The sequence below is a fragment of the Mycobacterium sp. 155 genome (genome assembly GCF_000373905.1).
Taxonomy (GTDB): domain Bacteria; phylum Actinomycetota; class Actinomycetes; order Mycobacteriales; family Mycobacteriaceae; genus Mycobacterium.
The window spans coordinates 2,648,427-2,878,049 of sequence record NZ_KB892705.1; the positions used below are offsets into that span (position 1 = coordinate 2,648,427).

Below are 229,623 nucleotides of genomic sequence, written 5' to 3' on the forward strand. Positions count from 1 at the left end.
AGCTCTCGAGCCAATGCCCGCAACCTGCGTGCCTCGGGGTCGGCTTTGAGCCCGGCCCGGTCGGGACCGCCCACGATCACCAGTTCCGTGTCGGGAAGACTGGGCAACGCCCGGATCACGAGGTCAAAACCCTTGCGCGGCACAAATCTACCGACGCTGACGATGCGATGCGGCGCGCCACGGCGTGACTTCGGCCCTTGGGGGGTGAACAGTTCCAGATCCACGCCGCAGGGCACCACCGAGGTCCTGGACCGCGACCGGCCCACTCGCATGAGCTCGAACACCTCATCCGTGCACGTCGCTGTCACCCAGGTCGCTCCACGCGCCACCATGGCCTCGAGCTTGAGCCGTTCAGGTGGGCTGGTGTCCAGCGCGCCCTGATTCCTGCGCTTGACCACTCCGAGAGCGTGGAATGTCTGCACCGCAGGAAGATTCAAATGCCGGGCAGCCAACTGGCTGGCGACTCCCGACATCCAGAAATGTGCGTGCACGACGTCTGGCCGGTCGACCGCCCAGGCGCGGTCGAGAAATCTTGCGAATTCGCCCATGTATTGCAGTAATTCGTCCTTGGGAACGTGTTCTGCCGGACCGGCAGGGACGTGTACGACGGTGTACCTGTGCGGTGTTGTCATTCGTTCCGGCAGGTTCGGGTCGTCTCGTCGGGTGTAGACGACCACCTGATGACCTTGTCGACTCAAGGCCGCGGAAAGCCCGGCCACGTGGACGTTCTGGCCGCCGGCATCGGCTCCTCCGAGTGCCGCCAGCGGACTGGCGTGCTCGGAGACCATTGCGATTTTCATTCAATCCTCCTCAGGGAACTCACCGGCAGCACTCGGCGATGACGCGGTGTCCTGATCCCTGAGTGTGTCTGTCGAAATTTATTCTGCGCCTGGCCAACTGCGGCCAAGCAAGCCTCTGCCGTCCACATCCTTGGCGTCGTTGACCGGTAACAGATAGCGGTGCGGGCGGAAATACCCGGTCAACCAACTCTTAATCGCGCGAAAGGCTTTGGCCTAGCCACTCTCCGGTCCATCGCCCGCACCGAGGCGGTGGGCATTCCATTGACGTTCGTTGCGGCGCACCCGCCGATGCTCGAGGCCGAACCACGATCCGCTGGCCACGAACAAGACGGCGGTGATCACAGCCAACCACGTGCCGATATCGCCGTGCGAGGTTCCGAATGCCGCCAGGCACGCGAAGAATGACACCACGGCCACAAAAAGCAAGACCAATGCCGGCATGTTGGCCGTGTCTTTCATCGTCTCGCCGGCGTGCGGTCGGGTCGTACGGGCATGATCCACAGGGTCCTTGGCGGTGTCCCCCATCACTGCTCCTCTCGCTCGTCGGTCGGCGGATGCCGATCCGCCGACCATCCACGCTGGCGTTTTCCCGGGATCCGGCAGGTTCAAACGCAGCACTGTCCGATTTGCCCTTTTCTGCCATCGGGTAGCCCTTCCTGCGAGCAGTAGCCGCCATAGATGTTTTGCAGTGACTCGGGCCGGGAATACCCCCGCCGATATGACCACTTTCCCGATTTGCGCGCAGCCCAAGCTGCCCGACGCCCGCGGACCTGTTTCAGCCGTGGTCATCGAATTACTTAACCTTTGCGCTCCCCACACCCACCTCGAGCCGGTCGAAGCACGATTGCGCGACTCCGACCCGTTGGGTATTGACCTGCAACTGGCGTTATACGTGTGTTACGAACTGCACTACCGAGGTTTCGCCGAGGCCGACCCGGACTGGGAATGGAACGCCGGTCTGCTGCACCTTCGTTCACGATTGGAACGCGCGTTCCTCGCGGCGCTTCGTCGCGAGGTCGGCACGGTGGAACCGGAGGCAACCCCGGAAACTGAGATGGGCCGATTGTCTACCGAACCGGCCGATGGCACCGGCCCCAGCTACCATCTACGCGATCACGGCACGTGGCAGCAGATGCGCGAGTACTTCGCGCACCGGTCGGTGTACCACCTGAAGGAGGGCGACCCGCACGCCTGGTTGATTCCCAGACTCGCCGGGCAGGCGAAGGCCTCGTTCGTCGCCATCGAGTTCGACGAGTTCGGTGCCGGCTCGGGAAGCCAAGTGCATCAACAGTTGTTCGCTGACCTGATGCTGGCCGCCGGACTCGACAACAGCTATCTCGGGTATATCGGTGCCGTACCCGCGGAATCCTTGCTCACGGTCAATCTGATGTCGCTGTTCGGACTGCACCGTCGCCTTCGCGGCGCAGCGGTAGGACATTTCGCAGCGACGGAGATCACCTCCTCTCCTGGCTCACAGCGGATGGTCGCCGCGCTGCAGCGGATGTCGGCGCCGACGGCATGCGTCAAGTTCTACCGCGAGCATGTCGAGGCGGATGCGGTCCACGAACAGGTGGTCCGGACCGAGGTGATCAACAGTCTGCTGTCTGCCGAGCCCGCTTTGGCCGCTGACGTGGTGTTCGGTATCCGCGCCTGGGAAGTCGTGGAAAACCGACTCGCCGACTGGATGATGAAATGCTGGAAATCCGAGCGCAGCTCGTTACTTCGCCCGCTTGACTGATCGTCTGACCTTGCGGTGGCTGGTATCGCACAGTGGATAGTTCTTCGACCGGCGACAGGCGCAGACGGCCACCATGAACCGTGATGATTCGACAATGCGCCCATCCGGCGTCTCGATCCGCACCGGTCCCTCGATCAATATCGGTCCACCCGCCACCATCCGAACAACTCGGCACTCACTCATCGCTTGTCCGCCCTGATGACCACCAACAGCTCATGCCGGCGCCCCGGACTGAGCCGGCCCGACGCTTCCAGGCCGGCAGCGTGTGCCGACAACACCGGTCCGAATGGAATCATCTGTACAGCAATTATTTTCGTGTTCAGACCTGAATCGTGAAGTAATGCCACCGACTCATCGATACCCGAGAACTCCGACTGGACAAGCAGCAGCATTCCACCGTCGGTCAGCATGCGAGGCGCCTCCGCGCACAGCGGATCGAGAACGAGGCGACCGTCCGCACCACCGTTCCAGGCGGACATCGGACCGGACCACGGCGGGATCGAACTGACGTCGACGTCGACGCCAGAGGGGACGTAGGGCGGATTGCACACCACGATGTCGAACGGTTCGCATTCCAACGCCTGCGTCCAGGAGCCGAGCTTGACGTGGACATCCACGCCGGCAGCCAAGGCATTCCTGCGGGTGCATCGGACGGCGTTGGGGCAGATGTCAAATGCCGTAACGGAAGTCGCTCCCAGTTGAGCGGCCGCGACGGCGACGACTCCACTTCCGGTACCGAGATCCGCCACGCGCCGGCGCTGCAGCGGACCGCTGCGGGCCAGCACGTCGAGCAGCAGCTGGGAATCCTGCTGCGGCGGATACACACCGTCGATGGCGAAGGCTGTCATCTCATTCCTTTCGCGGGGCACTATCTCCGGTACCCGCGCAGGACAGGGCACAAACCCGGAAGTCTCAGATTGCCCTTCCGGTAACAGGTTTGGTCGCAGTTCTCACGATGGGACCGCGGAGCCGGGTTTGACGACGAGAGCATCGGGAATACGGGGCGGACACGCAACGGTGCGTGTAGTGACTAATCCACTCCAGTAGCGGAAAGGTAAGTATGACCGAGAAGAACTCAGGTCCCAAGGAAGCAGTCAAAGGCGTCGTGGAAGACGCCAAGGGCAAGGCAAAGGAAGCCATCGGCACGGTAACCGGGCGCGAAGACCTGGTTCGTGAGGGTAAGGCCCAGCAGGACAAGGCCGATGCTCAACAGGATGCCGCCAAGAAAGAGGCAGAGGCCGAGGCCGCACGCGCAGGCGCCAAAGCAGCCGAAGCGCGTGAACGGGCCCATCAGCGACCCTAAATGCGACGATGGCCCAGCCGGCTACCGGCTGGGCCATCGCCTTTGGAGCAAGCCACAATTGACGCCAGACAGCGGTTATCCCAGCCTGGTCGGCATCGATACGGCCACGTCAGAAGCGTCCGCGCACGTGTCGCCGAGGGGACTTCCCCACAGCACAGCGGGTTAAACCTCTCGAACCTCGTCAACTGTCGGTGCCGCCGTCTAGCGTTCGTTGCGTGACACGGCTGAGTTTCAAGCTCTATCTGACAGTAGGCGCGGCTTGCGGCGCCGCACTGCACCTATATGGCAGCAGCGCGGCGGTCAGTCTCGGAGCCGGAGTATGTGTGGCGGTCGCACTCCTGATAGCGCCCCGCTTCCTGCTCGGGACCCTGGCCGGAATCACTACCCCCGGTTCGCACGAGGACAAGACTACGGAGATGACTGGACTGGAGTTCGAGGACTACGTGGCGCGCATCGCCCGGTCCTGCGGTGTTCCGGTCATCATGACACCCCTCAGCGGGGACTGGGGTGTAGACCTGATCGTCGGGCGCCGGCCCAATCGGCTTGCCGTTCAATGCAAGCGGCAATCCCGCCCAGTCGGCGCGGGCGCCGTCCAGGAAGTGGTCGCCGGCGCACCGATGCAGGACTGCGCCAAGACCATGGTGGTAACCAACCACGAGTTCACGCCTGCCGCACGCAAACTCGCCGAGTTACACGGCTGCGAGCTTGTCGGGGGCGCGGATCTCCCCCGGTTGAAGTCAGTGATCCGGCGGGCCGTCGCGCAATAGCCTTCCGGTATCAGTCGATGAGTTCCTCGCAATACACCTAACGAATCGCGGCGCGCACGGCGTCAACGGCAGCGTCGATTTCACTACGAGATACCGTCAACGCCGGCCGGAACCGGACGCTGTGAGTACCGCTGGGCAGCATGACGACGTGCTGATCCCACAGTCGACGGATCAGCGCATCACGCTCGGCGGGAGTCGGCAAGCTGAAAGCACACATCAGTCCACGCCCCCGGGGATCGAGCACCAGCCCCGGGAATTCATGTGCCAGCTGCTGCAACCTGGCTAGCAGGTACCGACCGGTCGACGCCGCATTGTCCAGCAACTTGTCGCCCTCGAGGACTTCCAGGATGCGCCGCGACCGGACCATGTCGACCAAGTTGCCGCCCCACGTGGAGTTGATCCGGGAGCTGACGGTGAACACGTTGTCGGCAACCTCATCGATCCTCGTTATATATTGCTCCTCGCGTGCGCCGGTTATATATTGCTCCTCGCGTGCGCCGGTTATATACCGCTCCTCGCGTGCGAGGCCACCCGCCATGACGCCACACACCTGCGTCTTTTTGCCAAATGCCACCACATCGGGCGTCACGCCCAATTGCTGGTAGGCCCAGGCAGTTCCGGTGATACCGCACCCGGTCTGCACTTCGTCGAAGACCAGCAGCGCGTCGAACTCGTCGCACAGGTCCCGCATCGCGGCGAAGAACTGCGGCCGGAAGTGCCGGTCACCGCCCTCGCCCTGGATCGGCTCGGCCAGGAAACAGGCGATATCGTGCGGATCGGCCTCGAAAGCCGCCCTGGCCTGACGCAACGATTCGGCTTCCAACTCGGCCATGTCGGCACCCGGCCTGATATAGGGAGCGTCGATACGCGGCCAGTCGAACTTCGGGAAGCGAGCCACCTTGTTGGGGTCGGTGTTGGTCAGCGACAGTGTGTAACCGCTGCGGCCGTGGAAGGCCCCACGCAGATGTAAGACCTTGGTACCCAAGGCCGGATCGATCCCCCGTGCTTCGTTGTGCCGGCTCTTCCAGTCGAACGCCACCTTGAGGGCGTTCTCGACGGCAAGTGCGCCGCCGTCGACGAAGAACAGATGCGGCAATGCGGGATCACCGAGAACTCTGCGGAACGTGTCGATGAAGCGTGCCATCGGGACGCTGTAGATGTCGGAGTTGCTCGGCTTGTTCATCGCGGCTTGCAGCAGCTCCGCACGGAACGTCGGATCGTCGGCCAGAGCCGGATGGTTCATCCCCAGCGCCGACGACGCGAAGAACGTGAACATGTCCAGATACCGCTCACCGGTGGCGGCGTCCACCAGATACGAGCCTGCCGAACGGTCCAGGTCGAGCACAAAGTCGTAGCCGTCAGTCAGGATGCTGCGAGCCAGCACCTCGCGCACGCGGCCGGGAGTGATGGGTGTCAACACAGCGGTCATGACACCAGCTTATCGTGATTTTTACGTCTATGCTTATTGCAAACCGTAATAGTTATGGAATGAAGTTCCTTCCGGTGTAAAATGTCTGCAAGATAACGGTGCTGCGGGTGCGTACGTTGGCCGCGGTCCTGATGCGTTGCAGCAAGTCCTCCAGCGCCCGCGCTGACGCGACCCGCACCTGCAGGACGTAACTCTCGTCACCGGCCACCGAATGACACGATTCGATTTCGGGGATGTTCTCCAACCGGGCAGGCGCATCATCGGGTTGAGACGGATCGAGAGGAGTGATGGCCACGAACGCCGACAGCATGTTGCCCAACGCCTCGGGATTGAGCCGCGCCGAGTATCCGGTCACCACGCCACGCGCTTCCAGTCGGCGCACCCGAGCTTGTACCGCCGACACCGACAACCCCGCCACCGCGGCCAGGTGTGCCAGTGTGGCCCGGCCGTCGCCCACGAGTTCACGTACCAAGACCCGGTCGATGCCGTCCAGCGGTTGTTCGTCCGGTTCACCCATGGCCCGAACTGTAACCCCTTGACCCCGCTCTCATTCCGGGCAGATCAGAAAGGCGCACGATGACCACGACCGAACGGACTCAGTTGCCCACCGCCGATGACCTGCGCCGTCAAGTGCGGCAAGCCTTCGAGGCCGTCGGTGCGACGGTCACGCTCGGCCCTCCCGGCGCGCACCTAGCCGGCGTGCCGGCAAGTACGCCCATCACCGGGGACGTGCTGTTCACCATCGCCGAAGACACTCCCGAACAGGTGGATGCCGCCATAGCCGAAGCCGCACAGGCATTTTCGACCTGGCGCACCACCCCCGCGCCGGTGCGGGGCGCCCTCGTCGGCCGGCTGGGTGAGTTGCTCGTAGAGCACAACGACGCGTTGGCGACACTGGTCACGATCGAGGCCGGGAAGATCGTCTCGGAGGCCTTGGGCGAGGTGCAGGAGATGATCGACGTCTGCCAGTTCGCCGTCGGGCTGTCCCGGCAGCTCTACGGCCGTACCATTGCCTCCGAACGTCCGGGCCATCGACTCATGGAAACCTGGCACCCACTGGGTGTGGTCGGTGTCATCACCGCCTTCAATTTCCCCGTCGCGGTGTGGGCATGGAACACCGCGGTTGCGCTCGTGTGTGGTGACACCGTGGTGTGGAAACCGTCTGAGCTGACACCGCTGACCGCCATCGCCTGTCAGGCTCTGATCGAGCGGGCCGCCGCAGATGTCGGAGCCCCGGCGTCGGTGAGCCGACTGCTGCTCGGCGGCCGTGAGCTCGGAGAGCGGCTGGTCGACGACCCGCGCGTGGCGCTGGTGAGTGCGACCGGCTCGGTACGGATGGGTCGGGAGGTCGGGCCGCGGGTGGCGGCCCGGTTCGGCAAGGTCCTACTCGAGCTCGGTGGCAACAATGGGGCGGTGGTCGCTCCGTCGGCCGACCTCGACCTGGCAGTGCGCGCGATAGTCTTCTCCGCCGCAGGTACCGCGGGGCAGCGCTGCACCACGCTTCGCCGGCTGATCGTGCACTCGAGCGTCGCGGACGAGCTGGTGACGCGGATCGTCGCGGCATATCGCAGCCTGCCCGTCGGCGCCCCGGGAAGTGACGGCACGCTCGTCGGGCCGCTCATTCACGCGCGCGCCTACCGCGACATGGTGGGAGCGCTGGACCAGGCCCGAGCCGACGGTGGTGAGGTGTTCGGCGGCGAGCGCCATAACCTCGGTGACTTGGGCGGACGCGAGGAGCAATCAGGCGGGGGCGCACGCGAGGAGCAATCAGGAGAGGGCGCGTTTTACGTGGCGCCCGCGGTGGTACGAATGCCCGCCCAGACGGCCGTGGTACACACCGAGACATTCGCGCCGATCCTCTACGTGCTGACCTACGATTCGCTCGACGAGGCCATTGCACTGAACAATGCGGTGCCGCAGGGCCTTTCATCGGCCATCTTCACCACCGATGTGCGCGAGGCAGAGCGTTTCCTTGCTGCCGACGGCTCCGACTGCGGTATCGCCAACGTCAACATCGGGACGTCCGGCGCCGAGATCGGCGGGGCGTTCGGCGGCGAGAAGCAGACCGGCGGTGGCCGAGAGTCCGGATCGGACGCCTGGAAAGCTTATATGCGCCGCGCCACCAACACCGTCAACTACTCGTCTGAGCTGCCGCTGGCCCAGGGCGTGCATTTCGGCTGACCAGGCCCCGGCGGCGAATGCGGTGGCGGCCTCATCATCCGTTTCGGCAGAAAGTCCGGTAAGCAGATGGGATGCAGATCGAAGACCGGGTAGCGATAGTGACCGGTGCCGGCTCGGGTATCGGCCGGGCCGTGGCGCGGGTGTTGAGTGCGGCGGGTACCCGGGTGGTTGTCGGCGATATCGACGAAACGGGTGCCGCAGAAACCGCGGCGCTCGTTCGCGATTCCGGCGGCTCCGCGGTGGCCACTCGCGCCGACGCCGCGGCAACCGCGGACATCGAGAGTCTCGTCGCGCTGGCCGAAGCCGAGTTCGGGCCGGTCGACATCTATGTCGCCAACGCCGGGATCATGGGCGTGCCCGGCCTGGGCACCGATGCGGACTGGGATGTCATCCTCGACGTCAACCTGCGAGCGCATATCAGAGCGGCGAACATCGTTGTCCCCCGGTGGCTCTCGCGCGTCGAAGGATATTTCGTCTCGGTCTCCTCGGCGGCCGGGTTGCTGTCGCAGATCGGCGCGGCCGGGTACACCGTCACCAAGCACGCAGCGGTCGGGTTCGCCGAGTGGCTGGCCATCACCTACGGCGACGCCGGTGTCGGGGTGAGTTGTGTGTGCCCGCTTGGGGTTGATACGCCGTTACTCGATGCGGTGCGCGCGGCGGCCGACCCCGACACCCACGCCAGCGCCGAAGCCGTGGTGCGGTCCGGCGCAGTGATCACCGCCGAGCAGGTGGCTACGGCCACCGTCGACGCCATCCGCGCCGATCAGTTCCTGGTGTTACCGCACCCTGAAGTGCTCGACATGTACCGCCGCAAAGGCAGCGACTACGACCAGTGGATCTCGGGAATGCGCCGCTACCAGAGGACACTTCGCGGTATCTAAACGCCTGAACGGTCAGGCTCTGCGTGGGTAGCTCAGTACATGGGCAGCCCGGCGGGCAGTCACCCACCCGTGGTCTGGCCGCGCGGCGCGCGGCGGGCGACCGGTGGGACATATTCTCCCAGCAGGGTGCGGTGCCACCAGATCCGTTCGTGCCTGAGTTCATGCCAACTGCTGAAGCGGTAGCGGTAGACCCGGGCCCGCACGTAGTACGGGGGCGATTCGGGAAAAGGATTGCGCCGCAACAGACGAATGGTGCCGGGGTCGTTGTCGAGCAACAGCCGCAGGAAAGCAGGCAACCAGTCCTGCCCATACGCCGGGGATATCGCGACGAACCACATCAACCAGTCCAGGCGCAGGTGGTACGGGGCGATCTGCGGCGGCCGACGGTGCACATCGCCTGGCTTCCCCTTGAACTCGTACTCCTGCCAGACCGTGTGCTCGGTCAGTCGGGTGTCTGCAGTGCCTTCGATGACCACCTCATCGCGAGTGCGGCCGACCACACCGAACGCTCCGTAGGTGTTCACCAGGTGGTACCTATTGAAAGACGCGTTCATTCGCTGTCGGCGTGATAGCAGATTGCGCACCGGCCAGTAACTCAGGACGACCACCGCCGCCGTGAAGGCGATGACCACGGCGACGAACCAGTGCGGTGGATCAGGTAGGGCGGGCGATGCGACCCCGACGAACGAATCCGGGATCACACTGCACGCCAACAGGATCGTCACCCAATTGAGCCAGGCGAAATTCCCGGATATCACCAGCCACAGCTGTGTCCCCACCACGATGACGGCGGCCACACCCGCCACCGGCTGCGGGGTGAACAACAGGAACGGCACCACCAACTGCGCGACGTGGTTACCCGCCACCTCGACCCGGTGCAACGGTTTGGGAAGGTGATGGAAGTACCAGCTCAGCGGGCCCGGAATCGGCTGCGTCTCATGGTGGTAGTACAGGCAGGTCAGATTGCGCCAGCACCGATCACCGCGGATCTTGATCAGGCCGGCACCGAACTCGACCCGGAACACCAGCCACCGTGCGAGCCACAGCGTCAGCATCGGAGGCGCGATGTCGTCATTGCCCAGGAATGCCACGAGAAACCCGGTTTCGAGCAGCAGCGACTCCCAACCGAACGAGTACCACGCCTGGCCGACGTTCACGATCGACAGGTAGAGCACCCAGATGAGCAACCACACCACCATGGCCGCCCACAACGGCGCCATATCGCCCACACCCACGACCAGCGCTGCCGACAGGAGCGCACCGGCCCAGCATGTCACCGCGAAAAGCCGGTCCGAATAATGGAATTGGAAGATGCTGGGCGCTCGACGGAACGGTGTCCGAGCCAGATACCGAGGCACCGGCAGCATCCCCCGCTCACCGATGAGCGCGCGGAACTGCCGAGCGGCCGCTATGAATGCGATCAGATAGATCGCCGCGGTCCCCCGCTGCAACACCTGTCTGGCCAACCAGTATTCGGGTGCGGTGAACCATTCCATGTGAGGGCCTGTCGAGGAGCTCTCTCCATGCTAGGCACCCACCCGTCGCGGCGGCAATGGTTGCGCCTGTCAGCGCTGCCGCAGCTCCAGCCGGAAGTCACGCGGCATTATCGTGAGCCGTTCCTGGATCTGCAGCCGATAGTCCGGGTCAGCGATCAGATCGTAGCGCCGCAGCAGCACGCCGAGCATTAGCACCGCCTCGTGCAATGCGAACTGCCTTCCGATGCACGATCTTTCACCGGTGCCGAACGGCTTGTACAGGCCTGCAGGCCGCGTGCGGACCCGCTCCGGAAGGAACCGGTCTGGATCGAACCGGTCCGGATCTGGCCCCCACCGAGGATCGCGGTGCAGGGTCATCGTCAGCGCAAGCGCCCAGTCGCCCTTACGCATCGGGTGGATGCCGGCCAGCACAGTGTCCACCCGGGCGGCCCGGTAGTAGCCCGGAACAGTAGGCTGCAGCCGCAGCGACTCGTCGAGAACGCGTCGCACATACCGTAGTTTCGCGACCTTCTCGAACTCGGGCCGCGGCTCGTCGCCCCACACCTGGTCGACCTCGGCGCGGGCCCGAGCGCATTCCTCGGGATGTTGCGACAGGAAGTACAGTGCGAACGACAGTGCACCCGAAGTGGTTTCGTGCCCGGCCACGAGGAAGTTGATCAACTGGTAGCGGATATTGGCGGCATCGAGATCCGACTCCAGCATGATCGCCAGCAGGTCGTCGTGACCCGATGAGGCGCTGGCGCGGCGCTTGGCGACGATGTCGTCGGCCAGGGCGTGCAAGTACGCCGCGTCGCGCCAGACCCGGCGCTCGTAACGCCTGGCGACGAACCCGGGAAGGAATGTCTTCCGCAACACCCCGAGCCGGTCGGAACCCCGCAGCGCGGACACCATGTGCTCGACGAACGGGTGGGTCTGTTCTGAGTCGAAACAGCCAAATGAGTAGCCGGCCGCGCACCGGCCGATGGTCTCCAAGGTCACCCGGGTGGTGTCGGCCGAGACGTCCAGCGGATCCCGGCTGTCCCAGCGATCGGTGAGTTCACCTGCGACGTCGAGCATGACCCCGTGGTAGCGGCGCATGGCGGCCTGACTGAACGCCGGCATCAGAAGTTGATGCGCCTTGAGCCAGTTCGGTTCGTCGTTGTACGCGGTGAACAGACCGTCACCGGCGATGATGCGCAGCGCCTCGATATCGGGGCCGACGTGCTTGGCGAACCGGGTCTCGTCATTGAGGTCCATGACGGCGCCGGCCCCTGCTGCGATGATGTATTGCGCACCGAGGAAACGGAATTCGAGAACCGGCCCGAGTTTGGCCAGCTCCGCCGCGGACTGCGACGGTGCATCGGCATCCAGACCGCGCACGTCACCGAGGATCGGGACGCGCCGCGGCGGGTGGGGCAGTTTCGGGTACGCACGCCGGTGGTCCAAGGCGGTCATGCGTCCAGCCTCCGCCACTGTTATACATGCGTCAAGTAGTACGCCTGGAGCTTCTGACCGGTCGCCGAAGTTAAGCTGACCGGGTGGGTGCCGAGACGAGACGACGGCTCTCCCCCGCCGACCGCCGTAGTGAGCTGTTGGCGTTGGGAGCCGAGGTGTTCGGTCAGCTGCCCTACGACGAGGTCCGCATCGACGAGATCGCTGAGCGTGCCGGGGTGTCCCGCGCTTTGATGTACCACTACTTCCCGGACAAACGGGCATTCTTCGCCGCCGTGGTGCGGGCCGAGGGCGAGCGCCTGTTCGCCGCCACCAACACCCCGCCCGAACCCGGTCAGAGCCTGTTCGGCCAACTGCGTGCCGGCGTCATGGCGTACCTGCAGTACGACGAGGAGCATCCGCACGGTGCCTGGGCGGCCTACCTGGGCATGGGACGCGCCGACCCGGTGCTACGCGGTATCGACGACGTCGACAACGACCGGCAGGCTGACCGGATCATGAGTCGTATCGGCGAGGCGGCGGCCCAACCGTTGGACGTCAAACTGGAGCGGGATGTGCGGGCCATCATCTACGGCTGGCTGGCGTTCACGCTCGAGATGTGCCGTCAGCGCCTCGCCGACCCGTCGATCGACGCCGGACTCGTCGCCGATACCTGTGCCCATGCCCTGCTCGACGCGGTGGAACGGGTACCCGGCCTGCCCGCCGAGTTGGCGTCCGCAGCCTCTTCCGAATACCGCTGACGGCTATTTGTCGGTGCCGCGCGGCAGGATGAGTGAATGGCCCCACCCGACCCGCTGACCCGGTTCAGCCCCCTGACCCGGGAGTGGTTTGCGACGGCGTTCCCGGCGCCGACGGCCGCGCAGGCGCAGGCCTGGCTTGCCATCGCCGAGGGCAACAACACCCTGGTCATCGCACCGACGGGATCGGGCAAGACGCTGGCGGCCTTTTTGTGGGCGATCGACCGGCTGGCCTTCGAGCAACAGGCCGGCACCACGGGCACCGGTACTCGGGTGCTCTACGTGTCCCCGCTCAAGGCGTTGGCCGTCGACGTCGAGCGCAACCTGCGCACGCCGCTGACCGGGATCACCCGCGTCGCCGAACGCCAGGGCCTGCCCGCGCCGTCGATCAGCGTCGGCCTGCGTTCCGGGGACACCCCGCCCAACCAGCGCCGCGCCCTGATCGCCAAACCGCCCGACATCCTGATCACCACCCCCGAATCGCTGTTTCTGATGCTCACCTCGGCGGCCCGGGAGACGCTGGCCACCGTGCAGACCGTCATCGTCGATGAGGTGCATGCCGTGGCCGCCACCAAACGCGGTGCGCACCTGGCACTTTCACTGGAACGGCTGGACCAGTTGTTGGACAAGCCCGCCCAGCGGATCGGGCTCTCGGCGACCGTGCGGCCACCGGAAGAAGTGGCGCGATTCCTGTCCGGTGCGGCCCCGATCACTATCGTCGCTCCCCCGGCCAGCAAGACCTTCGACCTGACGGTGCAGGTCCCGGTGCCGGATATGGCCCATCTGGACAACAACAGCATCTGGCCCGATGTCGAGGAGCGCATCGTCGACCTCATCGAGGCGCACCGCTCCTCGATCGTGTTCGCCAACTCCCGGCGCCTGGCCGAACGGCTCACCTCCAGGCTCAACGAGATCCACGCCGAACGCGCTGGCATCGAACTGACACTCGACCGCAACCCGCAGGTCGGTGGCGGTGCTCCGGCGCAACTGATGGCCAGCGGTCAGGCCAATGGCGCACCTGCACTGCTGGCCCGGGCCCACCACGGATCGGTGAGCAAGGAGCAGCGCGCTCAGGTCGAAGACGACCTCAAGAGCGGGCGGCTGCACGCCGTGGTCGCGACCTCCAGCCTGGAGCTCGGTATCGACATGGGCGCGGTGGATCTGGTGATCCAGGTGGAGGCGCCGCCGTCGGTGGCCAGCGGCCTGCAGCGCATCGGCCGCGCCGGCCACCAGGTCGGCGAGATCTCCCAAGGAGTGCTGTTCCCGAAACACCGCACCGACCTGATCGGCTGTGCGGTGACGGTCCAGCGGATGCTGGCCGGTGAGATCGAAACCATGCGCGTCCCGGCCAACCCGCTCGATGTGCTGGCCCAGCACACCGTCGCAGCAGCCGCGCTCGAACCGCTCGACGCCGAGGGCTGGTTCGACGCGGTACGGCGCAGCGCGCCGTTCGCCACGCTGCCGCGCAGCGCGTTCGAAGCGACGCTGGACCTGCTGTCAGGCAAGTATCCGTCCACCGAGTTCGCCGAGCTACGGCCCCGGCTGATCTACGACCGCGACACCGGCACACTGACGGCACGTCCCGGCGCCCAGCGGTTGGCGGTGACCAGCGGCGGGGCCATCCCGGATCGCGGACTGTTCACCGTATACCTGGCCACCGATTCCGAAAAGCCGTCCCGGGTAGGCGAACTCGATGAAACGATGGTCTATGAATCGCGTCCCGGCGACGTCATCTCGCTCGGCGCCACCAGTTGGCGCATCACCGAGATCACCCACGACCGCGTGCTGGTCATCCCGGCGCCGGGCCAGCCCGCTCGGCTGCCCTTCTGGCAGGGCGACAGCGTGGGCCGCCCGGTAGAACTGGGCGCGGCGGTCGGTGCGTTTACCGGCGAACTCACCGCACTCGATCGAGGATCGTTCGACGAACGTTGCCAGACAATGGGTTTCGACGGCTATGCAACGGACAATTTGTATCAGCTGCTGCGCGACCAGAGGGAGGCCACCGGTATCGTCCCCAGCGACACCTCGCTGGTGGTCGAGCGGTTCCGCGACGAGCTGGGCGACTGGCGGGTGATCCTGCACTCGCCGTACGGGTTGCGGGTACACGGTCCGCTGGCGCTGGCGGTCGGTCGCCGGCTGAGCGACCGATACGGCATCGACGAGAAGCCGACGGCGTCGGACGACGGCATCATCGTGCGGTTACCCGACGGAGGCGAAAACCCGCCCGGTGCCGATCTTTTCGTCTTCGATGCCGATGAGATCGATTCGATTGTCACCGCCGAGGTGGGCGGGTCAGCACTGTTCGCTTCCCGGTTCCGGGAATGTGCCGCACGGGCCCTGCTGCTGCCGAGACGCCACCCCGGGAAACGGTCGCCGCTGTGGCATCAGCGCCAGCGCGCCGCCCAACTCCTCGACATCGCGCGCAAGTACCCCGATTTCCCGATCGTGCTCGAGGCGGTCCGGGAATGTCTGCAGGACGTCTACGACGTGCCGGCGCTGACCGAGCTCATGCGCAAGGTGGCCCAGCGCCGGCTTCGGGTAGTCGATGTGGAGACCGCTACGCCGTCGCCGTTCGCCGCTTCTCTGCTGTTCGGCTACGTCGGCGCGTTCATGTACGAAGGTGACAGTCCGCTGGCCGAACGCCGCGCTGCCGCTTTGGCACTGGACACCGTGCTGCTTTCCGAGCTGCTGGGTCGGGTCGAACTGCGGGAACTGCTCGACCCTGCGGTGATCGCCTCGACCGCCGCTCAGCTACAGCATCTGGCCCCGGATCGGGCCGCACGCGATGCCGAGGGGGTCGCCGACCTGCTGCGGCTGCTCGGCCCGCTCACCGAGGCCGAGATCGCCCAACGCTGCACCGCCGAGGTCATCGGCGGTTGGCTCGACGGTCTGCATGCCGCCAAACGGGCACTGCCGGTGAGCTTCGCCGGTCAGGCTTGGTGGGTGGCTGTCGAGGACATCGGTCTGCTTCGCGATGGTGTCGGAGTGCCAGTTCCGATCGGTGTGCCCGCCGCGTTCACCGAATCGGTGGCCGATCCGCTCGGTGACCTGCTGGGGCGGTATGCCCGCACCCGCGGCCCGTTCACGACTGCCGACGCCGCCGCCCGGTTTGGCCTCGGCCTGCGGGTCACCGCCGACGTACTGGGCCGGATGGCGGTCGACGGCCGCATGGTGCGCGGCGAGTTCGTCGCCGACCTGACCGGTGATCAGTGGTGCGACGCCGAGGTGCTGAAAATCCTGCGCCGCCGGTCGCTGGCGGCGCTGCGGGCCCAGGTGGAGCCGGTGTCCACCGCGGCCTACGCGCGGTTCCTGCCGGCCTGGCAGCACGTCGGATCCTCGCACAGCACCGGTGTCGACGGGTTGGCCGCGGTGATCGATCAACTCGCCGGGGTGCCAATACCCGCCTCGGCCGTGGAGTCGCTCGTGTTCGGCCAACGCGTGCGCGACTACCAGCCCGCCATGCTCGACGAGCTGCTGGCCTCCGGTGAGGTCATATGGTCGGGCGTCGGGCAGATCGGTGGTGGTGACGGGTGGATCGCGTTCCACCAGGCCGAGACTGTGCCGTTGACGCTGCCCGTGCCCGCCGAGATCGAGTTCACCGATACCCACCGCGCAATCATGGAGACCCTGGGTGGCGGCGGCGCCTACTTCTTTAGACAGCTGGCCGAAGGAGTGCTCGCAGATGAGCTGAAACCGGCTCTGTGGGAACTTATTTGGGCCGGGTGGGTCACCGGCGACACGTTTGCGCCGGTGCGCGCGGTCTTGGCGGGGCTGTCGGGCCCACGACGCGGTGGCACCCCCGCGCACCGGCAGCGGCAACGCCCGCCGCGGCTGAGCCGCTACAGCGTGGCCCGCCCACAGGCCCGGCCCGCCGATCCGACCGTGTCCGGGCGATGGTCGGCCTTGCCCGGCGCAGAACCCGATTCGACGGTGCGGGCACATTTCCAGGCCGAACTGCTCCTGAATCGGCATGGCGTGCTCACCAAGGGCGCGGTCAACGCCGAGGGTGTGCCAGGCGGCTTCGCCACCCTCTACAAGGTGCTGAGCGCTTTCGAGGAAGCCGGGCGGTGCCAGCGCGGATACTTTGTCGAATCGCTGGGTGGTGCGCAGTTCGCCGCGGCCACAACCGTCGACCGGTTGCGGTCCTACCTGGACAGCGTCGACCCCCAGCGTCCGGAGTACCACGCGGTGGTGCTCGCCGCGACGGACCCGGCGAATCCCTACGGGGCGGCGCTCGGCTGGCCAGATGACCGCGAATCCGGCCACCGGCCCGGCCGCAAGGCCGGTGCACTGGTGGCATTGGTGGACGGACAGCTCGTGTGGTTCCTGGAGCGCGGCGGGAAATCACTGCTCAGTTTCGGCGCCGACGCCGACGCGCAGCGGGCCGCCGCAGCGGCACTGGCCGATCTGGTCAGTTCGGGCCGGGTGCCGTCGTTGCTGGTAGAGCGCATCAACGGCACCGCGGTGCTCGATCCGGACATCGACGAGGAACGCAGCGTGGTGCAGGACGCGCTGACGGGAGCGGGTTTCGCCAGGACACCGCGCGGCCTGCGGCTGCGCTAGGCAGTTCGATACTCGAGCGGTTCAATAGGGTATGCCCGAAGGTGACACCGTTTTCCACAACGCCGCGGTACTGCGCAGCGCACTGGACGGAAAGACGTTGACCCGCTGCGATATCCGAGTACCGCGCTATGCCGCGGTGGACCTCACCGGCGACGTCGTCGATGAAGTGCTCAGCCGTGGCAAGCATCTGTTCATCCGGGTCGGCGCCGCCAGCATCCACTCACATCTGAAGATGGAGGGCAGCTGGAAGATCGGGTGGACCGGCGGTGGTGCACCGCACCGGATCCGAATCGTCCTGGAAACCAATGACAGCAGAGCCACCGGCATCGATCTCGGCGTGCTGGAAGTACTGGACCGCGACTGCGACATGGACTCCGTCGCACACCTCGGACCCGACCTTTTGGGCTCCGACTGGGAACCCCGCACCGCAGCGGCCAATCTGGCCGCCGCCCCGGACCGGCCGCTGGCGCAGGCCTTGCTCGATCAACGGGTGATGGCAGGCGTCGGCAACGTCTATTGCAATGAACTGTGTTTCGTTTTCGGACATCGCCCCACCACGCCGGTCGGCACCCTGAACAATCCGCTGCGGGTCGTACAGCGAGCCCGGGACATGCTGTGGCTCAACCGGTCCCGCTGGAATCGGACCACCACCGGCGATACCAGGAACGGACACCAACTGTGGGTGTACGGCCGGGCTGGTGCACCGTGCCGGCGCTGCGGCACCCTCATCGAGACCGACAGCGAGGGCGATCGCGTGACGTATTGGTGCCCGAACTGTCAGGTGTGACAACACGCTGAGTGGTCACTTGACCGCACAGGCCGCCATGGTGCGATACACAGTGGATCTTCAGCTACAGCGAAGCCCAAATCCACTCCGAGGTTCGCCACCGGAGGATGAGAATCGGGTCATGGCGATACAGAGCGGCTGGGCCGGGGTGCCCGAGTCGGTCGGCTATGTGTTCAAGCGACTGTTCTTGGGCAAGCCACTGGTCAGTGAGCAGCTGAGTTCGGAGAAGTTGTCAAATTCGGTTGCCCTGGGGGTGTTGTCGCCCGACGCCATCTCGTCGAGCGCCTACGGCACCGAAGAGATCTTGATCGAGCTGATGCCGTTCGCCGGGCTGGCCGCTTTCACACTCTTGTTGCCCATCACCGGGGTGATTCTGGTGATCCTGGTTCTGGTGGCGGCCTCGTATCGCCAGGTGGTAATGGCCTACACGCGCGCCGGTGGCTCGTATGTGGTTGCACGCGAGAACTTTGGTCCGCGGATCGCGCAGATCGCCGCGGCCGCCCTGTTGATCGACTATGTGGTGACCGTTGCGGTGCAGGCGGCCGCGGGCACGGTCGCGGTGGCGTCGGCGCTGCGCCTGCTCGGGCCCTACAGCCTCGAGATCACGGTCGGCGTCGTCATCGTCATGTGCTACGCGAACCTGCGCGGGCTGCGCGAAGCCGGCCGACCGTTCGCCATTCCGACCTACTTCTTCATCACCATGATGACGTTGATGATCGTGGTCGGCGTTGCCCGCGCACTCTTCGGTGATCTGCCGACCTACGATCCGCAGCACATGACGGGCCTGGTCGAGATCCATCAAGCCGACGGCCTCGTGATGGGGGCATCGATTCTGGTGCTGCTGCGGGCATTCGCCAACGGTGGATCGTCGCTGACCGGAGTCGAGGCGATCTCCAACACCGTGGGCTTTTTCCGAAAGCCGCAGGGCGCCAACGCACGCAAGGTGCTCACGGTCATGGCCTGCATACTCGCCTTCCTCGTCGGCGGAGTGTCTTACCTCGCCTACGCCACGCATTCGGCGCCGTACGCGGCAGGGTATCCGTCGGTGTTGTCCGAGGAGGCGCGCGCCGTTTTCGGTGCCGGGCCTATCGGTAATACCCTCTATGCTCTGCTCCAGATCGCGACTGCGGCGATCCTGTTCACTGGCGCGAACACTAGCTTCAATGGGTTCCCGGCGCTGGCCAGCTTCGTTGCCGAGGACCGCTTCCTACCGCGGCAGCTGACCAAGCGGGGACATCGCCTGGTGTTCTCCAACGGGATCATCGTGCTTACCGCGTTGTCCGTCGTACTGCTCGTTGCCACCGGCGGGTCTGTCAACGCCCTGGTGCCGTTCTACGCGATCGGTGTGTTCACCGGGTTCGCCATGGCCGGTTACGGAATGACGAAACACCATCTGACACACCAAGAGCGAGGCTGGCGGCACAAGCTCGCAATCAACCTGTCGGCGGCCGTGGTGTCGACGGTCGTCGTCGGGATCTTCGCAGTGGCAAAGTTCACCGAGGGAGCTTGGCTCGTCGTAGTGGTCTTCCCGCTTCTCGTGTGGGTGCTGATGCGGCTCAACCGCGAATACCGGGCCGAGGCCGCGATTCTGGAAAAACTCCACGCCGATCGGTCGGAGGTGACGAAGTACGCCCGACACATCGTGTTGGTGTTGGTCAACGCCGTCGACCTCGCGGTGATCGAGGCGTTGCGGTACGGGCGCGGATTGCGTGCCGACCAGTTGACCGCGGTGCACATCATGATCGACGCCGAGCACGCCGAGCAAGTGCGGAAGCGTTGGGACTACTACGGATTCGACATCCCCTTGCGGGTGGTGGATTGCCCCGACCGTCGCCTGACCCGCACCGCTGTGGAGTTGGTGGCCACCGCCCGGGCCCAGTACCACAACGCCAACGTTACCGTCCTGTTGCCTAGGCGAAGCTACGCTCCACTGCTGGGACGCTTGCTGCACGACCGGACCGCCGACAGGATCGCCCGTGCCATCAGCCACGTCCCCGACGCGGCGGCCACCATCGTGCCCTACGACGTGCAGTCACGTATCCGGCAGGCGTTCCCCGATCTGTTCGAGGAACGCATCACCCGCGGAATCGAAAGGGTTCAAGCCCGCGTCACCCAGGCTGACCAAAAACGCGCCGACGCCTACGAGCATCCGGAGCCGCCACCGATGGCGGTCGCGGTCGACGGCCTGATCCCCGGACATCGCGCGATGGTCGAAGGACGCGTGAACGAGGTCGATGACTTCCAGAAGCAGGGCAAGCGGGTCCGCATCGTCGTCATCGGCGACGACACCGGCGAACTGCGGATCACCCTCGGGCCCGGTCACAGCGGCGACGACATCGAACCCGGCCAACTGATTCAGGTCACCGGCAAGGCCCGACGATCCGGCAACGAGCCGATCTTCATGACAGACCCGTCCTACCGCATCGTGCAGACGACCGACGGTCGCGCACTTCCCGACGGTCATTCGGCCTCGTGACCGTCACTCAGCACTGTGGCCAGTGTTGGTGCCGCGGCGATGCTTGACATGCATTGCAGTTGCTCAACGTCAGACGATCCAATCATTGCTTGACACAGGCGCTTCCGCCGTGAGATCGATCTGAGGAAGGCAGAAATTGCTGGCACCCCGAAGACCTCTCCCACCCGCTCGGGGACGACGGCGGGACGACTCAGCCGACGATCCGTAGATGGATTGTGATGTCATGATCAACGCCGTCACCGCCGTCGCGCCACTGCTACCGCGTCCACAGTCGACAAAATCGAGCACCAATTGTGTTGCGCGGCTGCCCCTGTGGATGAACGAGGGGTTGTGGATAACTGGTTTATGGGTCGGGGTGCGGCGGTAGAATTCGAACATGCTTGCGAATACCGTCGTGGACCGGGAAACGGTGCTGGCGGTGTTCGACGAGTACGACACGGTCTGCGAGAAACTGGCCGCGTTGACCTTCGCGGCGATGACCCTGCCCGAACTGCTGGAGCTGCAATCCCGCCGCGAGATCCACGCCCGCCGCGCCCCCGCCGTGGATCATCGGCTACTCGCCGAAGCCCAAACCCGGACCACCGCCCGCGAGATCGGCGCCAAAAACTGGGCCGAGGTGTTGGCGATCCGGTTGCGGATCAGCCGCACCGACGCCACACGCCGCATCGCCGATGCCGCCCTCCTCGGACCACGCACCGCCACCACCGGTGAACCGTTGCCACCGGTCCTGCCGGCCACCGCCGCAGCCCAGGCCACCGGCCAGATCAACACCGGCCACGTCGCGGTCATCACCACGTTTTTCGACACATGCCCGGTGCCGCTGGACGCACCAACCCACGCCCAGATCGACGATGACTTGGCCGCCATCGCCTGCGGTAACTCCCCGGAAATCCTGAAACGCTGTACCCAACGCATCACGTTTCTGCTCCACCAGGACGGCCCCGAACCCCCCGAATCCGTCCAGGAACGTCGCCGCGGCATCCAGATCTCCCCACAAGGACTCGACGGGTTGAGCAAGATGCACGGGTATCTCGACGCCGAAACCGCGGCCACCTTCGCAGCGATCCTGGCCAAGTTGGGTGCCCCCGGTATGTGCAACCGTGCCGATGACACTCCGTGTGTCGACGGCACCCCCAGCACGCAGGCCATCGCCACCGACACCCGCAGTACTGCGCAACGCACCCACGACGCCTTCCTGGCGATGGGCCGCGCACTGCTGGCCTCAGGGACACTAGGACAACACAACGGATTACCGGTATCGGTGGTCATCTGCACCACGGTGGGGGAACTGGAATCCCTTTCCGGGGTCGCCACCACCAGCAGCGGCACCCGACTATCCATCCCGCAGGTCATCGCCATGGCCGCCCACGCCCGGCACTACCTGGCGGTGTTCGCCAACCACAAAGAAATACCCCTGTATCTGGGCCGCAGTAAACGCATCGCCTCGCCCGGGCAACGCCTCGTGCTGCACGCCCGCGATCGTGGCTGCACCAAACCGGGCTGCGCGAACCCACCGGACCGCTGCCAGGGCCATCACGGCCAACGGGACTACGCCCAAGGCGGCCGGACCGACATCACCGACCTGGCCCTGGCCTGCCCCGCAGACAATCGCCTCGTCAACAAGCACGGCTGGACCACCCACATCCGCACCGACGGCCGCGTCGAATGGATCCCACCCCTACTGCTCGACACCGGCCAAGACCGCCTCAACCACTACTGGCACCCCGAAGACCTCTCCCACCCAAACAAAGAAGCAGACAATGCCGATGGCGCGGAAACCCGGGGCCACCAAGTCGACCGAGACAGGCGACACCAACCGATCGATGACCCGTAGCTAGATTGTGACGTCATGATCAACGCCATCACCGTCCGTACGGTCACTTCCGCGGACCTGGACGCGATCGGCTCCATCTACGCCCACCACGTCCAGACCGGGGTAGCCACTTTCGAGCTGACCGCACCGGACCGGGCCGAATGGGACCGTCGGCTGCGCGCTGTCCGCGAGCGCGAATTACCTTTTGTTGTTGCGATATTCGACGACACCGTCATCGGCTATGCTTACTGCGCGCCGTGGAAGACCCGGCCCGCCTACCGCCACACGGTCGAAGACTCGATCTACTTGGCGCCCGAAGCCACCGGTCGCGGTGTCGGCGGCATGTTGATGACGGCGCTGCTCGACGGCTGCGTCGCGGCGGGGATCCGGGAGGTCATCTCGGTGATCGTCGACACCGACGAGGCGGCGGCCTCAATTGCTCTGCATCGCAAACATGGTTTCGTCGACGCCGGCCGGCTGCGTGCCGTCGGTTTCAAACACGGTCGACTACTCGACACCGTGCTGCTGCAGTGCAGTCTGCGTGAAACACCATGAAGGCGAAGCCAGTACCCCGGCTCCGCCCGCATGGCAGTGAGGGACCTCAGGGCACCAGCACCAGTTCGCGCTCAGCTTCCGCCGAATCCTCGATGGCCCCTGGCTCGATCACCACGTCGACCACCGACTCGGCGACCTCGGGTTCGATGTCCTTACCGCGGCCGCCCCACGGGAACGCCAACCGGACGATCTTGCGGACGACGGTGCCGAATTGCTTGTGCAGCGGGCCTGTGTTGTAGGGCAGGCCGTAGCGTTCGCAGATCTCGCGGACCTCGACGGAGATCTCGGCGTGCCGGTGGGCCGGGATGTCGGGGAACAGGTGGTGCTCGATCTGGAAGGACAGGTTGCCGCTGAGGATGTGGAACAGCTTGCCGCCGGTCAGGTTTGCCGAACCGAGCAGCTGCCGGAAATACCACTGCCCGCGAGACTCGTTCTGAGTTTCCTCGATGGAGAACTCCTGGGTGCCTTCCGGGAAGTGCCCGCAGAAGATGATCATGTAGGACCACACGTTGCGCATGAGGTTCGCGGTCATGTTGCCGGTGAATACAAACGGCGCGAACGGTCCGGCCAGTAGCGGGAAAGCCACGTAATCCTTGAGTGTCTGGCGCTTGGTCTTCGCCCAGATGCCGCGCAGCACATCCTTCTTGTCGGCGATGCTGATCTCGCCGGACCGGATGCGCTCGGTTTCCAGTTCGTGCAATGCCACGCCGTACTGGAAGAACACCATCAGCAGAAAGGCGTAGACCGGGTTGCCCAGGTAGTACGGCGACCACTTCTGATCTTCGCTCATCCGCAGGATGCCGTAGCCGATGTCGCGGTCCATGTCGACGATGTTGGTGTAGGTGTGGTGCATGTAGTTGTGCGAGTGCCGCCATTGATCGGCCGGGCACGCGGTATCCCACTCAAATGCCTTGCTGGAGATGGCCGGATCGCCCATCCAGTCGTACTGGCCGTGCATGACGTTGTGGCCGATTTCCATGTTGTCGAGGATCTTCGCGATGCCCAGCATGGCGGTACCGGCCAACCAGAACGGCGGGAAGATCGAGGCGAACAACAGTGCGCGGCCGCCGACTTCGAGCTTGCGCTGGGTTTTGATGATGTTGCGGATGTAGGTGGCGTCACGCTCACCGAGATCGGCGATCACGCGCTCGCGGATGGCATCGAGTTCGGCCCCGAACGCGTCGGCTTGCTCGGGAGTGAGGCTGTAGATCTTCTTTTCGGGGCGACGGGAAATGTTGTCCGACATGACTGTTCCTTTCGGGTCAGAGATCGATAGCGATGTCACCGACGGGGGCGGTGACGCAGATCTGGATGTCTTCGGAGTCGGCGCTGGACACCGCGCCGGTAATGAGGTTGCGCACGGCGCCACGGGTCTTGAATCGGGTGCAGCTGTGGCAGATTCCCATCCGGCAACCGCTTTCCGGTGTCAGGCCCGCAGCCTCGGCCTGCGCCAGCAGCGGTTGACCGTCGTCTGTCACCGTGATGTTGCTGTTGGTGAAGGTGACGGCACCGCCGGTCGCTTCGGCGGAAACCGTGAACGTCGGCGGCACGAAGCTCTCAGATTGCGCATCCGGGCATAGCTCGCGGACAGCGTCGACAAGCGCGGCCGGTCCGCAAACGTAGACGGCGTCGGGCGCAGTCCTCGGGAATGCGGCGGCCAGATGCGCGGATCCGAAATGACCGTCGAGGTCGGCGCCGTCGGCGGTCCGGGTGTAGCCGTGCAGCACCCGGACACCGCGCATCGCCGCGAGCTCAGACCGGTAGCAGGCCTCATCGGCCGTGCGCGCGTAATGGACGAAGGCCACCTCACCGGTGAAGCCCTCGGCGTGCAGGGTGCGCAGCATCGACAGCACCGGGGTGATGCCGCTGCCGCCGGAGACGAAGAGGATGCGGCGGGGCCGTAAGGCCGGCATCACGAAGTCGCCGCCGACGGAGTCCAGCCCCAGCACCATGCCCGGGTAGGCGTGGTCGCATAGGTACGTGGACACTAGGCCACCGTCGTGGCGGCCGATGGTCAGCTCGATCGAGCCGGCACGCTCGGCGCTGGCGGGCGAATAGCACCGCGTGCGACGCCGCCCGTTGATCTCGACTGACAGGTTGATGTGCTGACCGGCCCGGAATCCGGTGAACGCGTCATTCGGTTCCAGGGTCAGCGTCACGCTGCGCGACGTCTGGCGCCGCACCGCGATCACCTTGGCGCGGGCATCGCCGCGTGTCCAAGTCGGTTCGACCAGCTCGGTGTAGCGATCCACACCGTGCGGCCCGGTAAGCAGGTTCACGAGCGACGAGCTGGATACCCTCCGGCGAACTCCCGCTGTCAAAGTTTGAGTGAACATATGTACACGGTACCGCCGGTAACACAGGCGTTGTCAACGCTAAAATTACTGGTTGTGTTACGCTTCACATCAGTGAACAATCGTACGCCTAATTCACGAACACGACGCGCGGAATCGTCTCGACCGTCACGTTCGCGGGACATGCTGTCCAGGGACGAACGCAAACAGGCCACCCGTCGGGCCATCATCGCCGCGGCACTCAAGCTGCTGAAGGATCAGAGCTTCAGCTCGCTGAGCCTGCGTGAGGTGACCCGCGAGGCAGGCATCGTGCCCGCTGCGTTCTATCGGCATTTCGATTCGATGGACGCACTCGGCCTCGTGCTCATCGACGAGTCGTTCCGCTCTTTGCGCGACATGCTGCGCGGCGCCCGTGCGGGCAAGCTCGATCCGCACCACTTCATCGAGTCATCGGCGGAAATCCTCATCGGCAGCGTCAACGAACGCCGTGAGCACTGGCGGTTCATCGCCCGCGAACGCAACAGCGGCGTCTCGGTGTTGCGCTACGCCATCCGCACCGAGATCCGGTTGATCACTTCAGAACTCGCAATCGACCTGGCCCGCTACCCTGGCCTAGCGGACTGGAGCAGCGAAGATCTCAACATCCTGGCCAATCTGTTCGTCAATGCGATGATCTCGATCGCCGAGGCCCTGGACGACGCAGCGGACGCCCAATCTGTCGATGCGATCCACCGCACCGCGATCAAACAACTGCGCATGATCGCAGTCGGCGTTCAAGGTTGGCGCAGCGAGAGTTAGCCGAGAATCACACCGCCCATGCCACATCGGACACCGTTGGTGCTGTAACAAACGACGCCGTGCCGTCGATTCACCATCGACAGTCGAGTCGCGGCGGGGGCCGGCACGACACAGCAGTGTTGCTGGGCTCGAGTACTGACCGTAGATCTGTGGGGGACGATCATGACCGCCGGCGCACGGGCGTGGTATCGCGGCGCTGGGCCGGCAGGGCTCATGGTGACAGTTCTTGTGCTGTGGATCGGCATCATCGTGGTCGCCGCGCCCGCCCACGCGGTCGATAGCTGGCAGCATCAACAGTCGCCCCTGTCCACACCGTGGACGCAATTGGTCGATGCGGCACACGCGCTCCCCGACTACCCACGCCCGCAGATGGCCCGCAAACACTGGCGGAACCTCAACGGCGGCTGGGACTATGCGGGCTGGTCGGCGCCAAACCCCCCAGCACCGAACGATTATCACGAGCGGATCCTGGTGCCCTATCCCACGGAGTCCGCGCTGTCCGGTATTCAGCGTCACGACGACCAGATGTGGTATCACAAGACACTGAAAATCCCGCGCACCTGGTGGGGCCGCCGGGTGTTGTTGCACTTCGGTGCCGTCGACCAGGTCGCCACCGTCTGGGTGAACAACCGTCAGGTCGGCTATCACGAGGGCGGCTACACCAGTTTCACCGTCGACATCACCGATGCCCTGCAATGGCCCGGCCCGCAAAACCTGGCCGTGCGGGTCGAGGACCGCAATGAGAACAGCCCGTACGCGGTCGGCAAGCAACGCAACCGGCCGCACGGACTCACTTACACCGGTGCATCGGGCATCTGGCAGACCGTGTGGATGGAGCCGGTGCGTGCGACGCACATCGGCAAACTGGACATCACGCCGGATCTGACCAGTTTTGCCGTCACCCCCATCATCACCGGGCCGGACCCCGGGCGCGTCGTGGTGTCCGTCGCCACGCGCAACGGCCGCGAGGTTGCCCGCGCATCCGGCAAGCCCGGGGACACGGTTCGGGTCCGGGTACCCGCCCCGCATCTGTGGACGCCCGACGATCCCTACCTGTACGACCTCAAGGTCTGGCTGATCGACCGGTCCGGGAAGATGGTCGACGAGATTTCCAGCTACGGCGGGCTACGCACTATCGGCCTCGTGCGCGACGCGCAGGGCCGCCCGCGCATCGCCCTGAACAACCAGATCACCTTCCTGCAAGGCGTTCTGGATCAGGGGTACTGGCCCGACGGGATCTACACCGCGCCCACCGACGACGCCCTGAGATCGGACCTCGAACAGATAAAGAAGCTGGGGCTGAACACCGTTCGCAAACACGCCAAAGTGGAGCCGGCCCGGTGGTACTACTGGGCCGACAAACTGGGCTTGATGGTGTTGCAGGACATGCCATCTCTGGGCGTGCCGATCGGCGGCCCGTGGGGCCCTGACCCCGATCCGCCTCCCGAAGCGAAAGGGCAATTCGAGAAGGAACTGTCGCGGATCGTGGACCAGCTGCGCAGCGTCACCTCGATCGTCGGCTGGGTGCCGTTCAACGAGGGCTGGGGAGAATACGACACCGCGCGAATCGCCAACCACGTCAAGGCCCAGGATCCGACCAGACTGGTCGACGCCGAGAGCGGGGTCAACTGCTGTAAATCGCGCCCCGACAGTGGTGCCGGCGACATCTACGACGACCACACCTATGTCGGACCGGGCGCTACCGCCGTGCACGACGGCCGAGCGGCCATGATCGGCGAGTACGGCGGCCTCGGGCTGGTACTCCCCGACAATCGGTGGCCGGGTCCGCCTGAGGCCTACGAAATGACCAGCGACCAAGCACAATTGACCAGGCGCTATCTTGACATCGGCCGGGATCTCGAACGGCAGGTTCATGTGGGTGGCCTGTCCGGCGCGATCTACACGCAGACAACCGATGTCGAGAACGAGGTGAACGGCTATCTGAGCTACGACCGTCGGCTGGTGAAGGTCGACGTCCGCGCCGTCGCCGCTCAGAACCGTGCGGTGATCGCCGCGGGTGGCACCGGGCCCGGCCGTAACTGACCTGCCGTCACAAGGTGCGGCCGCTGATGAACTCACGGGGACGGCCTGTCACCGGGTCGTCGAACTCGAGGCGGTACGCGAGCAGCTGCAGTGGCGCGCTGAAGTCGTCGGACGCCACGTCGATCACGTTGGGGTACAACGGATCACCGAGGATCGGCACACCGAGGGAAGCCATGTGCACGCGCAGTTGATGCGTGCGCCCGGTGTGCGGAGTCAGCCGGTAGAGACCGCCGCCGAGCGCCTCCGCGAAGGTCTCGGCGTTAGGTTCACCGGGCTCTTCGAAAGCCTGTAAACGCCCGCGCTGCTTGATGATCCGGCTGCGCAGCATAACGGGCAGGCAGATGTTCGGCGTTCCGTGCGCGCGTGCCAGATACGTCTTGTGCACCGCGCCCTGGGCGAACAGCGTCTGGTAACGACCGCGGAGTTCGCGGCGAGCGGTGAACAGCAACACGCCGGCGGTCAGACGGTCCAGCCGGTGTGCCGGGCTCAACTCCGGCAAGTTCAACTCCCGACGCAATCGCACCAGAGCGGTCTGCGCGACGTGTCCACCACGGGGCATGGTGGCCAGAAAGTGCGGTTTGTCGACGACGACGACATCGTCGTCGCGATACAGCACCGGAATGTCGAACGGCACCACTGTCTCGTCGGGCAGGTCACGGTAGAAGTACACGTGCGCACCGGCGGGCAGCACCGTCGTCGCGTCGACCACCGCGCCGTCGGGCCGAACTACTTCTCCGGCAAGCACTTTCGCCCCGATACCGAACCGCGTCTGCAGTTCTTCGAGCACATTGCCGCCCCACAACCGCAACCGTGCCGGGCCGAGGCCCTCGCGGACCGGCAGCGGCGCCGGCTTTCTCAATTGAGTGGCACGGGCTCGAGGATCTCGGCGCGAGCCTCGGGTGCGGCCTGACGCAGCGCATCGGCGGACTCGTCGTCGGGCTGGGCCTGCGACAGCACCTCGGCCTCGACCCGCGCCACATACGTGGCGACCTCGCGGTCGACGTCTTCGGCGCTCCAACCCAGCACCGGCGCAATGACTTCGGCGACCTCACGGGCACATGCCACCCCGCGGTGCGGGTACTCGATTGAGACCCGCATGCGGCGGGCCAGAATGTCCTCCAGATGCAGAGCACCCTCCGCCGCAGCGGCGTACCAGGCTTCCACCTTCAGGTACACGGGCGCCTCGGAGATCGGCTCCAGCAGCTCAGGTCGACCATCTGCCATCTTGAGCACCTCACCGATCAGCGAGCCGTACCGGTCGAGCAGGTGGCGCACCCGGTACGGATGCAGACCGTAGTGCGCGCCGACATGTTCGGTCTGGTTGATCAGCGCAAAATATCCGTCGGCACCCATCAGTGGCACTTTCTCGGTGATCGACGGCGCCACCCGGGTGGGGATGAACTCGGCCGCCGCGTCGATCGCGTCCTCGGCCATGACGCGGTAGGTGGTGTACTTGCCGCCGGCAATCGCGACGAGCCCCGGAGCCGGCACAGCGACGGCGTGCTCGCGGGAGAGCTTGGAGGTCTCCTCACTCTCCCCGGCCAGCAGCGGACGCAGCCCGGCGTACACGCCGTCGATGTCGTCATGGGTGAGGGGCGTGGCCAACACAGTGTTGACGTGGCTCAGGATGTAGTCGATGTCCGCTTTGGTGGCGGCCGGATGGGCCAGGTCGAGATTCCAGTCGGTGTCGGTGGTGCCGATGATCCAGTGCGTGCCCCACGGGATGACGAACAGCACCGACTTCTCGGTGCGCAGGATGATCGCCACCTCGCTCACAATGCGGTCGCGCGGCACCACGATGTGCACACCTTTGGAGGCACGGACCCGGAACCGGCCGCGTTGTTTGGACAGCGCCTGGATCTCGTCGGTCCAGACACCCGTGGCGTTGACCACCACATGGCCGCGGACCTCGGTGACGGCGCCGTTCTCCGAGTCGCGCACCACCACACCGGTGACCCGGTCGCCCTCGCGCAACAGCGCGACCGCCTGCGTCGACGTGCGTACCACCGCACCGTAGTGCGCCGCCGTCCGCGCCACCATCATCGTGTGCCTGGCGTCGTCGACGACGGTGTCGTAATAACGGATTCCGCCGATCAGCGAGCTGCGCTTGAGCCCGGGGGCCAGTCGAAGGGCCCCGGCCTTGGTCAGATGTTTCTGCGCCGGAACGGATTTCGCACCACCCAGCTGGTCGTAGAGGAAGATTCCGGCCGCCACGTAGGGACGCTCCCACCACCGGTTGGTCAGCGGGAACAGAAACGGCAGCGGCTTGACCAGATGCGGAGCCAGGGTGGTCAGGCTCAGTTCGCGCTCGTGGAGGGCTTCGCGCACCAGGCCGAATTCCAGCTGCTCCAGGTACCGCAGACCGCCGTGGAACATCTTCGAGCTGCGGCTCGACGTGCCCGACGCAAAGTCCCGGGCTTCGACCAGAGCGACCTTCAGGCCGCGCGTCGCGGCATCCAAGGCCGCGCCCGCCCCGACCACACCTCCGCCGATGACGACGACATCGAACTGCTCGCTGTTCAATTGCTGCCAGGCTCGCGCGCGTTGTTCGGGTCCGAGGAAGGTTTGCCCGTCGCCCGGTGCTGAGATCGGGTCTGTCACGGTGCCTAGGCTACGTGGCCCGGTCGGCATTTGCTCGCCACCACGGTTCGGCGCGGCCCTAGTTCAGTCCAGGTCGTCATGTCTCATCAGCTGTCGCGCGGCCTCGGTGATCGAACCGGACAGTGACGGATACACCGAGAACGTCTGGGCCAGCTCGGCGACCGGGATGCCGTTCTGTACGGCCAGCGCTATCGGCAGGATCAGTTCCGAGGCAATCGGCGCGACCACCACACCGCCGATCACCACGCCGGTCGCGGGGCGGCAGAAGATCTTGACGAAGCCGTGCTGCAGGCTGGACATCTTGGCTCGGGCGTTGGTGTTCAGCGGCAGGGTCAAGGTGCGGGCCGGCACCGAACCGTCGTCGATCTTGGCCTGTGGAACCCCCACCGCAGCGATCTCCGGCCGGGTGAACACCGCGGCGGCGACCGTGCGCAGCCGGATCGGCGCGACCGCCTCGCCCAGTGCGTGGTACATCGCGATGCGGCCCTGCATGGCCGCCACCGAGGCCAGTGGCAGCAGGCCGGTGCAGTCCCCGGCCGCGTAGATACCCGGCACCGTGGTTCGTGACACCCGATCGACGGTGAGGTACTTACCCGGGCCCAGTTCGATGCCGACACGGTCCAAGCCGAGCCCACTGGTGTTGGGCACGGAACCGACCGTCATCAGCGCGTGACTGCCCTCGACAGTGCGCCCGTCGGCCATGGTCACCCGGACGCCGATGGCGGTGCGGGTAACGGATTCGGCCCGGGCGTTCTTGACCAGAGTGACCCCACGCTCGGAAAACACGTCCTCGAGCACAGCCGCCGCGTCGGAGTCCTCGTGCGGCAGGATCTGGTCGCGGCTGGCCACCACGGTCACCGTGACACCGAGTTCGGTGTAGGCGTTGACGAACTCGGCGCCCGTGACGCCGGAACCGACCACGATGAGGTGCTCGGGCAGGGTTTGCAGGTCGTAGAGCTGACGCCAGTTGAGAATGCGTTCGCCGTCCGGCACGGCACTCGGCAACACGCGTGGGCTCGCACCCGTCGCGATCAACACCACGTCGGCGATCAACTGACTGACAGTGCCGTCGGCACCGGTGACCCTGATGCGGTGCTGGGCCATGCCCGGACTGTCGTCAATCAACTCCCCGCGGCCCTCGACTACATCGATGCCCTCGCTGCGCAGCCGCTGGGCAATGTCGACAGACTGCGCCGCCGCCAGCGTCTTGACCCGCGCATTGATCTTCGTCAAGGACGTCTTGGCCTGCTCAAGATCCAGCGAGTAGCCGAGGTCGGGCGCGTGACGCAGCTCGGTCCGCACGCCGGTCGACGCGATGAACGTCTTCGACGGCACGCAGTCCCACAGCACGCAGGCGCCCCCGATGCCGTCGCTGTCGACCACAGTGACATGCGGGCCGCGCGCAGCTGCGACCAGAGCCGCCTCATAGCCGGCGGGGCCACCTCCGATGATCACGATGCGGGTTGCCACCGGACCAACCTAACGAACTTCGCGCATTAAGCTGTCTTACCGTGCCGCTGTACGCCGCCTACGGGTCCAACATGCATCCAGAGCAGATGCTCGAACGGGCTCCGCACTCCCCCATGGCGGGAACAGGGTGGTTGCACGGCTGGCGATTGACCTTCGGCGGTGAGGACATCGGCTGGGAGGGTGCGCTGGCCACCGTCGTCGAGGATCCGCTGTCGAAGGTGTTCGTGGTCCTCTACGACATGACCCCCGCCGACGAGCTGTCGCTGGACCGGTGGGAGGGATCGGAGCTCGGCTTCCACAAGAAGATCCGGTGCCGCGTGGACCGGCTGTCGTCGGACACCACCACCGACCCCACCCTGGCCTGGCTATACGTGGTCGACGCGTGGGAAGGCGGGCTGCCCTCGGCGCGCTACCTCGGCGTGATGGCCGACGCCGCAGAGATCGCCGGCGCGCCGCCCGACTACGTGCACAACCTGCGCACCCGGCCGGCCCGCAACATCGGTCCGTAGCTGGTTCCCTTGCACCGCAAGCGTGCGCGTCTGTTGCTCGACACGCCGCATTTCGTCAGCACTCTGAGCACCCTCAGGCCGCACGAGCGTGACTCAACTGCGCGTTGATCCGAGCCACCATCTCCCCTTGCCGGTGATGCACGTCCTCGCCAACGATCGCGATGACGATCCAGCGGACGCCCATCAGCGCTGCGGTGCGCCTCCGGTCATCACGCAGCGCATCTGGATTGCCATGCCAATCCAGGCTGTCGTATTCGACCGCGACCCGCTGCTGCGGCCACGCGAAGTCGAGCCTTCTCAACTGACCGTTGCCGTCGATGATCTCGTACTGCAGTTCAGGTGTGGGCAGGCCACCGTCGAGCATCACGAGCCGCGCCTCACTCTCCATCGGTGACTCAGCACGCCCGTCGGCCAGTGCGATCAGATTCCGGACATTGACGATCCCCCGCCGGCCGGCCTGATCGAGGGCTGCTCGCCAGAGGTCGGCACGGATGCAAGTGCCGCTGCGCAGTGCAGCGTCCAGGGTCGCGAGTGCCCGCGGGCGCCGCAATGTCCGCGCCACCTCGATGGCGGTCCATGCAGGAGCAGTGGTGTACCTGTTATCGACGAAAGTCAATGGCCCGCCGTCGCGTCGGTGCACTACCAGTCCGTCGGCCGATCGCAGTTGACCGCCTGGTGGGTTGAGGACATGCAGGTCTGGAGGGCCTTCAGTGTCGAAGCCGTGTATCGCTGCCGCAGTGCCGAGGCAAACCGCCACCTTGCGGCCACTGGACAGATCGAGCCCACGCAGCCGCAGATCGTCCGTCGGCTCACCAAGACAGTAGATACCCTGCCAAATCCGTTCCAGCACACCGGTATCGACGGCTTTGTCGAAGGCGTGTCGGGTGAGCAGGCTCAGGATCTGACCACTGGTGGCGACGCCGCGCTGGGTCGTGAAAAGCTCGGCGAGTTTTGGGTCCATGTCGCCGAGCGTCGACGGAGACGCAGCCTTTCGGAAGGTGGGGGTGCCCAAATTGTGGATGAGTGACGTTCTGTGGATAACTTCGCACCGATCAGGTCCCGCGAAGGTGCGCAAACTGTCGACGAAATGCGGCGTGGCGGGCAGCAGACCCGCACGCTCGCGGTGCAGGTTGGCAGGTCAGCAGGTTGGCAGGACTACAGGTCAGCAGGACGACGCGGCGACGATGTTGACGAACGTGCGCACGCCAACACCGAGCGCACGCTCATCGAGGTCGAAGGTTGGCTGGTGCAGATCAAGCTGGGGCCCTTGGCCGCTCCACACCCCGAGCCGCGCCATTGCGCCGGGCACTTCCTCCAAATACCAGGAGAAATCCTCGCCGCCGCCGGACTGGTGGGTGTCGGCGAGCACATCAGGGCCGACGGCCTCGATCGCGTGCGTGAGGATGCGGGTGGCGACCTCTTCGTTGACCACCGGTGGTACGCCGCGCCGGTAGTTGAGGGTGTGCTCGATGTTCAGAGGTGCCAGTAACAATGAAACAACCTCTTGGACAATCGATTCCAGCGTCAGCCAGGTCTCACGACTCGCGGTGCGGATGGTGCCGGCCAAGGTGCCGATCTGCGGAATAGCATTGGCGGCGACACCGGCGTTGACCGCACCCCACACCATCACGGTGTTGTGCCGCGGATCGATCCGCCGCGACAACACCCCGGGCAATCCTGTGATGAGTGTGCCCAGCCCGTACACCAGATCACCGGTCAGGTGCGGTCGCGATGTGTGGCCACCCGGCGAGTGAAGAGTGATCTCGATCGAATCCGCCGCCGACGTGATCGGCCCCGGCTTGGTGGCCACTCGGCCGACAGCCAGCCGTGGATCACAGTGCAACGCGTAGATCCGCGACACTCCGTTGAGCACCCCCGCGGAGACGGCGTCGATCGCCCCACCGGGCATCAGCTCCTCCGCGGCTTGGAAGACCAGCCGGACCCCGACCGGAAGTTCCGGCGCCGACACCAGTGCCATCGCGGTGCCCAGCAGCACCGCGGTGTGAGCATCGTGTCCACAGGCGTGCGCGACGTTCGGCACGGTCGACGCGTACGGCGCCCCCGTCCGATCGGCCATCGGCAGCGCGTCCATGTCGGCCCGCAGCGCGACCCGCAGACCGTCCTCCGGACCGAAGTCACAGGTCAGGCCGGTTCCACCGGGCAGAACCTTCGGGTTGAGCCCGGCCTCGGCGAGGTGGTTGGCGACGAAGTCAGTGGTGGCGAACTCCTGACGGCCCAATTCCGGGTGAGCATGCAAGTACCTGCGCCAGGACACCAGCTCGTCGTAATGGGCAGCCAGCCAGCTGTCGGCGATCCCAGCAAGGTCCACCGCAGTCATGATGCCGCCCGCCTCTCTTGCGCCTGCAACACTCGGTCCCGCTCAACGGGAGTCTCCGCGAGCCGAACAACGGTGCGGGCCAACATGATTGCCCCTTCCACCACGGCCCGGTCAGCACTCGGTCCCGCCGCCGCGGCGGCGAACGCGGGCTGATGGATGGCGGCGCCGCCGGAGTCGATGCCGATGACCGGATGAATGCCCGGCATCACCTGGGTGATGTTGCCCATGTCGGTACTGCCCATCGGCACACTGGCTTCCACACTCTCCGGGAGCGGTTCCCGCCCGAAGCTCACCATCTCGGCCCGGACGGTCTCGGAAAGCCAGGGGTCGGGCAATAGCTCGGCATAGGCCGGTGCGGTCTCAGTGACCTGATGCGTGCACCCCGTCGCGACAGCCCCCGCCGAGAAACACCCGGCCATCCGGCCCTCCAGCTCGTGCAGGGCCGTCATGTCGGTTGCCCGCATGGTGTAGCGCAGCTCCGCGCGGCCCGGAATCACGTTCGTGGCCTGGCCACCGAGAGTCACGATGCCGTGCACCATCTGCCCCGGTAGCAGCTGCTGACGCAGCAACCCGATGGCCACCTGGGTGACAGTGACCGCGTCACCGGCATTCACACCCATGTACGGCGCCACCGCGGCGTGCGATTCCCGGCCCATGTAGTCGACCGTCACCTCCGACAGCGCCAGCGAGCGGGCCGCGGCGATATCCACCGAACCGGGATGCAGCATCACCGTGGCGGCGATGTCGTCGAACGTTCCGGCGTTGAGCATCAACACCTTTCCGCCGCCGAGCTCCTCGGCCGGAGTACCCAGCAGCACCACCGTGAGCCCGAGTTCGTCGGCCACCTCGGCCAGCGCCAGCGCGGTGCCGACGGCCGAGGCCGCGATGATGTTGTGTCCGCACGCATGCCCGATCCCCGGCAGGGCGTCGTACTCAGCACAGATACCGACCACGAGCGGGCCACTTCCGTACGACGCCCGGAACGCGGTCTCCAGCCCAGCGGGCGCGGCCGTCATCTCGAAGCCGTACTCGGCCACCAAAGCCTGCGCCTTGGCGCAGCTGCGGAACTCGGCGAAAGCCAGCTCAGGCTCGGCGTGGATGGAGTGGGACAGCTCGACAAGGTCCCCACGGCGCCGGTAGACGGCGTCTTCCACGCTCAGCGAGGCAGCGGCGGTGGACATCATCGCAGTATCGCATTGCCTGTTTGCGCCGGTTAAGCTCGGCCACCGTGACCGATCCGGACACCGCAAGCTACGCGTCCGCAGAAGCCATCGCCGAGCGCACCGGCGTCGACCACCACGACGTCGCCGTGGTGCTGGGCTCAGGCTGGGCGCCCGCGATCGCCGAACTCGGCGACCCGGTCGCCGTCGTGCCGATGGCCGAGCTACCCGGATTCACCCCGCCGAGCGCCATCGGACACGGCGGACAGGTGCTGTCGGTCCGCATCGGCGCCCACCGAGTCCTGGTGCTGGTCGGCCGTATCCACGCCTATGAGGGACACGATCTGCGGCACGTCGTGCACCCGGTGCGCACGTCCGTCGCGACCGGGGTGCACACCGTGGTGCTGACCAATGCCGCCGGTGGCCTGCGGGCCGACTACCAGGTCGGTCAACCCGTGCTGATCAGTGACCATCTCAACCTCACCGCACGGTCACCGCTGGTCGGGGCGCAGTTCGTCGACCTGGTCGACGCCTACTCGCCGCGCCTGCGTGATATCGCCCGTGAGATCGACCCGACGCTGACCGACGGCATCTACGCGGGCCTGCCCGGACCGCACTACGAGACCCCGGCCGAGATCCGGATGCTGCGCACGCTCGGCGCCGATCTGGTTGGCATGTCGACCGTGCACGAGACAATCGCGGCCAGGGCCGCTGGAGCCCAGGTTCTGGGCGTATCGCTGGTGACCAACCTGGCTGCGGGGATGACGGGCCAGCCGCTCAGCCACGAAGAAGTGCTGGAGGCAGGCCGTCAGTGCGCAACCCGAATGGGCTCCCTGCTGGCCGGAGTGATCGCGCGTCTCTGACCGCTGACCTTGGCAAGCGCCCGGGCCATCAGTGGCGCCGCAAACAGCATGAGCAGCATGCGCACCACCTGGACCGCGATGATGAAGGTCACGTTCGACCCCGTTTCCACGGCGGTCGCCAGCACGGCGTACACGCCGCCCGGACTTGTTGCGAGGTAACCCTCCAACTGGGTGATGCCGGTGACTTTCGCGAGCACGGCGCCGAGGCAGGCGGTGCCCGCGCCCAACGCCACGATCAGCACGAGCGCCAGCGGCAAGGCTCGGCCTATCGCGCGCATCGAAGCCAGGGTGAAGGACAGCCCGGCCTGCCACCCGATCAGCATGTAGGCCGTCTGCACCAGCACCATCGGCACGGTCAGACCGAATGACAAACCGGTGAGTTGCAGCACGATCGTCAGCGCGAGGGGCCCAAGCAGCCCTGCACCGGGCAACCGGACCAGCCGGCCCGCGGTGGCGCCCACCACGACCAGCGCCGCCAGCATGACGAGGCTCAGAGGCCAAGGGGCCGGATCGGTTTGGGTCGGCGACACACCCGGATGCGACCTGTCGGCGTGGTAGACCACGGTGACCATGACCGGAATCGTCGCGGTCACCAGCGCGACCCGCAGATACTGCACCACCGCTACCACGCGCTCGTCGCCGCCGAGTTCGCGGGCGATAGCCACGAGCCCGGATGCCCCACCGGCCACCAGCGCCAGCGAACCCGTCAGCGGGCTGATATCGCGATGCAAGCCGAGCAGCGCTCCGGCGACGACACTGAGTAATAGCGTGCCCACCGCGACCGTCAATACGATCAGCCAGTCGGGCCTCAGCGCGTCAACAGCCTCCGGCCGAACCATGGTGCCGATGTAAACGCCGAGCACACCCTGTGCTGCCAATCCGCCATGTCGAGGCAACCGTGCAGGGGCCCAGGAGGCCAGCGCCAGCGCGATACCGACCACCAGCGCAGCGAACAGTCCGGCGGACGGGATACCGATACCGGCGAGCGCAACGGTGGTGGCCACCGTCAGCGCCACCAGAACGACCCAGCGCAACAATGGCCGCATCCACCCTCCATGTCAGATAATCCCAAGTACTAGCTGATTAAATCACAGCTACAACCCGCTTATGTACTGATGCGGTGTGAGATTTACCAAGGTATAACTTGCTTATGGTTGGAATAACGTCCACGGCCCCCGGGGTACCCACACAGGACAGCACCGCCACCGAGCTGCGGGAATCGATGATGGCGGTCGCACGACAGATGCGCCGGCACCGTCCCGACCACGGTCTGACGCTCAGCCAGCTCCAGCTACTCGGCGAGATCGGTCGCGCCGGGACCACCACGCCCGCCGAGCTCGGTGCGCGGCTGCAGGTGCGGGTGCAGTCACTGACCGACGGCATCAACGAACTGATGAACCGCCAATTGATCACCCGGCGTCCCGACCCCCACGACCGGCGCCGCCAACTCATCGAGCTCACCGCACAGGGTGGTGAGCTACTACAGATCGACCGGGCCGAACGCGATGCCTGGTTGCACGCCGCGATGCACGACAACCTCACCGAACTCGAGTTGGGGCTGCTCGCGCTCGTGGCACCAGTACTCCGCAAGATCGCGTACGCCGACGCAAAAGCGGGCACACTTGCCCGATGACCCAATCGGCGATTTCGGCGGTTGCGCAGAATTGGATCGCTCATGACCCGGACCCACAGACGGCCGCGGAATTGGCCGCGTGCGATCCCGAGGAGCTGGAGCGGCGGTTCGCTCATCCGTTGACGTTCGGCACGGCAGGGCTGCGCGGGCCGGTACGCGGTGGGCCCGACGCGATGAACCTGGCTGTGGTGCTGCGGACCACCTGGGCGGTGGCACAAGTGCTCAAGCGTCATCTCGCACACGAGGGACACGAGGGAAATGCCTTCAGCCCCGGGGAAACGCAGGTGGTGGTGGGCCGCGACGCCAGGCACCGGTCCGACGAATTCGCGCTCGCCGCAGCTGAAGTTCTTGCCGCCCAAGGGTTTCAGGTGATGCTGATGCTGGCCGCGGTGCCCACCCCGGTGGTGGCATTCACCGTGCGCCACCTGGGCGCGACGGCGGGAATTCAGATCACCGCATCGCACAACCCGCCGTCGGACAACGGGTACAAGGTGTTCGCCGACGGCGGTATGCAGATCATCTCCCCCACCGACCGCGAGATCGAGGAAGTCGTTGCGCGCGCACCACACGCCGACGAGATTCCCCGCGCAACCGTGGAAACCGGCGGGCTGAAGGAGATTCGGCACTACCTGGAGCGGGTCACGCACGTGCGCCACACCACCGGCTCGGTGCGGGTGGCCCTGACGCCGCTGCACGGGGTGGGTGGCGAGTTCGCGCTCGACGCCCTGGCCCTGGCCGGGTTCGACGACGTCCACGTGGTCGAGAGCCAGTTCACTCCCGACCCGGATTTCCCGACCGTGGCGTTCCCCAACCCCGAGGAACCGGGAGCCACCGACGCCCTGCTCACGCTGGCCGCCAAGGTGTCCGCCGACGTCGCGATCGCGCTGGATCCCGATGCCGACCGGTGTGCCGTCGGGATCCCCACGGCCAACGGCTGGCGCATGTTGTCCGGTGATGAAACCGGTTGGCTACTCGGCGATTACATCCTGTCCCAGGTGGAACCGGGACCGGTTAGCGAGGCCACCGTGGTGGCCAGCACCGTCGTGTCATCGCGCATGCTGGCCGAGATCGCCGCCGCACACGGCGCCCACCACGCCGAGACCCTGACCGGATTCAAGTGGCTGGCGCGGGCCGGCGGTCCGGGCTCCACGCTCGCCTACGCCTACGAGGAGGCCATCGGGTACTGCGTCGACCCGGCGGCGGTGCGTGACAAGGACGGCATCAGCGCCGCGACCCTGTTTTGCGATCTGGTCGTCGCACTGCGTAACCAGGGCCGCACGGTCACCGACGCGCTCGACGCCCTGGCCCGGCGACACGGCGTGCACGTGACGGGCGCGGTGTCTCGGCCGGTCGAGGACGCCGGCGACGCCATGTCGCGACTGCGGACCACGCCACCGACCGATCTCGCGGGCTTCCCGGTCGCCGTCGAGGATCTCCTGGACCGACCCGGCGAGCAGCGTACGGATGCGCTGATCCTCACCGGCGGTGACGATCGGACCACGGTGCGCATCGTTGTGCGTCCCTCGGGGACCGAGCCGAAACTCAAGTCCTACACCGAAGTTCGGTGTACACCCACCGACGACCTGACCATGGCCCGGGCACGCGCGAACACTCTCAACGACGAACTCATCGCGGCCGCCGCGCTCTGGTAACGGCTACCGAGGACCGAACTGGCGGTCTCCCGCGTCGCCGAGACCCGGGACGATGTAGGCGATCTCGTTGAGGCCGTCATCGACGGTCGCAGTGATCAGCCGGATGCCGGGAGCGATATTCTCCAGCGCTGCAATACCTTCCGGTGCACACACCACGCACACTGCGGTGATGTCGACGGCGTTGCGGGCCTGCAGCAATCCAATGGTGTACGCCATCGACCCTCCGGTGGCCAGCATCGGGTCGAGTACCAACACCGCCCGGTCGCTCAGGTCGTCGGGCAGGGACGCCATATACGGAATGGGGCGCTGTGTCGTTTCGTCCCGCGCCATCCCGACGAAACCCACCTGAGCCTCCGGGATCAACGCGTGCGCCTGGTCGACCATGCCAAGGCCGGCACGCAGCACCGGTACCAGCAGTGGTGGGTTGGCCAGCCGCGAACCGGTGGTGTCGGCCAGTGGGGTGCGCACCGGGATCTGTTCGCACGGCGCGTCGCGAGTGGCTTCATAGACCAGCATCAGCGTCAGGTCACGTAACGCCGCACGGAACGCCGCGTTGTCGGTGCGCTCGTCGCGCAGGGTCGTCAGCCGGGCAGCGGCCAGTGGGTGCTCGACGACACGTACGTCCATCGGCCGACCTTAAACGGTCTCCGCAATCGAGACGGAACCGATCGGCGCCGGCGGGCGTCATAACGACATGTTCGCCGATACCGCCCTGATCCGTGCTCTCGGCGGCGCGTATGCCACGCACGCCGCCGATCTCACCGCTGTCGCGGCGCTGCTGCGCGCGGTCGATCCCCCCGCGTCTGCTCTCGGGCCGGTCGGCGCAGACTTCTTGGCCGCATTCCGCCGAGCCCTCGCCGACCAATCGGCAGCAATCGCTGCGCTGGGCGAGAACACCGGGGCCACCGGGGTGGCCGCGGCCCGAACCGCCGGATGGTTGGACGCCGCGGCAGACCGCGCCGCCGAGCTGCTACCCAGGGTGTAGCAAATGCCGAGCGCACTGGTCAGCGCGCTGATCGCGCCGCTGCGCGAAGTGCAGGCGCTGGTCGGTCCGGGGTGGCCGACGCTCGCCGGTCCCGATACGGCGATCGCCGAGGTGCGCGATGCGCTCGGCGCCGTGGCCACCGCTTCCCGCCGTTCGTGGGCGGCCGTAGGCGATTGGTCGGGCTTGGCGGCCGAGGCTGCCGAACGGTCAGCAGCCGTCACCGCCGCGACGGCGGACGCACTCGCCGACCACGCTGAAACGCTCGGAGCCGCCGCACGCCAGGCCGGCGTTGCGGTGCAGTCGGCGGCGTCCCGGCTGCGAGCTATCGTGGACGGCTTCCAGGCCCGGGCTGCCGCATTCGAAACCCGCCTCGAGGAACCCAGTGTGGCCGAGGCGCTGCTTGCCGAAGCGCACGACGCCCTGCGGGAGGCCATCACCGTGGTCGACGAGTTGCGGGCTCAACTGGACGACCATGCCGCGGCGGTCGGCACCGGTGGCCCGGCACCGCCCGCCGCGACCGCTCCGGCGGGCTTCGGTGCGTCATCAGGTCTTGGCCCGTCGGCCGGATCGTCGGCGCCGGCGGGTCTGGGCTCCCTGTCCGGTACGACGGGCCAGCTGGCCGCGCTGGCCGGCCGGCACCGTTTCGGTGGTCCAGCCGGTTCGATATCCGAGGGGGCTGTCGGCGGGCGTGATCCCGGCGGGTTCGGCGAAGGGGTGACGGTGCGACTGCCTGACGGCAGCACCGCGCTGGCTCCGAACGCGGTCGCAGCCAACGCCGTGCGCAACGCGTTGACCCAGCTCGGAGTGCCGTACCGCTGGGGCGGCACCGCCCCCGGCGTCGGCCTGGACTGCAGCGGCCTGACCCAGTGGGCGTATCACGAAGCGGGGCTGGACATTCCCCGCCTGGCGCAGGAACAGGATGTCGGCGCCGCGGTTTCGGCGGATGCGCTGCGGCCCGGCGACCTTGCGGTGTGGGACGGCCACGTGGCGATGATCGTCGGCGATTCGACAATGATCGAGGCGGGTGACCCGGTCCAGCTTTCCCCCATCCGAACCACCAACGCCGGCCAGGGCTTCCATGGGTTCTTCCGCCCCACCGCCTGACTTCGCCGGCACGATGACCCGGGCCCGGGCCTTCCTCGAGACGCTCGCGCGGGCCGGTGACGACCTGGGCGCACTGCGCGACGGCGCCGATGCGGTGAAACGACGCCGGCGGCTGCTGGACGACCTCGCGGCGGAGTTCGGCGACCAACCGGAGACGACCTGACGGCCCGCCAGGGTGCGCCGTTAGGCTGTGCCGCATGGCTGCTGACATCGTGCCGGTTCGGCTGGCACTGACCAAGGGCGACCTCTACACCCTGTGGGCTCCGCGGTGGCGGGATGCCGGTGACGAGTGGGAGGCGTTCCTCGGCGACGATGAAGACCTGTTCGCCTTCAAGTCGGTCGCCGACCTGGTCGCCTTTGTGCGCACCGATACCGACAACGACCTGACCGATCATCCGGCGTGGGAGAAGTTGACCGAGGCCTCGGCGCACAGGTTCGATCCGGCCGACGACCGGCGGTACGACATCGTCGGGGTACCGGAGTTGGTGGCCAACAAGCCCTCCGAGGAGTCGGTGGCGAGCCTGCACCGGACGTTGGTGATCGTGTCGTCGATCGGCTCGGTGTGTGAGCTGGCGGCGATCAGCAAGTTCTTCAACGGCAACCCGGTACTCAGCAGCCTCGGCGGCGGCCTCGACGAATTCACCGGTCGCAGCGGACGCAAGCGCTGGGGCGAGATCGAGGCTGTCATCGCCCGCGGCTGGGACAGTGTGCTCGACGCCATCGACGACATCGTCACGATCCCCGAGGACGTCGACGCCGACGCGGTGAAGAAGGCCGAAAAGGAACTCGACGAGCCCGCACCGGAACCCGACGAGGACGAAACCAAAGTCGAGGAGACCGAAGCTGACGAGCCTCAGGCCGACGAGGCGAGCGAGCCCGAGGAGGAAACCGACGCCGTGCTGGGCGGCGACGAGGACTTCTGGGTGAAAGTCGGTATCGACCCCGTGCGGCTGATGACGCGGTCCGGCACGGTGTACACGCTGCGCTGCTACCTCGACGACGAACCGGTCTTCCTGGGCCGCAACGGCCGCATCAGTGTGTTCAGCTCGGAACGTGCGTTGGCCCGCTACCTGGCCGACGAGCATGACCACGATCTATCCGATCTGGCCACCTACGACGACATCCGCACCGCCGCCACCGACGGATCGCTGCGGGTGGACGTCTCCGACGAGAACGTCTACGTGCTCAGCGGGATCTCCGACGACATCGCCGACGGACCCGATGCGATCGACCACGATCAGCTCGAGCTCGCGGTCGAACTGCTGCGCGACGTCAGCGACTACGCCGAGGACAAGACCGTCGAGGAGACCCTCGCCACCACCACGCCGCTGGGGAAGTTTGTCGGGCACGTGCTCGACCCGCGCAAGGTGAAGGCCCCGGCAGCGCCCTACGCCGATGCGGTCGAACAGTGGGAGACGCTCGAGCGCTTCGTGGAGTCGCGACTGCGGCCTGAGTAGCTCAGCCCACCAGCACGGCGTAGCGCGGCTTGATCACCTCGTCGATGATGGCCAGCCGCTCGTCGAACGGGATGAACGCGGACTTCATCGCATTGATGGTGAAACGCTCCAGGTCGCTCCAGCCATAGCCGAAGGCATCGACAAGGCGGGTCATCTCCTGGGTCATGGTGGTGTCGCTCATCAATCGGTTGTCGGTGTTGACGGTGACCCGGAACCGCAGCCGGGCCAGCCGGTCGAACGGATGCTCGGTGATAGACGGCGCAGCCCCGGTCTGCACGTTGCTGCTCGGGCACATCTCCAGCGGAATTCGCTTGTCCCGCAAGATCGCTGCCAGCCGTCCGAGTTTCTGGGTACCGTCGTCGAGCTGGGTGATGTCATCGACGATACGCACGCCGTGACCGAGCCGGTCGGCCCCGCAGAACGCGATCGCCTCATGGATGGACGGCAACCCGAACGCCTCCCCCGCGTGAATGGTGAAGCGCGCGTTGTTGCTTCGCATGTACTCGAATGCGTCGAGGTGCCGCGACGGCGGATAACCGGCCTCGGCCCCGGCGATGTCGAAGCCCACCACACCCTTGTCGCGGAACCGGATGGCCAGTTCGGCGATCTCCCGGGACCTTGCGGCATGCCGCATCGCGGTGACCAGGCACCGGACCGTGATGGTGCGCCCCTCGGACGCAGCGGCCTTCTCGCCGTCGGCGAAACCGGCCAGCACCGCGTCGACGACCGTGTCCAAGGACAGGCCGCGGTCGATGTGCAGTTCCGGCGCGAACCGGACCTCGGCGTAGACCACGTTGTCGGCGGCGAGGTCCTCGACGCATTCGTAAGCGACTCGGTGCAGCGCCTCAGGGGTCTGCATGACGCCGACGGTGTGGGCGAACGGTTCCAGGTAACGCACCAGCGAGCCGCTGTGCGCGGCGGTGCGGAAGAACGTCGCGAGTTCGTCGACTTCGGTGGCAGGTAGGTCGTCGTAGCCGAACTGACCGGCAAGATCGAGCACTGTGCCCGGGCGCAGTCCACCGTCGAGGTGGTCGTGCAGCAAGGCCTTGGGGGCGTGGCGGATCGTGTCGAGGGTCAGTGGCGTACTCATCACTCCATCATCCGCAAGGAGGGCCGGTTCGACCTATGGATCCCCGAACCGTTCTCACGACGTTCAGCTGAACGGAGGGAAATCACAACACGACAGCGACCAGCCGGCCAGGGTCACATTCGGTCGATGATCAGCGGCCGCGGCCCCGGCGCGGAATCACAGACACCCCAGGTGCCGTCGAGTTCGGTCAGCGCCGCGCCCAGCCGATCCGGTGTGTCGGTGTAGAGCGTGAACACGACCTCACCGGCCGCCACCGGCTCGCCGGGTCTGCGATGAATCCGCACTCCGGCGCCGGCCTGCACGGGGTCTGTCGGGTGGGCGCGGCCGGCGCCCAGCCGCCAGGCGGCCATCGCCACGCCCATCGCGTCGATGTCACCCATCACGCCGCCGCGGGTAGCCGTGACAGTCTCGGTTGCCGCGCCGACCGGCAGCGGCCTGGACAGGTCGCCGCCCTGGGCACTCACCAGTTCCCGAAATCGGTCCATCGCCGACCCGTCGCGCAGCGTGTCGGCAGGATCGACCCCTTCAATGCCTGCGGCGTCGAGCATCTCGGCGGCCAGCGCCAAAGTCAGTTCGACCACATCGGAGGGCCCACCACCGGCCAGCACCTCCAACGACTCGGCCACCTCGACGGCGTTGCCGACAGTCCGCCCCAGCGGCCGGTCCATATCGGTCAGCAGGGCCCGGGTCGGCACCCCATACGCGTTTCCGAGGTCGACCATCGCGAGGGCCAGCTGCCGCGACTCGGCCTCGGTCTTGAGGAACGCCCCGCGGCCCACCTTGACGTCGAGCACGAGCGCCTCGGCTCCCTCGGCCAGTTTCTTGCTCATCACCGAACTCGCGATGAGCGGCAGCGATTCCGTGGTGGCCGTGACGTCGCGCAGGGCATAGATCTTGCGGTCGGCCGGCGCCAGCTCCCCGGCGGCGAAGATGGCCGCCCCCACATCGCAAAGCTGTTGGCGGATACGGTCTTTGGACAGCTCGGCGGTGAAACCTGGGATCGCTTCGAGCTTGTCGAGCGTACCGCCGGTGTGCCCGAGGCCGCGCCCGGCGGCCTGCGGCACCGCGCCTCCGCACGCCAACACCACGGGCACCAGCGGGATGGTGATCTTGTCGCCGACGCCGCCGGTGGAGTGTTTGTCCACCAGTGCGAGCGGTTTACCGGCCCGGCGCAGATCGGTGAAGTCGAACCGCTCGCCCGACGCCACCATCGCCGCGGTCCAGCGGGTGATCTCAGCCGGCGTCATGCCGCGCAGGAAGATCGCCATCAGCAGTGCCGACATCTGTTCGTCGGCGACACGGCCATGTGTATAGCCGTCGATGATCCAGTCGATCGCGGCGTCCGAAAGCACTCCGCCGTCGCGTTTGGTTCGGATGATGGTGGGCGCGTCGATGGCGCAAATCCTAGCCGTTCACCCCGCCAGCGGGTGCGCAACCAGGTCTTCGACGAGCACCTGTGAGCCAAGCCCAGGCCAGAGCGGTTGACATCAGGCCTGAGTCGGCCGGCGCCTCGACCGGGCGAGATCCTCAGGTCCGAACGCGTCGGGAAGCAACTCCGCGAGTCGGCGTGGGCCACGGGGGTGATCGATCAACAGCCCCGGCCCACCATGCTCCAACAGCACCTGCCGGCACCGCCCACAAGGCATCAGCAACGCTCCGTCGGGCCCGACACAACTCAAGGCGACAAGCCGTCCGCCACCCGAAGAATGCAGGGCGCAGACCACAGCGCACTCGGCACAGAGACCTAGGCCATATGAGACATTCTCCACATTGCATCCGGCCACGATTCGGTCATCGTCTACCAGTGCCGCGGCGCCGACCGAAAATTGCGAATACGGCGCATAAGCTGCGTGCGACACGGAAATCGCCTTGTCCCGCAATACTTTCCAGTCGATATTCGGCGCCAATTCAACGACCCCGGCCAGTTACTGAATGCATTCCGAAACCTCCACCCCATCGACGCGCGATGTAGATAGGTAAGCCTAATTTCCTCTTGTTCGCGGCTTCCTACGACGACACCGTATTCGTTCGCCCGTGCAAATGGGTTTAGAGTCGCCCCGAGGTTTGGGGCTAACTCGACAGACCGGTCCCGAACATCCGCTGATGATGTTGGAGGGCCCTATGAGTGCACAGACGGAGGTGCCAGCTCCGCGACCGGGCAAGTCCCGTCGGTTGACGTTGTATCGCGGTGATCCCGGCATGTGGTCGTGGGTGTTGCATCGCATCACCGGTGCCACAATTTTCTTCTTCCTGTTCGTGCACGTGTTGGATACCGCGTTGGTCCGGGTGAGCCCTGAGGCGTACAACGCAGTCATCGAGACCTACAAGACCCCCATCGTCGGTCTGATGGAGATGGGCTTGGTGGCCGCGGTGCTCTTCCACGCACTCAACGGCATCCGCGTCATCCTCATCGACTTCTGGCAGTACGGCCCGCGCTATCAGCGGCACATGCTCGCCGTCGCCGTCAGCGTCTTCGCTGTGGCCCTCATCGCCGGACTGGGAGTTCTCGGTATGCACATGGCGGAGCGGTTCCTATGAGCGCGCCAGGGACGGGCGAATCCCGCCTGGGCCGGCCCGCGCCGATCCTCGAACGCGAACACGACCGCCCGGCCGGACTCGATCACCCGCGCGCCCCGCGGCGCCCCCGGGGCATCCCGTACTTCGAGAAATACGCCTGGCTGTTCATGCGGTTCTCCGGTGTGGCGCTGGTTTTTCTGGCACTGGGCCACCTGTTCATCATGCTGATGTGGCAAGACGGCGTGTACCGGATCGACTTCAACTACGTGGCGCAGCGCTGGGCCTCACCGTTCTGGCAGATCTGGGATATGGCCCTGCTGTGGCTGGCGATGATCCACGGCGCCAACGGGATGCGCACCATCATCGGCGACTATGCCCGCAAGAACGTGACCAAGTTCTATCTGAATTCACTGCTGCTACTGGCAACCGGATTCACCCTGGTGCTGGGCACCTACGTCCTGGTCACCTTCGACGCGAACATCGGGGGTTAAAAGCATGATCCACCACCATCGCTACGACGTCGTCATCGTCGGCGCCGGTGGCGCCGGGATGCGCGCCGCGGTCGAGGCAGCCCCCCGCGCGCGCACCGCGGTGCTGACCAAGCTCTACCCCACCCGCAGCCACACCGGCGCCGCCCAGGGTGGCATGTGCGCCGCGCTGGCCAATGTCGAAGAAGACAACTGGGAATGGCACACCTTCGACACCGTCAAAGGTGGGGACTACCTCGCCGACCAGGACGCCGTCGAGATCATGGCCAAGGAAGCCATCGACGCGGTGCTCGACCTGGAAAAGATGGGCATGCCGTTCAACCGCACCCCCGAAGGCCGCATCGACCAGCGCCGCTTCGGCGGACACACCCGCGACCACGGTAAAGCTCCGGTGCGCCGAGCCTGCTACGCCGCCGACCGCACCGGCCACATGATCCTGCAAACCCTCTACCAAAACTGCGTCAAACACGATGTCGAATTCTTCAACGAGTTCTACGCCCTGGACATCACCCTGACCGAAACCCTCACGGGGCCCGTGGCCACCGGCGTCATCGCCTACGAATTGGCGACAGGAGACATCCATGTCTTCCACGCCAAGGCCGTCGTGTTCGCGACCGGCGGATCCGGCCGCATGTACAAGACCACCTCCAATGCCCACACCCTGACTGGTGACGGCCTGGGCATCATCTTCCGCAAGGGACTTCCCTTGGAAGACATGGAATTCCACCAGTTCCATCCCACGGGTCTGGCCGGTCTGGGCATCCTGATCTCCGAGGCCGTGCGCGGTGAAGGCGGCCGGCTACTCAACGGCGAGGGCGAACGCTTCATGGAGCGCTACGCACCCACCATCGTCGACCTCGCGCCCCGCGACATCGTCGCCCGCTCGATGGTGCTGGAGGTGCTCGAAGGCCGCGGCGCCGGCCCCAACAAGGACTATGTCTACATCGACGTACGCCACCTCGGCGCCGACGTCCTGGAAGCCAAACTGCCCGACATCACCGAATTCGCCCGCACCTACCTCGGAGTGGACCCGGTCACCGAACTGGTACCGGTCTACCCGACATGTCACTACGTCATGGGCGGCATCCCCACCACCGTGCACGGCCAGGTACTGCGCGACAACACCAACATCGTCCCGGGCCTCTACGCCGCCGGGGAATGCGCATGCGTCTCGGTGCACGGCGCCAACCGGCTGGGCACCAACTCACTGCTCGACATCAACGTCTTCGGCCGCCGCGCCGGCATCGCCGCCGCCGAATACGCCAACAACCACCACTTTGTCGACCTCCCCGAGAACCCCGCCGACATGGTGGTCGGCTGGGTCAGCGACATCCTCTCCGAACACGGCAACGAACGTGTCGCCGACATCCGCACCGCACTGCAACAGTCGATGGACAACAACGCCGCGGTGTTCCGTACCGAAGAAACTCTCAAACAAGCACTGACCGACATCCACGCGCTCAAGGAGCGGTATTCCCGCATCACCGTGCACGACAAAGGCAAGCGCTACAACAGCGATCTCTTGGAAGCCATCGAGCTCGGATTCCTGCTGGAACTGGCCGAAGTCACCGTGGTCGGTGCGCTCAACCGCAAGGAATCCCGCGGCGGACACGCCCGCGAGGACTACCCCAACCGCGACGACACCAACTACATGCGCCACACCATGGCCTACAAACAAGGCACTGACCTGTTGAGCGATATCCGGCTGGACCACAAGCCAGTGGTCCAGACCCGCTACGAGCCGATGGAACGGAAGTACTGACGATGGCACCCGTCGCAGAGGTCATAGCCACCCCCGAAGCCGGCGACCCACCCCTGCCCCCCGTCCCCGAGGGTGCGGTCATGGTCACGCTCAAGATCGCCCGGTTCAATCCCGAGAACCCCGATGCTGCCGGCTGGCAGAGTTTCCGGGTGCCGTGCCTGCCCACCGACCGGCTGCTCAACCTGCTGCTCTACGTCAAGGGTTACCTCGACGGCACCCTGACGTTCCGACGCTCCTGCGCCCACGGAGTCTGCGGATCCGACGCGATGCGCGTCAACGGCGTCAACCGACTGGCTTGCAAAGTGCTCATGCGCGACCTGCTACCCAAAAACCCCGGCAAACCGCTCACCATCACCATCGAGCCCATCCGCGGTCTACCCGTGGAAAAGGACCTCGTGGTCGACATGGAGCCGTTCTTCGACGCCTACCGCGCCGTCAAACCGTTCCTCATCACCAGCGGCAACCCGCCCACCAAGGAGCGCATCCAAAGCGCCACTGACCGTGCCCGCTTCGACGACACCACCAAGTGCATCCTGTGCGCCTGCTGTACCACCAGCTGTCCCGTCTACTGGAACGAAGGCAGCTACTTCGGCCCCGCGGCCATCGTCAACGCCCACCGATTCATCTTCGACTCCCGCGACGAAGCCGCCGCTGAACGCCTCGACATCCTCAACGAAGTCGACGGCGTCTGGCGCTGCCGTACCACCTTCAACTGCACCGAGGCCTGCCCCCGCGGCATCCAGGTCACCCAAGCCATTCAAGAAGTCAAACGCGCGTTGATGTTCGCACGGTGAGTTCCTTTCGCCGAGCGTGAAGAAGATCGCGAGATTTCTCGAAAGTCTCTCGCGATCTTGTTCACACTCGGCCTGTCACACATCACCCGGCCGTCTCGTCTGACTGATATGACCACACGAATCTCCCCTGTGACCCCCAAGAGCGCCGGCCTGCTGACCCGGATCATGTACCGCATTGCCAAGCGGAAATTCGGTGAGGTGCCCGAACCGTTCACGGTGGCCGCCCATCACCCGCGGCTGCTGGTCGCCAACGCGGTGCACGAGACCCTCCTGCAGAGTGGTTCGAAGAAATTGCCGGCCAGCGTCCGGGAACTGGCGGTGTTCTGGACCGCCCGCACCGTAGGTTGCTCGTGGTGTGTCGATTTCGGGTCGATGCTCATGCGCCTGGAGAACCTGAATGTAGACCGGCTCAAATCGATAGCCGAGTACGCCACCTCACCGCTGTTCACCGAGGACGAGCGCGCCGCGATCACCTACGCCGACGCGATGACCACCGACCCGCACACCGTGACCGACGAGCAAGTCGCCGATCTGCGAAGGCGGTTCGGCGACGACGGCGTGATCGAGTTGACGTATCAGATCGGCGTGGAGAACATGCGGGCCCGGATGTACTCGGCGCTGGGAATCACCGAGCAGGGCTTCAGCTCGGGGGATGCGTGCCGAGTGCCGTGGGCCGACCAGCTGGGATGATCTCAAAGGTGATCGAAACCGGTGAAGGCCGTGCGCGCGGACTTCTGATATCACAATGCGTCTCCGCGTAGCGGAGAACCGGTGAACTTGTCGGGGTTGGCGATATCCCATACCGCGCAGACTTTTCCGTCACGGACGGTCATCGCGGTGACGCGCGGCATCATCTCTGGATAGCTCTCGCCCGCGGGTGCACCCGGGGTGTAGCTGCCCAGCTCGCCGTTGACCAACGCCAGCTGCGCCTCCGCCAACCAGTTCGGGCCGTACCGCGCCGCCAACCCGAGCAGAAACCGGGCCACCTTGTCCGGGCCATGGATGACCCGCGCGGCCGTCGGCGCCCGGCGATTGGAGTCGCCGGTGAACGTGACGTCCGGATGCAACAGACGCACAACGGCTTCCAGATCTCCAGTGGCCAAGGCCGCCATGAACGCCCCGGCCACCTCGTTGTGGGTGTCCGCCGGGACCGCGGGCGGGGCGTCGGCCACCGCCCGGCGGGCCCGCGAGGCCAATTGCCGCGCGGACGCAGGGCTGACCCCGAGCACCTCGGCGATCTCGGGGAACGGCACGGCGAAACCGTCGTGCAGCACGAAAGCCACTCGCTGATCCGGCGTCAACCGTTCCAGCACCACCATCGCCGCGAACCGCGCGTCTTCGCCGGCGACCACCGCGGTCAACGGGTCAACGGTGCCGGACCCCGTCAGATCGAACCTCGTCACCACCGGCTCGGGCAGCCATTCGCCGACGTAGGATTCGCGCCGATGGGCGGCCGACCGCAACCGGTCCAGGCCGAGCCGGCTGACCACCGTGGTCAGCCAGGCCCGCAGGTCGTTGATCTCACCGCGATTGGCATTCCATCGGATCCAGGCGTCCTGCACGATGTCCTCGGCGTCGGCGTAGGTGCCCGTCAATCGGTACGCGACCGCCAGAAGGTGGGGCCGCAACGCCTCGAACTCGTCGGTCTGCGCCGCCGTCGTCACCTACCCGAGGGTAGTTACCGCGGCACTGTTGATCCGACTGCCGGCCGCGTTCACTGTCATACGCATGGGGCCATGCGATGACCAATCTCTACTAGATACCGCAGTCAGAACACACTCATACAAGTGATTTCATCGAAATAGTTACCACAAACAACGAATTCCGTGCAAAATCGTAGTATGACCGACCCGGATGGTGACGAGCCGACGTCCGCACCCGTCCCTTTTCGTGTCAACCATTCTCGGCCAGGAGCCGGCTTTCAGCTCGATGAACTGTCAAAAGCGATCATCGAACAACTTCAGCAGGATGGCCGACGCTCGTATGCGAGCATCGGCAAGGCCATCGGACTGTCCGAGGCCGCCGTCCGCCAGCGCGTGCAACGAATGGTCGACGCCGGCGTCATGCAGATCGTCGCCGTGACCGATCCGCTACAACTCGGCTTCTCCCGTCAGGCGATGATCGGCATCCGCTGCACCGGCGACACCATCCAGCTGGGCGAGAAGCTGGCCGCCATGACATCGGTCGACTACGTCGTGCTGACCGCCGGATCGTTCGACATCATCATCGAAGTTGTCTGCGAAGACGACGACACCCTGCTCGACCTACTCAACACCCAGATTCGCGCACTGCCGGGAGTGATATCAACCGAAACACTCGTCTATTTGAAACTCGTTAAACAGCAATATAATTGGGGTACACGATGACAATCACAGACACTACCCAGCTAGCTCCGTCCGATCTGGCCGCCAAAGCCAACCGCCACCTGTGGGGCCACTTTGCCCGGCACGGGCAGGGCATCACGCCACCGATCATCACCCGCGGCGAGGGCGTCTACATCTTCGACGACAAGGGCAAGCGCTACATCGACGGCCTCTCGGGGCTCTTCGTCGTCCAAGTCGGCCACGGCCGCAAGGAACTTGCCGAGGCGGCGGCCAAACAGGCCGAGACGCTGTCCTACTTCCCGCTGTGGTCCTACGCCACCCCGCCGGCCATCGAACTGGCCGAGCGTGTCGCCGGGTACGCGCCGGGCGATCTCAACCGGGTCTTCTTCACCACCGGCGGCGGCGAAGCCGTCGAGAGCGCCTGGAAGCTGGCCAAGCAGTACTTCAAGCTCACCGGAAAACCGGGTAAGCACAAGGTGGTTTCCCGGTCGATCGCCTACCACGGCACGCCGCAGGGTGCGCTGGCGATCACCGGGATCCCGGCGTACAAGGCACCGTTCGAGCCGCTGACACCCGGCGGTTTCCGCGCCCCGAACACCAACTTCTACCGGGCACCTGCCGAATATGCCCACGACGAGAAGGCATTCGGCCGCTACTGCGCCGACCGCATCGCCGAGGCCATCGAATTCGAGGGACCAGACACGGTGTGCGCTGTCTTTCTCGAGCCGGTGCAGAACGCCGGCGGCTGCTTCCCGCCGCCGCCCGGATACTTCGAACGCGTCCGCGAAATCTGCGACCGCTACGACGTGCTGCTGGTCTCCGATGAGGTGATCTGCGCGTACGGCCGGATCGGTTCGATGTTCGCCTGCAACGACTTCGGCTACATACCGGACATCATCACCAGTGCCAAGGGCCTGACGTCGGGCTACTCGCCACTGGGCGCGATGGTCGCCAGCGACCGGCTGTTCGAGCCGTTCAACGATGGCAAGACCGTCTTCGGGCACGGCTATACCTTTGGCGGACACCCGGTTTCGTCGGCAGTCGCGCTGGCCAACCTCGACATCTTCGAGCGCGAGAAGATCAACGACCACGTCAAGGAACTGGCACCGGCGTTCCGGGCCACTCTGGAGAAGCTCTACGACTTGCCGATCGTCGGCGATGTGCGTGGTGACGGCTTCTTCTACGGCATCGAACTGGTCAAAGATAAAACGACCAAGGAGACGTTCAGCGACGAGGAGAGCGAGCGGCTGCTGCGCGGGTTCCTGACCCCCGCGCTGTGGGATGCCGGACTCTACTGCCGCGCCGACGACCGCGGCGACCCGGTGATCCAGCTGGCGCCGCCACTGATCAGTGGGCAGGCCGAGTTCGACGCCATCTACGAGATCCTCCATCGCGTCCTCAGCGAGGCAGGCAACGTGCTGTAGCGGTTCGCGGGCGTACCGGTGCGGCCGTCGACGGCATCCGGACTCAGAGCCCAGACTTCGGTGCGGTTACCGGCGTCGTCGAAACGGGCGGAAAACTATGGATGTCGACCTTCGAGTTCCCTGCGCTGGCCTATACCCGCCTTTAACATCAGTCACATACGTCACAGCGTGGCTCCCCGGAATCGAGGGCCGGATCGCCTAACCTTCGGACACGATGGCGACCTTGCGGAGTATCTCGACGCGCGCGCTCATGCGCGGATGTTCCGTGCTTGCGGCGTTGACGATGCTCGCGGCACCGACCCTGGTGACCGTGTCGACGGCGTCCGCCGACCCCGTCGCGGCGCCGGTGCCGGCACCCCCGCCACCGGAATGCCCGTTCAAGGTGACGACGCCCCCAGCGGTCGACTCGTCGGAGGTGCCCAAGGCCGGCGATCCGCCGCTGCCGCTGCCGGTGCCCACGAAAACCATCGGTGGCGAGGCACTTTCAGGCTGTGGGATCGTCACCGCACCCGATACCCCGCCCGTCCCCAATGACATCTCCGCCGACGCGTGGGTAGTGGCCGACCTGGACAGCGGCGACATCATCGCCGCGCGAGATCCCCACGCCAGACATCGGCCCGCGAGCATCATCAAGGTGCTGGTGGCCACGGCCGCGCTCAACGAACTGAATCTCAACAAGCGCATCCAGGGCACCCAGGAGGACGCCAACGCCGAGGGCACCCGCGTCGGCGTCGGCCCCGGCGGCATCTACTCCATCAACGACCTGTTGCACGGCCTGCTCATGCATTCGGGCAACGACGCCGCTCACGCGTTGGCCATGCAACTCGGCGGCATGGACACGGCGCTGCAGAAGATCAACGTGTTGGCGGGCAAGCTCGGTGGCCGCGACACCCGGGCCGCTACCCCGTCCGGGCTCGACGGCCCCGGTATGAGCACCTCGGCCTACGACATCGGGCTGTTCTACCGCTACGCCTGGCAGAACCCGGCGTTCGCCGATATCGTCGCCACCAAGTCGTTCGATTTCCCTGGGCGCGACGGTAATCCGCCGTATCCCGTGGAGAACGACAATAAGTTGCTGGACAACTACCCGGGCGCGCTCGGCGGCAAGACCGGCTACACCGACGATGCCGGGCAGACATTCGTCGGCGCAGCCAATCGGGACGGTCGCCGACTGGTGGCGGTGCTGCTGCACGGCACCCGACTGCCGATCGCTCCGTGGGAACAGGCCGCACATCTGCTCGACTACGGTTTCGCCACTCCGCCGGGCACCAAGGTCGGCACGCTGGTGGACCCCGACCCGTCACTGACGACACCCAAGCAGCCCGATGAGCCCACCGCAGCGCAGGCGGCGTCGGTCCTGCCCACGGCAGACGCGCTGCCGGTGCGAGTCGGCGTCACCATCGTCGGCGCCATCATCGTCTTTCTCCTCATCATGGGCGCCCGGTCGCTGAACCGCCGCCCGCAGCACTGACTTCGACCGCTTTTTCCCGGCGAGCAGACGCTGCGGTACTCCGAAATCGGCGTGTCGGGTACCGCAGCGCCTGCTCGCGGGAAGAACGTCAGTGCTGCTGCTTGATGAATTCGAGCGCCGTGTCGGCGACTTCGCGCCAGCCGCTGTCGATCACCAATGAGTGTCCGCGACCGGGAATCTCAACGATCTCGGTGACATTGGGGTTCTTCTTGTTCAGCTTGTAGGAGGCGTTGGCGATCGCCCACGGGACGGTGTTGTCCCTCTCGCCGGAGATGACCAACAGCGGACCGCGCTCCGGGTTCTTGGTGTTGACCTTCGTCTGCGACGCGGGGTTGAAGTTCGCAATGGCGGCCTGGAACAGCGGGGCACCGGAACCGGCGACGGAGTATTCGTCGTGGAGCCGGTTCGACTCCTCTTCCGAGACGGCGTTACCGAAGGCGAACCGAAACTGCTTGCGGGTCAAGGCGATCGCGCGACTGTAGTTGAGCGGATTGCCGAGGACGGGGAATGCGGCCCGCAGCGCCGACACGGGCAGCGGCAGCACGCCGCGGAACGGCGCCGGGTCGATGGCGATCGAGGCCGCGGCAAGTCCCATACCGGCGAGCTTCTGAGTGATCAGCCCGCCGAAGGAGTGCCCGATCACGATGGGCTTACGGTCCAGCGCCCGGATCACTTCGGCGTAGTGCTCGGTGATGTCGCCGACCGTCTTGTGAGCGAACACCGAAGGGTCGAGACGTGCATCCGCCACGGTCGCCGGGTCGTCCGGCCATCCCGGGGCCAGCGTGACGAAACCCTGCTCCTCGAACAGCGCGCGCCAGTTGTCCCAGCTGGTGGGCAGCAGCCACAGGCCATGGACGAAGACGACAGGCTGCGCTCCTGAGCTGTTCGCGCGGACGATCTCGGCCTGTTCGCGAGGGCTGATGGTGGCGGTCATGGCGGTCTCCTATCAATAGAAAGAACGGTCGTTCTGATTGCAGTAACCAACACTATGGCCGATCTGTTCCCGGCTGCAGAAAGAACGTTCTGACTGTCGGCGTACCGTCGAGATATGGAATCGTCGACGCCCATCTCGCAGGCCCGGGAACGGCTCCTGCGTACGGCCGCGGAGCTGTTCTATCGAGAGGGAATTCACTCTGTTGGCGTCGACCGGATCCTTGCCGACGCTAACGTCACCCGCGCCACCATGTACCGCCACTTCGCCGGCAAGGAAGGCCTGGTCGAGGCCTATCTCGCACTGGAGGATGCGACGATCCGCGGCTACTTCTCCGAGGCGGAGACGCGCGCCGGACCGGATTCCGACATGCTCGAGCTCGTGATCGACGGGATCGCCGAGGACATCGCCCGCTACCACACCCGTGGATGCCCCTTCATCAATGCGGCCGCCGAATATCCCGACCCCACCAGCAAGGTCCGGAAACTCATTGCGACACACCGTAACTGGTTCCGGGGCGCACTCGAACAGGCCGCGGCCGGGCGCGACAACCCCGCCGATATCGCCGCGTCACTGGTCCTGCTGCGTGACGCCGCGCTCGTCGGAGGCTACCTCGACGGGATCGAGACGACGAAGCGCTCGTTCGTCCGAGCGGCCCGGCAGGCGGCGGAACTACCAGCGCGCGCCTGACCTTTCCCCGCCGAGCAGACACGGAGGTACTCCAGACGCGGCGTGTCGCGTACCGCAGCGTCTGCTCGGCGGGAAAAGACTACGCGCGGGCGAAGGTCAGGCGCGGGCGACGAAGCAGAACCGGTCGCCGCGGTATACCGACCTGGTCCACTCGACGACGCGGCCGGTCTTGTCCCTGCTGGTGCGATGCACCAGCAGCAGCGGCTGCCCAGTCGCGATCCGCAGAAGCTCCGCCTGATCCGGATTCGCCAGCGCGGTCTCGACGGTGTCCTCCACCGAGTGCACACCGCGGTCGTAGCAGTCCCGCAGCGCCGCGTACAGCGAACCCGTCTCGGCCAGCCGTGCCTCCAGCCGCGGCAGCGCGCCGGGCAGGTGCGCCTCCTCGATCGCCAACGGCTCGCCGTCGACCTCGCGCAGCCGCGTCAGGAGATGAATCCGCTCGCCCGGCGCGATCTCCAGATGCTCCGCGACGGCTGGCTCGGCACGCACCCGCTCCAGCCCGAGGATCTGCGAAGAGGGCTGCATCCCTTCGGCTTTCAGATCGTCGGTGAGGGACGACAGCTGCCGGACGTGAACCACCTTGGGGGGCGCGACGAAGTTGCCACTGCCCTGGGTACGGCGCAGGACGCCCTCCCCCGCCAACTCGGCCAGGGCTTTGCGCAGCGTGGTCCGTGACGTGCCGAGCTGTTCGGCGAGCTGCCGCTCCGGAGGGAGCGACGCGCCCCGGTCGAGTCCTGCGATCAGATCGGCCAGCGCAAGCTTGACCTGAAAGTACCGCGGCGCAGGTTCGGCCATATCAGTTTTCCCTTACCTCTTGACGAACGAAATTGGTATATGCCAATGTTACCTCCATCATATTGGTGTATACCAATTTGACCCGTCACATTCATCCCGCAGCGAGAGGAACCGCACGTGGGCTCTACCGAAACTCGAAAACCCCCGCGGCTTGCGGTGCTGGTGGGGATCGCCGCCGCCAGCGTCGGCGTCATCTACGGCTACGACCTGTCCAACATCGCCGGCGCCATGCTGTTCATCCCCAAGGAGTTCGACCTGGACACCGCGGGCGTGCAGTGGATCACCACCATGGTGGTGATCGGTGAGATCGCCGGCGCGATCATCGGCGGCTGGCTGGCCAACCGGATCGGCCGCAAGAAGTCCATGGTCCTGGTGGCGGTCACCTATGCGGCATTCGCGCTGATGTGCGCGTTGTCGGTATCGGTGCCGATGCTCATGGTCGCCCGGCTGCTGCTGGGCCTCACCATCGGCGTCTCGGTGGTGGTGGTACCGGTGTTCGTCGCCGAGTCGGCCCCCGCCGACATCCGCGGGGCACTGCTGGTCGCCTACCAGGTGGCCACGGTGGTCGGCATCATCATCGGCTATCTGGCCGCCTACGCCCTGGCGGGATCGGGCGGGTGGCGCTGGATGCTCGGCCTGGCCGCCGTGCCCGCCGTGGTGGTAGCCCTCATCCTGATGCGCATGCCCGACACCGCCCGCTGGTACATGCTCAAGGGCCGCACCGAAGACGCTCGCCGCGCGCTACAGATGGTCGAACCCGCCGCCGACGTCGATGCCGAGCTGGCCGAGATCGGCAGGGCCCTGCACGAAGAACGCGGAGGGGCGTTCCGCGAGATGCTGCGTCCGCCCTACCTGCGGGCCACCGTGTTCGTCGTCGTACTCGGGTTCTTCATCCAAATCACCGGCATCAACGCCATCGTCTACTACAGCCCGAAACTGTTCGAGGCCATGGGTTTCCACGGCAACTTCGCGCTGCTGATCCTGCCCGCCCTGATCCAGGTGGCCGCGCTGATCGCGGTCTTCGTGTCACTGGTGCTCGTCGACCGGCTGGGCCGGCGCCCGATCCTGCTCGGCGGCATCGCCATGATGGTGCTGGCCAACGCCCTGCTGATCGGTGTCTTCGTCGCCGGCGACAACTTCGGCGGGGCGCTCACGGCGCTCGGCTTCATCGGAGTGCTGCTGTTCACCGTCGGCTTCACCTTCGGCTTCGGTGCCCTGGTCTGGGTGTACGCCGGGGAGAGCTTCCCGTCGCGGCTGCGCTCGATGGGTTCCAGCGCGATGCTCACCTCCGACCTGGTGGCCAACGCGATCGTGGCCGGCTTCTTCCTCACCATGCTGCAGACTCTCGGTGGCTCGGGCACATTCATGGTGTTCGGCGTACTGGCCCTGCTGGCCTTCGTCTTCGTCTACCGGTTCGCCCCGGAGACCAAGGGCCGCCAACTGGAGGACATCCGGCACTTCTGGGAGAACGGCGGCCAGTGGCCCGCCGCGATCGCTGGCGGCACCGAGACCGAGGCGACCGGACGATGAGCTCGGCAGCGGTGCTCGGCCTGGACATCGGCGGATCGAAGACCCAGGCCCTGCGTGTGGAGGATGGCACGGTGGTCGCCGAGGCCCTGGCCGGCAGCGCGAACATCTCGTCGGTGGGTCTCGAAGAAGCCGGCCGGCAGCTCGACGTCATCCTCGACCAGTTGGGCACCAAGGACATCAAGGCAGTCTGTGCCGGTGCAGCGGGGGTCGAAACACCCGACGGCGAGGCCCGGCTGCGTGATCTGCTGGCCCACCGGCTGCCCTGCGCCCGTATCCGGGTGGTGCACGACAGCCAGCTGATCCTGGCCGCCGCGGGCGTCATCGATGGCATCGCCGTCATCTCCGGCACTGGCTCGGTGGCCTGGGGACGCCGCGGCGACCTGCAGAGCCGGGCCGGCGGCTGGGGATACCTGCTCGGCGACGAAGGCAGCGGATACTGGGTGGCCCGGGAAGCATTGCGGCGCAGTCTTATCCGCGCCGAACGCGGCGAGCCCGCAGACCGGCTCGGTCAACAGCTGGCCGCCGATTGCGGCCTGCAACTGCCCGAACAACTACTCGAACACTTCTACGCCCAGCCGGACCGGCGCTATTGGGCCGGCCGCGCCCGCGTGGTGTTCGAGCTGGCCCGCGACGGCGACCTGGTGAGCTGCAACATCATCGATGCCGCCGCCGCGGCGCTCGCCGAGCTCGCGGTATCGGTTGCCACGCGGCTCGGTTCGCCCGGCCCGGTGGTGCTGGCCGGCGGACTGGCCGTGCATCAGCCCGCACTGCAGAAAGCCGTACGCACACGGCTGACCGAACAGCAGTTCACCGACGTCCGGGTACTGGCCGTCGACCCAGTGCGGGGTGCGTTGGAACTGGCCCAACGACTACTACTGACATGTGATTCCGAGAAGGAGAAGAAGTGAGCAACCTTGACGCCACCCACGTGAGCACCCCTGGCCACCTGATGGCCGCCGAGATCGCCGAACAGCCGCAGGTATGGCGCCGACTGCTCACCGACGGGCTCGACCCGATCCGTGCCGCTGCCGACCGGATCGCCCGGACCGCACCGCGTTTCGCCCAGTTGGTGGCCCGCGGCACCAGTGACCATGCCGCCTTGTACGCCAAGTATCTGATCGAGATCAAACACGGCCTGCCCGCCGGACTGGTGTCGCCGTCGACCGTCACGGTCTACGGCGCCCAGCCCGATCTGCGCGACGTGCTCTACATCGCGGTCAGCCAGTCCGGCGGGTCGCCCGACCTGGTGCGTTCGGTGGAAGTCGCCCGGGCCCAGGGCGCTTTGACCGTCGCCGTCACCAACAACGCCGAATCCGAGCTGGCCGCGGCCGCCGAGATCCACATCGACGTGCTGGCCGGCTCGGAACGCTCGGTGGCGGCGACCAAGTCCTACACCGCCGAACTGCTGGCCCTGCAATTGCTGCTCGACGGCGGTGACAGTCGGGGCACCGAGGCACTGCCCGAACTTGGTGAGGCCGTGCTGGCCTGCGGTGAGCAGGTGCGCGAGGTCGCGCAACGCTACCGGTTCGCGCAACGACTCATCACCACCGCGCGTGGATACTCCTACCCCACCGCCCGGGAAGCCGCCCTCAAACTCATGGAGACGTCGTACCTTTCGGCACAGGCATTCTCGGGTGCCGACCTGCTCCACGGCCCGCTGGCAACCGTCGACCCGCAGGTGCCGGTGTTGGCCATCGTGCCCGACAGCGCCGGCGGACAGGCGATGCTGCCGGTACTGGAGCGGTTGGCCGAGCGGCACGCCGACGTGTTCGGGGTGGGTGCTCCCGCGGCCCTGGCTGGGCTAGCCGGAGGCATCGCCTTGCCCACGGTGCCCGACGAGCTCTCTCCGCTATTGGAAATCCTTCCGCTGCAACAGCTTGCCCTGCATCTGGCCCTGGCCCGCGGCGGTGACCCGGACCAGCCACGCGGGCTGCGCAAGGTAACGGAGACCCTGTGACACTGATTGCGGCGGGCACCGTGGTGGCCGCCGACGGGGTGCACCGACCGGGCTGGATCGAGACGAGCTCGGACCGCATCATCGACTGCGGCGGCGGTGCTCCCCCACGGCCCGCGGATGTCGAATATCCGGATGCGATCGTGGTGCCCGGATTCGTGGACATCCACGTGCACGGCGGCGGTGGCGCGTCCTACACCGACGGCGTGGCCGACGAAATCGTCCGGGCGGCAACGTTTCACCGCAGTCACGGCACCACCACCACGCTCGCCAGTCTGGTCACCGCATCACCGGCCGACCTGCTGCTTGAGGTGGCCGCACTCACCGAAGCCACCAATACCGGTGTGGTGGCCGGAATCCACCTAGAGGGTCCGTGGCTCAGCTCGGCACGCTGTGGCGCGCACGATGCCACACAATTGCGCGATCCGGACCCGATGGAGGTCAAGGCCCTGCTGGCCGCGGCCGACGGTGCCATCCGCATGGTCACCATCGCACCCGAACTGCCCGGTAGCGGCGACGCCATCCGGCTGCTGGTCGACGCCGGAGTCGTTGTCGCCGTTGGCCATACCGATGCCAGCTACCAGCAGGCCCACGGGGCTGTAGAACTGGGCGCCACGGTCGGCACCCATCTGTTCAACGCGATGCGGCCGCTACACCACCGTGACCCCGGCCCCGCCCTGGCCTTACTGGAGGATCCAAGGGTCACCGTGGAACTGATCGCCGACGGTGTGCACGTGCATCGCGCATTGCTGCGGCACGTCGTCGAATCGGCGGGAGCCGACCGGGTTGCGCTGATCACCGATGCCATGGCCGCGGCCGGGCTGGCCGACGGTTCGTTTCGGCTCGGCACACTCGATGTCGACGTGCGGGACCACGTCGCGCGGGTGCGTGGCGAATCGACCATCGCGGGCAGCACGGCGACGATGGACCGGATCTTCCGGGCGGCCGTGGACTCGTCGGCGTCCGATGATGCGCTGACAGCCGCAGTGCAGATGACGGCGACGACACCGGCCCGCACTCTCGGGCTCACCGACGTCGGCGGCATCTCGCCACACCTGCGTGCCGATCTGGTGGTACTCGATGCGGATCTCGCGGTGCAGGCCGTAATGAGGCAAGGTCGCTGGTCGGACCCGCTCAGCCTCGACTCATCAGCGCTGTGATGGTCTCCGCGGCGGTCAGGGCCCGGGTCACCATGCCGACCCCCTCCCCGGCGTTCACCGGCGTGGCCCGCCCCGCAGCGTCGACGAGCACGCGTTCAGGAATGGTTGAGGGCCAACCATATCCGGAGGCAATATCGAATTCGGAGGTCAGCGTTGTCGATCCAGCGTCGGCGGCGAGCAACGCGTCCCGCGCCGCATCCGGGGTGAGCGCCTCGACACAGGTGGAGAACGCGGTGCCCACCCATGCCGCGGCCGCGCCGGCCGCCAGTACCGCGGCCACCCCGCGCGCCGAGGCGATCCCACCGGCGGCGAGCACAGGTGCCTCGACCGCGTCGAGCACATCGGTCAGCAGCGGCAGGGTGCCGACGAGTGGCTTCCCGTGCCCACCGCCCTCGGCGCCGCGGGCCACCAGCACATCCACCCCGGCGTCGACAGCGCGCCGCGCGGCGTCGACCGTCGCAACCTGCGTCGTCACCCGCACCTCGGCGTCGTGGGCGCGCCGCACCCATTCCCAGTCGTCACCGAAACTCACGCTGAGCAGCGCAGGCCGGGCGGCCAGCGCCACGTCGAGGAGCTCGGGCTGATTGGTCATCACCCAGTGCACGAGGCCGATGCCGAACGGACGGTCGAGAGCACCGAGGGTGGCGAGCTCGCCGCGTAACAACTCGGGTGTCGCGGCACTGCCCATACCGATCATGCCGAGGCCGCCGGCCCGCGATACTGCCGCCGCCAGCCGGCCCCCGGCCGCACCGCCCATGGGCGCGTTGACAATTGGTACTTCGAGGCCCATCTCACGCGCCCAGCTGGTAACGATGCTCACACCCGGCGATGTTACTCTCGGGCCCGCCGGGCCCGGACACCGGACGAGGCGGCCGCTATCTTCGCATCAGCCGTGAAATACCCAGCGCACCAATCGCACCGGCTGCCGCAGCGGCGACGAGCCCGGAGGCGCCGGGCCCCTCGTGTACCTGTATGCGGGTGGTGATCTGCGCCGGATCAGGCGGGGCCACGTGCAGCTCGGCGAGGCTCTCGGTCGAGGTCGCCGCCCATGCGGTGGCGAACAGGATCAGCCGTGCGGTGACGTAGGCAAACACCATGAGGCCGAGCACCGGGCCGAATGTCGCCCCCGCGGGCCCGCGGGTGACCGACTGCAGATATATCGACGCCACCTGTTTGAACAGCTCGAATCCGACGGCAGCCAGCAATCCGGCGCGCAGAGCGCTGCGGAAGTGCACGGATTCCCGCGGCAACCGGGCGATGATCCAGCTGAACAGCAACCACGAGACCAGCAACGAAATCAGGATGGACGCCACGCGCAGCCCACCGCCCAGCGCAGCGAAATCGGGTAAGCCTATCCATCGCAACACTTTTCGCATCAGCTCCGGGTCGCCCAGTGCGGTCAGCGCAATAGTGAGCACCATCGCCAGAAACGCGGAGACCAGCGCCAGCAGATCCGACAGCTTGTTGCGGACGAAACTGGAATCATGCCTGTGCTGCAGCCACATCTGGCTCAGCGCCTCACGCAGGTTGGCCATCCAGCCCAACCCAGCCCAAGCCGCCGTGGCCAAGCCGATCACGCCGACCGTGCCACGCGAGGCGATGGCCGAGTCCATGAGCGCGATCAGCTGCTGGCCGAGGTCACCGGACACCACCGACCGGATACGGTTCTCGATCTCGTCGAGCAGGCCGGGCTTGCTGGCCAGCACGAAACCACCGACGGCGAACCCGACCATCAGCAGTGGGAACAGCGCGAAGATGGTGAAGTACGTGATGCCCGCTGCGTAGAAGTCGCCGTTGCAGTCGTTATAGCGATCCTGCGCCCGCATCACCCGATCGAACCAGGGATAGCGGGACCGCAGCCGGTCAAGGAACCCCGGTTTCTCCTGCTCGCTCACCGACCCCCCTGCCCGGGCGCTTACGACGTTTGCTGAAGAAACCCTATCCTGTCGTAAACCCGGGCGAGGGTCTTGCCGGCAACCTGTCGAGCGCGATCCGCCCCGGCCGCCAGTACCGCAGTGAGTTCGGCGGTGTCGGCCAACAGCTCATCGACCCTGGTTTTGATCGGTGCGACGAACTCCACGACCACCTCCGCGGTGTCCTTTTTGAGGTCGCCGTAGCCACGGCCGGCGTAATCGTCGACCAGCGTGTCGATCGCGGTGCCGGTCACCGCGGACTGGATGGTCAGCAGATTCGAGACGCCTGGCTTGTTCGCGGGGTCGAACCTGATCTCTCGCTCACTGTCAGTCACCGCCGAACGGATTTTCTTGGCGGTGACTTTGGGGTCGTCGAGCAGGCTGATCAACCCCGCGTCGGTGGCCGCCGACTTGCTCATCTTGGCCGTCGGATCCTGCAAGTCGTAGATCTTGGCGGTGGCCTTGGGGATCATCGCCTCGGGCACCACGAAGGTGTCCGGGAACTGCCCGTTGAACCTTTGCGCCAGGTCACGGGCCAGTTCCAGATGCTGCCGCTGATCCTCCCCGACCGGGACCAGATCGGTGTCGTAGAGCAGGATGTCGGCGGCCATCAGCACCGGGTAGGTGAACAAACCGACCGTGGCGGCGTCCGCGCCCTGCTTCTGCGACTTGTCCTTGAACTGTGTCATCCGCGAGGCCTGGCCGAACCCGGTGAAACAGCCGAGCACCCACGCCAACTGGCTGTGTTCGGCCACATGACTCTGCACGAACACCGTGCTGCGGGCCGGGTCGATGCCCAGGGCCAAGTACTGCGCCGCGGTGATCAGGGTGCGCCGGCGCAAGGTCTCGGGATCCTGCGGGACGGTGATGGCGTGCTGGTCGACGACACAGAAGAACGCGTCATAGCCGTCCTGCAGCTGCGCCCAGTGCGTCACCGCGCCCAGCGCGTTGCCGAGGTGCAGGGAATCGGAGGTGGGTTGGGCGCCGGAGAACACGACGCGTTTGCTTCCACTAGTCATGATGGAGACGATTTTCGCACTGGCGTCATCCGGTTTCTTCACCGGTCAGCTGACGCAGGACGCGCAGCAACACCTCACGATCGCCGGCGGTGAGTTGTCCCAGCCTGCGGCCGGGCTGGGGTTCACCCGTAGCAAACGGTCACCGGTGAATGGTCGGACCACCGCAGCGCGTACGCCTCGGCACGGTCGACGTGTGCGCTGACCGCTCGGGCAGCCAGCCCCGGTGTCGCCAGGTGATAGTCGATACGCCACCCGGCGTCGTTGTCGAATGCCTTTCCGCGCCATGACCACCAGCTGTACGGGCCGGCGACGTCGGGGTGCAGCGCACGGACCACGTCAACCCAGCCGGTGGCCAGCAACTCGGTCAGCCACTGCCGCTCGCTGGGGAGAAAGCCCGACTTCTTGATGTTGCCCTTCCAGTTCTTGATGTCGTTCTCGGTGTGGGCGATGTTCCAGTCGCCACACACGACAACATCCGCGCGGCGCAGCTCAGCCATGCGGGCCGCGACGGTCACCATGAACCGCTCCTTCTCCAACTGCCGGTCGGTCTCCGCCTCGCCCGTCGGCACGTACATGCTGACCACCGTCACCCCCGCGGTATCGACCTCGAGGTAGCGGCCGTGCGCTCCGAATTCGTCGGACACCAGCAGCCGCGACGCGTCGATCGCGTGCCGTGACAACACCGCAACGCCGTTGCGCCCCTTGACGTGCGGCGCCGCCGACGCCAGGTACCAGCCGTCTGCCAGCGCCGGAGCGAGCGCGTCAGCCAGCTGATCGTCGTCGGCGCGGACCTCCTGCAGGCACACCACGTCGGCCGTCGTCTCCTTCAACCAGGGCAGCAGGCCGAGATTCTCGGTGGAGCGCTGCTTGACCGCGGCGCGGATGCCGTTGACGTTGATGGTGCTGACGGTCAGTGAGCCGGGAGATGCCACGGCCGAGACCCTACCGACCCGCACCGACAGCTCCTTGCGGTACCGGCGGTATCGCCTTAGTGTCGAGATGCATGGCCGAACACGCGCCGATCCACCTCGGTACTCCGGGCGGGGAACCGATCCTGCTGCTGCACCCGTTCCTGCTGTCGCAGAGCGTGTGGAAGTACGTCGCACCCCAACTCGCCGAGACCGGCCGCTACGAGGTGTTCGCCCCCACCATGGCCGGCCACCACGGCGGCCCGCATGCGCCGCTGCTGCTCGACGTCGCCACCCTGGCCGATGATGTCGAGCGTCGCCTGGATCAACTGGGCTGGGGCACCGCACACATCGTCGGAAACTCACTGGGTGGCTGGGTCGCGTTCGAACTGGAACACCGCGGCCGCGCCCGGACCCTGACCGGCGTCGCACCCGCGGGCGGCTGGGCCCGGTTTACGCCGGCGAAGTACGAGATCATCGCGAAATTCGTGGCCGGGTTGCCGATTATGCTGGGCGCCACCCTGTTTGGGCAGCGGCTACTGCGATTGCCCTTCTCCAAGCAGATCGCCTATCTGGCGGTCTGCGCGACGCCCGACGCCATCACCGACAGCGACCGCCGCGACCTGATCGACGACCTGTCGCATTGCCCAGCGTATTTCAAGCTCATGCTCAAGGCGCTGACCACCGCAGGACTCATGGAGATCGCCGATTCCCGCACGCCTACCCACCTGGTGATCTGCGAAAAGGACCGGGTGCTGCCCACACCGCGGTTCACCAGGCATTTCACCAACAGCCTCGCTGCCGACGCGCTCGTCACGACGTTGGACGGCGTCGGCCACGTGCCGATGTTCGAGGCACCCGATCGCATCACCAAGCTGATCGTCGACTTCGTCGACAGCCACACCGACCAGGCGCGCGCCACGGGCTAGCCCACAGTCAACCGCGCCGCTCGGCTGCAGGCCGCCCTACGGCTGGTCCGCAGTCACCAAACGGGTTTAGCCGGCCAGCGCCCTCTTGAGATGGTCGGCGATGGTCGCCAGGAACGCCTCGCTGGTCTGCCATGCCTGATCCGGACCGATCAGCAACGCGAGGTCCTTGGTCATCGAACCGCCCTCGACTGTCTCGATGACAACGCGCTCAAGCGTCTCGGCGAAGTGCGCCACCTCGGGGGTGTTGTCCAGCTTGGCCCGGTGTTCCAGACCGCGGGTCCAGGCGAAAATCGACGCAATCGGGTTGGTGGAGGTCGGCTTACCCTGCTGGAACTGGCGGTAGTGCCGAGTGACGGTGCCATGCGCGGCCTCGGCCTCGACGATCTTGCCGTCCGGCGTCATCAATACCGAGGTCATCAACCCGAGTGAACCGTAACCCTGTGCGACGGTGTCGGATTGGACGTCACCGTCGTAATTCTTGCACGCCCAGACGTAGCCGCCCTCCCACTTCAGGCAGGAGGCCACCATGTCGTCGATCATGCGGTGCTCGTAGGTCAGACCGCGCTTGTCGAATTCTTCCTTGAACTCGTCATCGAAGATGCGCTGGAACTCGTCCTTGAACATCCCGTCGTAGCCTTTGAGGATGGTGTTCTTGGTCGACAGGTAGACGGGGTAATCCTGTTGCAGCCCATAGGAAAACGACGCGCGGGCGAAATCCTGGATGGACTTGCGGAAGTTGTACATGCCCATGATGACGCCACCGCACTCCGGGATGTGCACCACCTCGTGCACCAGCGGTTCACTGCCGTCATCAGGGGTGAACGTCACGGTGAACGTTCCGGGCTTGTCCACCTTGGTGTTGAAGGCCCGATACTGGTCGCCGAACGCGTGGCGACCGATGATGATCGGCTTGGTCCAGCCCGGGACCAGCCGCGGCACGTTCTCGATCACAATCGGTGCGCGGAAGATAGTGCCGCCGAGGATGTTCCGGATCGTGCCGTTGGGCGAGAGCCACATCTTCTTGAGGTTGAACTCTTTGACCCGAGCCTCATCAGGGGTGATGGTCGCGCATTTGACGCCGACACCGTGCCGCTTGATGGCGTTGGCCGCGTCGATGGTGACCTGGTCGTCGGTGGCGTCGCGGTGTTGGATGCCGAGGTCGTAGTAGTCCAGGTCGATGTCGAGGTACGGCAGGATCAGCTGGTCCTTGATCATCTGCCAGATGATGCGGGTCATCTCGTCACCGTCGAGTTCGGCAACGGTGCCTTCGACTTTGATCTTGGACATGTGAGCCCGCACCCTCCTGCTCCTCGAATGTCTCTCGCGGCCACCATACAAGGGGGCTCACCCTGCTGACGTGCCCACTTTCGCTACCGACGAGTAGGTTGGTGACCCGGACTGAAACATGTTCAGCAACGCTCGGAGCCGACCCGCCAGATCAAACCACTTGGCTCTGACCCGCGATCATGCGATACCCTTTATCTCGGTCATGAGTGCCAGCGATAAGCCCCGGCTTGCTGGCCGGCAACCCTCCAACCGCGGTGGGGTGCCCCGGGTGATGACCAGGTTGAGTAGCCGTCGCCGGCTGCAAGGCAAGCGCGGGTCCGAAGGTACGGGCCCCCAGAGAGACAGGGAAATCCTGATGGAGGCCACCCATGTGTTGTCGTCCGTGAACTGTTCCGTCCGTTTGCCGTCTTGTACGTGTAGGCACGACGCCCGGTAGCCGATTCACCCCGACTTCATAGGAGATACCGACGATGACCACACCTGACGCCTGGTCATTCGAGACCAAGCAGATCCACGCAGGTCAAACGCCTGACAGCACCACCAACGCCCGGGCACTGCCCATCTACCAGACCACGTCGTTCACATTCCGCGACACCGACCACGCCGCGGCGCTGTTCGGGCTGACCGAGCCGGGCAACATCTACACCCGGATGATGAACCCGACCACCGACGTGGTCGAGCAACGCGTCGCAGCCCTTGAAGGCGGCGTCGCCGCGCTGTTCCTGTCCTCCGGACAGGCCGCCTCGACGTTCGCGATCCTGAACCTGGCCGGGGTGGGCGATCACATCGTGTCATCCCCGCGGCTGTACGGCGGCACCTACAACCTGTTCCACTACACGCTGCGCAAGCTCGGTATCGAGGTCAGCTTCGTGGAGAACCCCGACGACCTGGCCTCGTGGCGGGCCGCCGTCAAACCCAACACCAAGGCCCTCTTCGCCGAGAGCATCTCGAACCCCCAAATAGACGTGTTCGACATCCCCAATGTCGCGGCCATCGCCCACGACAACGGCGTCCCCCTCATCATCGACAACACCATCGCCACCCCGTACTTGATCCAGCCGATCGCCCACGGCGCCGACATCGTGGTGCACTCGGCCACCAAGTACCTGGGCGGGCACGGTTCGGCGATCGCAGGCGTCATCGTCGACGGCGGCAGCTTCGACTGGACGGCAAGCGGACGCTTTCCCGGGTTCACTCAGCCGGACCCCAGCTACCACGGTGTGGTGTTCGCCGACCTCGGTGCACCGGCCTTTGCGCTCAAGGCGCGGGTGCAGCTGCTACGTGATTTGGGGAGTGCCGCGGCACCCTTTAACGCCTTCCTCATCGCGCAGGGATTGGAAACACTGTCACTGCGCGTTGAACGCCACGTGTCCAACGCTCAGAAGGTTGCCGAGCATCTCGCCGGGCACCCGGATGTGATCTCGGTGAACTACGCCGGGCTGCCCACTTCCCCCTGGTACGAGCTGGGCCGCAAACTCGCTCCGAAGGGCACCGGCGCGGTGCTTGCCTTCGAGCTGGCGGGCGGTGTCGAAGCCGGCAAGGCCTTCGTCAACGCGCTGACCCTGCACAGTCACGTCGCCAACATCGGCGACGTACGCTCCCTGGTCATCCACCCGGCCTCGACCACCCACCAGCAGCTCAGCCCTCAGGAGCAGCTGGCTAGCGGTGTCACTCCCGGACTGGTGCGCCTCGCCGTCGGCCTCGAGGGCATCGACGACATCCTGGCCGACCTGGATCAGGGTTTCGCTGCCGCCCACCCGTTCCGCGACGCCGACCAGGCCCCGGCGACGGTGTGAGAACGTGAGAAACGCATCGTGACGATCACCGAAACAACCACCATGCTCCCTGGTCTTCCACCTGCCGCCCTGCCCGCCGAGGGCGAGCTGGGCGTGGTCAACATCGGCGCGCTGCGCCTGGAGAACGGCACTATCCTGCCCGATGTCACCATCGCAGTGCAGCGGTGGGGCGAATTGTCTCCCACCCGCGACAACGTCGTGGTCGTGCTGCACGCGTTGACCGGAGACTCCTACATCACGGGTCCGGCCGGCCCCCACCACCCGACACCGGGCTGGTGGGACGGCGTCGTGGGCCCGGGTGCCCCGATCGACACCGACCGCTGGTGCGCGATCTCGACCAATGTGCTGGGCGGCTGCCGCGGTTCCACCGGCCCCGGCTCCCTTGCCCCCGACGGAAAGCCTTGGGGCTCAAGGTTTCCCCAGATCACCATTCGCGATCAGGTGGAGGCCGACCGGGCCGCGCTGGCAGCGCTCGGTATCACCAGGGTCGCGGCGGTGGTCGGCGGCTCGATGGGCGGGGCCCGCGCGCTGGAATGGCTGGTCGGCCATCCCGACGAGGTCAGCGCCGGTCTCGTGTTGGCGGTCGGGGCGCGGGCGACCGCAGACCAGATCGGCACCCAGAGCAGTCAGGTCGCCGCGATCAAGACCGATCCCGACTGGCAGGGCGGCGACTATTACGGCACGGGCCGCGAACCCATGACCGGTATGGAGATCGCGCGGCGATTTGCGCACCTCACCTACCGCGGCGAAGAGGAGCTGGACTCCCGGTTCCGCAACGACCCGCAGGCCGACGAGGACCCGGTCACCGGCGGTCGCTACAGCGTGCAGAGCTACCTGGAGTACCAGGGCGGCAAGCTCGCCGCCCGATTCGATCCCGGAACCTATGTGGTGCTCTCCGACGCGCTGTCCAACCACGATGTCGGCCGGGGCCGCGGCGGGGTCCGGGCCGCACTGCAGGGTTGCCCGGTACCGGTGGTGGTCGGCGGAATCACTTCCGACCGGCTCTATCCGATCCGCCTGCAAGAGGAACTGGCCGAGCTGCTGCCCGGTTGCCACGAGCTGGACGTCGTCGACTCGGAGTACGGGCACGACGGCTTCCTGGTCGAGACCGAGGTGGTCGGCAAGCTGGTCCGCCGGACGCTGGAGCTGATACCGAGGTGAGCATGTCGAGCCAGCAACGTTCCCTATCGTTCGGCTCTGAAGCCGCCGCCTACGAACGCGGCCGCCCGTCATACCCACCGGAAGCGATCGACTGGTTGTTGCCCACCGGTGCGCACGACGTGCTCGACCTGGGTGCGGGCACCGGCAAGCTCACCACCCGGCTCGTCGAACGCGGCCTGAATGTTATTGCCGTGGACCCGATTCCGGAGATGCTCGAGCTGCTGACGAACTCGCTGCCGGACACCCCGGCGCTGCTGGGCACCGCCGAGGAAATCCCGTTGGCGGATAACAGCGTCGACGCCGTGCTCGTGGCCCAGGCCTGGCACTGGTTCGATACGGAGCGGGCAGTGGCCGAGGTGAGCCGGGTGCTGCGCCCGGGCGGGCGGCTGGGTCTGGTGTGGAACACCCGCGACGAGCGAATGGGCTGGGTCAAGGACCTGGGGCAGATCATCGGTCACGAGAACGACCCGTTCAACCATGAGGTCACGCTGCCCGCGCCGTTCGCCGATACCGAACGCCAACAGGTCGAGTGGACGAGTTATCTGACGCCACAAGCACTCATCGACCTTGTGGCCTCACGTAGCTACTGCATCACCTCGCCCGAACAGGTGCGCACGCGCACGCTGGGCCAAGTGCGCGAACTGCTGGCCACGCACCCCGCGCTGGCCAACAGCACGGGCTTGGCACTGCCGTACGTGACGGTGTCCATCCGGTCGACTCTGCCCTGACCGAGTGAGGAAGACCAGCGCAAGATCGTCGGCGTCGTCTGCAGTCAAATGAGGCGATCGACGGCGCCGGCGTCCTCGGCACCGAACCACCGCTGCAGTGCGCCGGTCAACCCAGTGTCCTCGAATCCGTCTGCAGCCCAGGCGACATAGCCGTCAGGGCGGATCAACAGGGCGAGGTCCACAGCGGCTCTCCGGGCGGGCGCGCAGCAGTTCGATACTGCGGCGCATACGCTCGACCTGCCGGTAGGCCAGCGCTTCGTACTTGCCGATGAAGTGCATCGTCAAAATCGTCTCGCACACAACGGGTCCCATCATCGAAGTCGGCGCCGGGGACGGCGCGCTGACGGTGCCGATGGAGCACCTCGGGCGGCCACTGACGGCCGTCGAGATCGACCGCCGGCGAGCCGAGCTACTGGCTCACCGCACCACAGCCGATGTCGTAGCCGCCGACTTCCTGCACTACCGGCTGCCACACACCCCACACGGGCGTCGCGACGATGACCGCGCAGTGGTGGCCGTGGTTTGAATTCGGCTTGGCTCGAAGGGTTTCCGCGGATGCGTTCCGCCCGAGCCCCAGCGTGGAAGCCGGGTTGCCGACCATCACGCGCCGGCGGGAATCACTGATCGACGCTGCGGACCGTCGCCGCTATCAGGCGCTGGTCCATGCAGTGTTCACCGGACGGGGACGCGGCATGGCGCAGATCCTGCGCCACCGAGTGAACCGGAAATGACTGTATTACAACGGAATTTACCCATCATCTCTTCCGCGCGAGCTCACCGCGGCGCAGTCGCCGCTATTTCGGTACCCGACTGGCGAGGTCATTTCGATGTCGAGCCAGCGGACCCGGTCACCGAGATTCACACCAAGGACAAATTCCGCGATGCTTTTGTCCCTGGTGTGAATCTCGGTGCCGCCCGCAACCGATAGCCCAGCAGATCGACGAATATCGTTGATGATACGAGTGATTCGTGAGTTTCGGTGAGGCCCCCGAATTTGTCGGACCCTTCTGTGATGATTGGTGTTATGTCTTCGACGGCAACATCTTTCGCTGCTGGGGTGAGTCCTGTGCAGCGGGTGGAGGGGTTGTTCGAGGAGCTGGCGGAGCTGGTTGGTCAACGCAACGCGATCGACGGCCGCATCGTGGACATCGTCGCCGAACTGGATCGCGACGAATTGTGCGGCGCCACCGGCGCCCGATCGATCACAGCTTTGGTGGCCTGGAAGACCGGTGTCACCCCGCACAACGCCGAAACAATGGTGGCAGTCGCACGCCGCCTCGAGGGGTTCCCACTCTGCGCCGAAGGGATGCGGGAGGGCCGGTTGTCGCTGGATCAGGTGGGGGTGATCGCCGAACGCGCCGCCGACGGTTCCGATGCGCATTATGCGGAGTTGGCGGCGGTGGCCACTGTTGCCCAGTTGCGTACGGCGGTCAAACTCGAACCCCGCCCCGCCCCTGATCCAGATCCCGAACCGGATCCCAAACGCGCGTTCCGCAAAGAGGTTCACGACGACTGCACGACCTACCGGATCACCCTGCCGCGCGACGAGGCAGCGACAGTCGATGCTGCGATGCAGTCGCATCACGACGCGTTGATCGCGCAGTGGAAGCGTGACCACGAGGATGCCGACCAGGCATCGGAGCAGGCACCGCCGTTCCCCGGCACCGTGGATGCATTGATGAGCCTGATCGAGGCCGGCTGGGACACCGACGTGGCGCGCCGCCCACATGGGCAGCACACCACGGTGGTGGTGCACGTCGACCTCGACCGCGACGGTGCGAAACCGGTCGCCTCACTGCACCTCGGGCCGGTGTTGTCCGATGAGGAACGCCGCTTCCTGTCCTGTGATGCGAGCTGTGAGGTGTGGTTTGAACGGCACGGGCGGGTGATCGGTGCGGGGCGTAGTACGCGGCAGGTCAGTCGCCGGTTGCGCCGGGTGTTGGAGGCATCGGGATCGGTGCTGTGTGGTGCCCGGCTGCGGCGCCACCCGCGGTCTGCACGCTCATCACCTGCAGCATGTGCGCCGTGAGGCGCGTGTATTCCGATCGGAGGTGAGAGACCTCCGATGTTCGGCCGTCACAGCGGTCGGATGAAAGCTGAGGGCAGCTGAATCTCGTAGGGATCGAGAGGGATTCGGTGGCAAGCGGCCCTGACAAAACCACGGCGGGTCAGTACTGCCAGATGACATGGCGCGTGGTGAGCAAGGTGAGAGGGCATACGTGAGGAACCAGTGTCGGAATCCTCGTTAGGTGGAACCGGTCTGCAAATCTGGCGGATATCGGACCGGTGTTGTGGTGCACGCGGAAGTGGTGTATCGGACGCGTCCGTTGCCTGTCCCGGCCAGGGGTGGGCAGCAGCCGGTGGGGAATTGTCTGTGGCGTACCTACCGGGGCCATCGGGGTAAAGCTGGGTGCCGGCCTCACCAATCGGATACATGTGAACACGGGAACCATTCGGGTGCTTCCCTTCCCGCGTCCCGGCCAGGGGTGCGGCGGGNAGGNGTCGATGCCCACCGAGGGCACTGGGATGGGGCGGAGCCGCCGTAGTACTGCGAGGCCGGGAAAGCCGGTCACATCGGGAAGGGCGGCAGTAGGACACGCAGAATACGGAGATTGCCATGTCAGAAGATGCACCGATGAATATCGGTGCCGCGCTGGAGTTGCCGTCCGTGGCGGCCCAGCGGGTACTGAGGATGCAGACCAAACTGCACTGTTGGGCGATGGCCGATCGTGGTCGTCGGTTCGACGATCTGTTCAACCTCGTGGCGGACCCGTGTTTCCTCGCGGTAGCGTGGGCACGGGTCCGGGAGAACACCGGTGCCCGCAGTGCGGGGATCGATAAACGCACCGCCCGCGGCATTGAGGCTAGTGCCGATGGTGTCGTCGGGTTCCTCGAACAGTTGCGGGACGCATTGCGCTCCGGCATGTTTCGACCGGTACCGGTGCGGCGAGTCGAGATACCCAAAGCCAGCGGCAAGGTCCGCAAGTTGGGTATCCCGACCGTGGCCGATCGGGTGGTACAGGCGTCGCTGAAGCTGGTGCTGGAACCGATATTCGAAACGGATTTCTCCGATTCGAGTTACGGGTTCCGGCCGCAGCGACGGGCTCAGGACGCGATCGAGGACATTCGGATGTTCGCTCACCGTGGTTATGAGTGGGTGTTCGAAGCCGACATCGCAGCGTGTTTCGACGAAATCGACCACACTGCCCTGCTGCACCGGATACGTGGTCGGATCGGCGATAAACGCATCCTGGGGTTGGTGAAGGCATTCCTGAAGGCCGGAGTGCTCGGCACCGACGGCACCACCTATGACACCTACACCGGAACTCCCCAGGGCGGCATCCTCTCGCCGCTGCTGGCCAACATCGCTCTGTCGGTTATCGATGACCACTTCGACAATCGCTGGGCGGCCCACCGGCACGGATCGGCCCGCAGGACCCATCGCCAGCACGGCGGAGCGACGTATCACCTCGTGCGATACGCCGATGACTTCGTGGTTCTGGTCTTTGGCCAACGCGGGCACGCCGAACAACTGTGGGAGGACATGACCGATCTGCTGGCACCGATGGGGCTGCGGTTGGCCCCGGCCAAGACGCAGGTCGTGCATATCGACGAGGGCTTCGACTTTCTGGGATTCCGCATCCAGCGGCATATCCAGCGGGGAAGCAACCGGGCATACGTCTACAGCTACCCGTCGCGCACCTCGCTGCAGACGATGCGACGCAAGCTCAAGACGGTGACCAAACGGATTACCCACCAACCCGCCGATCAGCTGTTCGGGCAACTGAGCCGGATGGTCCGCGGTTGGGCCCAGTACTTCCGGCACAGTTCAGCCAGCCGGGCCTACTCCCACATCGCCAACTACATGTGGTGGCGGGTGTGGAGCTGGCTGCTGCACAAACATCCCCGCACCGGCAAACGGGCCCTCTGGGCCCAGTACCACGTGCGCCGCTGGCCGCAGTACAACGGTGTTCGGCTCTACAACCCCACCACGATGAGCATCCAGCGCTATCGCTACCGGGGCTCGAAGATCCCGACACCCTGGGCAACACCTATCGTCGTCCCAGCTTGACCTACGGAGAGCCGGATGCGATGAGAGTCGCACGTCCGGTTCGGGGGCGCGGCGGCGGGAAATAGCCTGAGCGACAAGCTCAGACACTACGCCCGCCGCCGACGCCTACTGGGAGGACGGCGGGCGCACCGACCTGGACAATCTGGTGTTGGTATGCCCATATCATCACCGACTGCACCATCGCGGGGGTGTCACCATCACCGGACCGGCTGACCGACTCATCGTCACCGATGCCGCCGGGCGACGACTCAGTGCAGGGTCCCTGGCCCGGCCACCAACCACACCCCCACCCGACGTCCCACCCTGCCCCGGACCCACCGGCGAACACGCCAACTGGTGGTGGTACACACCCTTCCAACCCCAACCACCACCATCGACGAACTAGGGTCTCCGCGAGCAGATCCTCGACCGACGTCGCACCGGCCAAGGCCAATCGCTGCGCAAGTGTCGTCTGGATATCGGCAGGCCCGAGTCCGAGCGCCTCGTCGATGATCCGCTGGGTTTCGTCGTTGTCGCTTCCCACGCCGGCGACGGTAGCTCACCAGGCGTAGTGCTGTCAGGATGGCCGGGTGGACCACCACGTGGAGTCGACGGAGATCTCCGATGTCACCGATGCGCTGGGCCTGTGGCGGCAGCTGGTGTCGGGTGCTGTCGGCCGTCCACTGCCGCCGGCTGTCGCGGTCGATGCATTCCGACGAGTCCACCGCGGGGGTGAGTCGGGCGCCTTCGATTCCGCCCTGCTGCTGTGTACCGACTGGCACTGGCGCCGCGTGAGCGCGCAGGTGCTTGCCGGCATCGTGGAGTCAGGCATCCTCGACGATGACGACCAAGATCGGCTCGCCGACACGCTGCTCTGGCAGGAGCGGGTGCACTACCGGCACCCGATCTGGTGGGTCGGCACCAGCTTCGTCGAGTACCGCCTCGGCGCTCCAAAAGCGGGCCGGACGATCCGCGTCCACCCCGACACTCTCGCTACTGCGGACCGCAGTGTGTGGCCGCCGCTGCGAACCTGGGCTGCTGGCCACGTTCTGTGTCGAGGCCGAGCTGCAGCCGACGACGTCCTGCAACACGCACGGTCGCTGCCGGCCCGCGACGCGGCAGCCGTCGTGACCGGAGCCGTCCGCGTAGCCGACGCCCTTGACGACGATCAGGCGCGAACCGTGCTGAATGCGGCGTTGGACTGGGGACATAAAGCACCCCGCAAGGCAGCCCTGGAACGGCTGCTTGCCAGCGGCGACGACGAACTGGTTCAGGCGCTGGCCGCAGACGATCCAGACGCCTCGATCCGACAGTGGGCATCCGAACAACTCTTCAGCAAAGCCACCCAGGACGGCCTATTCGACTGACGCACCATGCATCCCATCCGTTGAGCGCCTCCGTCGTCGGTGGGATCCACCAGATGTGCAGTCGGATGCGAGACACACCGCTAGCTAGTGCCCAACGGATCGATGGTCCACGCGATGTAGAGCACCGCCGCGCTGACGGTGGCCGTGGTGACGAAATCGATCGCCCGGGTACGCACCACCAGCAGGCCGGCCCGGTCATCGGTCAAGGTCAGCCGCAGCGCCGCAGCCACCCCGACACCGATGCCGATGACCAGCGCACCGCGCCGCCAGTAACCCGCCACGACCAGGGCGAACGCCGCGATGAAGATCAGCCCGACCACGAGGATCGGCCATTGCCGGGCGAACAGCTTGTGGGCGAATTCCTGGACGGTCACGCCAGTTTCGACTCTTCGAGCTCGACGACGTTGGTCAGCAGGAACGCGCGAGTCAGCGGGCCGACCCCGCCGGGATTCGGCGACACGTGACCGGCCACCTCCCACACATCGGGGGCCACGTCACCGGTCAACTTGCCGTCGACTCGACTCACCCCGACGTCGACGACGGCAGCGCCCGGCTTGACCATGTCCGCAGTCAGCAGATGCGGTACGCCGACCGCCGCGATGATGATGTCGGCCTGCCGGGTTAGGCCAGGCAGATCACGGGTTGCGGTGTGACACAACGTCACCGTGGCGTTCTCCGAGCGGCGTGTGAGCAGCAGACCCATCGGACGGCCAACCGTGATACCGCGGCCGATCACCACCACGTGGGCCCCCGCGATCGGCACGTCGAACCGGCGCAGCAGATGCACGATGCCGCGCGGGGTACAAGGAAGTGGTGCCTCTACACCGAGGACCAGCCGGCCCAGGTTGGTCGGGTGCAGCCCGTCGGCATCCTTGGCCGGATCGATGCGCTCGAGCGCCGAGTTCTCGTCGAGGTGCCTGGGCAGCGGCAACTGCACGATGTAGCCGGTGCAGTCGGGGTTGGCATTGAGTTCGTCGATGGTGGCATCGAGTTCGGCCTGCGAGATGTCCGCGGGCAGATCGCGCCGGATCGAGTTGATACCGACCTTGGCGCAGTCGGCATGCTTGCCGCGCACATAGGCCTGCGATCCGGGGTCGTCACCGACCAGTACGGTGCCCAACCCGGGCGTCCGGCCCGCAGCAGTCAATTTCGCTACGCGCTCTTTGAGATCGGTGAAGATCTCGTCGCGCGTGGCCTTACCGTCCAGCGTTATCGCACCCACACTGTCATTCTGACAGGCCGCCTCGCCGACTCCCCGCTGTGCACAGTTCTCCGGACGTGTTCTAGCGCCCAAGGCCGACGATTTCCCGCCACACCCACTGGGTGATCACTGAAGCGCCGGATTCTCTGTCAATCTGAGGGGTATGCGGGAGACCGCCGACGACGCGATGGTGACCTACCGCTACGTGCGGGTCGGTCTCGTCGCGCTGGTGGTGTTCCTGATCGTGTCGCTGGTATTAACAGCCGCACATAGCTGTCTGCAGGGTTCGATCAGTGCGTTCTTCTACACCCGCACCCATGCGGTGTTCCTTGCCGCGCTCTGCGCCATCGGCGTCTGTCTGATCGCCTACCAGGGCAGCCGCACCGCCGAGGACGCGCTTCTGAACTTCTCCGGATTCATGGCGTTCATCGTGGCCCTGATCCCGACCGGCAGCGCCGGGGTGTGCCGAGCCTGGTTGCCGACTGTGGTCGACCCGCTCGGCGGCGTCGCCAACAACGTCACCGCCCTGTTCGTGGCCGCGGCCGCCGGTATCGCGCTGTATCTGGCGCTGAGCCGGTGGCGGCCACCCCAGCCGGAACCCACCGCCGAAGACGAGGAGTGCGCCACCGCCGCAGCCCTGTGGAAGTGGCTGGCGAAGGCCCTGTTGAAGACCGAATCCTGGTTACCCAAAGCCTTGTTCGCACTCGCGGTCATCGGTGCGCTGGCGCTGTTCTCGGACTGGTTCATGGCGCGGGCGCACGCGTTCGCCGCGGTCGCCATGTTTCTGGCGATCACGATGGTCGCCGTCTATCACGCGTGCTACGCCCGGGCCGCCGGGCGCCAGCAGCGGGCCCGCTTCTACGCCGTGATCGCGGTGCTGATGCTGGCCACGGTGGTCCTGGCCGTGGTACTGCTCGTCAAGCATGTGGAGTTCGGCCTGCTGCTCGTCGAACTCCTCCTGATCGGCCAATTCGCGCTGTTTTGGGCTGTGCAGACCTGGGATGTCTGGGAGCCCCGCGACAAGTATCCCGGCGAGGCGGTACCCGCGCTGGCCAATACGCCTCAGGCCGCCCGGTAACCGTCGATCAGCAGGTTCTGCCCATCGCGCCGCAGCACAAGCACGGCGCCCGGGACCGGGATCATGCCCTCGACGGCCGCCGCGGGAACCTCTCCGGATTCTGCACACGTGGTGCTGTCGAAGGTGCGCAGCGCCGGTTGGATGCCTCGGTCGGCGACGACGAAGCTGCGGGGAAAGGCCAGGTAGGACAGTCCGGCCGCACGACCGGGCACTCGACTGTTAAGTCCGCTGACATTCCTACCGACCGTGCAACGTTGCTTGCCGTCGGCGCCGAACAACGTCAACTGCCGGTCCGAGACGACGAACTCGTCACTGGGCCCGAGGGACGGTTGCGGGAACCCCTGTTCGGGTAGCGCAGTGACCGTCTTCCGCGCGATGTTCGCGTACGACGGTGCCTGCGGCGCGCCGAACCCGTCGAACTGCAGGAACACCCCGACGGAGTTGGCGGGCGCGGCTATCACGTCCAGCGGTCCCCCCTCTTGTTGCTGGTGTTCCTGCGGGCGCGCCGCATGCAGCACCGTCGTATCCCACTGGGTGTGGCCACTGGCAGGGTCGAGCGCGATCAGCCGGATGTCGACACCGGCCGTCGAGGTGCAGCGAGCGATCGACACCACCCACGAGCGTGTGTCGGCGTCGATCTCGCCGTCCGCGCACTCCGACGGGTTTGGATCCGGCACAGTCCAGGCTGATCTGCCGGTGCGGGTGTCGAACCGAGTCCACGACGCCACATCCCGGAAGACCAGGAACGGCACGTCCCGGTCGCCGGCATGCCCGACAGCCTCCAGCAGCCGGGGGTCGGCGCTCGTCCACAGCTTCGCCCCGGTGACGGCATCGAGTGCCACCAATGCCCGACCCAGGGAGACCACCACGGTGGCGCCGTTGTCATAGACCGAGATGCCGTCGACGACGACATCGCTCTGGCCGGTGCGGGCATAGTGCCAGCGCTCGGTGCCGTCGATGCCGTAGGCCGTCACGCGGTGGTTGGTATAGACGACAAAACCGGCTCCGGCGGCAGCGATCTGATAGTGCCCGGGTTTGCCGCCGATCGCACCGGGCGCCTCGGCATCGAACGCGTCGGGGACCGTGAGGCCGAATCCGCGCCGGCCGAGCGCCGACGGCAATGCGGGCACATCGGTCGCGGCAGCCATAGACGCGTCGACAAAGCGGTCGTCGTCGCCGGCCCGCAGTGCGCCGACGGTCACCACGACCCCGGCGACCACCGCGATGACCACGCCCACCGCGACCAGCCGCAGGCTGTCGCGCCCCAGCCGGGCGAACGCCGCGGTGGCCAGCAGAGTGGCGATCGCGCCGGCCACGCAGAGCAACCACGCCGCCACGCCGGCTGCCAGTGCCGGCGTCACCGGATACGCCTGCGTGAGCGTGCGGTAGAACGCCGGTATTCCCTGCGTGAAGTACGCGAAGAACACCAGGACTGCCAACGACACCAGGATCACCGGTATGCCCGGCAAATGTCGTCCGGCACGCCCACGCTGCCGGACACTGACCATCGCGGCGATCAGCAGCAGTGCCACCACAGTCACTGCGAGCGGGATCCGGCTCGGCAGATCCGCACCCCAACGGTGCAGACCACCGATGAACCAGGCATCAAGACCGAGCGGGCGCGGCGGCCCCAACCGGCTCCACCACGCGAGCGCGACCGCGCACACCAGCAATCCCACCGCGACGCCGGCACATACCGTCGCCGCCGGCCGCAGCACCGCGCGAATTCGTTCAGTCGCCTCATCCCAGGCCATGCGGGCCATCGTCACACACGCCGCCACGCGTCCATGGCGCGGCAATTCGAGCAGCCGGACCGATAGAGTTGGTCCCGATGAGCCGACCAGCCCCGCCCGCGCTGACCGTTCGGTACGACGGGTCGACCCGTACCTTCGCCCCCGGCAACGATGTCGTCATAGGCCGTGACCTGCGCGCCGACGTCCGCATCGCCCACCCGTTGATCTCACGTGCGCACCTGGTGCTGCGGTTCGATCAGGGCCGATGGGTTGCGATCGACAACGGCAGCCTCAACGGCATGTATGTCAACGGCCGCCGAGTGCCTTCCGTGGATATCCAGGACGGCCAGGTCATCAACATCGGGAACCCGGACGGCCCACAGCTGAGCTTCGAGGTCGGCCACCACCAGGGCAACGTGGGCCGCACGCCGACTGTTGCGGTGCCGATCGCCACACGACAATCCGGCAGCTGGCCCACCCAGGCGCCCACCGGAGGGGGCTGGCAGCAGCCGCCTGGCAGCGCCCAGCGCCCGGGCTATCCGTCGGGCCCGCAGCAGCGTTACCCGACCGGCACGCAGTCCGGTTTCTCCAGCGGGCCGCAAGCGGGCTATCCGAGCGGTCCCCAGCCGGGTTACCCCAGCAGCCCGCAGTCGTACCAGCCACCGTCACCGGCGCGGCCGACTGGTCCGCCGTCTGCGCAGGCTCCGACCACCATGGGCCCCGCCGTGTCGGCACCGCGCGGCAACGAGCCGATCGCCAACAAAGCGACCAGCATGCTCAAAATCCTGCGGCCGGGCCGGACACCCGAACCGACTGCAGGAGCGGTGAAGATCGGTCGCGCCACCGACAACGACATCGTGATTCCCGACGTGCTCGCCTCACGGCACCACGCCACCCTGCTCCCGATGCCCGGGGGCACCCAGATCCGCGACGAACGCAGCATCAACGGCACGTTCGTCAACGGCGCCCGGGTGGACTCGGCGATCCTGCACGACGGCGACGTGGTCACCATCGGCAACGTCGACCTGACCTACACCGGCGGCACGCTGGTGCGGCGCAGCGAGACCGAGGCCGACACCCGCACCGGTGGGCTGGAGGTCCGCGCCCTGACGTGGACCATCGAGGGCAACAAGACCCTGCTGGACAACATTTCGCTGGACGCCCGACCCGGCACGCTGACGGCCGTGATCGGTCCGTCCGGCGCCGGCAAGTCGACCTTCGCCAAGCAGGTCGCGGGCCTGACCCATCCGACCAGCGGCACGATCACGTTCGAGGGTCACGACGTCCACGCCGAGTACGCCTCGCTGCGCTCCCGTATCGGCATGGTGCCGCAGGACGACGTGGTGCACGGCCAGCTCACCGTTCGGCAGGCGCTGATGTACGCCGCCGAACTCCGGCTGCCGCCCGACACCACCAAAGCCGACCGAGAACAGGTCGTCATGCAGGTGCTCGAAGAGCTCGAGATGACCAAGCATCTCGACACCCGCGTCGACAAGCTCTCGGGCGGGCAGCGCAAGCGCGCATCGGTGGCGTTGGAGCTGCTCACCGGCCCGTCGCTGCTGATCCTCGACGAGCCCACCTCGGGGCTGGACCCGGCACTGGACCGCCAGGTGATGACGATGCTGCGGCAGCTGGCCGACGCCGGCCGCGTGGTGCTCGTGGTCACCCACTCGCTGACCTACCTCGACGTGTGCGACCAGGTGCTGTTGCTGGCGCCCGGTGGGAAGACCGCCTTCTGCGGGCCACCCAGCGAGATCAGTGCGGAGCTGGGCACCACCAACTGGGCGGACATCTTCAGCACGGTCGCGGGTGACCCCGAAGGGGCCAAGCAGCGGTACCTGACCATCCACGGGCCGCCACCGCAACGCCCGCCCGCGGACAAGCCTGCGAGCCTCGGCGAGCCCGTGCACACCAGCCTGCTGCGCCAGTTCTCCACGATCGCGCGCCGCCAGATGCGGTTGATCATCTCCGACCGTGGCTACTTCGTCTTCTTGGCGCTGCTGCCGTTCATCATGGGCGTGCTGTCGCTGTCGGTGCCGGGCGAGACCGGCTTCGGACCGCCGAACCCGCTCAGCGACGCGCCGAACCAGCCCGGGCAGGTGCTGGTGCTGCTCAACGTGGGTGCGATCTTCATGGGTACCGCACTGACCATCCGCGACCTGATCGGCGAGCGCGCGATCTTCCTGCGTGAGCAGGCCGTCGGGTTGTCCACGACGGCCTACCTGTTAGCCAAGATCTGCGTGTACAGCATCTTCGCGGTGATCCAGGCGGGCATCGTCACAGCCATCACCATCATCGGTGTTGGCGCCCCGACTCAGGGCGCCAACCTGCTCGGCAACGCGTCCCTGGAACTGTTCGTCGGTATGGCTGCGTGCACGGTCTGCGCCGCGACGGTCGGCCTGGCCTTGTCGTCGGTCGCCAAGACCAGCGAGCAGATCATGCCGCTGCTGGTGGTCGCGATCATGAGCCAGTTGGTGTTCTCCGGTGGCATGATCCCGGTGACCGGCCGGGCCGTGCTGGACCAGATGTCGTGGGTCACCCCGGCCCGCTGGGGATTCGCGGCGACGGCATCGACGGTGGGACTCACCGATCTGGTGAAACCGCCGATCGTGCCCGACGACTCGCTCTGGAAGCACTCCGAAGGGGCCTGGCTGTTCAACATGGCGATGCTGGCCGCGCTGTCGATCTTCTACGTCAGCTTCGTGCGTTGGAAGATCCGCCTCAAGGGCTGAGTTCCCTCCCGCGAGCAGACGCTCGGGTACGCCAGCCTCGGCGTGTCGGGGACCTCAGCGTCTGCTCGGCGGAAGAAAGTTACCCACCGACGACGAGACCATGCGCAGCGGCGTAGGCCAACGACTGGTCGACGTCGACGCGTGCACCACGGAGTTTGGCGGTGGTCCACAGCGTGGGGTCGACGCGGGCACCGCGCAGGTCCGCCTCTTCAAGCCGGGCGTCCTGCACCCGCACGCCGGTCAGATCGGCGCGGCGCAGCACTGCCTTACGCAGATCCGTTCCCACCAGGCCGGCCTCGCGCAGCCGGCAGTCGGACAGGTCGACGCCTCGCAGATCGCATCCGCCGAGCACTGCCAGTGTCAGATCTGACTCGACGAGAGTGATCGGCCGCAGGCGCGCTTCGCTGAACACCGAGCCCAGCAGACTGCAGTTGGTGAACGTGCTGTGCCACAGCGTGGCCCGGCGGAACGTGCAGTTGCGGAACGCCGAGCCGGAATGCTCGGACTCGGACAGGTCGACTCCGCTGAAGTCGCATTCGGTGAAGACCACACGCTCGGTGCGGAGACGACTCAGAGCTCCGTCGTATTTGTCGGCGCGAAAATCCACGCCGACAAATTCCTCATCGGCCCAGAACAGCTCAGCCATTGGCTCAGCCGGGCAGCGCCGTCAGGCTGGTCAGCGAGTACTCGGTGAGGGCGATCAGCGCGGCCTTCGCCGAGTTGCGATCCCGGGCATCAACCGTCATCACCGGAATGTGCTCGGGCAGCGCAAGCGCCGTGCGCACGGCCTGCGGGGGGTGCCGCGGAGCGTCGTCGAATTCGTTGACCGCCACGATGAACGGCAGATTGCGGGCCTCGAAGAAATCCACCGCGGCGAAGCTGTCCTGCAGTCGGCGGATGTCGACCAGCACGATCGCGCCGATGGCGCCGCGCACCAAGTCGTCCCACATGAACCAGAACCGCCGCTGGCCGGGGGTGCCGAACAGATACAGGACCAAATCCTCGTCGAGGGTGATCCTGCCGAAATCCATCGCGACCGTGGTGGTCCGCTTGTCGGGAGTGCCGTCGAGGGCGTCGACGCCCTCGGAAACGTTGGTCACCAACGCCTCTGTCCGCAACGGCATGATCTCCGAAACCGAGCCGACGAATGTCGTTTTTCCTGCGCCGAACCCTCCGGAGATGACGATCTTCGTCGACGCGGCCCGCCGCCGGGGGCTGCCGTCGGCGCGGTCAGAGTGCTCGTAGACCACGCAGAGTCCTTCCTATCAGCTCACGGCGCTCGTCGAAGCTCGCCGAATCGTCGAGAGTGGTGAGTACGCGTAGATAACCCTGCGCCACCAAGTCCCCGACAAGCACGCGCGCCACGCCGAGAGGTAGGGACAAATATGCTGCGATCTCGGCCACAGACGGCCTGTCGGCGCACAGTTCCACGATTTGGCCACGAACATCGCGGGCCGACCAGCGCGGTTCACGTGGCGGTGGCTCCAGTGCCTCTACCGGTGCTTCCAACGGCAGGTGGACGCGCGAATCGGTCCGGCCAGCCGTCAGCGTGTAGGGCCGGACAAGACTTGGCCGTTCGGCCGATTCGAACGCATCCATGAGCAGCTCACGAAGGTTGGGGCGTCCGGCGCGACGACTGCACCACAGCGCCGACGCGTTCGACCAGGATCGCCATCTCATAGCCGATCTGCCCGATATCGCAGGACCGGCCGGCCAGCGTCGCCAGGTTCGAGCCATCACCGACCCGCATCAACAGCAGATAGCCGTTGTCCATCTCGACGACCGACTGCAGCACGTTGCCGCCCTCGAACAGTTGTGCCGCACCGGTGGCAAGGCTTGCCAGACCGGACGCCACCGCCGCGAGCTGATCGGCGTGCTCGGTCGGCATGTGCTCACTGGCCGCCATCAGCAGCCCGTCGGCAGACACCAGCACAGCGTGTGACACCCCGGACACCTCGCGGGCAAACTTCGACACCAACCAGTCCAGGGAGTCACGCTGCGTTCCTCCACGGGTCATTCGTTATCGGTTCCTCTAGTCTCTCGGGCGTGCGACCGGCCGGCGGCCACACCGCCGAAATGGTTGCTGATGCTCGCGCGGACAGCCTCCGGATCACGCGGCTGGAACACCGCGAAAACGTCGCTGCCAGGGTTGTCTGCCGATGCTACCGCCTCAGGGCTGTCGTCATATCGATGTGCTGGGTGCTGGTCGTTGAGCCCGGCGACCGCCGCGACCCCGCCCGGCACGAGACGGGCACCCGGCGTACGCATCGGCAGGCCTTCCTCGGTGTGCTGCTCGACGGGCGCGTCCTGCGCCGCGGCCGCCACAGTCCAGCCCTTCTCCCAGACGGTCTTCCAGTCCAGGTCAGCGCTGCGCACGTGCGTCGCTGGGTCGATGTCCCATTCGGTCATCATCGACTGGTAGATGGCGTCGGTCGTTGACGCCGGACGCGGCTCACCTGCCGGCGATTGCTGCTCGGCAGAGGCGGTCGGCGGGCCGAACTCGGGCTGCACGCCGTTGGAGGCGGCCTGTGCACGCGAGGCGAAAAACGCCGAGGTGTTGGTGACCGCCGTGTTCGTCAGCGCCCCAGTGCTCGGCACCGGGTCGAGAGACTGCTTCTCGTCCGCGGCCGCCTGCTCGGCTGTCTCTTGTTCGGCAACACCGTCGACTGGGTTCTCCGTGTCCGAGGCAATCGGGGTCAGCGTCGGCGACAGGTCGGAGATGCCGCTAGCACCGGGGTTGCGCCGCGGCAACGACCCGAACGGCAGATCGGCATGGCCGTTGCGCAGCAGGTCAGCGGATTCGGTTGCCGCATCGGCCGCTCGCGTGTCCAGGCCCATCGCGGCAGCCAACCCGTATGAGGGGTCGTCAGATGCTGTGGCGAACGATGCCGGGGCAGCCATCGGCACCCCGTCGCGCACCAGCAACTCCACCGGAATATAGATCCCGGCGATGGTCCCCGAGTTTGGATCCTCGGCGACGGTGCTGCGCAACCGGACCACCAGACCGTGCTGGGTGGCCAGGCGCCCAACCACGAACAGGCCCATGTGGCGGGCGGTGTACGGATTGACCTCGCCACCGGACTGCAGACGCGCGTTGGCGACCCGAAGATCGGCATCGGTCATACCCAGACCTACATCGCTGACTTCGATGACCAGCCCGCCGGTGTCCGCATACCCGGCAGACACCCGGACCTGGGAGATCGGCGGTGAGTAGCGCAGCGCGTTGTCGAGCAACTCGGCCAACAGGTGGATCAGGTCGCCGGCGGCGGAGCCGACGATCTCGACATCGGCGACGGTCGCGGTGACGACGCGCGCGTAATCCTCGACCTCGGAGGCCGCGGCGTTGATGATCGTCTCGATCGGCACCGGCTCTTTGTGCTCGCGGGTCACCTTGGAGCCCGACAGCACCAGCAGATTGGCGCCGTTGCGCCGCATCCGGGCCGCCAGGTGGTCCAGCTTGAACAGGCTATCCAGCCGCTCGGGATCGTCCTCGTTGCGCTCAAGGCGGTCGATCAGGGACAGCTGCTGATCTACCAGCGAACGGCTGCGCCGCGACAGCGTCTCGAACATGTCGGAGACCTGCGACTGCAACTGCGCCTGTTCACCGGCCAAGAAGACGGCCTGCTGGTGCAGTTCGTCAACAGCGTGGGCGACCTGACCGACCTCTTCGGTGGTGTACACGGGCAGCGGCTCGACGATGCCGGGCTCACCGCCGCCACGGACACGTTCGATCTCGGCGGCCAGATCCTCGTGGGCGACCTTGAGCGCACTATCGCGCAGCGCGCGCAGTGGACGCACCAGCGAACGGGCCACCAGCAACACGATCACCAACGCGGTGACGATGGCCGCGCCAACCAAAATTGCATCGCGGATAGCCACGTTGCGCTGATGATTCGCTTCGGCGTCGACGTCGGTCGGGATGGAGGCCGTGAAGTTGCCGATCATCTGGTCGGCGATCTTGCCGGTCGCCTGCAGCGAGGCGAGCAGGTCAGGATTGTCGACGAGCGTAGTCGTCGGGTCGGACAGTATCCCCAATCGCTTGACCATCTCCGAACGCAGCGTCGCCGCCTGCTCCGGGGCACCACCCAAGGCCTTCGCCATCGCCGTCACGGTCGACGGTTCGGTACCGGCCAATGCGATCATCGAGTTGCGAAGTTCCGACTCGGGGAGATCATCACCGCGGGTGACCAGCAGCCGCTGCATCATCATCTGCCCGCGGGCACCGATCGCCCGGGACAACGCGTCGGCCTTCAGTTGCACGTCCTGATCGTCGGTTCGTACCGATCCGGTGACTGCAGTTTCCGCGGTGAGCAGCAGCGACCCGTATTCCATCACCTGGGTCCGTAGGTCGACCGCGTTGGTCGTCACCGCGCCTACCAGTTCCTGCCCCTTGTCGAGCAGGCTGTTCACCGATTGCCCGACGTCGTCGGCAACCTGGGTGGAGTCGGTGCGCTGACGCAGGTCGGTCTTGCGCGCGTTGAAATCCGCCAGCGCGGTCTGGCTGTCACCACCCTCGGTGGCAGCCACCATGACGCCTTCCAGCGCAGCCATGTACTTGTCGATGTCCGGGATCAATTCGGCACGATCGGCGGCCAACCGCAGACGGGAGGCCTCGACTGAGCTGCCGTAGATGCGTAATCCGCCGAACACGACGGCCAGAATCAGCGGCACCAGAACAATGGCGAGCACTTTCCCGCGGACGGGCCAATTCGCCGGAGACCAACGGGAGGGCCGCTCAGCCGGCACGTATGGCGCCGGCGTGAATTCGACCACCGTTCCGTCGGCCTGTTTCAGCTGCGTAAAGGCGGTCATCGGCATCCAACCCTGCTATCGACCGAGTCTCGCCACTTTGGTCCTGAGGCGTGATTCATAAGGCTTCCTGCTGATTTCGCCCACGCTCGGGCGGGCGTCACTACGCCTGGCAATTCGACGAGTATGACAGCCACTCGCAGGCGTTTCCACAATTCTCACTGAACAGCCAGAGTTTGTGACCGAGCTGTAGCGCAGTCGTATGTTAATTGAGCAAACCTCGCAACGATCACTGATCTTGTCGACGACGATCACCCGGAGTACGGTGCGGCACCCCGCCGTACGATCGTCGGCGAAATGTTTCGGCTGCTGTTCTTCTCACCTCGAATCGCACCCAACACGGGCAACGCGATCAGAATGGTCGCTGCCACCGGCTGCGAATTGCATCTCGTGGAGCCATTGGGATTCGATCTGTCGGAGCCCAAACTGCGCCGCGCGGGACTCGACTACCACGATCTGGCGTCGGTGACCGTGCATCCGGATCTCGCGACGGCATGGTCGGCGCTGATGCCCGCCAAGGTATACGCGTTCACAGCGCACGCTGCGACGTCGTTTGCCGATATCAGCTACCAACCGGGCGATGTGCTGATGTTCGGGCCCGAACCCACCGGACTGGATACCGAGACGCTCGCCGATCCCCACATCACCGGCCGCGTGCGGATCCCGATGCTCGACGGCAGGCGGTCGCTGAACCTGTCGAACGCCGCCGCGGTCGCCGCTTACGAGGCGTGGCGGCAACACGGCTTCAGCGGCGCGGTCTGATTTCCTGATCCGTCCGACTCACCAGGTGTCCCAGTGCGTGAGCTGATCGGCGGGCAGCCGCTTGGCCGGCTTGAAGTCGGTGCCCTTGGTGTAGGCGATCGGGAACAGCCCCGCCTGCGCGTACTGGTCGAACGGAATGCCCAGGACCTCAGCGGCCTGTCTCTCGCCGTCGCCGAGCAGATGCAACGTCGTCCACGCCGAGCCCAGCCCGCGGGACCGCAGCGCAAGCATGAAGCTCCACACCGCAGGCAGCAACGAGCCCCAGTACGACGCCTGCTTTCCGACCGGCGCTCCGTCCGGACGGCCCGCCAGACACGGCACCATCAGCACGGGCACCTTCTCGAAGTTCTCACTGAGGTACTTCGCTGAGCTCATCACGGCGCCGACTTGCTCGTCGCGGATGTCGCCGCGCTCGGGGGCAGGGTGGTCGAGGTACGGGTTGGCGTTGGACCGGTAGATGTCGGCCAGCGCCTGCTTCTTTGCAGGATCGGTCACGAAGACCCACTGCCAGCCCTGAGCGTTGGACCCGGTCGGCGCCTGCAGCGCCAACCCCAGGCACTCCATGATCACTTCGCGCGGCACCGGTTTGTCGAAGTCGAGTCGTTTGCGCACCGATCGAGTGGTGGTCAGAAGTTCGTCAGTGGACAAGTTCAAATTCAGATCGGCTGTCATGGCGCGAGATTACATTCGGACTACGAGTGCGAGCGCGGGCTCAGCGGTGCTGCATGACCGCGATGTGCCACGCGCCGTGGTGGTTGTGCCAGCCGGGCGCAGCGTTGGGCGCGGGGTGGGCGTGCGTGCTCGGGCTGAAGGAGTGGCCCGGGCCTGACGGAGCCTGGGCAGTGGTGCTGGCCGATGCGGTGCCGGCCAGGCCGAGCGCGGCCCCGCCGATGACGCCGGCGGAGATGATCGGGAGCGCGATGGTGCTGATGATGCGGATCATTTCTGTAATCCTTTGTGTGAGTTGGGTTTTGGTCTATCTGTTCGGCTTGTTTCGCCGTTGAGATAAGAATGCCGCCCAACTCGGCCCGGGTCTGTCGCCCTAGTGGTGGATGCACGCGATGAACGTGGTGTCCCCCTATCGGAGGAAAGCCGGTGTCGCCCGCCGGGGGCGGCCCGCGTCAGCGGAAGTCCCGCGAGCGGGACCCCATCCTGAGGTCCACGGGACTCATCTGGTCGGCCAGAACGGTGACCGCGCCACTGGCGTTCTGCACGATGCCCCTGATGAGCAGCGCCGAGGCCGTCTGCGCCAGCTTGCGGTAGCGCGCCCACACCCCCGAGGCGCACAAAACGTTGACCATGCCGGTCTCGTCTTCCAAGTTGACGAACGTGACGCCCTGCGCCGTCGCCGGTCGCTGACGGTGTGTCACCGCCCCCGCCACCAGGATTCGTGTTCCGTCGGGAATCTCCAGCAGTCTGCCCGCGGGCACGACTCCCAGAGTGTCGAGACCCTCCCGCAGGAACTGGGTGGGATAACTGTCTGGCGAGATACCGGTGGCCCATACATCCGCGGCCGCCAGTTCCAGGTCGGTCATCCCGGGCAGTATCGGGATGTGCGACGACGACCCCACCCCCGGCAGCCGGTCCGGGCGCTGGGTGGCGGCCGCACCCGCCGCCCACAGCGCCTCGCGGCGAGTGATCCCGAAACAACTCAGCGCACCGGCGGTGGCCAGCGCCTCGGTCTGCGGGACGTTCAATTGCATCCGCCCGGTCAGATCGATAAGAGCCGTGAACGGGCCGTTGGCATCCCGTTCGTCGACGATGCGCTGTGCCAGGTCGTCACCGATGTGACGGACACTGCCGAGCCCCAGCCGAACATCCATGCCGCGGTTCTCCAGCGTCGCGTAGGCCAGGCTGGCGTTGACGTCGGGTCCATGCACCGCCACCCCGTGCCGCCGCGCATCGGCGACCAGCGATTGCGGCGAGTAGAACCCCATCGGCTGCGCCCGCAGCAGCGCCGCGCAGAACGCCGCCGGGTGGTGCAGCTTGAACCATGACGAGTAGAACACCAGCGACGCGAAGGAAAGCGAATGGCTTTCCGGGAAACCGAAATTGGCGAAGGCCTCCAACTTGTCGTAGATCCGTTCGGCCACCTCGCCGGTGATGCCGTGTTTCTTGCGCATCCCGTCGTAGAAGCGGGCCCGCAGTCGCTGCATCTTCTCGGTGGAGCGTTTGGACCCCATGGCCCGGCGCAGCTGATCGGCCTCGGCCGCGGTGAACCCCGCACAGTCGACCGCCAACTGCATGAGCTGTTCTTGGAACAGCGGCACACCTTTGGTCTTCTCCAGCGCCGGTTTCATCGACGGGTGGTCACACTCCGACTCTTCTTCCCCGTTGCGCCGCTTGATGTAGGGGTGCACCGAGCCACCCTGGATCGGGCCGGGACGAATCAGCGCCACCTCGACCACCAGATCGTAGAACTTGTCCGGTTTCAGTCTCGGCAGCGTCGCCATCTGGGCGCGTGACTCGACCTGGAACACCCCGACCGAGTCGGCCTTCTGCAGCATCTCGTAGACCGCGGGTTCACTCAGGTCCAGTTTGGCCAGGTCGACCGCGATGCTCTTGTGGTCGGCCACCAGATCGATCGCGTAGTGCAGCACCGAGAGCATACCGAGCCCGAGCAGGTCGAACTTCACCAGGCCGATGGCCGCGCAGTCGTCCTTGTCCCATTGCAGGACACTGCGATTGGCCATACGCGCCCATTCCACCGGGCACACGTCGGCGATGGGGCGGTCGCAGATCACCATGCCACCAGAGTGGATGCCCATATGGCGGGGCAGGTTGGCGATCTGGGTGGCCAGGTCGATCACCTGCTCCGGGATGTCCTCCACGTCCGGCGAGTCGACCCGGCCGTTCCACCGGCTGATCTGCTTGCTCCAGGCATCCTGCTGGCCCTGGGAGAACCCGAGCGCGCGGGCCATGTCCCGCACCGAACTGCGCCCGCGGTAGGTGATGACGTTGGCGACCTGAGCGGCGTAATCCCGGCCGTAGCGTTCGTAGACATGCTGGATGACGTTCTCGCGCAGGTCCGATTCGATGTCGATGTCGATGTCGGGCGGGCCGTCGCGAACCGGCGACAGAAATCGCTCGAACAACAGGTTGTTGGCGATCGGGTCGACATTTGTGACCTTGAGCGCGTAGCAGACCGCCGAATTGGCCGCCGATCCCCTGCCTTGGGCCAGGATGTTTTTCTCCCGGCAGAACTGGGTGATGTCGTGCACCACCAGGAAATAGCCCGGAAACCTCAGCTGCTCAATGATTTTCAGCTCATGATCGATCTGCGCATACGCCTTGTGCGCCTGCGCGCGCGGACCGTAGCGTTCGGCGGCACCGACCATGACCAGGTGCCGCAGCCAGGTGTCCTCGGTGTGCCCAGCGGGAACGTTGAAGGGCGGCAACTGCGGGGCGATGAGTTCCAGCCGGAACGCGCACTGATCACCAAGATCCGCTGCTGCAGATACGATTTCGGAACCGAACAGCTGCGCCATCTCCTCCCCCGAGCGCAGATGCGCTCCACCCAACGGGGCCAGCCAACCGGCCGCGGCCTCCATCGAGTTGCGGGCCCGGATCGCCGCCATGGCCATGGCCAGACGCCCACGGGCCGGTGCGGCGAAGTGCGCGCCGGTGGTCGCGACGATGTTCACCCCGAACCGCGGCGCCAGTTCGGCCAGCACAGCGTTGCGTTCGTCGTCGCACGGCCGGCCGTGATGGGTGAGCTCGACGCTGACCCGGTCGGCCCCGAACCGGTCCACCAGTTCCGCTAGCGCACGCTCGGCACCCTCCGGGCCGCTGCGGGACAATGCCTGGCGGACATGGCCTTTGCGGCATCCGGTGAGGATGTGCCAGTGCCCGCCAGCCGCCTCGGTGAGCGTGTCAAGGTCGTAGCGGGGTTTCCCCTTCTCGCCGCCGGCCAAATGCGCCCTGGCGATCTCCCGGGACAACCGCCGGTAGCCCTCGGGCCCGCGGGCCAGCACCAGCAGGTGCGGGCCGGGCGGATCCGGAACGTCCGTGCGCGGGGTGTCGCCCAACGACAACTCGGCGCCGAACACCGTGGCCACATCGAGTTCACGGGCCGCCTCGGCGAACCGCACCACCCCGTAGAGCCCGTCGTGGTCCGTCAACGCGATGGCCCCGAGATTCAGCCGGGCCGCCTCCTCGACCATCTCCTCGGGGGTGCTGGCCCCGTCGAGGAAGCTGTACGCCGAATGTGCGTGCAGTTCGGCATAGGGCACCGAGTCGGAGGCACGGGGCACCTCGGGCGGCCGATAGACCCCGCGCTTACGCGACCAGGCCGGGCTGTCGCCGCCATCGCCGGACGATTCCAGAGGAAGGCCGGACCGGCGCGGCTTGCCATCCTCGGCGGCCCGAGGCGGCCGACCAGACAGCACCCGCTCCATCTCGGCCCAGCTCGGTGGCCCGTTATGCCAACCCACCCCACCAGTATATCGAACATATGTTCGGATACGCCACCCGCGGATGTAGGGTGGGTTGCAGGGTGGGTCCTGGGTCGCTGTCCTCCAATTCAACGAAAAGGTCGCAAAACCTCAGCAACAACGACCTTTTCGTTGAATTCGACGTGTGCGCTAGGCCGCAACCAACGCGTTTCGCGCGTCATTGCCCCTCGCCGTCACCCACATCGTCGCGCGGTACCACAACCATCGGAACGTCGAGCACCCGCAACATCTTTGCCGCGATGGAGCCGAGGAAGATTCGCCTGGGTGCACTGAGCCTGCTGGAACCCACCATCAGCACGTCACCGTCCTGCCACTCCAGCTTGCTCACCGCGGCTTCCACCGTGGGCCCGTCGACCACCGTCGAAGTCACCGGAAAACCCTCCGGCAGACTGGCTTTCGCTGTTTCCAGGGTCTTCCTGGCGTGGTCAAGCGCATGCTTACGCACAGCATCGCTATCCGAACGCAACGAGCCGAAGGTGGGATCGAGCGCCACCAGGGACACCAGCCGCAACGGTGTACCCGCCGCCCTGCTTGCTTGCACCGCGGTATCCAGCAACCGATCTGCGCCTTTGCGGGTCCCGAGCGCGCACGTGACTTCCCGAACCCGCTCGATCTTCGATTCACGGGTTCCGCGCGGCGCCACCACGACCGGTACCGGCGACGAGTACAGCAGCTCGTTGACCACCGAGCCCAGCGAATAGCTACCGGCCAGGCCGCCGCCGGAACCACCTACCACGATGGCCTCGGCTTCAAGCCGTACCGCCTCGTGGATCAGTCCGTCGGTGAACGATTCATCGAAGCTCAGATGGCTATGCGCGACAAGATCATCAGGTACTGCGGCAAGCGCCTTCTCGAGCCAGCCCCGGGCCTGTCGGGCGAGGGCCTTCTCGAAACCACCTCTGGGCACCAATGCGGGTAGGCCCGTGTCCGGTGGTAGCACGATGCATATCTCGACCTCCGCGCCGAGCGTTCGGGCGAAGCGCACCGCGAGCGCCAACGCGTCGGCGCCGCCGGGTGTGGCGAGGTAACCAACGACCAACTTCATGTGTCACCGCCATTTCCGTACTGCGTTGTGTGACCGTAGTCGTACAAATCCTGTCAACCCGCGGCCCGGCTTATCGTCGCTTCGACGAAATTGACTGCAGGGCGGGAATCTGTCAGTCGATGTGCTCGGCAACTCCGTCGTCGAGCACCACCCGGGCGCCCGTCCCGTCCGGCGCGGCAGCCTCGGTACGGAACACGGCTGTTCCCGGCGCCGTACGCCAGATCGACGTGGTCAGCGTCTCCCCCGGAAAGACTGGTGAGCTGAACCGGGAGGCGACCGCGCGCAGTTTCGTTGCGTCACCGCCGCACAACTCGGCCACCAGTGCGCGTCCGGCGACACCGTAGGTGCACAGCCCGTGCAGGATCGGCTTCGGGAAGCCGGCGAGGTTCTTGGCGAACCACGGGTCGCTGTGCAGCGGGTTGCGGTCACCGGACAACCGGTAGATCAGCGCCTGGTCCTCGCGGATGGGCAGGGCCAGCCGGGCGTCGGGTTCGGACCCCGGAATCTCGGGGGCCGCCGGGCGCCTGCCGGGTTGCCCGCCGAAACCACCCCCACCGCGAATCACCACGGTGGTAAGGGTTTCCACGAGCACCTCGTCGGTGTCCAGGTCGGTTCCGACGCCCTTGAGCATCACCACGGCGTTCTTACCCTCACCCTTGTCCTGGATGTCGGCGACCTCGGAGACCACCCGCATCTTCCCGGCCGGCGGCAGCGGTTTGGTCACCCGGATCTCCTGCGAACCGTGCAGCAGCATGCCGAAGTTGAACGTGCCGATCCTGGCGGCCGCCGCGAACGGTGAGCACGCGATGATCGCGTAGGTCGGCAGCACCTGCTGTTGGATCCCATGGCTGTTCTCGGTGGTGAACGCCAAATCGTCGACGCCCGCGCCGACGCCGATGGCGTACAGCAGGGTGTCGCGGTCGGTCCAGTCGAAGACATAAGCGTCGGTCTTCTCACCGATGGCATTGGGGTTGATCGGCATGATTCGGACGATAGACCCTCCGTTGACTGGTACCCAGCGTGCACTGGTAGCCGAGGGCGTTATCGTGGGCGACGTGACGCCGCAGCCAGTCTTCGCCGACGTCGACACCGGAGTCGATGACGCGATGGCCCTGGTGTACCTGCTGGCCAGCCCCGATGCGAAGCTGGTCGGCATTGCCTCGACAGCGGGAAACATTGGCGTGCAACAGGTCTGCGTCAACAACCTGGGTCTGCTGGAACTGTGCCGGGCCGCCGACATCCCGGTGTCCAAGGGCGCCGAGCAACCCCTGAGCGCCCCGCTGCGCACCGCGGAGGACACCCACGGGCCCGAGGGGCTGGGCTACGCCCGGCTACCGGCCACCGAGCGGCAACTGACCGGGCACGACTCCGCGCGGGCGTGGGTGAACGCGGCGAAGGCGCATCCCGGTGAGCTGATCGGGCTGGCCACCGGCCCGTTGACCAATCTGGCCCTGGCGATGCGCGCGGAACCCCGACTACCCCGGCTGCTGCGCCGGCTGGTGATCATGGGCGGGGCTTTCGACTACCGCGGCAACACCACCCCGGTCTCGGAGTGGAACATCAGCGTGGATCCGGAATCGGCGGCCGAGGTGTTCGGCGGCTGGGCCGCGGCATGGGGTTCGGATGCGCCGGAGCATCTGCCGATTGTGTTGGGGCTGAACCTCACCGAGCACATCGCGATGACGCCTGCGCTGCTGGGCCGGCTGGCTGACGCAGCGGGATCACCGACCGGACCGATGAGCGAGTTCGATGCTCGCGGAACCCGATCGGCGGCGGCCAATCCGCTGATCCGGGTGCTCGAGGATGCGATGCGGTTCTATTTCGAATTCCACTTCGACACCGGTGACGGGTATCTCGCGCATCTGCATGATCCGCTGGCCGCCGCGGTGGCACTGGATCCCGATCTGGTGCGGTGCCGGCGGACCACGATTGACGTTGAGCTGACGGGCACCTTGACCCGTGGTATGACGGTGGCCGACTGGCGTGGGCACTGGGGTCGTCAGCCCAACGCGCTCATCGGCGACCACGTGGACCCGGTGGCGTTCTTCGACAGGTTCATCGGCCGGGTCGGCCCATTTGCCCGGGAGCTGGGCTGAGCACTGGCGGCTATTCATAGGCCCCCTCCAGGTACCACCGTCGCTGCCGATAGCACAGCAGCAGCGCCAGACCGTCCTCGCCGTCGCCGAGCAACACCTGCGCCCGCGCGGTCCGACCAGCACCCCGGCTCTGCGGATCCCACCACCGCTCATCGACCAGCCATGGCCCGGCCCACCAGCGCAGGCTGCCGTCGCGCCGGCCCGCACCGGACAGCCGGGCGGGATCGGTGGAGAACATCCCCCGACTGGTGACCCGCACGGGATCACCCTGCCCGTCAAGGAGTTCCACCGGATCATCGAGCAGGACGGTCGGCGAAGGCTCGGGTAGGCGCCCGGGCCAGGGCTGCCGCGGGTCGGCGCGCGGTACCGGCTCGTCCCCCAGCGGGGTGAAGGTGATGCGTTCGGCGGGCCCGCGCCCACCACTGAGCACCGGCATCTGCACCGCTTCCGGCCCGAGCAAGCCCTGGACCCGTACCAACGCACGCCGGGCCCGCAACCGGTCCTCCTCGCCCATCCCACCCCACAACGGCAGCTGCAACGCTGCAGCGGACACCACTTCCACCGGGCGCAACTGCAGCACGGTGACCGGCGCGGTAGGCCGGTCGGAGGTACGGCGGTTCAACCAGCCGTCCAGTTGCCAGCGCACCCGGTCGGCCGTGGCATCCTCGGTCAGTGGTTCGGCACATCGCCAAACCCGTTCCAGCTCCTCACCGTTGGCTGTGACGGCGTGGACGGCCAACCGGGTGCAGCCGACCCCCGCCGATTCCAGGCTGCGATGCAGAGCACTGGCCAGCGAGCGCCCGGCGAAGGCCGCCGCATCCACCCGTTCGATCGGTGGATCGCAGTTCATCACCGCGTCGAGTTCGGCCGCCGGCTCGCGCCCCGACGGCCCCCTGGCCGACTCGCCACGGGCGAAGCGGTGCGCGAGTACCGCGTCAGCCCCGAACCGGGAGGCCACATCGGTACGCGACAATTCGGCGAACTGGCCCAGGGTTCGGATACCCATACGCCACAACAGATCTGCCAGCTCTTCCCGGCCGGGCGCCGCCAAAGCCGGTTCGGTGGACAACTGCCGGATCGACAACGGGAACAGGAACGGAGCGTCCATCCCCGGTTCGACGATGCGCCCCTCCCGGGCGGCGAAAACTGCGGTGGGCAACTGATCTGCGATGCCCACCTGGCATTCCACCCCCGTCGCGGCCACCGCGTCGACCAGCCGTTCGGCAGCGGCCGGTTCGGATCCGAAGTAGCGCGCCGCACCGCGCACCGGCAGCACCAGCAGACCCGGTCGCAGCACCTCGGCCCGCGGCACCAGATCGTCGACTGCGATCGTGACGTTCTCGAAGTGACGGGCATCGCGAGCCGGATCGGCGGTGACCACATGCAGGTAGGGACACCGGGCCTGGGCTTCTCGGCGGCGCAACCCGCGCCGTACCCCCGATGCCCGCGCCGACGCGGAGCAGGCGACGACCCGGTTGGCCAGCGTGACCGCGACCGGCGCGGTCGGTTCCAACCGTGCCGCGGTGGCTGCCGCGACAGCAGGCCAGTCCATGCACCACAGCGCCAGCACTCGAGACGCCGACACGATCTATCCGCCTGCCGCACAGACTGATCCCGCGGCTCCCCGCATGGACAGCCGGACCCTGCCGATCCGGCCGCGCCCGGGAACAGGTGCGCCGTCACCCGCACCGGTCACGTCGTAACCGCAGACCCTGGCTTCCAACCGCGTAGACGCACCCTGCCAATTGCCGTCGACGACCAGCAGCGTGCACCCTTTCTGCCGGGCCCGTGCCACCATCACCCGCGCCCGGTTCGGCGGTACTGCGCGTCCGCCCAGCCCGAGCAGCACCAGGTCCATCCCGTCCATCAGCACCGACGCCACTTCGACCGGATCGGCACCCGGATCCGGAACCACCGCAAGACGGCTCAGATCGGCACCCATTTCCACCGCGGCCAGCAGCCCCACATCGGGTTGCCCGACGATCGCGGCATGCCCTCCTGCCTTCGTCACCGCTGCCACCATGCCCAGCGGCAGCGACCGGGCACCCGTCATCACCGCGACGGTTCCGCGCGGCAGCGTCGTGAGCAACTCGGCGGGTGGCGGATCAGCCGGCGATTCAGGTAGTTCCAGCAAAGAATTCCCGGTAGGAACCACTGCGCCGGTCCGGCCCACTTCCGGATGCGCCGGACCGACCTTCCTCGACACCGCAGCGATCTTGCGACGCAGATGTTCTACCTGTTCAACACGGGTAAGATGACTCAGGCCGAGGTCTACCGCAACGGCCACAGCAGCACCTCCAACACCACCCAAACCCAGATATATTCGAAAATATGTTCGATGCATCGAGTAAACACCCGCACCCCGACACCGTCAAGCCGCGGACGCCGGGGCCTGCGGGTCGGCAACACCACCGGGAATGCTCCACACCCTTTTGAGCTTTAAGTTAAAGTTCGACTACCAAAACCCACCTCGGAACGGGATCTGGTGCACGATCATCCGATCGTGCGTAATTGCACAACGATTCGCCGAAGCCAGCGCTCAAATACCGGGGAACAAGTGAGGAAACCATCATGAGGTCTGGGCAATTGACTCGTCGGCTCGCCATCATCGCAGGTGGCGCCGCAGTCGTCGGGATGATTTCGTTCACCGCGTCGTGCGGTACCAAAGAGAAGGCCCCCGAGACTACGACGCCGACCACCACGACCACCACCACGACGACTCCGGCCACACCCGCGCCGCCGCCCTCGGTGGAGCCCACCGAGAAGTCGATCAACCCCACCGGCGGCAACCTGTTCACCCCGACGGTGAAGGCACCGCCCGCACCGACCGCCATCCCCGGCGACAACTAGAACCTCGCGAGGTTCGTTCGTCAGTCGTCCGTCCATGGCCGGGACACGCGTCATCCCCGGATACGCACTACTGACGCTGATCCTGGCTGGAGCACTGCTCCTGGCCTCGGACCTGCGGGTTACCCAAGCACCGGGCGTAAGGACTCCTATCGGCGGTCCTTACGCCCAGTTGCTTGCCGCCTCAACCGATCTTGGGCCTTCGCACCATGACTCGGTCCAGCTCACAGTCGCCCTGCAGGGCCAGCACCGGCCGGCGGCGCTGTACACCTGGGCGGACGGCCGAGGGCTGTCGGTGCGATGGCGCGCCGGCGACCCGTGGGCCATCATCGACGGCGCCCCCGCGGCCATGGCCGCTGCCTTCGGTGTCGACATCCATGATTACCGGGGTAGACGGGGCCAGGTGTTCTACGCCTCGCCGCAACAGCCGTCGACACCCGAACCGCTGCGCGGCGAGGTCGTCGAGGTCGGCCGTATCCTCAGCTACACCCCGCCCCGGATGTCCCGGCCGGACCTGTCGAACCTGCCCACCGACGTCCCCGACCGGGGGCTGACCCCGACGGCGCTGCTCAACACCTACAACTTGAGCGAGCTTGCACAGCAGGGCTACACCGGCAAGGGCACCACCATCGTGATCTTCGCGTTCGACGGTTTCGACCAGACCGATCTGGACACCTTCGCCACCACCTTCAACCTGCCGAGGTTCACCCCCACCCTGATCGGCGGACAGCCCAGCGAACCCCACGGCGAGACCACCATGGATCTGGAGGTCGCCCACGCCCTTGCGCCCGATGCGCGCAAGGTGGTGGTCAACGCTCGACCGACGGTCCAGGGAGACGGAGCCTACGAAAAGATCGGGCAGATGCTTCAAACGGCAGACTCCCAGTTCCCCGGTGCGGTCTGGAGCTTTTCCATCGGCTGGGGCTGCGACAAGCTGATCACCGCCGCCGATCTGGCCCCGGTCCGCTCCGCGCTGACCACAGCACACTCCCACGGCACCACGGCATTCAATGCCAGCGGCGACCTGGCCGGCCTGGAATGCAAAGGCGGACAAGACTGGTCGTCGCCTCCGGGACCCGACGACATCGGGTTGGACTCGGTCGCATCGCTGCCCGAGATCACCAATGTCGGTGGCACCACGTTGTCCACCGATACGGACGGCGGTTGGCTGGCAGAACAGGCCTGGTTCGACGTACCGCTGACGCAGGGCACTGGCGGCGGGGTTTCGGCGCTGTTCGACCGACCGGACTGGCAGCGCGGTGTCACCGCGCCCGGCAGCACCGAAGCCGGCGGCGACCACAAGCGGCTCACCCCGGATGTGTCCGCGGTCGCCGACCCGTTCACCGGCGTGAAGATCGTGTTGAACAATCAGCTGCTGGTCGGTGGCGGCACGTCCCAGTCGGCGCCGCTGTGGGCCGGCATGGCCGCGGTGATGGATCAGTATCTGCTCGCCAACGGTGGCCGGGAGCTGGGTGATCTCAATCCGCTGCTGTACCGCATCGCTGCCGGGGCGCCACTGCCCGCCTTTCACGACGTCACGCTCGGTGGCAATGCGGTGGCCAATGCCGGGCCGGGCTACGACCTGGTGACCGGCCTCGGAACACCCAACGTGGACAACCTCGTCAAGAACATCCTTGTCTGGCAGAGAGCGAACCCATGAATAGCCGGCGAGAAGCGAAGGCGGGTCCCGCATGAATAGCCAGCGAGAAACGAAGGCGGGTCCCGCATGAAAACCGACCCAGGCCTCGTCGGTCCGGAGACGATGGAATGCGAGGTCTGCCAACTCGAGGTCCCCGCAGGGCGGTACTGCGGGCTCTGCGGCGCTCCGCTGTCGGACCACCGGGCCAACGGTCCGCACTGGCTGCGGGCGCGGTCTTTCAGCGCGGCTCCGGGACAGCATCTGCTGATCCCTTCGGTCGCCAGTTCGCTGTTCCCGCATCTGTCTCCACGGTCGCGGATGGCGTTCCTGGGCGGCCTGGCACTGCTGTTGGCGGCACTGGTGGCCGCTGCCCTGTTCCGGCTGCCTGCCGCACTCATCGCCGTCGCCTCGCTGGGTCTGCCTCTGCTGTTCGGAATCTACCTGCGGGAGTCCGACGTTCATCGCGACGTCCCGAGCAGCACCCTGGTCCTCACCGCACTGCTGGGCGCGGGTCTCGGGATCGGCTGGGTGCTGTTGACCGGTGAGGCGATGGCCCGCGTGTACGGCGTCCCGCTGGGCATGGGTATCGCCGGGTCGCGCATGCTGCGCGAGAGCATCGGGGTGTCCTTGGGCGGCATGGTGTTGATGCTGGTACCCGCGCTGGTAGTGCGCTTCACCCGTCGGGGAACACAAGAAGCGTTGGACGGCTACGCAATCGGCGCGTTCGGCGCGCTGACCTATTGTGCTGCGGCGACGATGACGCGCCTGGCGCCGCAGTTCACCACCGGCATGGTGGCCCGCGACCGGCCGATGAGCGGGCTGCTGGTCGAGGCCGGGATCCGCGGTGTCGCGGTACCGACGATCGCTGTCGCGGTGGGCGGGCTGATCGGTGCAGCGCTATGGTTCACCAGACCACCCAACAAGGTTCACGTACACCGCGGGTTCGTCCGTATCACCCTGACCCTGTTCGCGGTCGGGGTGATGATCCTCTACGCCGGGCTCGGCCTGATCGACATTGCGCGATTCCCGCAGTGGCTGCAGTTCGGGCTGTACATCGCCTTGGCAGCGATCGCGCTGCTACTCCTGCGGCTCGGTGTGCATCTGGCGCTGCTGCACGAGGCCCAGGATGAGATCCACACCGATGAGCCGCTGCTGTGCATCCAATGCGGACATGTCGTGCCCGACGCTCCTTTCTGCGCACACTGCGGTGCGGCCATCCATGCCTCGTCGCGCAGTTCGCGCAAAGCCCGCAGAACGGGCCGGCCGATACGTCAGGGCGAGCCAGGGGAGATCACGGTCGGGCTGCTGCCCGGCTACTCGATCCACAAGGGGGCGTTCACCGCTGCGCCCGTGCACAAGACGTCGTACACCAGGTTGGCTCTGGCCCTCGGGGTCGTCATCGTCGTCGCGGCGGCCGGGTTGGTCGGCCTCTCGGCGGTACTGCAGAAGCCGGCGGCACGCTACGTGTGCCCGCCGAACTGTGGCTCGCCACCGTTCGGACAACCCGTCACCATCAACCCTCTGTACACGGCGGCCGACGGCTCGTTCACCGTGTCGTATCCGGCCGCGGGGTCGGCCTACAAGGTCAGCACCAATGATCACGGCGTGATGGCGAACCTGCTGGCCGGCGACGGGGGCACCATGCAGCTGTTCAGCAAGCCGGCGGCCGGCAAATCACCGAAAGACATTGCCGTCCAACTGGTTCGCCAGACATTCCCGGACACCAAGACCGCCTACGAGATACCCAACACGATGGTGGGCTATCAGCCCGGGTTCGGACTTACCGCCGACTACTGGCCACAGGGCTCGACCAGCAGCTACGCCCGGATGCGCGTAATCATCATGGTGGCGGTCAAACATGATCTCGCGCTCATTGCCGCGGCCGTCGGGCCCTACCGCAAGTTCGGTCCGGACTCGGGTTCCGGCAAGCCGTCAGGCGCCAACCTGCAGCTCGCGCTAGATATGGGTAAGTATGTCAACAGTTTTCGCTGGCGTGGAGACCCCAGCCGGTAGCCGACCCATCATTGGCGCGAGCAGACACTGCGGTACCCAAACTGCGGCGTGTCGGGTACCTGAGTGCCTGCTCGCGGGGGAACTACTCCCACTCGATGGTGCCGGGCGGTTTGCTCGTGACATCCAGCACCACTCGATTGACTTCGGGCACCTCGTTGGTGATACGGGTTGAAATCCGTTCCAGCACTTCATAGGGCACCCGAGTCCAGTCGGCGGTCATGGCATCCTCGCTGGACACCGGGCGCAACACGATCGGATGGCCGTAAGTGCGCCCGTCGCCCTGCACTCCGACAGAGCGAACGTCGGCGAGCAGTACCACCGGGCACTGCCAAATCTGCTGATCCAGACCCGCGGCTGTGAGTTCCTCACGGGCGATCGAGTCGGCGCGGCGCAGCGTGTCGAGCCGCTGGGCGGTCACCTCACCGACGATGCGGATGCCCAGCCCAGGACCCGGGAAGGGTTGGCGCCCAACGATTTCCTCCGGCAAGCCGAGCTCACGACCCACCGCCCGTACCTCATCCTTGAACAGCAGGCGCAGCGGCTCGACGAGTTTGAACTTCAGATCGTCAGGCAGACCGCCGACGTTGTGGTGACTCTTGATATTGGCCGTGCCGGTGCCGCCGCCGGATTCGACGACGTCGGGATACAGTGTGCCCTGCACCAGGTACTCGATCTCGGCCTCGGAGCTGCCCAGGGTGTCGCGCACCGCGCCCTCGAAGGCCCGGATGAATTCGCGGCCGATGATCTTGCGCTTGCCCTCGGGATTGGTGACACCGCTGAGCGCCTCAAGGAACCGGTCGGCGACGTCGATGGTGACCAGTTTGGCACCGGTGGCGGCGACGAAGTCGCGTTCCACCTGAGCTCGCTCCCCCGCCCGCAGGAGGCCGTGGTCGACGAATACGCAGGTAAGCCGGTCGCCGATGGCGCGTTGCACCAGCGCTGCGGCCACCGCGGAATCGACGCCGCCCGACAGCCCACAGATGGCCTGACCATCACCGATCTGCTCCCGCACCGCCGCGATGAGTTGCTCGGCGATGTTGGCCGACGTCCAGGTCGGTCCGATCCCGGCGAACTCATGCAGAAACCGGGTCAGCACCTGCTGGCCGTGCGGTGAATGCAGCACCTCGGGGTGGTACTGCACACCCGCCAGCCGGCGGGCCCTGTTCTCGAATCCGGCAACCGGCGCCCCGGAGCTTGAGGCGATGACGTCGAAGCCGTCCGGTGCGGCGGTGACTGCGTCGCCGTGGCTCATCCAGACCGGCTGCATCGTGGGCAGGTCGGCGTGCAGCTCTCCGCCGGTCACCTTGAGCTCGGTGCGGCCGTACTCACTGGTTCCGGTGTGCTCGACGGTGCCGCCGAGCACCTGCGCCATGGCCTGGAATCCGTAGCAGATGCCGAACACAGGCACGTCGAGATCGAACAGTGCAGGGTCGAGTTGCGGAGCACCGTCGGCGTAGACGCTGGCCGGGCCGCCGGACAGCACGATCGCCTGCGGGTCGCGCGCCTTGATCTCCTCGACGCTAGCGGTGTGCGGGACGACCTCGGAGTAGACCCGCGCCTCACGGATGCGCCGCGCGATCAGCTGGGCGTACTGCGCGCCGAAGTCAACGACGAGAACGGGGCGGGGGGATTCTGCTGCCACCGGCTCAGTCTAGGAGTTGGCTGGTCCCGGTCCGCGTCGCCACCGCACAGAGGCACATTCCTCAGGTACGGGACGCGGCATCGGTGCCATGCCGCCCAGCCGCGGGATCAGCACCGGATGAGCGCGGGGCTCACATCTTGATCGCCGGTATCAGCCTGTTGAGGTTCCACAGTCGGTCTCGCCGGGCGGACAGACAGGAGATCGTCATCGCTCCTATCCAGATGATCACGAGCGCGACGATGGCCTGCCACAGCCGGAAGTCGATCCCGCCGAGGATGAGCTGGCGTAAGCCATTGACGCCGTAGGTCATCGGGTCGTACTTGTGGATCACCTGGAAGGGCTTCGACGTGGTTTCGACGGGATACATGCCGCCGGCACTCACCAACTGCAGCATCAGCAACGCCATCACCAGCACGCGCCCCACCACCGGCCCGACGAGGGCGTTGATCGCCTGCGTGGCAGCGACGAACGTACACGAGATCAACACCATGAACCCGAGCATCGCGACTGGGTGCGCGGCGTGCATACCGAGGGCGAACCGCACCACGCAGTACAGGATGACGGCCTGGCAGAACCCGATCATCGCCGCGGGCAGGTAACTGGCGAGCACCACCCGGATCGCCAGCACCTCCGCGGCGACAGCACGACTCTGCAGGGGCCGCAGGATCATCCACAGCACCAAAGCACCGAAGAACAAGGCCAGAGTGAGGAAGAACGGCGCCATGCCGGTGCCGAAGTTGGGTGCGGCGTTCTCGTGTGAGGTTTCGAGATTGACCGGGCCGCCGATCGTGTCGGCGATCGCATTCTTCTGCTGGGCGCTCCAGTCGGGAACCTGCTTGGCGCCTTCGGCGAGTTTGGTCGCCAGCTCGGCCGACCCCGACCGCAGCTGAGCGGTGCCCGATTTGAGCTGGGTCGCACCGTCGTCGAGTTTGACGATACCGCTGGCCAATTCTGCGCTGCCCGAGGACAGCTGCTGTGCTCCGCTACGGAGTTGCGTCAGCTTGTTGTCGAGGTCCCGGCCCGTGCCACCAACTTGGTTGAGCGCGGAGTTGAGCGGGCTGCCGGGAGCGCGCAGCGCCGTGGTCATCGAGATGGCCGCGTTCTCGGCGTCAGTGAGCTGCTGACGGACCTGCGGGGTGAACTGGTGACCGCGCAGCTGGTCCTGGATCCCGCGTAGGGTTCCGGCGGCGTTGTTGGCCAAGGGATCCGGGCTCGCGGATAACTGGTCGATCACCGTGGTCAACGAATCAGCAGCGGCGTCCTGCGCCGTCGCGATGCCACCGATCTGGTCGTTGGCCTGCTGCAGCGCGGTTGCGCCCTGCTGTAGCTGGTCGGTGTTGCCGCCGATCTGCGACAGCGCCCTGGTCACTGTGACCAATGGATCGGTGGCCTTGATGATCCCGTCGGAGAGCTGCTTGGCACCAGCGGCGACCTGCGCCGAACCAGAGCGAGCGGTGTGCAGGCCCGCCGCCAGCTGCCCGGCGCCGTCATCGACTTTCACCGCCCCGTCGGCAAGCTGCTGGGCGCCGTCGGCGGCTTGCCTGATGCCCGCCCCGGACGAAACCACCACTGACAGCACCTGATTGACCGCCTGCCCGGAGATCCGGGTGGAAACGGCATTGAGCACCTGGTCGACGGCGGTGCGTCCGATACTCGACGAGATGTAGTTGTTGGCGTCGTTGTACACCGCAATCAGGTTCGCCCGCTTGGGTTCCCCGGTCACGGGCGACGCGATCGCCTCACTGAAGTTCGGCGGCAACTCGAGCATGAAGTAGTACTTGCCGTGGTCGACGCCCTGACGGGCCTCATCGAGGTCCATCACGTGCCAGTCCAGGCTGGCATCATCGGTGAGACTCTTGGCGATCTCGTCGCCCGCGTTGATCTTCTGCCCGGAAACCACGGTCCCCCGGTCGGAATTGACCAGCGCGACAGGCATCTTGTTGACGTGACCGAACGGGTCCCAGTACGCCCACAGATACAGCGCACCGTAGACCAGTGGCAGCAACATCAGCACGACGATCGCCAGCCGGGTCATCCGGCTGCGGCCGAAGCGCTTGATCTCCGAGCCGAGTGCGAGCCCAGCCAGCGGGGATGAGCCGCTTGCGCGAAGACCTTTCAGCGGGGATGAGCCGCTTGCGCGAAGACCGTTTAGCATCGTCAGTCCTTCCGGTCAGGATGCGGTGTGATCGTGCAGATCGTGGATGGGGGCATCGACGCCGAGCGGGTTGGTGACACCGACCACGACGGTGCGCCGCGTCGCGATGGCGGCGAGACGTTCAACGGCGGTCGCGCGTCTGGTGTAGTCGCGGACCTGCTCGAGATCTCCGACCACCAGGATCTGCCGGTCCGAGAACAGCGACAGGGTGACGCGTAGCAGGAACAGCTCGAGGTCGGACAGGTCACTGATGAAGGCCTTCGGCGACGGCGACGGCACGTCACCGAACACCTCGGCCAGTTCGGCCTCTCCGGCTTGGTCGGGCACGCGCGAATACCACGGTGCGAGCCATCGCCGCTGCTCGACGACAACGGTTCGCACGGTCACAGAGTCGGGGAGATCATCGATGTCGTCGAACGCGGCGATCGAGCAATGCCGGCGGATGGCTCGGGGCTGGGTGTCGCCGCATACGGTCACAGTTCCGTGGGTGGGCTTGAGGCGGCCGGCCAACGTCAACAGCAGGGCGGTCTGCCCCCAACCTCCGGGCATCTGAATCGCGTGAAAACCTCGCGTGAGTTCCAGGTCGACACCGGAGAACAGAGGCTCGTGTTCGCCGTCCACGCCGAGGCCGGTGGCGACTATCAGGGGTTTGTCGTCCGGTTCGGCCGGGCCCTCGTCGGGCTGCACACCACCCTCGCCCGGTTCGTCCTCTGCGTGCATGCGGTTGCTCTTTCCGTTGCCCGTTGCCGTCACCGGTCGGTCCGATACGAGGTGCCGTTGCCGCTACCCCGCCGAACCACCGGATCAAAGTCTGCCATCCCGGCAATTTCGATACTGACTGGTATCCATTCGATACTAATGAGTATGCTGCCGGGTATGCCGTCCGTCAAACCCGCACGCACCAGGCCCACCCGCGGCGAGGTTCGCGACCGAATCCTTGACGCAGCCCTGGAGGTGTTCGCCGCCGAAGGGTTCGCGGGCGCCACCATCGACGCGATCGGTCAGGCCGCGGGTTTCACCAAGGGCGCGGTGTACTCCAACTTCGAATCCAAGGACGACCTGTTCCTGGCATTGCTGGACCGCCAGTTCGAGACCCGGGGTGAGCTGATCGCGACGGCTTTCGACAACAACGGCGGTGACACGGCCGCCACCGCGCGGGCGTTGAGCCGATCCATGCTGGAGTCCATCCGCAATCAGAACGAGTACTACGTTGTCCTCACCGAATACTGGCTACGGGCCGTGCGCGATCCACAACTGCGCGACCGGCTTATCGCACGCCGCCGCACCGCCGTCCAGCAGGCACTGCAGGTCGTCAACAACGTCGCGACCGCGTTGCCGCGGCAGAATCTGCTGGCACTCGCCCAGCTCGTCGTCACGATGTCGACGGGAGTCGCGATGGAGGAACTGCTCCAGCCCGGGACGATCGACGAGACCATGCTGGCACGCCTCATCGCCGCGTTGGTCGAAGCGGCGCCGGACGCCGACGAGCAGTAGGACGCGTTTCGCCGACCTCTGAGACCGCAGCCCGGCCCACGGTCAGTGATGGCAATCCGCCGGGTAGTGCCGCATACCCGGATGTGACGCCTTAAGGTGGCGTGATGCGCAGGAGAATGCTGATGCCTCTGGCGAGCGCGGTGATCGGCGTTGGTCTCGGTGTCGCCGGCGTGGCCGCGGCGGACCCGCCGCCACCTCCGCCCCCTCCACCTCCGCCCCCGCTGAATCTCAATGCGCTTGCGCCGGTCAAACCGTCGGAGTTCGCGATGCAGAACGGTGAATACTACGCATTCGCGGTGCCGGGCGATATCGCGTGCGCCATCAGCCGCACGTCCGGCAACTACGGCTGCACCGGCCCACTGCCCGCAGCTCCAGACGGGGCCAACGCGGTCACGGGTGGACAACAGGGGCCGCCCGGCTTCGTCAACGACAACCGGCCGCTGTTCGCCTTCGACGGGCTGCCCAACCGATTGCTGCCCGGGTCGCGCATCAGCTTCCGCAACGTGACGTGCGGGACCGACGGCACGGTGACGATGTGCAGCAACTCTTTTGACGGGGCAGGGTTCGTCCTGAGCCCCGGGGGCAGCTATGTCCTCGAGCCGAACAACCCGCTGCTGCTCAACACCGGCGAGGGACGCAACCCGTTCGCCAACTAAGCGGTTGTGTTGACCGGCTCGATCGGCAACCGCCGCAACGCACCCGGAGCATCGGTGGGCACCACGGGATGCAACGGGGCGACCGGGTCGAGCCGCTGATACGGCTCTCCCTGGGCCGGCCGGACGTCTTCCTGATCCTTGTTGGGCCACAGCGCCGCCGCCCGCTCTGCTTGTGCAGTGATCGAAAGAGACGGATTCACACCGAGATTCGCTGAGATCGCGGCGCCGTCGGCGACGTAGAGCGTTGGGTAGTTGTACACCCGCTGGTACGGGTCGATGACGCCGTGTTCGGCATCGGCACCGATCGCGGCACCGCCGAGGAAGTGCGCGGTCAGCGGGATGTTGAACAGTTCACCCCAGGTACCGCCCGCGATGCCGCCGACTTTTTCCGCCATCCGCCTGGTGAACTCGTTGCCGACCGGGATCCACGTCGGATTCGGTTCTCCGTGGCCCTGTTTGGACGTCAACACCCGCCGGCCCCCCGGCCCGCGTCTGGTAAAGGTGGTGATCGAGTTGTCCAGATGCTGCATCACCAAGGCGATGACCGTCCGTTCACTCCAGCGAGCCGGGTTCAGCAGCCGGATCAGCAGCGCAGGCTGCTCACGGCCTTGGTCCAGGAACTGGCGCCAGCGCGGCACATCGGTGCCGCCCGGGCCGGCGCCGTCGGTCATCAGCGTCTGCAGCAGGCCCATCGCATTGGACCCCTTGCCGTACCGCACCGGCTCGACGTGGGTGTCGGCGGTGGGATGTACCGACGATGTGATGGCCACACCATGGGTGAGATCCAGATCCGTTGGTACCGTGAGGGTTTGAGCTCCGACAATCGACTCGGAGTTGGTGCGGGTCAGCACGCCCAGCCGATCGGACAGCCTGGGCAGTTTGCCGGTGTCACGCATCTTGAAGAGCAGCTTCTGCGTGTTGTACGTGCCCGCCGCCAGGACCAGATGCGACGCGGTGAAAGTCTTGCGGTGACGACGCAGCTTGCTGCCCGTCTTCACTGTGCCGACCTCCCACAGACCGTCGTGCCGCTGCTCGAATCCGGTGACCGTGGTCATCGGATGCACTTGCGCACCAGCCGATTCGGCGAGGCCGAGGTAGTTCTTGACCAAGGTGTTCTTGGCGCCGTGGCGGCAGCCCGTCATGCACTCGCCGCATTCCAGGCACCCGGTACGGGCGGGCCCCGCGCCACCGAAGAACGGATCGGGCACAGTCCTGCCCGGGGTCTTCTCGCCGTCAGGCCCGAAGAACACACCAACAGGAGTGGCGACGAAGGTGTCCCCGCATCCCATGTCGTCGGCGACCTCTTTGACGATGCGGTCGGCATCGGTGAAGGTCGGGTTCTTCACCACGCCGAGCATGCGTTGCGCCTGCTCGTAATGGGGCATGAGCTCGGCACGCCAGTCGGTGATGCCCTTCCACTGCGGATCGTTGAAGAACGGCTCCGGCGGCACGTACAGCGTGTTGGCGTAGTTCAGCGATCCGCCACCGACGCCGGCGCCGGCCAGGATCATTACGTTGCGGAGCAGGTGGATACGCTGGATGCCGTACATGCCCAGCTGCGGCGCCCACAGGAACTTACGCAGGTCCCACGAGGTCTTGGCAAAGTCAGCGTCGGCGAACCGTTGACCGGCCTCCAGTACACCGACGCGATAACCCTTTTCGGTCAGCCGCAGCGCGCTGACGCTGCCACCGAACCCGGAGCCGATAACCAGGACGTCGTAGTGAGAGTTCGAAGAGTCACTCCGCATGATTTCAGTATGACCCTACCGGCAGGTAACTAGCTAGACAGGAAGGCCTAACTTGTAAAGAACGACCGTCCGCGAGCTCGGCGGATATTAGGACCCGACGGTCAAGCCGACCTTCTGAAACTCCTTGAGATCGCAGTACCCGGCCTTGGCCATGGCCCGACGCAGTCCGCCGACGAGGTTCAGCGAGCCGAACGGGTCATCCGAAGGTCCGTTGAGCACGGTCTCCAACGCCGGCCGCTCCCCCAGCGCAATCTGCAGCAGTGCGCCGCGCGGCAGCGACGGGTGCGCCGCGGCGGCCGGCCAGAACCAGCCGTCCCCCTGCGCCTCCGCGGCAACCGAAAGTGGCGTGCCCAGCACCACTGCATCGGCGCCGCACGCAATTGCCTTGGCCAGATCGCCCGATGTGTGGATGTCGCCGTCGGCCAGCACATGCACGTAGCGGCCGCCGGTTTCGTCGAGGTACTCCCGGCGTGCGGCGGCCGCATCGGCGATCGCCGTGGCCATCGGCACGCTGATACCCAACACCTCGTCGCTGGTGGTGACGCCCTGTGTGGAGCCGTAGCCGACGATGACACCGGCCGCACCCGTGCGCATCAAGTGCAGGGCGGTGCGGTGGTCCAGGACGCCGCCCGCCACCACCGGGACATCGAGCTCGGAGATGAACTTCTTCAAATTGAGAGGCTCACCGGCGCCGTCATCCTTGGCGACCCGCTCGGCCGAAATGATGCTGCCCTGGATGACCAGCAGGTCGATACCGGCAGCCACCAGGGCGGGCGTCAGCGCTTGGGCATTCTGGGGGCTGACCCGGACTGCGGTCGTCACCCCGGCCTCCCGGATGCGGGCCACCGACTGTCCCAGCAGCTCCGGGTTCAGCGGTGCCGCATGCAGTTGCTGCAGCAGCCGGATCGCCGCCGACGGCTCATCGGAAGCCGCCGCCTTCTCCAAGACCTGGGCGATCTTCTCCTCGACATCGGCGTGCCTACCGATCAGACCCTCACCGTTGAGCACACCCAGCCCACCGAGGCGCCCGAGTTCGATGGCGAATTCGACCGACACCAGCGCGTCCGTGGGATGGGCGACGACGGGAATCTCGAACCGGTAGGCGTCCAGCTGCCAGGTCGTCGACACATCCTTCGACGACCGGGTGCGCCGTGACGGCACTATGTTGATGTCGTTGAGTTCATAGGTCCGGCGGGCGGTTCTGCCCATGCCAATTTCGACCATGTCACGCATGACGAGCCCTCTCTTTGCGTGTGCTTCGGCGCGCTAGCGCTCGTCAGCGGGTGGAGTAGTTCGGTGCTTCGACAGTCATTGTGATGTCGTGCGGGTGGCTCTCTTTCAGCCCCGCCGCAGTGATCTGCACGAATTGGGCCTGCTGCAGCGCTTCGATGGAGGCCGACCCGGTGTAACCCATGGCGGCCCGCAGACCGCCGGTGAGCTGGTGGATGACGGTCGAGAGCGGGCCACGGAACGGCACCCGGCCCTCGATACCCTCGGGCACGAGCTTGTCCTCGGAGAGCACGTCGTCCTGGAAGTAGCGGTCCTTGGAGTAGCTCTTGGCCGCACCCCGGCCCTGCATGGCACCCAGCGAGCCCATGCCGCGATAGCTCTTGAACTGCTTGCCGTTGACGAAGATCAGATCACCAGGCGATTCGGCGGTGCCGGCCAGCAGCGAACCCAGCATGGCCGTCGACGCACCGGCCGCGAGTGCCTTGGCGATGTCACCGGAGTACTGCAAACCGCCGTCGGCGATCACGGGCACCCCGAACGGCTTGCAGGCCGCGACGGCCTCGAGGATCGCGGTGATCTGCGGGGCTCCCACACCGGCCACCACACGGGTCGTGCAGATCGAGCCCGGGCCGACACCGACCTTCACGGCATCGGCGCCGACCTCCACCAGCGCCGCCGCCGCGGCCCGGGTGGCGACGTTGCCGCCGACCACCTCGACACGATCGCCGACCGCCGTCTTAAGCCTGTACACCATGTCCAGCACACCCCGGTTATGGGCATGGGCGGTATCGACGACCAGCACGTCCACGCCGGCTTCGACCAGCGTCATGGCTCGGGTCCAGGCGTCATCACCCACACCGACGGCAGCGCCCACCAGCAGCCGGCCGTCGCTGTCCTTGGTGGCCAGCGGGAACTGCTCAGTCTTGACGAAGTCCTTCACCGTGATCAGGCCGGTGAGCTTGCCGTGGCCGTCGACGATGGGCAACTTCTCGATCTTGTGCCGGCGCAGCAACCCGAGCGCGGCCTCTGCGGAGACACCCTCGCGGGCGGTGATCAGCGGCGCCTTGGTCATCACCTCGGAGACCGGCTTGTTCTGGTCAACCTCGAACCGCATATCGCGGTTGGTGATGATCCCGACGAGAGCACCGTCCCCGTCGACCACCGGCAGCCCCGAGATCCGGAACCGCGCACACATCGCGTCCACCTCGGCCAGCGTGTTGTCCGGCGAGCATGTCACCGGATCGGTGACCATGCCGGCCTCGGATCGCTTCACGGTCTCCACCTGGCCCGCCTGCTCCCCGACGGGCAGGTTGCGGTGCAGCACGCCCATACCGCCGGCACGGGCCATCGCGATCGCCATCCGCGACTCGGTCACGGTGTCCATCGCCGAGCTGACGAGCGGTACCTTCAGCCGGATCTTGCGGGTGACCTGGCTGGACGTGTCCGCTGTGGCAGGCACCACGTCCGAGGCGGCCGGCAACAGCAGCACATCGTCGAACGTCAAACCGAGCATGGCGATCTTGGTCGGATCGTCGCCGCCGGTCGGCACCGGTACGGCAATGGGAACGCTGCTTTCAGCGATCGACATGGGCGGGCCTCCAGGTGACAGGCGCGGTCGCAGAGCTTTACGCCTAATCCTATCGGCTCGCCATTTGAGGTCGCGCCACCGCCGGATTGGCGCGCGGAGTCGCCGCGCCGCGAGGCGCGGGCCCTCGCGGCGGCTGGCGCGACACCTGTGGTGCTGCGTAGGCTGGGACTCGTGCGTGACCACCTCCCACCTGGTTTGCCACCCGATCCCTTCGCCGACGATCCGTGTGATCCGTCGGCTGCGTTGGATGCCATCGAGCCGGGCCAGCCACTGGACCCACAGGAGCGCACCGCAGTCGAGGCCGACCTGGCAGATCTTGCGGTATACGAAGCGTTGTTGGCGCACAAGGGAATTCGCGGCCTCGTGGTGTGCTGCGACGAATGCCAGCAGGACCACTACCACGACTGGGACATGCTGCGCGCCAACCTGCTGCAACTGCTCGTCGATGGCACCGTCCGCCCGCATGAGCCGGCGTACGATCCAGAGCCCGACGCCTACGTGACGTGGGATTACTGCCGCGGCTACGCCGATGCTTCACTCAATCAAGCCACATCGGAAACCGACGGCTACCGCTGACCGCCGCCGGCTGTATCGGGTAATCCGGGAGCCTCTATGACCGAGGTCGCCGGTAGCTGAGGCCGATTGGCCTGCCCTGGCTGGTCAAGGGCGCCCTGTCGCTGTTGAGGCACGTCCTGACCGGGCTGCTCCGCGCCGTCACCCCCACTTGTCGAGCCTCCGCGCGCCGGGCCGGTCACAGTTGGTTCGGCCGCCGAAGGAACGCTCACGGTAGGCAGGGTCGTGGTCTGGGTATGCGTCGGTGATGACACCACCGACGAGGCGACCGAGGACGGCGTGGCTTCCTCGCGCGGACTGGACGACGACGGGGCCGCCGTACTCGGCGACGTGACCGGCGACGACGTGGTGACCGATGCCGAGGTCCCGGTCGATGTGGACCTCGACGGGGTCGGGGACGACGAAGACGACGACGTATCGGACGGCGACGTGGTGGTCTCCTCCGGCGTCGACGAGCTCGTGCCCGACGGCGTGCTGGTCGGTGACGTGTTCGTCGGTGCAGACGTGTCGGACTCGCTCGTCGTGCCGGATGTGCTGGTCTGCGGCGTCGACACCTCCGGCAGCACCACCGGCGGCGCGTTGGGCGGCACCGTCGCGTTGGGGTCGCGATTCTCGACCTTGACCGACAACTGCTGCAACTGATCGACCAACTGCTGCTTGCGCTCGGCGTCGTTGACCGTCGCCACCGTGGTGGTGATGGTGCTCAGCTTCTCCTGTGCGGCCTGCCACTGGCCCTGGTCGATGAGCTGCTGGACCTGCGCCAACTCAGCCGAGGCAAGCTCGACCTTGACGTCCCGGGTGGGTCGGTCGCCGAACATCACGGTGCGCATGCCGTAAAGCGCGTCGCCGGGACCTGCACCGTAGACGGCCGCACCGAACCCGCCCAGGCACAACACTGCCGCGGCCACCGATCCGACCAACGCCAACGGCAGCCGCGACCACCTGCGCGGCGTTCCGCGGTTCAGAGCCGAGATCGCGTCGCGGGTCGTCACGACACCTGACGTCGGACGCCGTGCCTCGTCACGCCACCCTGCAAGCAGCTGGGCCAGCTCGGCCTCGGCAGAGTCCGTCGCGTATACCGGGCGGTCCAGCGAGAGCGCCTCGATGAACCGGTCGGTGCGGTTGATCTCGTTCAGTGAGGGATCGCCACCATTGGACGTCCAGCGGCCGAAGTCAGGCATAGTCACGTCCCGTCGCCATGACTTCCGACTTCAGCCGACTCAGCGCCCGGTGCTGGGCCACACGGACCGCGCCGGCGGTGCTGCCGACGGCTTCTGCGGTCTCCTCGGCGCTCATGCCGACCACCACCCGCAGGATCAGGATCTCGCGTTGCTTCTCCGGCAGCACCGACAGCAGCTTGGCCATCCGCGCCGAGGATTCGGCGTCGAGAGCCGACTGTTCCGGGCCGGCTTCCAGCGAGTAGCGCTCCGGCACCGCATCGGTGGGGTCAGCCCGATTCCGGGCTGCCGCGCGATGCGCGTCGGCAACCTTGTGCGCGGCGATGCCATACACAAACGCCAGGAAGGGTCGCCCCTGATCCTTGTAGCGCGGCAGCGCCGTAATGGCGGCCAAGCACACCTCCTGCGCAACGTCATCCGCTGAAAGACCACTTCGTTCGGTCATGCCGACCCGTGCCCGGACGTACCGAACGATGATCGGCCGGATGATCTCCAGGACTTCCTGAAGCGCATTCCGATCGCCGGCCACAGCTTCAGCAACGACAGCGTCGAGACGGTCTCCCGAACTTGTCATCGTGAGCGATATCTCCAGCGTTACTCGGCACCGACACTCGCAGGCGCTTGGTTGAGCTAAACAATAACGATCGGCGCGGGGCGACCGGGATCAGTCGCCGGACCAGACCCCGCCCCTGCGACGCACTGTATCGGCGCACCCGCCGCGGATCGCTCCGAGTTGCGCAGGTGAGTGGGCTGCGCTGCCGATGTCGGCCAGCAGACACGCCAGCGCCCACCGTAACGGGATCAGACCGAATTTCTCGGTCGCCAACAGCGCAGCGTCGGCCACGGCGCGGGCCCGGTCCAACTGTCCGGCGCTGCACAGGGCAGCGGCCAGGACGACATCGGACTTCACCGCGTGGCGCGCAGACGGGTAGCCGGCGGCGACCTCGATTCCCTGTTCGGCATGTGTGACCGCCCGGGTTCCGTCGCCGCACATCATGGCCAGCTCGGCGCTGACCCATGCCAGCCGCACCGCGGGGCGCCCGCTGCGGTCACCCACAATCGAGCGAGCCCGATCCAGCAACCGCGCCGACATTGAGAACCGGCCCACGCCGAGCGCATCTGCGGCCAAACCGATCAATGCGTCGGCGGGTGCCTCGGGATCGGCGGAGCCATCTCCTCCGCTGTGGGCCCATGCTTGTCCGTCTGCGGCACGGGCCCGGTCGTGCCCCCCGAGCTGACGCAAGAACGACGCCCGGGTGCTGTGGCTAAGCGACAGCAACGGTCCGGATCCGACGCTGCGGTCGATGACGGACAGTTCGGCCAGCGCACTGCCGTAGCGGCCCTGGCCTCCGGCGGCCACGGCACGCAACCATCGGTCGCGCGCCGTCGTGGCAGTCGGCAGCGGCCAGCGTCCCGGATCGTCTCCGAACGCGGCGTTCGCCAGCACGGTTGCTGCGTCAGTGATGCTGCTCATCGGTTTCCGACGCTATCAATGTCCCGCAAATACGGGGTCTGCGGGAACCATACCGCCAGGCACCGCCCAAAAGATATTGTCGAGTCTGCATCGGTTAACAATGGATGCACGCGACGTTAATGAATGTCAACCAGCCGCCTGACGTTACGAATGCCGCGTGCCGTCGTAGCGGTTCCGAACAGCACAAACGTCATCGCGCCGAGCACGCAGCAACACCGTTCCCGCAGCGCGCGCATCTCAATGATGAACGTGATGTAAATTCTCGACCTGCGGATATGTCACGGAGCACACGCTCAGACTATTGACGCGAATTAATGAACGCCCCTAGTTTATGTGCACGAGTAGTCATCGGCGACATGTGCTCAGTTCGGTTCCACCAACTCACGCACGCTCACATAATCGGAATGGGCGTGCAGAGAGGGGCTTTCCATGCCACAGCCGCAGCAGCTACCCGGACCCAATGCGGATATCTGGGACTGGCAGATGCAGGGACTTTGCCGGGGCGTCGATTCGTCGGTGTTCTTCCATCCCGACGGGGAACGTGGACGGGCCCGCGCCCAGCGCGAATCGCGCGCCAAGGAGATGTGCCGCAGCTGCCCCGTGATCATCCAATGCCGATCACATGCCCTCGCTGTCGCCGAGCCCTATGGCATATGGGGTGGGCTCAGCGAGTCCGAACGCGAACTCCTCTTGAAGCGGGGCATTCGCCGCACAGCCTGACATCAGCAAACGAAAAAGGGCCCTCATTCCGCGGTGGAATGAGGGCCCTTTTCGCACGCTCCGGATCTGATATCGCCGACAGCGGGCGACGGCTGCGCGCTGGCGGGACGGCAAACCCCATCGAACCGACGGTGGTCTTGCGCGATTCGGCATCGTCGACGCTCAGCGGGCCGGCCCGGCGCGCCCCACAATCGGGCACGATCCGATGCAGCGGTGTTCAATCCGCGTCCGCCCGCCAAGGAGAGTTGCATGACGACCGATGTGACCGTGACAGAAACCGGCTCGGGAACCTACACGCAGGAGATCACCGCCGGAAGCCACCGAATCATCGCCGAACGCTGCCCGGTACATCAGACGCTGACCTCGGAGGTACGCATCACCACGACCGCGGTGTGATCACCGGCTAGATCAACGCTGGCCTCTGGCCCCGCTGGGATCGTCAGGGAGTCGCGGGAAGTCCGCAGCGGTTGCGGAAGTCGACCGAGGGTTGTCTGATCCGCTGAAGATCGTCACGGACTGTGGGGTTGGCTTCCAGATAACCCTGAACCTTGTTCGAGATTTGATCTTTGGGTTGACCCTTGAGACCGGTGAAGAAATCGTTGACGTCGGGGTGCTCGGTCAAATAGTTAGACGTGTCAAAGGTGACACCGGACATGACGCGCGCCATCTCAGCAGCCGTGCACGGCGGTGGTACCGGCGGTTCGGCGACGGCGGACGCAGCGCCGAACAGCGCCAGGCCGGCCAGGACACCGGTACCGATCGCAGCGCCGATTGCGCGGTTTGTCAGACGGATTGGCAACATATTGGCTCCTTCAGCAGCTGGTCGACACTTCACGATGCGAATCCTCAACGTGGGCCGATACCACCACCCCCGCCGGGGCGACCCGGACCTCCCGGCCGTCCCGGGTTCCAAGCAATGCCGAGATCCCAGTCGTTGCCGCAGTACCAGTCGTTTTCACAGGGATAGGGAACGACTGGCGTCGCAGCTACAGGTCCGCCATCCACGCCGCGCACATCTCCTTGCGCGCATACGGTGGCGTAGCCCGAACTGGTGCAGTCGGCCTTCGCCGTCGGCGCGAAGGTAACCACCCCGATCGGCAACATCGCCATTGCCAATCCTAAGACCAGGTAGCGCTGTCTTATCCGCACGGCCGCATCCCCTTATTTTGCAGTTAGGAGGGCTCGATGACCCGAATATACCGAGGTTATACGGCATTTCCGGGACAGAGATACAAATCGACGCAATCGTAAACCGGGACGGCAATTATATTCCCCAACGCAATAAATTTGGCGTAGAGACCGCACGGGCACCGCCGGAGCTGGCAACGCCACATTGGCATGCGTGGTTGCCGGACCCCTTTCCCAAGCCCGTTCGGCGAGCTTCTGATGACCCTCTTCTGGAGCGCGCCGGAAACACCCGCACCTGACGGACGGCACTTGCTCGGTTCGATCCGAAAGCCGCTCCGGCGGCCAAGCCCCCGGCGGCGCGGCGCAGAACCGTCTGACGCGAAACCCCGCCCGGGCCGTTCCGGCGGTACTGTCATGTCCGAGCTGTGAGCTACCGGGCAATGAAAACCGGCCGGTCACACCGCGTGTCGCGCCATCTACCCAAGCTGCTGATGTCCCGGCCCTCTCAGTTCTGACGGAGCCGTAAATTTTGAACCGAGACCGACCGGGCTAGTGCCTGTTGACAAGATTCAAACGCTGACTGCATATTAGTTTTGCTGTTGGTTAAGTCATGCTCGATCCTCGCTATCAGCAGCTAACACGAAAGCCCGGCTGCGAGGAGACGGTCATGATCACCACCCGTAGCCAGCGGCTTGCCGCTGCAAGCTTGATGTCGGCCGCCCTCCTGATGAACACCATGAATGGTGCGATTGCCTCCGCGGATTCCGAGTCCGACCCCACCTCAGGTGCGAGTCAGGAGAACTCCAGCAGTTCGGCCGGTGACGCCAGCGACCGCAACGTCACGAGCACGGCTGTTTCAGGCCCAAGCACCGACAAACCCCGCTCCACACTCTCCGCACAGACGAACACCTCGACTCAAACGGCGGATACGGCCGACGCGGCGGATAAGACAGACACCACACCGTCAACCACCAAAGCGTCAGCGGATCCACCCAGCGCAGACCGCAACATCACCACCACGACGACTTCCGGAGCCGGCCCCAACAAACCCCGCTCCACACTCTCCGCACAGACGAACACCTCCACTCAAACGGCGGATAAGACAGACACCACACCGTCAACCACCAAAGCGTCAGCAGATCCACCCAGCGCAGACCCCGGCATCACCACCACGACGACTTCCGGAACCGACCCCAACAAACCCCGCTCCGCACTCTCCACGGAGACGGACACAGCCACGCCATCAGGCGCACAAGGCGTGTCAGACAACTCCGGCCAAGCTGCAGCTGAACCGATAGCCTTCACCAAAGCGGTGGAAGCCCTGCTCGCCGCGGCCGACCAGCAGGTCCCGGCAATTCCACTTCCCATTCCGGCCACCAAGATCACGCCGAGCGCCGCCTCCGGGAACAAATCGACCGTCGCGGAGGCACCGAACGATTCCGACATCGCCAAATCCGCGCAGCCGTCGACTTCCTCAACGAGGGTCACCGTGACGTCTGACGTCGACACTGCCGTCACAGCGGTCGCTGAGGTGGCTGCATCGACGTCAATAGCCGAGATAATCGCGAAGGCCGCGACAGTGGCGGTTCAGTACGCCGTCATCTGCCTCATGCGGACATTGGCGACAGCCTCCAATTTCGTCCACGCCATCTTGCAGCTACCAGCAACTATCCGCGACATACTCGCCACCCTGTGGATCACATCCAGTGTCGAGAGCCACCACGGGCTCTTTTCCGCCTCGGACGGCGGGCCCCTGAACCTGACCGCGCCGGCGAGTGTCCAGGACAGTTCGCCAGGTACCGTCGGCAGCTCCCTGGCGGTCGATCGCGGAGGCATAGAGGTGGACGGCGGGATCGTGCTGTTGGCCTCGTTGCAGCCGCAGTCAGCCGCATCGACGCTCGCCAAGGCGACGCCTCCGGGTCACTCGACATTGAGTCTGATAAAGAACGCGATCGCTGCCGTCGCGGTGTCGGTGTCGATATGGGCGCTGCTGTATGCCGCATTGCCAGGCCTGGGCGGCTTCCTCTCCTTCGGGGCAATCGGCGTGCGGATCGGCTATCGCCAGTCCAGCGCCGGAATCGCCTTGCGCAGCCCGGAATTGGCGCGTTTCGTGCGATCCGGGCCTATCGGCGTCGCACGTACCGGATCATTGGTTTCCGTTCATGTCCGCACCGCAGATGCCAACCACACGACCCGGCACCTTCAACGCATCGCCTAGCCGACACTTGTCCCGATTCCCGGGTTGCTCGCCGATAACGTCGCATCAAAGGTTCAGGCCGGAGAACATCACCCGCCCCGGGTCGTATTTCTGCCGGACGGCGGCCAGCCGGGAGAGGTTGGCGCCGAAATACCGTGACGCAGGCTGGTTCGCCTCGAGATAGTTCACGTAGCCGCCGACCGAATACGGTGCCACCGCTTGGTGAGCGGTGCTGAGCCAGCCGGCTGCTGCCGCCGGCGAGCCCGAGGTCTCCACATACCACTGGACCAGAGCCGACTGCCTTCGCCACGGGAAGGCGGTGTCCCCCGGCCCCACGCTGGCCAGCGCGCCGTCGAGCGCATGCATGATCACCAACGGACGCCCGGCCCCATTGGGAAAAGCATTGAACGCCGCGGCGATCCCCTGGGCTGCGGCCGGGGTGATCGAGGGAAAGACGTCGGATCCGCCGACGTAGCCCAGCGGCGACGGATTGAGGTTGTTGACGGCCAAGTACTGCACCAGGTCCAGGTAATTGAACGTGTGTTTCTCCACCCCGATGGGTTGCAGCCCCACCGCTTTGGAGACGGCGGCCGCCGCGGCGTCACCGCCGCCAGCCGGACAGGTGGCCAGGATGCGACAGTGCGCGCCACCCGGGTCGGTGATGGTGTCGGCCAGTGCCCAGCTGCTGCGGTCGGCGGTACGCAGCCAGTTCTGCCATCCGACCAGAACCTGCGCAAAAGCCGGCAACGGGAAACTGAGGCTGACGGCATCCACGTCGCTGGTGGGAAACGTGGCGAAGGTCAGCGCTGTCGTCACTCCGAAATTGCCACCGCCCCCGCCTTTTAGCGCCCAGAACAAATCGGGATGCTCGTTGGCCGATGCGGTGACACCCGCGCCACCGGGCAGCACCACCGTCGCCGACACCAATTGATCACACATCAGGCCCGCGTGCCGCGATTGCGCGCCCAACCCGCCACCCAAAGCGTGCCCGGCCGCGCCGACCGTCGGGCATGTCCCCGTCGGGATCCCCCTGCCAGCTGAGGCGAGGGCCTGGTGGATGGTGTACAGACCGGTCGCGGGCGTCACCGTGACATACCCGGTGGCGGCGTCGTAGTTGACACCGCCTGGCAGCTGACGCAGGTCCAGGATCATGGCGCCGGTCGCGGTCGACGCACCCACATACGAATGCCCGCCGCCCCGGGGAGCGACCTTGAGGTTGTGGGCAGCAGCGAAGGCCATCGCCTTTTGCACTTCCACCGCCGAGGTCGGGATGACGACGGCCGCCGGTACGAAGTCGTTGAAGTTGGTGTTGAAAACCGCTTTGGCCGAGTCGAATTGCACGTTGTCCGGCAAAATCACCGGATCTTTGATAGCTGCGGAGAGGCCCTCCCAGCCGGAGGCGCTGGGCTCGGCACCCGCCCGGTTGGATCCGAACACCGCTCCGGCAGCCAACGCCCCCACGGCGCCCCGCAGGAATGTTTGACGCGAGATCCCACGCGGTAACTCCCGCGGTACCGTCATGTCCGAATTGTGGCCCAGCTGGCACGAAAAGCCGTACACAGCAGGATGTGTCGCGGTCTCAGTCCGATAACCGATTCGTCTACAAAGCGTGAAGTTTGTGACCACCTTTGAGCAGGGAAAGGATGCCGGAGTTCGCAGCACCTCTGACCACTCGCGAATGTGGCGCCGAGCACGACTGACGCCAACGAAAACACCCCCGGCCCATCGGACCGGGGGTGCTCCGTACGCACTACCTAGTGGGCGTGCCCGTGATGGCCGTGGTCGGCGTCTTCGGCCGGCTTGTCCACAACCGCGGTCTCGGTGGTCAGAATCATCCGGGCCACCGATGCGGCGTTGAGGACTGCCGAACGGGTCACCTTGACGGGGTCGACGATGCCGTCGGCGACCAGGTCGCCGTAGGTCAGCGTCGCCGCGTTGAAGCCCTGCCCGTTGCCAAGCTCGCTGACCTTGTTCACCACGACGGAGCCGTCCAGCCCGGCGTTGGTTGCGATCCAGTACAGCGGGGCCGACAGCGCCGAGGAGAACACCTCGACGCCCAACGCCTCGTCGCCCTTGACCTCACCGCGCAGCTTGTCCAGCGCCGCACGGGCCTGGACCAGTGCGGTGCCGCCGCCGGTGACGATGCCCTCCTCGACGGCCGCTTTGGCCGCCGCGACGGCGTCCTCGACCGCTTCCTTGCGCTTCTTGAGATCGGTCTCGGTGGCAGCGCCGACCTTGATCACCGCGACACCGCCGGCCAGCTTGGCCAGCCGCTCCTCCAGCTTCTCGCGATCCCAGTCGGACTCGGTGGTCTCGATCTCGGACTTGAGCTGCTTGACGCGGTCGGCCACGGCCTCCTTGGAACCGCCGCCGTCGACGATCACGGTGCTGTCCTTGCTGACCACGACGCGACGCGCCGAACCCAGCACGTCGAGGCCGGCCTCACGCAACACCAGACCCACGTCGGGGTTGATCACCTGGGCGCCGGTCACGATGGCGAGGTCTTCCAGGAACGCCTTGCGACGGTCACCGAAGAACGGCGCCTTGACCGCAACGGCCTTCAGGGTCTTGCGGATGGCGTTGACGACCAGGGTCGACAGCGCCTCGCCCTCGACGTCCTCGGCGACGATCAGCAGCGGCTTGCCTGCCTCGGCCACCTTCTCCAGCAGCGGCAGCAGGTCGGGCAGTGAGCTGATCTTGTCGCGGTGCAGCAGCACCACCGCGTCCTCGAGCACTGCTTCCTGCAGGTCGAAGTCGGTGACGAAGTAGGCCGAGATGAAGCCCTTGTCGAAGCCGACGCCCTCGGTGATCTCCAGCTCGGTGTTGAGCGTCGAGGATTCCTCGACGGTCACGACACCGTCGTGGCCGACCTTGGTCATGGCCTCGCCGACCAGCTCGCCGATCTGCTCGTCCCGCGAGGACACCGTGGCGACCTGGGCGATGGCGGTCTTGTCGGAGACGGGCTTGGCAGCGGCCAGCAGGACCTCGGACACTGCGTCGGCGGCCTTGCCGATACCGAGACCCAGCGCGATCGGGTTGGCGCCGGCAGCGACGTAGCGCAGCCCGGACTTGATCAGTGCCTGCGCCAGCACCGTCGCGGTGGTGGTGCCGTCACCGGCGACGTCGTTGGTCTTGGTGGCCACCGACTTGACCAGTTGGGCACCCAGATTCTCGAACGGATCCTCGAGATCGATCTCCCGAGCGACGGTGACACCGTCATTGGTGACCTGCGGGCCACCGAACGCCTTGGCGAGCACCACGTAGCGGCCGCGCGGGCCCAGGGTCACCTTGACGGCGTCGGCGAGCTTGTCGACACCGGCCTCCATGGCACGGCGCGCAGTTTCGTTGAACTCAATCTGCTTGCTCATAGATGTCTTTCCTTAATTTCCCCGTCGCTGCGCTCGCCCAAGGCAATACGCATACCGCCCCGGACACCACCCGTGCTCACACGGGGATCTCCGGGGCGGGACACGGGTGCTTTTACTTGGAGACGACAGCCAGCACGTCGCGGGCCGACAGGATCAGGTACTCCTCGCCGTTGTACTTGATCTCGGTGCCGCCGTACTTGCTGTAGATGACGGTGTCGCCCTCGGCAACGTCCAGAGGGATCCGCTTGTCGCCGTCCTCATCCCAGCGGCCGGGGCCAACTGCGACGACGGTGCCTTCCTGCGGCTTTTCCTTGGCGGTGTCGGGGATGACCAGACCGGAAGCGGTCGTGGTCTCGGCCTCGTTGGCCTGAACGAGGATCTTGTCCTCGAGTGGCTTGATGTTGACTGCCACGATGGAAGCCCTCCACTTGTCGGGGTGTGGATCCGGGGGTATCCCAGATGCCGATTACCAGGTGTTCGTGGCATGCGCCCGTGCCCTCGCTCCGTCGTCGCGGGTGCCGGCGCTGGGGTTGGCCGCGTGCCACCTAGCACTCTATACATGCGAGTGCTAGCACTCAAGGTTGGGCTGTGACTATTTGGTCGTTTGTTCATTCACAGCGAACACAGTGGCGGTGCAGGTCGCGTCACAGCAGCCGGTGATCTCCAGCTTGTCCGCGGCAGTGCCGATGCGCGATCCGCCCGCGGCTTCTCGCTGGCTCACGCCACCTGACCCCGCACCACCGGTAGTCCAGGATCACTCGCGACGTCCAGCGGTGAGGGCTCGGCCCCCGCCGCGATGAGATGCGCTGCGAACGACGCGATCATCGCGCCGTTATCGGTACACAATCGAGGCCGCGGGACCCGAAGTGTCAAACCTTCTGCGGCGCAACGTTCTTCGGCCATCTCACGCAGCCGCGAGTTGGCCGCCACGCCACCGGCGATCAGCAGTGTGGAGACTCCTAGGTCGGTGGCGGCACGCACGGCTTTACGGGTCAGCACGTCGGCGACCGCCTCCTGGAAGCCGGCCGCGACGTCAGCCTTGACCGCAGCGGAATGGACCGCTTCTTTTTCCCAGTGGCGCGCCACCGCCGTCTTCAGACCGGAGAAGCTGAACGCATACGGGTCGTCGCGCGGCCCGGTCATCCCACGAGGGAAGACGACGGCGTTGCGGTCACCCGTGCGGGCCAGGTCGTCGAGCACCTTGCCGCCGGGATAACCCAGCCCCAGCAGCCGGGCCACCTTGTCGTAGGCCTCGCCGGCGGCGTCGTCGACGGTGCTGCCCAACTCGATGATCGGCTCGCCGAGCGACCGGACGTGCAGCAAGTGGGTGTGTCCGCCGGAGACCAGCAGTCCGACGCTCTCCGGGAGCGGGCCGTGGTCGTACACGTCGGCGGCCAAATGCCCGCCGAGGTGGTTGACGGCGTAGAACGGCACATTCCAGCCGGCCGCATAGGCCTTGGCTGCGGCCACCCCGACCAGCAGAGCCCCGGCTAGGCCCGGACCGATGGTGGCGGCGACGACGTCGGGCCTCTCGATGCCCGCGGTGTCCAGCGCGCGCCGCATGGTGGGGCCGAGTGACTCCAGGTGGGCGCGCGACGCGATCTCGGGGACGACGCCGCCGAACCGGGCGTGCTCGTCGACGCTGGACGCGACCTCGTCGGCAAGGAGAGAAACGGTTGCCGGCCCCCCGTCTTCCGGCAAGGAGAGCTCGGCGATGCCGACTCCGGTTTCGTCACAGGAACTTTCGATGGCCAGGATGATCACGATGGACTCCGGGTAGGCAGGCGTTGCATGGTATAGGCGTCGGCACCGCTGACCCGGTAATACCGTTTACGCAGACCGATGTTGACGAAGCCGACGCTCTCGTAGAGCTTGATCGCCGGTACGTTGTCGGTGCGGACTTCCAGGAAAACCATTCCACCCGAGGCTATCTCGAGCATGGCGTCGAGCAGCCGACGCCCGATGCCCTGGCCTTGGAAGTCGGGATCGACACCGATGGTGTGCACTTCGTACTCGTAGGGGCGGACCCGACCCAATCGGGAGATCCCGGCATAGCCGACGAGGCGTCCCTCGCAGCGCGCAGCGACGTAGTGGTTGTGCTTGGCGGCCAGCTCGGCGAAGAAGGCCCGTGCCGGCCAGGGATCGTCTCCGGGGAACAGCTGAGATTCCAGTTCCGCGCAGCGGTCGGCGTCGGCCTTGGTCAGCGCGCCGTACACGATGGTCATTTCCGCGCCGCCACAGACGGTTTGGCGTCAGGCCGGCGCAGGTAGAGGGGGATCAGCGGAGCCGGGTTGCCCCAGTCGTTCACCGCAGCGACGAGGCCGTCCGGCGTCGGGTACACCGGTTCCAGGCGCGGCAGGTCGAACAGCGCGGTGTGCTCGGGCGATCCGGCCACTTCGTCGGCCCCGGCGGGCACGTCCGCGGGTGCGTTGACGGCCGGGCCCTCGATGCGGACCCCGTCGCGGTAGCGCGCCCAGTACACCTCACGGCGACGCGCGTCGGTAACCACCAGCACATCGCCCGAGGTACGCACCCCGATGGCGTCGAGGCTGCACACGCCGTACACGGGGACACCGAGTGCGTGCCCGAAGGCCGCGGCGCTCGCCATGCCGACCCGCAGCCCGGTGAAGGGGCCGGGACCGCAACCGACGACGACGGCGTCGAGGTCGGCCATCGTCAGCCCGGCATCGGCCAACGCAGCCAGCACATTCGGGGTGAGTTGCTCGGCATGCGCTCGCGGGTCGACGGTGACCCGTTCGGCCAGGATGGTCACGGTGCCGTCGTCGGCGCGCCGTGCCACCCCAGCGCTGACCGCGGGCGTTGCGGTGTCGATCGTCAGCAGGTTCACGGCGCGCTCCACTGCCACGTCACGGTACGGACCTCACTGTCGGAGTCCCGGTCGATCCGGATGTCGAGATGGTGGTCGGACAACCGCTCGGCCAGTCCCTCACCCCACTCGACCACCACCACGGCGTCCTCCAGATCGGTGTCGAGGTCCAGCGCGTCGAGTTCACCGAGCAGATCGGCTCCGGTGTGGTCGAGCAGCCGGTACATGTCGACGTGGATCATGGCAGGCCTGCCGGCTTGGCGCGCCCGATGCACCCGGGCCAGCACGAAGGTCGGCGACACCACGGGCCCGTCGACATCCATGGCTTGGGCAATGCCCTTGGCCAACACCGTCTTTCCCGCACCCAGCGGCCCGGACAGCACCACCACGTCGCCGGCGCTCAAGCCCGCACCCAGTGTGGCACCGAACACGATGGTGTCGTCGGCGGTCGACAGTTGCGCGGTTCCCGCGATGCGCTCAGTCATGGGGCCGGATCCGGTCGCGCACCCGCCGCGACAATGTGACCAGCTTGGACGGGGTGGCCCGCTGGACCAATCCGACCAGCGCGTCGTCGATCACCTCGGGCTCCTCCAGTTGCACCAGATGGCCCGCTCCCCCGACGATCACCAACTCCGATTTGGGTAGCTGCGCGGCCATGACCTCTGAGTATTCCATCGGGGTGAGCAGGTCCCGATCACCACAGGCGATCAATGTCGGCACCCGGGCCAACACCGGCAGGGCCGCCGTCTCGTCATGCACCTCGAGTGCGTGCAGGAACTCCACCACTGTCGTGATCGGCGTGCCGTGCATCATCTGCTCGGAGAACTCCACCACGCTGGGGCTGATCTTCTCGTCGCCGTAGGACGCGGCGCGCAGGATCGGGGCGATGACCGACCGCGCGGCACCGCGGGTGCGATGCACCGTCTTCGGTGCGTACCGCGCGGCGAACCGCACCACTTCCAGCGCCGGGTTGCGCAATATCTCGCCGAGCGGAGACCGCGACACTCCTTCGGCGGCCGAGGCGATCAGGGCGGCACCTACGACCCTCGACGGGTAGCGCTTCGGGAACTGGCGGGCGTGCGACAGCACCGCCATGCCGCCCATCGAATGGCCCACGAGCACCACCGGGCCGCGCGGAACCGTCACCGCCAGCACGGATTCGAGGTCCTCGCCCAACTGCTCGACGGTGTAAGTGTCAGGCCCGGCTGTCCCCGACTGGCCGTGGCCACGCTGGTCGTAGAACACCATCCGCACCTGCGGACCCCATTGCTCGGCCAGCCGGGCCCGCTGAAAGTGGAAGGCACCCATCTCAAGACAGAATCCGTGGGCGAACACCACCGTAAGCGGGGCGTCGAGCGGTCCGACCTCGCGCACTGCGAGCGGCACTCCGTCGACGGTGGTGACGACCGAACTGCGGTCGGCGTCGAGTAGGTGAAAGTCCTCCCCGGCGTAGGGATCCTCGTCGAGGACCCGACGGCCCAGCGACCGTGCGACCGAGAGGCTCGCGACAGTGCCGACGGCGGTCAGTCCGGCTGCACCCGCCAGCCAGCGGGCCCGGTGATGGTGCTCATCGAAGGTGCTGCCGCTCAATGGCTCTGGCCCGAAACGTAGGTGTGCACGACCCGGCCGCGCGGGCTGGTGACGATCTCGTAGTGGATGGTGTCGAGCAGATCCGCCCAGTCCTGTGCGGTGGGCTCACCCTGAGTGCCCGGCCCGAACAGGATGGCGTCGTCGCCCTCGGCGACGTCGGCCGCGTCAGGTCCGAGATCGACGACGAACTGGTCCATGCACACGCGCCCGACGGCACGCCGGCGCCTACCCCTGATCAGCACGTCGATCCGGCCGCTCAGAGCCCGGTAGACACCGTCGGCGTAGCCGATCGGCAGCAGCGCCAGTGTGGTGTCGCGGCGGGCGACCCACAGGTGGCCGTAGGACACCCCGTCCCCGGCTCGAACCGAACGCACCAGTGCCACTGGGCATTTCAAGGTCATCGCGGGCCGCAACCCCGTATCGCCCCGGTCCGGGACGGGGTTCAGACCGTAGACCGCGACTCCGGGCCGCACCATGTCGAAGGCCAGGTCGGGCCGGGTCATCACGGCGGGTGAATTGCTCAGGTGGGCGATCTCGAAGGGCACTCCCTGTTGGCGGCCACGGTCGCGCATTTCAGTCAGCCGCTGCGCCTGCACGCCGTTGAACGGATGCGCCGGGACGTCGCCGTGCACCAGGTGGCTCATGATCCCCCGCACCCGGATCGCCCCGTCGGTGTGGGCGCGGTGCAACGCGGTCAACATTGCGGGATAGTCGGCGGCGCTCACCCCGTTGCGGCTGAGCCCGGTGTCGACCTTCACCGACACTGTGGCGGTGCGGCCGGTCTGTGCGACCGCCAGCAGAACATCGTCGAGTTGGCGTGACGAGGACACCGCAATCTGGACATCGGCCGCCACGGCCGGGGCGAAGTCGGTTCCCGGCGTGTGCAGCCATGCCAGCACGGGGGCGGCGATCCCGCCCGCGCGCAGCGCCAGCGCCTCGGCGATGGTCGCGACGCCGAGTTCGGCGGCCCCTGCAGCGAGTGCGGCCTGGGCGGCCGGCACGGCGCCATGCCCGTAGCCGTCGGCCTTGACCACCGCCATGACCTGCGCCGCCCCGGCCAGCTCACGCAGCACGCCCACGTTGTGCCGGATGGCGCCGAGATCCACCACTGCCTGCGGCGTTGCGCTCGGCGCCAGCGGGGTCGTGAGTTCGGTCGTCTGCATCGTCATATCACCGCCCGCCATTGTCCCAGAGACGACGAGCCCCCCGCACCAACAGCAGGCACGGTCAGTGTGTGAAGGGCTGCACCCTGTCGAAGAATCCGCCGGGCTTGAGTTTGTCGAGGTGGCCCAGGACGGTGATGGTGTCCTCTTTGAAGGCCCTGGCCAGGTCCGTCGAGAACCCTTCACGGACCACGATCCGCAGCACGACGACGTCGTTCGCCTTGTCGGGCATGGTGTACGCCGGAACCTGCCAGCCGAATGCGCGCAACGCCTGTGACACGTCGAATTCGGTGTAGCCCGGGTTGCCCTTGAGCCGGAAGCTGATCACCGGGATGGCCGATCCGTCAGAGATGATGTCGAAGTGCTCGCTGGCACGGAGCTCGTCGCCGAGCCACCGCGCGGTCTGTGAGAGACATTTCATGACCTGGGTGTATCCGGCCCGGCCGAGGCGCAGGAAGTTGTAGTACTGGCCCACCACCTGGTTGCCGGGCCGGGAGAAGTTCAGCGTGAACGTCGGCATGTCGCCGCCGAGGTAGTTGACCCGGAACACGAGATCTTCGGGCAGGTGTTCCTTGCTGCGCCACACCACGAACCCGATACCTGGATAGGTCAGCCCGTACTTGTGCCCGCTGACGTTGATCGACACCACGCGGGGCAACCGGAAATCCCACTCGAGGTCGGGGTGCAGAAACGGCACCACGAAGCCACCGCTGGCGGCGTCGACGTGCACCGGGATGTCGAGCTTTCCGGAGCCTGCGAGCTCGTCGAGGGCCGCGCAGATCTCGGCGACCGGCTCGAGTTCGCCGGTGAACGTGGTGCCGAGGATCGCGACGACGCCGATGGTGTCCTCGTCGACCGCGTCGAGCACCTGTTCGGGGGTGATGACGTATCGCCCCTCCTCCATCGGCAGATAACGCGGCTCGACGTCGAAGTAGCGGCAGAACTTCTCCCACACCACCTGAACGTTGGAACCCATCACCAGGTTGGGGGTACGACCCTTCCATCCGGATGGGTTGTCGGTTCCGCCGAACTTTTCGCGCCAGCGCCATTTCAGCGCCAGGCCCGCCAGCATCACGGCCTCGCTAGACCCGATGGTGGATACGCCGGTGGCACTTGATGGATCGTCGTCGCGCAGGTCTTCGGCATGAAAGAGATCGGCGACCATGTTGACGCAGCGAGTCTCGATGGCGGCGGTCGCCGGGTACTCGTCCTTGTCGATCATGTTCTTGTCGAACGTATCTGCCATCAGCTTTGCCGCCTCGTCATCCATCCAGGTGGTGACGAACGTCGCCAGATTCAGCCGCGAACTGCCGTCGAGCATGAGTTCGTCCTGGATGAACCGGTAGGCCGCCGGAGGATCCATCGCGTCGTCCGGCAAGCGCAGCGCAGGGACCGGTGCCATGTCGAGTCGCCCGGTATAGGCGGGCGCGACGAGGGCATGGGAGTGCTTGCGGGACATGTGAATCCTTCCGGTTACAGCGACGCGATCGCGGTGCGGATGTGAGCAAGAATGCGGGAAGCCGAAGTCGGAGCCGGGTGCGGCCCCGGGTCGGCCGCGGAGAGGTTGGCCGCGCGCGTGTGTACGAATGCCCCGGCCGCCGCGGCCTGCGCGGGCTGCAGCCCGGCGGCCAGTAGCGCCCCGATGATGCCCGACAGTACGTCACCCGAGCCCGCGGTGGCGGCCCACGACTGCCCGGCCCGGTTGAGGTAGGTCGTCCCGTCGACGCCGGCGATGACGGTGACGTTTCCTTTGAGCAGAACGGTGGCGCCGAGCCGGTCGGCGAGGCAGCGGGCGGCGGCGACCCGGTCGACCCCCACGGGTTCACCGGCCAGCCGCTGGTACTCACCCGCGTGCGGGGTCAGCACAGTCGGAGCACGCCGTCCGGCGAGCAGGCCGGGATCCTTGGAAAGCAGGGTCAGCCCATCTGCGTCGACAAGTACCGGCAGATCGGTGTCGAGCGCGAACCGCAGGGCCGCCTTCGCATGGTCATCGGTGCCCATGCCGGGGCCGGCCACCCATGCCTGTACCCGGCCCGCCGCCCCGGGTCCTGCTGCCGCGATCACCTCGGGCCAGTGAGAAAGCACCTGCTGCGCAGCACTTCCCGCATAGCGAACCATCCCGGAGGTGGCGGCCACAGCGGCCCCGACGCTCAACACCGCGGCCCCGGGATAGGTCGCCGAGCCGGACAGCAGCCCTGTCACGCCCTGGGTGTATTTGTCGTCGTTGGGTCCGGGCACCGGCCACAGCGCTTCGACATCGTCGGCGTCGAGTCCGAGCAGATCGGTAGCGGGTAGGTCCAGGCCGATGTCGACGAGTTCGACGCGTCCGCAATCAGCCAGCGCATGAACGGGTTTCAGACCGCCGAAGGTGACCGTGAGCACAGCCCGCACATGCGGACCGTCGGTCGCCCCGGTCTGAACATCGATACCGCTGGGAATGTCGACGGCCACCACTGGCGCAGAACTGGCCGCGAACACCTCGGCGGCGGCCGGCCGCAACGCGCCCCGGCCCGAGATTCCCACCACGCCATCGATCACCAAATCCGTTGCGGCGGCGATCGTTTGCACGATCCGGCCACCGGATGCACGAAACGCTGCCAGCGCTACGGGGTGGGTGTGGTCCGGGTTGAGCAGCACAGCATCAGCAGCTGCACCGCGACGACGCAGGAACGTCGCAGCCCACAGCGCGTCCCCGCCGTTGTCACCAGAGCCCACGACAGCGCACACCCGCCGGCCGGAAATCCCTCCGGTACGGTTCACCAGCTCACGACCGATCGCCGTCGCCAATCCGTAGGCGGCGCGGCGCATCAGCGCGCCGTCAGGCAACGATGCCAGTAGCGGCGCCTCGGCGGCTCGGATCGCATCGGCCGTGAAGTAGTGCCGCATCAGCCCCCGTTCCGCTCGACGAATCGCGACGTGCCCGCGCGCCGACAGGTTACGCGGGATTAGCGGGTGGCGTCATGGGTTCAGTGCCGGCACGCCTTCCCCTCAGCACTCGACCACGTTCAGCGGCAGCTCGACGACGTTGAGAGCCAAGCCGCCACGGGCGGTCTCCTTGTACTTGACGCTCATGTCGGCGCCGGTTTCACGCATGGTCTTGATCGCCTTGTCCAATGAGACGTGGTGGGTGCCGTCGCCGTGCAAGGCCATCCGAGCAGCGCTGATCGCCTTGATCGAGCCGACGGCGTTGCGCTCGATGCACGGGATCTGCACCAGCCCCCCGACGGGGTCGCACGTCAGGCCGAGGTTGTGCTCGATGCCGATCTCGGCAGCGTTCTCCACCTGTTCGGGGGTGGCGCCGAGCACTTCGGCCAGGCCTGCCGCCGCCATGGAGCACGCGGAGCCCACCTCACCCTGACAACCCACCTCAGCACCCGAAATGGAGGCATTCTCCTTGAACAGCAACCCGATTGCTCCCGCGGTCAGCAGGAACCGCACCACGCCGTCCTCGCTGAAGCTACTGATGAACTGGCGGTAGTAGTGCAGCACAGCGGGGATGATGCCGGCGGCGCCGTTGGTCGGCGCGGTGACGACACGACCGCCCGCGGCGTTCTCCTCATTGACCGCGAGCGCATACATGGTCACCCATTCCATCGCCCGCAGCGCGTCCTGCTCGTCGCCGCCGCTCTCCAGACGTTCGCGCAGCTCGGCGGCGCGGCGCCGGACCTTGAGCCCTCCGGGCAGTACACCGCTGACGTGCGTTCCCCGCTCGACGCATTGCTGCATGACCTCCCAGATGTGCAGCAGGCCCGCCCTGATCTCGGCTTCGCTGCGCCACACCTTCTCGTTGGCCATCATGAGATCGCTGATACTCATTCCGGTCTCGGCGGTCAGCCTGAGCATCTCGGCTCCGCTGCTGAACGGGTAAGGCACCGGGGTCGGATCGACAACGAGGACCCGGGTACCCGTTTCGTCCTCGTCGAGGACGAAACCACCTCCGACGGAGTAGTACTCGCGGCGCTCCAGTTGCTCCCCGGCCGCGTCGAATGCGTAAAAGACCATGCCGTTGCTGTGGAAGTCCAGGCGCTTGCGGCGGTGCAGCACGATGTCCTCGTCGACGTCGAACCGGATCGGGTGAGTACCCGCCAGCCGCAGCTGCCCTTCGGACCGGATGGCATCCACCCTCGGGTCGGCCGCGACCGGGTCGACCAACTGGGGCTGTTCCCCCTCCAGGCCCAGGACCACCGCCTTGACGCTGCCGTGGCCGTGTCCGGTGGCTCCGAGCGAGCCGAACAGTTCACAGCGCACGGCGGCGGTGTTCTCGATCAGGCCCTCCGCGGCCAGCCGGGATACAAACAGATAGGCGGCCTTCATAGGCCCGACCGTGTGGGAGCTCGATGGGCCGATGCCCACCTTGAACAGCTCGAAAACGCTAACAGTCACGCCGTTGACCTTTATGTTCGGTGACAATCCGAGGAGGCTCACCCCGACGCCCGCGATTGAATACACGATTAATATATCAACTGAGTTTCAATCTGCATAGAAGCTGTTGGCGGCAATAACTGTTGGATACCACTGCTAAGATCTGGCCGTGGCGATCGCTCCACTGAGCTCGATGGACCAGGCCGGCCCTCCAGCCTCCTTGGCGGACCGGGCGTACCTGGCGCTGCGTGATCAGCTGACCACGCTGCAGATCCGGCCGGGCGAGCCCATCGATGATGTTCGGGTGTCCAACGAATTGGACGTCGGCCGCACACCGGTGCGCGAGGCGCTCAAACGCCTCGAAGACGATCGTCTGGTCATCTCCTATCCACGCCGCGGGACCTTCGCCACGGGTGTGGAGATCACGGACCTGGCCTATATCAACGAGATTCGGCTACAGCTCGAGCCCCTGGCCGCCCGTCGCGCGGCTGAACGCGCCAACGCGAGCCAGCGCGCCGAGCTGCAACAGCTGCTCGACGCCTACAAGACCATCGACGACCTGCCTGGCGACCCCATGGAATTGATGCGACTGGACATCGCCATCCACCGCAGCATCTACCGAGCCGCGGGCAACCCGCACCTGGAAGACGTACTGATCCGCTACCACAACCTCGTGACCCGAATCTTCTGCCTGTTCCTCGAGCGGCTCACCGATGTCGCAGAGCACATCAACGAGCATTCGGCCATCCTGTCGGCCATCATCAACGGCGATGCCGACACCGCGGCCGAGTTGACACTGCAGCACGTGACCGGCTTCGAGGTCGGGGTTCGGGCCGTCATCTGACGCGCACCGCCGGGAAACAATCCCCTCGCAGTGGGCGAGGCCGCCGGCAACTCGACACCCCCGCTGCGCCCTATGCCGAGAGTGTCGGCTTCCGCGACGACACGCCGGGCACCATCACAACAAGCTGCACGCCCGCCACAGTGGCCGGCTCGCAATATCACCGGCAAACGCACGTCGATCAAAACCCGACAGAACCCTTGACCGGCTTCTCTTGCGGCCATACAGTGATCGCCAACTGATATATCAATCGTCTGGATCAGAGGAGTCTGTATGGGTGTTCAAACAGAGGCCGCACACGGCACCGTCTTGGGCCAATCGCTCGCCGCTGCCGATCCGGAAGTCTATGCCGCCGTCGTCGACGAGCAGCGCCGCCAAGAAAACACCCTGGAGATGATCGCCAGCGAGAACTTCGCGCCGCTGTCGGTGATGGAGGCGCAGGGCAGCGTGCTGACCAACAAGTACGCCGAGGGCTACCCCGGCCGGCGCTACTACGGCGGCTGCGAGCATGTCGACGTGGTCGAGCAGCTCGCCATCGACCGGATCAAGGCGCTGTTCGGCGCCGAGTACGCCAACGTCCAGCCCCACTCGGGCGCGCAGGCCAACGCGGCCGCCATGGCCGCCCTGCTCCAGCCCGGCGACACCATCCTCGGCCTGGCCCTGGCCCACGGCGGTCACCTGACCCACGGCATGCACCTGAACTTCTCCGGCAAGCTGTACAACGTCGCCGCCTACCACGTCCGCGAGGACGACCACCGCGTCGACATGGCTCAGGTGGAGGAGCTCGCGCGCGAGCACCGTCCCCAGGTGATCATCGCCGGATGGTCGGCCTACCCACGGCAGCTGGACTTCGCGGAGTTCCGCCGGATCGCCGACGAGGTAGGCGCGTACCTCATGGTGGACATGGCGCACTTCGCCGGTCTCGTCGCCGCCGGGCTTCACCCGTCACCGGTGCCGCACGCTCACGTGGTCACCTCGACGACCCACAAGACTCTCGGCGGCCCGCGTGGTGGCATCATCCTCACCAACGATGCGGCGCTGGCGAAGAAGTTCAATTCGTCGGTGTTCCCGGGTCAGCAGGGCGGCCCGCTGGAGCACGTCATCGCCGCCAAGGCCGTGTCGTTCAAACTGGCCGGCGAGCCCGAGTTCCGCGAGCGCCAGCAGCGCACCCTCGACGGCGCGAAGATCCTGGCAGACCGCCTCCTGCAAGAGGATTCGCGCAAGGCGGGCATCAACGTGGTCTCCGGCGGCACCGACGTGCACCTGGTTCTGGTCGACCTGCGGGAATCCGAACTCGACGGCAAGCAGGCCGAGGACCGGCTGCACCGGGTCGGAATCACGGTGAACCGCAACGCGGTCCCGTTCGACCCGCGACCACCGATGGTCAGCTCAGGTGTGCGGATCGGCACCCCCGCCCTGGCTACGCGGGGATTCGACCTCGATGCGTTCCGCGAGGTTGCCGACGTCGTCAGCCTCGCCCTGCGGCCGGACACCGACGACGCCGGCCTGGCCGCTCTGCGCGACCGGGTCGATGTTCTGGCCGCCCGCTTCCCGCTGTACCCCTCCCTGACGAAGGCCGCACTGTGACAACAGCTTCCACGCCGACCCCGCCCGGCGCCCACCTGCCGGAGCACCCAGATTTCCTGTGGCGCACCCCCGATCCCAAGAAGTCCTACGACGTCGTGATCGTCGGTGGCGGTGGACACGGCCTCGCCACCGCCCACTACCTGGCGAAGAACCACGGCATCACCAATGTCGCAGTGCTGGAGCGTGGTTGGCTGGCCGGCGGCAACATGGCCCGCAACACCACGCTGATCCGGTCGAACTACCTGTGGGACGAGAGCGCCCGCATCTACGAGCACGCCCTGAAGCTCTGGGAAGGTCTCGAAGAGGACCTGGATTACCCCATCCTGTTCAGCCAGCGCGGCGTGCTCAACCTCGCACACAGCCTGCAGGACGTGCGCGACAGCGTACGGCGGGTGGAGGCCAACAAACTCAACGGGATTGACGCCGAGTGGGTCGATGCTAAACAGGTCAAAGAGCTGTGCCCCATCGTCAACATATCCGACGACATCCGGTACCCGGTGCTCGGTGCGACCTATCAACCGCGCGCCGGTATCGCCAAACATGATTATGTCGCATGGGGATTCGCGCGGCGGGCCGATGAGGCCGGCATCGACATCGTCCAGAACTGCGAAGTCACCGGGTTCGCCACCGAAGGCGACCGGGTCACCGGGGTGCGCACCACCCGCGGTGACATCGCGGCCGGCCAGGTGCTGCTGTGTGCGGCCGGGCACACCTCGACCCTGACCGACATGCTCGGCATCCGCACGCCGCTGCAGAGCCATCCACTGCAGGCGCTCGTCTCCGAACTCCTCGAGCCGGTTCATCCCACGATCGTGATGTCGAACGCCGTGCACGTCTACGTCTCTCAGGCGCACAAGGGCGAGCTGGTCATGGGCGCGGGTGTCGACTCCTACAACGGGTACGGCCAGCGCGGCGCGTTCCACATCATCGAACGCCAGATGGCCGCCGCGGTGGAGTTGTTCCCCGTGTTCGCCAGGGCGCACCTGCTGCGCACCTGGGCAGGCATCGTCGACGTCTGCCCGGACGCGTCGCCCATCGTGGGCCGCGCCGGCTACGAGAACCTCTACCTCAACGCCGGTTGGGGCACAGGAGGTTTCAAGGTGACCCCCGGCATCGGATGGTGTCTCGCGGACACGATCGCCAACGGCCGCGAGCACGAGTACGTCGCACCGTTTCGCCTCGACCGATTCATCACCGGCGCGCTGGTCGATGAGCACGGCGCCGCCGGCGTCGCCCACTAGATCTCAGGAGTCACCATGCAACTCATCGAATGCCCGTGGTGCGGGCCACGCGAGGAGACCGAGTTCCATTACGGCGGTCAGGCACACGTCGCCTACCCCGACGATCCACAGGCCCTCACCGACGAGGAGTGGGGCCACTACGTGTTCTTCCGCAACAATCCCAAGGGATTGTTCGCCGAGCGCTGGACCCACAGCGCCGGCTGCCGGCGCTGGTTCAATGCGCTGCGCGACACCGCCACCTACCGATTCCACCGCGTCTACCGCACCGACGAGCAGAAGCCGACGGTGGGTAGGAGCGCAGCGACCGGGGAATCGAGGGAGAGCTGATGAACGCACCATTGCGCACAACCGACGGTGGCCGTATCGACCGGAATACCTTGCACACCTTCACTTTCAACGATCGTGAACTGACCGGGTACGCCGGCGACACGCTCGCCTCCGCTTTGCTCGCCAACGGTGTGCACCAGGTGACCACCAGCATCAAACTGGGCCGGCCCCGTGGCTTCACCTCGGCGTGGGCTGAGGACACCGGCGGTCTCGTCCAGATCGAATACCCGTTCCCCGAGCCGATGCTCCTCGCGACGACCGTCGAACTGTTCGACGGGCTCGTGGCGCGTGGCATCCCGGGCCAGGGACGTCTGGCCGAGACCGCCGACCCCGCGAAGTACGACGCCACTCACGTCCACACCGACGTGCTGGTCGCCGGCGCCGGGCCCGCCGGTCTGGCCGCCGCACTGACCGCGGCCCGCGCGGGCGCCCGGGTGGTGCTGCTCGACGAGCAGAGCGAAGCCGGAGGGGCCCTGCTGGGCAGCACCGACACCATCGACGGCAAGCCCGCCTTGGAGTGGGTCGCCGACGTCACCGCCGAGCTGGCCACCTATCCCGAGGTGCTGCATCTGCAGCGCACCACCGCGTTCGGTCACTACGACGACGGCTTCGTGCTCGCGGTGCAGCGGCGCACCGACCACCTCGGTGCCGCGGCATCCGCGCAGGTCAGCCGCCAACGGGTCTGGCGCATCCGCGCCCGGCAGGTCATCGTGGCCGCCGGTGCACATGAGCGTCCCGTGGTCTTCACCGACAACGACCGGCCCGGCATCATGCTGGCGAGCGGTGCCCGGACCTTCCTGAACCGCTACGGCGTCAAGGTCGGCGAGCAGGCGGTGGTGTTCACCACCAACGACAGCGCTTACCTCGCGGCCTTCGAGCTGCACGCCGCCGGTGTGACGGTCGACGCGATCGTCGACGCCCGCCCTGACGTCGCCGCGCGCCTGTACGAGGAATGCGCCGACCGCGGCATCGAACTGCGGACCGACTCGGTGGTGCGCGGAATCCGCGGCCAGGACCGCGTCAGCCACGCGCTCGTCGCCCGCTCCGGCAGCGCCCATGCCGTCCCGGTGGCCTGCGACGTACTGCTGGTCAGCGGCGGCTGGAACCCGGCGGTGCACCTCTTCAGCCAGGCCCGCGGCATCCTGCGTTACGACGAGGCCCTTGGCGCGTTCGTGCCCGGTGAACCGATGTCCGGTGTCCACGTCGTCGGTGCTGCCAACGGTGTGTTCGATCTGCCCGGCTGCCTGCGCAGCGGACGCAAGGCCGCGACGGCCGCGCTCGGCTCGCTCGGATTCACCGCCGAGGCCGAACCGTTTGCGGGCGAAGCTGATTCAATCCTGGACAGCGACGCCGGCATGGTGCTGTGGCGGGTCGCCGACCCGGCGGGCGCGGCCAGCCAGTTCGTCGACGTCCAGCGCGATGCCACCGTGGCCGATGTGGAGCGCGCGGTCGGCGCGGGCATGCAGTCGATGGAGCACATCAAGCGCTACACCACCATCGGTACCGCGCACGACCAGGGCAAGACGTCCGGTGTCGTGGCCTCGGGCATCACCTCCGAGCTGCTCGGTGTCCCTGTCGCTGACCTCGGTGTCACCACTTTCCGCGCGCCCTACACTCCGGTGGCGTTCGCAGCCCTCGCGGGCCGCAGCCGGGGTCACATGTTCGACCCGGAACGCGTTACCGCCGTGCATGATTGGCACGTGGCCCGCGGAGCGGTGTTCGAAGACGTGGGCCAGTGGAAGCGGCCGCGCTACTACCCGGTGGACGGTGAAAGCATGGAGACCGCGGTGCTGCGCGAGTGCGCGGCCACCCGCGGCGGCGTGGGCATCCTGGACGGCTCCACCCTCGGCAAGATCGACGTGCAGGGCCGCGACGCCGGCGCATTCCTCGACCTGCTCTACACCAACATGATGAGCACGCTCAAGGTCGGCATGCTTCGGTACGGCGTGATGTGCGGTATCGACGGCATGGTGATTGACGACGGCACCGTGATGCGGTTGGCGGACGACCGATTCCAGGTGTTCACCACCACCGGCGGTGCCGCCCACATCCTGGAGTGGATGGAGGAATGGCTGCAGACCGAGTGGCCACATCTGCGGGTGCGGATGACCTCGGTCACCGAGCAGTGGCACACCTTCCCCGTCGTCGGCCCGAAGTCTCGCGACGTGATCGGCGCCGTCTTCGGCGATCTCGACGTCAGCAACGAGGCGTTCCCGTTCATGGCCTGGCGCGACACCACCGTCGCCTGCGGACGCGAGGAGCACAAACAAGACGGCGGACGCGAGGAGCACAAACAAGACGGCGTGCCCGTCCGGATCGGGCGGGTCAGCTTCTCCGGTGAGCTGGCCTACGAGGTCAACGTCAGCGGCTGGTACGCGACCGCGATGTGGGAACGCCTCATCGCTGCCGGCGAGCCGTACGGGATCACACCGTACGGAACCGAGACCATGCACGTGCTGCGCGCCGAGAAGGGCTACCCGATCATCGGGCAGGACACCGACGGCACCGTGACCCCACAGGATCTCGGCATGAACTGGGTCGTGTCGAAAAAGAAGCCGGACTTCATCGGCAAGCGGTCATTCACCCGCGCCGAGAACCTCAACCCGCTGCGCAAACAGTTCGTCGGGCTACTGCCCGTCGACGCGCAGACCGTGCTTCCCGAAGGCGCCCAGATCATCGAGACCTGCACCGGAGGCGTGCTTCCCCCGCCGCCGGTGCCGATGCTTGGCCATGTCACGTCCAGCTATCGCAGCGCGGAGTTGGGCCGACCGTTCGCCCTGGCCCTGGTCAAGGGTGGGCACGCCCGCATCGGAGAAACCCTGCACGTTCCCGTGGACGGCAGGCTGGTGTCCGTTGAGGTCACCAGCAGCGTCCTGGTCGATCCCGAAGGAGCACGCCGCGATGGCTGACACTCTGTACCGCCAAAGCCCTCTGCAGGACTGGCATTCTCGGTTCGCCGAGCTGCCGTCCTCGGCGCAACTCGCGGAGGAGCCTTTCGTCACCATGGTCGATCTGTGGGTCGATCCCAACGGCGCAGGCGCCCCCGCCGCGGCGGGGGTCCTCGGTGTCGACGCGTTGCCCACCACCCCGTCGACCGCGGTGGACGGCTCGGACACCACGGTGATCTGGTTCGGGCCCGACGAGTGGCTCATCACCTCCACCGAACGGCCCGGTGAAGAGCTGGAAGCCCAGCTGCGGGCTGTGGTCGCCGAATTCGACGGCGCGGCCGTCGACGTCTCCGCACAGCGCACGACGCTACGGTTGCGTGGCGCCCATGCCCGTGACGTGCTGGCCAAGGGCTGCTCACTGGATCTGCATCCGTCGGTCTTCGCGCCGGGCACCGCCGCGCAGACCATGCTCGGGCTTGCCGCCGTCGTCCTAATCCCCTTGGCCGACAACGGAACCGACTACCGCATCCTGGTGCGGTCGTCGTTCGCCCGCTACCTCGCCGAGTGGCTGATCGAAGCCGCCGGGGAGTACGCCCTCACGTGGTAGCCGGTACCCATCGGCTGTAACCGCTCCGGCTAACAGCCCTGACCCTTGACCGGCCCCACAGCCTGCCGTACCGTTTAAAGAGAACTGATATATCAGACGGCGATCAATAGTTTTTGGTCTTGGGGTCGCAGTCAACTCAGCAGACGGGAGACCGGGAGATGCATCTCGATTGGTATGACCGATGCATCGTCAGCTTCGTGTTGGACTCCGATCTGCTGTCACAGCCCAACAGGGAGAACACCCGGGCGCAGTTCGGAATGGATGCCAGCAGGATCATGAAGCGGTTCGACGCCGTCCTCGACGTGTCCGTGTCGCAACATCTCCCGCTCGACGCCGCGGACATGGATCTGGTGAACCGGGCGATGCAGTACCGGGCGATTGCCCGCCCGACTGCTAGGCACTGACGCCGAACGTGAACAAGATGGCGAAAGCTATTCGACGGTGACGGACTTGGCCAGGTTGCGTGGTTTGTCGACGTCGTATCCACGGGCCCGGGCCACCCCGGCGGCGAACACCTGCAACGGAATCGTCGACAGCAGCGGCTGGAAAAGCGTTGACACCACGGGTATCTCGATCAAGTGGTCGGCGTACGGCCGCACCGTGTCGTCGCCCTCCTCGGCGATGACGATGGTGATCGCGCCACGCGCCTGGATCTCCCGGATGTTGCTGAGCAGCTTGGCGTGCAGTATCTGAGCGTTCTTGGGCGAGGGCATCACCACGATCACCGGCAGGCCTTCATCGACCAGCGCGATCGGACCGTGCTTGAGTTCACCGGCGGCAAAGCCCTCGGCGTGCATGTAAGCCAGCTCCTTGAGCTTGAGCGCACCCTCCAGTGCCACGGGATAGCCCACGTGACGTCCGAGGAACAGCACCGCCGACGACGGCGCGAACTGCTGCGCCAATTGGCTCACCGGCTCGATACCCGCAAGCACACGGGTCACCAGCTCCGGCATGGCCTCCAGCTCGTGGTACTCGCGCTGCACCTCGTCGGGGTACTTGGTGCCGCGCGCCTGCGCAAGCGCCAGGCCGACAAGGTAGTTGGCGGCGATCTGGGCCAGGAACGTCTTGGTGGCCGCCACCCCGATCTCCGGCCCGGCACGGGTGTAGAGCACAGCGTCAGCCTCGCGGGGAATCTGGCTGCCGTTGGTGTTGCAGATCGCCAGCACTTTGGCCTTCTGCGCCTTGGCATGCCGTACCGCCTCGAGCGTGTCAGCGGTCTCGCCGGACTGCGAGATGGCAATCACCAGCGTGCTGCGGTCCAGCACGGGGTCGCGGTAGCGAAACTCGCTGGCAAGCTCGACCTCGACGGGCAGTCGGGTCCAGTGCTCGATGGCGTACTTGGCCAGCAGACCTGAGTGGTAGGCGGTTCCACAGGCGACGATGAACACCTTGTCGACCTCGCGGAGTTCCTGATCGCTCAACCGCTGCTCGTCGAGCACGATGCGGCCATCGACAAAGTGCCCCAGCAGGGTCGCGGCCACGGCCGTCGGCTGCTCGGCGATCTCCTTGAGCATGAAGTAGTCGTAGCCAGACTTCTCGGCGGCGTCGAGGTCCCAGTCGATGTAAAACTCGCGGTAGTCGACGTCGGTGTTGCCGAAGAAGTCGGTGACCCGGTAGCCGTCGGCGGTGATCACGACGGCCTGGTCCTGGCCCAGTTCGACAGCGTTGCGTGTGTGCTCGATGAATGCCGCGACGTCGGAGCCCACGAACATCTCGCCGTCGCCGACGCCGACCACCAGCGGGGTCGACCGGCGGGCCGCCACGATGGTGCCGGGATCTTCGGCGTTGGCGAACACCAGCGTGAAGTGGCCTTCCAGCCGCTGCAGCACGGCCAGTACCGAAGCCGGGAAGTCACCTGCGGTGTCGCCGTGGGCGTACTGCCGGGCCACCAGATGCACGACCACCTCGGTGTCGGTGTCGCTGGCGAACTCGACCCCGGCGGCTTCCAGCTCGGCGCGCAGGCCGGCGAAGTTCTCGATGATGCCGTTGTGGACTACGGCGATCTTGCCCGCGGCGTCGCGGTGCGGGTGCGCATTGCGGTCGGTGGGCCTGCCGTGGGTTGCCCAGCGGGTGTGGCCAAGACCTGTGCTGCCGGTCAGCATGGCGGGGTCGGTCTCGGCGAGCGCGGCCTCCAGGTTGACCAGACGACCGGCACGGCGACGTACCGTCAGCCCACCCCGGCCGTCAACCAGCGCGATGCCCGCGGAGTCGTAACCCCGGTATTCCATCCGGCGCAGCGCCTCGACCACGATGCCGCAAGCCGGGCGCGTCCCGACGTAGCCGACGATTCCACACATAGACTCCCAGGGTAGTGCAATCGGCGCCGGGGTCCGATTCTGTGCTGATAGCTGTTGACGCAAATCACCTGCCAGTACATTCGGTGACCGATTCCGCACCGTGGGCTACGGTCAACCCGTGGCCAGCACCAAGAAGCTCTTCAGCGCGTTGACCCGCCGCGGCCCGCACCGCGTACTGCGCGGTGACCTGGCGTTCGCCGGCGTTCCGGGTGTCGTCTACACGCCCGAGGCCGGCCTGAACCTGCCTGGTGTGGCGTTCGGTCACGACTGGCTGGCAAAAGGCGAGAACTACACGCGGACCCTGGAACACCTGGCGTCCTGGGGCATCGTCGCGGCCGCACCCAGCACTGAAACCGGCGTAGCGCCCTCGGTGCTGAACTTCGCCTTCGATCTGGGCGCAACGTTGGACATCGTCAGCGGTGTCCGGCTGGGCCCCGGCAAGATCAGCGTGCATCCGGCGAAGCGGGGCCTGGTCGGCCATGGTTTCGGCGGGTCTGCGGCAGTGTTCGCGGCGGCCGGGATGGCGTCCGGATCGCAGGCGCCGAAGGCGGTGGCCGCGCTTTTCCCGACGGTCACCAAGCCGCCCGCCGAGCAGCCGGCGGCAGCGCTGAAGCTACCCGGGCTGATCCTCGCCGCCACCGGCGACTCGCTGAACCTGCGCTCCAACGCCACCGAACTGGCCGCCGCATGGCACAGGGCGACGCTGCGCACTGTGGACAAGGCCGAGCCCGCCGGGCTGGTGGAGGGCCGCAAGCTCGGCCGATTCATCGGGCTGCCCGGACCGGACCGCAGCACGCAGAAAACGGTCCGGGCATTGCTCACCGGGTACCTGCTGGCCGCTCTGACCGGCGATAAGACCTACCGCTATTTCGCCGACCCGGAGGCGGCGCTGCCCCGCAGCGGGTTCGCCGATCCCGAAGCCCCGCCGGTCCAGCTCGAGGACAAGGTCGCCGCGCTGCTCAAGGGCTGACCACCGCACCGCGAATTCGACGGAAAGGTCGCTGCATGCAGCTTCGAACGACCTTTACGTCGAGCTGGGGCGGCGCCGGCTCTCATCTGTCCGGGATGACGCATTGCGCCAGAGCCGCCCCCGAAAATTCGCGGCGATCTTAAGCTCCTTTTGTGCGATTGACGTGGCCGTTAACCGGTCGCATGAAGGAGATGGGCTTCATCGAAGCCGCGCTGTCGACGTCTGATTCGTCCGGTGTCCTCATGTGCGGCACTGCCGGTGTGGGCAAGAGCCGGATCGCGCGGGAAGCGCTGGCGGTCGCCGAGTCACAGGGCTACGAATGCCGGTGGGTGGTGGGCACTTCCTCTGCTCAGTCCGTCCCTCTGGGCGTGTTCACCGCCTGGGCCACGTCGGGCGCCACCGACACAATTCAGCTGCTCCGCGCGGTGATCGAGGCGCTGACGGCTACACCTGATGGAGCCCCGGTGGTGCTAGGCGTCGACGACGTGCACCTGCTCGATGAGCTGTCGATGTTCGTGGTGCATCAGCTCGTACAGCGTGGCGCGGCGAAGGTCATCCTGACGGTTCGCGACGAGCCGAGCTCCGACGCCATCGGGGAGATATTGAAGGTCGGCCAGTTCACCAGGCTCGACCTTCGGCCGCTGACCGCGGACGAGACCTCAACGCTCCTCTCGGCGACCCTCGGCGGATCGATCGACCCGCACACCGCCGCACGCCTGTGGGCATTGACCCAAGGGAATGCGCTGTACCTGCGCAACATCGTGGAGCAGGAAATCCTCGACGGCCGATTGGTGCAACAGCACGGGCTTTGGCAGTGGACTGGCGATCCGGTGATGCCACCCAGCCTCGTCGAGCTGATCGAATCCCGCATCGGCGCCCTGCCGGGGCCGGTTGGTGACGTGGTCGACTCGCTGGCGGTCGGGGAGCCCATCGAACTCGGGGCCCTGAGACGCATCGCTGATGCAGCCGCTGTCGAGGAGGCTGACACCCGCGGCCTGATCACGCTGGAGACCGTTGCCGGTGCGGTCGAGGTGCGGGTCGCCCATCCGCTCTACGGCGAGGTCCGGCGCAGGCGTGCACCGGCTACCCGGCTGCGGCGCCTGCGCGGATTGGTCGCCACCGAACTGGCAGCAGTCGATGACCGCGACGACATTCGAGTCGTGGTGCGGCGTGCCACATTGAGCCTGGATTCCGACCTCCCGCCCGACGGCGATCTGCTCGTCCGGGCAGCCCGCGGCGCCGTCTGGCTGGCAGACCTGCCTCTCGCGGACCGCCTCGCCGACGCTGCAGCCCGAGCCGGAGCCGGACCCGAGCCGGGTTTCATTCGCGCGCACGCACTGTCATGGCTCGGCCGTGGGGAGCAAGCCGACGCTGTCCTCACCGATATCGACACCGGCTCGCTGACCGAGACTGAACACGCGCGACTGGTCTTCCTGCGGGCCAGCAACATGCTGTGGGTACTCGGCTCCCCTGCAGCCGCCAAGCGCCTCGTCGACGACGCATCCCGCACCGGCTCACCGCAGGCCCGCATCTATACCGATGCCTTTCTGGCGGTGCATTCGTTTGCGATGGATGACCCGATTGAGGCGGCACACCACACGGAACGCCTTGCCCTCGAACACCTTCCAGCCATCGTCGGTGCCGAGATCGCTTGGGTGCGCGCCACGGTATGTGCCGACGCGGGACAGACCGCCACCGCCATCGCCGCCGCAGAGGCCGGTTACACCGTCGCGACCCGGTCTTTCGACGCACCGCAGATGACATTCAACATCGCCGACGCACACGTCAGCGCACTGCTGCTGTCCGGCCGCATCGGCGACGCGCTGCGAGTGGCCGAGCGCGTGCGCGAGCAGGCCGCCAATCTCCCGGGCACCGCCCAACTGCTCGGAGCCGCCGTGGCAGGCCGGGCGACCCTCGGAGCGGGCCAGTTGAAGACCGCAGGTGCGCTACTCGAGCAGGCGACGGTGGGCCTGTCCAATGCTGGGTACGCCACCGGCTGGGGATATCGGTACAAGGTCGCGCACGCGACAGCCCTCGCCATTCACGGCGCAACAGCAGAGGCGGCGTCGGCTCTGTCCACACTGGAGAAGCTGCCGCGCACGTTCCGGATGTTGGAGTGCGAACGCAACATCGCCCAGGCGTGGGTGGCCGCCGGCCAAGGTGCCGTCAGCGAGGCGATCGCCCTGTTGCTGTCGGCATCCGAAACCGCCTGCAGAAAAGGGCAATTCGCCGCCGAGGTGGCTTGCTTGCAGACCGCAACCCAGTTCGGTCACCGTTCCGGCGCAGCGCGGTTGCGAGAGCTCGAATCGATCGTCGAGGGACCACGCGCCGGCCTTGCGACCCGCTTCGCCGAGGCCCTGGACAGGGCCGATGCAGCCGAGTTAGCCATCCTGTCAGTGGAATTCGAGCACATGGGCGACCTTGTCGCCGCGGTGGATTGTGCCGCCCACGCAGCCAGCACGTACCGCGGCCAGGGGCTGCGAGGCTCGGCGCTGACCTGCTCGTCACGCGCGACAGCCCTCGCCGAGCGGTGCGGCGGCGTCAGCTCCCCCGCGCTCAGCGCCGCCGCCGGAACTTTGCCGTTGACCAATCGAGAACGAGAGATCGTCATGCTGGTCGCCGCGGGGTTGTCCAATCAAGCCGTCGCAGAACGACTGACGCTGTCAGTTCGTACCGTCGAGAGCCACCTGTACCGGGCCATGCTCAAGACGGAAACCACCAGCCGCGACGAACTCGGCGGCCTGCTACCCCCACGACAACCGCCCGATGATGACAGCCGTCCTTGACCGCACCCCCGGGGTACCGCAAACGCGCGGAATCGCTTGGGTTTGAAGGGCATCTGGCTCGTACCGAGTTGATGATCTGGGCTAGCCGCCCCGACGAACCTACGCACCGGACCACTAAGTAGTAGCCGCTTGAGACGAATCGAGAGTGCAGTAGTTCACCACTGCACCCGGGATGTCACGCGGGCGTGACGATTCCCTCGCAGAGGTTGATCCTGGCTTCGTCTGTTCGCAGGACACCTGGAAGGGGCGACGATGCGCATCCCACGCACTTGGTTCGAGTCAGTCGGAAAGGCCGCCGCCGCAAGGGGAACGGTCTTCGTCTTTCCCGGCCAGGGATCGCAATGGACGGGCATGACGGTCGAACTGTTGGACTCCGCGCCGATGTTCGCCGACCACATGCGACGCTGCGACGCCGCATTCGCCGAGTTCGTCGACTGGTCGCTGCTCGAGATCGTGCGCGGCGACGTGGCCTCTCCCGGGCTCGACCGGGTCGACGTGGTACAGCCCGTGCTGTTCGCGGTGATGGTCTCGCTGGCCGCGCAATGGCAATCGCTGGGAATCCAGCCGGACGCCGTGCTGGGCCATTCACAGGGCGAGATCGCCGCCGCCTACGTCGCGGGGGCGCTCTCGTTGCGAGACGCGACGAAAGTCGTCACGTTGCGCAGCAAGGCGATCCGCGCGATTGCGGGGACCGGAGGCATGGTCTCGATCCCGCAGTCCGTCGAACGGGTTCACGTCCTCATCCGCCCATGGCGTCAATCGATCTCCATCGCCGCGCAGAATGGTCCGTCCTGCACGGTCGTCACCGGGAATGCAGACGCATTGGCCGAGCTGATGGCCAGATGTGAACGAGATGGGCTGTCGGTCATGCGGATTCCGGTCAACTACGCGTCGCATTCGGCCGCGGTCGAGGAGTTGCGCGAGACCTTGCGGGACTCCCTCTCAGGGCTACGGCCGCACGGCGGCGATATCACGTTCATCTCCGCAGTCACCGGCGCCGGACTGGACCCGTCGATCCTCGACGGCGATTATTGGTTCGCCAATCTGCGGCAACCGGTGTTGTTCGAGCAAGCTATCCGATGGTCGTATGAACACGGATACCGTACGTTCATCGAATCCAGTCCGGATCCAGTGCTGACAGTCGGCATCGAGGAATCGCTGGAGGAATACGGCGACGACCACAGCGTGGTCGCGACGCTGTTCGACGGCACCCAACCGCGGCGCATCGACTTGCCCACGTGGGCCTTCGATCGCAGACGCTACTAGACGCACATCGCCTTGGCCCAGTCGATATGTCCTTCGAAGCCAAGGGATTCCGCCATCGCACGATAGCGATCCACCAGAGCCCGGAAGGCGACGTCGTCACCCCGGGCCCGAGCGAGCAGCGCGCGCAGCTGCAGCAGCGTGATGTCGCGGATCGCCGAATCTTGATCGGCCCGCCAGTTGCGCAAGCGGTCGATCATTGCCTCGGCTTCGGCCAGATCGTCTTCGGAGCCACGTTGAAGCAGCGTCTCCACCAACGCCTGGGTGCCGAAAACGCCAAACCCGAACCGCTCAGCCCGATACAGATGGTCCGCGGCTTGGCGCATCACCGGAATGGTCGCCTCGCGGTCGCCGCGCCTGGCCTTCTCCCGACCGACCAACAATGTGGTGGACGGAACGAGGGAGGGCATCCGCTCTCGTTGCCAATCGAGCCCCTGCATGGTCAGTGCCAGCCCGCGGTCTCGGTCGGCCTCCGAATCCCGATGCAGCAGCGCACCACCCAACGAGAACTCGGCGAAGAGCAGTCCGATATCGCTGCCGGCCCTTTGAGCGGTTTGCAGGGCGTCGGTGAACGTCCGCAGTAAGAAGTCGTCGGCCCGAAGCACGCCGGCGACCATACCGGTGCCGTAAGCCCAGGTGACGACCACACCGAAGGTTTCCGCATCGCTGTCTCGGGCCATCGCGACGGCCGCGTCGAGGTCCTGCCGCCATCCGGCCCGGCCCAACCACCACCCGGCCACACCGCGAAATGCCAGCGCAACCGCTAGCGGTGCGCCGAAACCGAAGCCGGCGCCCATGGCGGGGTCACCTCCGGCCAGGTCGATAGCGGTCTGTGACCACCGCAGGATCTCGTCGAACTCGCCGACACTGAACCAGTTGGCAAACGGGAGGAAAGCCAACCCGATGGTCAACGCGGGATTGCCGATCGACTCGAGGAGCGCCATCTGCTCGGATGCCAGCCGCGAGCCCTCGGGCCGCTCCGCGTAGAGGAGCTCCGTCACCAACCCGGTCATGCCGATGGCCACCGAAACCTTATCCCCTGCCGCGTCGCATAATTCGCGCAACTCGTCGAAACGACCCCTGGTTTCCTGGGATGTTCGCGCCTGCCAGTCGGTGGCGCACAGCATGGTGCGCGGTGCGATCCGCATCGCCAATGTGCCGGTGCCGTTGGCTAACCTGTCGGCGACGCGGCGGGCCCGCTCCCAGCTGACCCGCGCCGCGCCGATATCACGGTTGGTCGACCAGGCGCCGGCGCGCATATGCCAGGCGTAGGCGGCGGGCAGGTCACCCGCGGCCTCGAGATGCTCAGCGATCAACGCGGCGTTCTGGTCCGCCGACTCGGGGGCACGCGCTTCGATGGCCACCGCCAGGCGCCGATGCCAACCGGCGCGATCGGATTTCAGCTGCGATTCGTAGGCCACGGCGCGGATCAATGGATGGCGGAAGGCGTACTCGGCGCCGGGGTGCACGCGTACCTGATCGATCAGCTCCGCGTTCAGCAGCTCACCAATGACAACTTCGATGTCCAGCGCAGCCAGCAAGTCGGCCTCGAAGCGGACCCCGATCACCGACGCCGCGTAGATCGTGCGCTTGGCCGCTGAGGTCAGCCGGTCGATGCGGGCCTCGATGGCCGCCTGCACTGTGGCCGGCACGCTCACCTCGGCGACATCCACTTGACACACGTATCCGCCGTGCTCGCCAGTCAGCACGCCGCGCTGCACCAACTCCCGCAGCATCTCCTCGGCGAAAAACGGGTTCCCGGCGGCGCGCTCGGCGATGATCAACGCCAGCTCTCCGACCGAGGGATCCGCACCCAGCAACTCGCCTATCAGCACCGCGGTATCCGAATCATCCAGAGGAGCAAGCGTTATCGCCTGCACGCTCGGCATCTCCGAGAGCGCGCCCTCATACTCCGGACGGAAGGTGACCAGCACCAGCGAGGAGGTCTGGGGCATGACGCTGAGCAGATCGGCCAGCATCGAATCGCTCACGGTGTCGATCCAGTGGGCATCCTCGATGATGTAGAGCGCCGGCTCGGTGCGCGCCTGTGTCGCCATTTTGAGCAGCGCGGTCAACCGGCGCCTCCTCGCATCCGAGTCGATCAGAGGCAGCGGCACCGTAGCGTCGGCGATGCCGAGGAGGTCATCGAGCAGGAGGAGATCCTGAGGGTCGGCCTGCGGGACTTGTTCGCGCACCCGGGCGCGGGCGGCGTCCTCGTCGAGGCTGACCACGCCTGTGGCCTCGCGCAGTAGTCGCGTCACGGCATGGAACGGAACGTCACGAGCGTGGGATTCACAAAAGGTCCAAAACACCTGTACCCCACGGCCCGACGCTAGTGCGGCAGCCTCCCGGGCGACCCGACTCTTGCCGATACCCGGCGGACCGACCAAGTTCACCACACCCCCGCGGCCTGCCGTCGCGCGATCCATGACCGCGTCAACCGCCGCCATTTCCCACCGCCGGCCGACCAGCCGCGCCTCTCGGCGCGGCACCGCGCCGTGGCCCGAACCCATCCCAAGCAACCGGCGCGCGGGGACGGGTGCGTCACCACCTTTGATGCGCACCAGTTCCGGCTCACTTAGCAGCGCGACACGTTCGACCAACCGCGCAGTCGATTCCGACAACATCACCCCACCCGCCGGCGCCACCGACTCCATCCGCTGCGCAAACCCGACGGGCTCACCGGTCGCGGTGTACCCCCACATCCCCGATCCGAGCGCCCCGACGATCACCCGACCCGAATTCACGCCGACGCGCAACCGCAGTCCCACCCCATCACGTCGGGCCACCTGGTCCGCCAGTCGGTTTGCCTCATCTTGAATTGCCAACGCCGCCAAGCATGCCCTCAGAGCATGATCTTCCAACGCCACCGGGGCGCCGAACACCGCCATCACCCCGTCGCCGGTGAACTCCACCGTCCCGGCGCCGTACCGGCGCACGACGGCCGCCGAGCGCTCCACCACCTCGGTCATGATTTCGCGCAGCCGCTCGAGATCCAGCGTGGCGGCGATGTCCATCGACTGGACCACGTCGGCGAACAACACGGTCACCTGCTTGTATTCCGGGGTATCGGCCGAAATCCCGGTGCGGGTACCGCACTCGTCACAGAACTTGGCGTTCGCCCGCAATCCAGTACCGCATGACCCGCACGACACGTCCGCCGTCATCTCTGCACCATCCGAACTAGGGTCCGTCCACCCTCGATTGCCCAAGGGTAAGGCGCTGGCCAACGAAAGAACCACAGTATTGACACTGACGTCAGGGATGCGGGCTGAGTAGTACGCGGGTCAATTCGTCGTGGTGACGGGACAGGCTGACGGAATCGTCGCCCGCGCGCAGCGGGTCGATCTCGCTAGCGCACTACTGCAATGTGACCCGATATGACGTGGCAGTACTTGGCGGCCGTACCGGCATGTCGCGGCGGCACCATCCAACCGCACACGTGGACCTGTCCCACCTTTTAGACTCGCCCCCGGTGGTCAGCAACGCGATAAAGACACAGGCGGGCATTTTGGCACGTCGGACACGCAGCTGGCTCCGCAGTACCTTGACCGGCTGGCAGAAACCGACACTGCACCCGGTCGACGCCAGCGGCGAAAGCGCAGAGAGTTTGGTGGGCTTCGTCCTGACGGCGGCGGTGGTCGGCGCGCTGACCGGCCTGACCGCAGCCAGCTTCCGACTGCTTCTGGTCCAGGCGGGCCAGTGGCGTGAATCGCTGTCCAGTTGGGCCCAGGGCAGCTGGTGGGGCCTGATCGTCGTGGTGTTCATCTGCGCCGTGTGCACGATGGTCGCGGCGGCGTTGGTGGCACGCATCGAGCCGAATGCCGAAGGCAGCGGCATCCCGCGCGTCGAAGCGGTCGTCGAAGGCCGTGCCGAGCCCGGCAAATTCCGGATTCTGCCGATCAAGTACGTCGGTGGTCTGCTGTCGCTGGGCGCCGGCCTGGCGCTCGGCCGTGAAGGGCCATCGGTGCAGATGGGTGGTTCGGTGGCAGTGATCATCGCTTCGCTGACCCGTCGATCTCAGACTGACCTGAGGATTCTGGCCGCCGGCGGCGCAGCCGCCGGCCTGGCGACCGCCTTCAACGCGCCTATCGCCGGTGGGGTATTCGTCTTGGAAGAGCTCGTCAAACGCTTTGACCCCCGGACTACCCTCGCCACCCTCGTGGCCTCGGCGTCTGGGTTCGTGGTGGCTTACCCGCTCATCCATTCCGGCACTGATTTCTATATGCCGCAGCTATCCGAACCCCGTCTGGCCGACGCCGGTTGGGTGGTGGCCGTCGGTATCGTCACCGGCGTTCTGGGCGTGCTTTACAACAAGGCCATCATGTTCGGGTTGCACAGGGCCGATACCAGCCGATGGCCGGTCGAAGTGCGCGCGGCCGCCATCGGCGGGGGTGTGGGAATTCTCGTCTGGTGCGCGCCGGACCTTGCCGGCGGCGGCGACAACCTGACTCAGCAAGCACTCCTGGGCCACGGCACGATTTGGGCTGTCATCGGGGTGCTGGTGTTACGTTTCGTCCTTGGTGCCGCGTCCTACGCAGCGGGAACCCCGGGCGGTCTGTTCGCTCCGATGCTCGTGCTCGGTGCCGACACCGGGCTCATCGTCGCACTGGTGGCCGCCCACTTCGTCCCGGACGCCGCCCCCAGTCCGGCGGGACTCGCCCTGATCGGGATGGCATCGTTCTTCACCGCCAGCGTGCACGCACCAGTTACCGGTCTGATCCTCGCCACAGAGCTCACCGGCACCACCAACCAACTGCCACCGATGCTCGGCGCATGCGCGACTGCGCTACTGGTCGCCATGGTCCTGCGGTCACGACCCATCTACGGCCTGCTCGCCGACCGCGCTGCCACCCGTACCTGATCCGATCACCCCACTAACCACCCACCTGCGGTAACTCGTCGGCGGCGATCTCGCAGGGCGTCTTGGCGGGCGCCGCCATCGACTCGGCCGGGGCGGCTGGAGGCACGACCATGGGCGGTGCTGGCTGCGGTGCACCAGGCGGTTCGGCGGTTTCGACCGACGTTTCGGCTGGTTCGGGCGCCGGTACCTCGACCGTATCCTCCGGCGGCGCCTCGTCACCGGAAGCGTCATCTGCATCCGAATCTTCCTCGGGTGCAACATCTTCAGCCTTCTGGTCAGCGCCGGCGCCATTCGATTCTTCCTCATCAGGCTTGTCGGATGTGTCCTCATCACCGACCAGATCAGACACCTCCGGCTCATCGAGTTCCTCGGGCAGCGCCGTGTTCGCGGCCAAACCCGATGCTCCGTCGGCTGTCGAGCCGAGCAAGCCGCCAAAAAGGTCGGCGAGTTGCTGGCCGATGCCGGACAACCCGGCCCCGGGCAGTCCACCGCCGAGCGGCGCACCCCACGCCGCCGCGGGATCAGACGCAGCCGGACCGGTAACCAATGCGGGCGGTTCGACGGTCGGCGGTGCGGGAGGTGTTGCAGCAGAAGCGATCTGAGGGTCCATCGGCGGCATGCTCATCGGGCTCGCCTGGGCCACCCACGGCATCGGATCGGTCCGGTCGGACGGTACGAAACCGGCGGGGACCGTGCTGCCGGTGCGCACCGGTGAATCAATCGGAACCGTCGGACCCGTGCGCGGCATCCACGACGGCCCAAGATCGCCGGGGATCTCGAAGACCGGTATAGGACCATCGGTGAGCTCCGTGATCGCAGCGGCGTAGGCATACGACACCGAAGTACTCGCCGACCGCATCGCGGACACCCAATCAACGCCGATGTCGTTGTCCACGAACGGCTTCACCTGCGTATCGATCAGTTCGCTGGCGGCGTCGTGGCGACCCAGACCGGTCCGGACGACGCGCGCCGCGGCCAGCCACGCGCCGCGTTGCTCCGCACATCGCGCCTCGATCCGCTCGGTGATCGTGACCTTGCCGTCGATGGCCCGCCACAGCTGATCGCGCAATTCGGCCAAGGTACCGACGGCTCTACGTACGGCGACCACGGCTTCCTGGGCCGCGCCACCATGCCGGAGCAGGAACTCGCGCGCTGCCTGCGCCCCCGCGCCCTGCCACGCCTGCGCGAGTGCGGTCAGTTGATCGTCCTGTAGCTGCAGCGCCCGCTCAGCCGCCCCCGCGATACCTGCGAGGGCCGCGCCATCGGCGTCCAGCGCTTGCAGATCCAAGCCGTCTTCTGCGGCATACCAGTCATGCATCTGGCCGAGGTGTGCGGTGAGGTCCGGGTGCCGATAACCCAGCAGTCCGCAGGCCAGGACCAATTCGGCAAAAGTATCGACCGCACGCTGCCCGTCTGCCAAACGTGCCGCGACGTCGCCGGTTTGGGTCATTTTCACCCCACCCTCGCGGCGGCGTCGGCATCGGCGGCGACGTAGCGGTCGGTGGTACTCCGCAGGATTGCGGCCACCTCGCCAGCCGCTCGGGCCCATTGCCGCAACGAGGCGGCACGTTCGTCGAGCGCAGTCCTTAGCGCGTCACCCGAAAAGGTGTGCGCTCGCCCGGCGATCGCACCGTCGAACCGAAACCTCGTCCGGACACCGGCAGTGATGATCCCGGCAGCGACGTCGTACTGGCGTGCCGCCCGCAGCAGCCCCCCGACATCGACGTGGGCGGCGTCAACTTCTCCCATGCCCGGTTTAGACGCAGCGGGTCGTGGTGGGGTTCCCTCAGTTCTGGGCGCTGACCGACTCGGCGACGCGGACTGCGACCCGGCGGGCGGTGTCCTCGTCGGCGGCTTCGACCATCACCCGGACCACCTGCTCAGTTCCGGACGGTCGCAACAGGATCCGGCCGGTCTCTCCGAGCTGAGCTTCGGCCTGGGCCACCGCCGACTGCACCGAGGGCGCCAGCGCCACGGTCGCCTTGTCGGTGACCTCGACGTTGATCAGCACCTGCGGCAGCGTTCGCATCGGTTCTGCCAGCGCGGCCAGAGTGGACCCGGTCTGCGCTATTCGCGACATCAGCCGCAGACCGGTGACGATGCCGTCGCCCGTGGTACCGAAACTGGGAATCACGATGTGGCCCGATTGCTCACCGCCCAGCGAAAATTCGCCGGCCCGGAGTTCTTCGAGAACGTAACGGTCACCGACGCTGGTGGTGCGGATCTCGATGCCGGCTGCGCGCATGGCCAGGTGCAGGCCCAGATTGCTCATCACCGTGGCGACCAGGGTGTTGGCTGTCAGTTCGCCGGCCTCCTGCATGGCCAGCGCCAGCACCACCATGATGGCATCACCGTCGACCACGCGGCCCGCCGCGTCCACCGCCAGGCATCGGTCGGCGTCGCCGTCGTGCGCGAGGCCCAAGTCGGCGCCATGCTCCCGGACGGCGGCCTGCAACACGTCGAGATGGGTGGAGCCGCAGCCGTCGTTGATGTTCAGGCCGTTGGGCTCGGCGTTGATGGCGATGACATCGGCACCCGCAGCCCGGTAGGCCAGCGGCGCCGCTACCGATGCCGCGCCCTGCGCGCAGTCCACCACTACAGTCAGCCCGTCGAGCCGGGTGGTGACGGCCTTGCCGGTATGCCGCAGATAGCGATCAAGGGCATCCTCGGCGTCCTGCACCCGGCCTATCCCAGCACCGGTCGGCCGCATCCCGGGGCCAGAGCTGACCAGATCCTCGATGCGGTCCTCGGCGGCGTCGTCGAGCTTGTGCCCACCCGGACCGAAGATCTTGATGCCGTTGTCGGGCATCGGGTTGTGCGACGCCGAGATCATCACGCCGAAGTCGGCGTCATAAGCACCGGTCAGGTACGCCACGGCGGGGGTCGGCAACACCCCGACCCGCAACGCGTCGACGCCTTCGCTGGTCAGCCCCGCTATCACCGCGGCTTCCAGCATCTCACCGCTGGCCCGCGGATCACGGCCGACGACCGCGACGCGGCGGCGCGCCCCACCTGCAGAACCCAACCTACGAGCTGCCGAAGAGCCCAGCGCCAGCGCCAGCTCGGCCGTTAGATCGCGATTGGCGACTCCGCGCACCCCATCGGTGCCGAACAGTCGACCCATACCCATAAATTTCTCATAAGAAGGGCATAAAGAGCCAACTGAGGTCACCCGCAGTCGTGCCGCCGCCGTACCGGTATGCCATCGAGACCCTGCAGATGTGCCGCCCGCACGCACTCGGATGCGGGCGGCACAACACTGCGCCAACTATCCCGTCGGCGAGGTGTGCGCCGGTTCAGGGGTTTTCTACTTTCCGAGCGAATGTCAAACCAAGGCATCAGAAAATAACCACCATTAGCTGAGCTATCGAATTAACTCAATTCGCGCCAATCCCAATATCAAGAGGCGTTGACTGGCCAATTATCGAAAAGGACCGCTGGTGGGATGATTACTGAATTCGGCACACTGGGATAAATAAGAAAACCGCCGGGCGTGGATATTCCACGCCCGGCGGTTTGACGGCAAAACAGATCAGCGCTTGCTGTACTGAGGAGCCTTACGGGCCTTCTTGAGGCCGTACTTCTTGCGCTCGATGGCACGCGGGTCACGGGTCAGGAAGCCAGCCCGCTTCAGCGCCGGACGGTCCTCCGGCTGCACCAGGATGAGCGCCCGGGCGATGGCCAGACGCAGCGCGCCGGCCTGGCCCGACGGGCCGCCACCATCGAGGTGGGCGTAGACGTCGAAGCTCTCCAGCCGGTCCACGGTCACCAGCGGGGCCTTGATCAGCTGCTGATGCACCTTGTTCGGGAAGTAGGCCTCCAGGGTGCGGCCGTCCAGGTGGAACTGGCCCGTGCCGGGCACCAGACGCACCCGCACCACGGCCTCCTTGCGGCGGCCGACGGTCTGGATGGGACGGTCGATGATGACCGGCTCGCGGCGCTCGACGACCTCTTCGACGACCTCAGTCACAACGTCGGCCACGGCTTCGGTCTCATTCACTTCGGTCACTGGGCCACCTGCTTGATCTCGAACGGAACCGGCTGCTGCGCGGCGTGCGGATGCTCCGGACCGGCGTACACCTTCAGCTTCTTCTGAATCTGCCGGCTGAGCTTGTTGTGCGGCAGCATGCCGACGATCGCGTTCTCGACGACACGGGTCGGGTGCTTCTGCAGCAGCTCGCCGATGGTGCGCTTACGCAGACCACCGGGGTAACCCGAGTGGCGGTAAGCGAACTTCTTGGTGAGCTTGTCACCGCTGACGGCGATCTTGTCGGCGTTGATGACGATGACGAAGTCGCCTCCGTCAACGTTGGGCGTGAATGTCGGCTTGTGCTTGCCGCGCAGCAGCTTGGCTGCTTCGACGGCGAGCCGGCCAAGCACCACGTCGGTGGCATCGATGACGTACCACGAACGCGTGGTGTCACCCGCCTTCGGCGTGAATGTAGACACAGCGCTTACCTCTCTTGTTTCGGGTTTCCCCGTTTGGTTGCCGGTCCGGCGGGTGCGTCTCGATGTTCCCGGCGACCGACATTGACCCGGGACCTGCTTGCCCGTGAGGGCAGCACACGCCAACCGAGCAGCCTACCGCTCACTGTCGATGCAGGTCAAAACCCCGGGCACGCTGGCAGACGAACTCTCAAGAGCCTAACGCCATTGCGACATTCAATTCTTCCTAGACAACTCACACGGGAGACGCATCGCAATTCCAGATTGCGAGCATGAACTTGAGTCGTACAAGGGCACATCGTCTGACGGCGGGCTAGCAGTCGAACACCAGTATCCAACGCCACAGGAACAAGGAGTTGACCCACATGGCTGCCGAAAAGAAAAACACCATCCGAGCGCTCTCGGCAGTCATCGGCGGTGGCGCCTTACTTACGCTGGGCTGGTTGAGTGCAAGCTCGGGCGGCCAAGGCACACCGCTGGCGATCCACACGCCCCCGCCTCCCCCGACCATGACCTCAGGGGCGATGACACTGGGCGCGACCACGACAATGAACCTGCAGGCACCCGCCACCGCGGTCATACAGAGAGCGCAGCCGAACATCACTGGTCCGGCGGCGCTACCTTCTGAAGAGGCTGGGCTGCCATGACATCAGCAGCTTTGAGCCCCGTCGGGATACTTAACCCTAAGGGCGATGTCTAGCCCGAAGGCGCGGGCGTGGGCGTCGCGGAAGCCTTGGCAGCGGCGGCCGCGGCCCTACCCTCGGGGCTGGCAAGCGAATTGCCCGGGGTCTTGGCTGATGCCACCGCGGCATCGCAGTTGAGTGAGATCAGCGTCTGATTCGCCGCCGATCCACCGCTGTTCTCCGGCGGCTGGACCGTACGGTCCTGCTGGCGGGTGACGACGCAGTCCGACCATCCCAGGTGGTCCCCAACGGTGGCCTGAACCACCGGTGTGTAGCCGGCACCACTGAGCGTGCCGCTGGCATCGCTATATTTCTGGCCGACGACATTGGGAGACGACGCCTGGGCGACCCCACACAATGCGAGTGACACTGCCGGCACCGCGATGGCGGTCCCGGCCATGCCCAAGATGCGCGAACTCATCTCTTCGACCTCCTCGTCGTCATCGGGTCAGCCCCTAACCCGCCGAACTGGCGGCTGATGTCGTCACCGTCGCGGTGTTGCCGACCTTCATCTGTCCGACCGCGGGCTGCGTGTAGGTGGTGTTCGCAGGAGCATCACCAGATCCGGCCAAGGGAATGTTGGTACCCGTGGAACCGTAATCTGGTTGTGCAAGCGCGAGTGTCGTCATCGCCGCGACTGCACCGGCGCCGATCACGATGCCGATAACTCGTCCGCGGCGGTGCCGAGTCGTGGGCTCTCCGTCGTAAGTGTCCATAGGTCAATCTGACCCCGGATTCTGTAGAGAAAGCTGCTGCCACGCTGTGTGGTCACTGAATCCAGCGACCTCCCAAGAATCCATCAGCATGTTCGCGGATTACCTTGCAAGACTGCGTTTTACATGATCGCTAGCCGACCAGCGGTCAGTGCTGCTGCCGAAACCCTTTCCCGCCTATCGGTTGAGTTCGGCCGCGCCGCCAGGCCCCAGGGTTGTGGTTCGCGAGGTGTCTTTGAGGTCGACGCCCGAGCGGCCGAGCTCCCGGGCCCCGGCCACCAGACCGGCTGCCACGCGGGCAGCCTCGGAGTATCCGAGGCCGTCGGGCGGATGGATGTTCGAGATGCAGTTGCGGTCGGCGTCGGTGCGTCCCGGCCGGGGTAGATGCGTCAGATAGATGCCCAGGCTGTCGGCCACGCTCAGGCCGGGTCGCTCACCCACGATCACCAGCAGCGTCCGCACCCGCGCCCGGGTTCCGACGTGATCACCGAGGGCGACCCTGGCCTGCGTGGCGATCACGGGCGGCGCCATGGTGTAACGATCCTTCAACTGCTCCACCAACGCCGCCAGCAGGGCCGGCCCGTGGTGGTTCAGGGCTGTCGGCGACAAGCCGTCGGCGAGCATGAAGCCGATGTCAGCCGGGGTATCGGGCACAGTCATCGAGTCGGCGGGCAACCGGCCCAGGTCGGGGCGGCGCAGGTATTCCTCGCGGGAGATTGCGCGGCTGGTCACCACCGTCGGCTCACCGATGCCGACCGCGAGGACAGCTTCCCTGAGCTGATCCAAGTCCAGCGGCACGTGCACGGCATCGCGAGCCGCGGCATGCGCCGACGCCAGCTCGAGCACCCGCCGGGTGGGCAGTCCGTTACCGGCCCGCCCCAGCCCGATACGGGCCTGCGTCGTCTTGCGTAACTCGTCCCAAAACTCTTGTACTGCAACGTGGTTAGTATTCACAGCACCTCCGCCGACGTGAGTGACCGAAGCGCCGAACGCTCCAGGTCGAACGGGGTGAGTCGGCCGGACTCGTCGACCATGCCCACATTGCGCAACCAAGCCTCGAACTCCGGCGCGGGCCGCAACCCCAGCGTGCGTCGCACGGTCAGCACATCGTGGAAAGACAGGCTCTGGTAGCCCAGCATCACGTCGTCGGCGCCGGGCACGGTGATCACGAACGCCACCCCGGCCGCGGCCAGCAATGTCAACAGGGTGTCCATGTCGTTCTGATCAGCCTCGGCGTGGTTGGTATAGCAAACGTCCACGCCCATCGGCAGGCCGAGCAGCTTGCCGCAGAAGTGATCCTCCAGCCCGGCCCGGATGATCTGCTTGCCGTCGTACAGGTACTCCGGGCCGATGAACCCGACGACGGTGTTGACCAGCAGAGGTTGCAGGTCGCGGGCCACGGCGTAGGCGCGGGTCTCCAAGGTCTGCTGATCCACCGGCTTACCGCCGACCCCTAGGTGGGCGTATGAACTGAGCGCCGAACCCTGCCCCGTCTCCAGGTACATGACGTTGCCGCCCACGGTGCCCCTATTGAGGCTGCGCGCAGCCTCGTTGCCTTCCCGCAGCACCGCCATGTTCACCCCGAAGGCCGTGTTGGCACCCTCGGTGCCGGCGACCGACTGGAAGACCAGGTCCACCGGCGCCCCCGCTTCGATCAGCCCGATCGTGGTGGTGATGTGGGACAGCACACAGGACTGGGCCGGGATTTCGTAGCGGGTGCGGATCGAATCGAGCAGGTGCAGCAGATCGGCGGTGGCTTGCGGCGAATCGGTAGCCGGGTTGATCCCGATCACCGCGTCACCGCACCCCAGGAGCAACCCGTCGAGCACTGCAGCGGCGATCCCGCGCGGATCGTCGGTGGGGTGGTTCGGCTGCAGCCGGGTGGCCAACGTGCCGGGGGTGCCGATGGTGGTGCGGAATGCCGCATTGACCCGCATGGCGGCCGAGACCGCGATCAGATCCTGGTTGCGCATGATCTTGCTGACCGCGGCGACCATCTCCGGGGTGAGGCCTGGCGCGATGGCCGCGATGCGCTCGACGCTGTCATCGCGCGACGCCGCCTCCAGCAGCCAGTCCCGGAAGCCTCCGACGGTGAGGTGTGAAACCTCCGAGAAGGCTTGGCGGTCATGGGTATCCATGATCAACCGGGTAACCTCGTCGGTGTCGTACGGAACGATCTCCTCGGCGAGGAACACCTCCAGCGGCAGGTCCGCGAGCACCCACGCCGCGGCCGCCCGCTCCCCGTCGTGTTCGGCCGCGCATCCGGCCAATTGATCGCCGGAACGCAGCGGGGTGGCCTTGGCCATCACCTCCACGAGCCCGTCGAAGGTGTAGTTCACCCCCGAAATCTGTTGCTGGTGCTTCATATCAACCGGCTTTCGGCCCCTGTAAGCATCGCGAACTCCTCATCGGGCGAGTTGGCCACCGAGCGATGGCGACGGTACACCGCGAAGTACATGAATGCGGTGAACACAGCCAGATATAGACCGGCTGCCACCGGATTGACCAGGACGGTCGCAACGACGGCCAGCACTGCGATGACACCGATCACTCGAAACTCCTTATTGTGCAACGCTTTTGACCGCACACATATCAAGACCTCGTCACGATTGGGCGCGGCACACACCATGAGGCTCCCCACCGCGAGGCGCCAGATATCCAGTCGCCGGGTGGTGCGCCCCTTAGAAGAATCCTTGGGCTTTGTTGCTGTAGGACACCAGCAGGTTCTTGGTCTGCTGGTAGTGATCCAGCATCATCTTGTGGTTCTCCCGGCCGATCCCGGACTGCTTGTACCCACCAAACGCCGCGTGGGCAGGATACTGGTGATAGCAGTTGGTCCACACCCGACCCGCCTTGATGTCGCGGCCGGCGCGGTAGGCGGTGTTGCCGTCACGACTCCACACACCCGCGCCCAGACCGTACAGCGTGTCGTTGGCGATGCTGATCGCATCGTCGTAATCCGCGAACGAGGTCACCGCGACGACCGGGCCGAAGATCTCCTCCTGGAAGATCCGCATCTTGTTGTTGCCCGCGAACACCGTCGGGGCGACGTAGTAGCCGCCGTTGAGATCGCCGCCCAGCTGCGTCCGGTCGCCACCGGTGATCAGCTTGGCCCCCTCGGACTTGCCGATCTCGATGTAGGACAGGATCTTCTCCAGCTGGTCGTTGGAGGCCTGCGCGCCGATCATCGTCTCGGTGTCCAGCGGGTCACCCTGCCGGACCGCCTTGGTGCGGATCGCGGCCAGCTCCAGGAACTCATCGAAGATGTCGGCCTGGATCAGGCTCCGCGAGGGGCACGTGCACACCTCGCCCTGGTTGAGGGCGAACATCGTGAAACCTTCGAGCGCCTTGTCCTGGTAGTCGTCGTTGGCGGCCAGGACATCGTTGAAGAAGATGTTGGGGCTCTTGCCGCCGAGTTCCAGGGTGACCGGGATGAGGTTTTGCGACGCGTACTGCATGATCAGCCGGCCGGTCGTGGTCTCGCCGGTGAAGGCGATCTTGGCGATCCGGTTGGACGAGGCCAGCGGCTTGCCCGCCTCGACACCGAAGCCGTTGACGATGTTCACCACACCGGCGGGCAGCAGGTCGCCGATGAGCGAGAACAGGTAGAGGATCGAGGCCGGTGTCTGCTCGGCGGGCTTGAGCACGACGGCGTTGCCCGCCGCCAGCGCGGGGGCCAGCTTCCAGGTCGCCATCAGCAGCGGGAAGTTCCACGGAATGATCTGCCCGACCACGCCCAGCGGCTCGTGGAAGTGGTAGGCGACCGTGTCCTCATCGATTTGGCTCAGCGAGCCCTCCTGCGCACGCAGCGCCCCCGCGAAGTAGCGGAAGTGGTCCACCGCCAACGGAATATCGGCGTTGAGCGTCTCGCGGATCGGCTTGCCGTTATCCCACGACTCGGCCAGCGCGACGGACTCGAGGTTGGCCTCGATCCGGTCGGCGATCTTGTTCAGGACCACTGCACGCTCGGCGGGGGCGGTCTTACCCCACGCCGGTGCGGCCGCATGCGCGGCGTCCAACGCCTTCTCCACGTCGGCCTCGGTGGACCGTGGGATCTCGCAGAACACCTGCCCCGTCACCGGCGACGGGTTCTCGAAATACCGGCCCTCGACGGGGGCCACCCATTCGCCACCGATGTAGTTGGCGTAACGCGACTCGAAGGTCATCAACGAGCCTTCGGCACCCGGACGGGCGTACACAGTCATGACTTCTCCCTGTCTTCAGACGACGAAATGTGTCGGTGACCACTGAAGGTAGGTTCCGCAGGGTTGCACCACAGTTGCACGACGTTGCAACGTCGGGCCGAGCAGATTCAGGACCGCGGACGTGAGGAGCAGATTCAAGACCGCGGACGTGAGGAGCACACTCAAGTCAGGTCGAAATCGATGCCGACAAGGTGGCCGTGTGCCTTGGCCCGCGTGCCGGCACCCGCGTCGCTGTGGTCATGCAGCCTCCGCCAGCCGTCCCGATCGTCACGGCCTTCGGGCAGTTCCAACCAGCGCCGCAGCGTCTCCAGGTTGGATTCGGCCAGCACAGCGCCACGCAGGCTCGCACTCAGCTCGGTCCGCAGCCGCGCCACCGCCGGGGACACCGACTGCGGCAGCAGTTCCCCGGAATACGCCCGTAACGCCGCGTCCACGTCGTCGGCGCCCAGCGCATCGAACACCTCACCCATGTCGCTGGCGATCGGTTTGGCCAGCCGGTACGGCCGTGACGCGAGGTAGGCCTCGCCGATGACCCGGCGCAACCGGGACATCTCGGCACGGACTGTCACCACGTCGAGGTCCTTCTCGTCGAGGAGCACGGCGAGGTGATCGGCGCTGAGACCTTCCGGATGTCGCAGGAGCAGCACCAGAATGTCGGCATGCCGGCCGGTCAGCATGGCGGAATGCGCCATGCCGTCGCTGTCGGTGTGCTGCCACTGCGGGCGGTCGGCCCCCAGCACGGTGAGACGGGCCCCGGCGGGAACCGGTTCGCTCGCGTGCCCTGTCAACCGCAACAGCGCCAGATGGTTTTCCACCGCCACAGCGGTTGCGCGGACCAGAGCCAATGTCTGTGGCGTCACGATGGCTGAGCCACCAGTGAGATCGATGGTGCCGAGCAGCGCCCCGGTCACCGGGTCGTGAACCGGCACGGCTGTGCAGTTCCATGGCTGCACGACACGGGAGAAATGTTCGGAACCGCGGATCTGCACCTCGGCGTCGAGGGCGAGTGCCGTGCCCGGCGCGTTGGTGCCTGCGCTGCGCTCGCTCCAGTCGGCCCCCGGAACGAAGTTCATCGCCTCGACCTTGCGGCACGCGGCGAGGTCACCTTCCACCCACAGCAACGTGCCGTCGGCCCCGGTGATCGCGACGACGACGCCAGAATCGGCGGCATCGTCGACCAACAGCCGGCGGATCACCGGAAGGGCACTCGACAACGGATTGGCGTCCCGCAGCGCACCGAGGCGGGCGGCGGCAGCCGCGGCCTGTGCGACGCGATCGGGGTCAACACCGGTGGCCAGGCTGCGCTGCCAGCTCTCGGCGACGACGCGGCGGACGTGGGTCGAGTCGAGGTAGGCAGCGTCCACCTGTCCGGCGACGAAAAGCTCGCGGACCGCACGCAGCTGCGCCGACGGCACCCGGCCGTTGCGGGTCCTGGATGTGCCCACCTCGATCACGCTCCTCGCGCTGAGCCATTTCCGCTGGCCACACGCGTGTTCGCCAGGATAGTTGACCGGGCTCACAGGAAGAACATGGCAGACCGGAGTGAATCGCTCCTCGCGTATGTGGCCCGAAGGAAGACGCATCAGTCACGCACGTCACACCGGAGCGATCCGCGGTTTCGGCCGGCCTACCGGTAGACTTCCTGGTGATCGGCACATCTGTTCTGCCAGTGCCGCCTCCTCGATCGTCATACCGAGCGCCGCGGGATGTCACCCGCGCCGGGCAGGACGACCGCCCTCTAACTTTTCGGAGTTTCATTTTGTCTGCGCCAGTCCACAGTGGCAGCACTGTGCCCACGTTCGCCGAGCTCGGCCTGCCCGCCGAGATCGTTGCCGCCCTCGCGAAGGACGGCGTGCACTCCCCGTTCCCGATCCAGGCCGCGACCCTGCCCGACTCGTTGACAGGACGCGATGTGCTCGGCCGCGGCCGCACCGGGTCCGGCAAGACCTACGCGTTTCTGCTGCCCCTGGTCGCTCGGCTGGCCCGCAGCGGCAGCCGCCGGATATCCCGTCGGCCGCGCGCGCTGATCCTCGCCCCGACCCGCGAACTCGTCACGCAAATCGAGGCCTCGCTGGCTCCGTTGGCCGCCGCGACCGGCCTGAAGTCTCTGAATGTCTTCGGCGGCGTCAGCGCCGGCCCGCAGATTTCGGCCCTGCAGCAGGGGGTCGACGTGGTGATCGCCTGCCCGGGCCGCCTGGAGGACCACATGCGGTCCGGTCACGTCGATCTGTCTGCCGTCGAGATCACCGTGCTCGACGAAGCCGACCACATGGCCGACCTCGGCTTCCTGCCCGGCGTCAAGCGTCTGCTGGACAAGACTCCGAAAGACGGTCAGCGGCTGCTCTTCTCGGCCACCCTCGATGCCGGGGTCGACGTGCTGGTCAAGCGCTATCTGCACGATCCGGTGGTGCACAGCGTCGACTCGGCGCAGTCGCCTGTCGCCGCGATGGTGCACCATGTGCTTCACGTGGACAACGCGGCCCGCGTCAACGTGGTCGCAGATCTGGCCGCTGCCCCGGGCCGCACCATCGTCTTCGCACGTACCAAGCACGGCGCGAAAAACCTGACCCGTCAGCTCAATTCGCGAGGCATCTCGGCGGTCGAATTACACGGCAACCTGTCCCAGAATGCCCGTACCCGTAACCTCACCTCGTTTTCCGACGGCTCCGCGACCGTCCTGGTGGCCACCGACATCGCCGCCCGCGGCATCCATGTCGACGATGTGAACCTGGTGGTGCACGCCGACCCGCCGGTCGAGCACAAGGCGTACCTGCACCGTTCGGGACGTACCGCCCGCGCGGGGAACGAGGGCACCGTGGTGACGCTCATGCACGATGCGCAGGTGTCGGATGTTCGGAACCTGACGCGCAAGGCCGGCGTCAAGCCCACGATCACCCGGATCAACGACACCGATCATCCGGTGCTGCAGCAGATCGCTCCCGGTGAGCGGACTTTCGGTGAACCCAAGCGTCCCGAGCCGACACCGGCACGGCCCCAGCCGGCCCAGCCGCGGCGCAACAAGCCACGCAACTCGGGCCATCCGGCCGGGGTCACCAGCTCCCGCTCCGGAAGCCCCGCGGCCCGCAGTGGCCGGCGGCGCCGGCCGGGTCGCCCCAACGATGCCCGCGGGTAACGGCAAATACTAAATCGGCCGAGCAGGCCGCTTAGACTCTGCAGCGATGCTATTCGACATCGTGATGGCCTGCGTGCCACTGATCGCGGTTGCCCCCGCAGTGATCGCCGTGGTCACCAGCCACCGCGACTTCACTTCGAAGGGGCAGCTGCAACGCCGGCTGTATCGGTCGCTGTTGCTCGCCGAGAAGCTGCCGACCACCGCACCCGGTTACCGGCAGATCGCCACCGACATCGATCGGGACACCTTCGCGGTGGCCTATCGAGCGCAGTATCCGCGGCGCGGCAAGGAGATCGTCTGGCTGACGCTGATCGCTCTCGGGTTGCTGACGGCGCTGGTCGTCTACTACGGGCTGCTCGTGGCCGGGGTCTGGTGGGTCTATCAGCTGGTGTTCGCAATCCCGATACTGCTCCTGGCGGGCTGGCTGCACCGCGCCGTCGGCAATTTTGTCCGCAACGACGGCCTGACCCGCGAGGTGTTCGAATACTTCGGCGCTCCAACCGCTTTGATCCGGCCTGCCACCGACCTGATCACCAGGGCCCCGTCACCGACACTGGCCGCGTTGTTCGCGCGGGCCGCCGAGATTCGAGACCGCGACCATCGCGGCACGCTCAGCTCACTGGAAGCCGTCAACGCTGCCCTGGCTGCCGCACACATCCCGGTCAGCTGGCGCACCCTGCTGCGTCGCACTCGACAGCGAGTCGGTACCGCCGGTTATCGCGAGCACGCCGACACTGCTCGGAAACAAGCAGAAACCGCTGTCCATCAATCGCTTTCACTAGTCAACCGGGGCTACGATCAGGTGCTGCAGACCGTCACCGGACCGGTGTTCGCGATGCGGCTGTCGTGGCTGGCCGCCCGTGAACACGACCGCATCGCCAGGGCGGAGCAGGCTGGCGACGTGTACCGCGCGGCCTGGCTGGCGATGCATTACCGCAACGAACGCGATCGGGTGGCCGGTCAGCTGTCCTGGCTGCATGCCCGCCGAAATGTGCGGCCCCGCTGGCCTCTCCATTCCGAGCGGGACCGCACAAGCTTCATCGGCGGGGATCAATAACCCCATGCGTTGGCGGCGCTGTGGTCGGTGGCGGCCACATCATCGGCACCATCGCGAACCGCGTTGCCCAGGTTGAACAAGATCTCGTTGAGTGACGCCGCGGCCTGGTTCCACCGGGCCTGCTCCAGTTGGTAGGCCTCGGCCGCTTCGCGGATCCAGACACGTTGCAGCGGGGTCAACTGCGACCGTAGGTCGTCGAGGGACGCGTTCAGCCGCGCGGACGTGGTGTGAATTTCCTGGCGGACCGAGTACTCGATCTCGCCGAAGTTGTAGGACAGTACCTGGCTCATGCGTGGCTCCGATCGATCACAGGGTGTCCGTGACGGCGCCGAGCTGCTGCGAATGTCCCTCGGCGGCTTCGCGCAGCGTGCGTTCGTTGTAGCGGATGGTTTCGGCTATCCGCTGCAGCGCGGTGTGCAGCTTGACGGATTCGCTGTTCCAACGGTCCACCACATCACGGAACCGCAGCGCCGCCACCCCACCCCACACCGATGGCGGAACGCTGCTCATCCGCCCGATGAATGTTTGCAGCATCGCCCGGATGTCGTCGTTGACAACATCGATCCGGCCGGCCGCAGTGGTCATAACGTCGAAGTCGGTACCAAGGGATCCCGAAGTTGAAGCCATCTCGCACCTTCCGGTCTTGTGTTGCGGGGTATATCAATTCGACGCTGGCGGTACCGTTTCGGTTCCATCCGATTTCAATGCACCGCATGCGCCGAGCGGATCGCCGCCTCGCACTCCGGGAACAGGTCACGGCCAGCCACGCCCTGACAACCGATCGCGATGCGCACCGTGTGGTCCACCAGCACCACCCAGCGGATCTCCCGGCCCCCACGCACCTCGCGGTAGCTGGCCACGGGACGCTCGGCGATCCGGTCGGCAGGGTTGAAATCGACGAACACGCCCGGCGACTGCTCATCCAGGGCGCGGCGCAGGGTCGCGGCCACGGCTCGAGAGTCGCCGCTATTGGCCGGTGACTGCGTCAGATGGATCACGGTGATCGGATCGTCGGCCGAAACCACTTCAACGCGTGCCGATCCCGGTCCACCGGTGATCCGGCGAACACTCCAGTCGGCCGGGACCTGCATGCCGACCCGGCCTTCCACCAGCACCCTCTGTTCCGGTTCGGTGCCCGGCCGCGCCGCGATGGCTACACACGCGATCACCATGACCAGCCCGGCGCCGACGGCACGGCGGTTGCCCCGGCTCCCTGTCGGTGCGGAGCTCGCGGTCACCTCGTCGCGCGCGACCGCGTCCCGGGCGCAGCGCCCGAGCATCTGGGACTCAGCGGTGGATACCGTTGCGCCACAGCACCGTACGGCACCTGCAATAGCCTTGCCCAGGCCGTCGGAACCACCGACCTCGGGCGGCGCATCGATGATGACCTCCGCGGCACCCCGGGTCGCATCGGCCACTTGGTCAGCCAATGTCGCCAAGACGCCGCGGCGGACCAGTCGCACCGATTCACCGTCCCCGCGCGAGACCATGACGAGCTCGTCGGCGATCTCCACCACCGCCCATGACAGATCCTGCAGTCCCGCCGCAAAAGCCTGCGCCCGGCGCAGCACAACCCCGTCGATGTCCGCAGCAGCCGCCCGGACCCGGTCGACCCGGTCGGTGGTCCACCACGTGGGACATACGACGATCGGCCTGTCGGCGTGGCCGCCTGCCGCCGTACGGACCACCTGTACCCACAGCTCATCGACCGGCATGGGCTCGTCGTCGATGAGCGCCAACGCGTCGTCGATGCACTCGACCGCGATCTGCGACAGCTCGGCGGGAACGGCACCCGGGCCTCGCACCAGCACGGGGCCCGCCTCGATCACGGTCGCGGTCACGTCGTGTCCCGCTCTGCCACGACAGCCACCTGGATCAGCTGCTCGGCCCCGGTCCGGGTGATCAGCGTGCCACGCCCGGGCGGCAGTGGTCGCGACCGCACGCCACCGAGCAGCGTCCCGTCGTCGGGGCTCGCACTCATCATCAGCCCCATGCAGCCGAGGTCTTTCATCCGCGCCAGCACCGGGTCGAACAAGGCCCGTGCCGCTCCACCTGATCGGCGGGCGACAACCAGGTGCAGACCCACATCCTTTGCGTGCGGCAGATATTCGAGTACCGGGGTCAGCGGATTGCCATGCTCGCCTGCCACCAGGTCGTAGTCGTCCACCACGAGGTAGAACTCCGGCCCCGACCACCACGACCGGCTGCGCAACTCCTGCTGGGTCACGTCCGCCCCGGGCATCCTGGCTCGCAGCAACTCCAGCGCAGCCGGCAACTGGGCCGCCAACGCCTCCGGTGAGATGGCGTAGCCGGCCAGATGATCGGACTCCACGACCCCGAGCAGGGCGCGCCGGAAGTCGACGATGAGCAGGCGCACGCCGCTCGCACCGTTGGCCTCGACCAGGTCGGTGCACAAGGTGCGCAACGCCGTCGTCTTGCCGCAGCCGGTGTCGCCGAGCACGATCAGATCGCTCTGGTCGGTGAAATCCAGTAGTACCGGCCGCAGTTCACGCTCGCCCAGCCCGAGGACCACCTGGGTAGCCGGCCGTAGCCGGGTGACAGTCCGCAGGCTGTGGTGCTCGACCAGTTTCGGCAGCAGCCGGATCGGCGGTGCACACACGCCCGGGTGTTGTGCGCGCAGCGTGTCACCGGCCCGCTCGACCGCGTCGACCAGTCCTGCCGTGGACGGTACGCCGTCGAGCCTCGGTGTCCCGATCAGCAACTCGCGACCGTCTCGGGTCAGTCCCCGCCCCGGGCGGCGGTCATCGAGCGTGCGGGCCCGCTTGCGGTCCATCTCCGATTCGGCAGGTTCACCGAGCCGAAGTTCGATGCGTGTGCCGAGTTGATCCTTGACGGCGGGCCGGAATTCCGCCCACCGCGACGCGGTGAGCACGACGTGCACACCGAACGAAAGTCCCTGTCCGGCGAGGCCGGTGACCGCCGCCTCGACCACATCGAAGTCCTGCCGTAGCGCCGCCCAGCCGTCGACGATCAGGAACACATCACCGAACTGGTCATGAGCCACGCCGCCGGATGCGCGATGACGACGATAGTCGGCCATCGAATCGATCCCCGTCTCAGCGAAGCCTGTTTCCCGATGCCGCACCACGGCCTCCAGCTGAGCCACCGTGCGCCGCACCAGATCCGGGTCGTGTCGGCCGGCCACCGCACCGACATGCGGCAGCGCCAGCAGGGACGCCAGCCCGCCGCCACCGAAATCGAGGCAGTAGATCTGAACGTCGCGGGGGTGATGAGTGGCGGCCAGCGACAGTGCGAGGGTCCTTGCGGCCGTCGACTTCCCCGACTGCGGGCCGCCGACAATCGCCACGTTGCCCGCGGTGCCGGCGAGAGTGACGGTGAGTCGGTCACGACGCTGCTCGAAGGGACAGTCGATCAATCCGATCGAGACCGTCAACGGTGTTGGTGCGGGCATCAACACATCACTGAGCGGTACCGCGTCCGGCAGTGGTGGCAGCCACACCTGATGAGCAGGCCGGCCGTGTCCGGCCAAGCGCCCGAGCACCGTGTCCAGCAAGGTCGGGCCGGTCTCCGGAGTCGCCGCCAGGCCCGTCGGTGCCCATTGCGCGGTGAACGGACGGACATGCGTCGCGGGCGGGGCCGCCGTGGCAGTCGCGGGCGTGGGCATGGGTGTCGAGACAAACGCGGTCTGGAACCGGATCAGGTCGCCGGCAGATGTTTTCAGGAAGGCCGCCCCCGGCGTGCTCGGCAATTGGTGCGCGTCGGTTACGCCAAGTACCGCGCGGGATTCACTGGGCGAGAAGGTCTTCAAACACACTCGGTACGACAGGTGGGTTTCCAGGCCGCGGAGCCTGCCCTCGTCGAGCCGCTGGCTGGCCAGTAGCAGATGTATGCCCAGTGACCGGCCGAGCCGACCGATGGCGACGAACAACTCGGCGAAATCGGGGTGTTGGTGGAGTAGCTCGGAGAATTCGTCCACCACGATCAACAGGGCGGGCAGTGATGGCAGGTCGGGTCGGTGCCGTTGGTATTCGGTGATGTTCGCGAGATCGCCCGCTGCCCGCAGGATCTCCTGGCGACGGGTGATCTCGCCGGCCAGCGCGTCGGCCATCCGTGCCACCAATGCGGCTTCGTCGGCGAGGTTGGTGATCAATGCGCTGACATGCGGTGCCGTACGGAGGCCGAGAAACGTTGCACCACCTTTGAAGTCTACGAGGATGAGGTTGAGCACCTCAGGTGAATGGGTAGCGATCAAACCCAGAGCCAGGGTCCGCAAAAACTCCGATTTCCCCGAGCCTGTGGCCCCGACACAGAGCCCGTGCGGGCCCATGCCGTTCTGGGCCGCCTCCTTGAGGTCGAGATACACCGGTGCACCGTCCTCGCACACGCCGATCGGCACCCGCAACAGGCCCCGTGGATCAGCCTGTCGCCAGGTGCTCGCCGGGTCCAGCGCCGCGGGGTCACTGACCCCGACGAGACCGGGCCAGTCCGTGGGTGCCCGGGCCGATTCCGTCGGCCGATACGGCGCGAGTCGACGCGCGCAGGTCACGGCATCAGCGATAGACAAACTGTCCCAACAGATGTCATCGGAGTCGACATCGAGGATCCGGTCTGTGGTCCCGGCTGCCCCTCCGACGACCACCATGGTGACACCTGCCGCCGGTGGCGGCACTTGTCCCGCCGCCTGATCGACGATGACCACCAGATGCGCCGCCGACACTGCCCCGCCGCACGCCTCTGCCGCCGTGCGGTAGCGCAGCAGATTCTCGAATTGGTGCGACGCTCGCGGATGCTGGTGGTGCGGCAGCCATTTCAGCCACTCCCACTGCCGCTCGGAGACCTCGTCGAGCACCGCGGCCACCCGCACATCAGGTGGTTCATGCGCCGCTGCCAGTCCACATATGACCGCCCGTACCAGCGCCCGGGCCTTTGACCGGTCTCCGGTCACCACGAGGTTGCCGCTGTCCGGCAATTCCATGGTGACCGGTACGTCGGGCACGGTCGAACGTCGCTCGACCAGACGGCGCACCGCTGTCGCGGTCACCGGGTCTTGCTCGGTGGACGCTGGGAGTTCGGGGGCGACCAGGCGGATGGCCAAGGCGACCTCGCCCACACCGATCCGGACCACGCAGAAGTCGGGATCGGCGGGTCGGCGCCGGCACACGCAGTCAGTGCCGGCCACCATCCACAACAGTTCGGGGTTCGGGTAGCCCGAGTGCAACGAATCCCGCTGTGCGCTCGCCGTTCCGGCGGCGGCGATGTCGATGCCGTCGAGATAGTTCAGATAGTTCCGCCGGTCGCGGTTCAGTTCCGCGGTCCGTCCGTTCCCACGCGCGCTGTAGGCCAGCGTGCCGACGGCCGACATCACCATCATCACGGGGAACAGTGTGAACATCGGTCCGCGCGAGGTGGCGGCGCCCGAACCGAAGTAGACAACCATCATGCCCGCCATCGCCAGCACCAACACCACGGGCAGCACCCGGGTCAATAGGTTCGCCGGTGCACTCGTCGGCACCGGTGGCGGCGCGTCGATGACCACCTCGCCGGCCGGTGCCGGCGAGGAGGCTGGCCGATGTTGTGCGGTGAACTCCATCGACGGTAGGACGCACGCCGAAGCCGAACCGTTCCACCCGAATTGCTGTAATCCGCTCCCACATTGCTCGATTACGGTGTGTTGACTGGCGTCGACCGGGGGTGACGAATGCCGGATGCACTGTGCCGCGTGGCGATTCATTGTGAGCTGCCCGATGCCGACGAACCGGCGACGGTCGATCTGACCCTGCCGTCGTCGATGGCCGTCAGGCAGCTCATCCCCGCCATCACCGACGCCGTCGGCGCCGGCACCGGATTGCGTCGCTGGAGCTTGTCCCGCATCGGCGGTCCTTCACTGGACGAATCGATGTCACTGGCCCAGAACGATGTTCGTGACGGCGATCTGCTGCTGTTTTCGGCCACCACGGTACCGAAGCCCCGACCCCGCGATCCGTCCCTCACCAGTGCGCTCGTCGCCGCGATCCCCGACGATCTACCCGCAACTCTGCGGCCGGCCTGCTGTCTGGCGGCGGTAGTCCTTGGCGCGCTGACGCTGCTGTGGGCAGGTGGGCCCGCACCCGGTGTCGGCGGAGTGGCCACGGCGGCCGCCCTGGCCATTGCCGTGACGGGCGCTGCGATCGCTGCCCGCCGAGTGCACCGCAGCCCGGAATCCGTCGCGGCGCTGGATCTCGGTGCGATGCTGCAGGTTGCGGTGTTCGGGTTCCTGGTCGTCCCGGGCGGCCCGGCACCGGCAAACGTCTTTCTGGCCGCGGTGGCTTCGGCCTCCGTGGGTGTCGTACTGCTGCGGATATCCGATTGCGGGACAGTCGTTGTGATCGCTGCGCTGGCGGTCGCCGCGACAGTGGCGGTACCGACCGGCGTGGCGGTGATCCGACCGATGCCCGCAGCAGCACTCGGGGCCCTGTTGGCGACGGCGGCGCTCGGCGCTCTCACCATCGCTCCGCGATTGTCCATCGCACTGGCCGGCCTCACACCGGCGGTTCCCGGCGACCACGACGATGACGATGACATCGCCGGCCGTGTCCTGGCCGGACATCGGGCCCTAGTGGGTCTGGTTACCGGGTTGTCCGCTGCAGCCGGCCTGGGGACGGTCCTTGTCGCCGTCGGCGCCCGGCAGTCGGTGACACCGGCGGCACTGGCATTCACCGGTGCGGTCGCGGTGGCGCTGGTGCTGCGCGCTCGTTCGCATGCCTCGGGCCTGTGCCGGACGGCCCTCATCGCAGCTGGATTCACTGCCGTGACAGCGACGTTCGTCCTCACGGTAGCTTGGTCGCCGACGTCCGCGAATTGGGTCGCCGGTATTGCGGTCGGTGCGGGGCTGACGGCGTTCGTGCCGGTTGCACCCACTACGGCTGCCACTCACCGGGCGGGGCGCATCGTCGACGCCACGGAATACCTCGCCCTGGCTTCGGTGGTACCGCTGGCGTGCTGGCTGGCCGGGCTGTTCGAATTGGTGCGGGGTCTGAGCCTGCTATGAGCAGGCCTCTGCGCTTGATCGCGGCGGCGGCGGTGCTTCAGATCGCGGCGGCGCCGTCGGTCACCGCGGTGGGACCGCGGCCGATCCTCACGGTGATTCCGCCGTCGGTCGACAGTGCGTTGCTGCCGCCACCGTCCGCTCCCTCCCCACCGGGCCCGACTCGGCAGCGCGGGCAGTGCTTCACGCCGACCACCCACGCGGCCGAAGGCGCCCACAACCCGATCGAGCTCGATGCGGTGTGGCGGCTCACCAAAGGCAGCGGCCAGACGGTTGCGGTGATCGACACCGGGGTGGCCCGGCACCGCCTGCTCCCCCACCTCGTCGGCGGCGGCGACTATGTGGCGCGTGGCGACGGGACCAGTGATTGCGACGGCCACGGCACCATCGTGGCCGGGCTGATCGGCGGCTCCCCCGATGGCCTGGGTTTCAGCGGGATCGCGCCGGAGGCAACGATTCTCAGTATTCGTCAGTCGAGCACCAAGTTCGCCGCCGAGGGGCAGGCAGCAGGGATCGGTGACGTCGACACCCTGGCCCGGGCCGTGCGCACCGCGGCCGACCTCGGCGCGACCGTCATCAACATCTCGTCGGTGGCGTGCGTCGTCGCCACCGACTCGCTCGACGACCGGGCATTGGGCGCCGCGCTCGCCTACGCGGTCGACGTCAAGAACGTCGTCGTCGTGACCGCGGCCGGGAACGTCGGCGGTGCCGGCCACTGCCCCGAGCAGAACCCGTCGGCAGGTCCCGCCCGAGGACCGAACTGGGACATCGTGCGCTCGGTGGCCAGTCCGGCCTGGTACGACGATCTGGTCCTGGCGGTCGGATCGGTCGGCCGCGATGGCGCGGCGTCGGATTTCACATTGGGTGGGCCGTGGGTTGACGTCGCCGCGCCCGGTGAAGGCGTGGTATCGCTGCATCCCGATGCCGAAGGACTGATCGATCATCTCGCAGAAGCGAATCCGATCTCCGGCACCAGTTACGCGGCTCCGATCGTCGCCGGCATCGTTGCCCTCGTCCGGGCTCGGTTCCCGCACCTGGGCGCGCGCGATGTCATGCGGCGTGTCGAGGCGACGGCGCACCGACCGCCTGCCGGCTGGGATCCGTTCGTTGGCAATGGTGTGGTCGATGCCACGGCGGCGGTCAGTGGCGGAGTGCCCGCCCCCGCCGCGCCGGCCGCTGCCCCGCCGGTAGTACCGCCGATGCCGGCCAGGGTCGCCGACGATCAGCAGCGCCGGACCGCATTCGGAGGCGCTGCGGCATGCATCGTGGCGGTCTTGGTAACGGTGTTGATCACCAACCGGTTACGGCGTCGCCCCAACGACGGTCACGCCGTCGCGGACGACTGACGCCGCGTCGCGGCTCAACTCCGGGCCTCGAGGCAGCAGTGCCAACATCGGCCACGGAGCCGGCACCGCTGGGACGGCGAGACCGAGATGTTCAGCGGCCTGCTCGTCGTGTACACCGAACAGCACACCTCGATCATTGAGATAGAACAGCGAACCGGCGGTCCCGTTACCGCCGGCGACAGCAGTGGGCCGCGCCAGCGCGCCGCGGCCGGCCGGGATGATGACGCGGTCGATGTTCGGCCCCTCCTGGTCTGCCTGGGCCAACACCACGCCATCGTCGGGACTGCCCAAAGGTAGCGACTCATCAATAATAACAATGGTTTTCGTATCCTGGCCCGGACGCCGCGGATCCCAGCTGGCGCACACGGTGTCGCCCGTGTGCTGCGCAACCCGATCGGGAAACGTGCGCACCGGCAACGTCTCGACGAATGGCACGTTCGCAATCACGTCGGCCGCGACCACCGGCGGTTGTCCGCCTGGCTGGGCGACGGTGAACCGGATCAGGTCAGCGACAATCTGATGGATACGCTGGACCCCGTCGGAGAGCACGACGTAGAACTCGTGGTCCGCCGCTCGTTCCACCCGCACCACCGTGCCCACGCCCAGACCACCCAGCGCGGGCGGACCTGGTGCGCCGGCATCGGCGATCTGCGGCGCCTGGATCGCCGGCGCTTCCGGCACGCTGTCGAGCAGTGATCGCGAGACCGTCAGCGGCGCAATGCCTTCCAGATGCAACGCGCGCACCACAGCGATATCCCGCAGATCGACCGCCGCGCGCCAGCCGTCGAAGATCAGGTAGGTCGCCGCGGCGCCCTCACCGCGTGGCGCCACCAGTAGCGCCTGCCCCGGCGGCAATCCGGCGGTATCCGCAGGCAGCCTGCCTACTATCAACACGCTCGAGGGCGGATCTGCCACATCGCACACTGTCCAATCCGACTCGTCGATACTCAACGGACGGTCGATCTGCGTGGGTGCACCCGGGATGCCCACGAGCGGTCCGCGTTTCGCCCCGGCAAGCGCGCGTACGCTCACCGGCCGCGGGTCGCCGGGTGTTCCGGCCAATAACCGGGCCGACGCCAGGTTGAGCACCGGGTGCATGGTGTCGGCGATCCGGACGTACAGCGCCCCGGTGTCGTGGGCCATGACTATCGGCGTCTCACCGAGATCGCCGCCGGGACGCAGCATCGCCGTCGCCGCGCACACCGCGAAGGCCACGACCGCGAGCACTGCGCCGGCGGTAAGGGAAATCGATTGTGCGCGTAGCGGATCGTCGATCATCCGAGCGTCGCCACGCACCAGGGCGTGCTGCGCCCGCCGGATCAGGAAACGGTGCCCGTTGAGCTGCAGTCGGGTCGCCGGTTGTCGTGCCATGTGTCCCCCGGCGATCACTCTAACCCGCATCCGGCCACCCGCCGCACACGAAAAGGTGATCCTGCGCTACTCCTCGCGCTGCCGTTGCCGGTAGGCCGCGACGTGCTGGCGGTTGCCGCAGTTGCCGGTGTCGCAGAAGATCCGCGAGCGGTTGCGGGACAGATCGGTCAGTACCGCGGTGCAGTCCGGGGCCGCACAGATCTTCAACCGCCTGAGCTCACCCCCGCGGATCAGGTCTGCGAACGCCATGGAGATCTCGGCGCCCATCCGCTGCCAGAGCGGGTCGTCCGCGGCGCCCAGATGCAGGTGCCAATCGGGGTTCCCCACATGGCGAGTCAGCCACGGTGATGCCTTGGTCTCCCCTAGCAGGGAGTTGACCCTGGCCACCGTGGCTTCCTCATCGTCGGCGACTGCCCAGATGTCCCCGAGCCGGGTGCGGAGCCGCTGCACCGCCCGCAGTTCTGCGTCGTCACGGTCACGCCGCCCGGTCCATCCGAAGCTGTCCAGGTACATATCCAAAGCCGCCAGGTCACCGAGCTGTTCCCCGTCCACCCGGTCGCTGTTGACCAGCACTGCGGCGGCCCGGAGTGTGAGCTCCGTGTCATAAGTGAAAAGCATTTGACTCATGACCTCTTTCCGTCGTAGCGTCATGATCAAAATTCATTTTACTCATTACACGCTTACGCACGTCCCGGGAGGTGTACCCATGGCCACGACCGAACTCGACCGCTCTAGCACAGGCAACCACTTTCGGCTCGGCTTGCTGTTCGCAATCAGTTCCGCACTGGCGTTCGGATCTTCGGGTCCCTTCGCGAAAGCACTGATCGAAGCCGGCTGGAGCCCAACCGGCGCCGTCACCGCCCGGCTCGCGGGCGGAGCAGTGGCAATGGCCCTCTTCGCCAGCTTTGTCCGGCCCGGCTGGGTCGGCGAGGCCGTTCGGCACGCCAGGACCGTCATCAGTTATGGGCTGGTGCCCATCGCCGGTGCTCAACTCTGCTACTACAACGCCGTGGCGCACCTCTCGGTCGCCGTGGCCCTCCTGCTGGAGTACACCGCCCCGATCCTCGTGGTCGGGTGGGTGTGGGCCACCACCCGGCGGCGCCCCAGTTCGATGACGTTCGCCGGCGCCGGTCTTGCGGTCGCCGGGATCATGCTGGTGCTGAATGTCTTCAGTGGCGCCCACATCAACATCATCGGCGTCGCCTGGGCCCTGGCCGCCGCGGTGTGCGCGGTCTGCTACTTCGTGATGTCCAACAACGTCAGCACCGACGGCGATGGTCTGAACCCGATCAGCCTGGCATCGGGCGGCCTGATCGTCGGAGCCACAGCCGTTGCGCTGCTCGGCGTCACGGGTGTGATGCCGCTGACGTTCACGACCAACCCCGTCGTCATCGCCGGTTTCACCACGTCGTGGCTGGTACCGGTGATCACCCTGGGCCTGATTCCGACGGCCCTCGCCTACACGCTCGGCATCTTCGGCATCGCCCGCCTCAAGCCGCGTTTCGCATCGCTGGTCGGCTTGTCCGAGGTCATGTTCGCGGTGCTCTTCGCCTGGATCCTGGTGGGTGAAGCCATGACCGTCAGCCAGGCGATCGGTGGCACCGTAGTCCTGCTGGGGCTGGCGCTGGCCCGCCAGGGCGACCGCAGTGAGCAGGCAAGTCCCGACTCGGCCGGTCAAGTCGAACTCGCCGGCTGGCCCGACATGCCGCTGCGCGAGACGACGGAACCGGCAAACGATTAGCCGTAGCTAACCATTTTGTGTGACGATGTCGTCCGTGAGTCTTCTCCGGAAGTCGGCCCGGGTGGCCGCGATCATCTCGACCCTGGTCAGCGCTGCATTGCCGCTCACCTTCGCCGCGCCCGCCGCGGCCGAAAAGTGTCCCGACATCGAGGTCATCTTCGCCCGTGGCACCAACGATGCACCCGACCTCGGACGCCCGGGGCAGGCTTTCGCCGATGCGCTGCGTTCCCAGGTGGGCGGTCGCACCGTCGGCACATACGGGGTGAACTATCCCGCCAGCTATGACTTCCTGACTGCCGCAGACGGCGCGAACGACGCCGTCAACCGCATCACCGCGCTGGCGTCCTCGTGCCCGGACACAAAGATCGTCCTCGGCGGCTACTCGCAGGGCGCCGCCGTAGTCGACATGCTCGCCGGCATACCGCCGCTCGGCGACAAGGTCGGCGACATCGGGTCGGCGGCGCCGTTGCCCAGCAGTCTGGTGCCCCAGGTCGCCGCCGTGGTGGCCTTCGGAAACCCCGCCGCGAAGTTCGGGAATCCTGTCACATCGTCCATCTTTGGGGGCAAAGCCATCGACCTCTGCACGGACGGGGACCCGATCTGCTCGCGCGGTCGGAACCCGTTCGCACACAGTGATTACGTGGCGGCAGGCCTGACGGATCAGGCCGCAAACTTCGTCGCTCGCCTGGTCTAGCGACGCCCAAACGCTAGGATTTGGTGTGCCCATGGATCTTGTTCGTCGCTACTCGCTTCTCGTTGCCGCCGCCGTCCTGACCGCCGCGGCCGCACTCGTCACGCCGGCGCCCGCAAGCACGCTAGCTGTCGCCTCAGCCGATAACTGCCCCGACATCCAGGTGGTGTTCGCCCGCGGTACCAATGACACACCTGGTCTCGGCCGGATCGGCAACGCCTTCGTCAGCGCGCTCCGCAACAAAGTGGGTGGCCGTTCGGTGGGTACGTACGCGGTGAACTATCCCGCCAATTACGACTTCCTGGCTGCGGCCGACGGCGCCAACGACGCCAGCGGCCATGTCCAGTGGATGATAGACAACTGTCCCAACACCCGGCTCGTGCTCGGCGGCTACTCGCAGGGCGCGGCGGTGATCGACGTCATCTCCGCGGTCCCGTTCCCGGCGGTCGGTTTCAATGCACCATTGCCACCCAACGCTCCTGACCACATCGCAGCCGTCGCAGTGTTCGGCAATCCGTCGGCCAAGCTCGGCCTACCGTTGACTGCCAGCCCGGTTTACGGTGCGCGGGCCATCGATCTGTGCAACCCCGACGATCCGGTCTGCACCGACGGCAACAGCGTCGACGCACACCGCGCCTACGAGGGCGCCGCCAACCAAGCCGCCGCCTTCGTCGCCGGGCTGGTGTAGTCCGTCCCCACACCGAGCCTCTCGGCTCTGCGGTCACCCAGGTAGCAGATTTCGTCGCCGGATCGTTGCCAGACCGGCACCTATTCTCGACGGGATCGTCAATACCATCGAATTCGTGATTGGCCGTCAGATGTTGGCCACGCTGGTCACCGCCCTGACTGCCGTTGTGGCACCAATGACAGTGGCGCCGAGCCTGATTGGCGTTGCAAAGGCTGCCACATGCCCGCCGGCCGAGGTGGTGTTCGCCCGCGGCCGCATGGAGCCCCCAGGGCCCGGACAGATCGGTGCTGCGTTCGTCAATGCCCTACGTGCCCTGCGCGGACCGAACATCAGCCTCTATCCGGTGAACTACCCGGCCGACACCCAGGTCGACATGGGCGCCAACGACATGAGCCGCCACATACAGTGGATGGCCCGCAACTGTCCGAACACCCGGCTCGTGTTGGGTGGCTACTCGCTGGGCGCCGCCGCAACCGATCTCGTTCTCGCGGTGCCCATCTCGGCGTTCACCTTCAACAGTCCGCTACCCGCCGGCATCGACCGGCACATCGCGGCGGTGGCACTGTTCGGCAACGGCGCCAACTGGGCTGTGCCGATCACGGCGTTGAGTCCGACATACCAAAACCGCACCATCGACCTGTGCCACTCTGACGATCCGATCTGCAATCCGAGCAGCCCGTACAAGTGGCGCTCCGAATGGCAGGACCATCTGGCGCCCGGCTATATCCGATCGGGCATGGTGGCCCAAGCCGCCAGGTTCGTCTCCGCCCGGCTCTGACATCGGCCCAAAGCCGCGCCGTCCGGCCTTATATACGATCGGCACCACTGTGGCGAACGTGCAGCCTTTCGGGGTGGATCCGCGAACTGGCCAAAGAAACCTACACGTTCGCCACAGCGTCTGGAACCGAACAATGAGTGGCTGTGGATAGCCATTCGTCGGGATGCTCGAAATGTCGGTAGCCCAGCCGATGCTGGCTCCATGAACGAATTCGTTGGCGCGTTTCCTGGACGGCACCCTGGCCCTTTCCTTGGGAGCCAAACGGTGCGTGCCGGGTTGCTCACGGGTCATGAACTGCGCGCGGGCTATCGCGCCGTGTACCGCAACGTGTATCTGGCCAATGAAGTCCCGCTGACTCCGGAATTACGGGCACAGGCGGCATGGCTGTTCGCCGGACCGGATGCAGTGTTGTGCGGGGTCTCGGCCGCGGCTGTTTACGGCACCAAGTGGCTGGACGCGAACGCGCCGGCAGAAATCGTGCGGGCCAATCGTCACGCGCCGGAAGGGCTCCGGGTGCGGTCGTATGCCCTTGCCGCAGAAGATGTCCGCGAGTTCTGTCGAATGCGGGTGACGACCGAAGCTCGCACGGCGTTCGATCTGGGCCGGTTGTTGCCGCACACCAAGGCTGTGCCGATCTTGGATGCGTTCCTGAACCAGACCAAACTCGATTCGGAGAAGGTGCGGTCATTGATCGAGGCGAACCGAGGAATTCGAGGTGTCGACCGCCTGCGGCTATCGCTGGCTCAGGCCGATGGTGGTGCTAAATCACCGCTGCAGACCCAAACCCGGCTGTTGCTGGGCTGGACGGGCATACCGGGACTCCGAACTCAGATCCCGTTCTATGACCTGTGGGGGATGGTGTGCACTCGAGCGGCACTGGGCTGGCCTCGATGGAAAGTGGCGGTCGAGTGCGACGAGGAACAGGATGCCGCGTGGTATCGACCGTGGGTGCACTCTCAAACGGCCGAACTCGAATCACGCGGCTGGTCTGTGTTGTGGGTTACCGCGCGAATGGCCTTCGGCCCCAACAACATCGTCGAGCGAGTACGACAGAAGTTGTTGGCCGCCCAACGCAGGCAAACGAGCTGAGCCAGTCCGGCTGGCGCCCGGCTCAATCCCTCCTCAATACCTCAGAGTGTGCGGAGATCTCGGGTGACGGCGATCCGGGCGACCAGCTGATCATCGGGAGGATAATCGACGGCCACCAGAGTCAGCCCTCGCGCAGGCGCGGCGGCAAAGTCACTGGACCTGCGATCAGCCCCCAGAAGCCCGGCGATCCACGCGGATTCGCGTCGTCCTTCCCCGACCGCAAGCAGCGCGCCGACCAGCGAGCGGACCATGTTCCAGCAGAATGCGTCGGCGGTGACGCGAGCGGTCACCAGATCGCCGCTGCGCTCCCACGACAGCCGCTGCAGATCACGAATCGTTGTCGCACCCTCACGGAACCGGCAAAAGGCGGCAAAGTCCTGCAGTCCCAACAACTCCTGCGATGCTGCGGTCATCGCGTCCAAATCCAACGGCCTCAGCCACGGCGTCACGAACCGGGCCTGCTGCGGATCCGCCCCCCACGGCGCGAGGGATAGGCGGTATTCGTAGTGCCGGCGCAGCGCAGAGAACCGGGCATCAAAACCGGCAGCGGCCCGCTCGATACGGCGCACCCGCACATCCGTCGGCAGGAATCGTGCCAATCGTCGCACCAGCGGCAAGAATTCCGGATCGCCGGGACGGGAGGTGCGGGGGTAGGCGAAACTCAGTGCGTCACACGGCACGTCGGCGTGCGCGACTTGACCCGTGGCATGTACGCCGGTGTCGGTGCGCCCCGCTGCCACCAACCGCACCGGCTCACGGAACACCGTCGACAGCGTCTCCTCGATTACACCGGCCACGGTGCGTTGCCCGGCCTGAGGAGCCCAGCCGGCGAAATTCGTTCCGTCGTAGGCGATGTCCAACCGCAGACGAACGTGCCCGCCACCGGAGTCGATGGCGGGCACGTCGTGAACGTCCTTAGGACTTGGCGTCATCCTCGGCCGAAGCCTCGGCCTCAGCGGTCTGCGCGTCGGCGATGCCCTCGTCCTCGGCTTCGGGCTCGTTGACCGCGGTCTCCTCAGCCAGCGCAGCCTCGTCGGCCTCGACAACCTTGGCCTCTTCGGTCTCGGCGTCTTCAACCTTGGTGTCGGCCGCCTTGGCCTGCGATGCGGCGGCACGGCGGGCGCGGTCGGCCTCGGAGGTCACTGTCTTCTCCCGCACCAGCTCGATGACCGCCATGGGGGCGTTGTCGCCCTTGCGGTTCTCGACCTTGATGATGCGGGTGTAGCCACCGTTGCGGTCGGCGAAGAAGGGGGCGATCTCGGCGAACAGGGCGTGCACGACGTCCTTGTCGCGGATCTTCTTCATCACCTCGCGCCGGTTGTGCAGATCGCCCTTCTTAGCGTGGGTGATCAGCTTCTCCGCGTAGGGCCGCAACGCCCGCGCCTTGGGCTCGGTCGTCTTGATCCGGCCGTGCTCGAACAACGATGTGGCCAGGTTGGCCAGGATCGCCTTCTGGTGTGAGGACGACCCGCCGAGGCGAGGGCCCTTGGTGGGCTTAGGCATTGTGACTACTCCTTTTCGGGGCCGGTCCCCGTATCAGGTAGGACCGGGACGGATCGGGCGGGCGAAGCCCGGGGAATCTACCCTGTTAGAGCTGTTCGGTTTCGGCGAAGTCCTGGTCGGTGTCCAGGTCGTAGCCGGCATCGCTGGTCCAGGTGCCGGTGGCGGCGTCGTAACCGGCGACCTCGGACGGATCGAAGGTGGCCGGGCTGTCCTTGAGCGAGAGACCCAGCTGATGCAGCTTGATCTTCACCTCGTCGATGGACTTCTGGCCGAAGTTGCGGATGTCCAGCAGATCGGACTCCGTGCGGGCCACCAGCTCGCCGACGGTGTGCACACCCTCGCGCTTGAGGCAGTTGTACGACCGCACCGTGAGGTCCAAGTCGTCGATCGGCAGGGCGAACGACGCGATGTGGTCGGCCTCGGCGGGCGACGGCCCGATCTCGATGCCTTCCGCCTCGACGTTGAGTTCGCGTGCCAGACCGAACAACTCGACCAGGGTCTTGCCGGCCGACGCCAGGGCGTCACGCGGGCTGATCGAGTTCTTGGTCTCGACGTCGAGGATCAGCTTGTCGAAGTCGGTGCGCTGCTCGACACGGGTGGCCTCCACCTTGTAGGTCACCTTCAGCACGGGGCTGTAGATGGAGTCGACCGGGATCCGGCCGATCTCGGCGCCCGACGCCTTGTTCTGCACGGCCGGGACATAGCCGCGGCCACGCTCGACGACGAGCTCGACCTCCAGCTTGCCCTTGTCGTTGAGGGTCGCGATGTGCATGTCGGGGTTGTGCACCGTCACACCGGCCGGCGGCACGATGTCACCGGCGGTGACCGCACCCGGCCCCTGCTTGCGCAGGTACATGGTGACCGGCTCGTCCTCTTCGGAGGAGACGACCAGGCCCTTGAGGTTCAGGATGATGTCGGTGACGTCTTCCTTCACCCCGGGAACGGTGGTGAACTCGTGCAGCACACCGTCGATGCGGATGCTCGTGACAGCTGCGCCCGGGATGGACGACAGCAGCGTGCGCCGCAGCGAGTTACCCAGCGTGTAACCGAAACCGGGCTCCAGCGGTTCGATGACGAACTTGGAGCGGTTCTCGGCGACAGTCTCTTCGGACAGTGTGGGCCGCTGAGAAATCAGCATTGTTTCTATCTCCTTCTCGGCACCCGCTATTTGATGCCGTCTGGGTGTCGTTCAACCGGGGTGGTTGAGCGACGGTTACTTCGAGTAGAACTCGACGATGAGCTGCTCCGCGAGCGGCACCTGGATCTGCGCCCGCTCCGGGAGCTGGTGGACCAGGATCCGCTGACGCTCGCCGACGACCTGCAACCAGGACGGGATCGGCCGCTCGCCGGCGGTCTCGCGAGAGATGATGAACGGGTCGGTGTTCAGCGACTTGTCCCGCACGTCGACGATGTCGTACTGCGACACCCGGTAGCTCGGGATGTTCACCTTGACACCGTTGACGGTGAAGTGGCCGTGGCTGACCAGCTGACGCGCCATCCGGCGGGTCCGGGCCAGGCCGGCGCGGTACACGACGTTGTCCAACCGGCTCTCCAGGATCTGGAGCAGGTTCTCGCCGGTCTTACCCGACTTGCGGTTGGCCTCTTCGTAGTACTTGCGGAACTGCTTCTCCAGCACGCCGTAGGTGAAGCGGGCCTTCTGCTTCTCCTGCAGCTGCGTGCGGTATTCGCTCTCCTTGATCCGCGCGCGGCCGTGCTGGCCGGGCGGGTAAGGGCGCTTCTCGAACGACTGATCGCCGCCGACGAGGTCGACGCCGAGGCGGCGCGACTTGCGGGTCGCGGGTCCGGTGTAACGAGCCATGAGTCTGTTTCCTCCCTGTGCCTAGACCCGGCGCCGCTTGGGCGGACGGCAACCGTTGTGCGGCTGCGGGGTGACGTCGGAAATCGCGCCCACCTCCAGGCCTGCGGCCTGCAGCGAACGGATGGCGGTCTCGCGGCCCGAGCCCGGGCCCTTGACGAACACATCGACCTTCTTCACGCCGTGCTCCTGCGCCTTGCGGGCGGCGTTCTCGGCGGCCAGCTGAGCGGCGAACGGCGTCGACTTACGCGACCCCTTGAAGCCGACGTGGCCCGACGACGCCCACGCAATGACGTTGCCCTGCGGGTCGGTGATCGAAACGATGGTGTTGTTGAACGTGCTCTTGATGTGAGCGGCACCGTGCGGGACGTTCTTCTTTTCCCTGCGACGCGTCTTCACGCCCTTCTTGGGAGCGCCTGCCTTCTTCGGTGGCATGGGTTACCTGGCCTTCTTCTTGCCGGCGATGGTGCGCTTGGGGCCCTTGCGGGTACGCGCGTTGGTCTTGGTCCGCTGGCCACGCACCGGCAGACCGCGGCGGTGCCGCAAGCCCTGGTAGCAGCCGATTTCGATCTTGCGACGAATGTCGGCCTGCACCTCGCGGCGCAGGTCACCCTCAACCTTGAGGTTGCCTTCGATGTAGTCGCGCAGGACGGTCACCTGGTCGTCGGTGAGGTCCTTGGTGCGCATGTTCCGGTCGATTCCGGTCGCGTCCAGGATTTCCTGAGAGCGGGTACGGCCGATGCCGTAGATGTAGGTCAGCGCGATCTCCATGCGCTTGTCGCGCGGAAGATCAACGCCCACGAGCCGTGCCATGTGGCGGTATTCCTTCTTCTGGCGGAGGTCTGTTCCCAGTCCGTTCCCACTCGTCTTGTGTGGGGTCCGGCCTCCGTACCGGACGTGTTGAGCTGCGCTGAACCGTCTTTTTGGCGCTTGACGCGCCGGGCAACTCAGTGGCGCTGGGAGGTCTGCATTCAGTTGTTTTGCTCGCCGTTGTGGTCAGTCAGGTCCCGAAGGAAGCCCTGACTAACCTTGTCTCTGCTTGTGCCGCGGATCGGAGCAGATCACCATGACCCGCCCGTGCCGGCGGATCACCCTGCACTTGTCGCAGATCGGCTTGACGCTCGGGTTCACCTTCACGGCTTCGCGATCCTGTTCTCTCGTCTTGTCTGGCGGAACTTTTTGGGGGCGGTTACTTGTACCGGTACACAATGCGACCCCGGGACAGGTCGTAGGGAGAGAGCTCCACCACAACGCGGTCCTCGGGCAGGATGCGGATGTAGTGCTGCCGCATCTTGCCGCTGATGTGGGCCAGGACCTTGTGTCCGTTCTCCAACTCAATGCGGAACATCGCATTGGGCAGGGGTTCGACCACGCGACCCTCGACCTCGATGGCACCGTCTTTCTTGGCCATACTGTCTAGCGATCCTTGCTTTCGTTTCGTATCGTGCGCCCGTGGCACAGCCACACAACCGACTGAAAACGTGAGCTGGATCGATAGAACTCCAAAAGTTCCAAGACAGGGCACGCAAAGAGTCGGCGCGGAAGCCGCACCGTTGGTCCACACTACCCGCAGTTCCGGCTGCGCCAAAATCGCAGCTGGCCAGCGGCAACCCCGCACAGAAATTATGCACGGTAGCGACACCCGGCGACACGACCTGCCGTCCATGCTGACCCGGATCGAGGGCGATCAGTCCGCGCCGAGCCGGGTCGACGGGCAGGCCGTCGCGGCGCCGTCGGAGTAGCACCGCCTGACCGAAAAAATCGCTGGAAGTGGGGCGCATACTTGGATCGATATGACTGGACCCGCGCCTGCGCCCCGTAAACCAGTAATCCTCACCGTCGACGACGATCCGGCCGTCTCCCGTGCTGTCGCGCGCGATCTGCGCCGGCACTACGGCGAGCGATACCGGATCATGCGTGCCGAATCCGGTCTGGACGCCTTGGAGACCATCAACGAACTCAAGCTCCGCGGTGACACCGTCGCAGTGTTCGTGGCCGACTACCGGATGCCGCAGATGAGCGGTATCGAGTTCCTGGAAGCGGCAATGGACCTCTACCCGATGGCCCGCCGCGTGCTGTTGACGGCCTATGCCGACACCACCGCGGCGATCGACGCCATCAACATCGTCGACCTGGACCATTACCTGCTCAAGCCGTGGGATCCGCCGGAGGAGAAGCTCTATCCGGTGATCGACGGGCTGTTGGAGGCCTGGCACGCCGTCGGCGACCGGGCCATCCCCCACACCAAGGTGATCGGCCACCAGTGGAGCGCCCGGTCCTGGGAGGTCCGCCAGTTCCTGGCGCGCAACCAGCACACCTATCGGGCGTTCACCTCCGACGAGCCGAAGGGCAGGCAACTGCTCGAGGCCGCCGGTCTGGACAGCCGGCGGCTTCCGGTGGTGATCACCGAGGGCGGCCAAACGCTGGTCGAGCCCACCGACGGTGAGCTCGCCGACATGCTGGGGCTGTCCACCAGCCCGTCGCTGACGATGTACGACCTGGCGGTCATCGGCGGCGGCCCGGCCGGGTTGGCCGCGGCGGTCTACGGCGCCTCCGAGGGGCTCAAGACGGTTCTTATCGAGGGCACGACGACCGGTGGGCAGGCTGGACGCAGTTCACGGATCGAGAATTACCTGGGCTTCCCCACCGGGGTGTCGGGCGCAGAGCTGGCCACGTCGGCCCGTAGGCAGGCCGAGCGTTTCGGCGCCGAGGTCATCACCACCCGCGAAGCCACCGCGCTCGAAGTCGCCGGGGCCGCGCGGACCATCACATTCGCCGACGGCAACACCATCGGCGCGCGTGCGGTGATCCTGGCGACCGGGGTCGACTATCGGCAACTGCCGGTGCCGGGCTGTTGGGATGACCCGCTGAACCCGCTGAATTACGTCGGCCGTGGCGTGTACTACGGCGCCTCGGTCTCCGATGCCTCGGAATGCCAGGGTGAAGACGTCTACATCGTCGGCGGCGCGAACTCGGCCGGGCAGGCGGCCATGTTCATGTCGCGCGGAGCGAAGTCGGTGACGCTGCTGGTCCGGGGACCGTCGCTGGAGGCGTCGATGTCCTACTACCTGATCCAGCAGATCGAGGAGACCGCCAACATCCATGTCCGTACCTGTACCGAGGTGGTGGAGGCGATCGGCGAGGACGATCACCTCGTCGGGCTGGTGCTGGAGGACAAGCGCACGGGCGAGCGCGAGAAGGTGACGTCGACGCGGATGTGCTGTTTCATCGGCGCGACCCCGCGCACCGAGTGGCTCGACGGTGTGGTGGCCCGCGACGACCACGGCTTCATCCTGGCCGGACCAGACCTGCGCGACGTCTGCGGCTGGACGTTGGAACGTCCGCCGCACCACCTGGAAACAAGTGTGCCCGGTGTGTTTGTTGCAGGTGATGTGCGTGCCGACTCTGCCAAACGGGTGGCGGCCGCGGTCGGCGAAGGGTCGATGGCGGTGATGTTGGTGCACCGGTACCTGGCGGAATCATGATGGCCGGCCCGCCGGCGAAGCCTGAGGAGCTGATGACAACCATGAGCGAAGGCTGCATACGCGAAGAACTGCGAACCTTGTTCCTGTTCGAATCACTGAGCGACGAACAACTCGACATCCTGTGTGCCAACGGTCATATCGCCACGTTCGAACCAGGCCCCGTCTGTACCGAGGGCGAACCCGCCACGTGCTTCTACGTGATGCTCGACGGCGAACTGGTGATGACGATGAAGTCCGGCGGCATCGACATCGAGACCAACCGCACCTCAATGCGCGGGGTCTACTGCGGCGCCTGGTCGGCCTACATCCCGGGTGAGCAGCCGGTGTACGAGGCGTCTGTTCGGGTGACCAAGCCGTCCCGGTTCTTCGTGCTGGACGCCAAGGCCTACGCCGACTTCATGCGCACCGAGTTCCCGATGGCGGTGCACCTGTTGGAGGGGCACAAGGTCGGTGGCCTCCGGCGCCGCCAGATCATCGGCCAACGGGAGAAATTGCTTGCTCTTGGCCAACTTTCGGCCGGATTGACTCATCAGCTCAACAATCCCGCAGCGGCGACCGCGCGTGCCGTCGCCGATCTGCGCGACCGGATCAGCAAGATGCGCCACAAGCTGGCGATGCTCGGCGACGGGCACGTTCCGCCTGCCGCGTTGCGTGAGCTGGTCAGTATCCAAGACCGGGTGGCCGAGCAGATCGCCAAACACAAGGCGCAGGATCTGACCGCACTGGAGGCCTCCGACCGTGAGGAGCAGATCGGCGAGTGGCTCGAGGACCGCGGAATCACCAGCGCCTGGGATTATGCGCCGACCTTCGTCGACGCCGGGCTGGACATCGACTGGTTCGAAAGTGTCGCGGCCTCACTTGACGACGTCGATGCCACGGCATCCTTCATGAGCGCGATCGGCTGGCTGCGCTACACCATCGAGACCGAATTGCTGATGAATCAGATCGCCGAGGCCAGCAAGCGGATCTCGGCGCTGCTGGCCGGCGCCAAGCAGTATTCGCAGATGGACCGCGCGCCGTACCAGACCGCCGATATCCACGAACTGCTGCACAGCACACTGATGATGTTCGGGGACCGGATCGGCAAGGAAGGCAAGGGCGTTCAACTCGTCAAAGACTGGGACAAGTCGCTGCCCGAGCTGGTCTGCTACCCGGGTGACCTGAACCAGGTGTGGACCAACATCATCGACAACGCGATCCAGGCGATGAACGGCGAAGGCACGCTGACGGTGCGCACCGGGCGCGAAGGGGATTTGGTCCGCGTGGAGATCTGCGACGACGGCCCGGGTATTCCGGCCGACATCATCGAGCGGATCTTCACGCCGTTCTTCACCACCAAACCGTTCGGGGAGGGAACGGGGCTGGGCCTCGACCTCGCGTGGCGCATCGTCGTCGAGAAGCACAACGGTGACCTGCGGGTGCAGTCCGAACCGGGCAACACCCGATTCATCGTGCTGCTGCCGCTTGAGGCGCCAGCACCCGAAGACCTGCCCACACCGATGTAGACCGGCAACCGGACCGTGAAGCGGGACGCGGATCACGTGCCCGTGCGGATTCTGACCTCACCCGACAAACTGGTACCGGCACGTGCCGAACTCGCGGGGCCGCTGGGCCTTCAGTAATCGAAAGGGACGCCAATGACGTTGAACCTGGGCCGCTTTGGGGTGTGGACATTCGGTGCGCCGACGCCCGAGCAAGCCGTCGAGATCGAGAAGCTGGGCTACGGCGCCATCTGGCCGGGCGGGTCGCCGGCCGCGGATCTGGCGTTCGTGGAACCGATCCTGGCGGCCACGGACGCCCTGCGGGTGGCCACCGGCATCGTCAATGTGTGGTCCGCTCCGGCGGCGCAGGTGGCCGAGTCCTATCACCGCATCGAGGCGGCGTATCCGGACCGGTTCATCCTCGGCATCGGCGTCGGTCATCCCGAGCACACCCAGGAGTACCGCAAGCCCTACGACGTCCTGGTCGAGTACCTCGACGCGCTCGACGAGCACGGCGTGCCGAAGGATCGGCGGGTGGTGGCAGCCCTGGGCCCCAAGGTGCTCAAGCTCGCCGCGGACCGCAGCGCGGGCGCGCACCCGTACCTGACCACGCCCGAGCACACCGCACACGCACGTCAACTCATCGGTCCGGATGCCTTCCTGGCACCCGAGCACAAGGTGGTGTTGACCGACGGATCGGAGCAGCAGGACGAGGCCGCGCGTGCGGTCGGTCGCGAGACCGTCGATTTCTACCTGAATCTGAGCAACTATCTGAACAACTGGCGCCGGTTGGGATTCAGCGAGGACGACATCGCCAAGCCGGGTAGCGATCGCCTGATCGATGCGGTCGTCGCGCACGGCACGCCCGACGCCGTTGCTGGCCGTTTGCGGCAACATCTGGACGCGGGCGCCGACCATGTGGCGATCCAGGTGCTCGGCGGGCAGGACAAGCTGGTGCCGACATTGACCGAGCTGGCCGGGCCGCTGGGCCTGAAACGCTGACCGAGCCGCCCGTTAGAGTTGGTCCATGCGGTTGCTGGTCACCGGGGGTGCCGGGTTCATCGGTGCGAATTTCGTACAGGACGCCGTCCGGGACGGCGCATCGGTGACGGTGCTCGATGCCCTCACCTATGCGGGCAGCCGGGAGTCGCTGACGCCGGTGGCCGACGAGATCCGCTTGGTCGAGGGCGACGTGTGCGACGCGGCTCTGGTGTCGAGCCTGACCGCCGAGGCCGACGCCGTCGTGCACTTCGCCGCCGAAACCCATGTGGACAACGCCCTGGCGGATCCGGCACCGTTCGTGCAGTCGAACGTCGTCGGCACCTTCACGGTGCTGGAGGCGGTGCGCCGGCACGGGGTGCGGCTGCACCACATCTCCACCGACGAGGTGTACGGCGACCTGCCTCTCGACGATCCGGCGCGGTTCACCGAGACCACGCCGTACAACCCGTCGAGCCCGTATTCGTCGACCAAGGCTGCCGCCGATCTGCTGGTGCGAGCGTGGGTACGGTCCTACGGCATACGCGCGACGCTGTCGAACTGCTCCAACAACTACGGCCCGTACCAGCACGTGGAGAAGTTCATTCCGCGTCAGATCACCAACGTGCTCACCGGCCGCCGGCCCAAGTTGTACGGCGCCGGCGCCAATGTCCGCGACTGGATCCACGTCGCCGATCACAATGCCGCGGTGCGCAGGATCTTGGCCGACGGCCGAGCCGGGCAGACCTACCTGATCGGCGCGCAGTGCGAGCAGAACAACCTGACTGTCATGCGCACCCTATTGCGGTTGATGGACCGCGACCCCAACGATTTCGACCATGTCACCGACCGTGCGGGACACGATCTGCGGTACGCCATCGACCCGTCGACCCTCACCGACGAGCTGGGGTGGAAGCCGGTGCACACCGACTTCGAGGACGGCCTGCGTAGCACTATCGAGTGGTACCGCGCCAACGAATCGTGGTGGGGTCCGCTGAAAGAGAAGGTCGAGACCGACTACCAGGAGCGCGGACAGTGACCGCACGGGAGCTCAAGGTTCCTGGGGCATGGGAACTCACGCCCAGACTGCACAGTGATTCCCGCGGAATATTCTTCGAATGGTTCACCGCCTCGGGCTTCAGCGGCTTCACCGGGCACGAATTCGATCTGAGACAGGCAAACTGCTCGGTGTCGGCGGCCGGAGTGCTGCGCGGCGTGCACTTCGCCGAACTCCCCCCGAGCCAGGCCAAGTACGTGACGTGCGTGCGGGGTGCGGTGTTCGACGTCGTGGTCGACATCCGGGTCGGTTCGCCGACGTACGGCCAGTGGGATTCGGTGCTGCTCGACGACCGCGACCGCCGCTCGGTCTACCTGTCCGAGGGCCTGGGCCACGCTTTCCTTGCGCTGGAAGACGATTCGACGGTGATGTATTTGTGTTCGGCGCCCTACGTCCCGGAACGCGAGCACACCATCCTGGCCACCGACCTCGGCATCGAGTGGCCTGACGGTCATGAGCTCGTGATCTCCGAACGCGATGCCGCTGCACCCACTCTCGATGAGGTGCGTGCAGCGGGTCTGCTGCCGACCTGGGAGCAGACGCGCGCCTTCGTCGAGGAGTTACGCGCCGAGTCTTAGCTCGTCCCCCGTGGCACGACCCAGTCGACAGGCAGAGCGACGCGAGCAATAGCTCCTATGTCAAGCCGCTGCTGATTGTGGCGGCTGACTGGGGGTTTGGTGGTCGGGGTGGCCGGCGTCGCGGCGGAGGGCTTGGTAGACGCGGCGGGCGATGCGGCGTTTGACGCAGCGCCGGGCGGCGGCTTTGGTTTTCCCGGCATCGACCAGCTTGTGGTAGTAGATCTGCCCGGCGCTGCCGGTCATGCGGATCTGGGTGACGGCGATGCGGTGGAGGGCAGTGTTGAGTTGACGGTTACCGGCGCGGCTGAGCCGCATCTGCCCGGCGCTGGCCCCCGACCACGCCGGGATGGGCGCGACTCCGGCGTGACAGGCGAACGCCGCCTCACTGGTGAACCGGGTGACGCCGGCGGCTTCGCCGACGATCTTGGCCGCAGTCAGCTCCGCGCAGCCGGGGATCTCCAGCAGCGCCGGGGCGGACCGGTGCGCGCTGGCCGCCAAACGCTTGGCTAAGGCGTTGATCTCGCTGGTGAGTCGGATGATGTCGGTCAGCTCTGCGCGGGCAATTTCGGCGACCAGACCCGGCAGCTCCGTCAGCCAGGCCATGAGCGTCTGCTGCTGCTTGACGGCACTGAGTGAGCCCACCGCGGCGGCCCGCTCGGGATCGAGGTCATGGGCATGCCAGAGCAACCGGTTGATCGCCGAGGTACGTTGTGCTACAAGGACATCACGGCGATCGGTCAACAGTTTGAACTCCCGCGACGTCTCGTCATGAGACGCCACCGGCAGGTCGGGTTCCCGCAGCACCGCCCGGGCCACCGCGAGCGCATCGATCGGATCGGACTTGCCCCTCACCCGCGCGGACTTGCGGGTCTGGGCCATCAGCTTGGTGGGCACCCGGACCACTTTTTGCCCGGCGCCCAGCAGGTCACGTTCCAGGCGCGCGGACATGTTGCGGCAGTCCTCGATGCCCCAGATCAGCTCGGTGCCGAACTGCTCGCGCGCCCACGTGATGGCCGTGTGGTGCCCGGCGGTGGTGGCCTTGACGGTCTTCTCGCCGAGCTTGCGTCCAACCTCGTTGACCGCGACAAAGGTGTGGCTGCGCTTGTGTACATCGGCTCCAACAACAACCATGGTGGTTGCCTCCTTCAGTCATGAAGAGGGGGTGTATTGAGGTTGGGCCGGGCGGCGGACACTTCTCAGTCGGGGCGATGCCACGCTCCTATCAAGTCGCGCCGTCCGGTCCTTCTCATCTGGTGCCGGCACTACTGCTCAACGCCAACCCCCCAAAAAAGGGGCGGCAGACGCGAAATGAGCCAGACACCAGATGATCCGGAACCAACCACCGCACGCGGGGTCTGTCACCTCGACACACCGCAACACAGCACCCTCACAATGACACTGAGACGTGAAAGTCCCCGACACGCCGGGGAAAACGGACCTTCGCGTCTGCTCGCGCGCGATCGGAACCCTTGCGGTACCGACCCCTTGCCAAACGACACAGCCAATTACTAGGATATGCAAGTATCCTGAGTGAGCCCCTAGTTGCCACTGTTGCGCATAAATCCTGGACGGACGTCATGACCACACAGATTCCCCACTTCATCAACGGCGAGCGGACCACCGCCGGATCGACCCGCACTGCCGATGTGTTCAATCCCAGCACCGGCGAGGTCCAGGCTCAGGTCCTGATGGCTTCGGCCGCTGACGTGGACGCCGCAGTCGCCGTCGCTGTCGAGGCCCAGAAGGTTTGGGCCGCCTTCAACCCGCAGCGCCGCGCCCGAATCTTCATGAGGTTCATCGACCTGGTCAACCAGAACGCCGACGAGCTGGCCGAGCTGCTGTCCCTCGAGCACGGCAAGACCGTGGCCGACTCGCTCGGCGACATCCAGCGCGGTATCGAAGTGATCGAGTTCTCGGTCGGTATCCCGCATCTGCTCAAAGGTGAGTTCACCGAGAGCGCGGGTACCGGCATCGACGTGTACTCGATCCGCCAACCGCTGGGCGTGGTCGCCGGGATCACCCCGTTCAACTTCCCCGCGATGATCCCACTGTGGAAGGCCGGCCCCGCCCTGGCATGCGGAAATGCGTTCATTCTCAAGCCTTCTGAGCGCGATCCCTCGGTGCCCCTGCGCCTGGCCGAGCTGTTTCTCGAGGCTGGACTGCCGGCGGGTGTGTTCCAGGTGGTCCAGGGCGACAAGGAAGCGGTCGACGCGATCCTCGAACATCCGGATGTCAAGGCTGTCGGCTTCGTCGGCAGCTCCGACATCGCGCAATACATCTACTCCACCGCGGCCGCGCACGCCAAGCGCGCGCAGTGCTTCGGCGGTGCCAAAAACCACATGATCGTCATGCCCGACGCCGACCTGGATCAGGCCGTCGACGCGCTGATCGGGGCCGGCTACGGCAGTGCCGGCGAGCGGTGCATGGCCATCAGTGTCGCCGTCCCCGTGGGCGAAGAAACAGCGCGACGGCTTCGTAACCGCCTCGTCGAGCGGGTCAATCAGCTGCGGGTGGGCCACAGCCTCGATCCCAAGGCCGACTATGGACCACTGGTGACCGAGGCGGCCCTGGCCAGGGTCAGGGACTACATCGGCCAGGGCGTGGAAGCCGGCGCCGAGCTGGTGGTCGACGGCCGCGAGCGGGCCAGTGACGAGCTGACTTTCGGTGACGTGAGCCTTCAGGGCGGCTACTTCATCGGTCCCTCCCTGTTCGACCACGTCACTCCCGACATGTCGATCTACACCGATGAGATCTTCGGGCCGGTGCTCTGCATTGTGCGGGCCCACGATTACGAGGAAGCCTTGCGGCTGCCGACCGAGCACGAATACGGCAACGGCGTGGCGATTTTCACCCGCGACGGCGATGCTGCCCGCGATTTCGTGTCACGGGTCCAGGTCGGCATGGTCGGTGTGAACGTACCGATCCCGGTTCCAGTGGCGTACCACACGTTCGGCGGCTGGAAGCGATCCGGCTTCGGTGATCTCAACCAGCACGGCCCCGCGTCGGTGCAGTTCTACACCAAGGTCAAGACCGTGACCGAGCGGTGGCCGTCGGGCATCAAGGATGGCGCCGAATTCGTCATCCCGACCATGAAGTAGTACCCACCGTGCATCTCTACGAGCTGGATGACGACGAACGCGTGATCGCCGAGACAGCGGCCGCGTTCGCCGAAAGACGCATCGCGCCATACGCCTTGGAGTGGGACGAGAAACACCACTTCCCCACCGACGTCCTGCGCGAGGCGGCCGAACTGGGCATGGCAGCGATCTACTGTCATGAGGACGCCGGCGGCAGCGGCTTGCGACGGCTGGATGCCGTGCGCATCTTCGAGCAACTCGCCGCCGCCGACCCGGCCATCGCGGCATTTCTGTCCATCCACAACATGTGCGCGTGGATGGTGGACAGCTTCGGCACCGAAGAGCAGCGCAAGACCTGGGGACCGCGGCTGGCGTCGATGGATGCCATCGCCAGCTACTGCCTGACCGAACCGGGCGCAGGATCGGACGCCGCGGCCCTGCGGACAAGGGCCGTGCGCGACGGTTCTGACTACGTGCTCGACGGCGACAAGCAGTTCATCTCCGGGGCGGGCAGCTCGGATGTCTACGTGGTGATGGCCCGCACCGGTTCACCGGGTCCGAAGGGCATCTCCGCCTTCGTGGTCGAAAAGGGCACGCCGGGGCTGAGTTTCGGGGCACAAGAGCAGAAGATGGGCTGGAATGCCCAGCCCACCGCGCAAGTGATCTTCGACGGCGTGCGGGTTTCTGCCGATGCGCTGCTCGGCGGCGCCGAGGGCACCGGGTTCGGCATCGCCATGAACGGTCTCAACGGGGGCCGGATCAACATCGCCGCCTGCTCGCTCGGCGGGGCTCAGGCCGCGTACGACAAGGCGTTGGATTATGTGGCCGGCCGCCAGGCGTTCGGCGGCGCCCTGCTCGACGAGCCGACCATCCGATTCACGCTGGCAGACATGGCAACCGGGCTGGAGACATCACGAAACATGCTGTGGCGGGCGGCCTCGGCACTGGACAGCAACCACCCTGACAAGGTGGCACTGTGCGCGATGGCCAAGCGCTACGTCACCGACACCTGCTTCGAGGTGGCCGATCAGGCCCTGCAACTCCACGGCGGCTACGGCTATCTGCGCGAGTACGGGTTGGAGAAAATCGTCCGCGATCTGCGGGTGCATCGCATCCTTGAGGGAACCAACGAAATCATGCGCGTGGTGATCGGGCGAGCGGCCGCGGGCAGAGCCCGCAATTCAGCAGATGCTGGCCGCGCCCGCGCGGCGGGATAGGAGTTGCACGTGAGCACAATCGCTTTCCTCGGCCTCGGCCACATGGGCGGCCCGATGTCCACAAACTTGGTTGCCGCAGGGCACACCGTGCGCGGGTTCGATCCCGTCCCTGCGGCCCAGGAGGCCGCAAAGGCCAATGGCGTCAGCATGTTCGGCAGTGAAGCCGAGGCCGTGGCGGGGGCGGACGTGGTGATCACCATGTTGCCCGACGGCGCACTGGTGAAGAGCTGCTATGCGGAGATGCTGCCCGCCGCGACCGCCGGCGCGCTGTTCATCGACAGCTCCACCATCTCCGTCGACGACGCCCGTGAGGTGCACAAGCTGGCAGGCGAGCACGGTTTCGACCAGCTGGACGCCCCGGTCTCCGGTGGCGTCAAGGGCGCCGTGGCGGGGACGCTGGCGTTCATGGTCGGCGGCGAGGACAAGGCTGTCGAACGGGGCCGCACCATCCTGGGACCCATGGCGGGCAAGATCATTCATTGCGGAGCCGCGGGAGCCGGCCAGGCCGCCAAGGTGTGCAACAACATGGTGCTCGCGGTGCAGCAGATCGCCGTCGGTGAGGCGTTCGTGCTGGCCGAGAAGCTGGGACTGGACAAGCAGTCGCTGTTCGACGTGATCACCGGCGCGACCGGCAACTGCTGGGCAGTACACACCAATTGTCCAGTGCCGGGGCCTGTTCCGACTTCCCCTGCCAACAGCGATTTCAAGCCGGGCTTCTCCACCGCGTTGATGAACAAGGACCTCGGCCTGGCCATGGCGGCTGTGGAGTCGACGGGCTCGTCGGCGCCGCTGGGCACCCATGCGGCCGAGATCTACGCCGAATTCATTGCATCCGACGTCTCCAATGCCGGTAAAGACTTCAGCGCGGTGATCGAGACGCTACGCGGCTGAGGGGCTGTGCTGCGCCCACCATGCGGCGTGTAGCCGCTGGCAAGTCGCCAACCGCAACGCATCCCCCATGCCGGCGTAATCCGGGCGTACCGCGACAGCAGGTTGGGCAACGCCGGGTTCGGCACTGACCAGCACGGTGGCCAGCCCCGCCGCATTCGCCGCCCGCAATCCCGTGGTCGACCCGGCGACCGCCAACGCATCGTGCGCCGACACCCCGAGCTCGGCGAGCGCTTGCCGATGGGCAGCACTGCACGTCGACGAAGTCACGTCGTCACCGGTGACAACGGTTTCCACCAGACCCTCGCCCACCAGCTGCCGCACCAACGGCTCCACCCATCGGCGCCGGCCGCTGGACACCACACCGACCGGGACCTCGGCGGCGAAGGCGTCCATCACGAGGTCGACCAGACCGGGCCGCGGGGCCAATCCCGCGTCGAGGATCATCTTGTCGAACATCATGTCTTTGGTGGCACAGATCTCGTCGGCGAGCAGTTCGGTGAGCACGTCGCATTCCGGCCCCACGCAGCGCTTACGGAGTTCGGCGGCGACGCGCTGATGTTCGTCGTGCAATGCCAGCAGCTGCCGGTAGCGCTCCACGCCCCATTCGAGCGACAGGCCGTGTGCGGCGAATGCCGCGTTGAAGACGACCCGATGTCCGTCGATGTCCAAGTCGGACAGCGCGTCGAGGTCGAAGATCACCGCACGTAGCGGGAACGCTCCTGCATCTGCCGGCTCAGGACAGTCCCACCAGAACCGCCCGGCACGCCATATTTTCTGCTGTGACGACACCTCATGAGAGTGGTCCACATCACATGGAGTCCGCCTCCCCCGTACGGGTGATTGGGGACGCGAACTTTCACTCGGTCGCAGCGAAGCCGGATCTTCTCCTCACATGCGCTGCCACACATAGGCTGATGCCATGGCGGCCTCCAGCCCAGTGCGCCTTGTGCTGGTCGATGACCACGAAATGGTCATCGAGGGTCTCAAGGCCATGCTTGCCGCATTCAAAGACCGGGTTCTGGTGATCGGCCACGCAGTCGGCGCTGAGCGAGCACTCACCGTTGTCGATGAGCTCAACCCCGACATCGTGCTGTGCGATGTCCGCATGCAGGGTTCCAGCGGCCTTGATCTGTGCCGTGACCTGCGTGAACGTAATCCAGACCGCAAGGTCGTGATGTTGTCGGTCTACGACGACGAGCAGTACCTGTTCGAGGCGCTGCGGGTCGGCGCATCGGGCTACCTGCTCAAGAGCGTCAGCAGCGACGAGCTGGTGCGTCAGATCGAATTCGCCTACGGCGGCGCGACGGCGATCGATCCCGGCATGGCGGCCCGCGCGGCCGACACCGCCGCGCGGCTGCAGCGCGACGAGTTCTGGCCCGGTGTGCGGCAGGGCCTGACCCAGCGGGAGAGCGAGATCCTGTCGTTCGTGGTCGCCGGGCTGTCCAATCGCGGGATCGCCAGCAAGTTGGTGATCGGCGAGGAGACCGTCAAGACCCATCTACGGTCGGTCTACCGCAAGCTCGGCGTCACCGACCGCGCCGGCGCCGTCGCCACCGCCCTGCGCGAAGGCATCTACCGTTGACCAGTGAATTCGGCCCGATGATACTCACCGCCGACCGCGAGCTGGCGTTGTTACGGGAGCTCATCCAGGCCACCGCGAGCGGCCCCGGAGTGGAACACCTCGCCGCCGCGGCCGCCCGGATGATCACTGCGGCCACCGCGACCGACGTGTGCTTCGTGCACGTGCTCGACGACTCCGACCGTGCGCTGACGCTGGCCGGCGCGACCCCGCCGTTCGACGCCGAGGTCGGCAAGATCCGATTGCCGCTGGGCCAGGGCATCTCAGGTTGGGTGGCCAGTCACCGCGAACCGGTGGTGATCAGCCACGACAAGGAAGCCGACCCCCGCTACATGCCTTTCGAATCGCTGCGCGGGCGCGACTTCGCGTCGATGGTGTCGGTGCCGATGCAGACCGACCCAGGTGGACTGGTGGGTGTGCTCAACGTGCACACCGTCAACCGCCGCGAGTTCGGAGCGCGCGACGTCGAGTTGCTGGTCGTGATCGGCCGGCTCATCGCCGGTGCGCTGCACCAGGCCCGCCTGCACCGGCAGCTGGTGGCCCGCGAGCGCGCCCACGAGAATTTCGTCGAACAGGTCATCGAGGCGCAGGAGATCGAGCGGCGCCGGTTGGCCGGCGACATCCACGACGGCATCTCGCAACGGCTGGTGACGCTGTCTTACCGGCTCGATGCCGCCGCCCGCGCCGTCGATGATCCCCAGGCGCTGGCCGAACAGCTCGACAAGGCACGAGAACTGGCGGATCTGACCCTGCAGGAGGCCCGCGCCGCGATCAGCGGACTGCGGCCACCGGTACTGGACGATCTAGGCCTCGCCGGCGGTCTTGCCAGCCTGGCGCGCTCCATCCCCGGGATCGACCTGGACGTCGAACTCGCCGAGACCCGGGTGCCCGATCACATCGAGTTGGCGCTGTACCGCATTGCTCAGGAATGTCTGCAAAACGTCGTCAAGCACGCCGACGCGAGCCGGGCGCGGCTCACCTTCGCTGTCGATCGCAACATGGCCCGGCTCGAAATCGTGGACGACGGAAAGGGTTTCGACACCTTGGAGCATCCACTGGGCAGTGACGAGATGGGCGGCTACGGGCTGCTGTCGATGGCCGAACGAGCCGAGATCGTCGGCGGCAGGCTCAACATCCGATCCCGCCCGGGGGCTGGGACCGCGGTCACCGCGACGATCCCGCTACCTGTGATCATCGAATAGGTGCAGCCGTACCACGGGGATCGCCCGGGCGACCAGTTGCTCGACGGACTCCGACGCGAGCGGTTCGATCCGTAGCACGTGACGCAGGTAGGCGATGCCCAGCAACTGGGCCATCGCCAAATCCACGCTCAACTGGGCACCGGGGCCGCTCAACTCGCCCGCGATCTGCGGGTAGAGCCGGCGCTCGATGAACTGGCGTACCAACGCCGCGGAGTCTTCATGGGTGGCTGCTCCGCGCAAGATTGCCAGAAGCGGCGCACGGGTGTCGGGGTGTTCCCACGCATCGAAGAACACCCTGGTCAACCCCTCCGCAAGATCGATGGGATCGCCGTCGACGATCCGTTCACGGAGCTGTTCAGGCTCGAAAGGCCACCCCACTGTGGCTCGGAAGAGGTTGGCCTTGCCGCCGAAGTAATGCCGGATCATCGCCGGATCGACGCCGGCCGCCGACGCGATATCGCGTACCGAGGCCCCGTCGTACCCTTTTTCGGCGAACAGCCGCCTGGCGGTTGCCAACAGCACGTCACGGCTGCCGGACTGTCCTGGTCGTCGTCCCAGCGGAGGCATAGTCCAGAAATTCTACAGTCGTTGACTTACCGATTACAGTGGAGCTACTCTTCGAGGAGTTAATTCCACAGGTGAGGAGTTCCCGATGCCGGCTCCACGATGGGTTGCCCGCGCCAACAAGATCGGTCTCAACCGGCTCACCCGGTTCATCGCCCCATGGGCCCCCGGCTGGGCCGTCGTCATCCACCGCGGACGCAAGTCGGGACGGGTCTTCCGCACCCCGCTGTGGGCGTTCAAGCGCCCGAACGGCTACGTCATCGCACTGACCTACGGACGGCAGGCCGACTGGGTCCGCAATGTCCTGGCCGCGGGAGGGTGCGAGTTGGAAACCCGACGACACCGTTACCGACTGACGGCGCCACGGGTCTATCAGGACGAGACCGCCGCAGACATGCCGGTATTCATCCGATTCATGCTGCGCCGCGTGATCAAGGCCCCCGAGTTCCTGAGCCTCGAGATCGCCGCGTGACGCGGGTCAGAAATCGCCGGAGTTGCGACGGAGCGTCTCGATCGACGCGACCAACGCGCGGGATTGCTCCGGGGACATCCCGACGTCGCCGAACACCTGCTCGTTGAGGGTGACGGTGGCGTCCTCGACCGTGGCCCGTCCCAGCTCCGTGATCTGCACCAGGGTCGTGCGGCCGTCGGTCGGATGTGGAATACGCTCGACCAGCCCGCTGGCCTCCAGCCGGCGGATGGCATGCGTGACGCTGGTGACGTGGACCTGCAGCCGGTCCGAGGCCTTGGTGATGGGCAATGCCCCGGCCCTGCTGAACGCCAGCAGCCGCAGCAACTCGAAGCGCGAGAAGCTCAGGCCGTAGGGCCGCAATGCGGTCTCGACGCGGGCCAGCAGAATCTGATGCGCCCGCATCACCGATGTCACCGCAACCATGCCATCGGCCACGTCACCCCAGCCCGCGCTCTCCCAGTTGACACGGGCCAGCGCGATGGGATCGCGCTTGTCGGGTGATGAGGGCACGCTTCTTCATACCGCATCACCGCTGCACGCGGTGTCGACGGCGGTGAGGGCGCAATTCACCGGCAGTCGGATTTACAGGTTTCTCTCAAGTAGGATTTTTCCGTCGGGCGCCGAAACCATTTGCACCGCAGCGATTTCGTTGATCGGCAACGTCGTGTTCCCACTGGGTAGCGCCGTTGCGCCGGACAGTCCGAGCCACGTTGCCACCTCGGTCCGGCTACCGTCGCGGCCGACCACCACCATGCCCAGATTCCGCGGCGGAGAATCTTTCTTGCCCCAGTCTCCGTACGTGCACGCCATGTTGATCCGCGTACCCCACGCGTAGCTGCTCAGCGCAACACTGGCGTTGATCGGGGTATCGGACACCTTGGACATCTCGAGCATTCGTGCGGCCTGCTGATGTTGTGAACCGGTGTGCAGACCGAATATCTCCGGGCGGATCGCAACGACAAGCCCGACGGCCAGCAGGACGGCCGCCAACCCGACGGCGGACGAGGTCACCCATCGGTATCGACGCCGCCGCCAGCTGACTTTGGCCAGCACCGAATCCAACACTTCCGGCCGCAGCGGCGGACCGGGCAGCTCCTCGTCGAGCGCGCGCACGTCGTTGAGGTCGAGCAGAGCGAGCAAGGCCGGCATGCCGCTCAACTCGGCGACAGCCGCGCGGCATCGCCCGCAGCCCCCCAGGTGGACTTCGTATTCGCGACGCTCGGTGCCCGTCAATGAGCCCAGCACATAGGCCGCATCCCAGGTCAGGTAGCGGTCGCCATCGACCGGCTCAATGCGGGCTACACCGAATCGTGTCATCGTGTCACCCCCATCTCTTGCAGATTGAGTCGTAGTGCGCGGACGGCGTAGTGCAGTCGCGACTTCACGGTGCCTTCGGGAATCTGCAGGTCGGCCGCGATCTGCAGAGTGGTCCAGCCCTGGTAGTAGGCCCGGCGGACCACAGCCCGGTGCTCTTCGGATAGCTGGCTGAGCGCGGTGCTCAGCAACAACCGGTCCAATGCGGTGTCCACCTGGTCGGGGACGGCGTGGTCGGCTACCAGTTCCGGGGACGGCATATCCGTCTCGTTGCGGAACCGGGCGCTTCGGCGTTCATCGATAATCATGTTTCGCGCCACCGTGAACAGCCAGGCCCTGGCCGACCGGTCGGTATTCGCGGTGACATCGGGGTGCCGCCACGCCCGCAGCAACGTCTCCTGCACCACATCCTCGGCTCGCGCCTGATCCCCGGTGAGGCGCAGCGCGTATTGCCACAAGGCCGCGGCGTGCTCGTCGTAGAGCCCCCGGATCATGGCGGCCTCCGGATCGTCCATCAACCAACCTCCGCCTGTAATACGACGTTGGCGGCGATCGAGTTCATTCGACCTTCGAACCCGCCCCGCGCGACGGTTCGGAAACATCGAGTCGCACGGTTGCTGAGAACCTCAGCGGGTGAGGATCCGAGGGCCGTCCTCGGTGACCGCAACGGTGTGCTCCCAGTGCGCGGCACGGCTCCCGTCGGTGGTGATGACAGTCCATTCGTCGTCCAACACCGCGGTCTTGCCGGTGCCGAGCGTCAGCATCGGTTCGATGGCCAGCACCGAACCCGGGGCCAGGTATGGCCCACGGCCCGGCGAACCCTCATTGGGCAGGAACGGATCCATGTGCATCTGCCTGCCAATTCCGTGTCCGCCATAGCCGGCCACGATTCCGTATTTGCGGTCGTGGCGGGCTCCCGCGGCATGGGTCTCTACTTCGATGGCATGCGAGACATCGGTGAGCCGGTTGCCTGGCACCATCGCGGCGATCCCGGCTTCCATGGCGGCTTTGGTGGCCTCGGACAGGGCCTCGTCGGCGTCGATCAGTGCGCCGATACCGAAGGTGACCGCCGAATCGCCATGCCAGCCGTCAACGATCGCGCCGCAGTCGATCGAGACCAGGTCACCGGCGGCCAGCACCTCACCGGCCGACGGAATACCGTGCACTACGCGATCGTTCACCGACGCGCAGATGCTGGCGGGAAAACCGTGGTAACCGAGGAACGACGGGGTACCGCCACCGTCGCGGATGACGGACTCAGCGATTCGATCGAGTTCGAGTGTGCTCACACCAGGCGCCGCCGCGGCACGCACCGCCTGCAGCGCCGACGCGACCAGTGCGCCCGCAACCGCCATGGCATCGAGCTCTCCGGCGCTGCGCTGCGCGACCACCCTACGGCCGCGCAAGCCTGGTAGGGAGATCACCGACCGAGGGCGCTCAGAGCGCGGGCGAACACCTCATCGAGGCCACCCGCCGCGGCGACCGTCTTGACCTCGTCGCCGTAGTACTTCAGCAGCGGCTCGGTTTCATCGCGATAGACCTTCATCCGGTTGTGGATGACCTCTTCGGTGTCGTCGGCACGACCACGACCCTTGAGCCGAGCGAACAGTTCGTCTTCGGAGACCGCGAACTCCAGCACTGCATCCAGCTTGGTGTTGCGGGCCTCGAGCATGTCGTGCAGCGCACGGGCCTGCTCGACCGAGCGCGGGTAGCCGTCCAGGATGAATCCGGCTGCCGCGTCTTCTTGGTCGATCCGGTCCTCCACGAGGCGATTCGTCAGATCGGCCGGGACCAGGTCACCTGCGTCGAGGTAACGCTTGGCCTCGATACCCAGGGGCGTGCCGTCGCCGATGTTCTTGCGGAAGAGGTCCCCGGTGGAGATTTGCGGGATGCCGAGCTTCTCGGACAGCTTCTCAGCCTGTGTTCCTTTGCCCGCTCCGGGTGGTCCGAGTAGAACGACTCTCACTTCAGGAACCCTTCGTAGTTGCGTTGCATGAGTTGGCTCTCGATTTGTTTGACGGTATCCAACCCGACGCCAATCATGATGAGAACCGCAGTTCCTCCGAACGGGAGATTTTGCACCGCCCCGGTGTTGCCGATCTGCAGGAACAGGTTCGGCAGCACCGCGATCACACCCAGGTAGATCGAGCCGGGCAGGGTGATCCGGCTCAGTACGTAGCGCAGGTAGTCCGCAGTCGGCTTACCCGGCCGGATACCGGGGATGAAGCCGCCGAACTTCTTCATCTCGTCGGCGCGCTCGTCAGGGTTGAACGTGATCGACACGTAGAAGTACGTGAAGAAGATGATCAGGCCGAAGTAGATCGCGATGTAGACGGGGTCCGCGGGGTTTGTCAGGTAGTTGGCGACAACCTTGTCCCACCAGCTGTTGCCGCCGTTGGGGTTGCCGCTGCGGATCAGCTGGGTGATCAGGTGCGGTATGTAGATCAGTGACGACGCGAAGATCACCGGGATGACGCCGGCCTGGTTGACCTTCAGCGGCAGGTAGGTGGACGTACCGCCGTACATCTTGCGGCCGACCATGCGCTTGGCGTACTGGACCGGGATGCGGCGCTGACCCTGTTCCACGAACACCACGCCGATGATGATGGCCAGCGTGGCTGCGCACACAGCGGTGAAGACCAGGCCGCCGCGGCTGTCCAGGATGGTCTTGCCCTCGGACGGAATGCGCGCGGCGATGCCGGCGAAGATCAGCAGGGACATGCCGTTGCCGATACCGCGCTCGGTGACCAGCTCGCCCATCCACATGACCAGGGCGGCACCGGCGGTCATCACCAGCACGATGACGATCAGCCCGAAAATTGAGCTGTCCTGGATGATGTTCAGCGAGCAACCCTGCAGCAACCCACCGTTGGCGGCCAGCGCCACGATGCTGGTGGCCTGCAGGACGGCCAACGCGATCGACAGATAACGCGTGTACTGCGTCATCTTGGCCTGACCGGCCTGACCTTCCTTCTGCAGCTGCTCGAAGCGCGGGATGACCACCACCAGCAACTGCACGATGATGCTGGCCGTGATGTAGGGCATCACGCCGACCGCGAACACGGTCAACTGCAGCAGGGCGCCGCCGGAGAACAGGTTGATCAGTGAGTAAATCTGTGCCGAGTCGCCACCACTGACCTGTTCGATGCATTTCTGCACGTTCGGGTAGTTCACCCCGGGGGACGGGATCGACGCACCGACGCGGTACAGGATCACCAGGCCCAACGTGAACAGGATCTTGCGTCTGAGGTCGGCCGTCCGCAGCGATGAGATGAAAGCCGAAAGCACTCTTCCTCCTGCGCAGCCGACTTCTCAGCGCGGCGTGCCAAATGGGGCTGGTGGGTCCAGCGTCTTGGTCAAGTCGTATACATGCCGGCCCGGCAGGCGTACAGCCCGCGGACTCAAGCGTCAAACAGTCTACGAGAGTAACAGTTGCACCAGGGCGGCCCCGCATCGATCAACTTCACCCGCAGGCCAAGCCCATATTCAGATTCGAAGCGTACAGTCGGCGACAGCTCGTTACATCACCTAACTATCTTTTAAGGGGAGTCCATGGCACGTACGGACAACGACACCTGGGACCTGGCGTCCAGCGTGGGAGCCACCGCGACGATGGTCGCGGCTGCCAGGGCGATGGCGACCAACGCCCCGGACCCGGTGATCGATGATCCGTTCGCCGCTCCCCTGGTGCGGGCCGTCGGGATGGACTTCTTCACCAAACTGGTCGACGAGGATTTCACCACCGACGGCCTCGACGAGGAGGCCGCGACCGGGCTGACCCGGTTCTCGAACGGTATGGCCGCCCGTACCCGGTTTTTCGACGACTTCTTCCTGGCGGCCACCGGCACGGGCATCCGTCAGGCGGTGATCCTGGCCGCGGGCTTGGATTCGCGGGCCTACCGCCTGCCGTGGCCAGACGGCACCGTGGTCTATGAGATCGACCAGCCCCAGGTCATCGAATTCAAATCGACCACCCTCGCCGAGCTGGGTGCCGCACCCACCACCGATCGGCGCACGGTGGCCATCGACCTTCGCTTCGACTGGCCCACGGCGCTGACAGAGGCCGGTTTCGACGCCAGCAAGCCGACGGCATGGATCGCCGAGGGTTTGCTGGGCTACCTGCCGCCCGACGCCCAGGACCGCCTGCTCGATCAGGTGACCGCGCTCAGCGCGCCGGGCAGCAGGCTCGGCGTCGAGGGTGTTCCCGCCACCGAGGCCAATGACGAAGAGACGATCCGCGCCCGAATGCGGGACTTCACCGACCGCTGGCGTGCACACGGCTTGGACATCGACCTCAACGAGCTGATCTTCCTGGGCGACCGCGCCGACGTGACCACCTATCTCGAGGGCCACTCCTGGGAGGTCACCGGGATCAGCTCCAACGATCTGCTGATCCAGACCGGCCTGCCGCCGGTCGAGGACGAGGTGCATGCCGTATCGGTGTTCTACATCAGCGCGCAGCGGTAGGGACGGGTATGGCACGTACCGATACGGACAGCTGGGACCTCGCCTCCAGCGTCGGCGCAACGGCCACCATGGTGGCCGCGGCCCGCGCGATCGCCAGCACCGAACCCGATCCCTTGATCGACGATCCCTACGCGGCGCCCCTGGTGCGTGCAGTGGGAGTGGACTTCTTCACCAAGCTCGTCGACGGCGACATCACGCTTGACGGTGAAGACTCCGCGGTCGCGGAGCTGATGACGTCGGTGATGGCGGTGCGGACGAAGTTCTTCGACGACTTCTTTATCACCGCCGCCGGAGGCGGCAATCCCATCACCGCCGGAGGCGCCGGGATCCGGCAGGCCGTCATCCTGGCCTCGGGACTGGACGCCCGGGCCTACCGGCTGCCCTGGCCGGCCGGCACCGTGGTCTATGAGATCGATCAGCCGGAAGTGATCGGCGCCAAGACCGCGGCGATGGCTCAGATCGGCGCCACCCCCACCGCGGAGCGCCGTGCCGTGGCTGTCGACCTACGCGATGACTGGCCGGCAGCGTTACGCGCAAGCGGGTTCGACGCTGAGGCCCCGACCGCGTGGAGTGCCGAGGGTCTGCTGGTCTACCTGCCGCCCGAGGCGCAGGACCGGCTGTTCGACAACATCACCGCGTTGAGCGCCCCGGGTAGCCGGCTGGCTACCGAGTACCACCCGGACATCGCCGCCGCCGTGCGCAATCGCAGCCAATCCATGGTCGAGCGGTGGCGCGAACACGGATTCGACGTCGACCTGTCCGAGCTCTGGTACGTCGGTGAGCGCAATTCGGTGGTCGAGTATCTCACCGACAGTGGCTGGTCTGTGACAGCCCGGCGGCGCCCCGAGGTGTTCGCCGAATACGGCCGCATCTTCCCCGATTCCGACGACGCCGCACCACAACGTGATTCATTGGCAGTCGTGGCAGTACGACAGTAAGGACAAAACGATGGCACGCACCGAGGGTGACACCTGGGACCTGGCAACCAGCGTCGGCTCGACGGCGACGGGTGTCGCCGCGTCCCGCGCCCTGGCCACCAAGCAGCCCGATCCGCTGATCAACGACCCGTACGCCGACCCGCTGGTCAAGGCTGTCGGGCTGGAGCACTGCATCCGGCTGGCCGACGGCGAGGTTTGCGTCGAGGGCGATCAGCTGCTGGACCGGCAGCGGATGTGCGAGCAGATCGCCGTGCGCACCCGGTTCTTCGACGACTTCTTCACCAGCGCAACCGACGCCGGGATTCGCCAGGCCGTGATCCTGGCCTCGGGTCTGGACACCCGGGCCTACCGGTTGCCCTGGCCCACGGGCACCGTGGTGTTCGAGATCGACCAGCCTCAGGTGATCGAGTTCAAGACGCGCACGCTCGCCGGGCTCGGTGCCGAACCTGCCGCTGACCGCCGAACGGTCGCGATCGATCTTCGCGACGATTGGCCGGCCGCATTGCGGGCCGCCGGTTTCGATCCGACCCAACCCACCGCATGGATCGCCGAGGGGCTGCTCATCTACCTGCCGCCCGACGCTCAGGATCGGCTCTTCGACAACATCACCGAACTGTCGGCGTCCGGAAGTCGGCTGGCCACCGAACACATGGACATGAACACCCTTCCCGAGGAATGGACGAAGAAGGTCAGCGAGTGGTCGAAGCGGGTCGGGTCCGATGTCGATCTGATGGACCTGTTCTATTCCGGTGACCGTCACACCGCTGGCGACTATCTCGACGGGCACGGCTGGCAGTCGACTGTGCTGACCGGACGCGACGCCTACGCTGGATACGGGTTCGCCTATCCCGACGACCTCGCCGACCTCGCCGGTGATTCGGGCTATCTGTCCGCCGAACGGAAATGAGACGCTGATGGCACGGGCTGACGGCGACACCTGGGCTCTGGCATCGAGTGTGGGGCCGTCGCTGATCTACCACGGCGAACGCCATTCTGCCGCAGACTATCTCGCCGCCAAGGGGTGAGAGATGACCGGTACTGCCCGCTCGGGTCTGTTCGCTCGCTATCGCCTACCCGTACCCGATGCGGTCGACCATGACCCGATGGGCGAGATCGTCTACATCAGCGGCACACTGGGCTGAATCCCGCATCCCACTCAGCATCACCGACGCGAAGCTCAGGCGCGCGCGAAAGTCAGTGTTTCGCCACGGGCTCCGCCCATCCACAGGTCGTGGCACGCGGCCGTCATCTCCTCGAGCCCGTCGATGATGCCGTAGGCTGCCATAAGCTCGACCGCTACCGGAATAACGCTGCGCCGGTTCCGGATACGTAGCCCAGCTTCTTGTCCACCACGTTGTGTAGTGGCTGCCCGGAAAGCCAGCGGCGAAGGTTATCGGCGAATTGCGCGGCTACCGTGTCGCGCCAACCTATGGTGTCGCCGGACATGTGGGCGGTGATGACGGCCCCGGGTGCGTCCCACAGCGGGTGGTTCTCGGGCAGGGGCTCGGTGTCGAACACGTCCAGCGTGGCTCCGCCGACGCTGCCCGTAGTCAGTGCCGTGACCAGTGCTGACTCGTCGACGAGCGGACCTCGCGCGACGTTCACCAAGTGCGCGTCGGATCTCATGGCCGCCAACACATTTGCACCGACTAGGCCACGGGTCGCATCGGTGAGCGGCGCGGCCAACACCAGGTGATCGCACCAGCCGACCTCGGCAGCCAGGTCCGCGGTGGCCACGACCCGGCCGAAATCGGGATCGTCAGCGCGCACCACGCGGCCGGCACCGCGGACGGCCAGGCCTGCGGCGCGCAACAGCCGGGCGATCTCCCGGCCGATGCCGCCGGTGCCGACCACCAGCGCGTGCGCGCCCATGATGGTCCTGGTCTCCCGGTGGTGCCACTGATGGCGTCGTTGCCGATCGAAGCTGACCTGACTTCCCTTGGCATACCCGATGATCGCTCCGAGCACGTATTCAGCCATGGGGCGGTCGAACACGCCCCGGGCGTTGGTGACCACGACATCAGAGTCCCGCAGCTCGTCGAACAGCAGGGTGTCGACGCCGGCGGCGGTGACGTGGATCCACTGCAGGGTGTCCGCGGCAGACCATGCACCGCGCAGCGCGGTGGAGAAATAGTCCCACATCAACAGTGCCTGCGCGCCCTGCAGCGCCTCGGCCAAACCGCCTGCGGCGCAGTACCGAAAGTCCGCATCGACGTCGAGATCCGCGACTCCTGCCGGGCGATCCGTCGCGCGCTCACACAGCACCGCGATCACAGGACGTGGGCTGGGCATCAGTCCGAGGCTAGGAACCTGTTCGCAGGGTTGTCAACAATCTGTTACCGGTTCTTCCGGTCTCACCCTGTGGACGTGACGATCGAGGACTTGGCCCCTCCCCCGCCGTTGCAGCAGGGTGGGTGCCCAACGATGTCAGTCTCTATGTCACACGATTGCGCTATGGCCCCGTTGGCGGTGAGCACCGCCCTGAACAACTGAGCCGCAACTAACGCCGGCGTCAGAACGGGTAACTCTCACCAGTTCTCAGCCCGACGAGCCAACTTCAGAAGCGGTAGTCCCCCAACCACACCGCGTTGGCCCCGGTCAGCGAGCGCTGGGTCTGCTCCAGTACCCCGGTCACCGACGCGACGGCCAGCGAGCCGAGCGCCTCGGGCAGCGACGCGGCTGCAGGTTGCGATGATGGCTTGGGCGACAACAGGTCCCGCAGCGATGACCCGGGCAGATGCGCGATCTTGACCTTGGTGTCCTCGTCGAGGCCGGCCAGCAACTTGGCCCGGCGAATCGCGGCGCGCAGACCGCCGAGTTCGTCGACGAGCCCACGTTCGTGAGCGTCGGCCCCGGTCCATACCCGGCCGCGGGCCACGTCCTGGACGGCCTCCACCGCCAAGCCACGGCCGTCGGCGACCCGCTGCACGAAGTCCTCGTAGAACAGGTCTGCCTCGGCCTCGACCTGGGCGTGCTGCTCATCGGTGAACGGCGCGTTGGTGGACCAGGCGTCGGCATTGGCATTGGTGCGCACCGCGTCGGAACCGACCCCGAGCTTGTCCTTGAGTTCCCGCGACACCAGCTTGCCGGTCAGCACCCCGATCGAGCCGGTGATCGTACCTGGATTGGCGATGATCGCGTCGGCGGCCATGGCTGCGTAGTAGCCCCCGGATGCCGCCACCGAACCCATCGACGCGACGACGGGCTTGCCGGCCTCGCGGGCCCGGACCACCTCGCGCCAGATGGTCTCGGAGGCGGTCACCGAGCCGCCGGGGCTGTCCACCCGCAGCACAATGGCCGCCACGTCGTCTCGGGCGGCGGCCTCGCGCAACGCCGCGGCGATGGTGTCGCCCCCGGCGCCGGAGTTACCGAAAGGCAGCACCTGCCGACCACCCTTGCCACTGACAATAGGACCGTGCACCGTCACCACGGCGACGGTCGGCTTCGACTTGAGCCCGGGCAGCGGGGGTGCAGGCTTAGGGGCGGACGCCCGTGCATACCGCGACAGGTATAGCCGCGGGGCACTGTCGTCACCATCGGATTCCGCTGCGGCACCGCAGAGTTCACTGATATGCGCATACGCCTCGTCGCGGAAGCCGATCCGGTCGATCAGCCCGCCCGCTACGGCATCGTCGCGCAGCAACGGCGCCTTGTCGGCCAGCTCATCGATGGTGTCGACCGATACATGCCGAGATTCCGCGATCGCCTGCCACACCTGGGTCTGAAGACTCTCGATCAACCGGCTGTCGGCTTCACGGTGCGCGTCGGTGTAGCGGTCCTGCGTGAAAATGTTTGTCGCAGACTTGTATTCGCCACGCATCACAAACTGCGCTTCAATCCCGGCCTTGTCCAGAGCATCCCGCAGGAACATGGCGTTGGTCGCGAAACCGACCAGTCCGACCGTGCCCGACGGTTGCATCCACACCTCGCGGAACGCCGAGGCCAGGTAGTACGACAACGTGCCCGGATAGGTTTCCGACCAGGCCAGGGTCGGCTTGACGGCGCCGAACTCCGCGATCGCGTCGCGCAACTCCTGTACCGGCCCGGCTGCCGCGGCCGGGATCTGTACCCGCGCGATCAGCCCGGCTACCCGATCGTCATCGGCTGCCCGGTGTATCGCTGCAACGGCCTGGCGCAGGACCAGCGGCCGTCCTCCGATGGAGATCATCGCCAAAGGATCGAACCCAGCGGTCTCCGCAGGCACGGACGTCAGATCGAGTTCGAGAACACATGCACTGGGAATGCCATTGTGCCGGACAGTGTCGACCTTGCGGACCAACGCCCGCAATTCGTCGGGACCGGGCAGGCTCGGGAGGAAGTCGAACATGCTCCGAGCCTACCGACGCCACAGCAGAGGCCCGAGAGCAGCGGACCGGGGCGGACTGCGACACACCCGGCGATGCGATTTGCGCCGGCAAGCTATGGAACCTCGCGGCGACATCTGGTCGCATTAGCCCCTAGGTAAGCGGCGAATCCTCTTGTGCACCAACAATTCTACGCGAACAGACACCAAAGTCCCGCAATACCGGCGTGTCGCGGCACCTACACGTCTGCTCGCGGAAGCGGGTGAGCTGCCATGGGTCACGACCTGGCGCCGGTTCACCCGTACGCCCAGTGGTGAGGCCGTGTCGTCCGTACCGTGGTGTGGTGAGGTTCTCGATTTCGATACCGCAACTGGGCACCGGCCGATTCGACGACACAGGCCTGAAGGCTTACCTGGCACGTGCCGAGGAGTTGGGTTTCGAAGGCGGCTGGACCATGGAGCAGACGATTGGCGAGTCGCCGGGGATCGCCCCGCTGCCGCTGTTGTCGTACGCGGCGGCCTGCACCACCCGGCTGCGGTTGGGGGTCGCGGTGCTCGTCACCTCCCTGCACGACCCGCTGCAACTGGCCTCGGCCATCACGGCTGTCGACCGGCTCAGCCATGGGCGCCTCGATGTCGGGGTAGGACACGGCGGGAGCTTCCGGCCGTTCGCCGCGTTCGGGGTGGACCGCACCACATTCATCGGCTACTTCAACGAGGGTTTGGAGTTGATGAAGGCGGCCTGGTCCGACCAGCCGCGCGTCACGTTTCACGGGAAGTTCCGCGAGGTCGACGATCTGCCGATCCAACCGAAGCCCGTGCAGCGCCCGCATCCGCCGATCTGGTTCGGTGGCACCGCACCCAAGGCGCTGGCCCGCGCGGTGCGCTATGGAGACTCGTTCCTGGGCGCGGGGTCGTCGACCACCGCGACGTTCGCCGAATCAGTCGAGACGGTGCGCCGCGAACTCGATGAGCAGGGCAAGGATCCGGCCGGCTACGCCATCGGCAAACGGGTCTACCTCATGATCGACGATGATCCCGCCCGCGCCCGCCGCCGCGTGACCGACGGACTGCATCGGATCTACGGCCAGATGCCCGGTATCGAGGCGGTTCCAGTGTCGGGCACCCCCGCCGATGTGGTGCGCGGACTGCAGGAAGTGGCCGACGCCGGTGCCCAGATGGTCGTGCTCAACCCCGTCGGCGATGACGTCGCCGCAGATCGTGAGCAGATGGAACGCCTTGCCGCCGAGGTCATTCCAGCGCTCACCTAGATTCGCCGAGCAGACGTGAAAGTCCCCGACACGCCGCTGTTCAAGGGTTTTCACGTCTGCTCGCGGGAGAATCAGAGCGCCTCGGCAGCGGCACGCCCGGCGGCACGTCCGGAGAAGATGCAGCCGCCCAGGAATGTGCCTTCCAGCGCGTTGTAGCCATGGACGCCGCCGCCACCGAATCCGGCGGCTTCACCCGCGGCGTACAGCCCCGGGATAGGTAGGCCGTCGGTGCCGAACGCGCGTGAAGACAGATCAGTCTGAATGCCACCCAACGTCTTTCGGGTCAGGATATGCAGTTTGACACCGATGAGCGGGCCCGCGGACGGATCGAGGATGCGGTGCGGCGTGGCAACCCGGGCCAGACGGTCACCGAGATAGCGCCGCGCGTTGCGGATGCCTTGCACCTGAGCATCTTTGGCGAACGGATTGGCGAATTGCGAGTCGCGGGACTCGATCTGCGCCCGGATGACTTTCGAGTCCAGCAGCGGTTCATCGGTGAGTGCGTTCATCTTCGCCACGAGCGATTCGAGATCGTCGGCAACGACGAAGTCGGCACCGTGGCGTTTGAACGCCTCGACCGGGCCGGGGGCCGAGCGACTCAACACCCGCTCGCGCAACATCGCAGATCGATCCTTACCGGTGATGTCGGGGTTCTGTTCCGAACCCGACAGCGCGAACTCCTTCTCGATGATCTTCTGGGTCAGGATGAACCAGGAGTGGTCGTAGCGTGTGATGTCAGGGTCGGTGCGCAGATGACGCAAGGTGCCCAGGGTGTCGTAGCCGGGCAGGTATGGCGCCGGCAGCCGCCGGCCGATGGCGTCGAACCACATCGACGACGGGCCGGGCAGGATCCGGATCGCGTGGTCGGGCCAGATCGGATTCCAGTTCTGGATGCCTTCGGTGTAGTGCCACATGCGGTCTCGGTTCACCAGGCGAACGCCGGCGTCGGCGGCGATATCGAGCATGCGGCCGTCGACGTAGGCGGGTACGCCGGTGATCATCGACCGCGGCGGGGTGCCCATGCGCGCCGGCCAGTAGCGGCGGACCATGTCGTGGTTGGCGCCGATCCCGCCCGAGGCGACGACGACAGCTTGCGCGCTCAGTTCGAAATCGCCCACGCCATCGCGGTTTGACGGTGCGCCGCGCGGGGCATCGTCGGGCGCCAGCACCACACCGCGGACACCGGTGACAGAGCCGTCGGTGAACACCAACTCGTCGACCCGGTGCCGGTGGTGGAAGGTGACGAGTCCGTCGCTCGCAGCCGTCAGAGCCGAATTGACAAATGGCTCAACGATTCCCGTGCCAGTCCCCCAGGCGACGTGAAACCGCGGCACCGAGTTGCCGTGGCCGTCGGCACGCAGATCGCCGCGTTCGGCCCAGCCCACGGTCGGTACAAAGGTGATGCCATGCTCGGTGAGGTAGGCGCGTTTCTCGCCGGCGGCGAACTCCACGTAAGCCCGGGCCCATTTGGCCGCCCAGGCGTCTTCGTCGTCGATGCGGTCGAAGGCGGCACTGCCCTGCCAATCGTTCCAGGCCAAGTCGAGCGAGTCCTTGATCCTCATGCGACGCTGCTCGGGGCTGTCGACAAGGAAGACCCCGCCGAACGACCAGAACGCCTGCCCGCCGAGGTTCGCGGCATTTTCTTGATCGACCACGGCGACTTTCTTTCCGCGCCGGGTCAATTCACGTGTGGCTACCAGCCCGGCCAGTCCCCCACCCACCACGATCACATCGGCATCCACGGCAGCACCTCCGGTTAGATTCAATCACCGCCCTGCCGAGCAGACACGAAAGTCCCCGACACGCCGGGCGTGCGGGGACTTCCGTGTCTGCTCGCGCAGAGAAAATTACAGCTCGGTGGCGAGCCGCCAATTACAGCTCGGTGACTGAACCGCCGGCAGCGGTGATGGCCTCACGGGCACTGCCACTGAACTTGTTCGCGGTGACGTCGATCTTGGCGGTCAGCTTGCCGTCGCCGAGAACCTTGACCAGGCTGTTCTTGCGAACCAGGCCCTTGGCCACCAGCTCGTCGACACCGATGGTGCCGCCCTGCGGGAAGGCCTTGTTGATGTCGCCGACGTTGACGACCTCGTAGGAGGTCCGGAAACGGTTCTTGAAGCCCTTGAGCTTCGGCAACCGCATGTGGATCGGCATCTGGCCACCCTCGAACGTCACCGGGACGTTCTTGCGGGCCTTGGTGCCCTTGGTACCGCGACCGGCGGTCTTACCCTTGGAGCCCTCACCACGACCGACGCGGGTCTTGGCGGTCTTCGAGCCCGCAGCCGGCCTCAGGTCATGAAGCTTGATAACGCTCATTTGACTTCCTCCACCTCGACGAGGTGATGCACAACGTTGATGAGGCCACGCGTCTGGGCGTTGTCCTCACGAACCACCGACTGACGGATCTTCTTCAGTCCCAGCGTCCGCAGGCTTTCGCGCTGCTTCCAACGTGCGCCGATGATCCCGCGCACCTGGGTGATCTTGAGCTCTGCCATGGTTATGCCGATCCCTCACGCGCGGCTGCAGCAGCCAGCGCTTCGCTCTCGCGTCGGGCCCGCAGCATGCCGGCCGGCGCAACATCCTCGATGGGCAGACCGCGACGGGCCGCCACCTCTTCCGGACGCTGCAGCAGCTTCAGCGCGGCAACCGTGGCGTGAACCACGTTGATCGCGTTGTCGCTACCCAGCGACTTGGCCAGGATGTCGTGCACCCCAGCGCATTCCAGCACGGCACGAGCCGCGCCGCCGGCGATCACACCGGTACCGGGGCTGGCCGGACGCAGCATGACCACACCGGCAGCTGCCTCGCCCTGCACCGGGTGGGTGATGGTGCCACCGATCAGCGGAACCCGGAAGAAGCCCTTGCGCGCTTCCTCGACACCCTTGGCGATGGCGGCCGGAACTTCCTTGGCCTTGCCGTAGCCAACACCGACCATGCCGTGACCGTCGCCGACGATCACCAGAGCGGTGAAGCTGAATCGGCGGCCACCCTTGACCACCTTGGACACGCGGTTGATCGTGACCACGCGCTCGATGTAGTTGCTCTTCTCACCACGGTCGTCGCCGCGGCCGCGGCCACCACGGTCGTCGCGGCGGCCCCGGCCGTCGCGGTCACCACGACCGCCACGGTTGTCCTGCGCCGAAGCGGCGCCAGCCTGCTCGGCCATTATGCAGTCCTCTCGTTAACAGTCATCAGAATTTCAGCCCACCCTCGCGCGCGGCGTCGGCAAGCGCGGCGATCCGGCCGCCGTAGGTGTAGCCGCCGCGATCGAACACCACAGTGTCGATACCGGCAGCCTTGGCGCGCTCGGCGATCAGCTGACCGACGCGCACGCTGTGCGCCTTCTTGTCGCCTTCGATCGCACGGACGTCAGCCTCGATCGACGAGGCCGCAGCCAGGGTGACACCTTCCAGATCGTTGACGAGCTGGACGTGGATGTGCCGGGCCGACCGGTTGACCACCAGACGCGGGGTCTGGGCGGTGCCGGCGACCTTCTTACGCAGCCGGGCGTGGCGGCGCAGACGAGAGGTACGACGGGACTCAGAGATGTTCTGGCCCACCGGCTTACGCTTTGCGTTTTCTGCGGTAACAGTTTTGGGAGCCATGGTTACTTACCTGTCTTTCCGACCTTGCGGCGGATCTGCTCACCCTCGTAGCGAATGCCCTTGCCCTTGTACGGGTCCGGGCGACGCAGGCGACGGATGACCGCCGAGATCTGGCCGACCTTCTGCTTGTCGATACCCGACACCGAGAACTTCGTGGGCGTCTCCACCGCGAAGGTGATGCCCTCGGGTGCCTCGATCAGCACCGGGTGGCTGTACCCCAGGGCGAACTCCAGGTTCGAGCCCTTGGCCACCACGCGGTAACCAACGCCGAAGATCTCCATCTTGCGGGTGTAGCCCTCGGTCACACCGGTGACCAGGTTGGCGATCAGGGTGCGCGACAGCCCGTGCAGGCTGCGGTTGCGCCGCTCATCATCCGGCCGGGTTACCACGATGGCGCCGTCGTCGTTGCGGGACACCGCAATCGGCTCGGCCACATCCAGGGTCAGCGTGCCCTTGGGGCCCTTGACCGCAACGTTCTGCCCGTCGATCGTGACGTCGACTCCGGTGGGGACCGAAACGGGCTGCTTACCAATACGGGACATGTTCTGCTTCCCCCTACCAGACGTAAGCGAGGACTTCGCCGCCCACGCCCTGTCGTGCTGCCTGGCGGTCGGTGAGCAGGCCCGAGGACGTGGAGATGATCGCCACGCCCAGGCCGCCCAGAACACGCGGCAGATTGGTGGATTTTGCGTAGACCCGCAGACCGGGCTTGCTCACGCGGCGCAGGCCGGCGATGCTGCGCTCACGGCTGGGGCCGTACTTGAGCTGCACCACCAGGGACTTGCCGACGCGGGCGTCCTCAGTGCGGTAATCGGTGATGTAGCCCTCTTTCTTGAGGATCTCGGCGATGTTGGCCTTGATCTTCGAGTGGGGCAGGGTCACCTCGTCGTGGTACGCCGAGTTGGCGTTGCGCAGACGTGTCAGAAAGTCTGCGATCGGATCCGTCATTGTCATGACAGCGTCAATCAACCTCTCCCGCTGCGGTTCCCATACAACGTGCTCGCGTCGGTTCCCAGGTGGATGAGCCGCTTGCGCGAAGATCACATCCACGGGCCTGACACATCGCACGGTGGGCCTACTGCGAAGTGTTTCTTCCGTTCCTGACCGGGTTCGGTCAGGGGTCGCACGTCAGTAGTGGCGCCCGCAGGCATCACATACCGACTCGCCTGGACTAAAGCGACAGGCAACCGGTCAAGTGTAGACAACCGGCAGTTCAGAGCCAAATCAGCCAACTACAGCAGCCAAACGCGATCAGCACCCCGCGGGAGCGCATGGCTCCCGCGGGGTGCTGCCGTCAGTGCGTGGTTACCAGCTGGACTTCTGCACGCCGGGCAGCTCGCCCGCGTGCGCCATCTCGCGCAGGCAGATGCGGCACAGCCCGAACTTGCGGTAGACAGCGTGCGGACGACCGCACTTGTTGCAGCGGGTGTACGCGCGGACCGCGAACTTGGGCTTCTTGTTGGCCTTGTAGACCAGCGCCTTCTTTGCCATGTGCTCAGTTCTCCTTGAAGGGGAAGCCCAGCGCCCGCAGCAGCGCACGGCCTTCGTCGTCGTTGGTCGCCGAGGTGACGACGGTGATGTCCATGCCGCGGGGCCGGTCGATGGAATCCACGTCGATCTCATGGAACATCGACTGCTCGTTCAGACCGAACGTGTAGTTGCCGGTGCCGTCGAACTGCTTGGCTGACAGGCCGCGGAAGTCGCGGATACGGGGCAGCGCGATGGAGATCAGCCGGTCCAGGAACTCCCACATGCGGTCACCACGCAGCGTGACGCGGGCGCCGATGGGCATGCCCTCGCGGAGCTTGAACTGGGCGATGGACTTGCGGGCCTTGCGGACCTCGGGCTTCTGACCGGTGATGAGGGCCAGATCGTTGACAGCGCCGTTGATCAGCTTGGCATCGCGGGCGGCGTCGCCGACGCCCATGTTGACGACGACCTTCACCACGCCGGGGATCTGCATGACGTTGCCGTACTCGAACTGCTGCTGCAGCGACTCGCGGATTTCCTCGCGGTAGCGCTGCTTCAGACGGGGCGGAGTCTTCACGGCATTTTCAGTGGTGGTCATAGTCAGATGTCCTTGCCGTTGCGCTTGGAGACACGAACCTTCTTGCCGCTCTCCTCATCGACGCGGTAGCCGATGCGGGTCGGGTTGCCGTCGGAGTCGACCACCATCACGTTGGACACGTGGATCGGCGCCTCCTGCGTCACGATGCCGCCCGTCGAAGCCCCACGCTCGTTCTGCGACTGCGCAGTGTGCTTCTTGATCCGGTTGACGCCCTCGACGAGAACCTTGTTGCGCTCGGGGTAGGCGACCAGGACCTTGCCCTTGGCGCCCTTGTCCTTGCCGGAGACCACCAGAACGGTGTCGCCCTTGTGGACCTTCATTTACAAAACCTCCGGTGCCAGCGAGACGATCTTCATGAACTTCTTCTCTCGCAGTTCGCGACCGACCGGCCCGAAGATGCGGGTACCGCGGGGGTCGTTGTCGTTCTTGATGATGACTGCGGCGTTCTCATCGAACTTGATGTAGCTGCCGTCTGCGCGACGACGTTCCTTGACGGTGCGCACGACGACGGCCTTCACGACGTCACCACGCTTGACGTTGCCGCCCGGGATGGCGTCCTTGACGGTCGCCACGATGATGTCGCCGATGCCGGCGTAGCGTCGCGACGAGCCACCGAGCACGCGGATGCACAAGATCTCCTTGGCACCCGTGTTGTCGGCGACCTTCAACCGCGATTCCTGCTGAATCACTCGATCTCCTGACCTGGGTTTTTATGCACGCCAGATTCCGACCTGGACGCGCGCGGTCTTTATCATCTATGGATACGCGAGGTTGATCAGAAACAGCAACCAACCACGGTCTACCCGAGACAACCCCTACATAGTAGGTGAGCTCGGGCAATGCACCAAATCGCCGCAGGTAGGCCCCGCCGCAGGCGACACCGGGTCCCGCGAGTGTGAAACGGGTGCGAGTTCCGGGCCGTTTTTTCGCAGAGGATTCACCCTCGCGATACGACGCAACGGAACCCGATATGGGTGGTCGAACTGTCCTGGGACTGCGGAGAGCGCGCCGCCGGCCGGTATCGGTGGCAATACTCGGGGGCGCACAGATGCGAGCCACCTTTGAGGGTCTGGTTGACGCTGGGATCTGCGCCCGCCGGTGGGCAGCACGCGGATTGGGCCGCGCCGGGCCGGTGATGAGCCGAGTACGGCGTCGACGTCCACTCCCACACGTTGCCGATCATGTCGTAGAGCCCGACGTCGTTGGCGGGGAAGGAACCCACCGGTGAGGTGCCGGTCCAGCCCAGGGCGCCGTCGTTGCGGTACGGGAACCGCCCCTGCCAGGTGTTGGCCATCAGCTGCCCGCCGGGCATGACATCGTCGCCCCACGCGTAGACGGTGTCGGCTCCCCCGCGCGCGGCGTACTCCCATTCGGCTTCGGTGGGCAGCCGCCGCCCGGCCCATGTCGCATAGGCCGCGGCGTCGGGATAGGCCACCTGAACGACGGGGTGGTCGGGATGACCGGCATCGCGGTCAGGACCGAACGGATATCGCCAGTTCGCGCCGGGCGCCCAATCCCACCACTGCCGCCAGTCCCGCAGGTTCACCGGACCCGTGGTGGGCCGGAACACCAGCGCCCCAGGTAACAGATCCTGTTCGGCCACACCGGGATACAGCGCTGGATCCAGCGAACGTTCGGCGACGGTCACATATCCGGTGGCGGCGACGAACTCGGAGAACTGCGCATTGGTGACGGGATACTTGTCGATCGCAAACGACCCGACCGTCGCGGTATGCACCGGCGCCTCTTCCGGATAGAAGCGCGTCGAACCCATGCGGAACGCTCCCCCGGGCAGTTCGACCAGTTCGGTGTGCATGCGATCAGGGTAGGTGTGCCGTTTCATCAATCCTTGCAGAAGGCCAAGGCCAGAGCGGCTTCGACGTCTTCGTACGGTTCGCCCGACAGGTCGACGGTGCACCTGGCGATGGTTCCGCCGGTGAAGCCGAACTGCCCACGATAATTCTTCGATACCGCCGAGCCTGTGTTGCGTCCGATGCAGATGCCACCCCCGGCGAGCGCGAACATGCCGGGGTGACTCCGCATATCCGGCAGTTCGGCCACTGCGACGTCGTCGATGAACAACGCCGTGTCGCCCAGCGGCGTGTGACTGTTCTCGACCGTGCCGGTGCGCTGGTACCGCACACCGAAGATGTGTCGTCCCAACGGAATCGGATCCGGCGAGGTCAGCTGCTGCTCAATTTCGCCGAGGAAGTTGTACACATAGTGCAGCCGTCCGTCCGCGACGTACAAGACGTGTCCGCCGTGTGCGCCACCCTGTTTGAACAGCACACCCTGGGCGTCGGGACTGTCGATGGTGAGTTCGACCAGCACCTTGAACGACTGCCCGCGCAGTTCGGCGGTCGCGCCCAAACCGACCTCGGCGGTGCTCGGGTAGTAGGTGTAGGTGGACCTGGCGCCCGCCAGATACGGACGCCACCGCGTCATGGTCTCGAGGATGTTGAGATCGGCCAGAGGCAGACCGTTGTATTTGTCGGCTTCGCTGAACCAGAGCGCCTTGAGTTCTTCGAGTTTGTCCGGCTGCTCGGCGGCCAGGTCGTGGCACTGGCTGCGATCGGATTCGATGTGGAACAGCTCCCAGCGGTCGGCCTCGAAATGGGACCAGCCGGCCGGCGTAGCGGCGTGCACGGTGTTGGCAAACCAGCCCTTGTGCCAGACGCCACGGGTGCCGAGCATCGTGTAGAACTGGGTCTCCTTGCCTGTCGGCGCAGTCGGATTATCCAGCGCCACTTTGAAACTCACCCCGTCCAGCGGCTTCTGCGCAACTCCGCGCACGGTGGCGGGAGGCGTGATCTCCAGCAGGTCGTACACCGTCGGAGTGATGTCGCAAACGTTGACGTAGTTGTCGCGGACCTCGCCGTGCGCGGCAATTCCGTTGGGCCACGAGATGATTGCGGTATCAGCGATGCCACCCTCGTGGGAGGCATACCGCTTGAACAGCTTGTACGGCGTGTTGAACGCCATCGCCCAGCCGATCGGATAGTGATTGTAGGTATCCGGCGAGCCCAGCAGGTCGATGAACCGGAGTCCCTCTTCGGCGGTGTCGATGTAGCCGTTGAAGAACTTCGTCTCGTTGACCGATCCGTTCGGGCCGCCCTCGCCGCTAGCGCCGTTGTCGGAGATCACCACGATGATCGTGTTGTCCAACTGACCGGATTCGTCGAGATAGTCGAGGATGCGCCCGATCTGGGCGTCGGTGTAGGACAGGAACCCGGCGAACACCTCGGCCATCCGGCTGAACAGCCGCTTCTCATCGTCGCTGAGCGTGTCCCACGGTCGCACCGTGTCCTGGAGCGGCCACGGTTCCCCGTTGGGCCCCTTGATATCTGCGTACGGGTTGATCGGCGACAGCTCGGTGTCGGACGGCACGATGCCGAGGCGTTTCTGATTCTCCAGCACGATTTCGCGGTACTGCTCGTAGCCCATGTCGAATCGGCCCGTGTAGTGGTCGGCCCACTCCTTGAACACATGGTGCGGGGCGTGGCCGGCTCCGGGACACAGATAGGTGAACCACGGCTTGTCCGGCGCGATCACCTTGGCGTCCTGGATGAATTCGATGGTCTTGTCGGCGAGATCCTTCGACAGGTGATAGCCCTCCTCGGGCGTGCCCGGCGGATCGACGGGATGGTTGTCGTACACCAGATCCGGGTACCACTGATCGGTCTCGCCGCCCATGAATCCGTAGAACCGTTCGAAACCGCGCGAGCATGGCCAATGCCGTTTGGTGGCAGCGAGGTTTGACTCCTCCAACGGCGTCAGATGCCACTTGCCCACGCAGTAGGTGTTGTAGCCGTTCTCGGTGAGTACCTCCGACAGCAGCGCGGTGTCGAACGGAATCCGCCCGTTGCAGTTGGGGAATCCGTCGGTGAACTCCTCGATGGTGGCCATCCCCACCGTCGTGGCGTTGCGGCCGGTGAGCAGCGAGGCCCGGGTCGGCGAACACAACGCGGTGGTGTGGAACTGCGACAGTCGCACTCCGCGTTCGGCGATGCGGCTCATCGCGGGCATGTCCACCAGTCCGCCGAAGCAGTCCCAGGTCGCAATGCCGGTGTCGTCCCACACCAGATACAGCACGTTGGGCGCGTTCTCAACGGCGGTCGGCGCCGCATACGGCCCCCAGTCCGGCTCGGAGTCCCGGATGTCCAGCTCGATCTTGCCGTTGAACTCGGTAGCCATGGTGAGCCTCGATCCAGGTTTGACGAAAGGCGCCGCTTAGGGCAGTCGCCCGGAGATTACACCCGCATGCTGAAGGTTGCTGGGGAAACTGATGAGGCGGACAACACGCTGTCAGCCTTCAGAGTTGGGCGCCGACGTGCACAATAGCTCACCCGAGCTGGTTCGCTCGTGATTGCCACCCCAGCCCAGCGACGCGACACCCTCCAATTGCGGAGAACATAGCGAGAAGCCGAGTTCGTTTGCAGCACAGTAAGAAACGTCCGCAGTCGTAGCCCACGGATATTGACGTGAGCGGCTTGCCGGTCAGACCCGCAGCAATTGCGGGATCAGCACCCGAGTGTCGGGCACGAAGGGCCAGTCCGGGTCTGCTAGATGGGTGGCCAGCTCACCGTCTGTCCACCACCAGCCGGCGCTGATCTCCTCGGGCTGATGGCGGATCGGACCGTCGGAGCGGGCCTCAAAGGCAAAAAGGTGGCAGCGCATCGGTTTTCCCGCCCATTGCCCGTCCCACGACGTCGATGCCAGCGGTGTCAACGGCACATCGACGATGCCGAGTTCCTCAGCCAGTTCACGGGTCGCGGTCTGTACCGGTGTCTCGCCGGGATCCACGACCCCGCCAGCGAGGCAATCGTGCATCCCGGCAAACACCGCCTTGGTGGTCGTCCGTCGATGCACATAGATCCGGTCGCCATCGGTCGAACGAAGCAGCACTCCTGCACTGCCATGCCACAGCCCCTCGGCATACACCTGCGATCGCAGGGCCGTGCCTGTGACGTTGCCGTCCGCGTCGTACACCGTTACCTGCTCGTCAGCCACCCCCTCACGATAGTGAAGCGGTGACCGAATTCCGTGGTGAGCTGGCCGAAATTCGTGCGGGCCGAACTAAACTTCCCGTTCATGCAGTACACCGGCGGTACCCCGACGCTGGGCCCAGTCCCGTGGTTCCTGGCCACGCCGCCGGCGCCCAACCCGGAGATGGTGGACCGCCCGGCCATCGCCGCGACACTGACGAAGCACGTGACGACACACCGGGCCACCGTGGTGACCGCACCTTCAGGATTCGGCAAAACGGTGTCCGTGACGCAATGGGCCACTGCCCGCCGTGAGGAGGTGCCCGGTTCGGTTTCGTGGCTGACCCTGACCGATCGGGTGGCCGACAGTGGTGATCTGCTGCGCGGCGTGATCACGGCATTGCAGGAGGCCGCCCACGACCGCGGCGACGCCGCGATGCACCGGAGGCTGACCGCAGCTTTCGACTCGGTCTCGGCAACGACGACGATCGCGGCGATCGCGCCGTCGGAGAGCCCCGATCCGATCACCGTGGTGATCGACGATTTCCAGCACTCCCGGTACGCGGCTGACGGCGCAGATTTCGCAAACTTCGTCGAGCATGCGCCACCATGGCTGCGTCTGATCCTGATCACCACCGGCGCACTAGATCCCGCGCTGACCCGGTTGATGATGCACGGACATCTCGCACAGATCGGGCGGGAAGAACTTGCCATGACCGCCGACGACATCATCGAGGCTGCCGCCAACCTGGATCGGCCCGTCAGTCCTGATCAAGCCGAGGCCATCTTGACGACGACCGCCGGATGGCCTGCCGCAGTACGCCTGATGCTGGTCAGTCGGCTCGAAACGCAACTGCTCAGCTCGGAATCGGACATGACCGACTACATTCGCTCCGTTGTGCTAAGGCGGATGCGGCCCGAACTCGGCGACTTCGTACTCAGCACAACTGTTTCCACGCGGCTCGATGACCACCTCGCTCGTGTCCTGTCCGAGCGGACGCACGTGGCCGACTTGATCAGCGAGTGCACCGGATCCGGACTGTTCATCGAACGGTTCGGTTCCGGCGAAGGGGCCGTCTACCGCTGGCACTCGATGTTCGCCCGGCATTGCCAGGCAATCCTGCAGAACAACGACCCGGACCGGTGGCTGCGGCTCAACGCTCTGGCCGCCGATGCGCTGGCGCAGAGCTACCCGTTGCAAGCGGTGGACCACGCCATCCGCGCGGAAGCTGCCGGACTCGCCGTCGGCATCATCACGGACCACTGGCTCGAACTTCTGCTGCAATCACGCACCGAAACGCTCGACCGCGCCTGCACCGAGGTGGCCGGCGCGTTCGGCGAGAAGCCCGAGCTGCTGATGATCCGGGCATGTTGCCGTGACCTCGCCGGTGACACCCTTACCGCCAAACTGCTGCTCGGCCGGGCCGGCGCCCATAATCTGGACGAAACCGCCTCCCGGCGAATGGCATTCATCGCCGACATATCGCAGGTTTTGATATCGGCCGACCACGACACCATGGTGGCCGCGGCCGAGCGGGCCGAGGCTGCGCTCGTCGACCGGACCATCGCGCCGCCCACCGTGTACGCCTGCGCACTGTTCGTTCTCGGTTGGGCACACTCGCGGCTGCGCCACGGATCCCAGGGCACGGTACTGCTCGAATCGGCCATCCACGAGTGTCGAGCGCAGGGGCTGCACGAATTGGTCGAACGCAGCCGCACCAGCCTCGCATTCGCCATGGTCGGAGGCGGTGAGTTCGACCGTGCGATGCGGTTCCTGAATGACGGCGGACAGAATACTCACCACGATTCCGATTCCGATTCCGATTCCGATTCCGATCCGCATCTGTGGCTCTCCCACGATGGCGGCGGCATCGAACAGTTCACCGAAGGCTTCGTACGCTTCTGGCGTGGCGATCTGGAGCCGGCACGCGACGACTTCCTGGCGATGGATCAGACGATCGGGTCAGGGTACCCGGATGTAGGACGAATGATGTTGGCGCTCACCGTGGCTACGCTGGGCGATCACAAGCTGATCGACATCGCCGGGGATGCGGTCGACCGCATCCCCGACGCCGACAGCCACGGAGTGCCTTGGACCAGTTACAAATTGACGAGCCGTGCCAGGCTGGCCGAGATGCGCGGTGCCCGTGCCGAGGCCCTGGCGATGACAACACAACTCGAGGGTAGAAAGTACCTGCCGATGATGTTTGCGATCGCGTCGGGCATCTGCCGCCGGTTGGGTGACACACCGCTGGCCCGGCGACTTGCCGGCGTGGCAACCGACTCCGAGGCACAGCCCTACAGCCGATCCTACGGACATCTCGTTCTCGCGCTGCTGGATTGGGAGTCGGGCCGCGGCGTGCAGGCGCACCACAACCTCGAAAAGTGCCTGACCGCAGCCGCTCCGGAACAGGTGCGCTACCCGTTCATCGACCATGCGGACCCGGCATGCCTCGAGCTGTTGTCCTCGCACGCTTCGGAGACGGCGTACGGCACCTTCCTCGACGAGTGCGTCACGCTCTGCGAGCGCGCCGCCGTCCGCCAGACACCACCACCCGAACGATCGCTGACCGTGCGGGAGCGAGAAGTGTTGGCATTTCTGCGGACACCGTTGACCGCGGACGACATTGCCGCCCGCCTCGGCGTGTCGGTGAACACGATCAAGACGCACCAGCGCGCCATCTACCGCAAGTTGGGGG

The 229,623-nt window shown here is 66.3% G+C and carries 207 protein-coding genes, 9 pseudogenes and 1 riboswitch (2 of these 217 running past the window's edge); of the genes and pseudogenes, 92 read left to right on the plus strand and 124 right to left on the minus strand.

All coding sequences use genetic code 11. The features are described from left to right. Together B133_RS0112620 and usfY are read right to left on the minus strand one after the other, a co-directional pair. On the minus strand, window positions 1-800 hold the 5' portion of the coding sequence (locus B133_RS0112620) for a glycosyltransferase (RefSeq protein WP_026256348.1). It extends 436 nt beyond the left edge of the window; the window shows 800 of its 1,236 coding nt (coding positions 1-800); it begins with the start codon at window positions 798-800; the stop codon falls past the left edge of the window. 213 nt (window positions 801-1,013) lie between these two features. Then, a complete protein-coding gene (usfY, locus tag B133_RS0112625; protein WP_018601598.1) occupies window positions 1,014-1,325 on the minus strand; it encodes a protein UsfY in 312 nt (103 codons plus the stop codon). 193 nt (window positions 1,326-1,518) lie between these two features. Here usfY and B133_RS0112630 point away from each other — a divergent pair, with 193 nt between their 5' ends. Continuing rightward, window positions 1,519-2,538, plus strand: a complete 1,020-nt coding sequence (locus tag B133_RS0112630; RefSeq protein WP_018601599.1) for an iron-containing redox enzyme family protein — start codon at window positions 1,519-1,521, stop codon at window positions 2,536-2,538. On the opposite strand, the gene B133_RS0112635 is transcribed toward B133_RS0112630, so the two are convergent. Both B133_RS0112635 and B133_RS0112640 read right to left on the minus strand, forming a co-directional pair. Then, window positions 2,518-2,721, minus strand: coding sequence for a CDGSH iron-sulfur domain-containing protein (locus B133_RS0112635; RefSeq protein WP_026256349.1), 204 nt, complete (start codon window positions 2,719-2,721; stop codon window positions 2,518-2,520). The two genes, B133_RS0112630 and B133_RS0112635, sit on opposite strands and share 21 nt — an antisense overlap. After that, window positions 2,718-3,386, minus strand: coding sequence for a HemK2/MTQ2 family protein methyltransferase (locus B133_RS0112640; RefSeq protein WP_018601601.1), 669 nt, complete (start codon window positions 3,384-3,386; stop codon window positions 2,718-2,720). The genes B133_RS0112635 and B133_RS0112640 overlap by 4 nt, the downstream gene beginning before the upstream one ends. Before the next feature lie 212 nt (window positions 3,387-3,598). Here B133_RS0112640 and B133_RS0112645 point away from each other — a divergent pair, with 212 nt between their 5' ends. Together B133_RS0112645 and B133_RS0112650 are read left to right on the plus strand one after the other, a co-directional pair. Further along, entirely contained in the window at window positions 3,599-3,841 is a 243-nt protein-coding gene (locus B133_RS0112645) for a CsbD family protein (protein ID WP_018601604.1), read from the plus strand. Between the two features lie 215 nt (window positions 3,842-4,056). Next, complete coding sequence (locus B133_RS0112650; RefSeq protein ID WP_026256350.1) at window positions 4,057-4,608, plus strand: restriction endonuclease; 552 nt, start codon at window positions 4,057-4,059, stop codon at window positions 4,606-4,608. Between the two features lie 37 nt (window positions 4,609-4,645). On the opposite strand, the gene lat is transcribed toward B133_RS0112650, so the two are convergent. Together lat and B133_RS0112660 are read right to left on the minus strand one after the other, a co-directional pair. Next, the gene (gene lat / locus B133_RS0112655) at window positions 4,646-6,037 is read right to left on the minus strand and encodes an L-lysine 6-transaminase (RefSeq protein WP_018601607.1); all 1,392 of its coding nucleotides are present in this window, start codon (window positions 6,035-6,037) and stop codon (window positions 4,646-4,648) included. Window positions 6,038-6,089: 52 nt separating this feature from the next. Beyond that, the gene (locus B133_RS0112660; protein WP_018601608.1) at window positions 6,090-6,554 is read right to left on the minus strand and encodes an Lrp/AsnC family transcriptional regulator; all 465 of its coding nucleotides are present in this window, start codon (window positions 6,552-6,554) and stop codon (window positions 6,090-6,092) included. 59 nt (window positions 6,555-6,613) lie between these two features. On the opposite strand from B133_RS0112660, the gene B133_RS0112665 reads away from it, so the two are divergent. Continuing rightward, window positions 6,614-8,218, plus strand: coding sequence for an aldehyde dehydrogenase family protein (locus tag B133_RS0112665; protein ID WP_018601610.1), 1,605 nt, complete (start codon window positions 6,614-6,616; stop codon window positions 8,216-8,218). 71 nt (window positions 8,219-8,289) lie between these two features. After that, entirely contained in the window at window positions 8,290-9,099 is an 810-nt protein-coding gene (locus tag B133_RS0112670) for an SDR family oxidoreductase (RefSeq protein ID WP_018601612.1), read from the plus strand. A 59-nt stretch (window positions 9,100-9,158) separates the two neighbouring features. Here B133_RS0112670 and B133_RS0112675 read toward each other — a convergent pair whose 3' ends face one another. Both B133_RS0112675 and B133_RS0112680 read right to left on the minus strand, forming a co-directional pair. Then, the gene (locus tag B133_RS0112675; protein ID WP_018601613.1) at window positions 9,159-10,595 is read right to left on the minus strand and encodes a lipase maturation factor family protein; all 1,437 of its coding nucleotides are present in this window, start codon (window positions 10,593-10,595) and stop codon (window positions 9,159-9,161) included. A gap of 69 nt (window positions 10,596-10,664) precedes the next feature. After that, window positions 10,665-12,029, minus strand: coding sequence for a cytochrome P450 (locus B133_RS0112680; RefSeq protein WP_018601615.1), 1,365 nt, complete (start codon window positions 12,027-12,029; stop codon window positions 10,665-10,667). Between the two features lie 83 nt (window positions 12,030-12,112). On the opposite strand from B133_RS0112680, the gene B133_RS0112685 reads away from it, so the two are divergent. The 6 genes from B133_RS0112685 (at window position 12,113) to B133_RS0112710 (ending at window position 22,957) form a co-directional block, all read left to right on the plus strand. Further along, window positions 12,113-12,766, plus strand: coding sequence for a TetR/AcrR family transcriptional regulator (locus B133_RS0112685; protein ID WP_018601617.1), 654 nt, complete (start codon window positions 12,113-12,115; stop codon window positions 12,764-12,766). 36 nt (window positions 12,767-12,802) lie between these two features. Then, window positions 12,803-17,326, plus strand: a complete 4,524-nt coding sequence (locus B133_RS0112690) for an ATP-dependent helicase (protein ID WP_018601619.1) — start codon at window positions 12,803-12,805, stop codon at window positions 17,324-17,326. Between the two features lie 31 nt (window positions 17,327-17,357). Continuing rightward, on the plus strand, window positions 17,358-18,113 hold the full coding sequence (gene nei2, locus B133_RS0112695) for an endonuclease VIII Nei2 (RefSeq protein ID WP_018601621.1): 756 nt from the start codon (window positions 17,358-17,360) through the stop codon (window positions 18,111-18,113). Between the two features lie 121 nt (window positions 18,114-18,234). Continuing rightward, the gene (locus B133_RS0112700) at window positions 18,235-20,589 is read left to right on the plus strand and encodes an amino acid permease (RefSeq protein WP_018601623.1); all 2,355 of its coding nucleotides are present in this window, start codon (window positions 18,235-18,237) and stop codon (window positions 20,587-20,589) included. Between the two features lie 376 nt (window positions 20,590-20,965). Then, complete coding sequence (locus B133_RS0112705; protein ID WP_018601625.1) at window positions 20,966-22,423, plus strand: HNH endonuclease signature motif containing protein; 1,458 nt, start codon at window positions 20,966-20,968, stop codon at window positions 22,421-22,423. Window positions 22,424-22,438: 15 nt separating this feature from the next. Then, the gene (locus tag B133_RS0112710; RefSeq protein WP_018601627.1) at window positions 22,439-22,957 is read left to right on the plus strand and encodes a GNAT family N-acetyltransferase; all 519 of its coding nucleotides are present in this window, start codon (window positions 22,439-22,441) and stop codon (window positions 22,955-22,957) included. A gap of 46 nt (window positions 22,958-23,003) precedes the next feature. Here the strand turns inward: B133_RS0112710 and B133_RS0112715 are convergent, their stop codons facing one another. Together B133_RS0112715 and B133_RS0112720 are read right to left on the minus strand one after the other, a co-directional pair. Beyond that, the gene (locus tag B133_RS0112715) at window positions 23,004-24,203 is read right to left on the minus strand and encodes an acyl-CoA desaturase (protein ID WP_018601630.1); all 1,200 of its coding nucleotides are present in this window, start codon (window positions 24,201-24,203) and stop codon (window positions 23,004-23,006) included. 16 nt (window positions 24,204-24,219) lie between these two features. Further along, the gene (locus B133_RS0112720; RefSeq protein ID WP_026256351.1) at window positions 24,220-25,293 is read right to left on the minus strand and encodes a ferredoxin reductase; all 1,074 of its coding nucleotides are present in this window, start codon (window positions 25,291-25,293) and stop codon (window positions 24,220-24,222) included. Between the two features lie 72 nt (window positions 25,294-25,365). Here B133_RS0112720 and B133_RS0112725 point away from each other — a divergent pair, with 72 nt between their 5' ends. Continuing rightward, window positions 25,366-26,049, plus strand: a complete 684-nt coding sequence (locus B133_RS0112725; RefSeq protein WP_026256352.1) for a TetR family transcriptional regulator — start codon at window positions 25,366-25,368, stop codon at window positions 26,047-26,049. Between the two features lie 162 nt (window positions 26,050-26,211). After that, on the plus strand, window positions 26,212-28,092 hold the full coding sequence (locus B133_RS0112730; RefSeq protein WP_018601636.1) for a glycoside hydrolase family 2 protein: 1,881 nt from the start codon (window positions 26,212-26,214) through the stop codon (window positions 28,090-28,092). Window positions 28,093-28,099: 7 nt separating this feature from the next. Here the strand turns inward: B133_RS0112730 and B133_RS0112735 are convergent, their stop codons facing one another. The 3 genes from B133_RS0112735 to B133_RS0112745 all read right to left on the minus strand — a co-directional run bounded on the left by B133_RS0112735 (window position 28,100) and on the right by B133_RS0112745 (window position 32,163). Then, window positions 28,100-28,951, minus strand: a complete 852-nt coding sequence (locus B133_RS0112735) for a pseudouridine synthase (protein ID WP_026256353.1) — start codon at window positions 28,949-28,951, stop codon at window positions 28,100-28,102. Next, window positions 28,948-30,693: a glycerol-3-phosphate dehydrogenase/oxidase gene (locus B133_RS0112740; protein WP_018601641.1), complete on the minus strand. Its 1,746-nt coding sequence runs from the start codon at window positions 30,691-30,693 to the stop codon at window positions 28,948-28,950. Before B133_RS0112740 ends, B133_RS0112735 begins: the two co-directional genes overlap by 4 nt. A 63-nt stretch (window positions 30,694-30,756) precedes the next feature. Then, the gene (locus B133_RS0112745; RefSeq protein WP_018601642.1) at window positions 30,757-32,163 is read right to left on the minus strand and encodes an NAD(P)H-quinone dehydrogenase; all 1,407 of its coding nucleotides are present in this window, start codon (window positions 32,161-32,163) and stop codon (window positions 30,757-30,759) included. Between the two features lie 41 nt (window positions 32,164-32,204). On the opposite strand from B133_RS0112745, the gene B133_RS0112750 reads away from it, so the two are divergent. Continuing rightward, on the plus strand, window positions 32,205-32,672 hold the full coding sequence (locus B133_RS0112750) for a gamma-glutamylcyclotransferase (protein ID WP_018601643.1): 468 nt from the start codon (window positions 32,205-32,207) through the stop codon (window positions 32,670-32,672). 73 nt (window positions 32,673-32,745) lie between these two features. Here the strand turns inward: B133_RS0112750 and B133_RS0112755 are convergent, their stop codons facing one another. From B133_RS0112755 to B133_RS0112765, 3 genes are all read right to left on the minus strand, one after another. Then, window positions 32,746-33,633 (minus strand): type IV toxin-antitoxin system AbiEi family antitoxin domain-containing protein, encoded by an 888-nt coding sequence (locus B133_RS0112755; RefSeq protein ID WP_018601644.1) that lies wholly within the window; start codon window positions 33,631-33,633, stop codon window positions 32,746-32,748. Window positions 33,634-33,834: 201 nt separating this feature from the next. Beyond that, complete coding sequence (locus B133_RS0112760; RefSeq protein ID WP_198291065.1) at window positions 33,835-35,001, minus strand: M20 family metallopeptidase; 1,167 nt, start codon at window positions 34,999-35,001, stop codon at window positions 33,835-33,837. Between the two features lie 5 nt (window positions 35,002-35,006). After that, the gene (locus tag B133_RS0112765; protein ID WP_026256354.1) at window positions 35,007-36,191 is read right to left on the minus strand and encodes a M20 family metallopeptidase; all 1,185 of its coding nucleotides are present in this window, start codon (window positions 36,189-36,191) and stop codon (window positions 35,007-35,009) included. A gap of 47 nt (window positions 36,192-36,238) precedes the next feature. On the opposite strand from B133_RS0112765, the gene B133_RS0112770 reads away from it, so the two are divergent. Continuing rightward, window positions 36,239-37,033, plus strand: a complete 795-nt coding sequence (locus B133_RS0112770) for a purine-nucleoside phosphorylase (protein WP_018601647.1) — start codon at window positions 36,239-36,241, stop codon at window positions 37,031-37,033. Here B133_RS0112770 and B133_RS0112775 read toward each other — a convergent pair. Further along, window positions 36,979-38,079 carry an AbrB family transcriptional regulator gene (locus B133_RS0112775; protein WP_018601648.1) on the minus strand — a complete coding sequence of 367 codons (1,101 nt, stop codon included), beginning with the start codon at window positions 38,077-38,079 and terminating at the stop codon, window positions 36,979-36,981. The genes B133_RS0112770 and B133_RS0112775 overlap by 55 nt on opposite strands. 104 nt (window positions 38,080-38,183) lie before the next feature. On the opposite strand from B133_RS0112775, the gene B133_RS0112780 reads away from it, so the two are divergent. Both B133_RS0112780 and B133_RS0112785 read left to right on the plus strand, forming a co-directional pair. Next, on the plus strand, window positions 38,184-38,666 hold the full coding sequence (locus B133_RS0112780; RefSeq protein WP_018601649.1) for a MarR family winged helix-turn-helix transcriptional regulator: 483 nt from the start codon (window positions 38,184-38,186) through the stop codon (window positions 38,664-38,666). Beyond that, entirely contained in the window at window positions 38,663-40,318 is a 1,656-nt protein-coding gene (locus B133_RS0112785) for a phospho-sugar mutase (RefSeq protein ID WP_018601650.1), read from the plus strand. Before B133_RS0112780 ends, B133_RS0112785 begins: the two co-directional genes overlap by 4 nt. 3 nt (window positions 40,319-40,321) lie before the next feature. Here B133_RS0112785 and upp read toward each other — a convergent pair whose 3' ends face one another. Continuing rightward, a complete protein-coding gene (gene upp, locus B133_RS0112790; protein ID WP_018601651.1) occupies window positions 40,322-40,945 on the minus strand; it encodes a uracil phosphoribosyltransferase in 624 nt (207 codons plus the stop codon). A 67-nt stretch (window positions 40,946-41,012) separates the two neighbouring features. On the opposite strand from upp, the gene B133_RS0112795 reads away from it, so the two are divergent. The 4 genes from B133_RS0112795 to B133_RS0112810 are packed head-to-tail and all read left to right on the plus strand — an operon-like array spanning window position 41,013 to window position 43,864. Beyond that, window positions 41,013-41,303 carry a hypothetical protein gene (locus tag B133_RS0112795; protein WP_018601652.1) on the plus strand — a complete coding sequence of 97 codons (291 nt, stop codon included), beginning with the start codon at window positions 41,013-41,015 and terminating at the stop codon, window positions 41,301-41,303. Between the two features lie 3 nt (window positions 41,304-41,306). After that, entirely contained in the window at window positions 41,307-42,407 is a 1,101-nt protein-coding gene (locus B133_RS0112800) for a C40 family peptidase (protein ID WP_018601653.1), read from the plus strand. Further along, window positions 42,382-42,570 carry a hypothetical protein gene (locus tag B133_RS0112805; protein WP_018601654.1) on the plus strand — a complete coding sequence of 63 codons (189 nt, stop codon included), beginning with the start codon at window positions 42,382-42,384 and terminating at the stop codon, window positions 42,568-42,570. The genes B133_RS0112800 and B133_RS0112805 overlap by 26 nt, the downstream gene beginning before the upstream one ends. A gap of 34 nt (window positions 42,571-42,604) precedes the next feature. Further along, window positions 42,605-43,864 carry a hypothetical protein gene (locus tag B133_RS0112810; protein WP_018601655.1) on the plus strand — a complete coding sequence of 420 codons (1,260 nt, stop codon included), beginning with the start codon at window positions 42,605-42,607 and terminating at the stop codon, window positions 43,862-43,864. Window position 43,865: 1 nt separating this feature from the next. Here the strand turns inward: B133_RS0112810 and B133_RS0112815 are convergent, their stop codons facing one another. From B133_RS0112815 to B133_RS23720, 3 genes are all read right to left on the minus strand, one after another. After that, complete coding sequence (locus tag B133_RS0112815; protein ID WP_018601656.1) at window positions 43,866-44,954, minus strand: adenosine deaminase; 1,089 nt, start codon at window positions 44,952-44,954, stop codon at window positions 43,866-43,868. A 113-nt stretch (window positions 44,955-45,067) separates the two neighbouring features. Beyond that, on the minus strand, window positions 45,068-46,357 hold the full coding sequence (locus tag B133_RS0112820) for a thymidine phosphorylase (RefSeq protein WP_198291066.1): 1,290 nt from the start codon (window positions 46,355-46,357) through the stop codon (window positions 45,068-45,070). A gap of 84 nt (window positions 46,358-46,441) precedes the next feature. Further along, the gene (locus B133_RS23720) at window positions 46,442-46,861 is read right to left on the minus strand and encodes a cytidine deaminase (RefSeq protein WP_081618222.1); all 420 of its coding nucleotides are present in this window, start codon (window positions 46,859-46,861) and stop codon (window positions 46,442-46,444) included. A 214-nt stretch (window positions 46,862-47,075) separates the two neighbouring features. Here B133_RS23720 and sdhC point away from each other — a divergent pair, with 214 nt between their 5' ends. From sdhC to B133_RS0112845, 5 genes and pseudogenes are all read left to right on the plus strand, one after another. Beyond that, window positions 47,076-47,492: a succinate dehydrogenase, cytochrome b556 subunit gene (sdhC, locus tag B133_RS0112825; protein ID WP_018601658.1), complete on the plus strand. Its 417-nt coding sequence runs from the start codon at window positions 47,076-47,078 to the stop codon at window positions 47,490-47,492. Beyond that, the gene (locus B133_RS0112830) at window positions 47,489-47,962 is read left to right on the plus strand and encodes a succinate dehydrogenase hydrophobic membrane anchor subunit (protein WP_018601659.1); all 474 of its coding nucleotides are present in this window, start codon (window positions 47,489-47,491) and stop codon (window positions 47,960-47,962) included. Before sdhC ends, B133_RS0112830 begins: the two co-directional genes overlap by 4 nt. Before the next feature lie 4 nt (window positions 47,963-47,966). Next, the gene (sdhA, locus tag B133_RS0112835; RefSeq protein WP_018601660.1) at window positions 47,967-49,721 is read left to right on the plus strand and encodes a succinate dehydrogenase flavoprotein subunit; all 1,755 of its coding nucleotides are present in this window, start codon (window positions 47,967-47,969) and stop codon (window positions 49,719-49,721) included. Window positions 49,722-49,723: 2 nt separating this feature from the next. Next, complete coding sequence (locus B133_RS0112840) at window positions 49,724-50,515, plus strand: succinate dehydrogenase iron-sulfur subunit (protein WP_018601661.1); 792 nt, start codon at window positions 49,724-49,726, stop codon at window positions 50,513-50,515. 75 nt (window positions 50,516-50,590) lie between these two features. Next, a pseudogene (locus B133_RS0112845) lies at window positions 50,591-51,205 on the plus strand (carboxymuconolactone decarboxylase family protein); the annotation flags it as partial. A gap of 50 nt (window positions 51,206-51,255) precedes the next feature. On the opposite strand, the gene B133_RS0112850 reads toward B133_RS0112845, so the two are convergent. After that, the gene (locus B133_RS0112850) at window positions 51,256-52,179 is read right to left on the minus strand and encodes a sigma-70 family RNA polymerase sigma factor (RefSeq protein ID WP_018601663.1); all 924 of its coding nucleotides are present in this window, start codon (window positions 52,177-52,179) and stop codon (window positions 51,256-51,258) included. Window positions 52,180-52,356: 177 nt separating this feature from the next. On the opposite strand from B133_RS0112850, the gene B133_RS0112855 reads away from it, so the two are divergent. From B133_RS0112855 to B133_RS0112865, 3 genes are all read left to right on the plus strand, one after another. Further along, on the plus strand, window positions 52,357-52,881 hold the full coding sequence (locus tag B133_RS0112855) for an Lrp/AsnC family transcriptional regulator (protein ID WP_018601664.1): 525 nt from the start codon (window positions 52,357-52,359) through the stop codon (window positions 52,879-52,881). Continuing rightward, window positions 52,878-54,263, plus strand: a complete 1,386-nt coding sequence (locus tag B133_RS0112860; protein ID WP_018601665.1) for an aspartate aminotransferase family protein — start codon at window positions 52,878-52,880, stop codon at window positions 54,261-54,263. The genes B133_RS0112855 and B133_RS0112860 overlap by 4 nt, the downstream gene beginning before the upstream one ends. A 214-nt stretch (window positions 54,264-54,477) precedes the next feature. Continuing rightward, window positions 54,478-55,734 (plus strand): D-alanyl-D-alanine carboxypeptidase family protein, encoded by a 1,257-nt coding sequence (locus B133_RS0112865; protein WP_081618223.1) that lies wholly within the window; start codon window positions 54,478-54,480, stop codon window positions 55,732-55,734. 88 nt (window positions 55,735-55,822) lie between these two features. On the opposite strand, the gene B133_RS0112870 is transcribed toward B133_RS0112865, so the two are convergent. After that, window positions 55,823-56,668, minus strand: a complete 846-nt coding sequence (locus B133_RS0112870) for an alpha/beta hydrolase (protein WP_018601668.1) — start codon at window positions 56,666-56,668, stop codon at window positions 55,823-55,825. A gap of 114 nt (window positions 56,669-56,782) precedes the next feature. Between B133_RS0112870 and B133_RS0112875 the strand changes: the two genes are divergently transcribed. Next, window positions 56,783-57,355: a TetR/AcrR family transcriptional regulator gene (locus tag B133_RS0112875; protein ID WP_018601669.1), complete on the plus strand. Its 573-nt coding sequence runs from the start codon at window positions 56,783-56,785 to the stop codon at window positions 57,353-57,355. A 96-nt stretch (window positions 57,356-57,451) separates the two neighbouring features. On the opposite strand, the gene B133_RS0112880 is transcribed toward B133_RS0112875, so the two are convergent. Next, on the minus strand, window positions 57,452-58,150 hold the full coding sequence (locus B133_RS0112880) for a GntR family transcriptional regulator (protein ID WP_018601670.1): 699 nt from the start codon (window positions 58,148-58,150) through the stop codon (window positions 57,452-57,454). A gap of 156 nt (window positions 58,151-58,306) precedes the next feature. Between B133_RS0112880 and B133_RS22775 the strand changes: the two genes are divergently transcribed. From B133_RS22775 to nagA, 4 genes are read left to right on the plus strand one after another with little or no spacing between them, the layout of a single operon-like run. Next, a complete protein-coding gene (locus B133_RS22775; RefSeq protein ID WP_018601671.1) occupies window positions 58,307-59,680 on the plus strand; it encodes a sugar porter family MFS transporter in 1,374 nt (457 codons plus the stop codon). After that, the gene (locus B133_RS0112890; protein ID WP_026256361.1) at window positions 59,677-60,588 is read left to right on the plus strand and encodes an N-acetylglucosamine kinase; all 912 of its coding nucleotides are present in this window, start codon (window positions 59,677-59,679) and stop codon (window positions 60,586-60,588) included. The genes B133_RS22775 and B133_RS0112890 overlap by 4 nt, the downstream gene beginning before the upstream one ends. Window positions 60,589-60,629: 41 nt before the next feature. Next, entirely contained in the window at window positions 60,630-61,637 is a 1,008-nt protein-coding gene (locus tag B133_RS0112895) for an SIS domain-containing protein (RefSeq protein WP_198291067.1), read from the plus strand. After that, a complete protein-coding gene (gene nagA / locus B133_RS0112900) occupies window positions 61,634-62,794 on the plus strand; it encodes an N-acetylglucosamine-6-phosphate deacetylase (protein WP_018601675.1) in 1,161 nt (386 codons plus the stop codon). Before B133_RS0112895 ends, nagA begins: the two co-directional genes overlap by 4 nt. On the opposite strand, the gene B133_RS0112905 is transcribed toward nagA, so the two are convergent. The 4 genes from B133_RS0112905 to B133_RS0112920 form a co-directional block, all read right to left on the minus strand. Then, window positions 62,769-63,584 carry a nitronate monooxygenase gene (locus B133_RS0112905; protein ID WP_018601676.1) on the minus strand — a complete coding sequence of 272 codons (816 nt, stop codon included), beginning with the start codon at window positions 63,582-63,584 and terminating at the stop codon, window positions 62,769-62,771. The genes nagA and B133_RS0112905 overlap by 26 nt on opposite strands. 85 nt (window positions 63,585-63,669) lie before the next feature. Beyond that, window positions 63,670-64,689: an inner membrane protein YhjD gene (gene yhjD / locus B133_RS0112910; protein ID WP_018601677.1), complete on the minus strand. Its 1,020-nt coding sequence runs from the start codon at window positions 64,687-64,689 to the stop codon at window positions 63,670-63,672. Window positions 64,690-64,709: 20 nt separating this feature from the next. Next, on the minus strand, window positions 64,710-65,726 hold the full coding sequence (gene trpS, locus B133_RS0112915; protein WP_026256363.1) for a tryptophan--tRNA ligase: 1,017 nt from the start codon (window positions 65,724-65,726) through the stop codon (window positions 64,710-64,712). Window positions 65,727-65,848: 122 nt separating this feature from the next. Further along, window positions 65,849-66,658: an exodeoxyribonuclease III gene (locus tag B133_RS0112920; protein ID WP_018601679.1), complete on the minus strand. Its 810-nt coding sequence runs from the start codon at window positions 66,656-66,658 to the stop codon at window positions 65,849-65,851. A gap of 71 nt (window positions 66,659-66,729) precedes the next feature. On the opposite strand from B133_RS0112920, the gene B133_RS0112925 reads away from it, so the two are divergent. Then, a complete protein-coding gene (locus tag B133_RS0112925) occupies window positions 66,730-67,563 on the plus strand; it encodes an alpha/beta fold hydrolase (RefSeq protein WP_018601680.1) in 834 nt (277 codons plus the stop codon). Between the two features lie 66 nt (window positions 67,564-67,629). On the opposite strand, the gene B133_RS0112930 is transcribed toward B133_RS0112925, so the two are convergent. After that, window positions 67,630-68,850: an NADP-dependent isocitrate dehydrogenase gene (locus B133_RS0112930; RefSeq protein ID WP_018601681.1), complete on the minus strand. Its 1,221-nt coding sequence runs from the start codon at window positions 68,848-68,850 to the stop codon at window positions 67,630-67,632. Between the two features lie 198 nt (window positions 68,851-69,048). Further along, window positions 69,049-69,168: riboswitch (SAM riboswitch) on the plus strand. Window positions 69,169-69,320: 152 nt separating this feature from the next. On the opposite strand from B133_RS0112930, the gene B133_RS22780 reads away from it, so the two are divergent. The 3 genes from B133_RS22780 to B133_RS0112945 are packed head-to-tail and all read left to right on the plus strand — an operon-like array spanning window position 69,321 to window position 72,535. Then, a complete protein-coding gene (locus tag B133_RS22780) occupies window positions 69,321-70,646 on the plus strand; it encodes a bifunctional o-acetylhomoserine/o-acetylserine sulfhydrylase (protein WP_018601682.1) in 1,326 nt (441 codons plus the stop codon). A 42-nt stretch (window positions 70,647-70,688) separates the two neighbouring features. Beyond that, window positions 70,689-71,807, plus strand: a complete 1,119-nt coding sequence (locus B133_RS0112940) for a homoserine O-acetyltransferase (protein ID WP_085974275.1) — start codon at window positions 70,689-70,691, stop codon at window positions 71,805-71,807. Window positions 71,808-71,809: 2 nt separating this feature from the next. Continuing rightward, window positions 71,810-72,535 (plus strand): class I SAM-dependent methyltransferase, encoded by a 726-nt coding sequence (locus tag B133_RS0112945; protein WP_036418605.1) that lies wholly within the window; start codon window positions 71,810-71,812, stop codon window positions 72,533-72,535. 44 nt (window positions 72,536-72,579) lie between these two features. Here the strand turns inward: B133_RS0112945 and B133_RS24410 are convergent. Both B133_RS24410 and B133_RS24910 read right to left on the minus strand, forming a co-directional pair. Further along, window positions 72,580-72,729, minus strand: a pseudogene (locus B133_RS24410) (hypothetical protein); the annotation flags it as partial. Continuing rightward, window positions 72,728-72,811, minus strand: a pseudogene (locus B133_RS24910) (TetR family transcriptional regulator); the annotation flags it as partial. The pseudogenes B133_RS24910 and B133_RS24410, both read right to left, overlap by 2 nt. A gap of 1 nt (window position 72,812) precedes the next feature. Here B133_RS24910 and B133_RS23725 point away from each other — a divergent pair. From B133_RS23725 to B133_RS0112980, 5 genes and pseudogenes are all read left to right on the plus strand, one after another. Beyond that, window positions 72,813-73,263, plus strand: a pseudogene (locus tag B133_RS23725) (rRNA adenine N-6-methyltransferase family protein); the annotation flags it as partial. Window positions 73,264-73,559: 296 nt separating this feature from the next. Continuing rightward, a pseudogene (locus tag B133_RS22790) lies at window positions 73,560-74,553 on the plus strand (DUF222 domain-containing protein); the annotation flags it as partial. Window positions 74,554-75,170: 617 nt separating this feature from the next. Next, window positions 75,171-76,607 carry a group II intron reverse transcriptase/maturase gene (ltrA, locus tag B133_RS0112970; protein WP_018601686.1) on the plus strand — a complete coding sequence of 479 codons (1,437 nt, stop codon included), beginning with the start codon at window positions 75,171-75,173 and terminating at the stop codon, window positions 76,605-76,607. 106 nt (window positions 76,608-76,713) lie between these two features. Then, window positions 76,714-76,992 (plus strand): annotated as a pseudogene (locus B133_RS24915) (HNH endonuclease signature motif containing protein); the annotation flags it as partial. 184 nt (window positions 76,993-77,176) lie between these two features. Then, window positions 77,177-77,953: a hypothetical protein gene (locus tag B133_RS0112980; RefSeq protein WP_018601688.1), complete on the plus strand. Its 777-nt coding sequence runs from the start codon at window positions 77,177-77,179 to the stop codon at window positions 77,951-77,953. Between the two features lie 80 nt (window positions 77,954-78,033). On the opposite strand, the gene B133_RS0112985 is transcribed toward B133_RS0112980, so the two are convergent. Further along, window positions 78,034-78,327 carry a DUF3017 domain-containing protein gene (locus tag B133_RS0112985; RefSeq protein ID WP_018601689.1) on the minus strand — a complete coding sequence of 98 codons (294 nt, stop codon included), beginning with the start codon at window positions 78,325-78,327 and terminating at the stop codon, window positions 78,034-78,036. After that, entirely contained in the window at window positions 78,324-79,175 is an 852-nt protein-coding gene (locus tag B133_RS0112990) for a bifunctional methylenetetrahydrofolate dehydrogenase/methenyltetrahydrofolate cyclohydrolase (protein ID WP_018601690.1), read from the minus strand. The genes B133_RS0112985 and B133_RS0112990 overlap by 4 nt, the downstream gene beginning before the upstream one ends. Window positions 79,176-79,317: 142 nt before the next feature. Between B133_RS0112990 and B133_RS0112995 the strand changes: the two genes are divergently transcribed. Continuing rightward, window positions 79,318-80,232 carry a hypothetical protein gene (locus B133_RS0112995; protein WP_018601691.1) on the plus strand — a complete coding sequence of 305 codons (915 nt, stop codon included), beginning with the start codon at window positions 79,318-79,320 and terminating at the stop codon, window positions 80,230-80,232. On the opposite strand, the gene B133_RS0113000 is transcribed toward B133_RS0112995, so the two are convergent. After that, window positions 80,217-81,986 carry a PQQ-binding-like beta-propeller repeat protein gene (locus B133_RS0113000; RefSeq protein WP_026256367.1) on the minus strand — a complete coding sequence of 590 codons (1,770 nt, stop codon included), beginning with the start codon at window positions 81,984-81,986 and terminating at the stop codon, window positions 80,217-80,219. The genes B133_RS0112995 and B133_RS0113000 overlap by 16 nt on opposite strands. A 77-nt stretch (window positions 81,987-82,063) precedes the next feature. Here B133_RS0113000 and B133_RS0113005 point away from each other — a divergent pair, with 77 nt between their 5' ends. Then, window positions 82,064-84,697 carry an FHA domain-containing protein gene (locus tag B133_RS0113005; protein WP_018601693.1) on the plus strand — a complete coding sequence of 878 codons (2,634 nt, stop codon included), beginning with the start codon at window positions 82,064-82,066 and terminating at the stop codon, window positions 84,695-84,697. Between the two features lie 79 nt (window positions 84,698-84,776). Here the strand turns inward: B133_RS0113005 and B133_RS0113010 are convergent, their stop codons facing one another. The 5 genes from B133_RS0113010 to B133_RS0113030 are packed head-to-tail and all read right to left on the minus strand — an operon-like array spanning window position 84,777 to window position 89,515. Then, entirely contained in the window at window positions 84,777-85,343 is a 567-nt protein-coding gene (locus tag B133_RS0113010; RefSeq protein WP_018601694.1) for a pentapeptide repeat-containing protein, read from the minus strand. A gap of 4 nt (window positions 85,344-85,347) precedes the next feature. Beyond that, window positions 85,348-85,947, minus strand: a complete 600-nt coding sequence (locus tag B133_RS0113015; protein ID WP_018601695.1) for an ATP/GTP-binding protein — start codon at window positions 85,945-85,947, stop codon at window positions 85,348-85,350. Next, window positions 85,928-86,296, minus strand: coding sequence for a DUF742 domain-containing protein (locus B133_RS0113020; RefSeq protein ID WP_018601696.1), 369 nt, complete (start codon window positions 86,294-86,296; stop codon window positions 85,928-85,930). The genes B133_RS0113015 and B133_RS0113020 overlap by 20 nt, the downstream gene beginning before the upstream one ends. Before the next feature lie 7 nt (window positions 86,297-86,303). After that, the gene (locus B133_RS0113025) at window positions 86,304-86,714 is read right to left on the minus strand and encodes a roadblock/LC7 domain-containing protein (protein ID WP_018601697.1); all 411 of its coding nucleotides are present in this window, start codon (window positions 86,712-86,714) and stop codon (window positions 86,304-86,306) included. After that, window positions 86,711-89,515: a HAMP domain-containing sensor histidine kinase gene (locus B133_RS0113030; RefSeq protein WP_018601698.1), complete on the minus strand. Its 2,805-nt coding sequence runs from the start codon at window positions 89,513-89,515 to the stop codon at window positions 86,711-86,713. The genes B133_RS0113025 and B133_RS0113030 overlap by 4 nt, the downstream gene beginning before the upstream one ends. A gap of 288 nt (window positions 89,516-89,803) precedes the next feature. On the opposite strand from B133_RS0113030, the gene B133_RS0113035 reads away from it, so the two are divergent. Then, entirely contained in the window at window positions 89,804-90,268 is a 465-nt protein-coding gene (locus B133_RS0113035; protein ID WP_018601699.1) for a tRNA (cytidine(34)-2'-O)-methyltransferase, read from the plus strand. Window positions 90,269-90,286: 18 nt separating this feature from the next. Here the strand turns inward: B133_RS0113035 and B133_RS0113040 are convergent, their stop codons facing one another. The 5 genes from B133_RS0113040 to B133_RS0113060 form a co-directional block, all read right to left on the minus strand. Continuing rightward, entirely contained in the window at window positions 90,287-90,928 is a 642-nt protein-coding gene (locus tag B133_RS0113040) for a nitroreductase family protein (protein ID WP_026256369.1), read from the minus strand. A gap of 52 nt (window positions 90,929-90,980) precedes the next feature. Beyond that, a complete protein-coding gene (locus tag B133_RS0113045; protein WP_018601701.1) occupies window positions 90,981-91,211 on the minus strand; it encodes a hypothetical protein in 231 nt (76 codons plus the stop codon). Window positions 91,212-91,389: 178 nt separating this feature from the next. Further along, entirely contained in the window at window positions 91,390-94,701 is a 3,312-nt protein-coding gene (locus tag B133_RS0113050) for an error-prone DNA polymerase (protein WP_026256370.1), read from the minus strand. Window positions 94,702-94,879: 178 nt separating this feature from the next. Further along, window positions 94,880-95,767 (minus strand): universal stress protein, encoded by an 888-nt coding sequence (locus B133_RS0113055; RefSeq protein WP_018601703.1) that lies wholly within the window; start codon window positions 95,765-95,767, stop codon window positions 94,880-94,882. A 112-nt stretch (window positions 95,768-95,879) separates the two neighbouring features. Next, window positions 95,880-96,749: a MaoC/PaaZ C-terminal domain-containing protein gene (locus B133_RS0113060; RefSeq protein ID WP_018601704.1), complete on the minus strand. Its 870-nt coding sequence runs from the start codon at window positions 96,747-96,749 to the stop codon at window positions 95,880-95,882. Here B133_RS0113060 and B133_RS0113065 point away from each other — a divergent pair. Beyond that, window positions 96,748-97,863, plus strand: coding sequence for a nucleoside hydrolase (locus tag B133_RS0113065; RefSeq protein ID WP_018601705.1), 1,116 nt, complete (start codon window positions 96,748-96,750; stop codon window positions 97,861-97,863). The genes B133_RS0113060 and B133_RS0113065 overlap by 2 nt on opposite strands. A 10-nt stretch (window positions 97,864-97,873) precedes the next feature. On the opposite strand, the gene B133_RS0113070 is transcribed toward B133_RS0113065, so the two are convergent. Together B133_RS0113070 and B133_RS0113075 are read right to left on the minus strand one after the other, a co-directional pair. After that, on the minus strand, window positions 97,874-99,415 hold the full coding sequence (locus B133_RS0113070; RefSeq protein WP_369751491.1) for a DNA polymerase Y family protein: 1,542 nt from the start codon (window positions 99,413-99,415) through the stop codon (window positions 97,874-97,876). Between the two features lie 36 nt (window positions 99,416-99,451). Next, window positions 99,452-100,150, minus strand: a complete 699-nt coding sequence (locus tag B133_RS0113075) for a hypothetical protein (RefSeq protein WP_026256372.1) — start codon at window positions 100,148-100,150, stop codon at window positions 99,452-99,454. 284 nt (window positions 100,151-100,434) lie between these two features. On the opposite strand from B133_RS0113075, the gene B133_RS0113080 reads away from it, so the two are divergent. The 3 genes from B133_RS0113080 (at window position 100,435) to B133_RS0113090 (ending at window position 104,362) form a co-directional block, all read left to right on the plus strand. Beyond that, the gene (locus B133_RS0113080) at window positions 100,435-100,713 is read left to right on the plus strand and encodes a hypothetical protein (protein WP_026256373.1); all 279 of its coding nucleotides are present in this window, start codon (window positions 100,435-100,437) and stop codon (window positions 100,711-100,713) included. Between the two features lie 34 nt (window positions 100,714-100,747). Next, entirely contained in the window at window positions 100,748-102,370 is a 1,623-nt protein-coding gene (locus B133_RS0113085; protein ID WP_018601710.1) for a S53 family peptidase, read from the plus strand. Between the two features lie 66 nt (window positions 102,371-102,436). Continuing rightward, complete coding sequence (locus B133_RS0113090) at window positions 102,437-104,362, plus strand: zinc ribbon domain-containing protein (RefSeq protein WP_018601711.1); 1,926 nt, start codon at window positions 102,437-102,439, stop codon at window positions 104,360-104,362. 82 nt (window positions 104,363-104,444) lie between these two features. Here B133_RS0113090 and guaA read toward each other — a convergent pair whose 3' ends face one another. The 3 genes from guaA to B133_RS22795 all read right to left on the minus strand — a co-directional run bounded on the left by guaA (window position 104,445) and on the right by B133_RS22795 (window position 108,879). Beyond that, window positions 104,445-106,004 (minus strand): glutamine-hydrolyzing GMP synthase, encoded by a 1,560-nt coding sequence (gene guaA, locus B133_RS0113095; protein ID WP_018601712.1) that lies wholly within the window; start codon window positions 106,002-106,004, stop codon window positions 104,445-104,447. 130 nt (window positions 106,005-106,134) lie between these two features. After that, a complete protein-coding gene (locus B133_RS0113100; RefSeq protein ID WP_255349245.1) occupies window positions 106,135-108,159 on the minus strand; it encodes a YhgE/Pip domain-containing protein in 2,025 nt (674 codons plus the stop codon). Between the two features lie 15 nt (window positions 108,160-108,174). Next, window positions 108,175-108,879, minus strand: coding sequence for a hypothetical protein (locus B133_RS22795; protein ID WP_051088119.1), 705 nt, complete (start codon window positions 108,877-108,879; stop codon window positions 108,175-108,177). Window positions 108,880-109,023: 144 nt separating this feature from the next. On the opposite strand from B133_RS22795, the gene B133_RS0113110 reads away from it, so the two are divergent. Both B133_RS0113110 and B133_RS0113115 read left to right on the plus strand, forming a co-directional pair. Further along, entirely contained in the window at window positions 109,024-109,653 is a 630-nt protein-coding gene (locus B133_RS0113110) for a TetR/AcrR family transcriptional regulator (RefSeq protein WP_026256377.1), read from the plus strand. A 122-nt stretch (window positions 109,654-109,775) separates the two neighbouring features. Then, complete coding sequence (locus tag B133_RS0113115) at window positions 109,776-110,309, plus strand: hypothetical protein (protein WP_232423297.1); 534 nt, start codon at window positions 109,776-109,778, stop codon at window positions 110,307-110,309. Here the strand turns inward: B133_RS0113115 and B133_RS0113120 are convergent. From B133_RS0113120 to guaB, 3 genes are all read right to left on the minus strand, one after another. Then, the gene (locus tag B133_RS0113120) at window positions 110,306-112,057 is read right to left on the minus strand and encodes a GMC oxidoreductase (protein ID WP_018601717.1); all 1,752 of its coding nucleotides are present in this window, start codon (window positions 112,055-112,057) and stop codon (window positions 110,306-110,308) included. The two genes, B133_RS0113115 and B133_RS0113120, sit on opposite strands and share 4 nt — an antisense overlap. Window positions 112,058-112,144: 87 nt before the next feature. Further along, window positions 112,145-113,281, minus strand: a complete 1,137-nt coding sequence (locus tag B133_RS0113125) for a GuaB3 family IMP dehydrogenase-related protein (RefSeq protein ID WP_198291068.1) — start codon at window positions 113,279-113,281, stop codon at window positions 112,145-112,147. 52 nt (window positions 113,282-113,333) lie between these two features. Further along, entirely contained in the window at window positions 113,334-114,875 is a 1,542-nt protein-coding gene (gene guaB / locus B133_RS0113130) for an IMP dehydrogenase (protein ID WP_018601719.1), read from the minus strand. Window positions 114,876-115,046: 171 nt separating this feature from the next. Here guaB and B133_RS0113135 point away from each other — a divergent pair, with 171 nt between their 5' ends. Next, window positions 115,047-115,451, plus strand: coding sequence for a DUF5319 domain-containing protein (locus tag B133_RS0113135; RefSeq protein ID WP_026256378.1), 405 nt, complete (start codon window positions 115,047-115,049; stop codon window positions 115,449-115,451). Here the strand turns inward: B133_RS0113135 and B133_RS0113140 are convergent. From B133_RS0113140 to B133_RS0113150, 3 genes are all read right to left on the minus strand, one after another. Beyond that, the gene (locus tag B133_RS0113140; RefSeq protein WP_018601721.1) at window positions 115,442-116,629 is read right to left on the minus strand and encodes an anti-sigma-D factor RsdA; all 1,188 of its coding nucleotides are present in this window, start codon (window positions 116,627-116,629) and stop codon (window positions 115,442-115,444) included. The genes B133_RS0113135 and B133_RS0113140 overlap by 10 nt on opposite strands. Then, window positions 116,622-117,200 (minus strand): sigma-70 family RNA polymerase sigma factor, encoded by a 579-nt coding sequence (locus tag B133_RS0113145; protein WP_026256379.1) that lies wholly within the window; start codon window positions 117,198-117,200, stop codon window positions 116,622-116,624. Before B133_RS0113145 ends, B133_RS0113140 begins: the two co-directional genes overlap by 8 nt. Before the next feature lie 90 nt (window positions 117,201-117,290). After that, window positions 117,291-118,100, minus strand: a complete 810-nt coding sequence (locus tag B133_RS0113150) for a hypothetical protein (RefSeq protein WP_018601723.1) — start codon at window positions 118,098-118,100, stop codon at window positions 117,291-117,293. 429 nt (window positions 118,101-118,529) lie between these two features. Here B133_RS0113150 and B133_RS0113155 point away from each other — a divergent pair, with 429 nt between their 5' ends. Next, window positions 118,530-118,820: a WhiB family transcriptional regulator gene (locus B133_RS0113155; RefSeq protein ID WP_026256380.1), complete on the plus strand. Its 291-nt coding sequence runs from the start codon at window positions 118,530-118,532 to the stop codon at window positions 118,818-118,820. A gap of 249 nt (window positions 118,821-119,069) precedes the next feature. Continuing rightward, a complete protein-coding gene (locus B133_RS24640) occupies window positions 119,070-119,216 on the plus strand; it encodes a hypothetical protein (RefSeq protein WP_198290998.1) in 147 nt (48 codons plus the stop codon). A gap of 43 nt (window positions 119,217-119,259) precedes the next feature. Here B133_RS24640 and B133_RS0113165 read toward each other — a convergent pair whose 3' ends face one another. Together B133_RS0113165 and B133_RS24920 are read right to left on the minus strand one after the other, a co-directional pair. Beyond that, window positions 119,260-119,622, minus strand: coding sequence for a heme-binding protein (locus B133_RS0113165; RefSeq protein ID WP_018601726.1), 363 nt, complete (start codon window positions 119,620-119,622; stop codon window positions 119,260-119,262). Between the two features lie 44 nt (window positions 119,623-119,666). Next, window positions 119,667-119,969, minus strand: coding sequence for a hypothetical protein (locus B133_RS24920; RefSeq protein ID WP_081618225.1), 303 nt, complete (start codon window positions 119,967-119,969; stop codon window positions 119,667-119,669). Between the two features lie 1,237 nt (window positions 119,970-121,206). Here B133_RS24920 and B133_RS24425 point away from each other — a divergent pair. Next, window positions 121,207-122,166 (plus strand): hypothetical protein, encoded by a 960-nt coding sequence (locus B133_RS24425; RefSeq protein ID WP_157625865.1) that lies wholly within the window; start codon window positions 121,207-121,209, stop codon window positions 122,164-122,166. A 45-nt stretch (window positions 122,167-122,211) separates the two neighbouring features. Here the strand turns inward: B133_RS24425 and B133_RS0113175 are convergent, their stop codons facing one another. From B133_RS0113175 to B133_RS0113235, 12 genes are all read right to left on the minus strand, one after another. Then, complete coding sequence (locus tag B133_RS0113175; RefSeq protein WP_026256381.1) at window positions 122,212-123,666, minus strand: FAD-binding oxidoreductase; 1,455 nt, start codon at window positions 123,664-123,666, stop codon at window positions 122,212-122,214. A gap of 233 nt (window positions 123,667-123,899) precedes the next feature. After that, window positions 123,900-125,513 (minus strand): chaperonin GroEL, encoded by a 1,614-nt coding sequence (gene groL / locus B133_RS0113180; protein ID WP_018601728.1) that lies wholly within the window; start codon window positions 125,511-125,513, stop codon window positions 123,900-123,902. A 112-nt stretch (window positions 125,514-125,625) separates the two neighbouring features. After that, on the minus strand, window positions 125,626-125,928 hold the full coding sequence (gene groES, locus B133_RS0113185) for a co-chaperone GroES (RefSeq protein ID WP_036418614.1): 303 nt from the start codon (window positions 125,926-125,928) through the stop codon (window positions 125,626-125,628). Window positions 125,929-126,230: 302 nt separating this feature from the next. Further along, window positions 126,231-127,277, minus strand: a complete 1,047-nt coding sequence (gene tsaD / locus B133_RS0113195; protein WP_018601731.1) for a tRNA (adenosine(37)-N6)-threonylcarbamoyltransferase complex transferase subunit TsaD — start codon at window positions 127,275-127,277, stop codon at window positions 126,231-126,233. Continuing rightward, the gene (gene rimI / locus B133_RS0113200) at window positions 127,274-127,738 is read right to left on the minus strand and encodes a ribosomal protein S18-alanine N-acetyltransferase (protein WP_018601732.1); all 465 of its coding nucleotides are present in this window, start codon (window positions 127,736-127,738) and stop codon (window positions 127,274-127,276) included. The genes tsaD and rimI overlap by 4 nt, the downstream gene beginning before the upstream one ends. After that, entirely contained in the window at window positions 127,735-128,379 is a 645-nt protein-coding gene (gene tsaB / locus B133_RS0113205; protein ID WP_018601733.1) for a tRNA (adenosine(37)-N6)-threonylcarbamoyltransferase complex dimerization subunit type 1 TsaB, read from the minus strand. The genes rimI and tsaB overlap by 4 nt, the downstream gene beginning before the upstream one ends. Continuing rightward, a complete protein-coding gene (tsaE, locus tag B133_RS0113210; protein WP_018601734.1) occupies window positions 128,358-128,825 on the minus strand; it encodes a tRNA (adenosine(37)-N6)-threonylcarbamoyltransferase complex ATPase subunit type 1 TsaE in 468 nt (155 codons plus the stop codon). Before tsaE ends, tsaB begins: the two co-directional genes overlap by 22 nt. Further along, window positions 128,818-129,930, minus strand: a complete 1,113-nt coding sequence (locus B133_RS0113215; protein WP_018601735.1) for an alpha/beta fold hydrolase — start codon at window positions 129,928-129,930, stop codon at window positions 128,818-128,820. The genes tsaE and B133_RS0113215 overlap by 8 nt, the downstream gene beginning before the upstream one ends. Next, window positions 129,927-131,093: an alanine racemase gene (alr, locus tag B133_RS0113220; protein ID WP_026256384.1), complete on the minus strand. Its 1,167-nt coding sequence runs from the start codon at window positions 131,091-131,093 to the stop codon at window positions 129,927-129,929. The genes B133_RS0113215 and alr overlap by 4 nt, the downstream gene beginning before the upstream one ends. A gap of 64 nt (window positions 131,094-131,157) precedes the next feature. Continuing rightward, window positions 131,158-132,552 (minus strand): glutamate decarboxylase, encoded by a 1,395-nt coding sequence (locus B133_RS0113225; RefSeq protein ID WP_018601737.1) that lies wholly within the window; start codon window positions 132,550-132,552, stop codon window positions 131,158-131,160. Between the two features lie 14 nt (window positions 132,553-132,566). Further along, window positions 132,567-133,979: an NAD(P)H-hydrate dehydratase gene (locus B133_RS0113230; RefSeq protein ID WP_018601738.1), complete on the minus strand. Its 1,413-nt coding sequence runs from the start codon at window positions 133,977-133,979 to the stop codon at window positions 132,567-132,569. Between the two features lie 102 nt (window positions 133,980-134,081). Next, complete coding sequence (locus B133_RS0113235; protein ID WP_026256385.1) at window positions 134,082-135,476, minus strand: L-serine ammonia-lyase; 1,395 nt, start codon at window positions 135,474-135,476, stop codon at window positions 134,082-134,084. A 148-nt stretch (window positions 135,477-135,624) separates the two neighbouring features. Between B133_RS0113235 and B133_RS0113240 the strand changes: the two genes are divergently transcribed. The 7 genes from B133_RS0113240 (at window position 135,625) to B133_RS0113270 (ending at window position 143,350) form a co-directional block, all read left to right on the plus strand. Next, window positions 135,625-136,299 (plus strand): FCD domain-containing protein, encoded by a 675-nt coding sequence (locus tag B133_RS0113240; protein ID WP_018601740.1) that lies wholly within the window; start codon window positions 135,625-135,627, stop codon window positions 136,297-136,299. A 270-nt stretch (window positions 136,300-136,569) separates the two neighbouring features. Continuing rightward, window positions 136,570-137,883, plus strand: a complete 1,314-nt coding sequence (glyA, locus tag B133_RS0113245; RefSeq protein ID WP_018601741.1) for a serine hydroxymethyltransferase — start codon at window positions 136,570-136,572, stop codon at window positions 137,881-137,883. Further along, window positions 137,880-139,124 (plus strand): sarcosine oxidase subunit beta family protein, encoded by a 1,245-nt coding sequence (locus B133_RS0113250; protein ID WP_018601742.1) that lies wholly within the window; start codon window positions 137,880-137,882, stop codon window positions 139,122-139,124. Before glyA ends, B133_RS0113250 begins: the two co-directional genes overlap by 4 nt. A 15-nt stretch (window positions 139,125-139,139) precedes the next feature. Beyond that, a complete protein-coding gene (locus B133_RS0113255) occupies window positions 139,140-139,451 on the plus strand; it encodes a sarcosine oxidase subunit delta (protein WP_018601743.1) in 312 nt (103 codons plus the stop codon). Then, on the plus strand, window positions 139,451-142,360 hold the full coding sequence (locus B133_RS0113260; RefSeq protein WP_018601744.1) for a 2Fe-2S iron-sulfur cluster-binding protein: 2,910 nt from the start codon (window positions 139,451-139,453) through the stop codon (window positions 142,358-142,360). The genes B133_RS0113255 and B133_RS0113260 overlap by 1 nt, the downstream gene beginning before the upstream one ends. After that, on the plus strand, window positions 142,353-142,946 hold the full coding sequence (locus B133_RS0113265; protein ID WP_018601745.1) for a sarcosine oxidase subunit gamma: 594 nt from the start codon (window positions 142,353-142,355) through the stop codon (window positions 142,944-142,946). The genes B133_RS0113260 and B133_RS0113265 overlap by 8 nt, the downstream gene beginning before the upstream one ends. Before the next feature lie 158 nt (window positions 142,947-143,104). Further along, on the plus strand, window positions 143,105-143,350 hold the full coding sequence (locus tag B133_RS0113270; protein ID WP_157625867.1) for a hypothetical protein: 246 nt from the start codon (window positions 143,105-143,107) through the stop codon (window positions 143,348-143,350). A gap of 27 nt (window positions 143,351-143,377) precedes the next feature. On the opposite strand, the gene glmS is transcribed toward B133_RS0113270, so the two are convergent. Beyond that, window positions 143,378-145,243 (minus strand): glutamine--fructose-6-phosphate transaminase (isomerizing), encoded by a 1,866-nt coding sequence (gene glmS / locus B133_RS0113275; RefSeq protein WP_018601747.1) that lies wholly within the window; start codon window positions 145,241-145,243, stop codon window positions 143,378-143,380. 118 nt (window positions 145,244-145,361) lie between these two features. Here glmS and B133_RS0113280 point away from each other — a divergent pair, with 118 nt between their 5' ends. The 3 genes from B133_RS0113280 (at window position 145,362) to B133_RS0113290 (ending at window position 150,265) form a co-directional block, all read left to right on the plus strand. After that, window positions 145,362-146,213: a dienelactone hydrolase family protein gene (locus B133_RS0113280; RefSeq protein WP_026256387.1), complete on the plus strand. Its 852-nt coding sequence runs from the start codon at window positions 145,362-145,364 to the stop codon at window positions 146,211-146,213. A 182-nt stretch (window positions 146,214-146,395) separates the two neighbouring features. Next, entirely contained in the window at window positions 146,396-148,999 is a 2,604-nt protein-coding gene (locus B133_RS0113285; RefSeq protein WP_018601749.1) for a LuxR C-terminal-related transcriptional regulator, read from the plus strand. Window positions 149,000-149,251: 252 nt separating this feature from the next. Continuing rightward, the gene (locus B133_RS0113290) at window positions 149,252-150,265 is read left to right on the plus strand and encodes an acyltransferase domain-containing protein (protein ID WP_081618226.1); all 1,014 of its coding nucleotides are present in this window, start codon (window positions 149,252-149,254) and stop codon (window positions 150,263-150,265) included. Here the strand turns inward: B133_RS0113290 and B133_RS0113295 are convergent. Next, window positions 150,262-153,429 (minus strand): adenylate/guanylate cyclase domain-containing protein, encoded by a 3,168-nt coding sequence (locus B133_RS0113295; protein ID WP_026256389.1) that lies wholly within the window; start codon window positions 153,427-153,429, stop codon window positions 150,262-150,264. The genes B133_RS0113290 and B133_RS0113295 overlap by 4 nt on opposite strands. 344 nt (window positions 153,430-153,773) lie before the next feature. Between B133_RS0113295 and B133_RS0113300 the strand changes: the two genes are divergently transcribed. Then, window positions 153,774-155,126, plus strand: coding sequence for a ClC family H(+)/Cl(-) exchange transporter (locus B133_RS0113300; protein WP_232423298.1), 1,353 nt, complete (start codon window positions 153,774-153,776; stop codon window positions 155,124-155,126). 13 nt (window positions 155,127-155,139) lie between these two features. On the opposite strand, the gene B133_RS0113305 is transcribed toward B133_RS0113300, so the two are convergent. The 13 genes and pseudogenes from B133_RS0113305 to B133_RS0113365 all read right to left on the minus strand — a co-directional run bounded on the left by B133_RS0113305 (window position 155,140) and on the right by B133_RS0113365 (window position 166,627). After that, complete coding sequence (locus B133_RS0113305; RefSeq protein ID WP_026256390.1) at window positions 155,140-156,576, minus strand: hypothetical protein; 1,437 nt, start codon at window positions 156,574-156,576, stop codon at window positions 155,140-155,142. Between the two features lie 2 nt (window positions 156,577-156,578). After that, the gene (locus B133_RS0113310) at window positions 156,579-156,875 is read right to left on the minus strand and encodes a type VII secretion target (protein WP_018601754.1); all 297 of its coding nucleotides are present in this window, start codon (window positions 156,873-156,875) and stop codon (window positions 156,579-156,581) included. Window positions 156,876-156,912: 37 nt separating this feature from the next. After that, complete coding sequence (gene glmM, locus B133_RS0113315; RefSeq protein WP_018601755.1) at window positions 156,913-158,250, minus strand: phosphoglucosamine mutase; 1,338 nt, start codon at window positions 158,248-158,250, stop codon at window positions 156,913-156,915. Window positions 158,251-158,658: 408 nt separating this feature from the next. Further along, complete coding sequence (gene rpsI / locus B133_RS0113320; RefSeq protein WP_026256391.1) at window positions 158,659-159,108, minus strand: 30S ribosomal protein S9; 450 nt, start codon at window positions 159,106-159,108, stop codon at window positions 158,659-158,661. 23 nt (window positions 159,109-159,131) lie between these two features. Further along, a complete protein-coding gene (gene rplM / locus B133_RS0113325; protein WP_018601757.1) occupies window positions 159,132-159,575 on the minus strand; it encodes a 50S ribosomal protein L13 in 444 nt (147 codons plus the stop codon). Window positions 159,576-159,885: 310 nt separating this feature from the next. After that, on the minus strand, window positions 159,886-160,152 hold the full coding sequence (locus B133_RS24925) for a hypothetical protein (protein WP_018601758.1): 267 nt from the start codon (window positions 160,150-160,152) through the stop codon (window positions 159,886-159,888). Window positions 160,153-160,268: 116 nt separating this feature from the next. After that, complete coding sequence (locus tag B133_RS0113335) at window positions 160,269-160,676, minus strand: hypothetical protein (RefSeq protein WP_018601759.1); 408 nt, start codon at window positions 160,674-160,676, stop codon at window positions 160,269-160,271. A gap of 34 nt (window positions 160,677-160,710) precedes the next feature. Further along, the gene (locus B133_RS0113340) at window positions 160,711-160,971 is read right to left on the minus strand and encodes a hypothetical protein (RefSeq protein ID WP_018601760.1); all 261 of its coding nucleotides are present in this window, start codon (window positions 160,969-160,971) and stop codon (window positions 160,711-160,713) included. Window positions 160,972-161,145: 174 nt separating this feature from the next. After that, the gene (eutC, locus tag B133_RS0113345; RefSeq protein WP_018601761.1) at window positions 161,146-161,922 is read right to left on the minus strand and encodes an ethanolamine ammonia-lyase subunit EutC; all 777 of its coding nucleotides are present in this window, start codon (window positions 161,920-161,922) and stop codon (window positions 161,146-161,148) included. After that, window positions 161,919-163,334, minus strand: coding sequence for an ethanolamine ammonia-lyase subunit EutB (locus tag B133_RS0113350; protein WP_018601762.1), 1,416 nt, complete (start codon window positions 163,332-163,334; stop codon window positions 161,919-161,921). Before B133_RS0113350 ends, eutC begins: the two co-directional genes overlap by 4 nt. Then, window positions 163,331-163,510: pseudogene (locus tag B133_RS0113355) on the minus strand (ethanolamine permease); the annotation flags it as partial. The gene B133_RS0113350 and the pseudogene B133_RS0113355, both read right to left, overlap by 4 nt. Window positions 163,511-163,649: 139 nt before the next feature. Next, entirely contained in the window at window positions 163,650-165,173 is a 1,524-nt protein-coding gene (gene adh / locus B133_RS0113360; protein WP_018601764.1) for an aldehyde dehydrogenase, read from the minus strand. A 161-nt stretch (window positions 165,174-165,334) separates the two neighbouring features. After that, window positions 165,335-166,627, minus strand: coding sequence for a GAF domain-containing protein (locus B133_RS0113365; RefSeq protein ID WP_018601765.1), 1,293 nt, complete (start codon window positions 166,625-166,627; stop codon window positions 165,335-165,337). Window positions 166,628-166,962: 335 nt separating this feature from the next. Between B133_RS0113365 and B133_RS0113370 the strand changes: the two genes are divergently transcribed. After that, on the plus strand, window positions 166,963-168,306 hold the full coding sequence (locus B133_RS0113370; RefSeq protein WP_018601766.1) for a DEAD/DEAH box helicase: 1,344 nt from the start codon (window positions 166,963-166,965) through the stop codon (window positions 168,304-168,306). A gap of 46 nt (window positions 168,307-168,352) precedes the next feature. Further along, entirely contained in the window at window positions 168,353-169,363 is a 1,011-nt protein-coding gene (locus B133_RS0113375) for a hypothetical protein (RefSeq protein WP_018601767.1), read from the plus strand. On the opposite strand, the gene B133_RS0113380 is transcribed toward B133_RS0113375, so the two are convergent. The 4 genes from B133_RS0113380 to B133_RS0113395 all read right to left on the minus strand — a co-directional run bounded on the left by B133_RS0113380 (window position 169,357) and on the right by B133_RS0113395 (window position 174,935). Further along, complete coding sequence (locus B133_RS0113380) at window positions 169,357-169,653, minus strand: WXG100 family type VII secretion target (RefSeq protein WP_018601768.1); 297 nt, start codon at window positions 169,651-169,653, stop codon at window positions 169,357-169,359. The genes B133_RS0113375 and B133_RS0113380 overlap by 7 nt on opposite strands. A 16-nt stretch (window positions 169,654-169,669) precedes the next feature. Next, window positions 169,670-169,990, minus strand: a complete 321-nt coding sequence (locus B133_RS0113385) for a WXG100 family type VII secretion target (protein WP_026256393.1) — start codon at window positions 169,988-169,990, stop codon at window positions 169,670-169,672. A 74-nt stretch (window positions 169,991-170,064) separates the two neighbouring features. After that, window positions 170,065-171,204, minus strand: a complete 1,140-nt coding sequence (locus tag B133_RS0113390) for a type VII secretion-associated protein (protein WP_018601770.1) — start codon at window positions 171,202-171,204, stop codon at window positions 170,065-170,067. Then, the gene (locus tag B133_RS0113395; RefSeq protein ID WP_018601771.1) at window positions 171,201-174,935 is read right to left on the minus strand and encodes a type VII secretion protein EccC; all 3,735 of its coding nucleotides are present in this window, start codon (window positions 174,933-174,935) and stop codon (window positions 171,201-171,203) included. Before B133_RS0113395 ends, B133_RS0113390 begins: the two co-directional genes overlap by 4 nt. A gap of 129 nt (window positions 174,936-175,064) precedes the next feature. On the opposite strand from B133_RS0113395, the gene eccD reads away from it, so the two are divergent. Together eccD and mycP are read left to right on the plus strand one after the other, a co-directional pair. Continuing rightward, window positions 175,065-176,372, plus strand: coding sequence for a type VII secretion integral membrane protein EccD (gene eccD, locus B133_RS0113400; protein ID WP_232423299.1), 1,308 nt, complete (start codon window positions 175,065-175,067; stop codon window positions 176,370-176,372). Continuing rightward, entirely contained in the window at window positions 176,369-177,715 is a 1,347-nt protein-coding gene (mycP, locus tag B133_RS0113405; protein ID WP_018601773.1) for a type VII secretion-associated serine protease mycosin, read from the plus strand. Before eccD ends, mycP begins: the two co-directional genes overlap by 4 nt. Here the strand turns inward: mycP and eccB are convergent. Then, window positions 177,671-179,086, minus strand: coding sequence for a type VII secretion protein EccB (gene eccB / locus B133_RS0113410; RefSeq protein ID WP_018601774.1), 1,416 nt, complete (start codon window positions 179,084-179,086; stop codon window positions 177,671-177,673). The genes mycP and eccB overlap by 45 nt on opposite strands. Window positions 179,087-179,152: 66 nt before the next feature. Next, entirely contained in the window at window positions 179,153-179,704 is a 552-nt protein-coding gene (locus B133_RS0113415; RefSeq protein WP_018601775.1) for a CGNR zinc finger domain-containing protein, read from the minus strand. Window positions 179,705-179,792: 88 nt separating this feature from the next. Here B133_RS0113415 and B133_RS0113420 point away from each other — a divergent pair, with 88 nt between their 5' ends. From B133_RS0113420 to B133_RS0113440, 5 genes are all read left to right on the plus strand, one after another. Then, complete coding sequence (locus tag B133_RS0113420; RefSeq protein ID WP_018601776.1) at window positions 179,793-180,827, plus strand: DMT family transporter; 1,035 nt, start codon at window positions 179,793-179,795, stop codon at window positions 180,825-180,827. A gap of 25 nt (window positions 180,828-180,852) precedes the next feature. Further along, entirely contained in the window at window positions 180,853-181,521 is a 669-nt protein-coding gene (locus B133_RS0113425; protein ID WP_018601777.1) for a cutinase family protein, read from the plus strand. Between the two features lie 31 nt (window positions 181,522-181,552). Next, window positions 181,553-182,206 carry a cutinase family protein gene (locus B133_RS0113430; RefSeq protein WP_018601778.1) on the plus strand — a complete coding sequence of 218 codons (654 nt, stop codon included), beginning with the start codon at window positions 181,553-181,555 and terminating at the stop codon, window positions 182,204-182,206. 130 nt (window positions 182,207-182,336) lie between these two features. Then, entirely contained in the window at window positions 182,337-182,984 is a 648-nt protein-coding gene (locus tag B133_RS0113435; RefSeq protein ID WP_018601779.1) for a cutinase family protein, read from the plus strand. 264 nt (window positions 182,985-183,248) lie between these two features. Then, entirely contained in the window at window positions 183,249-184,073 is an 825-nt protein-coding gene (locus B133_RS0113440) for a hypothetical protein (protein ID WP_018601780.1), read from the plus strand. A 41-nt stretch (window positions 184,074-184,114) separates the two neighbouring features. On the opposite strand, the gene truA is transcribed toward B133_RS0113440, so the two are convergent. The 8 genes from truA to infA all read right to left on the minus strand — a co-directional run bounded on the left by truA (window position 184,115) and on the right by infA (window position 188,803). After that, the gene (gene truA, locus B133_RS0113445; protein ID WP_198291001.1) at window positions 184,115-185,005 is read right to left on the minus strand and encodes a tRNA pseudouridine(38-40) synthase TruA; all 891 of its coding nucleotides are present in this window, start codon (window positions 185,003-185,005) and stop codon (window positions 184,115-184,117) included. Beyond that, the gene (gene rplQ / locus B133_RS0113450; RefSeq protein ID WP_018601782.1) at window positions 184,989-185,576 is read right to left on the minus strand and encodes a 50S ribosomal protein L17; all 588 of its coding nucleotides are present in this window, start codon (window positions 185,574-185,576) and stop codon (window positions 184,989-184,991) included. The genes truA and rplQ overlap by 17 nt, the downstream gene beginning before the upstream one ends. A gap of 85 nt (window positions 185,577-185,661) precedes the next feature. Then, on the minus strand, window positions 185,662-186,714 hold the full coding sequence (locus B133_RS0113455) for a DNA-directed RNA polymerase subunit alpha (RefSeq protein WP_018601783.1): 1,053 nt from the start codon (window positions 186,712-186,714) through the stop codon (window positions 185,662-185,664). 75 nt (window positions 186,715-186,789) lie between these two features. After that, window positions 186,790-187,395, minus strand: coding sequence for a 30S ribosomal protein S4 (rpsD, locus tag B133_RS0113460; protein ID WP_018601784.1), 606 nt, complete (start codon window positions 187,393-187,395; stop codon window positions 186,790-186,792). A 21-nt stretch (window positions 187,396-187,416) separates the two neighbouring features. Further along, window positions 187,417-187,827, minus strand: coding sequence for a 30S ribosomal protein S11 (rpsK, locus tag B133_RS0113465; protein ID WP_019972253.1), 411 nt, complete (start codon window positions 187,825-187,827; stop codon window positions 187,417-187,419). A 3-nt stretch (window positions 187,828-187,830) separates the two neighbouring features. Continuing rightward, window positions 187,831-188,205 (minus strand): 30S ribosomal protein S13, encoded by a 375-nt coding sequence (gene rpsM / locus B133_RS0113470; RefSeq protein WP_018601786.1) that lies wholly within the window; start codon window positions 188,203-188,205, stop codon window positions 187,831-187,833. Window positions 188,206-188,415: 210 nt separating this feature from the next. Continuing rightward, a complete protein-coding gene (gene rpmJ, locus B133_RS23745; protein WP_003879483.1) occupies window positions 188,416-188,529 on the minus strand; it encodes a 50S ribosomal protein L36 in 114 nt (37 codons plus the stop codon). A gap of 52 nt (window positions 188,530-188,581) precedes the next feature. Next, window positions 188,582-188,803, minus strand: coding sequence for a translation initiation factor IF-1 (gene infA / locus B133_RS0113475; RefSeq protein WP_003418601.1), 222 nt, complete (start codon window positions 188,801-188,803; stop codon window positions 188,582-188,584). Between the two features lie 382 nt (window positions 188,804-189,185). Between infA and B133_RS0113485 the strand changes: the two genes are divergently transcribed. From B133_RS0113485 to B133_RS0113510, 5 genes are all read left to right on the plus strand, one after another. Continuing rightward, a complete protein-coding gene (locus B133_RS0113485; RefSeq protein ID WP_018601788.1) occupies window positions 189,186-190,877 on the plus strand; it encodes an FAD-dependent oxidoreductase in 1,692 nt (563 codons plus the stop codon). 41 nt (window positions 190,878-190,918) lie between these two features. Continuing rightward, window positions 190,919-192,382, plus strand: coding sequence for an ATP-binding protein (locus tag B133_RS0113490; protein WP_026256397.1), 1,464 nt, complete (start codon window positions 190,919-190,921; stop codon window positions 192,380-192,382). Window positions 192,383-192,514: 132 nt separating this feature from the next. Further along, window positions 192,515-193,360, plus strand: coding sequence for an LLM class F420-dependent oxidoreductase (locus B133_RS0113500; protein WP_018601791.1), 846 nt, complete (start codon window positions 192,515-192,517; stop codon window positions 193,358-193,360). 25 nt (window positions 193,361-193,385) lie between these two features. Continuing rightward, window positions 193,386-194,375 (plus strand): dTDP-glucose 4,6-dehydratase, encoded by a 990-nt coding sequence (rfbB, locus tag B133_RS0113505; RefSeq protein WP_018601792.1) that lies wholly within the window; start codon window positions 193,386-193,388, stop codon window positions 194,373-194,375. Then, a complete protein-coding gene (locus B133_RS0113510; protein WP_018601793.1) occupies window positions 194,372-194,971 on the plus strand; it encodes a dTDP-4-dehydrorhamnose 3,5-epimerase family protein in 600 nt (199 codons plus the stop codon). The genes rfbB and B133_RS0113510 overlap by 4 nt, the downstream gene beginning before the upstream one ends. A 63-nt stretch (window positions 194,972-195,034) precedes the next feature. Here the strand turns inward: B133_RS0113510 and B133_RS0113515 are convergent. After that, window positions 195,035-196,102: pseudogene (locus tag B133_RS0113515) on the minus strand (IS110 family transposase); the annotation flags it as partial. Window positions 196,103-196,548: 446 nt separating this feature from the next. Here B133_RS0113515 and B133_RS0113520 point away from each other — a divergent pair. From B133_RS0113520 to mmsB, 3 genes are read left to right on the plus strand one after another with little or no spacing between them, the layout of a single operon-like run. Beyond that, entirely contained in the window at window positions 196,549-198,069 is a 1,521-nt protein-coding gene (locus B133_RS0113520; RefSeq protein ID WP_018601794.1) for a CoA-acylating methylmalonate-semialdehyde dehydrogenase, read from the plus strand. An 8-nt stretch (window positions 198,070-198,077) separates the two neighbouring features. Further along, the gene (locus B133_RS0113525) at window positions 198,078-199,265 is read left to right on the plus strand and encodes an acyl-CoA dehydrogenase family protein (RefSeq protein ID WP_018601795.1); all 1,188 of its coding nucleotides are present in this window, start codon (window positions 198,078-198,080) and stop codon (window positions 199,263-199,265) included. Between the two features lie 9 nt (window positions 199,266-199,274). After that, on the plus strand, window positions 199,275-200,156 hold the full coding sequence (mmsB, locus tag B133_RS0113530) for a 3-hydroxyisobutyrate dehydrogenase (RefSeq protein WP_026256398.1): 882 nt from the start codon (window positions 199,275-199,277) through the stop codon (window positions 200,154-200,156). On the opposite strand, the gene B133_RS0113535 is transcribed toward mmsB, so the two are convergent. Then, the gene (locus B133_RS0113535) at window positions 200,145-200,855 is read right to left on the minus strand and encodes an HAD hydrolase-like protein (protein ID WP_018601797.1); all 711 of its coding nucleotides are present in this window, start codon (window positions 200,853-200,855) and stop codon (window positions 200,145-200,147) included. The two genes, mmsB and B133_RS0113535, sit on opposite strands and share 12 nt — an antisense overlap. 220 nt (window positions 200,856-201,075) lie before the next feature. Between B133_RS0113535 and B133_RS0113540 the strand changes: the two genes are divergently transcribed. Both B133_RS0113540 and B133_RS0113545 read left to right on the plus strand, forming a co-directional pair. Beyond that, window positions 201,076-201,738 carry a response regulator transcription factor gene (locus tag B133_RS0113540; protein WP_026256400.1) on the plus strand — a complete coding sequence of 221 codons (663 nt, stop codon included), beginning with the start codon at window positions 201,076-201,078 and terminating at the stop codon, window positions 201,736-201,738. A gap of 17 nt (window positions 201,739-201,755) precedes the next feature. Continuing rightward, the gene (locus B133_RS0113545) at window positions 201,756-202,937 is read left to right on the plus strand and encodes a GAF domain-containing sensor histidine kinase (protein WP_018601799.1); all 1,182 of its coding nucleotides are present in this window, start codon (window positions 201,756-201,758) and stop codon (window positions 202,935-202,937) included. Here the strand turns inward: B133_RS0113545 and B133_RS0113550 are convergent. Further along, window positions 202,917-203,504, minus strand: coding sequence for a TetR family transcriptional regulator (locus B133_RS0113550; protein WP_026256402.1), 588 nt, complete (start codon window positions 203,502-203,504; stop codon window positions 202,917-202,919). The genes B133_RS0113545 and B133_RS0113550 overlap by 21 nt on opposite strands. An 85-nt stretch (window positions 203,505-203,589) precedes the next feature. Between B133_RS0113550 and B133_RS0113555 the strand changes: the two genes are divergently transcribed. Then, window positions 203,590-203,973 carry a nitroreductase family deazaflavin-dependent oxidoreductase gene (locus B133_RS0113555; protein ID WP_018601801.1) on the plus strand — a complete coding sequence of 128 codons (384 nt, stop codon included), beginning with the start codon at window positions 203,590-203,592 and terminating at the stop codon, window positions 203,971-203,973. A gap of 6 nt (window positions 203,974-203,979) precedes the next feature. Here the strand turns inward: B133_RS0113555 and B133_RS0113560 are convergent, their stop codons facing one another. The 6 genes from B133_RS0113560 to secY all read right to left on the minus strand — a co-directional run bounded on the left by B133_RS0113560 (window position 203,980) and on the right by secY (window position 208,575). Continuing rightward, a complete protein-coding gene (locus tag B133_RS0113560; RefSeq protein WP_018601802.1) occupies window positions 203,980-204,483 on the minus strand; it encodes a MarR family winged helix-turn-helix transcriptional regulator in 504 nt (167 codons plus the stop codon). 72 nt (window positions 204,484-204,555) lie between these two features. Next, window positions 204,556-205,290, minus strand: coding sequence for a zf-HC2 domain-containing protein (locus B133_RS0113565; protein ID WP_018601803.1), 735 nt, complete (start codon window positions 205,288-205,290; stop codon window positions 204,556-204,558). Further along, a complete protein-coding gene (locus B133_RS0113570) occupies window positions 205,287-205,802 on the minus strand; it encodes a sigma-70 family RNA polymerase sigma factor (protein WP_018601804.1) in 516 nt (171 codons plus the stop codon). Before B133_RS0113570 ends, B133_RS0113565 begins: the two co-directional genes overlap by 4 nt. Before the next feature lie 111 nt (window positions 205,803-205,913). Beyond that, the gene (gene map / locus B133_RS0113575; protein ID WP_026256403.1) at window positions 205,914-206,711 is read right to left on the minus strand and encodes a type I methionyl aminopeptidase; all 798 of its coding nucleotides are present in this window, start codon (window positions 206,709-206,711) and stop codon (window positions 205,914-205,916) included. After that, window positions 206,708-207,253, minus strand: a complete 546-nt coding sequence (locus B133_RS0113580) for an adenylate kinase (RefSeq protein ID WP_018601806.1) — start codon at window positions 207,251-207,253, stop codon at window positions 206,708-206,710. The genes map and B133_RS0113580 overlap by 4 nt, the downstream gene beginning before the upstream one ends. After that, window positions 207,250-208,575, minus strand: coding sequence for a preprotein translocase subunit SecY (gene secY / locus B133_RS0113585; RefSeq protein WP_018601807.1), 1,326 nt, complete (start codon window positions 208,573-208,575; stop codon window positions 207,250-207,252). The genes B133_RS0113580 and secY overlap by 4 nt, the downstream gene beginning before the upstream one ends. Before the next feature lie 264 nt (window positions 208,576-208,839). Here secY and B133_RS0113590 point away from each other — a divergent pair, with 264 nt between their 5' ends. Genes B133_RS0113590 through B133_RS0113600 form a run of 3 tightly spaced genes read left to right on the plus strand, consistent with a single transcriptional unit; the run spans window position 208,840 to window position 211,599 of the window. Beyond that, complete coding sequence (locus B133_RS0113590; protein ID WP_018601808.1) at window positions 208,840-209,754, plus strand: class I SAM-dependent methyltransferase; 915 nt, start codon at window positions 208,840-208,842, stop codon at window positions 209,752-209,754. A gap of 8 nt (window positions 209,755-209,762) precedes the next feature. Continuing rightward, entirely contained in the window at window positions 209,763-210,692 is a 930-nt protein-coding gene (locus B133_RS0113595; RefSeq protein ID WP_018601809.1) for a class I SAM-dependent methyltransferase, read from the plus strand. A gap of 10 nt (window positions 210,693-210,702) precedes the next feature. Continuing rightward, window positions 210,703-211,599: a class I SAM-dependent methyltransferase gene (locus B133_RS0113600; protein ID WP_018601810.1), complete on the plus strand. Its 897-nt coding sequence runs from the start codon at window positions 210,703-210,705 to the stop codon at window positions 211,597-211,599. 270 nt (window positions 211,600-211,869) lie between these two features. Here B133_RS0113600 and B133_RS24095 read toward each other — a convergent pair. From B133_RS24095 to sppA, 3 genes and pseudogenes are all read right to left on the minus strand, one after another. After that, a pseudogene (locus tag B133_RS24095) lies at window positions 211,870-211,962 on the minus strand (DUF3830 domain-containing protein); the annotation flags it as partial. A 26-nt stretch (window positions 211,963-211,988) separates the two neighbouring features. Further along, a complete protein-coding gene (locus B133_RS0113620; RefSeq protein ID WP_036418626.1) occupies window positions 211,989-212,984 on the minus strand; it encodes a D-2-hydroxyacid dehydrogenase in 996 nt (331 codons plus the stop codon). A 265-nt stretch (window positions 212,985-213,249) separates the two neighbouring features. Next, window positions 213,250-215,019: a signal peptide peptidase SppA gene (gene sppA, locus B133_RS0113625; RefSeq protein ID WP_018601815.1), complete on the minus strand. Its 1,770-nt coding sequence runs from the start codon at window positions 215,017-215,019 to the stop codon at window positions 213,250-213,252. Window positions 215,020-215,339: 320 nt separating this feature from the next. On the opposite strand from sppA, the gene B133_RS0113630 reads away from it, so the two are divergent. Further along, window positions 215,340-216,266 (plus strand): LLM class flavin-dependent oxidoreductase, encoded by a 927-nt coding sequence (locus B133_RS0113630; RefSeq protein WP_026256404.1) that lies wholly within the window; start codon window positions 215,340-215,342, stop codon window positions 216,264-216,266. 71 nt (window positions 216,267-216,337) lie between these two features. Here B133_RS0113630 and B133_RS0113635 read toward each other — a convergent pair whose 3' ends face one another. The 14 genes from B133_RS0113635 to B133_RS0113700 all read right to left on the minus strand — a co-directional run bounded on the left by B133_RS0113635 (window position 216,338) and on the right by B133_RS0113700 (window position 226,949). Beyond that, complete coding sequence (locus tag B133_RS0113635) at window positions 216,338-218,008, minus strand: FAD-binding dehydrogenase (protein WP_018601817.1); 1,671 nt, start codon at window positions 218,006-218,008, stop codon at window positions 216,338-216,340. A gap of 130 nt (window positions 218,009-218,138) precedes the next feature. Next, window positions 218,139-218,582, minus strand: coding sequence for a 50S ribosomal protein L15 (gene rplO / locus B133_RS0113640; protein WP_018601818.1), 444 nt, complete (start codon window positions 218,580-218,582; stop codon window positions 218,139-218,141). Further along, entirely contained in the window at window positions 218,579-218,761 is a 183-nt protein-coding gene (rpmD, locus tag B133_RS0113645; RefSeq protein WP_018601819.1) for a 50S ribosomal protein L30, read from the minus strand. Before rpmD ends, rplO begins: the two co-directional genes overlap by 4 nt. Window positions 218,762-218,763: 2 nt before the next feature. Beyond that, a complete protein-coding gene (gene rpsE, locus B133_RS0113650) occupies window positions 218,764-219,432 on the minus strand; it encodes a 30S ribosomal protein S5 (RefSeq protein ID WP_018601820.1) in 669 nt (222 codons plus the stop codon). A 25-nt stretch (window positions 219,433-219,457) separates the two neighbouring features. Next, window positions 219,458-219,871 (minus strand): 50S ribosomal protein L18, encoded by a 414-nt coding sequence (rplR, locus tag B133_RS0113655; protein ID WP_026256405.1) that lies wholly within the window; start codon window positions 219,869-219,871, stop codon window positions 219,458-219,460. 2 nt (window positions 219,872-219,873) lie between these two features. Further along, window positions 219,874-220,413 carry a 50S ribosomal protein L6 gene (gene rplF, locus B133_RS0113660; RefSeq protein WP_018601822.1) on the minus strand — a complete coding sequence of 180 codons (540 nt, stop codon included), beginning with the start codon at window positions 220,411-220,413 and terminating at the stop codon, window positions 219,874-219,876. 13 nt (window positions 220,414-220,426) lie between these two features. Continuing rightward, on the minus strand, window positions 220,427-220,825 hold the full coding sequence (gene rpsH, locus B133_RS0113665) for a 30S ribosomal protein S8 (RefSeq protein ID WP_018601823.1): 399 nt from the start codon (window positions 220,823-220,825) through the stop codon (window positions 220,427-220,429). Window positions 220,826-221,176: 351 nt separating this feature from the next. Then, window positions 221,177-221,362: a type Z 30S ribosomal protein S14 gene (locus B133_RS0113670; RefSeq protein ID WP_018601824.1), complete on the minus strand. Its 186-nt coding sequence runs from the start codon at window positions 221,360-221,362 to the stop codon at window positions 221,177-221,179. Between the two features lie 4 nt (window positions 221,363-221,366). Further along, window positions 221,367-221,939 carry a 50S ribosomal protein L5 gene (rplE, locus tag B133_RS0113675; protein ID WP_018601825.1) on the minus strand — a complete coding sequence of 191 codons (573 nt, stop codon included), beginning with the start codon at window positions 221,937-221,939 and terminating at the stop codon, window positions 221,367-221,369. Window positions 221,940-221,941: 2 nt separating this feature from the next. Further along, window positions 221,942-222,259: a 50S ribosomal protein L24 gene (gene rplX, locus B133_RS0113680; RefSeq protein WP_018601826.1), complete on the minus strand. Its 318-nt coding sequence runs from the start codon at window positions 222,257-222,259 to the stop codon at window positions 221,942-221,944. Next, window positions 222,260-222,628 (minus strand): 50S ribosomal protein L14, encoded by a 369-nt coding sequence (gene rplN / locus B133_RS0113685; protein WP_018601827.1) that lies wholly within the window; start codon window positions 222,626-222,628, stop codon window positions 222,260-222,262. Between the two features lie 248 nt (window positions 222,629-222,876). Next, window positions 222,877-223,755, minus strand: coding sequence for a formylglycine-generating enzyme family protein (locus tag B133_RS0113690; protein ID WP_026256406.1), 879 nt, complete (start codon window positions 223,753-223,755; stop codon window positions 222,877-222,879). Between the two features lie 26 nt (window positions 223,756-223,781). Next, on the minus strand, window positions 223,782-226,133 hold the full coding sequence (locus tag B133_RS0113695) for an arylsulfatase (RefSeq protein ID WP_018601829.1): 2,352 nt from the start codon (window positions 226,131-226,133) through the stop codon (window positions 223,782-223,784). A gap of 303 nt (window positions 226,134-226,436) precedes the next feature. Further along, window positions 226,437-226,949, minus strand: a complete 513-nt coding sequence (locus B133_RS0113700; protein ID WP_018601830.1) for an NUDIX domain-containing protein — start codon at window positions 226,947-226,949, stop codon at window positions 226,437-226,439. Window positions 226,950-226,985: 36 nt separating this feature from the next. On the opposite strand from B133_RS0113700, the gene B133_RS22800 reads away from it, so the two are divergent. Next, window positions 226,986-229,623: the 5' portion of a LuxR C-terminal-related transcriptional regulator gene (locus B133_RS22800; protein ID WP_157625871.1), read on the plus strand. It continues 41 nt past the right edge of the window; 2,638 of the gene's 2,679 nt are visible here — the first part of the coding sequence; it begins with the start codon at window positions 226,986-226,988; its stop codon lies off the right edge, out of view.

What these genes read in the sequence shown, in the direction of transcription:
- upp (WP_018601651.1), bottom strand. Translation starts at nt 40,945, where the DNA reads ATGGACGTACGTGTCGTCGAGCACCCACTGGCCGCTGCCCGGCTGACG.
- B133_RS0113690 (WP_026256406.1), bottom strand. Translation starts at nt 223,755, where the DNA reads ATGCACACCGAACTGGTCGAACTGCCCGGGGGAGCGTTCCGCATGGGT.
- B133_RS0113045 (WP_018601701.1), bottom strand. Translation starts at nt 91,211, where the DNA reads ATGATCCGCATCATCAGCACCATCGCGCTCCCGATCATCTCCGCCGGC.
- B133_RS0112710 (WP_018601627.1), top strand. Translation starts at nt 22,439, where the DNA reads ATGATCAACGCCATCACCGTCCGTACGGTCACTTCCGCGGACCTGGAC.
- B133_RS0112670 (WP_018601612.1), top strand. Translation starts at nt 8,290, where the DNA reads ATGCAGATCGAAGACCGGGTAGCGATAGTGACCGGTGCCGGCTCGGGT.
- trpS (WP_026256363.1), bottom strand. Translation starts at nt 65,726, where the DNA reads ATGACTAGTGGAAGCAAACGCGTCGTGTTCTCCGGCGCCCAACCCACC.
- B133_RS0113500 (WP_018601791.1), top strand. Translation starts at nt 192,515, where the DNA reads ATGACGTTGAACCTGGGCCGCTTTGGGGTGTGGACATTCGGTGCGCCG.
- B133_RS0112775 (WP_018601648.1), bottom strand. Translation starts at nt 38,079, where the DNA reads ATGCGGCCATTGTTGCGCTGGGTCGTTCTGGTGGCGCTGACGGTGGCC.
- B133_RS22780 (WP_018601682.1), top strand. Translation starts at nt 69,321, where the DNA reads ATGACCACACCTGACGCCTGGTCATTCGAGACCAAGCAGATCCACGCA.
- B133_RS0112810 (WP_018601655.1), top strand. Translation starts at nt 42,605, where the DNA reads ATGGCTGCTGACATCGTGCCGGTTCGGCTGGCACTGACCAAGGGCGAC.
- B133_RS0112995 (WP_018601691.1), top strand. Translation starts at nt 79,318, where the DNA reads ATGCGGGAGACCGCCGACGACGCGATGGTGACCTACCGCTACGTGCGG.
- sdhA (WP_018601660.1), top strand. Translation starts at nt 47,967, where the DNA reads ATGATCCACCACCATCGCTACGACGTCGTCATCGTCGGCGCCGGTGGC.
- B133_RS0112755 (WP_018601644.1), bottom strand. Translation starts at nt 33,633, where the DNA reads ATGGACCCAAAACTCGCCGAGCTTTTCACGACCCAGCGCGGCGTCGCC.
- eccB (WP_018601774.1), bottom strand. Translation starts at nt 179,086, where the DNA reads ATGGCACGACAACCGGCGACCCGACTGCAGCTCAACGGGCACCGTTTC.
- rplF (WP_018601822.1), bottom strand. Translation starts at nt 220,413, where the DNA reads ATGTCCCGTATTGGTAAGCAGCCCGTTTCGGTCCCCACCGGAGTCGAC.
- rplO (WP_018601818.1), bottom strand. Translation starts at nt 218,582, where the DNA reads ATGAGCGTTATCAAGCTTCATGACCTGAGGCCGGCTGCGGGCTCGAAG.
- B133_RS0113085 (WP_018601710.1), top strand. Translation starts at nt 100,748, where the DNA reads ATGGCCGGGACACGCGTCATCCCCGGATACGCACTACTGACGCTGATC.
- B133_RS0113260 (WP_018601744.1), top strand. Translation starts at nt 139,451, where the DNA reads ATGAACGCACCATTGCGCACAACCGACGGTGGCCGTATCGACCGGAAT.
- B133_RS0113090 (WP_018601711.1), top strand. Translation starts at nt 102,437, where the DNA reads ATGAAAACCGACCCAGGCCTCGTCGGTCCGGAGACGATGGAATGCGAG.
- B133_RS0113520 (WP_018601794.1), top strand. Translation starts at nt 196,549, where the DNA reads ATGACCACACAGATTCCCCACTTCATCAACGGCGAGCGGACCACCGCC.
- sppA (WP_018601815.1), bottom strand. Translation starts at nt 215,019, where the DNA reads ATGTTCGACTTCCTCCCGAGCCTGCCCGGTCCCGACGAATTGCGGGCG.
- B133_RS0113395 (WP_018601771.1), bottom strand. Translation starts at nt 174,935, where the DNA reads ATGGAGTTCACCGCACAACATCGGCCAGCCTCCTCGCCGGCACCGGCC.
- tsaE (WP_018601734.1), bottom strand. Translation starts at nt 128,825, where the DNA reads ATGACTGAGCGCATCGCGGGAACCGCGCAACTGTCGACCGCCGACGAC.
- rpsD (WP_018601784.1), bottom strand. Translation starts at nt 187,395, where the DNA reads ATGGCTCGTTACACCGGACCCGCGACCCGCAAGTCGCGCCGCCTCGGC.
- B133_RS0113430 (WP_018601778.1), top strand. Translation starts at nt 181,553, where the DNA reads ATGGATCTTGTTCGTCGCTACTCGCTTCTCGTTGCCGCCGCCGTCCTG.
- nei2 (WP_018601621.1), top strand. Translation starts at nt 17,358, where the DNA reads ATGCCCGAAGGTGACACCGTTTTCCACAACGCCGCGGTACTGCGCAGC.
- B133_RS0113080 (WP_026256373.1), top strand. Translation starts at nt 100,435, where the DNA reads ATGAGGTCTGGGCAATTGACTCGTCGGCTCGCCATCATCGCAGGTGGC.
- rfbB (WP_018601792.1), top strand. Translation starts at nt 193,386, where the DNA reads ATGCGGTTGCTGGTCACCGGGGGTGCCGGGTTCATCGGTGCGAATTTC.
- B133_RS0112705 (WP_018601625.1), top strand. Translation starts at nt 20,966, where the DNA reads ATGCTTGCGAATACCGTCGTGGACCGGGAAACGGTGCTGGCGGTGTTC.
- B133_RS0113600 (WP_018601810.1), top strand. Translation starts at nt 210,703, where the DNA reads ATGGCACGCACCGAGGGTGACACCTGGGACCTGGCAACCAGCGTCGGC.
- B133_RS0112815 (WP_018601656.1), bottom strand. Translation starts at nt 44,954, where the DNA reads ATGAGTACGCCACTGACCCTCGACACGATCCGCCACGCCCCCAAGGCC.
- rpmD (WP_018601819.1), bottom strand. Translation starts at nt 218,761, where the DNA reads ATGGCAGAGCTCAAGATCACCCAGGTGCGCGGGATCATCGGCGCACGT.
- rplR (WP_026256405.1), bottom strand. Translation starts at nt 219,871, where the DNA reads ATGGCTCCCAAAACTGTTACCGCAGAAAACGCAAAGCGTAAGCCGGTG.
- B133_RS0112800 (WP_018601653.1), top strand. Translation starts at nt 41,307, where the DNA reads ATGCCGAGCGCACTGGTCAGCGCGCTGATCGCGCCGCTGCGCGAAGTG.
- B133_RS0113485 (WP_018601788.1), top strand. Translation starts at nt 189,186, where the DNA reads ATGACTGGACCCGCGCCTGCGCCCCGTAAACCAGTAATCCTCACCGTC.
- B133_RS0113340 (WP_018601760.1), bottom strand. Translation starts at nt 160,971, where the DNA reads ATGGACACTTACGACGGAGAGCCCACGACTCGGCACCGCCGCGGACGA.
- B133_RS0113435 (WP_018601779.1), top strand. Translation starts at nt 182,337, where the DNA reads ATGTTGGCCACGCTGGTCACCGCCCTGACTGCCGTTGTGGCACCAATG.
- alr (WP_026256384.1), bottom strand. Translation starts at nt 131,093, where the DNA reads ATGCAGACGACCGAACTCACGACCCCGCTGGCGCCGAGCGCAACGCCG.
- B133_RS0113285 (WP_018601749.1), top strand. Translation starts at nt 146,396, where the DNA reads ATGAAGGAGATGGGCTTCATCGAAGCCGCGCTGTCGACGTCTGATTCG.
- B133_RS0112905 (WP_018601676.1), bottom strand. Translation starts at nt 63,584, where the DNA reads ATGGGCCTCGAAGTACCAATTGTCAACGCGCCCATGGGCGGTGCGGCC.
- B133_RS0112660 (WP_018601608.1), bottom strand. Translation starts at nt 6,554, where the DNA reads ATGGGTGAACCGGACGAACAACCGCTGGACGGCATCGACCGGGTCTTG.
- B133_RS0112680 (WP_018601615.1), bottom strand. Translation starts at nt 12,029, where the DNA reads ATGACCGCCTTGGACCACCGGCGTGCGTACCCGAAACTGCCCCACCCG.
- rpsM (WP_018601786.1), bottom strand. Translation starts at nt 188,205, where the DNA reads ATGGCACGGCTCGTGGGCGTTGATCTTCCGCGCGACAAGCGCATGGAG.
- B133_RS0112860 (WP_018601665.1), top strand. Translation starts at nt 52,878, where the DNA reads ATGACAATCACAGACACTACCCAGCTAGCTCCGTCCGATCTGGCCGCC.
- B133_RS0113005 (WP_018601693.1), top strand. Translation starts at nt 82,064, where the DNA reads ATGAGCCGACCAGCCCCGCCCGCGCTGACCGTTCGGTACGACGGGTCG.
- B133_RS0112785 (WP_018601650.1), top strand. Translation starts at nt 38,663, where the DNA reads ATGACCCAATCGGCGATTTCGGCGGTTGCGCAGAATTGGATCGCTCAT.
- infA (WP_003418601.1), bottom strand. Translation starts at nt 188,803, where the DNA reads ATGGCCAAGAAAGACGGTGCCATCGAGGTCGAGGGTCGCGTGGTCGAA.
- B133_RS24640 (WP_198290998.1), top strand. Translation starts at nt 119,070, where the DNA reads ATGACGACCGATGTGACCGTGACAGAAACCGGCTCGGGAACCTACACG.
- B133_RS0112645 (WP_018601604.1), top strand. Translation starts at nt 3,599, where the DNA reads ATGACCGAGAAGAACTCAGGTCCCAAGGAAGCAGTCAAAGGCGTCGTG.
- B133_RS0113055 (WP_018601703.1), bottom strand. Translation starts at nt 95,767, where the DNA reads ATGAAGTTGGTCGTTGGTTACCTCGCCACACCCGGCGGCGCCGACGCG.
- B133_RS0112730 (WP_018601636.1), top strand. Translation starts at nt 26,212, where the DNA reads ATGACCGCCGGCGCACGGGCGTGGTATCGCGGCGCTGGGCCGGCAGGG.
- B133_RS0112890 (WP_026256361.1), top strand. Translation starts at nt 59,677, where the DNA reads ATGAGCTCGGCAGCGGTGCTCGGCCTGGACATCGGCGGATCGAAGACC.
- B133_RS0113020 (WP_018601696.1), bottom strand. Translation starts at nt 86,296, where the DNA reads ATGGATGCGTTCGAATCGGCCGAACGGCCAAGTCTTGTCCGGCCCTAC.
- B133_RS0113120 (WP_018601717.1), bottom strand. Translation starts at nt 112,057, where the DNA reads ATGCGGAGTGACTCTTCGAACTCTCACTACGACGTCCTGGTTATCGGC.
- B133_RS0113000 (WP_026256367.1), bottom strand. Translation starts at nt 81,986, where the DNA reads ATGGCCTGGGATGAGGCGACTGAACGAATTCGCGCGGTGCTGCGGCCG.
- B133_RS0112715 (WP_018601630.1), bottom strand. Translation starts at nt 24,203, where the DNA reads ATGTCGGACAACATTTCCCGTCGCCCCGAAAAGAAGATCTACAGCCTC.
- B133_RS0112635 (WP_026256349.1), bottom strand. Translation starts at nt 2,721, where the DNA reads ATGAGTGAGTGCCGAGTTGTTCGGATGGTGGCGGGTGGACCGATATTG.
- B133_RS0113550 (WP_026256402.1), bottom strand. Translation starts at nt 203,504, where the DNA reads ATGCCTCCGCTGGGACGACGACCAGGACAGTCCGGCAGCCGTGACGTG.
- rpsK (WP_019972253.1), bottom strand. Translation starts at nt 187,827, where the DNA reads ATGCCACCGAAGAAGGCAGGCGCTCCCAAGAAGGGCGTGAAGACGCGT.
- mycP (WP_018601773.1), top strand. Translation starts at nt 176,369, where the DNA reads ATGAGCAGGCCTCTGCGCTTGATCGCGGCGGCGGCGGTGCTTCAGATC.
- rimI (WP_018601732.1), bottom strand. Translation starts at nt 127,738, where the DNA reads ATGACCATCGTGTACGGCGCGCTGACCAAGGCCGACGCCGACCGCTGC.
- B133_RS0112855 (WP_018601664.1), top strand. Translation starts at nt 52,357, where the DNA reads ATGACCGACCCGGATGGTGACGAGCCGACGTCCGCACCCGTCCCTTTT.
- rplE (WP_018601825.1), bottom strand. Translation starts at nt 221,939, where the DNA reads ATGACCACCACTGAAAATGCCGTGAAGACTCCGCCCCGTCTGAAGCAG.
- B133_RS0113025 (WP_018601697.1), bottom strand. Translation starts at nt 86,714, where the DNA reads ATGACCCGTGGAGGAACGCAGCGTGACTCCCTGGACTGGTTGGTGTCG.
- B133_RS0112880 (WP_018601670.1), bottom strand. Translation starts at nt 58,150, where the DNA reads ATGGCCGAACCTGCGCCGCGGTACTTTCAGGTCAAGCTTGCGCTGGCC.
- B133_RS0113595 (WP_018601809.1), top strand. Translation starts at nt 209,763, where the DNA reads ATGGCACGTACCGATACGGACAGCTGGGACCTCGCCTCCAGCGTCGGC.
- B133_RS0112930 (WP_018601681.1), bottom strand. Translation starts at nt 68,850, where the DNA reads ATGTCCAAGATCAAAGTCGAAGGCACCGTTGCCGAACTCGACGGTGAC.
- truA (WP_198291001.1), bottom strand. Translation starts at nt 185,005, where the DNA reads ATGACGCCAAGTCCTAAGGACGTTCACGACGTGCCCGCCATCGACTCC.
- B133_RS0112640 (WP_018601601.1), bottom strand. Translation starts at nt 3,386, where the DNA reads ATGACAGCCTTCGCCATCGACGGTGTGTATCCGCCGCAGCAGGATTCC.
- usfY (WP_018601598.1), bottom strand. Translation starts at nt 1,325, where the DNA reads ATGGGGGACACCGCCAAGGACCCTGTGGATCATGCCCGTACGACCCGA.
- B133_RS0113695 (WP_018601829.1), bottom strand. Translation starts at nt 226,133, where the DNA reads ATGGCTACCGAGTTCAACGGCAAGATCGAGCTGGACATCCGGGACTCC.
- B133_RS0113065 (WP_018601705.1), top strand. Translation starts at nt 96,748, where the DNA reads ATGATTCGGACGATAGACCCTCCGTTGACTGGTACCCAGCGTGCACTG.
- B133_RS0113310 (WP_018601754.1), bottom strand. Translation starts at nt 156,875, where the DNA reads ATGGGAGAAGTTGACGCCGCCCACGTCGATGTCGGGGGGCTGCTGCGG.
- B133_RS0113060 (WP_018601704.1), bottom strand. Translation starts at nt 96,749, where the DNA reads ATGCCGATCAACCCCAATGCCATCGGTGAGAAGACCGACGCTTATGTC.
- ltrA (WP_018601686.1), top strand. Translation starts at nt 75,171, where the DNA reads ATGAATATCGGTGCCGCGCTGGAGTTGCCGTCCGTGGCGGCCCAGCGG.
- groL (WP_018601728.1), bottom strand. Translation starts at nt 125,513, where the DNA reads ATGAGCAAGCAGATTGAGTTCAACGAAACTGCGCGCCGTGCCATGGAG.
- B133_RS0113380 (WP_018601768.1), bottom strand. Translation starts at nt 169,653, where the DNA reads ATGAGCCAGGTACTGTCCTACAACTTCGGCGAGATCGAGTACTCGGTC.
- B133_RS0113590 (WP_018601808.1), top strand. Translation starts at nt 208,840, where the DNA reads ATGGCACGTACGGACAACGACACCTGGGACCTGGCGTCCAGCGTGGGA.
- B133_RS0112925 (WP_018601680.1), top strand. Translation starts at nt 66,730, where the DNA reads ATGGCCGAACACGCGCCGATCCACCTCGGTACTCCGGGCGGGGAACCG.
- B133_RS0113415 (WP_018601775.1), bottom strand. Translation starts at nt 179,704, where the DNA reads ATGCTTTTCACTTATGACACGGAGCTCACACTCCGGGCCGCCGCAGTG.
- B133_RS0113565 (WP_018601803.1), bottom strand. Translation starts at nt 205,290, where the DNA reads ATGACACGATTCGGTGTAGCCCGCATTGAGCCGGTCGATGGCGACCGC.
- B133_RS0113425 (WP_018601777.1), top strand. Translation starts at nt 180,853, where the DNA reads ATGTCGTCCGTGAGTCTTCTCCGGAAGTCGGCCCGGGTGGCCGCGATC.
- B133_RS0113155 (WP_026256380.1), top strand. Translation starts at nt 118,530, where the DNA reads ATGCCACAGCCGCAGCAGCTACCCGGACCCAATGCGGATATCTGGGAC.
- B133_RS0113490 (WP_026256397.1), top strand. Translation starts at nt 190,919, where the DNA reads ATGAGCGAAGGCTGCATACGCGAAGAACTGCGAACCTTGTTCCTGTTC.
- B133_RS0112795 (WP_018601652.1), top strand. Translation starts at nt 41,013, where the DNA reads ATGTTCGCCGATACCGCCCTGATCCGTGCTCTCGGCGGCGCGTATGCC.
- B133_RS0113175 (WP_026256381.1), bottom strand. Translation starts at nt 123,666, where the DNA reads ATGACGGTACCGCGGGAGTTACCGCGTGGGATCTCGCGTCAAACATTC.
- B133_RS0113165 (WP_018601726.1), bottom strand. Translation starts at nt 119,622, where the DNA reads ATGTTGCCAATCCGTCTGACAAACCGCGCAATCGGCGCTGCGATCGGT.
- B133_RS0113115 (WP_232423297.1), top strand. Translation starts at nt 109,776, where the DNA reads ATGCCTCTGGCGAGCGCGGTGATCGGCGTTGGTCTCGGTGTCGCCGGC.
- B133_RS0113140 (WP_018601721.1), bottom strand. Translation starts at nt 116,629, where the DNA reads ATGCCTGACTTCGGCCGCTGGACGTCCAATGGTGGCGATCCCTCACTG.
- B133_RS0112870 (WP_018601668.1), bottom strand. Translation starts at nt 56,668, where the DNA reads ATGACCGCCACCATCAGCCCTCGCGAACAGGCCGAGATCGTCCGCGCG.
- B133_RS0113305 (WP_026256390.1), bottom strand. Translation starts at nt 156,576, where the DNA reads ATGACCCAAACCGGCGACGTCGCGGCACGTTTGGCAGACGGGCAGCGT.
- B133_RS0113150 (WP_018601723.1), bottom strand. Translation starts at nt 118,100, where the DNA reads ATGAGCAGCATCACTGACGCAGCAACCGTGCTGGCGAACGCCGCGTTC.
- guaB (WP_018601719.1), bottom strand. Translation starts at nt 114,875, where the DNA reads ATGTCGATCGCTGAAAGCAGCGTTCCCATTGCCGTACCGGTGCCGACC.
- B133_RS0113455 (WP_018601783.1), bottom strand. Translation starts at nt 186,714, where the DNA reads ATGCTGATTTCTCAGCGGCCCACACTGTCCGAAGAGACTGTCGCCGAG.
- glmS (WP_018601747.1), bottom strand. Translation starts at nt 145,243, where the DNA reads ATGTGTGGAATCGTCGGCTACGTCGGGACGCGCCCGGCTTGCGGCATC.
- lat (WP_018601607.1), bottom strand. Translation starts at nt 6,037, where the DNA reads ATGACCGCTGTGTTGACACCCATCACTCCCGGCCGCGTGCGCGAGGTG.
- rpsH (WP_018601823.1), bottom strand. Translation starts at nt 220,825, where the DNA reads ATGACAATGACGGATCCGATCGCAGACTTTCTGACACGTCTGCGCAAC.
- B133_RS0113225 (WP_018601737.1), bottom strand. Translation starts at nt 132,552, where the DNA reads ATGTCCCGCAAGCACTCCCATGCCCTCGTCGCGCCCGCCTATACCGGG.
- sdhC (WP_018601658.1), top strand. Translation starts at nt 47,076, where the DNA reads ATGAGTGCACAGACGGAGGTGCCAGCTCCGCGACCGGGCAAGTCCCGT.
- B133_RS0113420 (WP_018601776.1), top strand. Translation starts at nt 179,793, where the DNA reads ATGGCCACGACCGAACTCGACCGCTCTAGCACAGGCAACCACTTTCGG.
- B133_RS0113555 (WP_018601801.1), top strand. Translation starts at nt 203,590, where the DNA reads ATGCCGGCTCCACGATGGGTTGCCCGCGCCAACAAGATCGGTCTCAAC.
- B133_RS0112675 (WP_018601613.1), bottom strand. Translation starts at nt 10,595, where the DNA reads ATGGAATGGTTCACCGCACCCGAATACTGGTTGGCCAGACAGGTGTTG.
- B133_RS0113265 (WP_018601745.1), top strand. Translation starts at nt 142,353, where the DNA reads ATGGCTGACACTCTGTACCGCCAAAGCCCTCTGCAGGACTGGCATTCT.
- B133_RS0113270 (WP_157625867.1), top strand. Translation starts at nt 143,105, where the DNA reads ATGCATCTCGATTGGTATGACCGATGCATCGTCAGCTTCGTGTTGGAC.
- B133_RS0113335 (WP_018601759.1), bottom strand. Translation starts at nt 160,676, where the DNA reads ATGAGTTCGCGCATCTTGGGCATGGCCGGGACCGCCATCGCGGTGCCG.
- B133_RS0112945 (WP_036418605.1), top strand. Translation starts at nt 71,810, where the DNA reads ATGTCGAGCCAGCAACGTTCCCTATCGTTCGGCTCTGAAGCCGCCGCC.
- B133_RS0113010 (WP_018601694.1), bottom strand. Translation starts at nt 85,343, where the DNA reads ATGGCTGAGCTGTTCTGGGCCGATGAGGAATTTGTCGGCGTGGATTTT.
- B133_RS0113255 (WP_018601743.1), top strand. Translation starts at nt 139,140, where the DNA reads ATGCAACTCATCGAATGCCCGTGGTGCGGGCCACGCGAGGAGACCGAG.
- B133_RS0113070 (WP_369751491.1), bottom strand. Translation starts at nt 99,415, where the DNA reads ATGGACTGGCCTGCTGTCGCGGCAGCCACCGCGGCACGGTTGGAACCG.
- B133_RS0113030 (WP_018601698.1), bottom strand. Translation starts at nt 89,515, where the DNA reads ATGCCGATGACCGCCTTTACGCAGCTGAAACAGGCCGACGGAACGGTG.
- B133_RS0113145 (WP_026256379.1), bottom strand. Translation starts at nt 117,200, where the DNA reads ATGACAAGTTCGGGAGACCGTCTCGACGCTGTCGTTGCTGAAGCTGTG.
- B133_RS22795 (WP_051088119.1), bottom strand. Translation starts at nt 108,879, where the DNA reads ATGCACGCAGAGGACGAACCGGGCGAGGGTGGTGTGCAGCCCGACGAG.
- B133_RS24925 (WP_018601758.1), bottom strand. Translation starts at nt 160,152, where the DNA reads ATGACCGCGGTGGCGGGTGCCTGCAGGTTCATTGTCGTGGTCGCGCCC.
- rplX (WP_018601826.1), bottom strand. Translation starts at nt 222,259, where the DNA reads ATGAAGGTCCACAAGGGCGACACCGTTCTGGTGGTCTCCGGCAAGGAC.
- B133_RS0112630 (WP_018601599.1), top strand. Translation starts at nt 1,519, where the DNA reads ATGACCACTTTCCCGATTTGCGCGCAGCCCAAGCTGCCCGACGCCCGC.
- B133_RS0112720 (WP_026256351.1), bottom strand. Translation starts at nt 25,293, where the DNA reads ATGTTCACTCAAACTTTGACAGCGGGAGTTCGCCGGAGGGTATCCAGC.
- rplQ (WP_018601782.1), bottom strand. Translation starts at nt 185,576, where the DNA reads ATGCCTAAGCCCACCAAGGGCCCTCGCCTCGGCGGGTCGTCCTCACAC.
- B133_RS0112665 (WP_018601610.1), top strand. Translation starts at nt 6,614, where the DNA reads ATGACCACGACCGAACGGACTCAGTTGCCCACCGCCGATGACCTGCGC.
- B133_RS0113670 (WP_018601824.1), bottom strand. Translation starts at nt 221,362, where the DNA reads ATGGCAAAGAAGGCGCTGGTCTACAAGGCCAACAAGAAGCCCAAGTTC.
- B133_RS0113545 (WP_018601799.1), top strand. Translation starts at nt 201,756, where the DNA reads ATGATACTCACCGCCGACCGCGAGCTGGCGTTGTTACGGGAGCTCATC.
- B133_RS0113100 (WP_255349245.1), bottom strand. Translation starts at nt 108,159, where the DNA reads ATGCTAAACGGTCTTCGCGCAAGCGGCTCATCCCCGCTGAAAGGTCTT.
- B133_RS0112690 (WP_018601619.1), top strand. Translation starts at nt 12,803, where the DNA reads ATGGCCCCACCCGACCCGCTGACCCGGTTCAGCCCCCTGACCCGGGAG.
- B133_RS0113110 (WP_026256377.1), top strand. Translation starts at nt 109,024, where the DNA reads ATGCTGCCGGGTATGCCGTCCGTCAAACCCGCACGCACCAGGCCCACC.
- B133_RS0112895 (WP_198291067.1), top strand. Translation starts at nt 60,630, where the DNA reads ATGGCCGCCGAGATCGCCGAACAGCCGCAGGTATGGCGCCGACTGCTC.
- B133_RS0113290 (WP_081618226.1), top strand. Translation starts at nt 149,252, where the DNA reads ATGCGCATCCCACGCACTTGGTTCGAGTCAGTCGGAAAGGCCGCCGCC.
- B133_RS0113125 (WP_198291068.1), bottom strand. Translation starts at nt 113,281, where the DNA reads ATGGTCGAAATTGGCATGGGCAGAACCGCCCGCCGGACCTATGAACTC.
- B133_RS0112830 (WP_018601659.1), top strand. Translation starts at nt 47,489, where the DNA reads ATGAGCGCGCCAGGGACGGGCGAATCCCGCCTGGGCCGGCCCGCGCCG.
- glmM (WP_018601755.1), bottom strand. Translation starts at nt 158,250, where the DNA reads ATGGGTCGACTGTTCGGCACCGATGGGGTGCGCGGAGTCGCCAATCGC.
- B133_RS0113230 (WP_018601738.1), bottom strand. Translation starts at nt 133,979, where the DNA reads ATGCGGCACTACTTCACGGCCGATGCGATCCGAGCCGCCGAGGCGCCG.
- B133_RS0112700 (WP_018601623.1), top strand. Translation starts at nt 18,235, where the DNA reads ATGGCGATACAGAGCGGCTGGGCCGGGGTGCCCGAGTCGGTCGGCTAT.
- B133_RS0112875 (WP_018601669.1), top strand. Translation starts at nt 56,783, where the DNA reads ATGGAATCGTCGACGCCCATCTCGCAGGCCCGGGAACGGCTCCTGCGT.
- glyA (WP_018601741.1), top strand. Translation starts at nt 136,570, where the DNA reads ATGGGTGTTCAAACAGAGGCCGCACACGGCACCGTCTTGGGCCAATCG.
- rpsE (WP_018601820.1), bottom strand. Translation starts at nt 219,432, where the DNA reads ATGGCCGAGCAGGCTGGCGCCGCTTCGGCGCAGGACAACCGTGGCGGT.
- B133_RS0113295 (WP_026256389.1), bottom strand. Translation starts at nt 153,429, where the DNA reads ATGACGGCGGACGTGTCGTGCGGGTCATGCGGTACTGGATTGCGGGCG.
- B133_RS0113350 (WP_018601762.1), bottom strand. Translation starts at nt 163,334, where the DNA reads ATGAAGCACCAGCAACAGATTTCGGGGGTGAACTACACCTTCGACGGG.
- B133_RS0113035 (WP_018601699.1), top strand. Translation starts at nt 89,804, where the DNA reads ATGTTTCGGCTGCTGTTCTTCTCACCTCGAATCGCACCCAACACGGGC.
- B133_RS0112940 (WP_085974275.1), top strand. Translation starts at nt 70,689, where the DNA reads ATGCTCCCTGGTCTTCCACCTGCCGCCCTGCCCGCCGAGGGCGAGCTG.
- B133_RS0112765 (WP_026256354.1), bottom strand. Translation starts at nt 36,191, where the DNA reads ATGTCCACCGCCGCTGCCTCGCTGAGCGTGGAAGACGCCGTCTACCGG.
- B133_RS0113570 (WP_018601804.1), bottom strand. Translation starts at nt 205,802, where the DNA reads ATGGACGATCCGGAGGCCGCCATGATCCGGGGGCTCTACGACGAGCAC.
- B133_RS0113620 (WP_036418626.1), bottom strand. Translation starts at nt 212,984, where the DNA reads ATGCCCAGCCCACGTCCTGTGATCGCGGTGCTGTGTGAGCGCGCGACG.
- B133_RS0112865 (WP_081618223.1), top strand. Translation starts at nt 54,478, where the DNA reads ATGGCGACCTTGCGGAGTATCTCGACGCGCGCGCTCATGCGCGGATGT.
- B133_RS0113375 (WP_018601767.1), top strand. Translation starts at nt 168,353, where the DNA reads ATGCTATTCGACATCGTGATGGCCTGCGTGCCACTGATCGCGGTTGCC.
- B133_RS0113540 (WP_026256400.1), top strand. Translation starts at nt 201,076, where the DNA reads ATGGCGGCCTCCAGCCCAGTGCGCCTTGTGCTGGTCGATGACCACGAA.
- B133_RS0112840 (WP_018601661.1), top strand. Translation starts at nt 49,724, where the DNA reads ATGGCACCCGTCGCAGAGGTCATAGCCACCCCCGAAGCCGGCGACCCA.
- B133_RS0112805 (WP_018601654.1), top strand. Translation starts at nt 42,382, where the DNA reads ATGGGTTCTTCCGCCCCACCGCCTGACTTCGCCGGCACGATGACCCGG.
- adh (WP_018601764.1), bottom strand. Translation starts at nt 165,173, where the DNA reads ATGACTGTGTACGCCCGTCCGGGTGCCGAAGGCTCGTTGATGACCTTC.
- B133_RS0113385 (WP_026256393.1), bottom strand. Translation starts at nt 169,990, where the DNA reads ATGGCTTCAACTTCGGGATCCCTTGGTACCGACTTCGACGTTATGACC.
- B133_RS0112780 (WP_018601649.1), top strand. Translation starts at nt 38,184, where the DNA reads ATGGTTGGAATAACGTCCACGGCCCCCGGGGTACCCACACAGGACAGC.